Source organism: Hylemonella sp. P2_B10 (assembly GCF_056404875.1).
Genome location: NZ_JBFUDE010000002.1, coordinates 169,780 through 392,560, shown reverse-complemented (window position 1 = coordinate 392,560; position 222,781 = coordinate 169,780). Strand labels below are relative to the sequence as shown.

The 222,781-nt window shown below is 65.7% G+C and carries 209 protein-coding genes, 1 tRNA gene and 1 other RNA gene (2 of these 211 running past the window's edge); 105 read left to right on the top strand and 106 right to left on the bottom strand.

Translation table 11 applies throughout. The features are described from left to right. The 6 genes from AC1DX2_RS09675 to AC1DX2_RS09650 all read right to left on the bottom strand — a co-directional run. On the bottom strand, positions 1 to 185 hold the beginning of the coding sequence (locus AC1DX2_RS09675; RefSeq protein WP_477196126.1) for a phosphotransferase. Its footprint begins 1,387 nt before the window's first position; the window shows 185 of its 1,572 coding nt (coding positions 1–185); its start codon is at positions 183 to 185; its stop codon lies off the left edge, out of view. Further along, positions 182 to 529, bottom strand: coding sequence for a cupin domain-containing protein (locus AC1DX2_RS09670; RefSeq protein ID WP_477196125.1), 348 nt, complete (start codon positions 527 to 529; stop codon positions 182 to 184). Before AC1DX2_RS09670 ends, AC1DX2_RS09675 begins: the two co-directional genes overlap by 4 nt. Before the next feature lie 9 nt (positions 530 to 538). Next, on the bottom strand, positions 539 to 1,363 hold the full coding sequence (locus tag AC1DX2_RS09665; RefSeq protein WP_477196124.1) for a glycosyltransferase family protein: 825 nt from the start codon (positions 1,361 to 1,363) through the stop codon (positions 539 to 541). Then, positions 1,360 to 2,529, bottom strand: a complete 1,170-nt coding sequence (locus AC1DX2_RS09660) for a class II D-tagatose-bisphosphate aldolase non-catalytic subunit (RefSeq protein ID WP_477196123.1) — start codon at positions 2,527 to 2,529, stop codon at positions 1,360 to 1,362. The genes AC1DX2_RS09665 and AC1DX2_RS09660 overlap by 4 nt, the downstream gene beginning before the upstream one ends. Next, positions 2,526 to 3,059 (bottom strand): HAD hydrolase family protein, encoded by a 534-nt coding sequence (locus tag AC1DX2_RS09655; protein ID WP_477196122.1) that lies wholly within the window; start codon positions 3,057 to 3,059, stop codon positions 2,526 to 2,528. The genes AC1DX2_RS09660 and AC1DX2_RS09655 overlap by 4 nt, the downstream gene beginning before the upstream one ends. Positions 3,060 to 3,219: 160 nt before the next feature. Then, positions 3,220 to 5,163: a polysaccharide biosynthesis protein gene (locus AC1DX2_RS09650; protein WP_477196121.1), complete on the bottom strand. Its 1,944-nt coding sequence runs from the start codon at positions 5,161 to 5,163 to the stop codon at positions 3,220 to 3,222. Between the two features lie 109 nt (positions 5,164 to 5,272). Here AC1DX2_RS09650 and AC1DX2_RS09645 point away from each other — a divergent pair, with 109 nt between their 5' ends. Continuing rightward, positions 5,273 to 5,839 (top strand): YggT family protein, encoded by a 567-nt coding sequence (locus AC1DX2_RS09645; RefSeq protein WP_477196120.1) that lies wholly within the window; start codon positions 5,273 to 5,275, stop codon positions 5,837 to 5,839. Between the two features lie 2 nt (positions 5,840 to 5,841). Here the strand turns inward: AC1DX2_RS09645 and accD are convergent, their stop codons facing one another. The 17 genes from accD to AC1DX2_RS09560 form a co-directional block, all read right to left on the bottom strand. Continuing rightward, entirely contained in the window at positions 5,842 to 6,714 is an 873-nt protein-coding gene (gene accD, locus AC1DX2_RS09640) for an acetyl-CoA carboxylase, carboxyltransferase subunit beta (protein WP_477196119.1), read from the bottom strand. Between the two features lie 29 nt (positions 6,715 to 6,743). Then, positions 6,744 to 7,565 carry a tryptophan synthase subunit alpha gene (trpA, locus tag AC1DX2_RS09635; protein WP_477196118.1) on the bottom strand — a complete coding sequence of 274 codons (822 nt, stop codon included), beginning with the start codon at positions 7,563 to 7,565 and terminating at the stop codon, positions 6,744 to 6,746. After that, positions 7,562 to 8,863, bottom strand: coding sequence for a tryptophan synthase subunit beta (gene trpB / locus AC1DX2_RS09630; RefSeq protein WP_477196117.1), 1,302 nt, complete (start codon positions 8,861 to 8,863; stop codon positions 7,562 to 7,564). The genes trpA and trpB overlap by 4 nt, the downstream gene beginning before the upstream one ends. 89 nt (positions 8,864 to 8,952) lie before the next feature. Further along, complete coding sequence (locus tag AC1DX2_RS09625; protein WP_477196116.1) at positions 8,953 to 9,669, bottom strand: phosphoribosylanthranilate isomerase; 717 nt, start codon at positions 9,667 to 9,669, stop codon at positions 8,953 to 8,955. Continuing rightward, positions 9,666 to 10,448: a tRNA pseudouridine(38-40) synthase TruA gene (gene truA, locus AC1DX2_RS09620; RefSeq protein ID WP_477196115.1), complete on the bottom strand. Its 783-nt coding sequence runs from the start codon at positions 10,446 to 10,448 to the stop codon at positions 9,666 to 9,668. The genes AC1DX2_RS09625 and truA overlap by 4 nt, the downstream gene beginning before the upstream one ends. Before the next feature lie 54 nt (positions 10,449 to 10,502). After that, the gene (locus AC1DX2_RS09615) at positions 10,503 to 13,094 is read right to left on the bottom strand and encodes a motility hub landmark protein FimV (RefSeq protein ID WP_477196114.1); all 2,592 of its coding nucleotides are present in this window, start codon (positions 13,092 to 13,094) and stop codon (positions 10,503 to 10,505) included. 373 nt (positions 13,095 to 13,467) lie between these two features. After that, positions 13,468 to 14,637: an aspartate-semialdehyde dehydrogenase gene (gene asd / locus AC1DX2_RS09610; RefSeq protein ID WP_477196662.1), complete on the bottom strand. Its 1,170-nt coding sequence runs from the start codon at positions 14,635 to 14,637 to the stop codon at positions 13,468 to 13,470. Positions 14,638 to 14,745: 108 nt separating this feature from the next. Next, entirely contained in the window at positions 14,746 to 15,834 is a 1,089-nt protein-coding gene (gene leuB / locus AC1DX2_RS09605; protein ID WP_477196113.1) for a 3-isopropylmalate dehydrogenase, read from the bottom strand. Positions 15,835 to 15,866: 32 nt separating this feature from the next. Continuing rightward, entirely contained in the window at positions 15,867 to 16,520 is a 654-nt protein-coding gene (gene leuD, locus AC1DX2_RS09600; RefSeq protein WP_477196112.1) for a 3-isopropylmalate dehydratase small subunit, read from the bottom strand. 13 nt (positions 16,521 to 16,533) lie between these two features. Continuing rightward, the gene (gene leuC / locus AC1DX2_RS09595; protein WP_477196111.1) at positions 16,534 to 17,979 is read right to left on the bottom strand and encodes a 3-isopropylmalate dehydratase large subunit; all 1,446 of its coding nucleotides are present in this window, start codon (positions 17,977 to 17,979) and stop codon (positions 16,534 to 16,536) included. Between the two features lie 87 nt (positions 17,980 to 18,066). Continuing rightward, complete coding sequence (locus AC1DX2_RS09590; protein WP_477196110.1) at positions 18,067 to 19,377, bottom strand: citrate synthase; 1,311 nt, start codon at positions 19,375 to 19,377, stop codon at positions 18,067 to 18,069. After that, positions 19,374 to 19,679 carry an FAD assembly factor SdhE gene (locus tag AC1DX2_RS09585; RefSeq protein ID WP_477196109.1) on the bottom strand — a complete coding sequence of 102 codons (306 nt, stop codon included), beginning with the start codon at positions 19,677 to 19,679 and terminating at the stop codon, positions 19,374 to 19,376. Before AC1DX2_RS09585 ends, AC1DX2_RS09590 begins: the two co-directional genes overlap by 4 nt. A 15-nt stretch (positions 19,680 to 19,694) precedes the next feature. Beyond that, on the bottom strand, positions 19,695 to 20,399 hold the full coding sequence (locus tag AC1DX2_RS09580; RefSeq protein WP_477196108.1) for a succinate dehydrogenase iron-sulfur subunit: 705 nt from the start codon (positions 20,397 to 20,399) through the stop codon (positions 19,695 to 19,697). Positions 20,400 to 20,473: 74 nt separating this feature from the next. After that, a complete protein-coding gene (gene sdhA, locus AC1DX2_RS09575) occupies positions 20,474 to 22,264 on the bottom strand; it encodes a succinate dehydrogenase flavoprotein subunit (protein ID WP_477196107.1) in 1,791 nt (596 codons plus the stop codon). A 20-nt stretch (positions 22,265 to 22,284) separates the two neighbouring features. After that, positions 22,285 to 22,650, bottom strand: coding sequence for a succinate dehydrogenase, hydrophobic membrane anchor protein (gene sdhD / locus AC1DX2_RS09570; protein WP_477196106.1), 366 nt, complete (start codon positions 22,648 to 22,650; stop codon positions 22,285 to 22,287). A gap of 15 nt (positions 22,651 to 22,665) precedes the next feature. Further along, on the bottom strand, positions 22,666 to 23,115 hold the full coding sequence (gene sdhC, locus AC1DX2_RS09565) for a succinate dehydrogenase, cytochrome b556 subunit (protein ID WP_477196105.1): 450 nt from the start codon (positions 23,113 to 23,115) through the stop codon (positions 22,666 to 22,668). Between the two features lie 127 nt (positions 23,116 to 23,242). Next, positions 23,243 to 23,974, bottom strand: coding sequence for a GntR family transcriptional regulator (locus AC1DX2_RS09560; RefSeq protein WP_477196661.1), 732 nt, complete (start codon positions 23,972 to 23,974; stop codon positions 23,243 to 23,245). Between the two features lie 251 nt (positions 23,975 to 24,225). Here AC1DX2_RS09560 and AC1DX2_RS09555 point away from each other — a divergent pair, with 251 nt between their 5' ends. The 8 genes from AC1DX2_RS09555 (at position 24,226) to AC1DX2_RS09520 (ending at position 33,174) form a co-directional block, all read left to right on the top strand. Next, complete coding sequence (locus AC1DX2_RS09555) at positions 24,226 to 25,212, top strand: malate dehydrogenase (RefSeq protein ID WP_477196104.1); 987 nt, start codon at positions 24,226 to 24,228, stop codon at positions 25,210 to 25,212. Positions 25,213 to 25,237: 25 nt separating this feature from the next. Further along, the gene (locus AC1DX2_RS09550) at positions 25,238 to 26,311 is read left to right on the top strand and encodes an HpcH/HpaI aldolase/citrate lyase family protein (RefSeq protein WP_477196103.1); all 1,074 of its coding nucleotides are present in this window, start codon (positions 25,238 to 25,240) and stop codon (positions 26,309 to 26,311) included. A gap of 24 nt (positions 26,312 to 26,335) precedes the next feature. Then, the gene (locus AC1DX2_RS09545) at positions 26,336 to 27,166 is read left to right on the top strand and encodes a hypothetical protein (RefSeq protein WP_477196102.1); all 831 of its coding nucleotides are present in this window, start codon (positions 26,336 to 26,338) and stop codon (positions 27,164 to 27,166) included. Positions 27,167 to 27,214: 48 nt separating this feature from the next. Then, positions 27,215 to 29,818, top strand: a complete 2,604-nt coding sequence (gene acnB / locus AC1DX2_RS09540; RefSeq protein ID WP_477196101.1) for a bifunctional aconitate hydratase 2/2-methylisocitrate dehydratase — start codon at positions 27,215 to 27,217, stop codon at positions 29,816 to 29,818. A 14-nt stretch (positions 29,819 to 29,832) separates the two neighbouring features. Next, the gene (locus AC1DX2_RS09535) at positions 29,833 to 30,969 is read left to right on the top strand and encodes a trans-sulfuration enzyme family protein (protein ID WP_477196660.1); all 1,137 of its coding nucleotides are present in this window, start codon (positions 29,833 to 29,835) and stop codon (positions 30,967 to 30,969) included. 39 nt (positions 30,970 to 31,008) lie between these two features. Next, the gene (locus tag AC1DX2_RS09530; protein ID WP_477196100.1) at positions 31,009 to 31,377 is read left to right on the top strand and encodes a DMT family protein; all 369 of its coding nucleotides are present in this window, start codon (positions 31,009 to 31,011) and stop codon (positions 31,375 to 31,377) included. Between the two features lie 102 nt (positions 31,378 to 31,479). Then, positions 31,480 to 32,127 carry a DUF47 domain-containing protein gene (locus AC1DX2_RS09525; protein ID WP_477196099.1) on the top strand — a complete coding sequence of 216 codons (648 nt, stop codon included), beginning with the start codon at positions 31,480 to 31,482 and terminating at the stop codon, positions 32,125 to 32,127. Positions 32,128 to 32,163: 36 nt separating this feature from the next. After that, positions 32,164 to 33,174 (top strand): inorganic phosphate transporter, encoded by a 1,011-nt coding sequence (locus AC1DX2_RS09520; RefSeq protein ID WP_477196098.1) that lies wholly within the window; start codon positions 32,164 to 32,166, stop codon positions 33,172 to 33,174. Between the two features lie 31 nt (positions 33,175 to 33,205). On the opposite strand, the gene AC1DX2_RS09515 is transcribed toward AC1DX2_RS09520, so the two are convergent. The 3 genes from AC1DX2_RS09515 to AC1DX2_RS09505 all read right to left on the bottom strand — a co-directional run bounded on the left by AC1DX2_RS09515 (position 33,206) and on the right by AC1DX2_RS09505 (position 38,007). Continuing rightward, on the bottom strand, positions 33,206 to 36,892 hold the full coding sequence (locus AC1DX2_RS09515; protein ID WP_477196097.1) for a DUF2339 domain-containing protein: 3,687 nt from the start codon (positions 36,890 to 36,892) through the stop codon (positions 33,206 to 33,208). A gap of 134 nt (positions 36,893 to 37,026) precedes the next feature. Then, on the bottom strand, positions 37,027 to 37,473 hold the full coding sequence (locus AC1DX2_RS09510) for a hypothetical protein (RefSeq protein WP_477196096.1): 447 nt from the start codon (positions 37,471 to 37,473) through the stop codon (positions 37,027 to 37,029). Between the two features lie 12 nt (positions 37,474 to 37,485). Beyond that, positions 37,486 to 38,007 carry an N-acetyltransferase family protein gene (locus tag AC1DX2_RS09505; RefSeq protein WP_477196095.1) on the bottom strand — a complete coding sequence of 174 codons (522 nt, stop codon included), beginning with the start codon at positions 38,005 to 38,007 and terminating at the stop codon, positions 37,486 to 37,488. A gap of 145 nt (positions 38,008 to 38,152) precedes the next feature. Between AC1DX2_RS09505 and rpsP the strand changes: the two genes are divergently transcribed. The 9 genes from rpsP to AC1DX2_RS09460 all read left to right on the top strand — a co-directional run bounded on the left by rpsP (position 38,153) and on the right by AC1DX2_RS09460 (position 43,303). Then, positions 38,153 to 38,404: a 30S ribosomal protein S16 gene (rpsP, locus tag AC1DX2_RS09500; protein ID WP_477196094.1), complete on the top strand. Its 252-nt coding sequence runs from the start codon at positions 38,153 to 38,155 to the stop codon at positions 38,402 to 38,404. A 74-nt stretch (positions 38,405 to 38,478) separates the two neighbouring features. Beyond that, positions 38,479 to 39,042 (top strand): ribosome maturation factor RimM, encoded by a 564-nt coding sequence (gene rimM, locus AC1DX2_RS09495; protein WP_477196093.1) that lies wholly within the window; start codon positions 38,479 to 38,481, stop codon positions 39,040 to 39,042. A gap of 16 nt (positions 39,043 to 39,058) precedes the next feature. Then, the gene (gene trmD, locus AC1DX2_RS09490) at positions 39,059 to 39,829 is read left to right on the top strand and encodes a tRNA (guanosine(37)-N1)-methyltransferase TrmD (RefSeq protein WP_477196092.1); all 771 of its coding nucleotides are present in this window, start codon (positions 39,059 to 39,061) and stop codon (positions 39,827 to 39,829) included. Positions 39,830 to 40,042: 213 nt separating this feature from the next. Next, positions 40,043 to 40,420 (top strand): 50S ribosomal protein L19, encoded by a 378-nt coding sequence (rplS, locus tag AC1DX2_RS09485; RefSeq protein WP_477196091.1) that lies wholly within the window; start codon positions 40,043 to 40,045, stop codon positions 40,418 to 40,420. Positions 40,421 to 40,550: 130 nt separating this feature from the next. Continuing rightward, positions 40,551 to 41,288 carry a CoA pyrophosphatase gene (locus AC1DX2_RS09480; RefSeq protein ID WP_477196090.1) on the top strand — a complete coding sequence of 246 codons (738 nt, stop codon included), beginning with the start codon at positions 40,551 to 40,553 and terminating at the stop codon, positions 41,286 to 41,288. Positions 41,289 to 41,310: 22 nt separating this feature from the next. Further along, positions 41,311 to 42,240, top strand: coding sequence for a CobD/CbiB family protein (locus tag AC1DX2_RS09475; protein WP_477196089.1), 930 nt, complete (start codon positions 41,311 to 41,313; stop codon positions 42,238 to 42,240). 24 nt (positions 42,241 to 42,264) lie between these two features. After that, positions 42,265 to 42,654, top strand: coding sequence for a VOC family protein (locus AC1DX2_RS09470; RefSeq protein ID WP_477196088.1), 390 nt, complete (start codon positions 42,265 to 42,267; stop codon positions 42,652 to 42,654). A 32-nt stretch (positions 42,655 to 42,686) separates the two neighbouring features. Further along, complete coding sequence (locus AC1DX2_RS09465) at positions 42,687 to 42,875, top strand: hypothetical protein (protein WP_477196087.1); 189 nt, start codon at positions 42,687 to 42,689, stop codon at positions 42,873 to 42,875. Positions 42,876 to 42,949: 74 nt separating this feature from the next. Next, entirely contained in the window at positions 42,950 to 43,303 is a 354-nt protein-coding gene (locus tag AC1DX2_RS09460) for a DUF1801 domain-containing protein (RefSeq protein WP_477196086.1), read from the top strand. 9 nt (positions 43,304 to 43,312) lie between these two features. Here AC1DX2_RS09460 and rsgA read toward each other — a convergent pair whose 3' ends face one another. From rsgA to AC1DX2_RS09445, 3 genes are read right to left on the bottom strand one after another with little or no spacing between them, the layout of a single operon-like run. Further along, a complete protein-coding gene (gene rsgA, locus AC1DX2_RS09455; RefSeq protein WP_477196085.1) occupies positions 43,313 to 44,257 on the bottom strand; it encodes a ribosome small subunit-dependent GTPase A in 945 nt (314 codons plus the stop codon). Positions 44,258 to 44,297: 40 nt separating this feature from the next. Continuing rightward, positions 44,298 to 44,642 carry a 4a-hydroxytetrahydrobiopterin dehydratase gene (locus AC1DX2_RS09450; protein ID WP_477196659.1) on the bottom strand — a complete coding sequence of 115 codons (345 nt, stop codon included), beginning with the start codon at positions 44,640 to 44,642 and terminating at the stop codon, positions 44,298 to 44,300. Between the two features lie 14 nt (positions 44,643 to 44,656). Further along, positions 44,657 to 45,952: a M48 family metallopeptidase gene (locus AC1DX2_RS09445; protein WP_477196084.1), complete on the bottom strand. Its 1,296-nt coding sequence runs from the start codon at positions 45,950 to 45,952 to the stop codon at positions 44,657 to 44,659. 35 nt (positions 45,953 to 45,987) lie between these two features. On the opposite strand from AC1DX2_RS09445, the gene orn reads away from it, so the two are divergent. After that, a complete protein-coding gene (orn, locus tag AC1DX2_RS09440; RefSeq protein ID WP_477196083.1) occupies positions 45,988 to 46,557 on the top strand; it encodes an oligoribonuclease in 570 nt (189 codons plus the stop codon). A gap of 233 nt (positions 46,558 to 46,790) precedes the next feature. After that, on the top strand, positions 46,791 to 48,641 hold the full coding sequence (locus tag AC1DX2_RS09435; protein WP_477196082.1) for a DEAD/DEAH box helicase: 1,851 nt from the start codon (positions 46,791 to 46,793) through the stop codon (positions 48,639 to 48,641). A gap of 77 nt (positions 48,642 to 48,718) precedes the next feature. Here AC1DX2_RS09435 and AC1DX2_RS09430 read toward each other — a convergent pair whose 3' ends face one another. Then, a complete protein-coding gene (locus AC1DX2_RS09430) occupies positions 48,719 to 48,979 on the bottom strand; it encodes a hypothetical protein (RefSeq protein ID WP_477196081.1) in 261 nt (86 codons plus the stop codon). Between the two features lie 145 nt (positions 48,980 to 49,124). On the opposite strand from AC1DX2_RS09430, the gene AC1DX2_RS09425 reads away from it, so the two are divergent. The 5 genes from AC1DX2_RS09425 (at position 49,125) to AC1DX2_RS09405 (ending at position 53,597) form a co-directional block, all read left to right on the top strand. Further along, positions 49,125 to 49,697 carry a hypothetical protein gene (locus AC1DX2_RS09425; protein ID WP_477196080.1) on the top strand — a complete coding sequence of 191 codons (573 nt, stop codon included), beginning with the start codon at positions 49,125 to 49,127 and terminating at the stop codon, positions 49,695 to 49,697. A gap of 13 nt (positions 49,698 to 49,710) precedes the next feature. Next, a complete protein-coding gene (locus tag AC1DX2_RS09420; protein ID WP_477196079.1) occupies positions 49,711 to 50,463 on the top strand; it encodes a c-type cytochrome in 753 nt (250 codons plus the stop codon). Continuing rightward, positions 50,460 to 51,761, top strand: coding sequence for a c-type cytochrome (locus AC1DX2_RS09415; protein WP_477196078.1), 1,302 nt, complete (start codon positions 50,460 to 50,462; stop codon positions 51,759 to 51,761). The genes AC1DX2_RS09420 and AC1DX2_RS09415 overlap by 4 nt, the downstream gene beginning before the upstream one ends. A 97-nt stretch (positions 51,762 to 51,858) precedes the next feature. After that, positions 51,859 to 52,668 (top strand): substrate-binding periplasmic protein, encoded by an 810-nt coding sequence (locus AC1DX2_RS09410; RefSeq protein WP_477196077.1) that lies wholly within the window; start codon positions 51,859 to 51,861, stop codon positions 52,666 to 52,668. Between the two features lie 128 nt (positions 52,669 to 52,796). After that, complete coding sequence (locus AC1DX2_RS09405; RefSeq protein WP_477196076.1) at positions 52,797 to 53,597, top strand: gluzincin family metallopeptidase; 801 nt, start codon at positions 52,797 to 52,799, stop codon at positions 53,595 to 53,597. Here AC1DX2_RS09405 and AC1DX2_RS09400 read toward each other — a convergent pair. Next, a complete protein-coding gene (locus AC1DX2_RS09400) occupies positions 53,587 to 54,378 on the bottom strand; it encodes a ProQ/FINO family protein (protein ID WP_477196075.1) in 792 nt (263 codons plus the stop codon). The genes AC1DX2_RS09405 and AC1DX2_RS09400 overlap by 11 nt on opposite strands. A 157-nt stretch (positions 54,379 to 54,535) precedes the next feature. Between AC1DX2_RS09400 and AC1DX2_RS09395 the strand changes: the two genes are divergently transcribed. The 3 genes from AC1DX2_RS09395 (at position 54,536) to AC1DX2_RS09385 (ending at position 56,275) form a co-directional block, all read left to right on the top strand. Beyond that, a complete protein-coding gene (locus tag AC1DX2_RS09395; RefSeq protein ID WP_477196074.1) occupies positions 54,536 to 54,664 on the top strand; it encodes a hypothetical protein in 129 nt (42 codons plus the stop codon). 95 nt (positions 54,665 to 54,759) lie between these two features. After that, positions 54,760 to 55,293 carry a GNAT family N-acetyltransferase gene (locus tag AC1DX2_RS09390; RefSeq protein ID WP_477196073.1) on the top strand — a complete coding sequence of 178 codons (534 nt, stop codon included), beginning with the start codon at positions 54,760 to 54,762 and terminating at the stop codon, positions 55,291 to 55,293. A 16-nt stretch (positions 55,294 to 55,309) separates the two neighbouring features. Further along, entirely contained in the window at positions 55,310 to 56,275 is a 966-nt protein-coding gene (locus tag AC1DX2_RS09385) for an FkbM family methyltransferase (RefSeq protein ID WP_477196072.1), read from the top strand. Between the two features lie 67 nt (positions 56,276 to 56,342). Here AC1DX2_RS09385 and AC1DX2_RS09380 read toward each other — a convergent pair. The 4 genes from AC1DX2_RS09380 to AC1DX2_RS09365 form a co-directional block, all read right to left on the bottom strand. Continuing rightward, a tRNA-Lys gene (locus AC1DX2_RS09380) sits at positions 56,343 to 56,418 on the bottom strand. Between the two features lie 184 nt (positions 56,419 to 56,602). Then, positions 56,603 to 57,487, bottom strand: coding sequence for an NAD(P)-dependent oxidoreductase (locus tag AC1DX2_RS09375; RefSeq protein ID WP_477196071.1), 885 nt, complete (start codon positions 57,485 to 57,487; stop codon positions 56,603 to 56,605). Between the two features lie 85 nt (positions 57,488 to 57,572). Then, on the bottom strand, positions 57,573 to 58,550 hold the full coding sequence (locus AC1DX2_RS09370; RefSeq protein WP_477196070.1) for a GMP reductase: 978 nt from the start codon (positions 58,548 to 58,550) through the stop codon (positions 57,573 to 57,575). Between the two features lie 245 nt (positions 58,551 to 58,795). Beyond that, on the bottom strand, positions 58,796 to 59,545 hold the full coding sequence (locus AC1DX2_RS09365; protein ID WP_477196069.1) for a hypothetical protein: 750 nt from the start codon (positions 59,543 to 59,545) through the stop codon (positions 58,796 to 58,798). A gap of 28 nt (positions 59,546 to 59,573) precedes the next feature. On the opposite strand from AC1DX2_RS09365, the gene AC1DX2_RS09360 reads away from it, so the two are divergent. The 5 genes from AC1DX2_RS09360 to AC1DX2_RS09340 all read left to right on the top strand — a co-directional run bounded on the left by AC1DX2_RS09360 (position 59,574) and on the right by AC1DX2_RS09340 (position 66,447). Next, a complete protein-coding gene (locus tag AC1DX2_RS09360) occupies positions 59,574 to 62,000 on the top strand; it encodes a UvrD-helicase domain-containing protein (protein ID WP_477196068.1) in 2,427 nt (808 codons plus the stop codon). A gap of 423 nt (positions 62,001 to 62,423) precedes the next feature. Further along, positions 62,424 to 63,965: an alpha/beta fold hydrolase gene (locus AC1DX2_RS09355; protein WP_477196067.1), complete on the top strand. Its 1,542-nt coding sequence runs from the start codon at positions 62,424 to 62,426 to the stop codon at positions 63,963 to 63,965. Beyond that, a complete protein-coding gene (locus AC1DX2_RS09350; RefSeq protein ID WP_477196066.1) occupies positions 63,962 to 64,768 on the top strand; it encodes an ABC transporter ATP-binding protein in 807 nt (268 codons plus the stop codon). Before AC1DX2_RS09355 ends, AC1DX2_RS09350 begins: the two co-directional genes overlap by 4 nt. Beyond that, positions 64,765 to 65,937 (top strand): ABC transporter permease, encoded by a 1,173-nt coding sequence (locus AC1DX2_RS09345; RefSeq protein WP_477196065.1) that lies wholly within the window; start codon positions 64,765 to 64,767, stop codon positions 65,935 to 65,937. The genes AC1DX2_RS09350 and AC1DX2_RS09345 overlap by 4 nt, the downstream gene beginning before the upstream one ends. A 45-nt stretch (positions 65,938 to 65,982) precedes the next feature. Beyond that, positions 65,983 to 66,447 (top strand): tetratricopeptide repeat protein, encoded by a 465-nt coding sequence (locus tag AC1DX2_RS09340; protein WP_477196064.1) that lies wholly within the window; start codon positions 65,983 to 65,985, stop codon positions 66,445 to 66,447. Positions 66,448 to 66,487: 40 nt separating this feature from the next. On the opposite strand, the gene AC1DX2_RS09335 is transcribed toward AC1DX2_RS09340, so the two are convergent. Genes AC1DX2_RS09335 through AC1DX2_RS09320 form a run of 4 tightly spaced genes read right to left on the bottom strand, consistent with a single transcriptional unit; the run spans position 66,488 to position 69,405 of the window. After that, complete coding sequence (locus tag AC1DX2_RS09335) at positions 66,488 to 67,237, bottom strand: twin-arginine translocation signal domain-containing protein (RefSeq protein ID WP_477196063.1); 750 nt, start codon at positions 67,235 to 67,237, stop codon at positions 66,488 to 66,490. Further along, on the bottom strand, positions 67,234 to 68,034 hold the full coding sequence (locus AC1DX2_RS09330) for a BPSS1780 family membrane protein (RefSeq protein ID WP_477196062.1): 801 nt from the start codon (positions 68,032 to 68,034) through the stop codon (positions 67,234 to 67,236). Before AC1DX2_RS09330 ends, AC1DX2_RS09335 begins: the two co-directional genes overlap by 4 nt. Beyond that, positions 68,031 to 69,035: a homoserine kinase gene (locus AC1DX2_RS09325; RefSeq protein ID WP_477196061.1), complete on the bottom strand. Its 1,005-nt coding sequence runs from the start codon at positions 69,033 to 69,035 to the stop codon at positions 68,031 to 68,033. Before AC1DX2_RS09325 ends, AC1DX2_RS09330 begins: the two co-directional genes overlap by 4 nt. A 1-nt stretch (position 69,036) precedes the next feature. Beyond that, positions 69,037 to 69,405, bottom strand: coding sequence for a hypothetical protein (locus tag AC1DX2_RS09320; protein ID WP_477196060.1), 369 nt, complete (start codon positions 69,403 to 69,405; stop codon positions 69,037 to 69,039). Positions 69,406 to 69,471: 66 nt separating this feature from the next. Here AC1DX2_RS09320 and polA point away from each other — a divergent pair, with 66 nt between their 5' ends. Together polA and AC1DX2_RS09310 are read left to right on the top strand one after the other, a co-directional pair. Then, positions 69,472 to 72,273, top strand: a complete 2,802-nt coding sequence (gene polA, locus AC1DX2_RS09315; RefSeq protein ID WP_477196059.1) for a DNA polymerase I — start codon at positions 69,472 to 69,474, stop codon at positions 72,271 to 72,273. Positions 72,274 to 72,275: 2 nt separating this feature from the next. Continuing rightward, entirely contained in the window at positions 72,276 to 73,871 is a 1,596-nt protein-coding gene (locus AC1DX2_RS09310; protein WP_477196058.1) for a sensor domain-containing diguanylate cyclase, read from the top strand. A 48-nt stretch (positions 73,872 to 73,919) separates the two neighbouring features. On the opposite strand, the gene AC1DX2_RS09305 is transcribed toward AC1DX2_RS09310, so the two are convergent. Further along, positions 73,920 to 75,482 (bottom strand): GGDEF domain-containing protein, encoded by a 1,563-nt coding sequence (locus AC1DX2_RS09305; RefSeq protein WP_477196057.1) that lies wholly within the window; start codon positions 75,480 to 75,482, stop codon positions 73,920 to 73,922. A gap of 220 nt (positions 75,483 to 75,702) precedes the next feature. On the opposite strand from AC1DX2_RS09305, the gene AC1DX2_RS09300 reads away from it, so the two are divergent. The 4 genes from AC1DX2_RS09300 to AC1DX2_RS09285 all read left to right on the top strand — a co-directional run bounded on the left by AC1DX2_RS09300 (position 75,703) and on the right by AC1DX2_RS09285 (position 78,260). Beyond that, positions 75,703 to 76,557: a ZIP family metal transporter gene (locus AC1DX2_RS09300; RefSeq protein ID WP_477196056.1), complete on the top strand. Its 855-nt coding sequence runs from the start codon at positions 75,703 to 75,705 to the stop codon at positions 76,555 to 76,557. Positions 76,558 to 76,729: 172 nt separating this feature from the next. After that, a complete protein-coding gene (locus AC1DX2_RS09295) occupies positions 76,730 to 76,939 on the top strand; it encodes a hypothetical protein (RefSeq protein WP_477196055.1) in 210 nt (69 codons plus the stop codon). Positions 76,940 to 76,959: 20 nt separating this feature from the next. Then, positions 76,960 to 77,727, top strand: coding sequence for a head GIN domain-containing protein (locus tag AC1DX2_RS09290; protein WP_477196054.1), 768 nt, complete (start codon positions 76,960 to 76,962; stop codon positions 77,725 to 77,727). Between the two features lie 131 nt (positions 77,728 to 77,858). Continuing rightward, a complete protein-coding gene (locus tag AC1DX2_RS09285; protein ID WP_477196053.1) occupies positions 77,859 to 78,260 on the top strand; it encodes a VOC family protein in 402 nt (133 codons plus the stop codon). A 47-nt stretch (positions 78,261 to 78,307) separates the two neighbouring features. Here the strand turns inward: AC1DX2_RS09285 and AC1DX2_RS09280 are convergent, their stop codons facing one another. From AC1DX2_RS09280 to AC1DX2_RS09270, 3 genes are all read right to left on the bottom strand, one after another. After that, positions 78,308 to 79,165, bottom strand: coding sequence for a sulfurtransferase (locus AC1DX2_RS09280; RefSeq protein WP_477196052.1), 858 nt, complete (start codon positions 79,163 to 79,165; stop codon positions 78,308 to 78,310). 64 nt (positions 79,166 to 79,229) lie between these two features. Further along, entirely contained in the window at positions 79,230 to 80,117 is an 888-nt protein-coding gene (locus AC1DX2_RS09275; protein ID WP_477196051.1) for a DMT family transporter, read from the bottom strand. A gap of 29 nt (positions 80,118 to 80,146) precedes the next feature. Next, positions 80,147 to 81,277 carry an aromatic ring-hydroxylating oxygenase subunit alpha gene (locus tag AC1DX2_RS09270; RefSeq protein WP_477196050.1) on the bottom strand — a complete coding sequence of 377 codons (1,131 nt, stop codon included), beginning with the start codon at positions 81,275 to 81,277 and terminating at the stop codon, positions 80,147 to 80,149. A 261-nt stretch (positions 81,278 to 81,538) separates the two neighbouring features. On the opposite strand from AC1DX2_RS09270, the gene xseB reads away from it, so the two are divergent. The 4 genes from xseB to AC1DX2_RS09250 all read left to right on the top strand — a co-directional run bounded on the left by xseB (position 81,539) and on the right by AC1DX2_RS09250 (position 85,908). Then, positions 81,539 to 81,787, top strand: coding sequence for an exodeoxyribonuclease VII small subunit (gene xseB / locus AC1DX2_RS09265; RefSeq protein ID WP_477196049.1), 249 nt, complete (start codon positions 81,539 to 81,541; stop codon positions 81,785 to 81,787). Further along, a complete protein-coding gene (locus tag AC1DX2_RS09260; RefSeq protein ID WP_477196048.1) occupies positions 81,772 to 82,704 on the top strand; it encodes a polyprenyl synthetase family protein in 933 nt (310 codons plus the stop codon). Before xseB ends, AC1DX2_RS09260 begins: the two co-directional genes overlap by 16 nt. A gap of 4 nt (positions 82,705 to 82,708) precedes the next feature. After that, positions 82,709 to 84,634, top strand: a complete 1,926-nt coding sequence (dxs, locus tag AC1DX2_RS09255; RefSeq protein ID WP_477196047.1) for a 1-deoxy-D-xylulose-5-phosphate synthase — start codon at positions 82,709 to 82,711, stop codon at positions 84,632 to 84,634. A gap of 194 nt (positions 84,635 to 84,828) precedes the next feature. Beyond that, the gene (locus AC1DX2_RS09250; protein ID WP_477196046.1) at positions 84,829 to 85,908 is read left to right on the top strand and encodes a TRAP transporter substrate-binding protein; all 1,080 of its coding nucleotides are present in this window, start codon (positions 84,829 to 84,831) and stop codon (positions 85,906 to 85,908) included. 58 nt (positions 85,909 to 85,966) lie between these two features. Here AC1DX2_RS09250 and AC1DX2_RS09245 read toward each other — a convergent pair whose 3' ends face one another. From AC1DX2_RS09245 to AC1DX2_RS09235, 3 genes are read right to left on the bottom strand one after another with little or no spacing between them, the layout of a single operon-like run. Further along, positions 85,967 to 86,431, bottom strand: a complete 465-nt coding sequence (locus tag AC1DX2_RS09245; RefSeq protein WP_477196045.1) for a hypothetical protein — start codon at positions 86,429 to 86,431, stop codon at positions 85,967 to 85,969. Further along, complete coding sequence (locus AC1DX2_RS09240; RefSeq protein WP_477196044.1) at positions 86,428 to 87,954, bottom strand: TRAP transporter large permease; 1,527 nt, start codon at positions 87,952 to 87,954, stop codon at positions 86,428 to 86,430. The genes AC1DX2_RS09245 and AC1DX2_RS09240 overlap by 4 nt, the downstream gene beginning before the upstream one ends. Beyond that, the gene (locus AC1DX2_RS09235; RefSeq protein ID WP_477196043.1) at positions 87,951 to 88,490 is read right to left on the bottom strand and encodes a TRAP transporter small permease subunit; all 540 of its coding nucleotides are present in this window, start codon (positions 88,488 to 88,490) and stop codon (positions 87,951 to 87,953) included. Before AC1DX2_RS09235 ends, AC1DX2_RS09240 begins: the two co-directional genes overlap by 4 nt. 140 nt (positions 88,491 to 88,630) lie before the next feature. On the opposite strand from AC1DX2_RS09235, the gene senA reads away from it, so the two are divergent. From senA to AC1DX2_RS09205, 6 genes are all read left to right on the top strand, one after another. Continuing rightward, the gene (gene senA / locus AC1DX2_RS09230; RefSeq protein ID WP_477196042.1) at positions 88,631 to 89,890 is read left to right on the top strand and encodes a selenoneine synthase SenA; all 1,260 of its coding nucleotides are present in this window, start codon (positions 88,631 to 88,633) and stop codon (positions 89,888 to 89,890) included. 34 nt (positions 89,891 to 89,924) lie between these two features. Further along, on the top strand, positions 89,925 to 90,668 hold the full coding sequence (locus AC1DX2_RS09225; protein ID WP_477196041.1) for an ABC transporter permease: 744 nt from the start codon (positions 89,925 to 89,927) through the stop codon (positions 90,666 to 90,668). Further along, on the top strand, positions 90,665 to 91,399 hold the full coding sequence (locus tag AC1DX2_RS09220; protein WP_477196040.1) for an ATP-binding cassette domain-containing protein: 735 nt from the start codon (positions 90,665 to 90,667) through the stop codon (positions 91,397 to 91,399). The genes AC1DX2_RS09225 and AC1DX2_RS09220 overlap by 4 nt, the downstream gene beginning before the upstream one ends. Before the next feature lie 124 nt (positions 91,400 to 91,523). After that, positions 91,524 to 93,296: a diguanylate cyclase gene (locus AC1DX2_RS09215; RefSeq protein WP_477196039.1), complete on the top strand. Its 1,773-nt coding sequence runs from the start codon at positions 91,524 to 91,526 to the stop codon at positions 93,294 to 93,296. Positions 93,297 to 93,345: 49 nt separating this feature from the next. Further along, complete coding sequence (locus tag AC1DX2_RS09210; protein ID WP_477196038.1) at positions 93,346 to 94,890, top strand: sensor domain-containing diguanylate cyclase; 1,545 nt, start codon at positions 93,346 to 93,348, stop codon at positions 94,888 to 94,890. Positions 94,891 to 94,981: 91 nt separating this feature from the next. Next, on the top strand, positions 94,982 to 96,223 hold the full coding sequence (locus AC1DX2_RS09205; protein ID WP_477196037.1) for a serine hydrolase domain-containing protein: 1,242 nt from the start codon (positions 94,982 to 94,984) through the stop codon (positions 96,221 to 96,223). A 3-nt stretch (positions 96,224 to 96,226) separates the two neighbouring features. Here AC1DX2_RS09205 and AC1DX2_RS09200 read toward each other — a convergent pair whose 3' ends face one another. Next, positions 96,227 to 97,255, bottom strand: coding sequence for a GlxA family transcriptional regulator (locus tag AC1DX2_RS09200; protein ID WP_477196036.1), 1,029 nt, complete (start codon positions 97,253 to 97,255; stop codon positions 96,227 to 96,229). An 87-nt stretch (positions 97,256 to 97,342) separates the two neighbouring features. Here AC1DX2_RS09200 and AC1DX2_RS09195 point away from each other — a divergent pair, with 87 nt between their 5' ends. From AC1DX2_RS09195 to AC1DX2_RS09185, 3 genes are read left to right on the top strand one after another with little or no spacing between them, the layout of a single operon-like run. Further along, on the top strand, positions 97,343 to 98,272 hold the full coding sequence (locus tag AC1DX2_RS09195; protein WP_477196035.1) for a fatty acid desaturase family protein: 930 nt from the start codon (positions 97,343 to 97,345) through the stop codon (positions 98,270 to 98,272). 23 nt (positions 98,273 to 98,295) lie between these two features. Then, positions 98,296 to 99,987 (top strand): acyl-CoA dehydrogenase family protein, encoded by a 1,692-nt coding sequence (locus AC1DX2_RS09190; protein ID WP_477196034.1) that lies wholly within the window; start codon positions 98,296 to 98,298, stop codon positions 99,985 to 99,987. An 11-nt stretch (positions 99,988 to 99,998) separates the two neighbouring features. Further along, a complete protein-coding gene (locus AC1DX2_RS09185; RefSeq protein ID WP_477196033.1) occupies positions 99,999 to 100,589 on the top strand; it encodes a uracil-DNA glycosylase family protein in 591 nt (196 codons plus the stop codon). A gap of 9 nt (positions 100,590 to 100,598) precedes the next feature. Here AC1DX2_RS09185 and AC1DX2_RS09180 read toward each other — a convergent pair whose 3' ends face one another. The 3 genes from AC1DX2_RS09180 to AC1DX2_RS09170 all read right to left on the bottom strand — a co-directional run bounded on the left by AC1DX2_RS09180 (position 100,599) and on the right by AC1DX2_RS09170 (position 105,434). Further along, entirely contained in the window at positions 100,599 to 102,587 is a 1,989-nt protein-coding gene (locus AC1DX2_RS09180) for an alkyl/aryl-sulfatase (RefSeq protein ID WP_477196032.1), read from the bottom strand. A 28-nt stretch (positions 102,588 to 102,615) separates the two neighbouring features. Further along, positions 102,616 to 104,250 carry a GMC family oxidoreductase gene (locus AC1DX2_RS09175; RefSeq protein WP_477196031.1) on the bottom strand — a complete coding sequence of 545 codons (1,635 nt, stop codon included), beginning with the start codon at positions 104,248 to 104,250 and terminating at the stop codon, positions 102,616 to 102,618. Between the two features lie 434 nt (positions 104,251 to 104,684). Continuing rightward, positions 104,685 to 105,434, bottom strand: coding sequence for an SDR family oxidoreductase (locus tag AC1DX2_RS09170; RefSeq protein ID WP_477196030.1), 750 nt, complete (start codon positions 105,432 to 105,434; stop codon positions 104,685 to 104,687). Positions 105,435 to 105,564: 130 nt separating this feature from the next. On the opposite strand from AC1DX2_RS09170, the gene AC1DX2_RS09165 reads away from it, so the two are divergent. Then, complete coding sequence (locus tag AC1DX2_RS09165; RefSeq protein WP_477196029.1) at positions 105,565 to 106,470, top strand: LysR family transcriptional regulator; 906 nt, start codon at positions 105,565 to 105,567, stop codon at positions 106,468 to 106,470. A gap of 307 nt (positions 106,471 to 106,777) precedes the next feature. After that, positions 106,778 to 108,781, top strand: coding sequence for a putative bifunctional diguanylate cyclase/phosphodiesterase (locus AC1DX2_RS09160; RefSeq protein ID WP_477196028.1), 2,004 nt, complete (start codon positions 106,778 to 106,780; stop codon positions 108,779 to 108,781). Here AC1DX2_RS09160 and AC1DX2_RS09155 read toward each other — a convergent pair. From AC1DX2_RS09155 to AC1DX2_RS09130, 6 genes are all read right to left on the bottom strand, one after another. Beyond that, on the bottom strand, positions 108,714 to 109,682 hold the full coding sequence (locus AC1DX2_RS09155) for a LysR family transcriptional regulator (RefSeq protein WP_477196027.1): 969 nt from the start codon (positions 109,680 to 109,682) through the stop codon (positions 108,714 to 108,716). The genes AC1DX2_RS09160 and AC1DX2_RS09155 overlap by 68 nt on opposite strands. A gap of 131 nt (positions 109,683 to 109,813) precedes the next feature. After that, a complete protein-coding gene (locus AC1DX2_RS09150) occupies positions 109,814 to 110,803 on the bottom strand; it encodes a glycerophosphodiester phosphodiesterase (RefSeq protein WP_477196026.1) in 990 nt (329 codons plus the stop codon). 10 nt (positions 110,804 to 110,813) lie between these two features. After that, positions 110,814 to 111,197 carry a fluoride efflux transporter CrcB gene (gene crcB / locus AC1DX2_RS09145; RefSeq protein ID WP_477196025.1) on the bottom strand — a complete coding sequence of 128 codons (384 nt, stop codon included), beginning with the start codon at positions 111,195 to 111,197 and terminating at the stop codon, positions 110,814 to 110,816. A 29-nt stretch (positions 111,198 to 111,226) separates the two neighbouring features. Next, positions 111,227 to 112,522: a TRAP transporter large permease gene (locus AC1DX2_RS09140; RefSeq protein ID WP_477196024.1), complete on the bottom strand. Its 1,296-nt coding sequence runs from the start codon at positions 112,520 to 112,522 to the stop codon at positions 111,227 to 111,229. Beyond that, a complete protein-coding gene (locus tag AC1DX2_RS09135) occupies positions 112,515 to 113,024 on the bottom strand; it encodes a TRAP transporter small permease (protein ID WP_477196658.1) in 510 nt (169 codons plus the stop codon). The genes AC1DX2_RS09140 and AC1DX2_RS09135 overlap by 8 nt, the downstream gene beginning before the upstream one ends. Before the next feature lie 39 nt (positions 113,025 to 113,063). Further along, positions 113,064 to 114,032 (bottom strand): TRAP transporter substrate-binding protein, encoded by a 969-nt coding sequence (locus AC1DX2_RS09130; protein ID WP_477196023.1) that lies wholly within the window; start codon positions 114,030 to 114,032, stop codon positions 113,064 to 113,066. Positions 114,033 to 114,146: 114 nt separating this feature from the next. Here AC1DX2_RS09130 and AC1DX2_RS09125 point away from each other — a divergent pair, with 114 nt between their 5' ends. From AC1DX2_RS09125 to AC1DX2_RS09075, 11 genes are all read left to right on the top strand, one after another. Next, positions 114,147 to 115,079: a LysR family transcriptional regulator gene (locus AC1DX2_RS09125; protein ID WP_477196022.1), complete on the top strand. Its 933-nt coding sequence runs from the start codon at positions 114,147 to 114,149 to the stop codon at positions 115,077 to 115,079. Between the two features lie 125 nt (positions 115,080 to 115,204). Further along, positions 115,205 to 116,476: an ABC transporter substrate-binding protein gene (locus tag AC1DX2_RS09120; protein ID WP_477196021.1), complete on the top strand. Its 1,272-nt coding sequence runs from the start codon at positions 115,205 to 115,207 to the stop codon at positions 116,474 to 116,476. Between the two features lie 113 nt (positions 116,477 to 116,589). Further along, entirely contained in the window at positions 116,590 to 117,456 is an 867-nt protein-coding gene (locus AC1DX2_RS09115) for a branched-chain amino acid ABC transporter permease (RefSeq protein WP_477196020.1), read from the top strand. Next, on the top strand, positions 117,453 to 118,472 hold the full coding sequence (locus AC1DX2_RS09110; protein ID WP_477196019.1) for a branched-chain amino acid ABC transporter permease: 1,020 nt from the start codon (positions 117,453 to 117,455) through the stop codon (positions 118,470 to 118,472). The genes AC1DX2_RS09115 and AC1DX2_RS09110 overlap by 4 nt, the downstream gene beginning before the upstream one ends. Further along, a complete protein-coding gene (locus AC1DX2_RS09105) occupies positions 118,469 to 119,182 on the top strand; it encodes an ABC transporter ATP-binding protein (RefSeq protein ID WP_477196018.1) in 714 nt (237 codons plus the stop codon). The genes AC1DX2_RS09110 and AC1DX2_RS09105 overlap by 4 nt, the downstream gene beginning before the upstream one ends. 4 nt (positions 119,183 to 119,186) lie before the next feature. Then, positions 119,187 to 119,891: an ABC transporter ATP-binding protein gene (locus tag AC1DX2_RS09100; protein WP_477196017.1), complete on the top strand. Its 705-nt coding sequence runs from the start codon at positions 119,187 to 119,189 to the stop codon at positions 119,889 to 119,891. Positions 119,892 to 119,920: 29 nt separating this feature from the next. Next, entirely contained in the window at positions 119,921 to 120,685 is a 765-nt protein-coding gene (locus AC1DX2_RS09095; RefSeq protein WP_477196016.1) for a putative hydro-lyase, read from the top strand. Between the two features lie 9 nt (positions 120,686 to 120,694). Beyond that, complete coding sequence (locus tag AC1DX2_RS09090; protein ID WP_477196015.1) at positions 120,695 to 124,375, top strand: hydantoinase B/oxoprolinase family protein; 3,681 nt, start codon at positions 120,695 to 120,697, stop codon at positions 124,373 to 124,375. A 34-nt stretch (positions 124,376 to 124,409) separates the two neighbouring features. After that, on the top strand, positions 124,410 to 124,769 hold the full coding sequence (locus tag AC1DX2_RS09085) for a response regulator transcription factor (RefSeq protein ID WP_477196014.1): 360 nt from the start codon (positions 124,410 to 124,412) through the stop codon (positions 124,767 to 124,769). A gap of 201 nt (positions 124,770 to 124,970) precedes the next feature. Continuing rightward, the gene (locus tag AC1DX2_RS09080; protein ID WP_477196013.1) at positions 124,971 to 125,111 is read left to right on the top strand and encodes a hypothetical protein; all 141 of its coding nucleotides are present in this window, start codon (positions 124,971 to 124,973) and stop codon (positions 125,109 to 125,111) included. A gap of 66 nt (positions 125,112 to 125,177) precedes the next feature. Then, positions 125,178 to 125,585, top strand: coding sequence for a globin family protein (locus AC1DX2_RS09075; protein ID WP_477196012.1), 408 nt, complete (start codon positions 125,178 to 125,180; stop codon positions 125,583 to 125,585). A 430-nt stretch (positions 125,586 to 126,015) separates the two neighbouring features. Here the strand turns inward: AC1DX2_RS09075 and AC1DX2_RS09070 are convergent, their stop codons facing one another. Continuing rightward, positions 126,016 to 126,744, bottom strand: a complete 729-nt coding sequence (locus tag AC1DX2_RS09070; protein ID WP_477196011.1) for a response regulator — start codon at positions 126,742 to 126,744, stop codon at positions 126,016 to 126,018. 213 nt (positions 126,745 to 126,957) lie between these two features. On the opposite strand from AC1DX2_RS09070, the gene AC1DX2_RS09065 reads away from it, so the two are divergent. Beyond that, a complete protein-coding gene (locus tag AC1DX2_RS09065) occupies positions 126,958 to 127,275 on the top strand; it encodes a hypothetical protein (protein ID WP_477196010.1) in 318 nt (105 codons plus the stop codon). A 30-nt stretch (positions 127,276 to 127,305) separates the two neighbouring features. Next, positions 127,306 to 127,731 (top strand): Hpt domain-containing protein, encoded by a 426-nt coding sequence (locus AC1DX2_RS09060; RefSeq protein WP_477196009.1) that lies wholly within the window; start codon positions 127,306 to 127,308, stop codon positions 127,729 to 127,731. Between the two features lie 55 nt (positions 127,732 to 127,786). On the opposite strand, the gene AC1DX2_RS09055 is transcribed toward AC1DX2_RS09060, so the two are convergent. The 13 genes from AC1DX2_RS09055 to gyrA all read right to left on the bottom strand — a co-directional run bounded on the left by AC1DX2_RS09055 (position 127,787) and on the right by gyrA (position 142,970). Further along, positions 127,787 to 128,353 carry a ComEA family DNA-binding protein gene (locus AC1DX2_RS09055; protein WP_477196008.1) on the bottom strand — a complete coding sequence of 189 codons (567 nt, stop codon included), beginning with the start codon at positions 128,351 to 128,353 and terminating at the stop codon, positions 127,787 to 127,789. Between the two features lie 145 nt (positions 128,354 to 128,498). After that, the gene (rfaD, locus tag AC1DX2_RS09050; RefSeq protein ID WP_477196007.1) at positions 128,499 to 129,518 is read right to left on the bottom strand and encodes an ADP-glyceromanno-heptose 6-epimerase; all 1,020 of its coding nucleotides are present in this window, start codon (positions 129,516 to 129,518) and stop codon (positions 128,499 to 128,501) included. 14 nt (positions 129,519 to 129,532) lie between these two features. Next, complete coding sequence (gene rfaE1 / locus AC1DX2_RS09045) at positions 129,533 to 130,477, bottom strand: D-glycero-beta-D-manno-heptose-7-phosphate kinase (protein ID WP_477196006.1); 945 nt, start codon at positions 130,475 to 130,477, stop codon at positions 129,533 to 129,535. Positions 130,478 to 130,540: 63 nt separating this feature from the next. Then, positions 130,541 to 131,698 (bottom strand): lipopolysaccharide assembly protein LapB, encoded by a 1,158-nt coding sequence (gene lapB / locus AC1DX2_RS09040; RefSeq protein ID WP_477196005.1) that lies wholly within the window; start codon positions 131,696 to 131,698, stop codon positions 130,541 to 130,543. After that, positions 131,688 to 131,981, bottom strand: coding sequence for a LapA family protein (locus AC1DX2_RS09035; RefSeq protein WP_477196004.1), 294 nt, complete (start codon positions 131,979 to 131,981; stop codon positions 131,688 to 131,690). Before AC1DX2_RS09035 ends, lapB begins: the two co-directional genes overlap by 11 nt. 275 nt (positions 131,982 to 132,256) lie before the next feature. Next, positions 132,257 to 132,577: an integration host factor subunit beta gene (locus tag AC1DX2_RS09030; RefSeq protein WP_477196003.1), complete on the bottom strand. Its 321-nt coding sequence runs from the start codon at positions 132,575 to 132,577 to the stop codon at positions 132,257 to 132,259. 104 nt (positions 132,578 to 132,681) lie between these two features. Continuing rightward, positions 132,682 to 134,364, bottom strand: coding sequence for a 30S ribosomal protein S1 (rpsA, locus tag AC1DX2_RS09025; RefSeq protein WP_477196002.1), 1,683 nt, complete (start codon positions 134,362 to 134,364; stop codon positions 132,682 to 132,684). Between the two features lie 205 nt (positions 134,365 to 134,569). Further along, positions 134,570 to 136,576 (bottom strand): bifunctional 3-phosphoshikimate 1-carboxyvinyltransferase/cytidylate kinase, encoded by a 2,007-nt coding sequence (locus tag AC1DX2_RS09020; RefSeq protein ID WP_477196001.1) that lies wholly within the window; start codon positions 136,574 to 136,576, stop codon positions 134,570 to 134,572. Positions 136,577 to 136,598: 22 nt separating this feature from the next. Beyond that, entirely contained in the window at positions 136,599 to 137,471 is an 873-nt protein-coding gene (locus AC1DX2_RS09015) for a prephenate dehydrogenase (protein ID WP_477196000.1), read from the bottom strand. Between the two features lie 27 nt (positions 137,472 to 137,498). Then, entirely contained in the window at positions 137,499 to 138,581 is a 1,083-nt protein-coding gene (pheA, locus tag AC1DX2_RS09010) for a prephenate dehydratase (protein ID WP_477195999.1), read from the bottom strand. Positions 138,582 to 138,614: 33 nt separating this feature from the next. Further along, positions 138,615 to 139,718 (bottom strand): 3-phosphoserine/phosphohydroxythreonine transaminase, encoded by a 1,104-nt coding sequence (gene serC / locus AC1DX2_RS09005; RefSeq protein WP_477195998.1) that lies wholly within the window; start codon positions 139,716 to 139,718, stop codon positions 138,615 to 138,617. Between the two features lie 13 nt (positions 139,719 to 139,731). Next, positions 139,732 to 140,334 (bottom strand): DUF2059 domain-containing protein, encoded by a 603-nt coding sequence (locus AC1DX2_RS09000; protein WP_477195997.1) that lies wholly within the window; start codon positions 140,332 to 140,334, stop codon positions 139,732 to 139,734. Further along, entirely contained in the window at positions 140,331 to 142,970 is a 2,640-nt protein-coding gene (gene gyrA, locus AC1DX2_RS08995; protein ID WP_477195996.1) for a DNA gyrase subunit A, read from the bottom strand. The genes AC1DX2_RS09000 and gyrA overlap by 4 nt, the downstream gene beginning before the upstream one ends. Before the next feature lie 239 nt (positions 142,971 to 143,209). Here gyrA and ompA point away from each other — a divergent pair, with 239 nt between their 5' ends. The 4 genes from ompA (at position 143,210) to ssrA (ending at position 145,742) form a co-directional block, all read left to right on the top strand. Beyond that, on the top strand, positions 143,210 to 143,884 hold the full coding sequence (gene ompA / locus AC1DX2_RS08990; RefSeq protein WP_477195995.1) for an outer membrane protein OmpA: 675 nt from the start codon (positions 143,210 to 143,212) through the stop codon (positions 143,882 to 143,884). Positions 143,885 to 143,956: 72 nt separating this feature from the next. Continuing rightward, on the top strand, positions 143,957 to 144,670 hold the full coding sequence (ubiG, locus tag AC1DX2_RS08985; protein ID WP_477195994.1) for a bifunctional 2-polyprenyl-6-hydroxyphenol methylase/3-demethylubiquinol 3-O-methyltransferase UbiG: 714 nt from the start codon (positions 143,957 to 143,959) through the stop codon (positions 144,668 to 144,670). Then, on the top strand, positions 144,670 to 145,341 hold the full coding sequence (locus AC1DX2_RS08980; protein ID WP_477195993.1) for an HAD-IA family hydrolase: 672 nt from the start codon (positions 144,670 to 144,672) through the stop codon (positions 145,339 to 145,341). The genes ubiG and AC1DX2_RS08980 overlap by 1 nt, the downstream gene beginning before the upstream one ends. A 12-nt stretch (positions 145,342 to 145,353) precedes the next feature. After that, positions 145,354 to 145,742, top strand: a transfer-messenger RNA (tmRNA) gene (ssrA, locus tag AC1DX2_RS08975). Positions 145,743 to 145,906: 164 nt separating this feature from the next. Here ssrA and AC1DX2_RS08970 read toward each other — a convergent pair. The 6 genes from AC1DX2_RS08970 to AC1DX2_RS08945 form a co-directional block, all read right to left on the bottom strand. Further along, the gene (locus tag AC1DX2_RS08970; RefSeq protein ID WP_477195992.1) at positions 145,907 to 146,311 is read right to left on the bottom strand and encodes a hypothetical protein; all 405 of its coding nucleotides are present in this window, start codon (positions 146,309 to 146,311) and stop codon (positions 145,907 to 145,909) included. A gap of 68 nt (positions 146,312 to 146,379) precedes the next feature. Then, complete coding sequence (locus AC1DX2_RS08965) at positions 146,380 to 147,405, bottom strand: potassium channel family protein (protein WP_477195991.1); 1,026 nt, start codon at positions 147,403 to 147,405, stop codon at positions 146,380 to 146,382. Positions 147,406 to 147,502: 97 nt separating this feature from the next. Beyond that, complete coding sequence (locus AC1DX2_RS08960; RefSeq protein ID WP_477195990.1) at positions 147,503 to 149,917, bottom strand: xanthine dehydrogenase family protein molybdopterin-binding subunit; 2,415 nt, start codon at positions 149,915 to 149,917, stop codon at positions 147,503 to 147,505. Next, the gene (locus AC1DX2_RS08955) at positions 149,914 to 150,441 is read right to left on the bottom strand and encodes a (2Fe-2S)-binding protein (protein WP_477195989.1); all 528 of its coding nucleotides are present in this window, start codon (positions 150,439 to 150,441) and stop codon (positions 149,914 to 149,916) included. Before AC1DX2_RS08955 ends, AC1DX2_RS08960 begins: the two co-directional genes overlap by 4 nt. A gap of 27 nt (positions 150,442 to 150,468) precedes the next feature. Further along, positions 150,469 to 151,323 carry an FAD binding domain-containing protein gene (locus AC1DX2_RS08950; protein WP_477195988.1) on the bottom strand — a complete coding sequence of 285 codons (855 nt, stop codon included), beginning with the start codon at positions 151,321 to 151,323 and terminating at the stop codon, positions 150,469 to 150,471. An 18-nt stretch (positions 151,324 to 151,341) separates the two neighbouring features. Continuing rightward, positions 151,342 to 151,980, bottom strand: a complete 639-nt coding sequence (locus AC1DX2_RS08945; protein ID WP_477195987.1) for an SRPBCC family protein — start codon at positions 151,978 to 151,980, stop codon at positions 151,342 to 151,344. A gap of 169 nt (positions 151,981 to 152,149) precedes the next feature. Between AC1DX2_RS08945 and AC1DX2_RS08940 the strand changes: the two genes are divergently transcribed. Continuing rightward, entirely contained in the window at positions 152,150 to 152,830 is a 681-nt protein-coding gene (locus tag AC1DX2_RS08940) for a TetR/AcrR family transcriptional regulator (RefSeq protein WP_477195986.1), read from the top strand. Positions 152,831 to 152,846: 16 nt separating this feature from the next. Here AC1DX2_RS08940 and AC1DX2_RS08935 read toward each other — a convergent pair whose 3' ends face one another. The 6 genes from AC1DX2_RS08935 to AC1DX2_RS08910 are packed head-to-tail and all read right to left on the bottom strand — an operon-like array spanning position 152,847 to position 157,969. Further along, positions 152,847 to 153,323, bottom strand: coding sequence for a VOC family protein (locus AC1DX2_RS08935; RefSeq protein ID WP_477195985.1), 477 nt, complete (start codon positions 153,321 to 153,323; stop codon positions 152,847 to 152,849). A gap of 14 nt (positions 153,324 to 153,337) precedes the next feature. Further along, on the bottom strand, positions 153,338 to 154,057 hold the full coding sequence (locus AC1DX2_RS08930; RefSeq protein ID WP_477195984.1) for an ABC transporter ATP-binding protein: 720 nt from the start codon (positions 154,055 to 154,057) through the stop codon (positions 153,338 to 153,340). Next, the gene (locus AC1DX2_RS08925) at positions 154,057 to 154,818 is read right to left on the bottom strand and encodes an ABC transporter ATP-binding protein (protein ID WP_477195983.1); all 762 of its coding nucleotides are present in this window, start codon (positions 154,816 to 154,818) and stop codon (positions 154,057 to 154,059) included. Before AC1DX2_RS08925 ends, AC1DX2_RS08930 begins: the two co-directional genes overlap by 1 nt. Then, on the bottom strand, positions 154,815 to 155,786 hold the full coding sequence (locus AC1DX2_RS08920) for a branched-chain amino acid ABC transporter permease (protein ID WP_477195982.1): 972 nt from the start codon (positions 155,784 to 155,786) through the stop codon (positions 154,815 to 154,817). The genes AC1DX2_RS08925 and AC1DX2_RS08920 overlap by 4 nt, the downstream gene beginning before the upstream one ends. 21 nt (positions 155,787 to 155,807) lie before the next feature. Next, complete coding sequence (locus AC1DX2_RS08915; RefSeq protein ID WP_477195981.1) at positions 155,808 to 156,689, bottom strand: branched-chain amino acid ABC transporter permease; 882 nt, start codon at positions 156,687 to 156,689, stop codon at positions 155,808 to 155,810. A 32-nt stretch (positions 156,690 to 156,721) separates the two neighbouring features. After that, positions 156,722 to 157,969 (bottom strand): ABC transporter substrate-binding protein, encoded by a 1,248-nt coding sequence (locus tag AC1DX2_RS08910; RefSeq protein WP_477195980.1) that lies wholly within the window; start codon positions 157,967 to 157,969, stop codon positions 156,722 to 156,724. Positions 157,970 to 158,124: 155 nt separating this feature from the next. Here AC1DX2_RS08910 and AC1DX2_RS08905 point away from each other — a divergent pair, with 155 nt between their 5' ends. The 8 genes from AC1DX2_RS08905 to AC1DX2_RS08870 all read left to right on the top strand — a co-directional run bounded on the left by AC1DX2_RS08905 (position 158,125) and on the right by AC1DX2_RS08870 (position 166,551). Further along, positions 158,125 to 158,649 (top strand): nuclear transport factor 2 family protein, encoded by a 525-nt coding sequence (locus AC1DX2_RS08905; protein WP_477195979.1) that lies wholly within the window; start codon positions 158,125 to 158,127, stop codon positions 158,647 to 158,649. 112 nt (positions 158,650 to 158,761) lie between these two features. Next, positions 158,762 to 159,907, top strand: a complete 1,146-nt coding sequence (locus tag AC1DX2_RS08900; RefSeq protein ID WP_477195978.1) for a beta/gamma crystallin-related protein — start codon at positions 158,762 to 158,764, stop codon at positions 159,905 to 159,907. Between the two features lie 197 nt (positions 159,908 to 160,104). Further along, positions 160,105 to 160,824, top strand: a complete 720-nt coding sequence (locus AC1DX2_RS08895) for a FadR/GntR family transcriptional regulator (RefSeq protein WP_477195977.1) — start codon at positions 160,105 to 160,107, stop codon at positions 160,822 to 160,824. Between the two features lie 38 nt (positions 160,825 to 160,862). Beyond that, a complete protein-coding gene (locus AC1DX2_RS08890; RefSeq protein ID WP_477195976.1) occupies positions 160,863 to 161,849 on the top strand; it encodes a sialic acid TRAP transporter substrate-binding protein SiaP in 987 nt (328 codons plus the stop codon). A gap of 88 nt (positions 161,850 to 161,937) precedes the next feature. Continuing rightward, on the top strand, positions 161,938 to 162,507 hold the full coding sequence (locus AC1DX2_RS08885; RefSeq protein ID WP_477195975.1) for a TRAP transporter small permease: 570 nt from the start codon (positions 161,938 to 161,940) through the stop codon (positions 162,505 to 162,507). A gap of 28 nt (positions 162,508 to 162,535) precedes the next feature. Continuing rightward, complete coding sequence (locus AC1DX2_RS08880) at positions 162,536 to 163,930, top strand: TRAP transporter large permease (protein ID WP_477195974.1); 1,395 nt, start codon at positions 162,536 to 162,538, stop codon at positions 163,928 to 163,930. 23 nt (positions 163,931 to 163,953) lie between these two features. Next, positions 163,954 to 165,480 carry a UxaA family hydrolase gene (locus AC1DX2_RS08875; RefSeq protein WP_477195973.1) on the top strand — a complete coding sequence of 509 codons (1,527 nt, stop codon included), beginning with the start codon at positions 163,954 to 163,956 and terminating at the stop codon, positions 165,478 to 165,480. Between the two features lie 9 nt (positions 165,481 to 165,489). Beyond that, positions 165,490 to 166,551, top strand: coding sequence for a malate/lactate/ureidoglycolate dehydrogenase (locus tag AC1DX2_RS08870; protein WP_477195972.1), 1,062 nt, complete (start codon positions 165,490 to 165,492; stop codon positions 166,549 to 166,551). Between the two features lie 18 nt (positions 166,552 to 166,569). Here AC1DX2_RS08870 and AC1DX2_RS08865 read toward each other — a convergent pair whose 3' ends face one another. After that, positions 166,570 to 168,201 carry an alkaline phosphatase D family protein gene (locus tag AC1DX2_RS08865; RefSeq protein WP_477195971.1) on the bottom strand — a complete coding sequence of 544 codons (1,632 nt, stop codon included), beginning with the start codon at positions 168,199 to 168,201 and terminating at the stop codon, positions 166,570 to 166,572. Between the two features lie 172 nt (positions 168,202 to 168,373). On the opposite strand from AC1DX2_RS08865, the gene AC1DX2_RS08860 reads away from it, so the two are divergent. Together AC1DX2_RS08860 and AC1DX2_RS08855 are read left to right on the top strand one after the other, a co-directional pair. Next, positions 168,374 to 168,811 carry a universal stress protein gene (locus AC1DX2_RS08860; RefSeq protein ID WP_477195970.1) on the top strand — a complete coding sequence of 146 codons (438 nt, stop codon included), beginning with the start codon at positions 168,374 to 168,376 and terminating at the stop codon, positions 168,809 to 168,811. Positions 168,812 to 168,871: 60 nt separating this feature from the next. Next, on the top strand, positions 168,872 to 169,594 hold the full coding sequence (locus AC1DX2_RS08855; protein WP_477195969.1) for a sulfite exporter TauE/SafE family protein: 723 nt from the start codon (positions 168,872 to 168,874) through the stop codon (positions 169,592 to 169,594). Positions 169,595 to 169,799: 205 nt separating this feature from the next. On the opposite strand, the gene AC1DX2_RS08850 is transcribed toward AC1DX2_RS08855, so the two are convergent. Continuing rightward, complete coding sequence (locus tag AC1DX2_RS08850; RefSeq protein ID WP_477195968.1) at positions 169,800 to 171,326, bottom strand: DUF3369 domain-containing protein; 1,527 nt, start codon at positions 171,324 to 171,326, stop codon at positions 169,800 to 169,802. A 121-nt stretch (positions 171,327 to 171,447) separates the two neighbouring features. Here AC1DX2_RS08850 and AC1DX2_RS08845 point away from each other — a divergent pair, with 121 nt between their 5' ends. The 7 genes from AC1DX2_RS08845 (at position 171,448) to ntrC (ending at position 179,167) form a co-directional block, all read left to right on the top strand. Continuing rightward, on the top strand, positions 171,448 to 172,191 hold the full coding sequence (locus AC1DX2_RS08845) for a 16S rRNA pseudouridine(516) synthase (protein ID WP_477195967.1): 744 nt from the start codon (positions 171,448 to 171,450) through the stop codon (positions 172,189 to 172,191). Positions 172,192 to 172,517: 326 nt separating this feature from the next. Further along, entirely contained in the window at positions 172,518 to 173,414 is an 897-nt protein-coding gene (locus AC1DX2_RS08840; RefSeq protein ID WP_477195966.1) for an EI24 domain-containing protein, read from the top strand. Further along, a complete protein-coding gene (locus AC1DX2_RS08835) occupies positions 173,398 to 174,225 on the top strand; it encodes a competence/damage-inducible protein A (RefSeq protein WP_477195965.1) in 828 nt (275 codons plus the stop codon). Before AC1DX2_RS08840 ends, AC1DX2_RS08835 begins: the two co-directional genes overlap by 17 nt. 199 nt (positions 174,226 to 174,424) lie before the next feature. After that, positions 174,425 to 175,840 carry a type I glutamate--ammonia ligase gene (gene glnA, locus AC1DX2_RS08830; protein WP_477195964.1) on the top strand — a complete coding sequence of 472 codons (1,416 nt, stop codon included), beginning with the start codon at positions 174,425 to 174,427 and terminating at the stop codon, positions 175,838 to 175,840. Between the two features lie 131 nt (positions 175,841 to 175,971). Beyond that, the gene (locus tag AC1DX2_RS08825; protein ID WP_477195963.1) at positions 175,972 to 176,463 is read left to right on the top strand and encodes a hypothetical protein; all 492 of its coding nucleotides are present in this window, start codon (positions 175,972 to 175,974) and stop codon (positions 176,461 to 176,463) included. 5 nt (positions 176,464 to 176,468) lie between these two features. Next, a complete protein-coding gene (gene glnL, locus AC1DX2_RS08820) occupies positions 176,469 to 177,563 on the top strand; it encodes a nitrogen regulation protein NR(II) (protein ID WP_477195962.1) in 1,095 nt (364 codons plus the stop codon). A gap of 56 nt (positions 177,564 to 177,619) precedes the next feature. After that, positions 177,620 to 179,167, top strand: a complete 1,548-nt coding sequence (ntrC, locus tag AC1DX2_RS08815) for a nitrogen regulation protein NR(I) (protein WP_477195961.1) — start codon at positions 177,620 to 177,622, stop codon at positions 179,165 to 179,167. 26 nt (positions 179,168 to 179,193) lie between these two features. Here ntrC and AC1DX2_RS08810 read toward each other — a convergent pair whose 3' ends face one another. After that, complete coding sequence (locus AC1DX2_RS08810; RefSeq protein ID WP_477195960.1) at positions 179,194 to 180,114, bottom strand: DUF3667 domain-containing protein; 921 nt, start codon at positions 180,112 to 180,114, stop codon at positions 179,194 to 179,196. Further along, a complete protein-coding gene (xth, locus tag AC1DX2_RS08805; RefSeq protein ID WP_477195959.1) occupies positions 180,111 to 180,908 on the bottom strand; it encodes an exodeoxyribonuclease III in 798 nt (265 codons plus the stop codon). The genes AC1DX2_RS08810 and xth overlap by 4 nt, the downstream gene beginning before the upstream one ends. Positions 180,909 to 181,444: 536 nt before the next feature. Between xth and AC1DX2_RS08800 the strand changes: the two genes are divergently transcribed. Next, complete coding sequence (locus tag AC1DX2_RS08800) at positions 181,445 to 184,159, top strand: InlB B-repeat-containing protein (protein ID WP_477195958.1); 2,715 nt, start codon at positions 181,445 to 181,447, stop codon at positions 184,157 to 184,159. Positions 184,160 to 184,236: 77 nt separating this feature from the next. Here AC1DX2_RS08800 and AC1DX2_RS08795 read toward each other — a convergent pair whose 3' ends face one another. The 8 genes from AC1DX2_RS08795 to AC1DX2_RS08760 all read right to left on the bottom strand — a co-directional run bounded on the left by AC1DX2_RS08795 (position 184,237) and on the right by AC1DX2_RS08760 (position 193,684). Next, on the bottom strand, positions 184,237 to 184,842 hold the full coding sequence (locus tag AC1DX2_RS08795) for a hypothetical protein (RefSeq protein ID WP_477195957.1): 606 nt from the start codon (positions 184,840 to 184,842) through the stop codon (positions 184,237 to 184,239). Between the two features lie 22 nt (positions 184,843 to 184,864). Further along, positions 184,865 to 186,640 carry a putative bifunctional diguanylate cyclase/phosphodiesterase gene (locus AC1DX2_RS08790; RefSeq protein WP_477195956.1) on the bottom strand — a complete coding sequence of 592 codons (1,776 nt, stop codon included), beginning with the start codon at positions 186,638 to 186,640 and terminating at the stop codon, positions 184,865 to 184,867. Then, complete coding sequence (locus tag AC1DX2_RS08785; protein ID WP_477195955.1) at positions 186,637 to 187,026, bottom strand: response regulator; 390 nt, start codon at positions 187,024 to 187,026, stop codon at positions 186,637 to 186,639. Before AC1DX2_RS08785 ends, AC1DX2_RS08790 begins: the two co-directional genes overlap by 4 nt. A 404-nt stretch (positions 187,027 to 187,430) precedes the next feature. After that, complete coding sequence (locus tag AC1DX2_RS08780; protein ID WP_477195954.1) at positions 187,431 to 190,859, bottom strand: PAS domain S-box protein; 3,429 nt, start codon at positions 190,857 to 190,859, stop codon at positions 187,431 to 187,433. Between the two features lie 16 nt (positions 190,860 to 190,875). Further along, complete coding sequence (locus AC1DX2_RS08775) at positions 190,876 to 191,469, bottom strand: DUF4337 domain-containing protein (protein WP_477195953.1); 594 nt, start codon at positions 191,467 to 191,469, stop codon at positions 190,876 to 190,878. A gap of 1 nt (position 191,470) precedes the next feature. Next, positions 191,471 to 191,965, bottom strand: a complete 495-nt coding sequence (locus tag AC1DX2_RS08770; protein ID WP_477195952.1) for a dihydrofolate reductase — start codon at positions 191,963 to 191,965, stop codon at positions 191,471 to 191,473. Between the two features lie 7 nt (positions 191,966 to 191,972). Next, positions 191,973 to 192,857 carry a DMT family transporter gene (locus AC1DX2_RS08765; RefSeq protein WP_477195951.1) on the bottom strand — a complete coding sequence of 295 codons (885 nt, stop codon included), beginning with the start codon at positions 192,855 to 192,857 and terminating at the stop codon, positions 191,973 to 191,975. Continuing rightward, positions 192,854 to 193,684 carry a thymidylate synthase gene (locus AC1DX2_RS08760; RefSeq protein ID WP_477195950.1) on the bottom strand — a complete coding sequence of 277 codons (831 nt, stop codon included), beginning with the start codon at positions 193,682 to 193,684 and terminating at the stop codon, positions 192,854 to 192,856. Before AC1DX2_RS08760 ends, AC1DX2_RS08765 begins: the two co-directional genes overlap by 4 nt. 185 nt (positions 193,685 to 193,869) lie before the next feature. Here AC1DX2_RS08760 and AC1DX2_RS08755 point away from each other — a divergent pair, with 185 nt between their 5' ends. Continuing rightward, on the top strand, positions 193,870 to 194,625 hold the full coding sequence (locus tag AC1DX2_RS08755; RefSeq protein ID WP_477195949.1) for a substrate-binding periplasmic protein: 756 nt from the start codon (positions 193,870 to 193,872) through the stop codon (positions 194,623 to 194,625). Between the two features lie 24 nt (positions 194,626 to 194,649). Here the strand turns inward: AC1DX2_RS08755 and AC1DX2_RS08750 are convergent, their stop codons facing one another. Together AC1DX2_RS08750 and AC1DX2_RS08745 are read right to left on the bottom strand one after the other, a co-directional pair. Continuing rightward, positions 194,650 to 196,092: an FAD-binding oxidoreductase gene (locus AC1DX2_RS08750; protein ID WP_477195948.1), complete on the bottom strand. Its 1,443-nt coding sequence runs from the start codon at positions 196,090 to 196,092 to the stop codon at positions 194,650 to 194,652. Then, positions 196,089 to 196,478: a DUF2069 domain-containing protein gene (locus tag AC1DX2_RS08745; RefSeq protein ID WP_477195947.1), complete on the bottom strand. Its 390-nt coding sequence runs from the start codon at positions 196,476 to 196,478 to the stop codon at positions 196,089 to 196,091. Before AC1DX2_RS08745 ends, AC1DX2_RS08750 begins: the two co-directional genes overlap by 4 nt. Positions 196,479 to 196,499: 21 nt before the next feature. Here AC1DX2_RS08745 and AC1DX2_RS08740 point away from each other — a divergent pair, with 21 nt between their 5' ends. From AC1DX2_RS08740 to AC1DX2_RS08730, 3 genes are read left to right on the top strand one after another with little or no spacing between them, the layout of a single operon-like run. Next, positions 196,500 to 197,714, top strand: a complete 1,215-nt coding sequence (locus tag AC1DX2_RS08740; protein ID WP_477195946.1) for a YihY family inner membrane protein — start codon at positions 196,500 to 196,502, stop codon at positions 197,712 to 197,714. After that, on the top strand, positions 197,711 to 198,130 hold the full coding sequence (locus AC1DX2_RS08735) for a response regulator (protein ID WP_477195945.1): 420 nt from the start codon (positions 197,711 to 197,713) through the stop codon (positions 198,128 to 198,130). The genes AC1DX2_RS08740 and AC1DX2_RS08735 overlap by 4 nt, the downstream gene beginning before the upstream one ends. 38 nt (positions 198,131 to 198,168) lie before the next feature. Beyond that, entirely contained in the window at positions 198,169 to 198,570 is a 402-nt protein-coding gene (locus AC1DX2_RS08730; RefSeq protein WP_477195944.1) for a hypothetical protein, read from the top strand. Positions 198,571 to 198,600: 30 nt separating this feature from the next. Here AC1DX2_RS08730 and AC1DX2_RS08725 read toward each other — a convergent pair whose 3' ends face one another. The 5 genes from AC1DX2_RS08725 to AC1DX2_RS08705 form a co-directional block, all read right to left on the bottom strand. Next, the gene (locus AC1DX2_RS08725) at positions 198,601 to 198,951 is read right to left on the bottom strand and encodes an Mpo1-like protein (protein WP_477195943.1); all 351 of its coding nucleotides are present in this window, start codon (positions 198,949 to 198,951) and stop codon (positions 198,601 to 198,603) included. A gap of 40 nt (positions 198,952 to 198,991) precedes the next feature. Further along, the gene (locus AC1DX2_RS08720; protein WP_477195942.1) at positions 198,992 to 199,801 is read right to left on the bottom strand and encodes an alpha/beta fold hydrolase; all 810 of its coding nucleotides are present in this window, start codon (positions 199,799 to 199,801) and stop codon (positions 198,992 to 198,994) included. Positions 199,802 to 199,804: 3 nt separating this feature from the next. After that, positions 199,805 to 201,115 carry an O-acetylhomoserine aminocarboxypropyltransferase gene (locus AC1DX2_RS08715; RefSeq protein ID WP_477195941.1) on the bottom strand — a complete coding sequence of 437 codons (1,311 nt, stop codon included), beginning with the start codon at positions 201,113 to 201,115 and terminating at the stop codon, positions 199,805 to 199,807. A 436-nt stretch (positions 201,116 to 201,551) separates the two neighbouring features. After that, positions 201,552 to 202,565 (bottom strand): tripartite tricarboxylate transporter substrate binding protein, encoded by a 1,014-nt coding sequence (locus AC1DX2_RS08710; RefSeq protein ID WP_477195940.1) that lies wholly within the window; start codon positions 202,563 to 202,565, stop codon positions 201,552 to 201,554. A gap of 17 nt (positions 202,566 to 202,582) precedes the next feature. Then, positions 202,583 to 205,021 (bottom strand): DUF6351 family protein, encoded by a 2,439-nt coding sequence (locus AC1DX2_RS08705; protein ID WP_477195939.1) that lies wholly within the window; start codon positions 205,019 to 205,021, stop codon positions 202,583 to 202,585. 206 nt (positions 205,022 to 205,227) lie between these two features. Here AC1DX2_RS08705 and AC1DX2_RS08700 point away from each other — a divergent pair, with 206 nt between their 5' ends. The 5 genes from AC1DX2_RS08700 (at position 205,228) to AC1DX2_RS08680 (ending at position 210,626) form a co-directional block, all read left to right on the top strand. Continuing rightward, positions 205,228 to 206,055, top strand: a complete 828-nt coding sequence (locus AC1DX2_RS08700; protein WP_477195938.1) for an IclR family transcriptional regulator — start codon at positions 205,228 to 205,230, stop codon at positions 206,053 to 206,055. Between the two features lie 118 nt (positions 206,056 to 206,173). Further along, the gene (locus tag AC1DX2_RS08695) at positions 206,174 to 206,629 is read left to right on the top strand and encodes a CBS domain-containing protein (RefSeq protein ID WP_477195937.1); all 456 of its coding nucleotides are present in this window, start codon (positions 206,174 to 206,176) and stop codon (positions 206,627 to 206,629) included. A gap of 29 nt (positions 206,630 to 206,658) precedes the next feature. After that, the gene (locus AC1DX2_RS08690; protein ID WP_477195936.1) at positions 206,659 to 208,767 is read left to right on the top strand and encodes a PAS-domain containing protein; all 2,109 of its coding nucleotides are present in this window, start codon (positions 206,659 to 206,661) and stop codon (positions 208,765 to 208,767) included. Positions 208,768 to 208,797: 30 nt separating this feature from the next. After that, on the top strand, positions 208,798 to 209,892 hold the full coding sequence (gene aroC / locus AC1DX2_RS08685) for a chorismate synthase (RefSeq protein ID WP_477195935.1): 1,095 nt from the start codon (positions 208,798 to 208,800) through the stop codon (positions 209,890 to 209,892). A gap of 269 nt (positions 209,893 to 210,161) precedes the next feature. Further along, on the top strand, positions 210,162 to 210,626 hold the full coding sequence (locus tag AC1DX2_RS08680; protein WP_477195934.1) for a DUF1203 domain-containing protein: 465 nt from the start codon (positions 210,162 to 210,164) through the stop codon (positions 210,624 to 210,626). A 15-nt stretch (positions 210,627 to 210,641) separates the two neighbouring features. Here AC1DX2_RS08680 and AC1DX2_RS08675 read toward each other — a convergent pair whose 3' ends face one another. Next, positions 210,642 to 211,226, bottom strand: coding sequence for an adenylate/guanylate cyclase domain-containing protein (locus AC1DX2_RS08675; RefSeq protein WP_477195933.1), 585 nt, complete (start codon positions 211,224 to 211,226; stop codon positions 210,642 to 210,644). Positions 211,227 to 211,322: 96 nt separating this feature from the next. Here AC1DX2_RS08675 and AC1DX2_RS08670 point away from each other — a divergent pair, with 96 nt between their 5' ends. Both AC1DX2_RS08670 and AC1DX2_RS08665 read left to right on the top strand, forming a co-directional pair. Next, positions 211,323 to 212,411, top strand: a complete 1,089-nt coding sequence (locus AC1DX2_RS08670) for an aldo/keto reductase (RefSeq protein WP_477195932.1) — start codon at positions 211,323 to 211,325, stop codon at positions 212,409 to 212,411. Continuing rightward, positions 212,404 to 214,890, top strand: coding sequence for a penicillin-binding protein 1A (locus AC1DX2_RS08665; protein ID WP_477195931.1), 2,487 nt, complete (start codon positions 212,404 to 212,406; stop codon positions 214,888 to 214,890). Before AC1DX2_RS08670 ends, AC1DX2_RS08665 begins: the two co-directional genes overlap by 8 nt. Before the next feature lie 5 nt (positions 214,891 to 214,895). On the opposite strand, the gene AC1DX2_RS08660 is transcribed toward AC1DX2_RS08665, so the two are convergent. The 3 genes from AC1DX2_RS08660 to AC1DX2_RS08650 are packed head-to-tail and all read right to left on the bottom strand — an operon-like array spanning position 214,896 to position 217,856. Continuing rightward, the gene (locus AC1DX2_RS08660) at positions 214,896 to 215,936 is read right to left on the bottom strand and encodes a cytochrome d ubiquinol oxidase subunit II (RefSeq protein ID WP_477195930.1); all 1,041 of its coding nucleotides are present in this window, start codon (positions 215,934 to 215,936) and stop codon (positions 214,896 to 214,898) included. Continuing rightward, complete coding sequence (locus tag AC1DX2_RS08655) at positions 215,929 to 217,284, bottom strand: cytochrome ubiquinol oxidase subunit I (protein WP_477195929.1); 1,356 nt, start codon at positions 217,282 to 217,284, stop codon at positions 215,929 to 215,931. Before AC1DX2_RS08655 ends, AC1DX2_RS08660 begins: the two co-directional genes overlap by 8 nt. A gap of 14 nt (positions 217,285 to 217,298) precedes the next feature. After that, positions 217,299 to 217,856: a GbsR/MarR family transcriptional regulator gene (locus AC1DX2_RS08650; RefSeq protein WP_477195928.1), complete on the bottom strand. Its 558-nt coding sequence runs from the start codon at positions 217,854 to 217,856 to the stop codon at positions 217,299 to 217,301. Positions 217,857 to 217,977: 121 nt separating this feature from the next. Here AC1DX2_RS08650 and aroQ point away from each other — a divergent pair, with 121 nt between their 5' ends. Beyond that, complete coding sequence (gene aroQ, locus AC1DX2_RS08645; RefSeq protein WP_477195927.1) at positions 217,978 to 218,433, top strand: type II 3-dehydroquinate dehydratase; 456 nt, start codon at positions 217,978 to 217,980, stop codon at positions 218,431 to 218,433. Positions 218,434 to 218,448: 15 nt separating this feature from the next. Then, a complete protein-coding gene (gene arfB, locus AC1DX2_RS08640; protein WP_477195926.1) occupies positions 218,449 to 218,847 on the top strand; it encodes an alternative ribosome rescue aminoacyl-tRNA hydrolase ArfB in 399 nt (132 codons plus the stop codon). Between the two features lie 10 nt (positions 218,848 to 218,857). Here arfB and AC1DX2_RS08635 read toward each other — a convergent pair whose 3' ends face one another. Continuing rightward, a complete protein-coding gene (locus AC1DX2_RS08635) occupies positions 218,858 to 220,888 on the bottom strand; it encodes a M13 family metallopeptidase (protein ID WP_477195925.1) in 2,031 nt (676 codons plus the stop codon). A 174-nt stretch (positions 220,889 to 221,062) separates the two neighbouring features. Here AC1DX2_RS08635 and AC1DX2_RS08630 point away from each other — a divergent pair, with 174 nt between their 5' ends. Continuing rightward, complete coding sequence (locus tag AC1DX2_RS08630) at positions 221,063 to 222,277, top strand: sensor histidine kinase (protein ID WP_477195924.1); 1,215 nt, start codon at positions 221,063 to 221,065, stop codon at positions 222,275 to 222,277. Between the two features lie 5 nt (positions 222,278 to 222,282). Next, a protein-coding gene (locus AC1DX2_RS08625) for a response regulator (RefSeq protein WP_477195923.1) crosses the window boundary here: on the top strand, positions 222,283 to 222,781 show its 5' portion. The gene runs 140 nt beyond the window's last position; 499 of the gene's 639 nt are visible here — the first part of the coding sequence; its start codon is at positions 222,283 to 222,285; the stop codon falls past the right edge of the window.

The window sequence follows — 222,781 nt, the reverse complement described above, 5'->3', positions numbered from 1 at the left end:
TCGCGCACCAGATGGCCTTGGTGGCCCAGCGCGATGACGAACTCCGTGTCATCCGCAAACTGCTCTATCAGGTGTGACAGTGTCGGCCTGTTGGCGATGGCCACCAGCGACTTGTTGACGAAGCGCGTGAGCCCGCCCAGTCGGGAGCCGGTTCCAGCAGTGGGAATACAGACCCGCAAACTCATTGCGGCGCGCGCTGGTAGTCGTCCACCAGGCGCACCACGTCCTCCATCTCCGGCGTGCTGGCCTCCAGGTAGACGCTGTCGGTGACCGCCTCCATGCGGTGCACCACGCCGGGTGTCAGCGTGATGGTTTCGTGCGGCAGGTAGACCCTGGACGCCAGCTGATCCTGCGTGGCGCCACTGTAGATGCGGAGTTCGCCGCTGAGCACATAGATGGTTTCACACTTGACGTTGTGGTACTGCAGGCTGCAGCGGTGCCCGGCCCACATGGTCAACTTCTTCATCATGTAGCGGTCGTTGATCTCGATGACCTCTTCCTTGCCCCAGGGCTTTTCAATCACTTGCATGGCGGATCCTCAAATTTGGTAGGACGCGAATTCCGGATGAAATTCGAAGAACTTGTCGTAAAAGCATTTGACGTATTGCTGCATGGACCATCGGCTGTTGAAACCGTACTTCCTGCGCATCCAGTCGCGGCCTTCTGCCACATAGAGCGTCAGGTTCTCCTTGTAGCCCTCGGTCTTGATCAGGTCGGCGTGGGTCAGTAAATGCGACTCGTTTTCCATCGCCCAGACTTCCGAGGTGATGGCGGCGGCCCAGTCGTTGGCGTAGGCCTTGGCGATCAGCTCGCTTTCCGAGCCGTAGCCGCGGAAATTGCTGCCGTCAAACAGGAAGCCCATGTGGTGGGGCTGCTCGGGGTTGCAGATCGCCTCCACGAACTCGCGCCGCAGCAGGTAGGCATTGTTGTGGATGAACCAGAAGTACTTTGTGGCCTGCTCCTTCAGCAACAGGCGCTCGCCCCAGCGTGCCGAGCAGGGTGACAGGATGCCCACTCGCGCGTGCTGACGCAGCACCTCCATCAGCGGAGCCACCGTGGGGCGCTGCTGCAGTTCGGTGTCGTTGGTCAACAGAAAGAAGGCGTCGTAGTCGGTGAAGCGGCCGTCCTTCCAAAGCTGGCTCAACCCGTGGTTCATGCCACGCGAGTAGCGCAGGCCTTGGGCAAGCGCCTCCGGCCAGTCCGCGTGCCAGGTAGTGTGTTGGCTGAGCCTGTCGGCGTCGGAGCCGGCTTCCACCACGAACACGTCGGTGGCCGCGCCGTCATGCCGGGTCAGGTGCTCGCACAGGCGGTCCGTGACCTCGGGCAGGTTGCGGTTGAGGATGAGGGTGGCGACGCGGTTCATGCGGTTTTGACCAGTCTGAAATTGCGCAGGTAGCGTGCGATGCTGTGTTTGACCTGCTGGCGCAGGTGCGCTTCCAGCGCGATGCCCTTGGTGGCCAGCGCGGCTGCGGCTTCCTTTTTCAGCGCCACGCAGGCTTCGGAGGCAAACACGTAGTGGCCGGCGATAAAGGCTCGGTCTCGGTCGGTGGCCTGGGTGTCGGGCAGCATCCACTTGCCCCACTTGCCTGAGTCGAAGGCCAATTGCAGGAAGCGCTCGGCGTGTTGCTGCTGTCCGTTGGCCTCCAGCACGTCCACCAGTGCGCGGCTTTCCGCCACCCCGAATTCTGGCGCCACGTTGGCTGCGTGGATGCCCAGCCGGGGGTGCCATTGCAGCGCCTCGTCCGACAGGTAGTCGGTGTTGTGCTCCTTCATCAGGATGCCGTAGCGGTTGCAGATCTCGATCATCTTGGGCAACTGGATTTCCGCCGGTAGTTCTTCCGCCACCCGCACGGGGCTATCAAACGAGCCGACGTTGCGGGTCTCCATCACCCGGGTGCCGCATTGCACCACCACGAAGCTGGGCTGCGGCAATTGGTACTTCTTGCAGAATTTCTGCACTGCATTGAGTGTGTAGTCCAGTTCCTCCTGGCTGTTGGTGCTGCCGCTTTGCTCTTCGGTCCCGATCTCGAAGATGACGTCGCGCCCCAATTGCTGTGCCTGACTCCAGCAGTATTCGTACAGCTCAAACATGCGGTCCAGCACCTCGTCCACGTCCGGCTGGCCGTGGATGTCCACGCTGGGGTCGATGTGCAGGATCTGGAAGCCCGCCTGCAGGTCCGCACGGTACGAGGCCTTGGCCGATTCCATGGCCCGGCGCAGGCTGAGCCCGGCGTCGCTCTCCTTGGTGCTCTGCCAGGGGCCGCCATGGTCGCGTGCCAGCAGAACCTTGCCCTTGCGGTCGTGGTCGATGACGTAGCGGGCGAATTCCTCTGTCGTCCAGTTGTTGACGTAGCCGCCGCCGAACTCAGACGAGTCGATCTGGCGACGGCTCGCGATCAGCAGCAGCGGCACCTCGTGTTCGTTGGCCAGCTCAATGGCCGCGTCCACGCAGTTAACGCTCATGGGGCCGACGCCCAGCAGCGTGCACCTGCGCTTGTGAAGGAAGGATTCGAGTCGCTGGTGGATCATATGGCCCACTCTCCTGACAGTTTGCCTTGCACGCCAGGCAGTTTGCCGGGGTCATAGGGGGTGAAGAATTTTTCCAACAGGTGCAGGCAGGCCTCTGCCACCGCGCGGTCGCCCCCTTTGCGCTGGGTCACATAGTGCGCGTGCTGTTTGGCCAGCGGGTCGGCGTTGGCCGGCGCGATGGCATAGCCCACTTCGCGCATCACATAGTGGTCGAAGATGCCGTCGCCCATGTACACCACCTGGTCCAGCGCATAGCGCTCGCGGATCCAGTCCACGCGGCGCACGGTGCTGACCACGTCCAGCGGGTAGTCCATGTCGTCCACGATGCGTTTCTTGGAGATCGGGAAACCCTTCTTGTCGCCGGTGATGAAGCGGATTTCCATGCAGGGCTTCAACAGCGACAGGCCGTCGTTGTCGTCGGGGCCGAAAATCTTCATGGCCTTGCCCTCGGCCGTGTAGAGGAAATGACCGGTGGTCATCACGCCATCCACGTCCAGGATAAAGCAGGCGGGAGCTGTCTTTGGATGCATAAATCAAGGTTCTTGCGGTCGCGGCTTGCGCGCGCGGGGCTGGTCGTGCCGTGCAACGGGCGCGCCGCGCGCCGCAAACTCGGGAACAGTTGCTATTTTGCCGCGTTTTTGGGCTTTTCCTGGCCAATTGGCCAATGCGCGCTTGCAGTGCCCGGGCGGCTCACGCTTGCGGTATCTCGTATTCGCGCACCAGGTGCTTCAGCGCCGCCTGCATGGCCGCGACATCGACGCCCTGGGTGGCCGACTTCAGCAGCCGCAATTGCTCCACCAATTCCGGCCAGGCGTTGAAGTGTTCGTTGGCCTTCATGATGCGGGGGTGCTGGGTGGCCACGGGGTTGTCGCCGATCAGCAACTCCTCATACAGCTTTTCGCCTGGCCGCAAGCCGACGATGGCGATGTCGATGTCCCCCTGGGGGCTGTCGGCGCCGCGCACCTTCAGGCCGGATAGCGCCACCATCTGGCGCGCCAATTCAAAGATGTTGACAGGCTCGCCCATGTCCAGCACGAACACCTCGCCGCCCTTGGCCATGGCGCCGGCCTGCAGCACCAGCTCGGCGGCCTCTGGGATGGTCATGAAGTAGCGCGTGACGTCCGGATGGGTCACGGTGATGGGGCCGCCTTGCGCAATCTGCTTGCGAAACAGCGGCACCACACTGCCGCTGGAACCCAGCACGTTGCCAAAGCGCACCATGGAAAAACAGATGCCTTGCGCTGCCAGGGTCGACTGCGCTTCGTCAAACCAGGGAGCGGGCGTGGCCGCCAGCGCCTGCAGCACCATTTCCGCCGCCCGCTTGGTGGCGCCCATGATATTGGTCGGCCGCACGGCCTTGTCGGTGGAGATCAGCACGAAGTTGGCGACGCCGCATTCGATCGCCACGCGCGCCACGTTCAGCGTGCCGAAGACGTTATTGACGATGCCTTCGCTGGCGTTTTGCTCCACCAGGGGTACGTGCTTGTAGGCCGCCGCGTGGTAGATGGTGGCCGGCCGGTGGCTGGCGCAGATGTCGAGCACGCGGGCATGGTGGGTGACGCTGCCCAGAAAGGGCGTCAGCTTGACGTCCAGCCCGCCGTCGGCGCAGATGGCCTGCAACTCCTGGTGGATCGAATACAGGCCGAACTCGTTATGGTCCAGCAGCAGCAGTTGGCGCGGCTGCATGCGCACGATTTGGCGGCACAGTTCGCTGCCTATGCTGCCGCCGGCCCCGGTCACCAGCACGGTCTTGTGCAGCAGATGGGTGCGGACTAGCGCGGTGTCCGGCTTCACCGGTTCACGCCCCAGCAGATCCTCGATGTCCAATTCGCGCAGGTCTTGCACGGTGACGCGCCCACTGGCCAGGTCGGCCATGCCGGGCAGCGTGCGTATGTGCACCGGCAACGCCTGCAGGCTCTTGATGATCTGGTTGCGCCGCTCGCGCGACGCGCTGGGGATGGCCAGCAGGATGTCGGTGACGCCGTGGCTTTCCACCAGGCCCGGCACATCTGCAGGCTTGAACACCGGCAGGTCGTTGATGCTGCGGCCGGCTTTTTCCGTGTCGTCGTCGACGAAGCCCGCCACGCTGCTTTGCCCTGCTGCGGCAAGGGCGGCCACCGTCTGCACGCCTGCATGCCCGGCACCATAGACCAGGAAGCGGCTCCGCGCGGCGCTGCCTGCCTGTCCCAGGCTGGCCAGCCAGAAGCGTGCCATGGCGCGGCTGCCACCCACCAGCAGCAGGAAGATCAGCGGCTGCAGTATGCCTACGCTGCGCGGCACCAGGCCCACGCCTTGCGCCACGCCGCTCCATTGCAGCAGCAGCAGTGCCGTCAGGAACACCGCGCCGTACAGTGCCGTGGCCTGGGCGGTGGCCATCAGCGCGGCCAGGCCGGTGTAGCGGAAGATGGCGCGGTACAGCCCGAAGCGGATGAAAATCGGCACCGCCAGCATGGGGCCCATGGCGTAGATCAGCCATTCCACGCCCAACGGCCAGTGCGGCGTGTCTAGCCGCAGCGTGAAGGCCAGCCACATGGCCAGCAGCGACATGGCGACATCCAGCGCCACCACCACCAGCCGCTTGATGGAGCGGGGCCAGTTGAGGATGGCGGTGTGGATCAGAAAATCGCTTGGCATAGGCTCAGGTAGGCATGCACCGGGTCAGCATGGGGCAGGCCCGGTGGCGGATGCGATGACGGCGGCGTTTGAGCCGGCTATCATCCCACGTTCACGGTCATCCATTGTCATGCTTTATCAAATCGTATCCCTGCTGCTGGAGGTGGTCGTCGGCCTGCTGGGCGGCGCCTGCCTGTTGCGTCTTTACATGCAGTACCAGCGCATCCCCATGTCGGCGCGTTCGGGCAACCCGCTGGGCCGCTTCGTCTTTGCCCTGACCGACTGGCTGGTGCTGCCGCTGCGCCGGGTGGTGCCGGCATTTGGGCGCTGGGACACCGCCAGCGTGCTGGGCGCCTACCTGCTGGAGCTGGCCCGCTTCCTGGCCATGTGGCTGCTGATGGGCGGCGGCACCGCCGGACTGGGCTCGGTACCGATCGCCGCCGTGTTCGGCCTGGTGCGCGTGGGCATTTCGGGCATGACCGGCCTGATCATCGTCTACGCCGTGCTGTCCTGGGTGCGCAGCGACAACCCGCTGGCCGACGTGGTGGAGCGCCTGTGCGCGCCGCCGCTGGCACCGATACGCCGGCTGCTGCCGCTGGTGGGCGGCATAGACCTGTCGCCGTTGGTGCTGCTGGTGCTGCTGCAGATCGCGCTGATCGTGCTCAACGCGCTGGAGCCGGCCATCCTGCTGCTGTAGCGTCAAATCACCGCGTCGGCCGGCTGGCGCAACAGCATGGACAGCGTATTGGCCACCGTCTTGCGCAGTTCGCGGCGGTCGCAGATCAGGTCGATGGCGCCCTTTTGCAGCAAAAACTCCGAGCGCTGGAAGCCCTCGGGCAACGTCACCCGCACGGTGGACTCGATCACGCGCGGGCCGGCAAAGCCGATCAACGCCTTGGGCTCGGCCATCACCACGTCGCCGATGAAGGCGAAGCCGGCACTGACACCGCCCATGGTGGGGTCGGTCAGCACGCTGATGTAGGGCAGGCCCTTCTTGGCCAGCTGCGTCAGCGCGGCATTGGTCTTGGCCATCTGCATCAGGCTCAGCAGGCCTTCCTGCATGCGCGCGCCGCCGGTGGCGGTGAAGCAGATGAAGGGCACTTTTTGTTCGATGGCGGTTTCCACGCCACGCACGAAGCGCTCACCCACCACCGAGCCCATGGAGCCGCCCATGAAGTCGAACTCGAAGCAGGCCACCACCACGCTGACGCTGTGCACAGCCCCGCCCATCACCACCAGCGCGTCGGTCTCGCCGGTGTTGTCCATGGCTTCCTTCAACCGCTCGGGGTACTTGCGGCTGTCCTTGAACTTCAACGCGTCCACCGGCACCACTTCCTGGCCGATCTCGAAGCGTCCCTCGTTGTCCAGGAAGGCGTCCAGCCGGGCGCGTGCGCCTATGCGGTGGTGGTGGCTACAGGTGGGGCAGACGTTCTGGTTTTGCTCCAGGTCGGTCTTGTACAGCACGGTTTCGCAGCTTGGGCACTTGATCCACAACCCCTCGGGGATGCTGCGGCGGTCCGCCGGATCGGTGTGCTGAATCTTGGGCGGAAGCAGTTTCTCCAACCAGCTCATGTCGGCTTTCTCCATGTTCAGAGGGTCTATTATCCGTCCAAAGCGGCCCGGATTTCGCGCAGGAAGCCGGCCGCCGCCGGTGCCACCTGCTCACGTGGCAAATCAACGATCACCTGGATGATTTTGCTGCCAATCACCACCGCGTCGGCCGCCTCACCGATGGCGCGGGCCGTGGTGGCGTCGCGTATGCCAAAACCCACGCCCACCGGCACGCTGACATGCTGGCGTATGCGCGGCAACATGGCTTTCACCTGCTCGGTGTCCAGCGTGCCGGCGCCGGTCACGCCTTTCAACGCCACATAGTACACATAACCGCTGGCCACCTGGGCCACCTGGGCCATGCGTTCGTCCGTGCTGGTGGGGGCCAGCAGGAAGATCAGGTCCAGCCCCGTCGCCTTCAATTCGGCGGCAAAGGCTTCGCACTCCTCAGGCGGGTAGTCCACAATCAGCACGCCGTCCACGCCGGCAGCGGCGGCATCGCGCACGAAGGCACTGGCAGCATCGTTGCCGGCATGCTTCTGGTTGTAGCGCTCCACCGGGTTGGCGTAACCCATCAGCACCACCGGTGTCTTGTCGTCGGCCTGGCGAAACTGGCGCACCATGGCCAGCACCTGGGCCAGGCCTATGCCATGGGCCAATGCCTTGTCGCCGGCTTTCTGAATCACCGGGCCGTCAGCGCTGGGGTCGGAAAACGGTACCCCCAGTTCGATGATGTCGGCACCGGCCGCGGCCATGGCGTGCATCAGCTCGGGCGTGATGTCGGGGTAGGGGAAGCCCGCCGTCACGTAGGGGATCAGCGCCTTGCGCCCCTGGGCCTTCAATGCGGCCAGCGTGGGGGTGATGCGGCTCATGCGCGGCTCCCCGTGTGCAGCGTCACGGCCTGCTCTGCCGAGCCGCCTTTGACGGACTGGCCCTGGCAACTCGGACGACAGAAGAATTCGCCGCCTGACAAGTCCGCCACCGTGCCAATGTCCTTGTCACCCCGGCCCGACAGGTTGACCAGGATGGACTGGTCCGCGCGCATGGTCTTGGCCAGCGTCATCGCGTAGGCCACCGCATGGCTGGATTCCAGCGCCGGGATGATGCCTTCGGTGCGGCACAGGTAGTGGAAGGCTTCCAGCGCCTGCTTGTCCGTCACGCCCACATACTCGGCGCGGCCAATGTCCTTCAGGTGGGCATGCTCCGGCCCCACGCCGGGGTAGTCCAGCCCGGCGCTGATGCTGTGCGTCTCGGTCACCTGGCCGTTGTCGTCCTGCAGCACATAGGTGCGGTTGCCGTGCAGCACGCCGGGGCTGCCGCGTTGCAGCGAGGCCGCGTGCTTGCCGCTGTCCAGCCCCTCGCCAGCGGCTTCCACGCCGATCAAGCGGGTGTTTGGGTGGCCGATGTACGGGTAGAAAATGCCCATGGCGTTGCTGCCGCCGCCCACGCAGGCCAATACGGCGTCTGGTTGGGTTGCGGCAATGCCCTGTTCCTTCAGCATGCCGGGCATCTGCGTCAGGCATTCTTCGCCGATCACGCTCTGGAAGTCGCGCACCATCATGGGGTAGGGGTGCGGGCCAGCCACGGTGCCGATGATGTAGAAGGTGTCGTCCACATGGGCCACCCAGTCGCGCATGGCCTCGTTCAGCGCGTCCTTCAGGGTCTTGCTGCCGCTCTCCACCGGCACCACGGTGGCGCCCAGCAGTTTCATGCGGTAGACGTTGGGGCTCTGGCGCTTGACGTCCTCGCTGCCCATGTAGACCACGCACTGCAGGCCGTAGCGCGCGCAAATGGTGGCGGTGGCCACGCCGTGCTGGCCGGCGCCGGTCTCGGCGATGATGCGCGGCTTGCCCATGCGCTTGGCCAGCATGGCCTGGCCGATGACGTTGTTGATCTTGTGCGCGCCGGTATGGTTCAGGTCCTCGCGTTTCAGGTAGATCTGCGCGCCGCCCATCTCGCGGCTCATGCGCGCGGCGTGGTAGACGGGCGACGGACGGCCGACGAAATGGGCCAGCTCGTACTTGAATTCGGCCAGGAAGGCCGGGTCGTGCTGGTACTGGGCGTAGGCCGCTTTCAGCTGGTTGATGGCGTGCGTCAGCGTCTCGCTGACAAAGCTGCCGCCGTAGATGCCGAAATGGCCGCTGGGATCCGGTTGCTGGTAGGTGTTCATGTTGGCTTCAATGGGTTTCAAGGCCACCCAGGCCGGCCGCGGAAAACCGCGGGAAACCGCGGTGAATCCTGGTCAAGGGCCCGCAGGCTTCAAGCCCGGGTGGCGAATTGCTGGTCGGCCGCCCGCACGGCGGCCACGAACTGCTGGATTTTTTCGGGACTCTTGACGCCCCGGCTGGCTTCCACGCCTGAACTCACGTCGACCGCGAGCGATTTACAGCGTGTGCGCAGCGCCGAGATGCCATCGGTCACGTTTGCAGGCGTGAGCCCACCACTTAAGACGAGCTGACAGTTGACGCTTGGAGGAAGCAGTGACCAATTGAATGCCTTGCCGCCGCCGCCGAACCCCTCGACATGGGCGTCGAGCAGGATGGCCTGGGCTTGAGAATACTCTTGCGCGTATTTTACAAGGTCGAAGCCCGCCGCGCCATCGCCCAACGGAATGCGCGCCGCGCGCATGTAAGGATGGCCGGCGGCGGCCTGGTGGCATTGCTCGGGCGTTTCGTCGCCATGGAATTGCAACAGCACTTGGGGTATGGCTTTGCATGCCGCCTGCACGGCATCGGGCGTTTCATTGACGAACAGCAGCACCGGTGTCACAAACGGCGGCAGCCGGCGCGCCAGTTCGGCTGCGCGCGCCACCGTGACGAAACGCGGGCTGGGCGGGTACATGACGAACCCCACCGCGTCAGCGCCGGCGGCCACCGCCGCGTCCACGTCGGCTTCACGGCTCAGGCCGCAGATCTTCACGCGGGTGCGCTGGGCCGGGGGCAGGGCGCTGTCAGGCTGGGGCATGGCCGGGTTCATGGCAGGCCATCATACGCGGGGGTGCGTTCCGGCAGGCCCCAGTGGGCATCGTAGCGCGGGCCCAGGAAGTACAGGCCATCGGGCGAAAACGTGGGTGCGGCGGCGTCGCGGCTGCGCGCCTCCAGCACCTGCTGCATCCACCCGGGCGGCTGGCGGCCCTGGCCGATGTACACCAGGCAGCCCATGATGTTGCGGATCATGTGGTGCAGGAAGGCATTGGCCTCGAAGTCGAAGCGCCAGTAGGCGCCCTTGCGGGTGATGGCAATGCTGCTCAGGTGCTTCACCGGCGACAGCGCCTGGCAGGCCGAGGCGCGGAACGATGAAAAATCATGCTCGCCCAGCAGCTGCTGCGCCGCCGCCTGCATGGCGGCCATGTCCAGCGGCTTGTAGGCCCAGCCGACGCGGCCGGCATCCACGCTGGGGCGCACCGGTGAGTCCAGCAGCACGTAGGCGTAACGGCGCGACAAGGCGCTGGCGCGGCAGTGGAATTCCTTTGGCACCTCGTGGGCCCACTGCACGGCAATGTCAGCCGGCAGGTTGGCGTTGGTGCCGCGCACCCAGGAGTTCATCTCGCGCTGCGCATCGGTGTCGAAATGCACCACCTGCATCAATGCATGCACGCCGGCATCGGTGCGGCCGGCGCACAGCGTGGAGATGCGCTGTGCGGCCAATTGCCCCAGCGCCTTTTCCAGTTGGTCTTGAACGGTCTGGCCCGAGAGCTGGCTCTGCCACCCCTGGTAGGGCTGACCGTTGTAGCTGACGCCTAGCGCCACCCGCATGGCACAGCCATCCGGTGGAGCTTGGCAGGGGCAGACACGGGGTGCGGCAGCGGCTTACAGCGCAGCCAGAGCGCGCTGGGCCTTGGCCTTCATGTCGCCGCTGGCCTCGGCCACCACTTCCTCGATCAGCGCGCGGGCGCCGTCGGCGTCGCCAATGGCGTTGAACTCCTCGGCCAACGCCAGCTTGGTGGCCAGCGGGTCTTCCGGCGCTGCCGGCGTGGCCAGCGAGGTGCCTTCGGTGGAGTCGCCCAGGTCCAGCGACAGCGAACCGAGGTCGAACTCCAGCATGCCGGTGTCGGGCTCCTTGGGGGCTGCCTTGGCGCTGTCGTCGGCCAGCGGGGCTGGCGCGGTGGAGCCAAAGCTGACGGCAGCTTGCTGCTCGAAATCTTCAATGCCCAGGCCACTGTCGGCAGCCGGCGCGTGGGCTTGCGGCAGCTCGGGCAACTCAAACTCCAGCGCGTTGCCGGCGGCCGCAGCCGGGGCGGGTGCCGGAGCTGGCGGGATGGCGGCCGGCATGCTGTCGCCGAACTCCAGGTCCAGCGTAGGCATGGGGGGCATCTCAGGCTCGGCGGCGTGCATGCGCACGGTCTGCTCGTCGACGGCCTGCATGCGAACGGTTTGCTCGGTGACGGGCGTGGCGCTCAGCGGCGTGGCGGTGGCGGCCCTGGGGGCCGGCTCGTCGTCGAGCGAGAAATCCAGGTCCAGATCGAGGTCCACCGGCGAAGCAGCCTCGCTGGCGCTGGGCGGGGGCGGCTGGTCCAGCACGGCGGACACATCCAGCGCGGCCAGCTTGGACTCGCTGCCGCCAAATGGCGCACCGCCAGGCTGGTACAACGGGTTGGTGGGGTCGAACGTCAGGCCCAGCTCGCAGATGCGCTGCCAGTCGGCGCCTTCACCGTCGGTCAGCTTGTAGGCTTGGTTGGCAATGTTCTCGAACGACTTGCCGTCGCGCCGCTTGGCGTAGATTTCCAGCAGCTTCTGGTGGATGGCCAGGCGCTGCGAGTTGGTGCGCAGCGCTTCCTTCAGGATTTCCTCGGCCTGCATGTCGCGGCCATAGGCCAGGTACACATCGGCCTCGGCCACCGGGTCCACGTCGTCGGCGGCGTCCAGCTGGCTGGGCGAGTAGACCATGGACGAGCCGGTGGCGGCGCCATCGTTAGTGTCGATCTGCTGGCCGCCACTGGCGCCGAAGAAGGAATCCGGCTGCAGCCGGCTTTCCAGGTACGCGCTGTCCACCGGCGCGGCTTTTTTGTTCTTGCGCGCGCGGTAGAAGGCAAAGCCACCCAGCAGCGCGACCAGTGCGCCACCGCCTATGGGCAGCAGCGGATTTTCCAGCAGCTCATCCAGCATGCCGGGCTCGGGCGGCGGCGGGGCGGCCACCACGGGTTTTTTCACCGGCGGTTTGGAGGCGGCGGCCACCGGCGCGGCGGCCGAAGCAGCCGCTGCGGCAGAGGCGGGTGGCGCGGCGGGCGCGGCTGCCACCGGGGGCGGCGCGGCCGGCACGGCGATGGCCGGCACCGTCGGCTTGTCCGCGCTGGCTTTGCCTGCGGGCGCAACGCCAGCGGCCGAAGCCACCTTGTTCAGGTCCGCCAGGTTCTTGGACAACTCGGCGCTGCGCGCGGCGGCATCTTTGGCGGCGCGCTCCTTGGCCAGGTTGTCCTCAGCCGCCTTGGCCTGCACGGCGCCCTTGGACAGCGTCAACTTGTCCGGCGCGCCGGCGGAGGGCTTCTTCTCTTCGACCTTGGCCTGCACGCTGCCTGAGGCTTTGCGGTCGGCCGGTGCCACCTGGGCCACCGGCGCGGTGCCGGCCAGCTTGCGGCGGAAGTCGTTGAAGTCCTTGCTTTGCGCGACGATGGTCTGCGACGCCTCGGTCGCCGAGCTGGCCTGGGCCTGCTGCTCGGTGGGCACATTGAGCACCGCACCGGCCTTGATGCGGTTGATGTTGCCACCCAGGAAAGCGTCCGGGTTGCCACGCAGCATGGCCACCAGCATCTGGTCCAGCGACACACTGGCTGGCTTGATGCTCGCGGCGATCTTGCTGGCGGTGTCGCCGGCCTTCACGGTGATCTGTTGCTGGTTACCGTCGGCGGGCTTCTTGGCGGCGGCTGTGGCCACCGGCGCCGGGCCAGCGGGTTTGGCCGCCACGGCCACAGGGGGGCGGGCCGGCACGCTCTTGCCGCCGGCAGTGCCGGGCGCGGTGCTGTTGATCTGCGGGGCCGTGATCTGCGCCGGTGCGGCGCCGGCCACAGCGGTGGACGGACGCAGGTTGGGCGGGTCAAACAGCATCGTGTAATCGCGCACGATGCGCCCTGAGCCCCAGCTGGCCTCCAGGATCATGTCCACAAACGGGTCGTTGATGGGCCGGTCGCTGCTCATGCGCACGTAGGCCTGCCCATTGGCGCGCCGCTCCAGCGTCAGCTTGATGGCCGACAAGGCCGGGTGGTAGTCCAGACCTGCGGCGCGAAAGGCGTCGGGGCCGGCGATGGTGGTTTTCAGGCTGGCTGCCTCTTCGGCATTGATGTCCAGGATTTCGATTTCGGCGCGCAAAGGCTCGCCCAAAGACGATTGGACCAGGATGCGGCCCAACGACAAGGCCATGGCGTTTGAACTCAACAGGCCAGTCAGCGCGGCCGTGGCGGCGGCCAAGGCCGTTCTTCGCCACCGGTGTGACTTATCGATCAATTTGTGGCCTCCGTTGTCCGGCTGAACTGCGATTATTTGTCATTCCTCGAACAAGGTACGAAACTGGAAAAGTACCTTAACATCAATATCTTAGCCTGACAAGCTTAAGAAAGCTTTTAAGTTCGTGGCACGTGTATTCGTGCCAATTTGGAAGTGCTGCGACGTTGCCAAACGACAACGGCTGACCGGGACTTCCCGGTCAGCCGTAGGCTGTATATGTAAATGGCGCTGACGCGCCAGTCCTCACCTCGTGGCCGGTCGCTGGCATTTGAAGTGTTGAGGACAGAGCTTGCCTGCTGCGCAGGCGGCGGTCTGTCCCGCAAAGCATCAGGACTGCTTACGCGTCCAACAGGATGCGCAACATGCGGCGCAGCGGCTCCGCCGCGCCCCACAGCAACTGGTCGCCGATGGTGAACGCACCCACATATTCCGGCCCCATGGCCAGCTTGCGCACCCGGCCTACCGGGATGCCCAGGGTGCCGGTCACCGCCACCGGCGTCAGGTCGCGCAGCGTGCTGTCCTTGTCGTTGGGCACCAGCTTGACCCAGGCGTTGTCCTGGGCGATCAGGCCTTCGATGTCCGACAAAGGCACGTTTTGCTTCAGCTTGAAGGTCAGCGCCTGGCTGTGGCAGCGCATGGCGCCCACGCGCACGCAAAAGCCGTCCACCGGTGTGGCGGCGGTGCCGAAGCCCGGGCCCTGGCCCAGGATCTTGTTGGTCTCTGCGCCGGCTTTCCACTCTTCGCGGCTGGTGCCCCAGCCGTCCTCGCCCTTGGCCTTGCCCACTCCCAGGTCCTTGTCAATCCAGGGGATCAGGCTGCCGCCCAGCGGCACGCCGAAGTTCGCGATGGCGTCGCCTGACAGCGCCTGTTGCTTGGCCAATACCTTGCGGTCGATCTCCAGGATGGCCGATTTCGGGTCGTCCAGCAGGCTCTTGACCTCGGCGTTCAGCGTGCCGAACTGCGTCAGCAGTTCGCGCATGTGCTGGGCGCCACCGCCGGAGGCGGCCTGGTAGGTCATGCTGGTCATCCATTCCACCAGCCCGGCCTTGTACAGCGCACCCACGCCCATCAGCATGCAGCTGACCGTGCAGTTGCCGCCAATCCAGTTGTTGCCGCCGTTGGACAGAGCGTTCTTGATAACGGGCAGGTTGACCGGGTCGAGGATGATGATGGCATCGTCCTTCATGCGCAGCGTGGAGGCGGCATCGATCCAATGGCCGTCCCAGCCGGCGGCGCGCAGCTTGGGGAACACCTCGGTGGTGTAGTCGCCACCCTGGCAGGTGATGATGACGTCGCATTTTTTGAGCGCGTCAATGTCGAAGGCGTCTTTCAGCTTGGTTTCGGCCTTGGCCTGCGCCGGGGCTTTGCCGCCGGCGTTGGAAGTGGAGAAGAACACCGGCTCGATCAGGCCGAAGTCGCCCTCGGCCTGCATGCGGTCTATCAGCACCGAGCCCACCATGCCACGCCAGCCGACCAGGCCGACCAGGTTGCCCTTGAGTTTCTTCATCATCGCGTTGCCCTTTCAGTTTCAAACAATGTTGCAGGCCTTGGAAGGCCATATTCCTGTTTGCCCGGCTCGTCGTGGCCGGGTGGGCGCGTGACGAACCGGGCTAGCCTAGCCTTTGGTGGTCGTCTTGGTAATCGCAGCCACGACAGCGTCACCCATGTCGCGGGTGCTGACCTTCGTGGTGCCTTCGGCGTAGATGTCTGCCGTGCGCAAACCGGACGCGAGCACGTCTTTCACGGCAGACTCGATGCGGTCGGCAGTGGCGGCTTGGTTGAGCGAGAAACGTAACATCATGGCGGCAGACAGTATTGTAGCCAAAGGATTGGCAATGCCCTTGCCGGCGATGTCCGGCGCGCTGCCGTGGCTGGGTTCATACAGGCCCTGGCCCTTGGCGTTCAGGCTGGCCGAGGGCAGCATGCCGATGGAGCCGGTCAGCATGGCGGCCTCGTCGCTGAGGATGTCGCCAAACATGTTGCCGGTCACCACCACATCGAATTTCTTCGGTGCCTTGACCAGCTGCATGGCGGCGTTGTCCACATACATGTGGTCCAGCGCGACGTCGGGGTATTGCTGGCTGACCTCGGTGACCACGTCTTTCCAGAACTGGAAGGTCTCCAACACATTGGCCTTGTCCACGCTGGTCACGCGCTTGCTGCGCTTTTGCGCCGCCTGGAAAGCCACGTGGGCGATGCGCTCGATCTCCGGGCGCGAGTAGCGCATGGTGTCGAAGGCCTCTTCGGCACCGGGGAACAGGCCGTCGGTGGCGGTGCGGCGGCCGCGCGGCTGGCCGAAGTAGATGTCGCCCGTCAGCTCGCGGATGATCAGGATGTCCAGCCCGGCGATCAGCTCCGGCTTCAGGCTGGAGGCGCCCACCAGTTGCTCGTAGCAGATGGCGGGGCGGAAGTTGGCGAACAGGCCCATGTGCTTGCGTAGGCCCAGGATGGCCTGCTCGGGGCGCAGCGCGCGCTCCAGCTTGTCGTACTTCCAGTCGCCCACGGCGCCGAACAGCACGGCGTCTGCTTCCTTGGCCAGCTTCAGCGTGCTGTCTGGCAGCGGGTGGCCGTGCGCCTCGTAGGCGGCGCCACCCACCAGCGCGGTCTCCATGTCCAGCGGCAGTTCCACGGCCTGGAGCACCTTGACGGCCTCGGCGACGATTTCGGTGCCAATGCCGTCACCCGGCAACACTGCGATCTTCATGCGGTCTTTCTGTTTCAAACTGATGGGAGTGCTCACGACACCATGGTGTGCGCCAGCCACGGCTTTTGCGCCAGCCGCTGGGCCTCGAAGGCCTTGATCTTGTCGGCATGGCGCAAGGTGAGGCCAATGTCGTCAAAACCGTTCAGCAGGCAGTACTTGCGGAAGGCCTGCACCTCAAACGGCAACTCGCCCTGGCCGCCGGGCTTGACCACCACCTGGCGTTCCAGGTCAATCGTCAGTGTGTAGCCGGGGAAGGCCAGCGCTTCGTCAAACAGCTGGCTGATTTGGGCCTCGGGCAAGACAATGGGCAGCAGGCCGTTCTTGAAGCAGTTGTTGAAGAAGATGTCGGCGTAGCTGGGCGCGATGATGGCGCGAAAGCCGAACTGGTCCAGCGCCCAGGGCGCGTGCTCGCGCGACGAACCGCAGCCGAAGTTCTTGCGCGCCAGCAGGATGGAGGCGCCTGCATAGCGCGGCTGGTTCAGCACGAAGTCGGGGTTGGGCCGGCGGCTGGCCGGGTCTTGGCCCGGAAAGCCCGGATCCAGGTAGCGCCACTCGTCAAACAGGTTCTGGCCGAAGCCTGTCTTGCGGATGGACTTCAGGAACTGCTTGGGGATGATGGCGTCGGTGTCCACGTTCTCGCGGTCCATTGGGGCCACCAGGCCCTGGTGCACGGTGAATTGCTGCATGGTGTGGTTCCTTTCAGGCGAATTTGCGCACGTCGACAAAATGGCCGTGCACGGCGGCAGCGGCGGCCATGGCGGGGCTGACCAGGTGGGTGCGCCCACCGGCGCCCTGGCGGCCTTCGAAATTGCGATTGCTGGTGCTGGCGCAGCGTTCGCCCGGCTCCAGCCGGTCCGCGTTCATCGCCAGGCACATGGAGCAGCCCGGCTCGCGCCACTCGAAGCCGGCGGCCTTGAAGATCTCGTGCAGGCCTTCGGCTTCGGCCTGGGCTTTCACCAGGCCCGAGCCCGGCACCACCATGGCCAGCTTGATGTTCTTGGCCACCTTCAGGCCCAGCTTCTTCACGACCGCGGCGGCTTCGCGCATGTCCTCGATGCGGCTGTTGGTGCACGAGCCGATGAATACCTTGTCGACGAACAGGTCGTCCATCGGCTTGCCCGGCTCCAGACCCATGTAGGTCAGCGCGCGCTCAATGGCGTTGCGCTTGTTGGAGTCCTTCTCCTTGTCGGGATCGGGCACGCGGCCGTCAATGCCCAGCACCATCTCGGGCGAGGTTCCCCAGGTCACCTGCGGGATGATCTGCGACGCGTCCAGTTCCACCACGCTGTCAAACTTGGCATCAGCATCCGAATGCAGCGTCTGCCAGTGGGCCACTGCCATGTCCCATTCCAGCTTCGCGGCATCGCCGCTGCTGGCGTGTCCTGGCGCCAGCGGCTTGCCTTTGACGTACTGGATGGTCTTGTCGTCCACCGCCACCAGGCCGGCGCGGGCGCCCGCTTCGATGGCCATGTTGCACACCGTCATGCGGCCTTCCATGCTCAAAGCGCGTATGGCCGAGCCGCCGAATTCGATGGTGTAGCCGGTGCCGCCGGCCGTGCCAATCTTGCCGATGATGGCCAGCACGATGTCCTTGGCGCCGCAGCCCCGGGGCAGGGTGCCTTCCACCTTGACCAGCAGGTTCTTGGCCTTCTTGGCCAGCAGCGTCTGCGTGGCCATCACGTGCTCCACCTCGCTGGTGCCTATGCCGTGCGCCAGCGCGCCGAAGGCACCGTGGGTGGAGGTGTGCGAATCGCCGCACACAACAGTCATGCCCGGCAGCGTGGCGCCGTTCTCGGGGCCGATCACGTGCACGATGCCCTGGCGCTTGGACAGGAAGGGGAAGTAGGCTGCCGCGCCGAACTCCGCCATGTTGCTGTCCAGCGTCAGGACTTGTTCTTTGCTGGTGGGGTCGGCAATGCCGTCGTAGCCGCGTTCCCAGCCGGTGGTGGGCGTGTTGTGGTCGGCGGTGGCGACGATGGAGCTGACGCGCCACACCTTGCGGCCGGCCTGGCGCAGGCCTTCATAGGCTTGCGGGCTGGTGACTTCGTGCACCAGATGGCGGTCGATGTACAGGATGGCGGTGCCGTCGTCCTCGGTGTGGATGACGTGGTCGTCCCAGAGCTTGTCGTAGAGGGTGCGTCCCATGATGTTTCCTTGGTGGTCTTCAATTTTATGCGGGCCAAAGCAAAACGCCCGCCGGGGAGTTCCGGCGGGCGTCTTGGATTGGGCTAATTAGCGTTGCGCAATCGGCTTGACTTGCCGGGTGGGTGACCCGGTAAATAGCTGACGCGGGCGGCCGATCTTGTACTCGGGGTCGCCAATCATCTCGTTCAGTTGCGCGATCCAGCCCACGGTGCGGGCCAGCGCGAAGATGGCGGTGAACAGCGACACCGGGATGCCGATGGCGCGCTGCACGATGCCGGAATAGAAGTCCACATTGGGGTAGAGCTTGCGCTGCACGAAGTAATCGTCTTCCAGCGCGATCTTTTCAAGCGCCATGGCCAGCTTGAACAGCGGGTCGTTGCCCAGGCCCAGTTCGGCCAGCACTTCCTTGCAGGTTTCCTGCATCAGCTTGGCGCGCGGGTCGTAGTTCTTGTACACGCGGTGGCCGAAGCCCATCAGGCGCACGCCGGAGTTCTTGTCCTTGACCTGCTCCATGAACTGGCCCACCTTGGCCACGCCGCCCATCTTCTGGATGTCTTCCAGCATGTTCAGGCAGGCCTCGTTGGCGCCGCCGTGGGCGGGGCCCCACAGGCAGGCCACGCCGGCGGCGATGGCCGCGAACGGGTTGGTGCCCGAGGATCCGCACAGGCGCACGGTGGAGGTGGAAGCGTTTTGCTCGTGGTCGGCGTGCAGGATGAAGATGCGGTCCAGCGCGCGTTCGATCACCGGGTTCACCACATACGGCTCGCACGGCGTGGCAAACATCATGTGCAGGAAGTTGCCAGCGTAGCTGAGCTCGTTCTTCGGGTACATGTAGGGCTGGCCGGCGTTGTACTTGTAGGCCATGGCCACCAACGTGGGCATCTTGGCGATCAGGCGTATGGCCGAGATGTCGCGGTGCTCCGGGTTGTTGATGTCGGTGCTGTCGTGGTAGAAGGCCGACAGCGCGCCCACCAGGCCGGTCATGATGGCCATCGGATGCGCATCACGGCGGAAACCGCGCAGGAAGAACTGCATCTGCTCGTTCACCATCGTGTGGTGCATCACGTTGTGCGTGAACTTGCCCTTTTGCTCGGCATTGGGCAGCTCACCGTACAGCAGCAGGTGGCAGGTCTCCATGAAGTCGCACTGCGTGGCCAATTGCTCGATGGGGTAGCCGCGGTACAGCAGCTCGCCCTTGTCGCCGTCAATGTAGGTGATGGACGACTGGCACGACGCCGTGGACAGGAAGCCCGGGTCGTAGGTGAACATGCCGGTCTGGGCATACAGCTTGCGGATGTCCACCACATCCGGGCCGACGCTGCCCGAGTAGACCGGCAGCTCTACGCTGGGGCTGCCGTTGCTGAACGACAGCGTGGCCTTGTTGTCGGCGAGTTTCATGGGGATGCCCTTTCTACGGTTTTCTTCAACATATTCAAAACTTCCTGCACATCGTCGCGCACCAGGCTTTCATCCACCTGCGACAGGGTCTTTCGACCCAGGTTCAGGTCCAGCAGGTCGTTGTCGCTCAGGTCCATTAGAGCGCCCAATCCTTGTGCCTGCCTGACGGTCAGGCTGGGCTCGAAGCGCTGGAAGAAGCGCTCGATGAAGAGGTCGTTCTCCAGCAGGCCGCGGCGGCAACGCCACTTCAGCTTGCTCAGAGCCCGCTCATCGAGCAGCGTATCAACGTCCAGCGTGTCCACGTGTGCTGTTCTGGTTCAGACGGCGCGCAGCACCATCATTTCCTTGATCTTGCCGATCGCCCTGGTCGGGTTCAGCCCCTTGGGGCACACGTCCACACAGTTCATGATGGTGTGGCAGCGGAACAGGCGGTAGGGGTCTTCCAGGTTGTCCAGGCGCTCAGCCGTCGCCTCGTCGCGGCTGTCGGCGATGAAGCGGTAGGCCTGCAGCAGGCCAGCCGGACCGACGAACTTGTCCGGGTTCCACCAGAAGCTGGGGCAGCTGGTGGAGCAGCTGGCGCACAGGATGCACTCGTACAGGCCGTTCAACTCGTCGCGCTCCTGCGGGCTCTGCAGGCGCTCCTTCTCCGGTGGCACGTTGTCGTTGACCAGGTAGGGCTTGATGGAGTTGTACTGCTTGAAGAACTGCGTCATGTCCACGATCAGGTCGCGGATCACCGGCAGGCCGGGCAGGGGCTTCAAGGTGATGACGCCGGGCAGCGTGCGCATGTTGGTCAGGCAGGCCAGGCCGTTCTTGCCGTTGATGTTCATCGCGTCCGAGCCGCACACGCCTTCGCGGCAGGAGCGGCGGAACGACAGCGTCGGGTCCTGGGCTTTGAGCTTCATCAGCGCGTCCAGCAGCATGCGCTCATGGCCGTCGAGTTCGATCTCGATGGTCTGCATGTAGGGCTTGGCGTCCTTGTCCGGGTCGTAGCGGTAGATCTTGAAGGTGCGTTTTTCCATATTTACTACCCAGTCAGTTGAGGACAGAGCTTGCCGCTGCGCGGCTGCGGTCTGTCCCGCAAGTTATCAGAATTTCAGAATGTACGGACTTTGAGCGGCACCGATTCCACCGTCAGCGGCTTCATCTGCACCGGCTTGTAGCTCAGGCGGTTGCCTTCGCTGTACCACAGTGTGTGCTTGTGCCATTCGGTGTCGTTGCGGCCGTTCGGGTGTTCCGGTGAGTCGGCATAGTCGTCCACGGTGTGGGCGCCGCGGCTCTCGTGGCGGGCGGCGGCGGAGACGATGGTGGCCTGCGCGGCCTCGATCAGGTTGTCCACCTCCAGCGCCTCGATGCGCGCGGTGTTGAACACCTTGGACTTGTCCTTCAGGTTGATGGCGTTGACGCGCTCGCGCAAAGCGGCGATCTTGGTCACGCCCTCGTCCATGCTGGCCTGGGTGCGGAACACGCCGGCGTGTTGCTGCATGGCGGCGCGCAGGTCATTGGCCACGTCCTGCGCGTATTCGCCCGTGTTGGCGTTGTCCAGGCGGGCCAGGCGCGCCAGCGTCTTGTCGGCGGCGTCGGCCGGCAGCGGCTTGTGCGCCTTTTGCTTGTTGTTGAATTCCACAATGTGGTTGCCGGCGGCGCGGCCGAACACCAGCAGGTCCAGCAGCGAGTTGGTGCCCAGGCGGTTGGCGCCGTGCACGCTGACGCAGGAGCATTCGCCCACCGCGTACAGGCCGTTGACCACCGCGTTGTGCACATCGCCCGACTGCACCACCACCTGGCCATGGATGTTGGTGGGGATGCCGCCCATCTGGTAGTGGATGGTGGGCACCACCGGAATCGGCTCCTTGGTGATGTCCACGTTGGCGAAGTTGTGGCCAATCTCGTACACCGAGGGCAGGCGCTTCATGATGGTCTCGGCGCCCAGGTGGTCGAGCTTGAGCAGCACGTAGTCCTTGTTGGGGCCGCAGCCACGGCCTTCCTTGATTTCCTGATCCATGGAGCGCGACACGAAATCGCGCGGTGCCAGGTCTTTCAAGGTGGGCGCGTAGCGCTCCATGAAGCGCTCGCCATTGCTGTTCAGCAAAATGGCGCCTTCGCCACGGCAGCCTTCGGTCAGCAGCACGCCGGCACCGGCCACGCCGGTGGGGTGGAACTGCCAGAACTCCATGTCTTCCAGCGGGATGCCCGAGCGCGCCGCCATGCCCAGGCCGTCGCCGGTGTTGATGAAGGCGTTGGTGGAGGCGGCGAAGATGCGGCCGGCGCCGCCGGTGGCCAGCAGCGTGGTCTTGGCTTCCAGGATGTGCAGGTCGCCGGTTTCCATCTCGATGGCGGTCACACCCAGCACGTCGCCATCGGCGTCGCGTATCAGGTCCAGCGCCATCCATTCGACGAAGAAGCTGGTCTTGGCCTTGACGTTTTGCTGGTACAGCGTGTGCAGCATCGCGTGGCCGGTGCGGTCGGCCGCCGCGCAGGCGCGTTGCACGGGCTTTTCGCCGTAGTTGGCGGTGTGGCCGCCAAAGGGGCGCTGGTAAATGGTGCCGTCCGGGTTGCGGTCAAACGGCATGCCCATGTGCTCCAGGTCGTACACCACCTTGGGCGCCTCACGGCACATGTACTCGATGGCGTCCTGGTCGCCCAGCCAGTCCGAACCCTTGACGGTGTCGTAGAAATGGTAGTGCCAGTTGTCCTCGGACATGTTGCCCAGCGAGGCGCCGATGCCGCCCTGCGCGGCCACCGTGTGCGAGCGGGTGGGGAACACCTTGGACAGCACCGCCACGTTCAGCCCGGCGCGGGCCAGTTGCAGCGAGGCGCGCATGCCGGAGCCGCCGGCGCCGACGATGACGACGTCGAATTTTCTTTTGGTTATGGAGTTGCTCATGGAATTCGTTCTGTAGGGGTTCAGAGGCGCCACAGCACCTGGATGGCCCAGCCGGCGCAGCCCACCAGCCAGACGATGGAGAAGATCTGCAGCACCAGCCGCACGGCGGCCGCCTTGATGTAGTCCATCCAGATGTCGCGCATGCCCACCCAAGCGTGGTACAGCAGGGCGATGATGACGGTGAAGGTCAGCACCTTCATCCACTGGGCTGCAAAGATGCCGGCCCAACGGTCGTAGCCTATCGGGCCCTTGGTGAGCAGCACTTGGGCCAGCACCACCAGGGTGAACAAGGCCATCAGCGCGGCGGTGACGCGCTGGGCCAGCCAGTCGCGCAAGCCGTAGTGTGCACCGACGACGATGCGCTTGGAGCCGTAATTGACAGACATGTGTGGGCTCCTCTATCAATACAGGCCGAACAGCTTGGCACCCAGCGCCAGCGTCAGCAGGACGCTTAAGCCCAGCGTGACCATGGCCGAGGTGTTGCCGAATTCCTTGCTCACCGCCTCATGGCTGATGTCCATCCACAGGTGGCGCAGGCCGGCGATGAAGTGGTGCAGGTAAGCCCAGATCAGCGCCAGTGCCACCAGCTTCCAGAACACGCCGGGCAGGCCCCACAGGCCCTTGGCCTTGAAGTTGCCGACGAAGCGGGCGAACGAATATTCGGAGGACACCGAGGTGTCGAACATCCAGATGATGAAAGGCATCAGCACAAACATCAGCGCGCCGCTGACGCGGTGCAGGATGGACACCCAGCCGGCAGGGGGCAGGCGGTAGCCGGGCAGGTCCGTCAGCGCGTTGATGTTGCGGAATTCGGGACGCGGCGGCCGCGCGGGGGAGGCAAGCTCAGACATGGATGGGCCTTCTTGTATTGGTAACTGCTTTGTAATCGGGAACCGGGCAAAACAAAATTCTATTGCAAGCGGCGCACCAATTTAGGGTTTTCACTATCCCAGCGAACTATAACCATCCTCAAAGACCTCAGTTCAGCTCATTGCGATAGTGGTGCGTATCGGTCAGGTAAAGACCGCGGCGCAGCTCCATCGGGGTGTCGTTGTAGGTGTAGGCGATGCGCTCCACGCTGAGCAGCGGGGTGTGGGCGTCCACCTGCAGCAGCTCGCGTTGCGCAGCATCGGGCAGCACGGCGCGTATCTTTTCCTCGGCGCGCACCATGCGCACGCCGAACTCGGTCTCGAACATCGCGTACATCGGGCTGGTGTTGCCGGCCAGGCGCTCGGCCGTCAGCCCCTTGAACGGGCCGCCAGGCAGCCACAGGTCTTCCAGGATGGTGGGCCGGCCGGCGAAGGCCAGCACGCGGCGCACCTGCAGCACCGCGTCGCCGGTGCGCAGCGCCAGCGGGCGCGCCACGTCGGCGCTGGCACGCAGGCGGCGGCAATCGATGATGTGGCGCTGCGCCGGGCCTTCGCTCCTGGCGTCGCCACTGTCGGGCACCAGCTTCAGAAAGCGGTATTGCACCTGCCGTTCGGCGTGGGTGGCCACGAAGGTGCCCTTGCCCTGGCGCCGTTGCACCAGGTTTTCCGCCGCCAACTCGTCAATGGCCTTGCGCACCGTGCCCTGGCTGACGCGGTAGCGCGCCGCCAGGTCCATTTCGCTGGGAATGGCCTCACCGGGCTTCCACTCACCCTGCTGCAGGCTTTGCAGGATCAGCCCCTTGATCTGCAGGTACAGCGGACTGAAAGCAGGCGTCTGCATCGGCGCGCTGGCGTCGGTGCTGAGGGCGGCGTTGTCAACCGGATAGGCAGAGGAATGGGCCATGAACGGGCAGGTTGGCGTGTCAAAAAATGGCTCGCCCGAAAAGGCGCAACCAGCCACAATCATATCTTATATAAGACATAAGACAAATTGACGCGGTGCGCCATTCGGCGGTACACTCACGGCCGCACTCTGCGGGCTTGGCACAAGCCCCGACACACACTTTTACCCCTCATCCTGGAGTCCTCACCATGAGCAAAAAGCCCGTTCGCGTCGCCGTCACTGGCGCCGCAGGCCAAATCGGTTACGCCCTGTTGTTCCGCATCGCCTCCGGCGAAATGCTGGGCAAGGACCAGCCGGTGATCCTGCAACTGCTGGAAATCCCCGATGAGAAGGCCCAGAAGGCCCTCAAGGGCGTGATGATGGAGTTGCAAGACTGCGCTTTTCCGCTGCTGGCCGGCATGGAAGCCCATGGCGACGCCATGACCGCCTTCAAGGACACCGACTACGCGCTGCTGGTGGGTGCCCGTCCGCGCGGCCCTGGCATGGAGCGCGCCGACCTGCTGGCCGCCAACGCCCAGATTTTCACCGCCCAGGGCAAGGCGCTCAATGCCGTGGCCAGCCGCAACGTCAAGGTGCTGGTGGTGGGCAACCCGGCCAACACCAACGCCTACATCGCCATGAAGAGCGCGCCCGACCTGCCGCGCAAGAACTTCACCGCCATGCTGCGCCTGGACCACAACCGCGCCCTGAGCCAGATCGCCGCCAAGACCGGCACCGCCGTGGCCGACATCGAAAAGCTGACCGTGTGGGGCAACCACTCGCCCACCATGTACGCGGACTACCGCTTTGCCACCGTCAACGGCAAGAGCGTGAAAGACATGATCAACGACCAGGACTGGAATGCCAACGTGTTCCTGCCCACCGTGGGCAAGCGCGGCGCCGCCATCATCGAGGCGCGTGGCCTGTCGTCCGCCGCTTCTGCTGCCAACGCCGCCATCGACCACATGCGCGACTGGGCGCTGGGCACCAACGGCAAGTGGGTCACCATGGGCATTGCGTCGGACGGCCAATACGGCATTCCCAAGGACGTGATGTTCGGCTTTGCCGTCACCTGCGAAGGCGGTGAGTACAAGCTGGTGGAAGGCCTGACCATCGACGAGTTCAGCCAGACCTGCATCAACAAGACGCTGAAGGAACTGCAGGACGAACAGGCCGGCGTGGCCCACCTGCTGTAAGCCTGCGCCGCCAAGCCGCATCGACGTGACCGTCCCGCAGCAGGCCCAGGGCCTGTCAGCCAGCCGCAACGCCAGTCCGCGCGACGTCCTGTTGGGCGCGCAGGCGGCATCCAGCCTGCTGCCGGTGTGCGATCACTACTGCGGGGTGGAAGCGCGCATGCGCAAGAGCCTGCAACTGCAGCGCGAGCTGATGCAGGAGTTCGGCGCTTGCGTGTTCGACGTCACGCTGGACTGCGAGGACGGCGCCCCGGTGGGCGGCGAGTTGGCCCACGCTCAATTGGTGGTGGCCATCGCACGCGAGGCACACGCGGCTGCCGCGCGCGAGGTGCCGGGCATCACCCCGCGGGTGGCCGTGCGCGTGCATCCGGTGGACCACCCAGCCTTTGAGCAGGATGTGGCCACGTTGCTGGGCCAGGCGGGGCCGCTGCTCTGCCATGTGATGTTGCCCAAGGTGGAGTCGGTGGCAGATATTGAGCGGGCTGTGGCCGCCGTGGATGCCGCCTGCGTCGTCGGCGGCCGCACCAGCCCCATGCCCCTGCACGCGCTGATCGAGTCGCCTGCCGCCGTGCAGCAGGTCTTTGCCATTGCCGCGCACCCGCGCGTGCAATCGTTGAGTTTTGGGCTGATGGACTTTGTCTCGGCCCATGGCGGCGCCATTCCGGACCAGGCCATGGGTGTGCAAGGGCAGTTCAGCCACCCGCTGGTGCTGCGTGCCAAGCTGGAAATCGCCAGCGCCTGCCACGCCCATGGCAAGGTGCCCTCGCACAGCGTGGTCACCGAGTTCAGCGACGCCCAGGCCATGCAGACGGCGGCCGGCCGTGCTGCCAGCGAACTGGGCTACACCCGCATGTGGAGCATCCACCCATCACAAATCCGGCCCATACTGGCCGCCATGGCGCCGTCGCAAGAAGCGGTAGAGCGCGCCGCCGACTTGTTGTTGGCGGCGCAACAGGCCGACTGGGCGCCGATCAGCTTCGAGGGCCGGCTGCACGACCGCGCCAGCTACCGTTATTTCTGGCAGTTGCTGGAGCGCGCCCACCAGACCGGGCGCAAACTACCGGCCGCGGTGCAGGGCTATTTTGCAGCCCCGGTTCATTGACATAAAAACGAGAGAGACATGCGCATGAAGAATTTCACCACGGTCTTGTTGGCGATCAGCCTGCTGGGCGGCGGCGCCTGGGCGCAGACCGCCAGCAGCACCAAGGCCAAGGCCGACACCAAGAAGAGTGCCAAGGCCGAACCCAAGAGCAAGGTGGATGCCCGCAGCAAGGCCGAGCAGACGGCCGCCGGCATCGAGGCCGCCGAGGCCGCGCTGACGCCCGATGAGCTGGCCATTGCCGAGCGCATTTTTGTCGGCAAGGTGCCCTGCGAGCTGGGCAACTTCGTCACGCTGAGCGCCGACCCCAAGATGCCCGGTTACTTCGACGTCACCGTCAATTCCGTCAAGAACCAGGTGTTCCACATGTTCCCGGTGATCACGGCCACCGGTGCCACGCGGCTGGAAGACCGCCGCAACGGCGCCGTCTGGCTGCAGCTGGGCAACAAGTCCATGCTGATGAGCCAGAAGCTTGGCATACGCCTGGCCGACGCCTGCGTGACGCCGCAGCAGGCCATCGTGCAGGCCGCCATGGACAAGGCGCCGCCGGTCAACCTGCTGGAACCTCGGCCGCGTGCGCTGCCGGCCAGCGCCGCGACGGTGGTGACGACGACCACCACCACAACCACCACCTTTGTGGCCACGCCAGCTGCGGCCACTGCCACGGCGGCGGCTTCCGCGCCGCTGATGCCGGTCTCTGCCACGGTGGCGACCACCACCACCACCACCACGGTGGCCCCGATCACCCCTGCGGCCGTGCGGCCCGTCAGCTCACCAGCTGCGCCCGCATCCGCGCCTGCGCCGGCGCCCGCCCCCATGCCCGCTGCGCCGGCCTCGGCGGCGCCCGGCGGCCATTGACGAATTCAAACTGATTCAGATTTACCCAGCTACAGAAGGAGTTGAACCATGTTGCAAGCCTACCGTGACCACGTTGCCGAGCGCGCCGCCTTAGGGATTCCGCCGCTGCCCTTGTCGGCCAAACAGACCGGCGAATTGATCGAACTGCTGAAAAACCCGACCAAGGGCGAGGAGGTTACGTTGGTGGACCTGATCACCTACCGTGTGCCGGCCGGCGTGGATGATGCCGCCAAGGTCAAGGCCAGCTACCTGGCTGCCGTGGCGCACGGCAGCGAGAAGTGCGCGCTGCTGACGCGCGAGAAGGCCACCGAATTGCTGGGCACCATGCTGGGTGGCTACAACATCAGCCCGCTGATCGACCTGCTGGACGACAAGAGCGCCTCGGTGGCCGAAGCCGCCGCCGCCGCGCTGAAGAAGACGCTGCTGATGTTCGACCAGTTCCACGACGTCAAGGACAAGGCCGACAAGGGCAATGCCTACGCCAAGGCCGTGCTGCAGAGCTGGGCCGATGGCGAGTGGTTCACGTCGCGTCCGGAAGTGCCGAAGTCCATCACCATCTCCATCCTGAAGGTGACCGGCGAGACCAACACCGACGACCTGTCGCCCGCGCCTGACGCCTGGAGCCGTCCCGACATGCCGCTGCACGCGCTGGCCATGCTGAAGAATGCCCGCCCCGGCATCACGCCCGAGGAAGACGGCAAGCGCGGCCCCATCAAGTTCATTGAAGACTTGCGCGCCAAGGGCAACCTGGTGGCTTATGTGGGCGACGTGGTGGGCACTGGTTCCAGCCGCAAGTCGGCCACCAACTCGGTGCTGTGGTGGACCGGCGAGGACATCCCCTTCGTGCCTAACAAGCGCTTCGGTGGTGTCTGCCTGGGTGCCAAGATCGCCCCCATCTTCTACAACACCATGGAAGACTCCGGCGCGCTGCCCATCGAGTTGGACGTCAGCCAGATGAACATGGGCGACGTGGTGGAGCTGCGCCCCTACGATGGCAAGGCGTTGAAGGATGGCAAGGTGATTGCCGAATTCAAGGTCAAGAGCGACGTGCTGTTTGACGAAGTGCGCGCCGGTGGTCGCATTCCGCTGATCATCGGCCGTGGCCTGACCGCCAAGGCGCGCGCCGCGTTGGGCTTGCCGCCCAGCACGCTGTTCCGCCTGCCGCACGACCCGGCCGACACCGGCCGTGGCTACACGCTGGCGCAGAAGATGGTGGGCCATGCCTGCGGCCTGCCCGAGGGCAAGGGCGTGCGCCCGGGCACCTACTGCGAACCCAAGATGACCTCGGTGGGCTCGCAAGACACCACCGGCCCCATGACCCGCGACGAGCTGAAAGACCTGGCCTGCCTGGGCTTCAGCGCCGACCTGGTGATGCAGTCGTTCTGCCACACCGCCGCCTACCCGAAGCCGGTGGACGTGAAGATGCACCACGAGCTGCCTGATTTCATCAGCACCCGTGGCGGCGTGCCGCTGCGCCCCGGCGACGGCATCATCCACAGCTGGCTGAACCGCATGCTGCTGCCCGACACCGTGGGCACCGGCGGCGACAGCCATACCCGTTTCCCCATCGGCATCAGCTTCCCCGCGGGTTCCGGCCTGGTGGCCTTTGGCGCCGCCACCGGCGTGATGCCATTGGACATGCCCGAGAGCGTGCTGGTGCGCTTCAAGGGCCAGATGCAGTCTGGCGTGACCTTGCGCGACCTGGTCAACGCGATTCCGCTGTACGCGATCAAGGCCGGTTTGCTGACCGTGGCCAAGCAGGGCAAGAAGAACATTTTCTCCGGCCGCATCCTGGAAATCGAAGGTCTGCCAGACCTGAAGGTGGAGCAGGCATTTGAGCTCAGCGACGCCTCGGCCGAACGCAGCGCTGGTGGCTGCACGGTGCACCTGAACAAGGAGCCGATCATCGAGTACATCAACAGCAACATCACCATGCTGAAGTGGATGATTGCCAGCGGTTACTCCGACGTGCGCACCATCAACCGCCGCATCAAGGCCATGGAAGCCTGGCTGGCCGACCCCAAGCTGATGAAGGCCGACCCGGATGCCGAGTACGCCGCCGTCATCGAGATTGACCTGGCCGATATCCATGAGCCCATCGTGGCTTGCCCGAACGACCCGGACGATGTGAAGACGCTGTCCGACGTCGCTGGTGCCAAGATCGACGAGGTGTTCATCGGCAGCTGCATGACCAACATTGGCCACTTCCGTGCCGCCTCCAAGCTGTTGGAAAACAAGCGCGACATCCCGGTGAAGCTGTGGATGGCGCCGCCCACCAAGATGGACGCCAAGCAGTTGACCGAAGAGGGCCACTACGGCGTGCTGGGCACGGCAGGTGCGCGCATGGAAATGCCGGGCTGCAGCCTGTGCATGGGCAACCAGGCGCAGGTGAAGGAGGGCGCCACGGTGTTCTCCACCTCCACCCGCAACTTCCCCAACCGCCTGGGCAAAAACTCCAATGTGTACCTGGGCTCGGCCGAGCTGGCCGCCATCTGCTCCAAGCTGGGCCGCATCCCGACCAAGGAAGAGTACATGGCCGACATGGGTGTGCTGACCGCCTCCAGCGGCAAGATCTACCAGTACCTGAACTTCGACAAGGTGAAGGACTACACCGACATGGCCGACACCGTGAAGGATGGCGTCGTCGCCTGAAGGAACCCGTGAGCATGAAACCCGGCAAGCACTACCGATTGGAAACCCTGGCGGTGCATGCCGGGCATGGCGTGGACCCGGCCACCGGCGCGGTGACCGAGCCTATCCACCTGTCCACCACGTTCGAGCGCGATGCCGACGGTGGCTACCCGCGCGGCTACCTGTATTCGCGCAACCACAACCCCAACCGCAATGGCCTGGAAGCCGCTTTGGCGGCGCTGGAAGGTGGCGCCGGGGCGGCGGCCTTTGCGTCGGGCCTGGCGGCGGTGACAGCCATCTTTCAGGGCCTGTCGCCGGGTGACCATGTGGTGGCCCCGGCCGACATCTACCATGGCACCGCCAACGTGCTGAAGCACCTGTTTGCCAAGTGGGGTGTCACGGTGTCGTTCGTGGACATGACCCGGCTGGACGTGGTGCGCGATGCACTGACGCCGCAGACCAAGATCGTCTGGATAGAGACCCCCTCCAACCCGCTGCTGCAGTGTGTGGACATTGCCGCGCTGGTGGCCATGGCCCATCAAGCCGGCGCCCGCGCCATTGTCGACAACACCTTCGCCAGCCCCGTGCTGCAGCAGCCGCTGGCGCTGGGCTGCGACATGGTGATGCACGCCACCACCAAGTACCTGGGTGGGCGCAGTGATGTGCTGGGCGGCGTGGTGATTGCCAAGGCCAATGACGAGCACTTCGCCAATGTGCGCACCGCGCAACTGTTTGGCGGCGGCGTGGCGGCACCGTTTGACAGCTGGCTGGTGATGCGCAGCCTGCCCACGCTGCCGATACGCATGAAGACGCACTGTGCCAATGCTCAGCAGGTGGCCGAGTTTCTGCACGCCCACCCCAAGGTCAGCGCGGTGCACTACCCTGGCCTGGAGGGCAACGCCTTCCACGCGGTGGCGAAGAAGCAGATGTCGGGCTTCGGCGGCATGCTGTCCTTCGAGGTGCAGGGCGGCAAGGACGCCGCCATGGCGGTGGCCGCCAAGGTGGAGATCTTCACCCGCGCCACCAGCCTGGGCGGCGTGGAAAGCCTGATCGAGCACCGGGCCTCAATCGAAGGCCCGGCGAGCAAGACCCCCCAAGGCCTGTTGCGCGTGTCGGTGGGGCTGGAGCACCCGGACGACCTGGTGGACGACCTGAAACAGGCGCTGGCCTGAGTTTCAGGCTGCAGGCGCGGGTAGGAAATAATCCTGCCCATGAACTTCCTGTCCTCCATTCCGTTTTCGGTGCAGGCCGTGATCCTGCTGGCCCTGTCCAACGTGTTCATGACCTTTGCCTGGTATGGCCACCTGAAGAACCTGGCCACCGCGCCCTGGTACGTGGCGGCGCTGGTCAGCTGGGGCATTGCACTGTTTGAATACCTGCTGCAGGTGCCGGCCAACCGCATCGGCTTCCAGCAGGCTGGTTTTTCAGTCGGGCAGTTGAAGATCATCCAGGAGGTGGTCACCCTGGGCGTGTTTGTGCCATTTGCAGTGTTCTTCATGCACGAGCCGCTGAAACTCGACTATTTGTGGGCTGGTCTGTGTCTAGTGGGGGCTGTCTACTTCATCTTTCGCAGCGCCTGACCCCGCGTTAACCCGGGCCAGCAGGCTGGGCCAGCGGGTACACTCTCGCCTGTCACAAATCCGTCATTTTTGGCGGATTTCCTATTTTTTCTGGAGCGTTTCATGCTGTTTGGCAAATTGATGCCGCGTGAAGGCAATTTCTTCGAGATGTTCAACCAGCATGCCGACCGCATCGTGGAGGCCGCGCGCGCCTTCTCGCAACTGGTGGCCAACTACAACGACCCGCACCTGCGCGAGCAGTACAACCGCGACGTCGACAACGCTGAGCGTGCCGCCGACCGCGTGACGCACGACGTCAACAAGCTGCTGCACAAGACCTTCATCACGCCCATTGACCGTGAACAGATCCATTCGCTGATCAACACCATGGACGACGTGGCCGACCTGATACAGGACTCGGCCGAGACCATGGCGCTGTACGACGTGCGCGTGATGACGGAAGAGATCACCCGCCTGACCAGCCTCAGCGTCAAATGCTGCGAGCGCCTGAAGGAAGCGGTCTACATGCTGGAGAAGATCAACGACCCCAAGACCGCCGAAGCGGCGCTGAAAACCTGCGAAGAAATCGACAAGCTCGAATCCGACGCCGACCGCGTGATGCGCTCGGCCATGAGCAAGCTGTTCCGCGAGGAGCCGGACGTGCGCGAGGTGATCAAGCTCAAGGCCATCTATGAGCTGCTGGAAACCATCACCGACAAGTGCGAGGACGTGGCCAACCTGATCGAGGGCGTGGTCCTCGAGAACTCCTGATCACGCTCTCCTTAGTTTACGCAGGTTAAGCAGGTTATGCAGACTGTACAAGTTGCCCTGTGGGTGGTGCTGCTGCTGGTGGCGCTGGCGTTGGCGTTCGACTTCATGAACGGCTTCCATGATGCCGCCAACTCGATCGCCACGGTGGTGTCCACCGGTGTGCTCAAGCCGGGGCAGGCGGTGTTGTTTGCCGCCTTCTTCAACGTGGTTGCCATCCTGATCTTCCACCTGAGCGTGGCCGCCACGGTGGGCAAGGGCATTGTCCAGCCCGGCGTGGTGGACGTGCATGTGGTGTTCGGCGCGCTGGTGGGCGCCATCACCTGGAACTTCATCACCTGGTACTACGGCATTCCCAGCAGTTCCTCGCACGCGCTGATCGGCGGCATCGTCGGCGCCGTGATTGCCAAGGCCGGCGCCGGCTCCCTGATTGCCGGCGGCATTGGCAAGACTGTGGCCTTCATCTTCATTTCACCGCTGCTGGGCTTTCTGCTGGGCTCGTTGATGATGCTGTTGGTGGCCTGGGTGTTTCGTCGCACCACGCCGTTGAAGGTGGACCGCTGGTTTCGCCGCCTGCAACTGGTCTCGGCCGGCGCCTACAGCCTGGGCCATGGTGGCAACGACGCGCAAAAGACCATAGGCATCATCTGGATGATGCTGATCGCCACCGGCCATGTGGCCGCTACAGAGTCGTCGCCGCCGAGCTGGGTCATCGTCAGCTGCTACCTGGCCATCGGCGCGGGCACCATGTTCGGTGGCTGGCGCATCGTCAAGACCATGGGACAGAAAATCACCAAGCTCAAGCCCGTAGGCGGTTTCTGTGCCGAAACCGGCGGCGCGATGACGCTGTTCCTGGCCACCGCGCTGGGCATCCCGGTGTCCACCACCCACACCATCACCGGCGCCATTGTCGGCGTTGGCGCCGCCAAGCGTGCCAGCGCCGTGCGCTGGGGTGTGGCCGGCAACATCGTCTGGGCCTGGATCTTCACCATCCCCGCCAGCGCCTTTGTGGCGGCGGTGGCTTATTGGGCCAGCTTGCAGATTTTTTGACGCCGAGCCTGCGCCGGGCTGGCAGCAGGCCTCAGCGTCCCCCTGCGCACCCCGGCCCCTGGCAACTCAGGGTGTTGTAGTCCAGCACCATCGAATGCCCCGGGTTGCCGCTGGGGCGGGGCACTCCCCGGGGGATGATGAAGGTTGCCAGGTTGCCTCCCCACAGGCCGGCCGGGTAGGTGTAGGCCTGCTGCACCACGTAGGCCCGGATCAGCATCAAGGAAGACACACTGCGTTCGGCGCGCACCTGGCCGGCCACAGGGGGCAGGTTGTTGCGCGCGTTGGCTTGCGCTTGAGCGGCACTGGCCCAGGCATCCAGGTCCGCTTGGGTGGCGTTGCGCAGCAGGCCTTTGCGCACGCCATCGTCCAGCCCAGCCATGCCCGCCAGCGGCGCATTGCGGTCCCGGAAGGACTCGGGGGTGACGGCATTGGAGCGCACCAGGTTGACAGGGGTGAAGCCGGCGTCGCTGACGGTCACGCTGCCGTTCTGCGCCGGGTAGACCATGTCGACGTTGCGCTGGAACAGGCGCTGCGACAGGGGGTTGATCGACCTCAGGTTGTCGGTGTTGACATAGAAATAGCCACAGGCGCTCTTGTTGTCGTAGGTGGCCTCCAGCACCGGTACGCTGGGCTCCAGGCCGGCGACTGCCTGGCGGTGGTAGCCGCTGGCCAGCACACCGGCAATCCGCGTGTTGGGTGTGCGGGCGATGTTCCAGATGGTGGGCTCATAGGCACCCAGCATCAGCACCACCGGCTTGTCGGTGCGGTGCACGATGACGTCGATCTGCGTCGCGGCATGGCCGCTTTGGTCGATCTGCATGTCGGTGCGCCGGCCGCTGTAAGCGCCGGCCGCCAGTACGGCGAAATCGCCCGACAGGTTCACACCGGGGAAAGCGCACGCGGGTGCCACCGGTGGCAGTGGTGGTGCGGCCAGCTGCGCCGCGGCTGTGGCCGCTTGCGACAGCGTGGCGGTGCTTTCGGTCAAGCGGGGGCGTACGTGTGTGATGGCCGGGTGCAGTGGTTCGGCCGCCACTTGGGGTGCGGCCTGCGGCGCGGGAGCCACCACCACCGATGGCGCCGCCGGTTTGCGATGGCGCAGCGCGTGGTTGGCATAGATGGCGAACAGAAGCAGGCCCAGCAGCAGCCACATCCAGCGGTTGCCGCCGGAGGCCGCTGCCGTTTCACGCTGCCGTTGCAACCTGGCGCGTACGCGCTCCAGGGATTCCGTGCTGGCTGCCGTGCCTTGGGCAGGCGTGACGCCTGCGACGGCGGGGGCTGAGGCGTGGGCGGCCATGGCAGCTGCCGGCATCGGCTCGAGCACGGAGGGCTGCGTGTCCTGGAAGTCCGCCTGCAAGTCGGCCGCCGCCTGCGGCTCATGTGGTCCCGATGCGGTGCCAGCAGCCTCTTCGGCCGGCGTTTCGGCCGCCCTGGGCGGTATAGGCACCAGCCAGGCCACCAGCAGGAAGATGGCACCGGCGCCCATCATGGCCAGGATGTTGCCCAATTGGCCCAGTGAGCCAAAGTCCAGCAGCACCAGCTTGAGCGCAGCGCAGGCCAGCACCGCTGTGCCGATGGCCCACATGCGGCGCGATTGGTAGCCCGCCGACAGCCAGGCGAGCAGGGCGCCGGCGCCGGCCAGCAGCAGGGAGACGACGGCCGGCAGCAGCAGCCGGTTGAAGTCCAGGATGTTCAGTACCCCGGCGGGACCGAAGCCGCGCAGGATGTTCGCCAGCACCACGCTGAGTGCGGCGAACAGACCCACGGCTTTGAACACCTGGATGTCGCGGCCGCTGAGCCCCTGCACGGCGCGCAGCGACTGCCACAGGTACAACAAGGCCAGCAGTTCGTAAGCCACAGCCCAGGGGCTGCGCTCAATGTGGATCAAGGTCTGGAACAGCAGGTAGGCGGTCGCCAGCACCAAGCCCAGCGGCGACAGCGGATTGGGCCACGCCGGGGCGTGCCGGCCGGACAACTGCCCTTGCAGTGATGCCGACAGCGCGCTGCAGACCAGCAACACCATCATCGCCGCGAACTGCCCTTGGCCCTGGTTTTGGCTGTAGGCGATGGCCCAGGGCAGCAGCAGCAACGGCAAGGCGCTGCGCGCCTCGCCGGCAACCGCAGCGCCGCCTTCGGCATGCCGTTCGGCCAGCCAGGCCGTCAGGGAGAAAACAGCATGGCCAGCCAGCATCAGCGGCAGCAGTGCCCAGGCCGGGAAGCCATTGACGCTGAGGAAGCCGCCAAAGAAATGGGCCGCCACCAGCAGGCGCAAAGCCGTTGCACCAGGCTGGCGCCAGACCAGCGATACCGCATAGGCCAATGTGGCGGCCAGCAGCGCCAGGTAGGCGATCTGTGGAAAGTGCTGCAGATTCAGCCGCGCCACCTCGCGCGCGGTGCAGACGAAGAACCAAGTGGACGCGATGGTGATGAACACCACCGCCAGCCGCGAGCCTTGCTGCCGCAACCGTATGCCGGCCAAAGTCAGCGCCGCCGCCAGCACAATGTTGCGCAGCCAGCCCGGGTTGAGCAGCGGCTGGCCCGCCACCGGCTGGCTCAGCGCATCCAGCAGGTAGCCAGCCGCGCAAGCCAGCCCGGCGGCAGACAGCACGCCTTCCAGCTCTTCGGGCACACCGCCACGGGGCCCCGCGGCCAGCAACGCACAAGCCACCACCGCGCCGATCAGGAAATAGGGCAGGTTGTCCAGCCACAGCAAGGCCGCCAGGCACAGGAACAGCGAGGCCACCGCCAGGAAACGCTTCGTGCCGGCGCGAAAGCGCCATTGCTGCACGCCTGCGGCCACCAGCCACATCAGCCCCAGCTCGGCCAAGCCAATGGCGCTTTGCGGGCGCACCTGCGCCGCACCCGCCAGTGTCAGCGCCAGCGCGGCCAGCGGCAGCAGCAGGAAGTAGCCCATGTCGAAACGATGCAGCCAGCGGTTGTGCAAGGGCTGCCGCGCCGTGTCCGCCGGCTCGGCGAATGGCATCGCGAGGTGCAGCGCGATGCTCAGCAGCAGCAGCGGGTGCGCCTGGTCATACGATATTTGTACGTACAGTCCTTGCATCCAGCCGAAGAAAGCGCCGCCAGCCAGCGTGAACAGAAAGCTCAGGTGAATCAATGGACGCCAGCCGCGCCGCCAGACCATGAACAGCACCAGGCAGCTGGCCAGCAGGTAGTACTGCAGCAGTGCCGCCGGTTCGGGCTGGGTCAGCGCAAACGCCGGGGCGATGAAGGCCCCGACCATGGCGAGGGCGGCGATGGAGACGGCGCGGCTGGCCACCGCGAACAGCGTGCCCGCGCTGGCCACGATGAACAGGCCGCCCAGTGCCTCGGCCTCGCCCACTAGGCGGAATACGCCATAGGCGCTGTAGGCCGTCAGGTAGGCCACACCCAGGCTGGCCCCGGCCAGTGCCAGGTGAACGGCCCGCAGGCGCGGAGAGGCGCGCAAGGCGCCGCTGCCCAAGCCGAGTGCCGCCGACATGGCCACGCCCGACAGCAGTTTCACGCTGGGAGGCCACTCGATGTTGATCATCAGGTAGCGCAACAGCGCGCCGGTGCTGATGATCAGCAGACCCGCACCGACCTTGGCGGGCCAGTTGCCGCTGACCAACCAGGTCAGCAGCCCTGCCGGCCGCAAGGCGAGCGGCTGGCCCTGCGCCTGGTTTTCAAACGCCAACAGTGCGCCGAACAGCAGCACAATGCCCGAGACGAAAGCCAATCCCATGGTGGTACCTCCCTGACCGGCCTTTGTGAAGAGGGCCGGCTAGATCTCTGCTTGCTTTTTTCTACGCAGATTTATACCTAGTATCCGCTATTTTTTGCCCGTCTCTTCGTGCACAGGGGCAGGACCCGAGGCGCTCACTGGCTGATCTTGCGCGCCTCTTCCACCTGGTACTCAAAGTAGCGCTGAAAGCTGAAGGCGATGCTGGACATCAGCACCGTGGCGCCCAGCAGCAGCGACAGCACCACCGCACCTATGGTCAGCCAGTTGGTGGTGCCAGCCGGGGCATCCTGAGGGATGGTCGGGTTGTGGCGCGCGTTCCACTTCTCTGGTGTCATCAGGCCATAGATGATGGCCATCAGCATGCAGCCGGCAATGGTGAAGCCGAGCAGCGGGATTAGCAGCCAGCTCCAGGTGTCGTCAACGCCGAATTGCTTGACCCGGTTGATGCCGTACAGGCCCAACGCGGTGGGGATGGGCAGCAGCCAACCCACCATGTCGCCCAGGCCGTGCAGGTAGAAGCGGTGCAGGCCCAGCGGGCCGCCCAGGAAGGCCAGCCAGGCGGCCAGGGTTTTGTTTTTCATTGTTGTCGCGGTTCAATCAGGTGCCGTAGTGTCGCCCAAGCCCAGCGGCTTCTCCATCATCACCACGTCCAGCCAGCGATCGAATTTTCGCCCAACCGATTTCAGCACGCCCACGGTGGTGAAGCCCACCGCCCGGTGCACGCCTATGGAGCCGACATTGGCCGAGTCGCCTATCACCGCCACCAGCTTGCGGATGCCGGCTTGCTGGGCGCGCGCCGCCAGTTCGGCCAGCAAGGCCTTGCCCAGGCCACGGCCGGCCGCCTCGGGGGCCAGATAAATCGAGTCTTCGGCCGCGAAACGGTAGGCAGGGCGCGGCCGGAACGGACCGCAGTAGGCATAGCCCAGCACCTGCCCATCTTGCTCGGCCACCAGGTAGGGCAGGCCCTTGGCCAGCACGTCGGCACGGCGCTGCAGCATGTCGGCCACGCTGGGCGGTGTCAACTCAAACGAGGCGGTGCCGGTCAGCACGTGGTGGGCATAAATGGCGGCGATCGCAGGCACGTCGGCGTCCGTGCTGGGGCGTAGGGTAGGCATGTGGCGGGAAAAAGACTATAATAGCGGGCTATCCAGTGTGTCGCTGGCCGGGTGGCCATGTCGCGTGTCTCAAACACCGGATCAGAGCTGCTTCTTTAAAAGCTTTTTGGCGGAAATCAAATGTCCGCCACCCAAAGGATAAATCATGGTCGTCATTCGACTCGCCCGTGGCGGTGCCAAGGCTCGCCCGTTCTTCAACATTGTCGTCGCCGACAAGCGCAACCGTCGTGACGGCCGCTTCATCGAGCGCATCGGCTTTTACAACCCCATCGCTACCGCCAGCGAGGAAAGCATCCGCATCGCGCAGGATCGCCTGACCTACTGGAAGGGCGTTGGCGCCCAGGCTTCCCCCACGGTGGAACGCCTGATCGACCAGCACGCCAAGAAGGCTGCTTAATTCCCGTTCGCCCTGAGCTTGTCGAAGGGCCTGAACCAGGCTATTTGCAAGCTCAGCCCGAACGGTCTCCACGCATGATGCCGCCGCTTGAAACCGCCGAACTGCCGGCGGACGCCATCGAGGTCGGCCGCATCCTGGATGCCTGGGGTATCAAAGGCTGGTTCAAGATACAGCCCTACAGCGCCGATCCCGAGGCGCTTTTTTCTTCCAAGCGCTGGTATTTGCAGCCTGCCACGCAGGGCACCAAGACCTTCACCGGCACGCTCAAGCTCGCCATCAAGGAAGCCAAGGAGCATTCCGACATGGTGGTGGCCACCGCGCATGACGTGGACGACCGCACCGGCGCCGAGGCACTGCGCGGCGCCCGCATCTTTGTCGGCCGCTCCAGCTTCCCCACCGCCGGCAAGGACGAGTACTACTGGGTCGACCTGATGGGCCTGGCCGTGGTCAACCGCGAAGGCGTGGCCCTGGGCGAGGTCAAGGAACTGCTGTCCACCGGCCCGCAGACCGTGCTGGTGCTGCATTTTGAGCAGGACGGCAAGGCGCAGGAGCGCATGATCCCCTTCGTCAGCGCCTTTGTGGATGACGTGGACCTGGCCGCCAAGCAGATCCGTGTCGACTGGCAGCCCGACTATTGAACGACGCGTTGCTGCCATGCGCTTCGACGTCGTTACCCTGTTCCCCGAGTTGTTTGCACCGCTGCTGACCAGCGGCATCACCCGCCGTGCCTTCGAGTCCGGCCAGGTGGAGGTGCGCCTGAACAACCCGCGGGACCATGCCGACGGCAATTACCGCCGCGTGGACGACCGGCCTTTTGGCGGTGGCCCCGGCATGGTGATGATGGCCGAGCCGCTGGCGCGCTGCCTGGCGCAGGTGCGCGGCCAGCGCGCTGACAAGCCACCGGTGGTGCTGTTCTCACCCATTGGCAAACCGCTGGACCATGCCGCCGTGCAGCGCTGGGCCAGCAGCGAGGGTGCCATTCTGCTGTGCGGGCGCTACGAGGGCATGGATCAGCGTTTCATCGATGCCGAGGTGGACGAACAAGTCAGCCTGGGCGATTTCGTGCTGTCCGGGGGTGAAATCGCCGCCATGGCCTTGCTGGACGCAGTGGCGCGGCTGCAGCCCGGGGTGTTGAATGACGCCGGCAGCCACCAGCAGGACAGCTTCAACCCCGAACTGGACGGCCTGCTGGACTGCCCGCACTACACCCGGCCCGAGGTCTGGCAAGGGCAGGGGGTGCCTGAGGTGCTGCTGTCCGGCCACCACCACAAGATTGACCGCTGGCGGCGCGAGCAGCGCCTGGCCGTCACCGCCCGCCACCGGCCGGACCTGATAGAGCAGGCGCGGCAAGCCGGCGCCTTGAGCCCCGAGGATGAGCGCTTCCTGGCCACTTTGAATTCGCCCCCACGGTCACTCACTTCGTGAAGCTCCCTGCCCCCTAGGGGGCCGCAGTCCCCTTGGGGCGGCCCAGTGGGGACTGGCGCTGCCCGGGCTTGGCCAATGGCAAAAAACTGGTTATAATCAAAGGCTTTTCGATCCTCTGCGCGGCCGCCGGGCCTGTTTTTAGGCTTCCGGCACCCAAGCACCCATTTCGGGTGCACAACCAATTCAGGTGCGTGCAAGATCAATGAGGAAACCATGAACCTGATCCAGACCCTTGAGCAAGAAGAAATTGCTCGCCTCGGCAAGAAGATTCCCGCGTTCGCCCCTGGCGACACCGTCATTGTCAACGTCAATGTGGTTGAAGGCAGCCGCAAGCGCGTGCAGGCCTACGAAGGCGTGGTCATCGCCAAGCGCAACCGCGGCCTGAACAGCGGCTTCATCGTGCGCAAGATCTCCAGCGGCGAAGGCGTGGAGCGTACGTTCCAGCTGTACAGCCCGCTGATCGCCAGCATCGAAGTCAAGCGCCGTGGTGACGTGCGCCGCGCCAAGCTGTACTACCTGCGTGACCGCAGCGGCAAGTCGGCCCGCATCAAGGAAAAGCTGCCGGCCAAGGCCACCGCTACCGCCGCTTAAAGCAGCGATAGGCAGCAGCCTGCCAAAAGCCGCCCCAGGCAACTGCTTGTGGCGGCTTTGTCGTTTCTGGCTTTGCCATGCTTGCTGATTGTCACGTAAACGCCCGCCGCACATTCACCGTTACACCGTCATGAGCCAGCCGCCCCCTGTGCCGCCCTTGGTGCCGCCCGCCGCCAGCACCACACCGCTGTCCAAGCTGCCGTTTTTTGACGCGCGCCGGGTGCCGGTGCTGGGGGTGGATGCGCATCTGCCGGCCGTGCCGCCTGACAACCTGACGCCGCAGGCCCTGCGCCAGCGCTTTGCCGCGCCGCCGCCCGGGTGGCAGCCCGAGGTGTCGGCCGAGCGGCGTTTTGCCGAGCGTCAGCCGGCACGCGCCGCCGTGCTGCTGGGCATCGTCACGCGGGAAGAGGGCGCCACCTTGCTGTTGACCCAGCGCACCGAGCACCTGTCCACCCATTCGGGCCAGATCGCCTTTCCTGGCGGCAAGACCGACGACACCGACCCCACCCCCGCCGCCACCGCCTTGCGCGAAGCGCAGGAAGAGGTGGGGTTGGAGCCCGCCTATGCCGAAGTGCTGGGCAGCCTGCCGGTGTACGTCACTGGCACCAATTTCATCATCACGCCGGTGGTGGCGTTGGTGCGCCCCGGCTTCACGCTGACGCTGAGCGCCGACGAAGTGGCCGCCGCATTTGAGGTGCCGCTGGCTTTCCTGATGGACCCGGCCAACCACCAGCGCCATGCCTTCGATTGGGAAGGCGTGCGCCGCGAGTGGTTCTCCATGCCCTACCAGGATGGCGATGACGAGCGCTTCATCTGGGGTGCCACCGCCGGCATGCTGCGCAACTTCTACAGATTTTTAGTGGCCTAGCTCAGCCGGCTATGATTGCCGCATGAGCTTCATTGCTATTCTTTTTGCACTGTTGATCGAGCAGGCCAAGCCCCTGGCGCGCGGCAACTTTGTGCATGGGATGATGCGGCGCTGGGTGCGGTGGTCGTCGCGCAACTTCGACGCCGGCCAGTCCCACCACGCCAGCCTGGCCTGGTGCTGCGCGGTGGCCTTTCCCTCGCTGGTGGTGCTGGCGGTGCATTGGGCGCTGCTGCTGGCCATCGGCTGGCCCGCCGCCGTGGTGTGGAGCATGCTGGTGCTGTATGCCTCGCTGGGGTTTCGTCAGTTCAGCCACCATTTCACCGACATACGCGACGCGCTGGAAGCCGGCGACGAGGACCAGGCCCGCGAGCTGCTGGCGCAATGGCAGCAGCTGGAGGCCAAAGACCTGCCGCGCAGCGAGATCGTGCGCCATGTGATCGAGTACTCGGTGCTGGCCGCGCACCGCCATGTGTTCGGCGTCTTCACCTGGTTTTCGGTGCTGGCCGCGCTGGGCCTGGGGCCGGCCGGTGCGGTGCTGTACCGCATGAGCGAGTTCGTGGCCCGCTACTGGCGCCATAACGGGCGGCGTGGCAACCAGCCGGTCAGCGATGCACTGCAGACCACCGCGGAAAAAACCTGGCAGCTGATCGACTGGCTGCCCGCGCGCGTCACTGCACTGGGTTTTGCCGTCGTCGGCAGCTTCGAGGAGGCCATAGACAGCTGGCGCAACCACGCGCAGCGCTTTGGCAACGACAACGACGGCATCATCCTGGCCGCCACCGCCGGCGCGCTGAACGTGGCGCTGGGCACCGACACCGTGGACGAAGATGTGTCCACCCGCCCCGCGCCGGAGCAGGCGCACCTGCGCTCGGTGGTCGGCCTGGTGTGGCGCTCGGTGGTGCTGTGGATGGTGCTGTTGGCGCTGTTGACGCTGGCACGCTTGCTGGGTTAGCCTCCCGCGCGTAAAGTACCGGTCATGGCGATACAGCTGGACCACACCATCGTTCCTTCGCACAGCCGGGATGCATCCGCCAAACGCCTGGCCGAGTTGCTGGGCGTGCCTTGCGGTCCGGCGCCGCTGGGGCCGTTCTATGCGGTGTACGTCAATGACGGACTGACGCTGGACTTCATCCAAACCGATGAGCCGTTTCCGATCTACCACTTCGCTTTTCGCGTTAGCGAGGCCGAGTTCGACGCCATCCTTGCCCGCATCCAGGCCGCCGGCATCCCTTACCGCGCCGATGTGCGCGGCCCCATGGACAAGCAGGTCAACACCACCTATGGCGGGCGCATGGTGTACTGGAATGAGCCTGACGGGCACCAGTGGGAAATGCTGACCGTCAGCTATGCGCGCCAGCCAGCGTGACATCTGGAGCCTCCGGTAAGCATATGAAACCCATGCAGATCATTTTGCCGGCCCTGGTGCTTGGCGGCGCTTGCGGCGCCGGCGTGGGCATGGGCCTGTACCCGTCGTGGGTGGGCGTGCTGGGCGCGGTCATCGTGGCCGTGGGCATGGGTGTGTTGGTCCGACGGGCGAAGCAGGACAAAGGCCGGGCCGAAGGTCAGCAGCACCGGGATTCGGGGTGACCCTGCCCGCTGCCAAACGTCAGGCTGCTGTGCACAGTTCGCGCGCCGACACCCGTCAAGCCGTGGACGATTTCATGGCCACACTCGAACATCCCTTCAAGCCCCAGATCCAGGCCTTGAGGCTGTTGATGACCCAGGCGCACCCAGGCATTGCCGAGGGCATCAAGTGGAATGCCCCCAGCTTTCGCATGGCCGAGTATTTCGCCACCACCCACTTGCGCGCCAAGCCGGGCCTGGGCCTGGTGTTGCACCTGGGGGCGAAGGTGCGGGAGTTGCCAGCGGGCGGCGTGGTGATGGACGATCCGGACAAGCTGCTGAAATGGTTGGCCAGGGACCGCGCCATGGTGGAATTCAGCAGTGCGCATGATTTTGAGAAAAAGCGCGATGCATTGCTGGACCTGGTGCGCCAGTGGGTGCGCCATGTCTGAGCTGGCGGCTCAGTACCTTGGCCCCTGCGACAGTTCCTCAAACAGGTCTTGGTAAATCTTGTAGCGTTCCGGCGTGATGGGGTGCTCGGTGGCCGTGGCGTTCAGCGCCGCAATCACGCCGCAGCCCGGTTCATGCAGATGCGTGCAGTTGTAGAACTTGCAGTCCTGCCCATGGCGTTTCAGGTCGGGCATGTAGCTGGCCAGGCGCATGGGGTCGATGTGGTTCAACCCGAACTGCTGGAAGCCGGGTGAGTCGATCAGCGCGGTGCGCTGGCGCGCGTCGGGGGCGGGGTCCGGCGTGTCCACCCAGTACCAGGTGGTGCTGGTGGTGGTGTGCTTGCCGGAGTTCAGCGCCTGCGAGATCTCATTGGTCAGCGCCAACGCGCCAGGCACCAGCAGGTTGATCATCGTGCTCTTGCCCGAGCCTGAAGGGCCCAGCACCAGCGTGGTGTGGCCTGCCAGCTGCGCCATCAGCTCGGCCTTGTCCTGCGCGTTGCCGGTTTTCAGCGACAGGCGCAGCACCTGGTAGCCCATGTCGCGGTAGTTGGTCAACCGCGCCCAGGCGCGCTCGAAGGGTTCGCCCAGGTCGCTCTTGTTCAGCGCGATGATGGGCGCGATGCCTTCGGCCTCAGCGGCAATCAGCGCGCGCGACAGCTGGCTTTCGGAAAACTCCGGCTCGGCGGCAATCAGCATCAGCACCTGGTCCAGGTTGGCCGCAAACGACTTGGTGCGGATTTCGTCCTGGCGGTAGAACAGGTTGCGCCGGGGTTCGATCTTTTCGATCGTGCCCTCGTCCTGGCTGGCCTGCCACAGCACCTGGTCGCCCACCACGGCCTGGCTTTTCTTGCCGCGCGGGTGGCAGATCAGCCGCCGGCCCTCCGGCGTTTCCACCAGGAAATGGCGGCCGAAGCCGCCCACCACCAGGCCTTGTTCCAGCTCGATGCGTGCGCTCAAGACGACAGCGCCAGCGGGCTGCGGGGCAGGGCGGCGGCCATCATTCCGCCACCAGTGCGTCGATGCGGGCCGCGCAGTCGAAGTCGGTCGCGCTCAGGCCGCCCACATCGTGCGTGTTGTAACGCACCACGCAGCGGTTGTAATGCACCGACAGGTCGGGGTGGTGGTCCTGTGCGTTGGCGATGAAGGCCACCGCGTTGACGAAGGAGATGGTCTCGTAGTAGTTGGCGAACCGGAAGGTCTTGGTGATGGCCACGTCGGGGCCATCGCCGTCCAGCGTCCAGCCGCTCAGCCGGGCCAACTGGGTCACCACCTCGGCAGGGGTGAGCGCGCGGCGCGTCAGCGCCGACCAGTCCTTTTTCTTCAGCATCGAGTCCATGGCAATGATCTCCGTGGGGGTCAGCTGGCCATGCGGGCCAGGCGCTCGGAAGCCGGCGGGTGGGAGTAGTAAAACTTGACGAAAACCGGGTCGGGCGTCAGCGTGGAGGCGTTGTCCTCGTACAGCTTCAGCAGCGCCGTGGCCAGGTCCTGCCCGCTGGTCTGGCGCACCGCGTAGGCGTCGGCCTCGAACTCGTGCTTGCGCGACAGCTGGGCGAACAATGGCGAGATGAAGAAGCCAAAGGGCGGCACGGCCAGCATGAACAGCAGCAGCGCTAGCGCGTCGTTGGGCGCGGTGATGGCGGCGCCGGTCAAGCCGGCGGCGATGTTGGGCTGCACGCCCAAGCCGGTGTAGAACCAGATCTGCTGCGCCAGCCAGCCCAGCAGGGCGAAGCCCGCCAAGCTCATCGCAAACAGGCTGACGATGCGCTTGATGATGTGCTTGTGCTTGAAATGCCCCAGCTCGTGGGCCAGCACCGCATCCACCTCGCCGGGGGTCAGCTTGGCCAGCAGCGTGTCGTAGAACACCACGCGCTTGGCGGCGCCAAAGCCGGTGAAATAGGCATTGGCATGCGCGCTGCGCTTGCTGCCATCCATCACGAACAAGCCCTTGGCGGCAAAGCCGCAGCGCTGCATCAGCGCCGTCACCCGGGCCTTCAGCGACTCGTCGGTCAGCGGCACGAACTTGTTGAACAGCGGCGCGATGAAGGTCGGGTAGACCACCAGCAGCAGCAGGTTGAAGCCCATCCACGCGCACCAGGCATACAACCACCACCAGCGCCCGGTGGCGCCCATGAACCACAAAATCAGCGCCGCGATGGGCAGGCCGATGGCCGCGCCCAGCAGCGACGACTTCAGCAGGTCCACCAGCCACAGTTTGAAGGGGGTCTTGTTGAAGCCGAAGCGTTCTTCGATGACGAAGGTCTGGTACAGCGTGAACGGCAGGTCGATGGCACCGCCTATTAGGCTGAAGGCAGCCAGCAGCGCCAGTTGCTGCCACATGCCGCCTCCCATCCCGTGCAGCAGCCATTGGTTCAACGCGTCCAGCCCGCCCAGCAGCGTCCAACCCAGCAGCAGGGCGGCGCCGAAGGCCAGCTCCAGCAGGCCGAAGCGCGCCTTGGCGATGGTGTAGTCGGCGGCCTTTTGGTGCGCCGCCAGCGACACCTGGCTGGCAAAGGCCGGCGGCACGGCGTCGCGGTGGGTGGCCACGTGACGTATCTGGCGCGACGCCAGCCAGAATTTCAGCAGCAGGCCAGCCACCAGGGCGGCGCAAAATGCCAGCGTCAGCGCGGTGGACGGGGAAATGGGTTCACTCATTGCATCAAGTTTAGGGCATAGGCGACAATCTCAACATGGCAGAACAGAACCCCCTACTCCCAAAATCCAACAAAAACCTGGTCTGGCTGGACTGTGAAATGACCGGCCTGGAGCCCGACGTGGACCGCATCATCGAGATCGCCGTCATCGTCACCAACTCTGACCTGAGCATTCGGGTCGAAGGGCCGGTGTACGTCGTCCACCAGAGCGACGCCCAGCTGGACGCCATGGACGCCTGGAACAAGGGCACCCACGGCAAGAGCGGGCTGATTGACAAGGTCAAGGCCTCCACCATGACCGAAGCCGAGGCCGAGGCGCAATTGATCGCTTTTCTCAGCCAGTACGTGGGCAAGAATGAATCGCCGCTGTGTGGCAACACCATCAGCCAGGACCGGCGTTTTCTGGTCAAGTACATGCCCCAGCTGGACGCCTTCTTCCACTACCGCTGCCTGGACGTCACCACGCTGAAAGAGCTGGCCAAGCGCTGGCGGCCTGGCCTGCACGCGGCCTTCAAGAAGCAGCAGAGCCACACCGCGTTGGCCGATGTGCACGAGTCCATCGACGAATTGGTCTACTACCGGGACAATTTCCTGAAGCTTTCGTGAACAAATGCACGTGGGCCATGCCCAATCCTAGGTAAAAACCCGAATTCGTGTCATAATCCAAGGCTGCGCTGCAAACAGCAACGCATTTTGTGCATCTCCTTCATTCACGGGCCCGAATAAATGGGCCCCAAGCGCTGAAGTCAACTTCGCCGCCGGTTCCGTTTGATGGTTGATGTTGATTAACCATGAACGGAGCAGCCGCCCACTCGGTGGCGCTCGCGTGTGAGTACCTCATGACTGACGCTTTTGACGTGTCGGGCGAATTTTTGCCCGCTGATTCCTCTCTCAACGACAACACCCCCGCGCTGCAGGCCGAACAGGCCGTGGATGCTGTGGAACTGGCTCCCAACGCCTTCATCAAGCTGGGCCTGGCGCCCGAGCTGCTGCAAGCCGTGCAAGACATGGGCTTCACCCAGCCCACCGCGGTGCAAGACACCGTCATTCCGCTGGCCCTGCAAGGCCAGGACGATGCCGATGGCAGCGGCAAGGGCGTGATCGACCTGATGGTTTCCAGCCAGACCGGCAGCGGCAAGACCGCAGCCTTCTTGCTGCCGGTGCTGCACACGCTGATGGCCCAACAGGCCAAGGCCGCCGCCCAGGAGCGTGCCGAGTATGAGCGCGCCGCCGCTGAAGCCGCCGCCAAGGGCGAAGCTGCACCGAAGCGCCCCAAGCGCAAAGACCCCACCAGCCCGCGCAACTTCAAGGCCGCCACCCCCGGTGCGCTGATCCTGTGTCCCACGCGCGAACTGGCCCAGCAGGTGGCGCATGACGCCATCGACCTGGTGCGCCATTGCCGTGGCCTGCGCATCGCCAACGTGGTGGGCGGCATGCCTTACCAGATGCAGATCGCCAAGCTGCAAAACGCCGACCTGGTGGTGGCCACCCCCGGCCGCCTGCTGGACCTGCAACGCTCCATGCAGATCAAGCTGGACAAGGTGCAGTTTCTGGTGGTGGACGAAGCCGACCGCATGCTGGACCTGGGCTTCTCCGATGACCTGGCCGAAGTCAACCAGCTGACGATTGAGCGCAAGCAGACCATGATGTTCAGCGCCACCTTCGCGCCGCGCATCCAGCAACTGGCCATGCGCGTGATGCGCTCGCCGCAGAAGGTGCAGATCGACAACCCGCAGGAAAAACACGTCAACATCAAGCAGGTGCTGTTCTGGGCCGACAACGCCCAGCACAAGCGCAAGCTGCTGGACCACTGGCTGCGTGATGCGTCCATCAACCAGGCCATCGTGTTCGCCAGCACGCAGGTGGAGTGCGACGGCCTGGCCAACGACCTGCAGCAAGACGGCTTCTCTGCCGTGGCCCTGCACGGTGCCCTGAGCCAGGGCCTGCGCAACCGCCGCCTGATGGCCTTGCGCCAGGGCCAGGTGCAGATCCTGGTGGCCACCGACGTGGCCGCGCGCGGCATTGATGTGCCCACCATCAGCCACGTGTTCAACTTCGGCCTGCCCATGAAGGCTGAGGACTACACCCACCGCATCGGCCGTACTGGCCGTGCCGGCCGCGACGGCCTGGCCATCACGTTTGCCGAAATGCGCGACCGCCGCAAGATTTTCGACATCGAGGCCTACAGCCGCCAGCCCATCAAGGCGGAAGTGATTCCGGGCCTGGAGCCGCAACAGCGCATGCCCGACGCCCGCGCCGGTAGTTCCAATTTTGGCGGCCGCAACACCCGCGGCGGCAACGACGGCTTCTCGCGTGACCGCAAGTTCGGCGGCGCACCTGCCCGTGGCGGCTTTGCTGACCGCGCGGCCCCGCGCGGCCCGCGCGTGGGTGGCTTTGCTGGCGGCAATGGTGGTGGCAACGACGGTGGTTTCGGTGGCGGCTATGCCCCCCGCGACGACCGTGGCGGCCGCGGCAACGACGGCGGTTTCAGCTACGAGCGCAAGGGTGGTTTCAACGACCGCTTTGCCGGCTCTGGCCGCAGTGCTGACGCTGGTGCCCCGCGTGGTGGCGATTTCGCCGCACGCCGCCCGGCCACGGGCAAGCCCACGGGCTTTGCCAAGCCTGGCAATGGCGGCAAGGTGTTTGTGCCGCGCGACGCCAAGAAGCGCAACGTCCGCAGCGCGGACTAAGCTGCCGTAGTTGGAGAGGGCGGCCGCAAGGCCAGGGCGCCGGGCGCCGGGCGCCCACGCCCTCGCTCGCGATCTGCTCAGCCCTCCGGCTTTCTCTTGGTGTAGCTGTCCAGCATGGCCAGAGGCAGGGGCTGGGTGGTGTCGAAGTTGTCAGTTCCGGGCGGTGGCTTTTTGCTGCCTTCGGAAGCCAGTGTCTTTTGCCACAGGTCCCAGTTCGACTCCGGGTCACCGTCTATCACCTCGGGCAACGGAATCGGGTCGCTCTTCTCGTACAAGCCAGGCGCGGCCGTATTGGCCTCCTTGGGCGGTGCGGGCTCCTCAGGCGGTTTCTTGCTCATGGGTGCAGCCTCCTTGGCTTCAGCGGCCCATTTTGCCTGCGGCTGGCCGCTGTATCAAGTTTATTGACCAGGCCTGCCGCTGTAGGGCAAGGCCACGGGGTTAACATTGGGTTGCGGTTGCCGCGATGTGCCACCGCACAAACCCATGCGCAAGCTGTTCTCGATGCCTTCGGTGCAAATCGCCCTGTGTGTGGCGGGCATGGTGCTGTGTACCTACAAGTTCGGTGCGGTGGGCCTGCTGTGGGGCGCATTGATCGGCTTTGCGTTGCCCATTCCCATCATGAACCTGGTGGCCAACATCCGGCACAAGGCGCGTGAAAAGATGTGGCTGCCAGTGCACGGCAACTACTATGCTTACAAGGACATACGCGTCTATGTGGCGGAGGACGACGACCACTGCCGCTGGGTGCGCATGGCCGATGTGCGGCGCGTGGTCGGCGCCAGCGCCAAGGACAGCGCGATGGCGCAGGTCTACCCCAACGGCTGGCGCCTGACCGGCTCGCCGCCCGAACCCTACATCCGCGATGACGCACTGCACGCCTACCTGAGCAAGGAAAACCGGCCCGTCACCCTGCGCATGGCGGTCTGGGTGCAACGCAACCTGATGGTGCCCGGCGACAAGGTGCGCGCCAAATACGGCATACGGATGGAAAGCTATGCCGCCGAGCCCACGCCAGCGTTTGCACCCACGCAACCCAAGGCACTGAGCAGCAACTGAAGGACAGATGAGCATGTGGAGATGGACTGGTCGCGCGCTGTGGGGCGCGGCACTGGGTTTGTGGGGTTTGTGTGCGGGTGGCATGGCCCAGGCTGCGGGTGTGAAGTTCGAGGACAGCATGGCCCAGCGCACACTGGCCTGCGCCGCCTGCCACGGGCCCGAGGGGCGCGCCGGCACCGATGCCTATTACCCGCGCATCGCCGGCAAGCCAGCCGGCTACCTGTACAACCAGTTGCTCAATTTTCGGGATGGCCGGCGCCACTATGCGCTGATGGCCGGCATGGTGGACCCGCTGAGCGAGGCCTACCTGCTGGAGATCGCCCGCTATTTCTCTGCGCTGGAGCTGCCCTATGCGCCACCGCCGGCCACGCTGAAACCCCCGGCCGAGCAACTGCGCCGCGGCGAGGCGCTGGCACAGCAGGGGGACGCCGCGCGCAAGCTGCCCGCCTGCGTGCAATGCCACGGCCAGACGCTGACCGGCGTGGCGCCCAACATCCCCGGCCTGGTGGGCCTGCCGGTGGATTACCTGAATGCACAGCTGGGCGCCTGGCGCACCGGCCAGCGCCGCGCCCATGCACCCGACTGCATGGCGCAGATCGCCAAACTGTTGACGGCCGACGAGGTGGTGGCCGTCACCGCCTGGCTGGCCACGCGGCCCGTGCCGGCCGACACCCACCCCGCAACTGCCTTGCCGCCTGTCACACCCGCCACCATCGCCCTGACCTGCGGCAGCGCGCCGCAGCCGGCCGCCGGAGGTGCGCGATGAAGCGGCTGATACAAGTGTTGGCAGGTCTGGTGCTGCTGTTGGCCGTTGGCGCCGTCTGGGTGTGGTGGCATGGTGTGCGTGATGCGGCGGATGGCGCCACTGCAGTGACTGCCCCCGCATTGACGTCAACCGACACGGGCACCGCCGGCATGGACGCGGTGGCGCGCGGTGCCTACCTGGCGCGTGCGGGCAACTGCATGCTGTGCCACACCGTGCGCGGCGGCGCGCCGTACGCAGGCGGGCGTGGCATAGAAACCCCGTTTGGCACCGTCTATGCCAGCAACCTGACGCCCGACGCCACCACCGGCCTGGGCCAGTGGACGGCCGACGACTTCTGGCGCGCCTTGCACCATGGCCGTTCGCGCGACGGCCACTTGCTGTACCCGGCGTTCCCCTACACCAGCTACACCCAGGTCACCCGCGCCGACGCCGATGCGTTGTTCGCCTTCCTTCGCAGCCAGGTGCCGGTAGCCCAACCTAATGCCGCACACCGGTTGCGCTGGCCTTACAACAGCCAGGCGGCGCTGGCGGTGTGGCGCGCGCTGTACTTTCGTGCCGAGGGCTTTCAGGCTGAGACTGCCCGCGGTGCCGAATGGAACCGCGGCGCCTACCTGGTGCGCGGCCTGGGCCATTGCAACGCCTGCCATACCGCGCGCAATGTGCTGGGTGGTTTTGATGCCAAGGCCGACCTGGGCGGCGGCGCCATACCCATGCAGAACTGGTACGCGCCCTCATTGGCGTCGCCGTTGGAAGCCGGCGTGGCCGACTGGCAGCCGGCTGAGGTGGTGGGCCTGCTGAAGACTGGCATGTCGCGCCACGGTGCCGTTACCGGCCCCATGGCCGAGGTGGTGCAGCACAGCACCCAGTACCTGAGCGACGCGGACCTGGGCGGCATCGCCCGTTTCCTGAAGGAATTGCCGCAATCGCCCGTCGCCCCGGCGCCGGCCATGGCCGCAGCGCGCAATGCCGTGCTGGGTGCCAAGCTCTACGACAAGCACTGCGCCGCCTGCCATGGCGACCAGGGCGAGGGCGTGTCCGGCGCTTATCCGCGCCTGGCCGGCAACCGTGCGGTGACCATGGCCAACCCCACCAACCTGGTGCAGATCGTGCTGCGTGGCGGGTTCCCGCCGGCCACGCAGGGTAACCCGCGCCCTTACGGCATGCCACCTTTTGTGATGACGCTGAGCGAGGCCGATCTGGCCGCCGTGCTGACGCATGTGCGCGCCTCCTGGGGCAACCGCGCGCCCGAGGTGACGGAGCTGGACATCAGCCGCTACCGGGAAGAGATGGCGCGCTGAACCCGCGCCCGCCGGTTCAGCCAAGCCCGGTATATGATGGTTATACGATGGCGTGGCCGTCACGCTCCGGGGGAGACCACCCGCACCATGGGGAAGCATGGCTGACAGCAGAATCTGGGTGCCCGCCCTGGCCTTGGCGCTCGCCCTGACGCAGCCTGCCCATGCGGCGTCCGTTTGCCGCAAAGTGGTGATTTCCGGGCACCCCGACTACCCACCCACCACCTGGTATGACGGCACGCGCATGCGCGGCGGCTGGCACCTCATTGCCGCCCGGGTGTTCACCGATCTGGGGGTGCCCCACGAGATCAGTTACCAGGGGCCCTGGGCCCGGGTGTTGTCGGCCGCCAAAGGCGGCCAGATCGACATGGTGGCGACACTGAAAAGCAATGCCGAGCGGCAGCTCTACCTGTCGTTTTCCGCCGTGGCGGGCACCCCGGCGCCCATCACCGTGTTCGTGCGTCGCGACGCCGCCTGGGCCACGGCCTATGCCGGCAAGGAAGACCTGGTGGGCAAACTGGGTGGCCGCACGCGCGGCGAAGGCTATGGCGAGGAGGCGGACAACTTTGTCGCCCGCCAGTTGACCACCGAAGAGGTCAGCGGCTTCGACATCAACCTGAAGAAGCTGGAACTGGGGCGGCTGGCCTATGTGATCTCGGGCTACTACCCGGGCACCTCCAAGCTGGCGTTGTGGGGGGTGGAAGACAAGTTCATGCCGCTCAAGCCCAATCTGTCCGAGGACCTGAACCATTTCGCCTTTGTCACCCAGAGTCCCTGTCTGCGGTACCTGGGTGCGTTTGACAAGCGCCTGGCCGAGCTGTTGAGGGACGGCACCGTGGCGCGTTTGCTGAACCAGGGGGTGGAGGACTGGCGCGCTCACGCCGTCAAGGGCGGGCTTCGTCGCCCCTAGCCGGGAGCCGTCGCCCAGGCCTGGCTTCGCAGTGGCCTTGTCCCTACGCTTCGTCATGTGGTGCCGGCCCGGCAGGGCCAGGTGCCGCACAAGGCGAAAGTGGCATTGGAAACAAGGAGCATGCTGTGTTGAAACCATCACGAGGGCGCGCCGGCCGCGCCATGTGGACGCTGGCCGTACTGGTGGCCATGACCCGGCCGGCCTGGGCACTGGAATGGGAGGACCGTGCCCGGGACGGCGTGGCGTTGCGCTTTACCGCTGCTGACCGCGCTCTGGCCGACGCAATCAGTGAGCATGCGGCGCAGGGGCGCAAGGCGGTGGCGCAGTTCTTTGGTGCCGGCTTTCCCGCTGCCTACGACGTCAAGCTGTTCCCCGACCGCGCCCCGCTGACCGATTACTGGCGCCAGCAGGCCAAGGAGCCCGACATGAAGCCCGAATGCTGGATGGTGGCCAACGGCACCGCCCAGGGGCTGACGCTGTTGTCACCGCGCGTCTGGCCCACCCAGGCTTGCGACCACAAGGCCGGCGACAGCGCCGCACTGCAGAAACTGATTACGCATGAGCTGGTGCATGTGTTCCACGGCCAGGCCAATCCCAGCCCGAATTTCGACGGCCTGGACGACATAGACTGGTTCGTCGAAGGCTTGGCCAATTACGCTTCTGGTCAACTGGATGAGCCGCGCCTGCAAAGGGTGCGCACGGCGCTGGCGGCACTGGCTGGCAACCCGCTGCAGCTCAAACAGGTGTGGACCGGGCGCGACCGCTATGGCCAGGCCGGCTCACTGGTGGCCTACATAGACCAGCGCTTCGGCCGGCCCATGCTGCTGCGCATGTTGCGCGGCACATCGCAGCAGCAGTTGCTGGACATGCTGGGCTTGAGCGAGGCGCAACTGGTGGCCGACTGGCGCGCTTCGGTGCTCAACGGCTGAGCTTGGCGCGTGCTATGGCCTGGGCCGTGGCGCCCGGTTCCATGCCGTACATGTCGGCAAACGCGGCCATCGGCTGGCCGCTGGCCTCGAAGGCGCGCAGCAGGGCTTCATCTTTGGCGGAGCGCTCGGCCACCTGGGCCAGCGCGGCGTCCAGTGCCGCGTTGGCGCGCTCGTCCTTGCCACGCACCAGCTCGGCATAGGCTTCGCGCGACAGGCCCGAGGCGTCCAGGGCCTGCACGATGCGCCGCACAAGCTTCGTCCCCAGGTCTTCCTGCGGCGCGCGGCCCTGGCGGCGCTTGAACACCTCTTGCAGTGCGTGGTACACATGCTCGGGGGCCATGTCTTCCACCGGCTGGCCTTGCAGGTCGTGGCGCTTCAGGCCCTCGGCCACCGCGCTCAGGTAGCGGGTGGAGCGGGTGTGCAGCGCCAGCGCAGTTTTCAGCGCCTCGGTGGTGAAGGTGTCGGGGTGCGCCGCCATCAGCTCATGGAAGATGCCGCGTTTGAGCGGCAGGAAGCGGGCACCGAACAGCTGCGGGTACAGGCTGGCGAGTTGCTCCAGCGTGGGGTGCGGCGCGCGTGGCGGCTGCGCAGCGTCACGCGGCCTGTGGGCCGCGTCGGGCGATGGGCGGGTTGGCTGGCGCCGGGGGCCTTGGCGCTTGCGGCCCGGTGCCGGGTGGGCTTGTGTCGGCGGGTTGTCCGCTGGCGTGTTGCCGGGCAGGGCAATTTCGGCCGTGACAGCGGTAGCGTCAGTAGCTTGGGTAACGGGCAAATCTTGGTCCATGGATGCTGCCCCAAGCCTTGGCTGGAGCGATGACGAGGCAAAGGGGCCAATCGTACTGCATGCGCGGTGGTATCTTGCGGCCGGCGACATGGCCCGGGCGTTGCGATTTTCGCCACACCGGCTTGACGCCTGACACGGCCGTCCGCATACTGAAACCATGCAACGTATCCACGCCACTGCAAAAGCCCAGGACCGGTCCGCCATGATGACCCGTTTCATGGCCTTTCTGTTCACCATGCAGGTGGCAGTAGCCATTGCCATTCTGCAGTCAGGAGCGCGGGTCTAGGCGCAGCAACACACACTCAACCCCAAAGGCCCGCTGACTTCAGCGGGCCTTTTGTTTTTACCCGTCGGTTTTTGTTCGAACTTCAGGAGCCCAGCATGAATTTCAGCCTGCGACGATGCCATCTCGGCGACGCCCCCGAAATGACCCGCCTGATGGGCGAATCCGGGGTGTATGCCAACCTGCTGCAAACACCGCACCCCAGCGAGGAGGTCTGGCGCAAGCGGCTGGAGGCGATGGCGACGCCCGGCAACCCCGACCTGATGCTGGTGGCCGTGGCACAGGACGAACAGGTGCTGGCACAGGCTGGGCTGCACAGCGTCAGCCAGAGTGTGCGGCGGCGCCATGCTGCCATGCTGGGCATCGCAGTGTCGTCCGAGGCGCAGGGCAAGGGCGTGGGCAGCGCGCTGATGCAGGCGCTGCTGGACTATGCCGACAACTGGGCCCATCTGCTGCGCATCGAGCTGTCGGTGTTCACCGACAACGCCAAGGCGATACGCCTTTATCGGCGCTTCGGCTTTGAGGAGGAGGGGGTGATGCGCGCCTATGCGCTGCGTGACGGTGTCTATGCGGACGTGCTGGCGATGGCGCGGCTGCATCCCAGGCCGCCGCAACTCCCGCCACGCGGGTAACTGGCATGAGGAGGGCTTGTTCACAGAAATTTCACAATCTTTGTCGGCACCGGGCTATGCTGCGGGTCAATTTCACCATGCGGTATCGCTAGGCAGGCGTGCTTTGAAACTGGCGCAATATGGTCCATGGACCCCAATTCAAACAAGACAGACGGGACGTATGCTGGTTTCTTTTGCGCTCATCTACCTTCGCTATTTCCCCATCCAGGCGGGGAAATGGAGGTTGCACCGTTTTCTACATCTCCATATTGGAAAGCGCAAGGCGGTTGTAAAGGCGAATGACGGCTTTTGCATGCACTGTGACACCACCGATTTCATCCAACGCACGATCTACATGACCGGCACCTGGGACGAGCAGGTGGCCAGGGTTGTGCGAACCTTGCGGCCGGGTGACCTGTTTGTGGATTGCGGGGCGAACGTGGGCTTCTTTTCGTTGCTGGCCGCGTCACGCGGGGCGAGGGTGATCGCGTTCGAACCCAACCCCGCTTGCCATGCAGCACTGCTGGCCAACGCCAAACTCAATGGTTTTCAAATTGACGTGCGCAAGCTGGCGCTTTCCAGCGAGACTGGTAAAGCCGTGCTGCATGTTGAATCTGCCGGCAATGTAGGGGCAGCGACCTTGCGTCACACAGCGGGCGACGCCATGGAAGTGGATATGGATACCTTGGACAACCAGCTTGTCGGTCAGGCCGGCCCTCCGGCCCTGATGAAAATCGATGTGGAAGGGGCTGAAATACGTTTACTGGAAGGGGCACAGCGAACGCTTGCCGAAGTGCCGCGGATCGTGATGGAGGTTTCCGAGTTCAGTCTGACGCAGTTTGGCGGGTCAAAGGATCGGCTGTATGACATCATGAACAAGCAAGGTTACTGCGCCCATACCATTTCAGAGATCAGGCGTTCCAACTCGACCACCACAGCCGTGTATTTCCAGTACGACGTGCTTTTCGCAAGAGAGCAGCCGGTCAGCGCCAGCGCGGCGTGAACGAGCCAATGTAAAAAAGCCTGCTACATATTCTGTAGCAGGCTTTCACAGCCCGAAGGCTTGAGGGTGGTGGGTTCTGACAGGCTCGAACTGTCGACCTACGGATTAAGAGTCCGCTGCTCTACCAACTGAGCTAAGAACCCACGCGAAAACTGTTTGGTGGAAAAGGCCCGGTTGAACACCCGACCTTTCCTGCTTAACGCGGCACCTGTTTTCAAGGCACTGCAATTTTGCAAGTCTTCTATTCTAACAGTATTTTTTCGACGTTCACAGATTGGGTTGTGAAAAATCGGCGCACGCAAGTGCAACGGATTTTTGATCCGCTGCTCAGTGGGATGCCCCGTTCACCCCACGCTGTCGCGCCGCCAGTTCCAGGTACAGCGCGGCATGGTCCAGATCGGCCAGCCCGTGCTGTGCCGCGTCCGCGTATAGCATTTCCAGCAGTTGGGTGATGGGGGTGTCCAGGCCCGCCTCCTGGGCCGTGGCCAGTGCATGGCGCAGGTCTTTAAGTTGCACCGAGATGCGACCGCCTGGCTCGAAGTCCCGGGCCACCATGCGCTGGCCGTGCACCTGCAGCACCCGGCTGTCGGCAAAGCCGCCGCTGACCGCCTCGCGGAATTTGGCCATGGTCACGCCGTGCTTTTCCACCAGCAGCATGGCCTCGGCCACTGCGCCTATGGTGGTGCCAACGATCATCTGGTTGGCCATTTTGCACAGCTGGCCGCTGCCGCTGGGGCCCACCAGCGTAGGCCGGCCCAGCACCTCCAGCACTTTGCGCGCACGCTCGAAGCTGGTGGCCTTGCCGCCCACCATGATGGCCAGCGCCCCCTGTTCGGCACCCAGGGTGCCGCCGGACACAGGCGCATCCAGGTAGGAGATGGCCATGTCGTTGAGCCGGGCCCCTTGCTGGCGGGCTTGTGCGGGTGCAATGGAGGACATGTCGATCAGCACCGTGCCGGGCCGCACCGCGCGTGCCACGCCCATGGCAAACAGCAGCTCTTGCACCACCTCGCCATTGGCCAGCATCAGGATGACGAAATCAGCCTCGCGCACCGCTTGCAGCGGGCTGTCGTGCACGGTGGCGCCGTGCGGCTGCAGGCGCTCGGCCTTGGCACGGGTGCGGTTCCAGGCCTGCACGCGGTGCCCGGCCTCGCACAAACGGCGGGCGATGGGGAAACCCATGAAACCCGTGCCCAGCACCGCAATGTTCATTGGCGCTCCAATGCCGGTCGGCGGCGACAGGGTGCCTTCCGCCTTGACCTGCTAGCGAGGTTATAGCACTTGGCGCGCGGCCTGGCTACATCAGCAGGTGTTCGCCGGCGTTGTCACCGCCCAGCGTCACGTAGTTGACCTTGCGGATGTCCATCAGCTTGAGCCCACCGGCGTAGCTGATCGAGCTCTGGATGTCCTGCTCCATCTCCACCATGGTCTCAAGCAGCTTGCCCTTGATGGGTTCCAGGATGCGCTTGCCTTCCACGTGCTTGTACTCGCCCTTGTTGAAGTCGCTGGCCGAGCCGTAGTATTCCTTGTACAGCTTGCCGTCCACCTCCACCGTCTGGCCGGGGCTTTCCTCGTGGCCGGCCAGCATGGAACCGATCATCACCATGGTGGCGCCAAAGCGCACCGACTTGGCGATGTCGCCATGCTCGCGGATGCCGCCGTCGGCGATGATGGGCTTGGTGGCCACGCGGGCACACCATTTCAGCGCCGACAGCTGCCAGCCGCCGGTGCCAAAACCGGTCTTCAGCTTGGTGATGCAGACCTTGCCCGGGCCAATGCCCACCTTGGTGGCGTCGGCGCCCCAGTTTTCCAGGTCAATCACTGCCTCGGGCGTGCCGACATTGCCGGCGATGACGAAGGTGGCGGGCAGCTTGTCCTTCAGGTAGGTGATCATCTCTTTCACCGTGTCGGCATGGCCGTGCGCGATGTCGATGGTCACGTAGTCAGGCGCCAGCCCTGCAGCCACCAGCTTGTCCACCGTTTCGTAATCAGCCCGCTTCACGCCCAGCGAGATCGATGCGTACAGGCCCTTGGCTTTCATGTCGCGCACGAAGGCCACGTTGTCCAGGTCAAAGCGGTGCATCACATAGAAGTAACCGTTGGCGGCCAGCCATTGGCAGATCTCGGCGTTGACCACGGTTTTCATGTTGGCCGGCACCACCGGGATGCGAAAACGCCGGCCGCCCAGCTCGGTGCTGGCGTCGCATTCAGAGCGGCTCTGGACGCGGCATTTGCGCGGCAGCAGCAGGATGTTGTCGTAGTCGAAGATTTCCATGAGGGTTCACTCCAGTCCCAAGTCTTGTCGGGACGGCGCAGGATGGGCCATGGAAAGATGAAGCCGCCAGCGCCGTCTCAACCGTTACAGAAAAAACGTTGGGGCGCTTGGGGTGTGAGCCGGTTGGGTGGCCGGCAAGCGGCCACAAAAAACCGGACCACAATTGCTTGGGCCCGGTGATTGATTCTACTACTTTGGCGCTTGCGCGTGTTTGCCGGTGCCGCCACCAGGGGTTTTGCGGGGCTTCAGTCGGTTTGTAGGCAGCGCGATTGCGCTGCCGCCAGCACCCGCCCCTGGCCGTCCTGCACCCAACCCACCACGCCCAGGCGCTCGGCCCGGGTGCCGCCGGGCAGGCTCATGATTCGCGAATCGCTGAAGGACAGGCTGGCGCCGCCACCCTGGGCGGTTTCGGCCCAGTTCCAGCGCGGCTGGTGCGTGTTGCGCACCAGGCGGCGCGCCAGCTGCGTGCCGTCGGTGCCGGCGGCGATGTTCTCCACCACCGCCAGCCACACGTTCCAGCCGTGCTGCTCGGCAGCCTTGACCAAATCCGGCGGCAATGCCAGTGCGATGGATGCGCCCACGTAGCCGTTCAGCACGCCGCCGTGCGCCACGCGCAGCTGCAGGCCACGCAGGGCGTATTTCGGCTGCGTCCACTGCACCGTCTTGGCCGGTAGCGCTTGGCCCAGCGCCTGCAGGCGCCACAGGCTGTCGCGCAGGGCGGCGGCGGACAGCGGCGCGTCCTCGCCCTGGCTGCCGGGGGCGATCCAGTCCAGCGCCAGCGTGCCCGCCGGCGGCTCGCCACCAGCCTTGTCGGCCCAGCAGGCCTCGCAATCGGCGTTCAAAAAGCGTTCCAGCAGCACGATGGGTGCCGTCTGGCCGTCGCTGGAGCAGGAAGACTGGGCTTGCGCGGCCGTGGCCAGCAGCAGGCTGCCCGCCAGCAGCGCGGCAAAGACCCTGGTCGGGGCGGGTGGGGTGCAAGGGGCACGAAGGAGCAAGGGGCGCGTCTTTCTACAATGGATGCATATGTTCCCCGAGATTACACAACAACAGCAGGCTGAGTGGCTGGATTCACCCCTGCTGCTCAACCTGAACCCTGAGCAGCGCGCCGCCGTCGCCCTGCCGGCCGAGCATGCGCTGATTCTGGCCGGCGCCGGCTCCGGCAAGACCCGGGTGCTGACCACCCGCATCGCCTGGTTGTTGCAGACCGGCCAGGTGTCGCCCGGCGGCATCCTGGCGGTGACTTTCACCAACAAGGCGGCCAAGGAGATGATGACGCGGCTCACCGCCATGCTGCCGGTCAACGTGCGCGGCATGTGGATAGGCACCTTCCACGGGCTGTGCAACCGCTTCCTGCGCGCGCACTACAAGTTGGCCAACCTGCCGCAGGCGTTCCAGATTCTGGACACGCAGGACCAGCTCAGCGCCATCAAGCGGTTGTACAAGCAGTTCAACGTCGATGACGAGCGCTTTCCGGCCAAGCAGACGCAGTGGTTCATCGCCGCCTGCAAGGAAGATGGTCAACGCCCCGCCGCCGTGGAGGCACGCGACGACGACACGCGCAAGAAGGTGGAGATTTACCAGCTGTACGAAGACCAGTGCCAGCGCGAGGGCGTGGTGGATTTTGGCGAGCTGATGCTGCGCAGCTACGAGCTGCTGCGTGACAACGACCCCATACGTGAGCATTACCACCGGCGCTTTCGCCACATCCTGATCGACGAGTTCCAGGACACCAACAAGCTGCAGTACGCGTGGATCAAGATGCTGGCCATGGCGCCCCAGAGCGCCGCCGGCACGCCTTACGCCAGCCCGCCCAGTGCCGTGCTGGCGGTGGGCGATGACGACCAGAGCATCTACGCCTTTCGCGGTGCGCGGGTGGGCAACATGGCGGACTTTGTCAGCGAATTCCGCGTGCAGCACCAGATCAAGCTGGAGCAAAACTACCGCAGCTACAGCAACATCCTGGACTCGGCCAACGAGCTGATCAGCCACAACAAGAAGCGCCTGGGCAAGAACCTGCGCACCGACCAGGGCCCCGGCGAGCCGGTGCGCGTGTTTGAAGCCACCAGCGACTTTGCCGAGGCGCAGTGGATGGTGGACGAGATGCGCCAACTGGCGCGCGACCAGGGCGCCGTGCCCGGCATTTCGCGCAACGAGATGGCGGTGCTGTACCGCAGCAATGCGCAAAGCCGGGTGATCGAGACCGCGCTGTTCAACGCCGGCCTGCCCTACCGCGTGTACGGTGGCCTGCGCTTCTTCGAGCGCGCCGAGATCAAGCACGCGCTGGCCTACCTGCGCTTGCTGGAAAACGCCAACGACGACACCAGCTTTTTGCGCGTGGTCAACTTCCCGCCGCGCGGCATCGGTGCGCGCACGCTGGAGCAACTGCAGGACACGGCCAAGGCGGCAGGCTGCGCCTTGCACGACGCCGTCACCGCCCTGACCGGCAAGGCCGGCGCCAATTTGCGCGCCTTTGTGGCCAAGATCGATGTGCTGCGTGAGCAGACCCAGGGGCTTAGCCTGCGCGAGATCATCGAGCTGGTGCTGGACCACAGCGGGTTGATCGAGCACTACAAGGCCGACCGTGAAGGCGCCGACCGCATCGAAAACCTGGAGGAACTGGTCAACGCCGCCGAGAGCTTCGTCACTCAGGAGGGTTTTGGCCGTGACGCCGTGGCGCTGCCGGTGGACGAACTGGCTGCCGTGGCCCCGGACGCCGAGACCGGCGAAACGCTGTCGCCGTTGGCGGCCTTCCTGACGCACGCCGCGCTGGAGTCTGGCGACAACCAGGCCAATGCCGGGCAGGAGGCGGTGCAACTGATGACGGTGCATTCGGCCAAGGGCCTGGAGTTCGATTGCGTGTTCGTCACTGGGCTGGAAGAGGGCTTGTTCCCGAACGAAAAATCCATGAACGACTACGACGGCCTGGAGGAAGAGCGCCGGCTGATGTACGTGGCCATCACCCGCGCGCGCAAGCGCCTGTACCTGAGCCATTCGCAAACCCGCATGCTGCACGGCCAGACGCGCTACGCCATCAAGAGCCGCTTCTATGACGAGCTGCCCGAAGCCGCGCTGAAGTGGATCACGCCGAAGAACCAGGCTTTTTCGTCTGGCATGGGCATTGGCGGCAGCGGGTACAGCGGCGGTTATGGCAGCGGCTACGGTGGACAGGACAAGTTTGGTGGCGGTGGTGGCTCGGCCAGCTACGGCGGCAAGAGCTACGGTGGCTACAACCGCGACAGCGGCGTGTTCGCCAGTCCGCCGGTACCACCCCAGAAGGCCGAGCCGGCGCATGGCCTGAAGGCCAACATGCGGGTGTTCCACAACAAGTTCGGCGAAGGCACGGTGGTGTCGCTGGAAGGCGCCGGCGACGACGCCCGGGCGCAGATCAACTTCCCGCGCCATGGCGTCAAGTGGTTGGCGCTGAGTGTGGCGAAGTTGACGCCGGTCTGAACCAGCGCAACCCACCCAAATCCGTTCGGGCTGAGCCTGTCGAAGCCTGGGTTTGAGGGCGAGGCTTCGGAATTCAGGCCACGCTGGTTGGCAAGGATCATGCCGACGCGGCACTCGGCTCCGCGGCTGTCCCCCGGCCTGCGGCCTCCTCCTTGATGCCGCTGCGCCGAATGCCGCATCGACCTGATCCCGCGAACATGGTTGGCGTGCCCGCGTTCCAGCGTGGCGCGTGCCAATTGACCCGATGTCGCTGGGGCGTTTGGCGGAGCGGAATCAAGGGGGAGGGCCGCAGGCCCGGAGGACATCCGCGTAGCCACGCGCACCAGTGACGTCGGCAGCCACCAATGACCGGTCAACCGGAAGTTCGACCATTCGTCCAAAACCGGCAGATACCAGAGCGCGGCCAAGGCATACTCCGGCCTCATGAAACCTTGTTCACGTTTTTCCACAGGCCGCTGGCTGGTCATCGCCGTGGCCATTGCGGCCGCTGTGGCATCCGGCAAGCACGCGCAGGCCGCTGATACGCCAGCGGCGGCGCCAGCCAAGCCTTGCCGCGTCGCCGGCATCAAGACCGAGGTGCTGTGCGGCGAAGTGCTGCGCCCGCTGGACCCGGCCCGGCCCCATGGCGTCAAGATCAGCGTGCACTACCTGGTGGTGCCGGCGCTGGCGCGGCGCAAGCTGGCGGATCCGGTGTTTTTTCTGGCCGGCGGACCGGGGCAAAGCGCCATCAAGGTGGCACCGCTGGTGCTGGGCAACCTGGGGCGCTTGAACAACCGGCGTGACCTGGTGTTTGTGGACCAGCGTGGTACCGGGCGCTCGGCGCCGCTGGAGTGCCCGTCCGAGCGGCAGCAGCCGCTGGCGCGGCAGGTGGACGCCAAGGCGCGTGACGCCATGCTGGCGCAGTGCTTGGCCCAGTTGCAAAAGCTGCCCTATGGCGACCTGCGATTTTTCACCACCGTGCTGGCCAGCCAGGACCTGGACGCCGTGCGGCAGGCGTTGGGGGCCGAGAAGATCAACCTGATCGGCGGCTCCTACGGCACCCGCGCCGCGCTGGACTACATGCGCCAGTTTCCCCAGGCCGTGCGGCGCAGCGTGATCGATGGCGTGGCACCGCCCGACATGGTGCTGCCCGCCAGCTTTTCCACCGACGGCCAGGCGGCGCTGGAGTCGCTGCTGCGGGCTTGTGAGGCCGAGGCCGCCTGCGCCAAGGCGCATCCGCAGTTGCGCGCCAACTGGGCCACGCTGCTGGGCAGCCTGCCCAAGTCGGTGGTGCTGACCCACCCGATGACGGGGGAGGGTGAGCAGGTGACATTGACCAAGGAAACCGTGCTCAGCCTGGTGCGCATGCCGCTGTATGCGCCGTCGCTGGCCTCGGCGCTGCCGCAGGCCATTGATGACGCCGCCTTGCGCGCCCGCTATGAAGGGCTGCTGGGCCTGGGTGGCGGGCTGGGTGGGCGGCGCGCGCTGGAATTGGCCATGGGCATGCATTTCTCCGTGGTCTGCGCAGAAGACTATCCGCGCCTGAAGCAGGCCACCGATGTGCCGGGCAAGGATTTCGGCGCCGACATGGCCCAGGTGTATCAGAGCGCCTGTGCCATCTGGCCGCGTGGTGAGGTGCCGGCCGCCTTTTACAGCGTGGCGCCTGCCGGCGCGCCCACGCTGCTGCTCAGCGGCGGGCTGGACCCGGCCACACCGCCGCGCCATGGCGAGCGGGTGGCGCGCGCACTGGGCTCCCAAGCCCAGCATGTGGTGGTGGCCAACGCCGGCCATGGCGTGATGAGCCTGGGCTGCATGCCCGATGTGCTGACCCGCTTCATCGACGTGGCAGCTGAGGGCACAGCCCGCGTGGATGCCAGCTGCGCCACCCGCATACCGCGTCCGCTGGCCTTTGTGCCGGTGGCGGCGGTCGCCGACGCGCTGCCTGCGCCGGGCGCTCCGGCCGGTGCGACAGGAGGCCGGCCATGATCCACATCGAACACCTGGCGCGCAGTTTCGTGGCGCCGCCCGACCCCAAGCACAAGAAGATGTTCTCGCTCAAGCGCGCCAAACCCACGGTGGTGCATGCGGTGCGCGACGTCAATTTCACCGCACCCAATGGCCAGATCACCGGCCTGCTGGGCCCCAACGGTGCCGGCAAGACCACCACCCTGCGCATGCTGGCCGGGTTGATCCCGCCCGAGGCCGGCCGCATGGAGGTGGACGGCGTGGATGTCGCCAGCCAGCCGTTGCAGGCGTTGGCGCGGCTGGGCGTGCTCAGCGACTCGCGTGGCCTGTACCCCCGCCTGACGGCGCGCGAGAACATTGTTTACTTCGGCAGCCTGCAAGGCATGGCGCGTGACCAGGCGCAGGCGCGCGCCGAAGAATTGGCGCGCATGTTCGACATGTTGCCGCTGCTGGACCGCCGCACCGACGGCTTCAGCCAGGGCGAGCGCATGAAGACCGCGCTGGCCCGTGCGCTGGTGCACAACCCGGCCAACATCGTGCTGGACGAGCCGACCAACGGCCTGGACGTGCTGGCGACGCGGGCACTGCGCGAGTCGCTGCGCTTCCTGCGCTCACCTGAAGGTGGCGGCAAATGCATCGTGTTTTCCACCCACATCATGCAGGAGGTGGAACGCCTGTGCGACAGCGTGGTGCTGGTGTCGCACGGCCGCAGCGTGGCCAGCGGCACGGTGGACGAGTTACTGGCGCACACCGGCGAGCGGGATTTCGAGGAAGCCTTCGTCAAGCTGGCGTTTGGCGAAGATTCACAGGGGGAGGCTGCATGAAGTTTTCAAGCACGGCGTTGGCCGTATTCAGAAAAGAGATGCTGGACGCGCTGCGCGACCGGCGCACGCTGTTGGTGGTGCTGGTGACCGGTGTGCTGATGGGGCCGCTGATACTGATTGCGCTGTCCAGCTTCATCGCCGGCCTGGAGGCGCGTGCCGAGAAGCGCGAGGTCTATGTGCTCGGCCTGGCCCAGGCGCCCAGCCTGAAGAATTACCTGGAGCGCCAGACCTGGACGGTGAAGGAGCCGCCGGCCGATTTCGAGGCATTGTTGCGCACCTCCAAGTTCGGCGACCCGGTGGTGGTGGTGCCCAAGGATTTCGAGCAGGGCTTGCGCCAGGGCGAGACACCGGTGCTGGAGGTGGTCAGCGACAGCGCCAACAAGCCCGCCAGCGCCGGCACCCGCCAGGTGTTGCAACTGCTGCAGGGTTACAGCCGCGAGCGCGCGGGCCTGAGCCTGGCGCTGCGGGGCGTGTCCGGCGCCTTGCTGGCGCCCCTGGAGGTGCAGGAGCGTGACCTGGCCAGCACGCAGACGCGGGCGATACAGATCACCGGCATGCTGCCTTTCTTTGTTGTCATGGCGGTGCTGTATGGCGCGCTGAATGCCGCGCTGGACACGACAGCCGGTGAGCGTGAGCGCGGTTCGCTGGAGCCGCTGGCCATGAACCCGGCCTCCAGCCTGGCGCTGGTGCTGGGCAAGTGGGGCGCGGTGGCCACCGTGGGCATGCTGATCGCGCTGCTGAACTGCCTGAGCTTCATCCCCGCGCAGTGGCTGTTGCGCAGTGACACGCTGCAGGCCATGTTCCAGTACGGCGCGCGCGAGGCGGCGCTGTTCCTGGTGCTGCTGCTGCCGCTGGCCGCCGCCTTGTCGGCGGTGCTGATGGCGGTGGCGATACGCTGCAAAAGCTTCAAGGAAGCCCAGGCCAACACCACGGTGGTGGTGCTGGGCGTGTCGCTGATGCCCATGGTGACGCTGTTCAACCAGGAGGGCGAGGCCGGCTGGCACCTGTGGGTGCCGGCGATGGCGCAAAACCTGCTGATGACGCGGGTGCTCAAGGGCGAGGGCTTCAGCGCGCCGCAACTGGCCATTCCGCTGGCGGTGTGCGTGGTGCTGACGCTGGTCGGCCTGTGGTTCGTGGCGCGCCATTTGCGCCGGGCTGCGGTAAAGTAGCCAGCGGTGGCCACCCCATCACATTCGGCCACAAGGAGATCTGCGATGAAGAAGAGCCTGATTGCCGCGCTGGCACTCACCTCCGTGGTGGTGTGCGGCACTGCGTTTGCCGCCGACACCTTCAGCGGCCCCAGCACCTCGGAGCGGCTCACCGCTGCACGCAAGGCCATCGAGGCCAAGGACTGGGCGCGCGCCAAGACCGAACTGGACGCCGCCTGGCGCGAAGACCCGCGCAATGCCGACGTGCACAACCTGCTGGGTTACAGCTACCGCAAGCGCGCCAACCCCGACCTGCCCAAGGCCTTCGAGCACTACAACACGGCGCTGAAGTTGAATCCCAACCACAAGGGTGCGCACGAGTACATCGGCGAGGCTTACCTGATGGACAAGAAGCCAGCAGAGGCTGAAAAGCACCTGGCCGCGCTGGAGAAGATTTGCGGCAACAAGACCTGCGAAGAGTACGAGGACTTGGCCAAATCGATCGCGGCGTACAAAGCTGCGAATAAATAAGCGCCAGCCCTTGGGGTGACTGCTCGGCGGCCAGCTTCGCCTAGTTGAACCCTGAGTACCCTGGCTTGGGCTCGTCCATGTACCCGCGGCCGTCCTTGATGCCTTTGCGGCCCATCACCTGCCAGCCGGTGCGGTCGCCAATCAGCGCCGCCAGGTATTCCAGCTCTTCGTCGCTGTGGTTGATGGCCTTGGCCGGCGTCAGCGTGCGGCCATTCTTGGGCTCCACCTCGCTCCAGAATGACTGGTGGTACATGGTCTGGCTGGTGGCCTTGTCGCCGCCGCTGGCGGCCAGGTCCACCGTGCCGTAGCAGTTGCAGAAATAGCTGCGCCCGCCCTGGTTGGCAGGCACCTCGGTGTAGACCCCGGTGCCGCGTATGCCGGCCGTCATGGTGGGGGTGACGATCTGGCGGTTGCTGCCGCGCCCGAAGGTGCTGACCACCGCGCCGGTCAACAGCCGCAGCAGGCTCACCGCGAACAGCGAGCTGCCACCCTCCACCGCCAGATCGCTGTTTTGGCGCAGCTGGAAGGCCGAATTGCCGACCACGAACACCACATTGGCGCCGGGGCCGGTGACCACGCGGTCGCCGGTCTGGATGCTTTGCTGCGCGTCCAGCCGTTTGCCGTTGACGGTGGCGTCACCGGTCAACTGCACGATGTTGGAGCGCTGTTGGGCCTGCGCGGCGCCATAGCCGCCCATGGCTGTCCAGGCGGCGGCGGCCTTCAGGAAGTCGCGGCGCTGGTACCACAGCAATTCCGCCTCGGTGCGGCCTTGCAAGGTGTGCTGTGTCATGGCGTCTCCTCAGGAATCAGAGCTTGTTCGGCCTCCGTCAACTCGAACGTATCACGGAACGTGAAGAAAATCGAGGTGAAGGTCATGGCCGTCATCAGCATGATCAGTGGCCCCATGCCATTGAGCACCCAGGCCTGGCCGCCGATTGCCATCAGCACGGCAACCGCCACCAGGACCATCGCGAACAGCACGGCCGACCATAGCAAGCTGTACACCAGATACGCCAAAAAATTCCGTTTGGATGCCACCATGCTGAAAAACAGGCTTTTCAGCGGCGGCAGGCCGGCAAAGAAGGTCAGCGCCGGTGAGTGCCAGAAGAAAATGGTCAGCAGCAGGTTCAGCACCATGCTGAGCATCAGCGCCCAGACGAAGCGCGGGTTTTCCAGCGCGGTGGCGGTGACGCTCTCGCCGCTCAGATACTGGCGGGCCAGTTCACCACCATCCACCAGCGTGCAGATGCCCAACACCAGGGCGATGCCCACCGCCCACCACACGCCCAGCATCAGCATGGCGCGGGCGCGCTCGCGTCCGTGGCGAAAGGCCCCCAGCATCAGCCCCGGCATGGGAAAGCGCCCACGGTCAGCCTCCCGCGTGGCCAATATCATGCCCAGCGTTCCCGCAGGCACCAGCATGATCTTCAGCAGCGCGCCCACCCAGGGCACCAGCCCCACCAGCCATACCGCCGCCATGAACATGAAAAACTGGCCAGACAAGGCCAGCGGCTGGCGGAAAAAGGTGCGCAGCCCCAGCTTGACCCATCGGGTGCCGACACTGGCGGGCAGGACGTTGAGCTTCATGCCGGCTCTTCCACCGGTTGGGTCGGCACCATAGCAAAGGTTTGCCCCAGCTGGGCCAGTCGACCGCGCAGCACGCGCTCGAAATGCGTGGGGTCATGTGCCTTCAGCATGGAGGCCTCGCGCGGCAGGTGGTAGTCCCACAGGCGCGAAATCCAGAAGCGCAGGGCGGCGGCGCGCAGCATGGCCGGCAGCAGCGCGCGCTCAGGCCCGGTCAAGCGGCGTTCGGCATCGTAGGCGGCGACGAAGGCTTGCGCGCGAGCGTCGTCGGGCCGGCCGGTGGGCAGGTCTACGCACCAGTCGTTCAGACACACCGCCAGGTCAAACAGCCAGCTGTCGGTGCCGGCGAAATAGAAGTCGAAAAAGCCGCTCAGGCGCGGGGTGTCGCTGTCGGCGTCCTCAAACATCACGTTGTCGCGGAACAGGTCGGCATGGATGGCGCCACGCGGCAGGGCCAGGTAGGCCGAGGACTGGGCTACATGGTTCTGGTAGGCCAGTTCGGCGCTGAGCAAGGCCTTTTGGGCCTCGTCAACGTGCGGCAGCACCACGGGCACCGTCTCGTTCCACCAGGCCAGGCCGCGCAGGTTGGCCTGCTGCATGTCAAAGCTGCGCCCGGCCAGGTGCATCCTGGCCAGCATGGCACCCACCACGGCGCAATGCCGTGCGCTGGGCGCCAACTGGCTCTTGCCGCTGAGGCGGTTCACCACCGCGGCCGGCTTGCCGTTCACCGTGTGCAGGATGTCACCGTCTCGGTTGGCCGCCGGGTCGGGTACCGGGATGCCATGGCCGGCCAGGTGCTTCATCAGCCGCAGGTAATAGGGCAATTGCTCGAACGTCAGCCGCTCGAACAGCGTCAGCACGTAGCGGCCTTGGGCCGTGTCGGCGAAATAATTGGTGTTTTCTATGCCGCCTGGGCAGCCGTCCAGGCTTTGCAGCTCGCCCAGGCCCAGTTGCTCCAGCAGTTGGCTTGCTTGCGCGAACGTGACTTCGGTGTAGACCGCCATCCTAGAAACTCAGCACTTTCCACACCCGTTCGCCGTTACCGCGCGCCCCGCCTTCGCGTGTCAGCGCCGGCGGGCTGTTCTTGCCGTCGGTGGGCAGGATTTCATAGGCCGGCAGGCCGGATTTGGGCTGCACCGTGATGCGTTGTGTCTCGCCGCCCACGCGCAACTCGTCGATTTTGGCGTTGTCGTCTTCCACATGGATGCGCTCTATGCGCTGGTCGGGCCGGCCGGCGGGCGGCTCGGCCCGGGTGACCGGCGCCACGGTTTTGGGGGCTGTGGCCGTGCCGCTTTGTGCCCAGCCGGCGACCGGCAAGGCGATCAGCAGGGCCAGGGCCAACGCGGGATGGGTCTGAGAGGGAAAACGGCGCATGATGAGGGGATTGTAGACAGGTGCGGTGGGCCTTGGCTGGCGCCGGTGGGCAGGCACAATGGAGGGATGAGCGATATTCAGCCTTCTGAACAAAAGACCCTGTTGCTGGTCGATGGTTCCAGCTATCTCTACCGGGCCTTCCACGCCATGCCTGACCTGCGCGCGGTACCGGGCGACCCGAGCAGCCCGGCCACTGGCGCCATACGCGGCATGATCAACATGCTGCAAAAGCTGCGCAAGGACGTGCACGCCGACTACGCCGCTTGCGTGTTCGATGCCAAGGGGCCGACTTTTCGCGACGCCATCTACCCCGCTTACAAGGCGCAGCGCTCGCCCATGCCGGACGATTTGCGCGCGCAGATCGAGCCCATCCACGAGATGGTGCGCCTGCTGGGGTGGACCGTGCTGGACGTGCCCGGCGTGGAGGCTGATGACGTGATCGGCACGCTGGCGGTGACCGCCGCGAACCAGGGCATCAACGTGTATGTCAGCAGCGGCGACAAGGATCTGGCGCAGCTGGTGAATGAGCACATCGTCATCGTCGACTCGATGAACGACCGGCGGCGCGACCTGGCGGGTGTGGAGGCCGAATTCGGCGTGCCGGCGCGGCTGATGATCGACTACCAGATTCTGGTCGGCGACAGCGTGGACAACGTGCCGGGTGTGGAGAAGGTCGGACCCAAGACGGCCGCCAAATGGTTGCAGGAGCATGGTTCGCTGGAAGCGTTGATCGCCAATGCCCACACCATCAAGGGCGTGGCCGGCGAAAACCTGCGCAAGGCCCTGGACTGGCTGCCCACCGGCCGCCAGCTGCTGACCATCAAGACCGATTGCGACCTGTCGCAATGGCTGAAGGACCTGCCGGCGCTGGACCAGCTGGCTTACGCCGAACCAGACACCGCCCGCCTGAAGACGTTTTACGAACAATTCGGCTTCAAGGGGCTGGCCAAGTCACTGGGTGACGGCTCAGCCGCCTTTGCGGCAGGCGGCGGCACCAAGGCGAGCAGCGCCGAGCCTGGCCTGTTTGACGAGCCGGACGCGCCGCCGCCCGCAAGCAAGGTGTCCACGCTGGCCTACGACACGGTGATGGACTGGGCGCTGTTTGACACCTGGCTGGCCCGCCTGCAAGCCGCTGAGTTGGCGGCGATAGACACCGAAACCACGTCGCTGGACGAAATGCGCGCCGAGATTGTGGGCATCAGCTTCAGCGTCAAGCCCGGCGAGGCAGCCTACATCCCGTTGACGCACGACTACCCCGGTGCGCCCGAGCAGCTGTCGCGGGACGAGGTGCTGGCCAGGCTGAAACCCTGGTTGGAGGATGCGAGCAAGCTGAAGCTGGGCCAGCACATCAAGTACGACCGCCATGTGTTTGCCAACCACGGCATCGAGGTGCAGGGCTATGCGCACGACACCATGCTGCAAAGCTATGTGCTGGAAGTGCATAAGCCGCATGGCCTGGCCAGCCTGGCCGAACGCCACCTGGGGCGCAGCGGCATCAGCTTTGAAGACCTGTGTGGCAAGGGCGCGCACCAGATTTCGTTCAACCAGGTGGACATCGCCAAGGCGGCCGAGTACTCGTGCGAAGACTCGGACCAGACGCTGGACGTGCACCTGGCGCTGTGGCCCAGGCTGCAGGCCGAGCCGGGCCTGCTGTTCATTTATGAGCTGGAGATGGCCTCCAGCGAGACGCTGTACCGCATCGAGCGCAACGGCGTGTTAATCGACGCGCCGCTGCTGGCAGCGCAAAGCCAGGAGCTGGGCCAGCGCATCGTGCAGCTGGAGGCGCAGGCGCATGAGCTGGCCGGCCAGCCGTTCAACCTGGGCAGCCCGAAGCAGATTGGCGAGATCTTCTTCACCAAGCTGGGCCTGCCCGTGGTCAAGAAGACCGCCACCGGTGCCCCCAGCACCGATGAAGAGGTGCTGGAAAAACTGGCGGAGGACTTCCCGCTGCCGGCCAAGATCCTGGAGCACCGCAGTCTGTCCAAGCTCAAGGGCACCTACACCGACAAGCTGGCGCTGTTGGCGCTGCCGCGCACCGGGCGCGTGCACACGCACTACGCGCAGGCGGTGGCCATCACCGGCCGCTTGGCCAGCAACGACCCCAACCTGCAGAACATCCCGATACGCACCACCGAGGGCCGGCGCGTGCGTGAGGCCTTCGTGGCGGCATCAGGCAACCTGATCGCCAGTGCCGACTACAGCCAGATCGAGTTGCGCATCATGGCCCACATCAGCGGTGACGAGTCGCTGCTGCATGCCTTCCACGCCGGCATCGACGTACACCGCGCCACCGCTGCCGAGGTGTTCGGCGTGGCGGTGGAGCAGGTCAGCAGCGAGCAGCGCCGCTACGCCAAGGTGATCAACTTCGGGCTGATCTACGGCATGAGTGCTTTTGGCTTGGCGCGCAACCTGGGCATCGACAACACCGCCGCCAAGAACTACATCGAGCGCTATTTCCAGCGCTACCCCGGCGTCAAGCGCTACATGGACGAGACCAAGCTGGAGGCCAAGGCCAAAGGCTATGTGCAAACGGTGTTCGGGCGGCGGTTGTACATGCCCGAGATCAACTCGCCGAACGGCCCACGCCGTGCCGGTGCCGAGCGTGCTGCCATCAACGCGCCCATGCAAGGCACGGCGGCGGACCTGATCAAGCTCAGCATGGTCAAGGTGCAGCAGGTGCTGGACCAGGAGCAGCGCGGCACCCGCATGATCATGCAGGTGCACGATGAACTGGTGTTCGAGGTGCCCGAGGCCGAGGTGGACTGGCTGAAGCTGGAAATCCCGCGCCTGATGGCTGGCGTGGCCGACCTGAAGGTGCCGTTGCTGGCCGAGGTAGGGGTGGGGCCGAACTGGGACAAGGCGCATTGACCATGCAGGGATTGGGCGCACGCTTTCAGCACTGGATTGAGGAGTCTCCCTACCTGTTGACGCTGGGGATCATGCTGCTGTGTGCGCCGTTTTTAGTGGTGCTGTGTTGGCTGGCAACGGCTCGCTGGGCCGACGACGAGTACGGCCAGTTGATGGCCAGGGCCAACCAGGCGCTGGACCAGCGGCAGCAGCAGTTGGCGCAGGATTTCGACGTCGCGCTGAACCAGCTGATTGGCCTGCCCGAGTACCTGAGCGGCGAGCCGCGCCTGCAAAACGCGCTGGCGCGGCCCAATGACCCCATGGCGGCCACCACCGCCAGCCGGCTGCTGAGCAACAGCGCACGCTTCTGGATGGTGGAGCTGGTGTACCTGATGGACGCCAAAGGCCAGGTGCTGGCTGCCAACAATTTCGAGACCCCGCAGACCGTGGTGGGCAAGAGCTTTGCCGACCGCGACTATTTCAAACTGGCACTCGCCGGCCAGCCCAGCCACCAGTTTGCCGTCGGGCGGGTCACCGGGGTGCCGGGCCTGTATTTCTCATTCCCGGTGCGCGCCAGCGGCAAGGTCATTGGTGTCGTCACCGTCAAGGCCGACATGGCGCAGATTGGCCTGCGCATGCGCCTGGCCGGTTGTCTGGTGGCGGATGACCTGGGCGTGGTGGTGCTGGCTGACCAGCGCGACTACCTGTTCCATGCCCTGCCCGGCGCGCCAATACTGAAGGCCGACACTGCCAGTCGCCTGCAGGTGTATGGGCGTGCCGAGTTCCCGCAGCTGCACCTGGAGCCAGCCCGGCGCGCCCGGCAGCCCTTGGTGGAGGTGCTGGGGCCGCGCGACAACCTGGTGCTGCGGCGTCAGTTGCCGATCGCCGAGGAAGGTCTGACCGTGCATGTGATGGAAGACCTGGACGGCCTGGTCGTCATCGACAGCCAGCGCCAGTGGCTGTTCATCGTGGCGTCCGCTGGATCGGTGCTGGCGGTCTGGGCGCTGGTGATGACGACGCTGTTCGTGCTGCGCGCTCAGGCGTATCGCCGCCATGTGCTGCGTGCCAACCAGGACTTGCGCAGCCTCAACACCCAGCTCAAGCAGCAGGCCGAGTCTGACTTTCTCACCGGCAGCATGAACCGGCGGCGCTTTTCCGAAGCGCTGGGCCAGGAGGTCGCACGCAGCCACCGGCAGAAGTACCCGCTGGCCATTGCCATGTTCGACCTCGACCACTTCAAGCGCGTCAACGACACCCACGGCCACGCCGTCGGCGATAGGGTGCTGCAACGCTTTGCCGAGGTGGTGCGCCAGCACATACGCGTCAGTGACAGCTTTGCCCGTTTGGGTGGCGAGGAATTCGCCGTGCTGATGCCCGATGCCGACCAGCCCTTTGCCACCTTGGCGCTGGAGCGCATGCGCAAGCTGGTGGCCGATGCCGCAGTGGCGCTGCCGGCCGGCGGGGCGCCGCTGCACGTGACGGTCAGCATAGGCGCCACCGCACTGGGCCCTGGCGACGATGCCGACAGCTTCATGCGCCGGGCGGATGCCGCCTTGTATGCGGCCAAGAGCCAGGGCCGCGACCAGGTGGTGTTTGTGGCGGCGCCGCCTGCCGCGTAAGTCCGTACCGGCGGTCAAGTCGCGGACCCGTACCGGCGGTCAAGCTGCCTAGGCCAGCATTGGCGGCGCCGCCACGCAGCGGTTGCGCCCAGCGTGCTTGGCGCGGTACAGCGCGTTGTCGGCGGCCGTGATCAGCAGCTCGGGCTTTTGCGAGGGCAGCGGGCTGATGGTGGCCGCGCCAATGCTCAGCGTCAGGTGCGCAGCGGTGTTGGAGTTGCTGTGGTCTATGGCGGCCTCGCGTAGCCGCTCGCAGCAGCGTTGCGCCAACGCCTGGGCCTCTTCCAGCTCGGCGCCGGGCAGCAGCAGCGCGAATTCCTCACCACCATAGCGCGCCACCAGTTCACCCGCGCGGCGCAGGCAGTCCGAAAGGATTTGCGCCACGCAGCGCAGGCATTCGTCGCCAGCCAGGTGGCCGTAGTGGTCGTTGTAGGCCTTGAAATGGTCGATGTCGATCAGCAGCAGGCTCAATGGCGTGCCGGCGCGGGTGGCGCGCAGCCATTCCTGCGCCAGTGCCTCGTCGAAGCGGCGACGGTTGGCGATGCCGGTCAACCCATCGGTGGCCGACAGCTCGGCCAGCAACTCGTTGGCTGCGGCCAGCTCCTGCTCCTTGCGTATCAGGTCCGACACATCGGCGCGGGCGCTGACGACGTAGCCGGCCGGCGTGATGGTCTCGTAGGTGTTGATCCAGCTGTCCTCACTGGTGCGTTGCAGCAGCGGGCCGTTCAACCGGCCGCGCTGGGCCAGGCGCTCGCGCAGCCACGCCTCCTCGCGCCCGACGGCGTCGGGGATGCGCCCGGCAGCCAGGTTGCGCCGCAGGATGGCCTCGAAGGTCTGGCCGATCTCCGAGCCGTCGCCTGGTAGCGGCACCAGCGTGGCAAGCACCTGGTTGTGCAGCACCATGCGGTCCTGCTCGTCGAAGATTTCTATGCCTATGGGCATGGCCTCCAGCGCAGCCTCCAGCAGCTGGCGGCTGCGCAGCGCATCCTGGCGGGCGGCTTCCAGCGCCTCTTGCTGGTGGATCAGGTCGGTGACTTCCATCCGCGTGGTCACCACGATGCCTTCGGGCGTGCGGGTCTCGTGGATGCGCATGTGGCGTGGGCCTGACAGCAGTGGCTGGATGACCTCGCCCCGGCGCCCGTGCTCGGCCAGCCGCTGCTGCACCCAGGCCTCTTCGCGGCCAATGGCGGCCGGCACGATCCCGCGCGCCACGGCCTCGCGCAACAGGGTCTCGAACGGCGTGCCGATGTTCCCCGCATAGTCCATCTTGGGGTAAAACTCGGCCAGCTTCTGGTTGAAGATCACCAGGCGTTGCGCTTCGTCGTAGATTTCTATGCCCACCGGCAGGGCCTCGATCACCCGTTCCAGCAGGGTGTTGGCCCGCAGGGCTTCCTGCTGTGCCTGCAACAGCACCCGTTGGGCTTGCTCGGCGCGCTCGGCGGCCTGGGCGGCCTCGGCCAGCCTGGCGCGGGCCCGGCGGAGGTGCTGGCCTTGCCAGACCAGCGCAGCCAGCGGCACAGCGATAGCCGCAGCGGCCAGCACCACCCAGCCCAGCCACCAGGCGGCGCCCGCACAGGCCGTGGACACCAGCACCGCAGGCGCTGTCCAGTTCACCGGCAAGGCAGCGGTGTTCCGTGGGGCAGGTAGGCTTGGCCGGGCCATGGGGTTGCGTGGATGAACCGGCCAGTCTACCAGTGCAGCGGTCATTTGAGGAGCCTGCGAAAGGCATGCAAGCCAAGGGGCCGGCCGTTTTCGCGCACAATGTCGCCTCCTGCCGCGTGCAGCGGCCCCGTTTGCGGCCGACAGCGGCTTTTCGACCGAACAACAGCATTCCATGACCCTGATGGCAATCCTGGCCGGCACGCTGTTGGCTGGCATAGGCAGTGTATGGCTGGCCGCCGCGCTCAGTGTGGGCGTGTTGGCCCGCAGCACCCAAAAAATGCTCAGCCTGGCCGCCGGTGCCTTGCTGGCCACCGCCTTCATGCACCTGTTGCCCGAGGCCTTCGAGGCCCGCAGCCTGCCTGCCGACCGCTTGTTCATGGTGCTGCTGGCGGGGTTGGTGTTCTTTTTCCTGCTGGACAAGGCTGAGCTGTGGCACCACGGCCACGAGCACCACCATGGCGCGGCGCATGACGAACCCCAAGGCGGCGCCGACGCTCACACCCACCACGACCACCCCCATGGCGAGCCTGGGCACGCGCATGGCCATGGCGCTGGCGGCGCCAACCCCAGCGGCCGCAGCGGCGGCTGGGCGGTGCTGACGGGCGACGGCGTGCATGCCTTTGGCGATGGCGTGCTGATCGCTTCGGCCTTCATGGCCGATCTGCGCCTGGGGCTGGTGGCGGCGCTGTCGGTGCTGGCGCACGAGGTGCCGCACCACATGGGCGACCTGGTGGTGTTGCGCCAGACCTCCAGCAACCGCCGGGTGGCCCTGCTGAAGGTCTCTCTGGCCGGCGCGGTGACGGCGCTGGGCGGCCTGCTGGGCTACTGGCTGCTGGACCTCCTGCAGGGCTGGCTGCCGTATTTCCTCGTGGTGGCGGCCAGCAGCTTCATCTACGTGGCGCTGGCCGACCTGATTCCCCAGTTGCAAAAGCGCCTGGGCGCGCGCCAGACGCTGGCGCAGATTGCCTGGCTGCTGACGGGTATTGCGCTGGTCAGCGGGGTCAGCCGCCTGGTGCACCACGCCTGAACCCGCCTGCAGGCTTGTTGTCACCCTGGGCGGCGCCGTTTCGTCAGGCAAATGGCCCCATTCTTCCCCGCGACCTGCATTTCGTCGCATGCCGCGTGACCGCCAGGGGTGCCGTGCGTACAGTTCAACCATCGGCCCCAGGGTCTGAAAACGCAACGGATGGAGAATGAAGATGAACTACACGAACAACACGAAACTGGCGAGCAAGCTCGGTGGCTTTGTCGCCGCGGTTCTGGTGACGGCAGCGGTCAATGGTTCGCTGCTGTGGGGCGCCAACGACATGTCGCAGCGCGGCGTGCAGGCACCCGCCCTGATGGCCAAGGCGGATACCGCCAGCCGCGTGGTGCTGCCCACGGTGACGATTCGCGCACACAAGGCTTGATGGGCCGCCAGGAGACCACCATGATGAACCGCCTGCAATTCCTCAAGACATTCGCCGCCGTCACGCTGCTGGGCAGCGCGGCCCTGTTGGCCAGCCCGGCCCAGGCCTGGGACTGGGGGCCGTCTATCCAGGGCTCGGGCAAGCTGGCCACCGAGAAGCGCGCGGTCAGCGGCTTCAACGAGGTGGCGCTGGACATCTCCGGCAAGTTGGAGGTGATCCAGGGCAACACCGAGGGCGTGACCATCGAGGCCGACGACAACCTGCTGCCCCACATCGAAACCGTGGTCGAAAACGGTCGGCTGAAGATCCGCCTGGCCAAGAAGGGCAGCTACAGCAGCCGCAACACCATCAAGGTGACGGTGAACGCGCGCTCAATCGAGGGCTTGTCTGTGTCGGGCTCGGGCGACATCTACGCCAACGGGCTGAAGACGCTGAAGCTGCGCACCCGCGTGGCCGGTTCGGGCAACATCAGCATCAAGGCGCTGCAGGTGGATGACCTCAGCGTGGCCATCTCCGGCAGCGGCAATTTCGTCGCCGACGGTGCCGCCAACTCCATGGAAGGCACGATTGCTGGCTCCGGCGACCTGAAGGCCTCCGGTTTGTCGGCCAAAAAGGTCAAGATCAGCATCGCCGGCTCTGGTGACGCCGCCCTGTGGGTGCGCGAAACGCTGCAGGTCAGCGTGGCCGGCTCGGGTGATGTCAAGTTCTACGGCGAGGGCAACCTGACCAAGTCCTCCATCGCCGGCTCCGGCAGCGTGCGCCACATGGGCGTCAACCCGCCGGCCTGAAACAGTTTTATTTTTCGTTTGGGTTTCCTTCCTCTTGGCCACGCGGATTCGTTCGCGTGGCAATTTTTTTTGCCCCGGCGTGCTTCGCAAGGGGATACTGGCGGCCCCGCCCCGCTATAAGGAAATCCGCCATGATCACGGCTTCCATCAGCATCGATGTCCCAGACCTGGAGGCGGGCCTGCGCTTCTACACCCAGGCGCTGGGGTTTGCCAAGGTGTCCGAGCCTTACCCGGGCGTGGCGGTCATGCGCGCGGATGCGGTGGAAATTTGCCTGCTGCACAAGGCCCCCGGCACGAAACCTTCCCCCCAGACGTCAGACACACGGCGCTACGAGCGGCATTGGACGCCCGTCCATCTGGACTTCCATGTGGATGACCTGAAGGCCACCCTGGCCCAGGCCGTGGCAGCGGGCGCAGTGGCGGAACAGGTGTTTGACAACCCGGGCCATGGGTCGGCCGCCTTTTGCTGCGACCCCTTTGGGCATGGTTTCTGCCTGATCCAACGCAGGCAGCGCGACAAGCCCGCGGCCTGAACCAGCCTTTGGTTGGATGACGATCTAGCCTTTGGCTAAATGACGACTTAGCCTTTGGCTACGGGCCGCGCCGGATCGCTGCACCATTCGCTCCAGCTGCCCGCATACAGCGCCGGCCGGCCCAGGCCGGCGATTTCCATCGCCAGGATGTTAGGCGTGGCGGTGACGCCGGAGCCGCAGTGGTGCACCACGCTGTCCGGGGTGCGGCCGGCCAGCAGCGCGTCGAATTCGGCGCGCAGTTGCGCTGCCGGCTTGAAACGGCCGTCAGGCAGGAAATTGCCGGTGAATGGGCGGTTCAGCGCACCGGGAATGTGGCCGGCCACCGGGTCCAGCGGTTCCACCTCGCCCTTGAAACGCGGCGTGGCGCGGGCGTCCACAATGGTCTGGGCGTCCGCACCCAGCTGCCGTTGCACCTGGTCCGTGGTGGCCAGGCGTGCGCCTTCGGGCCCGGGCGTGAAGGTGCTGGTTGGGCGTGACGGCTCGTTGCCGCGCGCCACGGCGCCACCGGCGGCCGTCCAGGCCGGCCAGCCGCCATCCAGCACCGCCACCGCCTCGTGGCCCAGCCATTTCAGCATCCACCACATGCGGCCGCAGTAATGGGCACCCTGGCGGTCATACACCACCGCCTGCATGCCGTTGCCAAAGCCTTGCGCACCCAGCCAGGCGGCGAACTTCTCGCGTGAGGGCAGCGGGTGGCGCCCGCCGGAGCGGGCGTCGGGCTGCCCCTTGGCGCTGAGCGCCGTGTCCAGGTGGGCGTAGACGGCGCCGGGGATGTGCCCCTCTTGGTACTGTTGCTGCCCCAGCGCGGTGTTGGCGAGGTCGAAGCTGCAGTCAAACACCATCAGCGGTTGGCCGCTGGTTTGCAAGGCTTGCAGTTGCTCGGGCGTGATCAGGGTGGTGTACATGGGGTCTCCATTGGGGCCAGACGCCTATCGTAGCGGCCTGGGCATGGCCAGGCAGGGGCAGGGGTCAGTGTTCTTCGGCAGGGGTATTGGGCAGCGCGCGGGCGCGCAGCACCGTGGCGGCCACGCCGCTGGCCACAATGACGGCCATACCCAGCCAGCCCAGCAGCGGGATGGCGTCACCAAACAGCAGCAGGCTGTACAGCGCCGCGAACACGATGCCGAAGTACTGCAGGCTGGCCACCACCAGCGTGGTGCCGTGGCTGTAGGCGCGTGTCATGCACCACTGGCCCAGGGAGGCCAGCACGCCTATGGGCACCAGCCAGGCGGCCGACTGCCAGCGTATCTGCTCCAGCGGCGTCAGCCCGGTGAACAGCATGGCCACACCGCCAACCAGTGCCGAGCCGGCTGAGAAGTAGAACACCGTGCGTTCCTCCGGCTCACCCAGTCGCCCCAGCGCCGCCACTTGCAGGTAGGCCAGCGCCGCCGTCATGCCCGAGAACAGGCCCACCAGGCCGCCCAGCAGCTGGTCCTGGTCCAGCGTGGGGCGCAGCGTCAGCACCACGCCGGCAAAGCCGGCCAGCACGGTCAGCAGCAGCGGCCCCTGGCGCTGCGCCTGGCCGTACAGGATGGCGCCACCGATGATGAAGGTGGCCACCCAGATGCCACTCATGTAGTTCAGCGTCATCGCGGTGGCCAGCGGCAGGTGGGCGATGGCGTAAAACCAGGCTGCCAGTGACACCACGCCGACGGTGCTGCGCCAGGCGTGCATGCGCCACAGCGTGGTGCGCGGCGACACGCCGCGCGCGTGCAGCACCAGGCCCATGAACACCATGCTGACAATGCCGCGGGCAAACACCAGCTCGGCGGTGTTGAAGCTGACGGACGCCAGCTTCACACCCACGCCCATGGTGGCGAAGAACAACGTGGCCAGCACCATCCACAAGGCCTGCATGCGTCAGGCTCCAGCGCGCGGCAACAGGGTCATGCGATGGCGCGGCGGTACCACTCGTGGAAGTGCTGCATGCCGTCTTCCATGGGGCTCTGGTACGGCCCCACCTCGTTGTCGCCGCGACGCAGCAACGCCAGGCGGCCGGCATCCATGCGCTCGGCGATCTCGTCGTCCTCCAGGCAGGTTTCCATGTAGGCGGCCTGCTGGGATTCGACGAATTCGCGCTCGAAGGCGACGATTTCTTCCGGGTAGTAGAACTCCACCATGTTCAGCGTCTTCTGCGGCCCCATGGGGTGCAGCGTGGACACGGTGAGCACGTGCGGGTACCACTCCACCATCACGTGCGGGTAGTAGGTCAGCCAGATGGCGCCGTATTTGGGCGGTTCGCCGTTGCGGTAGCCCAGCAGCGCCTTTTGCCAGCGCTCGTAGACCGGGCTGCCGGCCTTGCCCAACCGGCTGGCCACGCCCACGGTCTGGACGGAATAGCGCTGCTTGAACTCCCAGCGCAGGTCTTCACAGGTGACGAACTGGCCCAGCCCGGGGTGGAACGGACCCACGTGGTAGTCCTCCAGGTAGACCTCGATGAAGGTCTTCCAGTTGTAATTGCACTCGTGCAGTTCCACCCGGTCCAGCACCATGCCGGTGAAGTCGAGGTCGGCACGCGGGCCCATGCCGGCCAGATCCTGGGCGACATCGCAGCCCTTACCGTCCGATGGTGCTTCGAACAGCAGGCCGTTCCATTGCTGCAACGGGTAGTTGTTCAGGTTCAGGCAGGGGTCCTGGGCGAAATGCGGGGCGCCCAGCAGCTGGCCGCTGGGGCTGTAGGTCCAGCGGTGCAGCGGGCACACGATGTTGCCGCCGGCGCTGCCCTTTTGCGCCTGGTTCAGCGAGCCGCGGCCCTGCAAAATGATGGCCTGGCGGTGCCGGCAGACGTTGGAGATCAGCTCCACGCCGCGCGGGCCGTGTACCAACGCGCGGCCATTTTGCTCTTGCGGCAGCGTGAAGTAGTCGCCCGGGTGGGGCACGCTCAGTTGGTGGCCCACATAGCGCGGGCCATTCTTGAACAGTGCGGCAATTTCGCGGTGGTACAGCGCCTCGTCGAAATAGCTGGAAACCGGTAGTTGGCTGTTGGCCTGTTGCAGTTGAAGACTTAAATCAGACATGGGTGACCTGACCTAAAGACTCCCCCGATGGTCGGTGACAGGGAGAATCGCGCCCTCATGGGGAAGGGGGCGCTGATTGACGGACCGGCCTCATGGTTGCGCCGGACAAAAGAGGGGGGATTGTACCCTCGCCTGTGCAGTTTGGGTGCGGATTCGCCGGTGTTTGGAGCAGGGTGCCCATAAGTTTTACCGGGGGGTGGGTACGCGACCTGTCCGTGCCGCCTAAAATTGGTGGTTTAGAAGATTGAGAGCACCGCCCCCATGCCCAAGGCCACCCCGCCGACCGCCAACGCTGAATTCGCTGCCCCCGCCAGCTACGAGACGGGGCTGGAGGAGCTTGAAAGGCTGGTGGCCCGGTTGGAGAGCGGCGACATGCCGCTGGACCAGTTGCTGTCCGGTTACCAGCGTGGCGCCGGCTTGCTCAAATACTGCCGCGACCAGCTGCAGGCGGTGGAAGACCAGATCAAGGTGCTGGATGAAGGCGTGCTGAAGACATGGACACCCGAGTGAAGGCCCCCGTATTTGATCTGGCGACCTGGAGCGCGCTGCGGCTGCAACAGGTGGAACAGGCCTTGATGGCCTGGGTGGCCACCGAGGAGCCCGCTGGCCTGAGCCACGGCGCCCCGGCCGAACTGGTGGAGGCGATGCGCTACGCCGTACTGGACGGCGGCAAGCGGCTGCGCCCGTTGCTGGTGCTGGCCACCTGCGACGCCGTGGACGGCAACCCGCAGGCGGCCTTGCGGGCGGCTTGCGCCACCGAGTTGATACACGCCTATTCGCTGGTGCATGACGACATGCCCTGCATGGACAACGACGTGCTGCGCCGGGGCAAGCCCACGGTGCATGTGAAGTTCGGCGAAGCCGGGGCCTTGCTGGCGGGCGACGCGCTGCAGGCGCTGGCCTTCGAGATATTGACACCTGAGGGCGATGAGGTGCCGCAGGCCATGCAGGCAGGGCTGTGCCGCCTGCTGGCGCGCGCGGCCGGCAGCGCGGGCATGGCCGGCGGCCAGGCCATCGACCTGGCCAGCGTGGGCATGCCGTTGACGGAAGACCAGCTGCGCGAGATGCACCGGCTCAAGACGGGTGCCCTGTTGCAGGCCAGCGTGGCCATGGGCGCCGCCTGCGGCCGACCGGCTGCGCACAGCGTCGAGGCCCTGCTGCGCTACGGCGCGGCAGTGGGGCTGGCCTTCCAGGTGGTGGATGACATCCTGGACGTGACGGCCGACTCCGCCACCCTGGGCAAGACCGCCGGCAAGGACGCCAGCCAGGACAAACCCACCTACGTGTCGGTGCTGGGGCTGGACGCCTCGCGCCGCTACGCCCAGGAACTGCTGGGCCAGGCGCTGGGCGCGCTGGAAGACAGCAAACTGCCGGACATCCAGCCCCTGAGGGCGCTGGCCGAAATGGTGGTCAACCGGGACAAATGACAGCATGACGACTTCACTGCTACACACCATCAACGATCCCGTAGACCTGCGCAAGCTGTCACGCCAGCAACTGCCCGAGTTGGCCGATGAGCTGCGCAGCTACATGCTGGACAGCGTGTCGCGCACCACCGGGCATCTGAGCTCCAACCTGGGCACGGTGGAATTGACGGTGGCGCTGCACTACGTGTTCAACACGCCGCACGACCGCCTGGTGTGGGACGTGGGCCACCAGACCTACCCGCACAAGATCTTGACCGGCCGGCGCGAGCGCATGGGCACGTTGCGCCAGATGGGCGGCCTGAGTGGGTTCCCGCAGCGCTCCGAGAGCGAGTACGACACCTTTGGCACCGCCCACTCCAGCACCTCCATTTCGGCCGCTCTGGGCATGGCCATGGCCGCCAAGCACAAGGGCGAGGGCCGGCGGGTGGTGGCCATCATCGGCGACGGCGCCATGACCGCCGGCATGGCCTTCGAGGCTCTCAACAACGCCGGCGTGGCCAACTGCAACCTGCTGGTGATTCTGAACGACAACGACATGAGCATCAGCCCGCCCGTGGGCGCGCTGAACCGCTACCTGGCGCAGTTGATGAGCGGGCAGTTCTACTCGGCCGCCAAGAACGTCGGCAAGCAGGTGCTCAAGGGCGCGCCGCCGCTGTTCGAGCTGGCCAAGCGCCTGGAAGAGCATGCCAAGGGCATGGTGGTGCCGGCCACGCTGTTCGAGAAATTTGGCTTCAATTACATCGGCCCGATCGATGGCCATGACCTCAATTCCCTGGTGCCCACGCTTGAAAACATCCGCCACCTGGAGGGGCCGCAGTTCCTGCACGTGGTGACCAAGAAAGGCAAGGGCTACCACCTGGCCGAGGCCGACCCAGTGGCCTACCATTTCCCCGGCAAGATGGACCCGGCGGTGGGCATGCAGAAACCCGCCGTGCCGCCCAAGCCCACGTTCAGCCAGGTGTTTGGCCAATGGCTGTGCGACATGGCCGAGAAGGACCAGCGTCTGGTGGGCATCACCCCGGCCATGCGTGAGGGTTCGGGCATGGTGGAGTTCGACAAGCGTTTCCCCGACCGCTATTTCGATGTCGGCATCGCCGAGCAGCATGCGGTCACGTTTGCCGCCGGCCTGGCCTGCGAAGGGCTGAAACCGGTGGTGGCGATCTATTCCACCTTCCTGCAGCGCGCCTACGACCAGCTGATCCACGACGTGGCGATCCAAAACCTGCCGGTGGTGTTCGCATTGGACCGCTCCGGCCTGGTGGGGGCCGACGGTGCCACGCACGCCGGTGCCTACGACATCGCCTACTTGCGTTGCATTCCCAACATGGGCATCGCTTGCCCGGCTGACGAGAACGAATGCCGCCAGCTGCTGACCAGCGCCTTCGAGCAGAACCACCCCGTCGCGGTGCGCTACCCGCGCGGTGCTGGGGTGGGGGCGGCCATGCAGCCGGGTCTGCAGGCGCTGCCCTATGGCAAAGGCGAGATTCGGCGCAAGGCCACTGGGGCCCATGCCAGCGCCGCCGCAGTCGCACCCAAGGGCATCGCCATCCTGGCCTTCGGCACGTTGCTGTACCCGGCGCTGGAGGTGGGTGAGCAGATCAACGCCACGGTGGTCAACATGCGCTGGGCCAAACCGCTGGACACCGAGCTGCTGTTGCAAGTGGCCGCCGAGCATGAGGCGTTGGTGACGGTGGAAGAGGGCGCCGTGATGGGTGGCGCCGGCAGCGCCGTGGCCGAGGCGCTGCAGGCCGCCGGCGTGCTCAAGCCGCTGCTGCACCTGGGCCTGCGCGACGAGTTCATCGAGCACGGCGACCCGGCCAAGCTGCTCAGCCTGCAGGGGCTGGACGCCAACGGCATCCGCGCTTCCATTGCGCAACGCTTCCCCGCGCTGGTGGAGCAGATGCGGCCCGCTCTCAAAATCGTAGCGTAACGCCGCTTTTCGTTCGATCTCGAAAGCAGGGTTCGGAACCGCTTGGCGGTCAACCCCTGTTCGGCCCGTCGGGGTCGAACAGGGAAAACCCCCACGCCTTCGCTGTGCACCGCTTCCTACAATGGCTCGGCTGCCCCGGGACGCGTGTTTGCCTTCCCGGCACGACCCTTTCAAACCTAGACAGGAGCACTTTCATGGATCGTCGTTCAATCCTCAAGCATGGCGGCATTGCCGGTGTGCTGGCCGCTGGCGTCGCGCCCTCGGCGCATGCCCAGGCCACGGTGCGCTGGCGCATGACGTCCAGTTTCCCCAAGAGCCTGGACACCATTTTTGGTGCTGCCGAAGTGTTTGCCAAAAAGGTCAGCGACATGACCGGCGGCAAGTTCGTCATTTCCGTGCATGCCGCGGGTGAAATCGTGCCGGCGCCGCAACTGCTGGACGCGGTGCAGAACGGCACCGTGGAAGCCGGCCATACAGCGCCGTACTACTTCTTTGGCAAGGACCCGACCTTTGCGCTGGGCTGCGCCGTGCCCTTCGGCTTGAATTCGCGCCAGATGACGGCCTGGATGTACGAAGGCAATGGCCTGAAGCTGATGCGTGAGTTCTATGCCGGCTACAACATCATGAACTTCCCCGGCGGCAACACCGGCGCCCAGATGGGCGGCTGGTTCCGCAAGGAAATCAACACCGTGGCCGACCTGAAAGGCCTGAAGTTCCGCATCGGCGGCTTCGCCGGCAAGGTGATCGAGCGCCTGGGCGTGATCCCGCAGAACATCCCCGGCGGCGATATCTACCCCGCGCTGGAAAAAGGCACCATTGATGCCGCCGAATGGGTGGGTCCGTACGATGATGAGAAGCTGGGCTTCAACAAGATTGCCCCGCACTACTACTACCCCGGCTGGTGGGAGGGCGGTCCGCAGCTGGACTTCTTCATCAACCAAAAGGCTTTTGACGCGTTGTCAGCCGAGTACAAGGCCGTCGTGGAATCGGCCGCCGCCTATGCCCACGTGGACATGCAGGCCAAGTATGACGCGCGCAACCCCGCGGCGCTGAAGCGCCTGGTCGGCGGCGGCACCAAGCTGCATCCGTTTTCCAAGCCCATCATGGAAGCGTCCTTCAAGGCCGCCAACGAGGTGTATGCCGAAATGTCCGCCACCAACCCGCGCTGGAAGAAGGTGTTCGACGACTTCATCAAGTTCCGCAACGACCAGGTGTTGTGGTTCCGCTTCGCCGAGGCCAGCTTCGACGATTTCATGCAGGCGCAAAAGCTGTAATCAGGCGGCCAGGGCTGCCTGGCCCGGCGTCCGCACAACCCCGCCGTCGCGGGGTTTTTCAATTCCCGGCCAGGGTGGCCGGCATGTTGCCCAGGCTGAAGTGGGCAAACGCGCGCAGCACAGCAGGGCTGGCGGCATGGAAAACGAACATGCCGCGCCCCTGCACCCGCACCACCAGGCGCGGTGCGACCAGCCAGCTCAGGTAGGGCACATAGATGAACTTGGCCTGCGTGACCTCATTCAGCGCCACCACCTTGGGCCACATCCAGGTCTGGCGGATGTGGGTGGCATCCATGGCCGTGCGGCTCACCAGGATCCAGTAGTAGCCCAGCACAATGACGGCAAGCACAAGGGCCATGAAGGCCAGTGTGCCCATGGACCAGTTGGTATTGCGCAGCGCCGGCGCTGCGCGCAGGCCCCAGACCGCCAGCGCTGCCACCAGCGAGGTGGCCAGCGCCTTGACGAAAGGCGAGAACGCCGGCCCCTCCACACGCCAGGGCGCCGAGGCGCCAGCGTCGCTCACTTCTTGCCGCCCGCGGGCGCTGAGGCCGGTGCGGCAGGCTCGTCCTTGGAGGCGTTCTTGAACAGCTCTTCAATGCTGCGCTGCGAGTCTTCGCCGCTGCGGTCGCGCTGCTCGGGGCCTTCAATCTTCACCTTGTCGATGTCGATCTTCTGCTCCTTGTCCAGGAACACGGTCACGGTGTAGGGGAAGAAAATGACAATGCCCACCAGCAGCACCTGTTGCAGCACCCAGGGGATGGCGCCGAGGTAGATGTCCTTGGATTTGATGCGTTCGGGCAGGGAGCCTTGCTTGAACATGGTGTCGGCCACGCCGCTGAGGTAGAACAGCGCGAAGCCGAACGGCGGGTGCATGAAGCTGGTCTGCATGTTCACGCACAGCAGCACGCCGAACCAGATCATGTCTATGCCCATCTTGGCCGCCACCGGGCCGAGCATGGGCAGGATGATGAAGGCGATCTCGAAGAAGTCGAGGAAGAAGGCCAGGAAGAAGATGAACAGGTTGACGACGATCAGGAAACCGATCACACCGCCCGGCAGGTTGCTCAGCATGTGCTCGATCCAGATGGCGCCGTCCACGCCCTGGAACACCAGTGAGAACAGGCGCGAACCGATCAGGATGAACACCACCATCGCCGTCACGCGCATGGTGCCGGTCATGGCCTGCTTGACCAGGTCCCAGGTCAGCCGCTTGTGCATGGCCGCCAGGATGAAGGCGCCCACCGCGCCCATGGCGCCGGCCTCCGTGGGCGTGGCGATGGCCGTTTTCATGCCCGGCAGGCCCCCCATGCTGCCCAGCACGGCGAAGATCAGGATGGCCGAGGGAATGATGCCGCGCAGGCATTTCTTCCACAGCGCCCAGCCATCCAGCGTGCGCGCCGACTTCGGCACGCCGGGCACGTCCTGCGGGCGAATGCGGCTGAGCATGAAGGTGTACAGCGCGAAGATCAGCACCTGCAGGATGGACGGGCCCCAGGCGCCCTTGTACATGTCGCCGACCGACTTGCCCAGCTGGTCGGCCAGCACCACCAGCACCAGTGACGGTGGCACCAGCTGCGTGATGGTGCCCGAGGCGGCCAGCACGCCGGTGGCGTAGCGGATGTTGTAGCCGTAGCGCACCATCACCGGCAGCGAGATCATGGCCATGGCGATCACCTGGCCGGCCACGGTGCCGGTGATGGCACCCAGGATGAAGCCGACGATGATCACCGAGTAGCCCAGGCCGCCGCGTATTGGCCCGAACAGCTGGCCCATCGAGTCCAGCATGTCCTCGGCCAGGCCGCATTTCTCCAGCATGGAGCCCATCAAGGTGAAGAAGGGGATGGCCAGCAGCAGTTCGTTGGACAGGATGCCGAAAACGTTCAGCGGCACATTGGCCATGAACTCCGCCGGGAACCAGCCCATGCTGATGGCGATGAACCCGCACAGGGCGCCCAGCGCCGACAACGAGAACGCCACCGGGAAACCGATCAGCATGATCAGTATCAGCCCCGCGAACATCCACGGGGCGAAGTCTTGCATGCTCATTGCACCGGCCTCTCGTAATGCAGATCCATCTCGTATTCGTGCCGGAGCCAACCCACGCGCTTGATGATCTCGGCCAGGCCCTGCAGCAGCATCAAGGTGAAGCCCAGCGGCAGCATCAGCATGGCCGGCCAGCGTATCAGGCCGCCGGCGTTGCTGGACATCTCACCGGAGCCGTACATGCGCACGAACAGGGGCGTGGCGTAATACAGCATCAGCGCCATCACCGGCAGCAGGAAGAAGATCAGGCCGAACAGGTCGATGTAGACGCGCCCGCGGGCGGAAGCCAGGCTGTACAGCACATCCACCCGCACATGCTCGTTGACGCGCAGCACCTGCGCCGCGCCCAGCATCACGCAGGCGGCAAACATATACCATTGGATTTCCAGCCAGCCGTTGGAGCTGTAGTCAAACGTATACCGTACAACGGCATTCAGGCAGCTGATGAAGCATGACAGGATGACCGCCCACTTGGCCAGGCCGGCGAAGCGGTCGGTGATCCAGTCTATGCCATGTGCCAATTGAAGTAACGGCTTCATGGTGGCGTGGGACCCCTCTTGTTGTGTTGCGCAACTATAGACGATGGCCGTGCCCCTATCATCCGGTGTTATCCCGGAGGTTCCGTGGTCATGGCGGGGCTGTCGACAGGGTGCGCCAGGCGCGTCAATAATGGCCCACCATGTCCCAGGCTTTGCCCACCGCGCACTTGCGCGCCATCGACTCCCCCGGCATGCGCGGCGCCGGTCGCGAGTTGCTGTCGTTGGCGCTGATGGACGCGCGCAACCACAGCCTGCACCTGATGGCGCAGTTCGAGACCGCGCTGGCCAGCGTCAACTTCCTGCTGCCGCCCTGGCCGGGCCTGACGCCACCGCTGTGGCTGCTGGGCCATGTGGGCTGGTTTTCCGAGTGGTGGATCGCGCGCAACCTGCAGCGCCAGCTGGGCCCACAGGGCGACGGCGGCGGTGCACGCCTGGCCTCCATAGAGCCGCAGGCCGACAACTGGTGGGATCCCGGGCGTGTCGGCCCTGCGGAGCGCTGGGGCGTGGCCCTGCCGGAGCTGGCGGTGATCAAGTCGTACCTGCTGGACACCTTGGAGACCACGCTGGAACTGCTGGAAAAGACGCCGGAAACCGATGACGGGCTGTACTTCTTTCGCCTGGCCTTGTTCCATGAGGACATGCAGTCCGAGCACCTGGTCACCATGGCGCAGATCCTGGGCCTGCCGCTGGATCTGCCGCAGGCTGGCCCCATGTTGGTGCGCGCGCCGTTGCTGGTGCCGGCCACCCGTTGGCAGCAGGGCGGCACGCCGCGCGAGGGCTTTGCCTTTGACAACGAACAACCGGGGCAGATGGTGGCCGTGCCCGAGTTCGAGATCGATACCCAGCCAGTCAGCTGGGCGCAGTTCGTCGAGTTTGTGGACGATGGCGGCTATGACGACGCCGGCCTGTGGCATCCGCAGGGTTGGCAATGGCTGCAGGACAAGGCCACGCTGGAGGGCCGGCGCGGCCCGCGCTACGTCGATCAGATTGGCGTGGCCAGCGGCGCGGTGATGCAGACGCGCTTTGGCAAGGCCATGCGCATGCAGGGCAGCCAGCCGGCCATGCACATGACCTGGTGGGAAGCCGATGCCTGGTGCCGCTGGGCTGGCCGGCGCCTGCCCAGCGAGGTGGAGTGGGAACTGGCGGCCAGCACGCTGCTGGGGCGTGGCTTTCGCAGCGGTGATGTGTGGGAGTGGACGGGCAGCAGTTTTCGTCCTTATCCGGGCTTTCGGCCCGGACCCTGGCAAGCCTATTCGGAACCGTATTTCGGCGCTGGCCACAAGGTGCTGCGTGGCGGCTCGTTCGCCACCCGCGCGCGCTTGAAGCATGTCAAGTTCCGACATTTCCTGACGCCCGAGCGCGACGACGCCTTCACCGGCTTCCGTTCCTGCGCGGTGTAATAGCTCAGCCTCCGGCGCTGCGATACTCCGGTCCATGGAATCCTTTGGCGCCAGCGCCGCCACCGCGCTGCATCTGATACTGGCTGCCGACCCGCTGCTGTGGCGCATTGTGGCGCGCTCGCTGTCGGTCAGCCTGCTGGCCTGCGCGCTGGCGGCCGGCCTGGGGCTGCTGCTGGGCGCCTGGCTGGGGGTGGCGCGGTTTCGCGGCCAGGCACTGCTGCTGGCACTGCTGAACACCGCCTTGGCGCTGCCTTCGGTGGTGGTGGGCCTGTTGGTGTACCTGCTGCTGTCGCGCACCGGGCCGCTGGGGTACCTGGGCTGGCTGTTCAGCTTCCAGGCCATGGTGCTGGCTCAAGGTCTGCTGGTGTTGCCGGTGGTGGTGGCGTTGACACGCCAGGCGGTGCATGCGGCCGAATCCAGCCACGGCGAGCAGCTCGCCTCGCTCGGGGCCGGGCGCGCGCTGCGAGCGCTGTTGCTGGCCTGGGATGAGCGCTACGCGCTGCTGACGGTGCTGCTGGTGGCTTTTGGCCGCGCCATTTCCGAGGTGGGTGCGGTGATGATCGTTGGCGGCAACATCGACGGCTTTACCCGTGTGATGACCACCGCCATAGCGCTGGAGACCAGCAAGGGCGACCTGCCGCTGGCATTGGGCCTGGGCCTGGTGCTGCTGTCGGTGGTGCTGGCCTTGCACCTGCTGGTGGGCCTGTTGCGCCGCTGGCGCATGCGCCAGGAGGGTGACACGGCTTGGCTTTCGGCCCAGCCCGGAGTCCTGTCATGAGCCCCCTGTTTGAATTGCGTGATGTGGACCTGCGGCTGGGCCGCGTGCAGGCCCTGCAGGGCCTGAGCCTGCGCCTGCACCATGGCGAAGCGGTGGCGTTGGTGGGGGCCAATGGCAGCGGCAAGAGCAGCCTGCTGCGCCTGCTGCACGGTTTGGCGACACCCAGCGCGGGCGAATTGGTGAGCGATGAGCGCGCCCGCCAGGCCATGGTGTTTCAGCGGCCACACATGTTCCGCGCCCGGGTGTTGCACAGCGTGGCTTTGGGGCTGTGGCTGGCGGGGTGTGGTTGGCGCCAGGCCAAGGTGCAGGCCCAGCAGGCCTTGGCCAGTGTGGGCCTGGCCGAGCTGGCCCAACGCCCCGCGCCCACGCTGTCGGGCGGGCAGCAGCAGCGGCTGGCCCTGGCCCGCGCCTGGGCGGTGCTGCCCGACGTGCTGTTGCTGGACGAGCCCACCGCCAGCCTGGACCCGCACGCCAAGCGCGAGGTGGAGCGGCTGATTGCTGAATTTGCCGCTGCCGGGCGCCAGCCGGCGCCGGGCCGGCCGCCGCTGACGCTGGTGTTTGCCAGCCACAACCTGGGCCAGGTCAAGCGCCTGGCCACCCGCGTGCTGTACCTGGAGCGCGGGCGGCTGCTGGCTGACCTGCCCGTGGCGGAGTTTTTCGACGGTGCGCGCTTGCGCCAGGTGTCGCCAGACGCTGACTTGTTCCTCAAGGGCGAGCTCGGCAAGCCTTGACAGGCGGGCGGCCTGGCCCACTTCGGGGGCTTACACGCTGGCGCCGCGTTGGCCGTTGCGCTAGAGTTTTCGCATGATGTGCGCTGCCCCATTTTTCCGTCAGGGCCCTGGGGTCGGACCACGTGTGACGGCGCACGGCTTGCAGGTGTTGTTGCTCTTCCTGCTGGCGCTGTGGTGCAGCCAGGCAGCAGCGCAAAGCGCCCCCCGTGCGACCGATGCCCGCATTGTCCCGGTCCAGGCCAGGGTGTCGGAGCCGCCGGCCCGGCGGCGCATCCTGGTCATTTACTCCCGGCACGACCAGGTGCCCTGGCAGGCCGGTGTGCTGGCCGGTTTGCGCCAGCACCTGGCCCGGTTGCCGTTGGAAGCCCAGCCCGCGTTGTTCGAGGAGCGGCTGGACGCGCTGCGCTTTGCCGCTCCGCAGGCGCAGGCGGCCTTCCTGGAGCTGCTGGTCCAGCGATACAGCGGCATGCCGCTGGACCTGGTGGTGGCCGAAGGGCAAAACGCGTTCGACTTTCTCAATGCCAACCCGGACCTGTTCCCCGGCATCCCCCGCTATTTGCTCGGCAATGTGGGGCACTCGGGCTTACTGGTGAAGGGCACGACCGTCAGCGTGGAGGAGGACATTCCCGGCGCCACCGAGGCGGTGCTGAAGCTGCTGCCGCAAACCCGCAAGGTGGTGGTGGTGACCGACCACACGCCTTATGGCGAGGCCATCACCGCCAAGCTGCGGCGCACCGGCTCAGTGTTGTCCCTGCAGACTGCCTTGGAGGTCTGGAACGATTTCAGCTATGAGGAGCTGTACCGCCGTGCCAGCCAGTTGCCGCAGGGCAGCGTGCTGCTCTGGTTTCCGGTATTTCAGGACAACACCGGCGCACGGCAGTTGCCGTTGGAAACCTTGCGCCAACTGCTGCTGCGCGCCAGTGTGCCGGTGTTCAGCCACCACGACATCTACCTGGGGCTGGGTGTGGTGGGCGGCTATGTGATCAGCGCCCAGGCAGTGGGCGACTTGATCGCCCGCCTGGCTCTCGGCCTGCCGCTGGCGCCAGACCCCGCCTCGCTGAACGCCGGCCTAAAGACCTACATGTTCGACGATCAGGTTTTGCAGCGTTGGGGCATAGACCCGGCCCTGCTGCCCGCTGGCAGTGTGGTGATCAACCCGCGTGACGCCCGGCCCTGGCTGGCCCAGGGCTGGCACGCCCTGGCGGTGGTGGTTGCCGTGGCAGTGCAGGCGCTGCTGATCGTGGCCCTGGTGGTGAGCCGGCGCCGGCGCATCGCCGCCCAGAACGCGCTGGCTGTGGAGCACGCGTTGCTGGCGCAGCATGTGGCCGAGCGCACCCTGGCGCTGAAGCAGGCCAACGACCAACTGGCCGCGCTCAGCGCCACCGATGGCCTGACGGGCTTGGCCAACCGCCGCCGGTTCGATCAGGTGCTGGCCAGCGAATGGGCCCGCGCCCAACGTTCTGGCCAGCCGCTGGCCTTGGCCATGCTGGACCTGGACTGGTTCAAGAAATACAACGACCGCTACGGCCACCCCGCCGGCGACGAATGCCTGCGCCGCGTGGCCCAGGTGCTGAGCGGCGCCGCTCGGCGCGAGGGCGACCTGGTGGCACGCTACGGTGGCGAGGAATTCGCCTTCATCTGCGTTGGCACCAGCGCCAGCGCGGCGGTGATACGCGCGCAGGCGGTGTGCGAGGCGCTGGAACACCTGGCCATGCCACACGAGCTGTCGCGTTTCGGCGTCGTCACCGCCAGCGCAGGCGTGGCCTCCCTGTTGCCGGGCGAGGGCAGCAGCGCCGAGTTGCTGGTGAAGCTGGCCGACGAGGCCTTGTACAAGGCGAAAGCCCTGGGGCGCAACCGGGTGGAGCTGGCATTGGCGCCGGCATTGGCGCCGGCGTAAGAGCGCGCACACCGCGCGGGACCACCCTGCGCATTCATTTGCTGGCATTGTGGCGCAAAGTGACTACACTTCAGGGCATAACAGGGTCGTTTTGAGCAGCCGTGCAAGCGCAACGGGCTTCCGTAAGCAGAGGCTGACGGGCCGGCGCGCTGAGAAAGCGGGGCGAGTCGTGGGAAATCAAGCCGCGTTTTTATCGACGTTGCCTGCGCAGCCGCGTGAGCGACGATTTGCTCTGGCCGTGGTGCTGGTGTCCTGCCTCGCCTTTGCAGCGACCGCGCCTTTTGCGCGCGCCGCGTTGCCGCAGGCGCCGATCTTCATTGCGGTCTACCAGTCCACACTGGCGGTGTGTGATTTCATCACCGCCGTGCTGTTGTTCGGGCAATTCAGCATGCTGCGTTCGCGGGCACTGCTGGTGCTGGCCGGTGGTTATCTGTTCACCGCGCTGATCGCGGTTGTTCATGCCTTGAGCTTTCCGGGTTTGTTCGCACCCACCGGTTTGTTGCCGGGCACGGCCCAGAGCACCGCGTGGTTGTACATGTTCTGGCACGCCGGCTTTCCATTGGCCGTGCTGTATTACGCATCCAGCAAAAACACCAGCCCCCCGGTGGCGAAGCGACCCATGGTGGTCATTGTGTGGGCCGTGGGTGCCGTGTTGCTGGCGGTGCTCCTGCTGGTCGCGCTGGCCACAACCGGCGTGGCGTTGCTGCCGGAGGTCATGGCCGGCAACCACTACACACCCGCCATGGCAGGGGTTGTCACCACGGTCTGGGTGTTCAGCCTGATGGCATTGGCGACGCTGTGGCGGCGGCGCCGCCACGCGGTGCTGGACACCTGGCTGATGGTGACCATGTGCGCATGGTTGTTTGACATTGCGTTGAGCGCGGTGCTCAATGCCGGGCGTTATGACCTGGGCTTTTATGCCGGCCGCATCTATGGCCTGGCGGCGGCCAGTTTCGTGCTGGTGGTGCTGCTGCTGGAAACCTTTTCGCTCTATGCGCAATTGGCCGCCGCCAACGGCCGCCTGATGGACCTGGCTAACCGCGACGGTTTGACCGGGATTTTCAACCGGCGGCACCTGGACGATTGCATGAGCGTCGAATTGCAGCGCTGCAAGCGTGAGAGGCGTTGTATCTCGCTCCTGATGATTGACGTTGACCACTTCAAGGTCTTCAACGACAGCTATGGCCACCTCCGTGGTGACGCCTGCCTGCGCCGCATTGCCAGCGTGATTGCGGGCGCCGCCAAGCGGCCGGGAGATCTGGCGGCGCGTTACGGCGGTGAAGAGTTCGCCGTGGTCTTGCCCGGCACCGATGCGCAGGGCGCCAATGAGGTTGCGCAGCAGATACGCACCCACATCACCCGTGCGGCCATTCCCCATGATGGCAATGCCGCAGGCAGGGTGACGATCAGCATTGGCATCGCCACCTGCGGTGCGGACGCACCGGTCAGCATGGAGGAACTCTTCGGGTCGGCGGATCGCGCGCTGTACCAGGCGAAAGCCGCTGGGCGCGACAGCGTGTTCGCCTGCGCAGCGGTGGAAACCACCTTCGACGCGCTGGCGCCGGGTGTCGCCCCTGCCATGGGCGTGGCCTGAAGGCGATCCCACACCGCCCCGCTTGCTAAACTGCCGCCGTCGCAGCCAGCAAATGCTGGCCGGACGTGGCGCTGTTTCGGGGAGAATTCCAATGCGCATTGCTTTTTTGTTGGCCGGTCTGCTCTCGCTGTGCGCGCCGGTCTGGGCGGGCCAGATGGCCTGGGCGGAGCCCGAGGCGTCGACCTTCGTGTGGCAGGTGCCAGGTGGCGCCTCGCTGCCAGCCCGGCAGATTGACAGTCGCGTCACCGGGCTGATGCGCCAGGCCCAGGTGCCGGGCCTGGTGCTGGTGCTGATCCGTGACGGCCAACCGGTCTACCACCGCGCTTATGGCTATGCGGATCTGGCCACCGGCAAGCCGCTGGCCACCGGCAGCGTGATGTACGCCGCCTCGCTGACCAAGGCCGCCTTCGCCCACCTGGTGCTGCAACTGGCGGATGACAAACTGATTGATCTGGACGCGCCACTGCCGCAGCAGTTGAAAAAGCCGCTACCGCAGTACCCCGAGTTCGCCGATCTGGCTGCCGACCCGCGTTGGCAGCAATTCACGCCGCGCATGCTGCTGTCGCACGCGTCCGGCCTGCTGAACTGGCGCTGGATCAACGACAACGGCAAGCTGGACATCAAGTACCCGCCGGGCAGCCGCTATGTGTATTCCGGCGAGGGCTCGCAGATCCTGCAGCTGGTGGTGGAAGAGCGCACCGGCCAGCCGCTGGGCCGGTTGATGCAACAGCGCGTGTTCGACCGCTTTGCCATGCGCAGCACCAGCATGGACTGGCGTGCCGACTTCGAAGGCCGTGAGGCCCCCGGCTATGACGAGCAGGGCAAGCAGGTACCGCACAGCCGGCGTTCGCGCGCGCGGGCCGCCGGCTCCATGGACACCACGGCGGACGATTACGCGCAGTTCCTGGCTGGCGTGCTGCGCGGTGAGGGCCTGTCCCAGGCTTCTCAGCAGGCCATGCTGAGCCGGCAGATTGCCATCGTCTCGCCGCAGCAGTTTCCCTCGCATTTCCCTGGCGAGACCCATGTGAACGACAACATTGGCCTGGCCTACGGCCTGGGCTGGGCCACCTACCAGTCGCCGCTGGGGCCAGCCTTCTTCAAGGAGGGCAACGACACCGGCACCAACAACTTCGCGCTGGGCTTTGCGGCCAGCCGCGATGGGCTGGTGGTGCTGAGCAACAGCGCGCGCGGCGACCGCATGTTCTTCCCGCTGGTGGAAAGTCTGTTCGGCCGCACCTGTCTGCCGTGGTTCTGGATGGGCTACATCCCATTTGACAAGGAAAGCTTGCGCAAGCCCGAGGCGCGGGAACAGCCGGTTGCGGCCTGCCGTTAGCCGTCAGTCTGTGCCGGTGGCCGCTTCGTGCAGCGCCTGCATGCGGTAGTGCCGTGGGCTCACGCCATGCCTGGCGGTGAACGCATGCACCAGCGCGCTGGTGCCGGCGTAGCCGCACTGGTCGGCAACCTGCGTCAGCGGCTCGCGCGTGCCGCGCAGCAGCGCCTGCGCCAGCTCCAACCTGCAGTTGGCGGCGTACTGGCGCAGCGTGACGCCCACTGCGGCGGCAAAGCGGCGCGACAGCGCGCGTTCGCTCAAGGCCACGCGTGCTGCCAATTGGGCCAGGCGGGGTGGGTGGGCGATGTCGCGCTCCAGCAGTTCCTGCACGGCCAGCACCTGCTTGTCCTGGTGTTGGCGAAATTGCGCGCTCCACACCGCCAGGTGCTCGGGTGAGGGCAGCGGTCCGGTGGTGGTGTAGCGCAGGAATTTCTGCGCCGCGCTTCGGCCGAAGAAGCGCTGCACCACATGCGCCAACACATCGGCCGTGGGGGCTATGCCGCCGGCGCAGATGACCTGGTCGTTGACCACGATCTGGCGCGACGGCGTGTAGCGCACGCCGGGGAAGTATTTGGCAAACACGGGGGCCTCGCTGCGTACGCCCGTGGCCTGCTTGCCCTCCAGCAGCCCGCTCTTGGCCAGCAGCACCGCGCCACCCAGGCTGACCACCAGCGCGCCGGCCGCATGCTGGGCGGCGATCCACGGCGCCAGCTTGCGGTCGCTGGTGCTGAATTCGCCCTCGGGCGCGAACTGCGTGGGCAGGATCAACACCTGAAACTGTTGCTGGTCCGCGCTGCTGCCGGCCACCAGGTCCGGCTTCAGCCAGGCGCCGCCGAAGCTGGCCACAGCGGTGCGGCTGGCGCCCACCTGGACGACCTCGAACAGCGCGCTGGCTGCCACGTCCTTGTTGTGGGCCAGCAGCGTGCCGGCCACCTGCAGCAGCTCGCGCGCCAGGAACGCCGAGCCGGCCCACACCTGATCCGGCAGCAGCAGCGCCACCCGCACAGTTGGCTTGGTGATGGCGGTATTTTTCAAGTCAGTGAATTGGCGTTTCAAAGCAACTTTCAGTATGCCGCAAATGCTGTAATCACGCCACAGCCCGAGCGCCACCGAGAAAACACCATGAGAGACAAGCTGCTGACGAGCGAGGAGTTGCGTCCCTTTCTGCAAAAGTCCAACGCCAAAGGCTGGCGCATGCTGGCCCTGAACTGGGCGCTGGCCGCCGCCTGCTTCGCCCTGGTGCTGTGGCAAGCCACCTGGTACACCGTGCTGCCCGCCATGCTGCTGCTGGGCGGGCGCCAGCTGGGCCTGGCCATCCTGATGCATGAGTGTGCGCACCGCTCCTTCATGGCGTCGCCCCGGCTGAACGACTGGGTGGGCACCTGGCTGTGCGGTGCGCCGGTGGGGGCGGACATGGCTGGCTACCGCGCCTACCACATGGTGCACCATGTGAAGACCGGCACCGACGCCGATCCGGACATCGCCAACTACGCCAACTACCCGGTCAGCGGCGCCTCACTGGCGCGCAAGGTTTTGCGTGACGTGCTGGGCCTGTCGGGTCTGAAAAGCCTGCTGGGGCTGGCGCGGCTGTATGCCGGTGCGGGCAGTCACTGGCAGCGCGCCAAGACGCTGGCCTGGACCACCCGGCGCATGCTGCTGGCCCAGCTGGTGCTGCTGGCGCTGTGCGCCGCGCTGGGGCATCCGCTGCTGTACCTGCTGTGGCCCGCCAGCTGGCTGACCAGCTACCAGCTGTACAGCCGCATACGCAATGCCGCCGAACATGGTGGGCTGAGCGGCACACGCAGCGACGATTTCTGGGCCAATACCCGCACCACGCACGCGGCCTGGTGGGCACGCTTGACGGTGGCGCCCAACCATGTCAATTTCCACTTTGAGCACCACCTGGCGCCCGCCGTGCCTTGCTACAACCTGCCCACGCTGCACCACTGGCTGCGCCAGCAGGGGGTGTTCGAGCGTGCGCCTTACGAGCCCGGCTACGGCCAGGTGCTGCTGCGGCTGCTGGGCCGGGCGCGCACCCCGGCCGCAGCCTGAAGCCTTGATGTCGGAGAACCTTGATGAACAAACCCGAACCCGCCGTCCATCTGCAAGGCAACATCGTGGGTGGTGCAGACACCCACAGCGTGTTCAACCAGGCGCCGCCGCTGGCCAACTACAACGCCTTTGACGCCGATACCGCGCTGAAGGAGGCCGTGCAGCGCGAAGGCGCCGCCTGGGCGCTGCCGCAACTGGCCGCTTACGGCGCGCGCACCGGCAGTGCCGAGGTCATCCAATGGGGGTTTGACGCCAACGAGTACAAGCCGCAGTTCTTCAGCCACGACCGCCAGGGTTTCCGCGTCGACCTGGTCAAGTACCACGACAGCTACCACCACCTGATGACCATGGCGCTGGAGAGCGGCATCCATGCCGGCCCCTGGACCACCCCACGCGCCGGCGCTCATGTAGCGCGTGCCGCACAGTCGTATTTGCAGTCGCAGGTGGATGCAGGCCATGGCTGCCCGCTGACCATGACGTTCGCTGCCGTGCCGGCGCTGCAGACCACGCCTTCCGTCGCCAAGGAATGGCTGCCCAAAATCCTGGCCAGCGGCTACGACCCGCGCAACGTGCCGCACACGCAGAAACAGGCGCTGACCATAGGCATGGGCATGACCGAGAAGCAGGGCGGCTCCGATGTGCGCGCCAACACCACGCAGGCCTACCCGCTGGGTGCGCAAAGCCCTGGTGAGGCGTATGAGCTGGTGGGCCACAAGTGGTTCACCTCGGCGCCGATGTGCGACGCCTTCCTGATGCTGGCGCAAACGGGTTGCGGCCTGTCGTGCTTCCTGGTGCCGCGCTGGCGGCCCGACGGCAGCAAGAACCCGGTGCACGTGCAGCGGCTGAAGAACAAGATGGGCAATGTGTCCAACGCCTCGTCCGAGATCGAACTGCGCGGCGCCCTGGGCTGGATGGTGGGGCAGGAAGGTCGCGGTGTGCCCGCCATCATCGAGATGGTGGCCATGACGCGCTTTGACTGCATGGTGGGCTCGGCCGCCGGCCAGCGCCAGGCCGTGGCCCAGGCCATGCACCACTGCGCGCACCGCAGCGCCTTCGGCAAACGGCTGGTGGACCAGCCGGCCATGCGCAATGTGCTGGCTGACCTGCAACTGGAGGTGGAGGGCTCGCTGGCCATCACCATGCGCATGGCACGCGCCCTGGATACGCCCAAGGAAGAGTCCGAACAACTGCTGCTGCGCCTGGGCTTGCCGGTGGGCAAGTACTGGATTTGCAAGCGCACCCCCAACCACGCCTACGAAGCCATGGAGTGCCTGGGCGGCAACGGTGTGATGGAAGACTTCATCCTCGCCCGCCTGTACCGCGACGCCCCCATCAACGCCATCTGGGAAGGCTCGGGCAATGTGCAGGCGCTGGACGTGCTGCGTGCCTTGGGAAAATCCCCCGCCGTGTTTGACGTGTGGTTTCAGGAACTGGCCGGCAGCCGGGGCGCCAGCGCCGTGCTGGACCAGGCGGTGCAGCGCCTGCAGGCGCAGTTCAAGAGCCTGGACGATGCCGAATACCGCGCCCGCGACATCGTGGAGCAACTGGGCTTGACCATGCAGGCTCACCTGCTGGTGCAGTCCGGCAACGCCGCTGTGGCCGACGCCTTCATCGCCTCGCGGCTGGGCAGCCAGGGCGCGCGCAACTACGGCACGCTGCCTGCGGGCTTGGACGTACAGGCGTTGATTGAACGGGGCATGCCCACGGTGGGCTGAGGCGGCCTCCGGTGGCCAAAACCCTGCCGCTGCTGCTCAAGGAGGTGCGCGCCTGCACGCTGTGTGCGCCGCATTTGCCCCATGGCGTACGTCCCGTCGTGCAGGCCGGCAGAAAGGCCCGCATCCTGGTGGTTGGCCAGGCACCGGGGCGCAAGGTGCATGCCAGCGGCACGCCGTTCGACGACGCCAGCGGCGAGCGCTTGCGCCAGTGGATGGGCCTGGGCCGGGAGCAGTTTTACGATCCCAACCTGGTGGCCCTGGTGCCCATGGGCTTTTGCTATCCCGGCACCGGTGCGTCAGGCGATTTGCCGCCGCGGCCGGAATGTGCCGCCCGGTGGCGCGCGCCCTTGCTGTCGGCGCTGCCCCACATCGAGCTGACACTGGTGCTGGGTCAGTACGCCTTGGCGTGGCATTTGCCAGCCTTGGCCCGCCGACCACTGACCGAAGCGGTGGCCGCGTGGCGCGACCACTGGCCGGCACTGCTGCCCTTGCCACATCCGAGCCCGCGCAACAACATCTGGCTCAAGCGCAACCCTTGGTTTGACCTTCAGGTGGTGCCGGCTTTGCAGGCGAGGGTGCGGGAGGTGCTGGCCACACCCTAGCTGGCTTGCTTACTTCGTCACGATGGCAAACGTTCCTGGCGCCTTGTCGATCAGTGTGAAGAAGCGCACCAGGTCAATCTTGCTGCCGTCGGTCTTCAGGTCGTCGCTGAGCAGCGTGTCCTTCACCCCGGCGGTGCCGGCCATCATCTTGATGAAGATGGTCTTGGTCAGCGTCAGCGTGGCGTTGGCGTCGGCGGCAGGTGGGGCCTTCTTGAAGTGCAGCACCGCGTTTTCTATCCACAGCACGTAGGACTCCTTGATGTCCGTCAGCACCAGGTTCACCTTCAGGTTCTTGCCCTCGGCGGCCGGACCGTCCAGGCCGGCGGCCATGGCTTCCAGGAAGCGTTCCACCGGCGTCTGGTTCAGCATCTCGATCAGGCTGGCCCGGCTGACCGATTTCTTCGGTGGGCCATTGCGCAGCTCCAGCGCGGCGGTCAGGTAGCTGTTGCGCCAGGTCGAGGCTTCCGACTGGTAACCCAATTGGTCGTAGGTGCGCGCCAGCAGTTCCTTGGCACCCTTGTGGTCTGGCGCGCCGAACACGGCGTGGTTCAGCAGCTCGGCGGCCCAGCGGTAGTCACCCTTGTCGAACGCGGCCTGCGCTGCGGCTACGGCCTTGTCCGGTCCGCCCAGCAGTTCCAGGTAGCGCTTGGCCGATTCCTGCGGCGGCAGTGGGTTCAGGTTGGCCGGATTGCCGTCGTAGTTGCCCAGGTAAAACTGGTAGATGGCCTTGACGTTGTGGCGCAGGTCGCCGTAATAGCCGCGCGAGCCAAAGTGCTCGGCCAGGGATTTGGGCAGTTTGATGGTGTCGGCGATCTCGCGCGGCGTGTAGCCTGCATTGATCAGCCGCACCGTCTGGTCGTGCATGTACTTGTAGGTGTCGCGGTGCATGGTGATGAAGCGGGCAATGCGCTCATGCCCCCACACCGGCCAGTTGTGCTGGCCGAAGTACACCTCGGCATCCGCCGTTTGCTCCAGCGCCTGATCCATGTACTGCGACCAGCGCAGCGCATCGCGCACCTTGGCGCCGCGCACCGGCAGCAGGTTGTGCATGGTCTGGGCCAGGTTCTCGGCGCCGCCGTAGGCCTTGCGTTCAGGGATGGAAAAGGTCAGCTCGGCCGGTGCCTCGGCGCCCGGCACGTTGTGGAAGATGAAGCGCACGCCATCCAGCATCAGTTCCTCGGTCGGCTTGGTGATCAGCTGGGTGGGCGGCAACACGCCGATGTTGCCGTAGACCACGTTCTTGCCCAGGCCGGTGTCCACATTGCCCTTGGGTGAGCGCTCCAGGTCGCGGCCGAACTGGTACAGCGAACGCCGGCCCATGGCCGTGCCCACCAGCACGTTCTCGCTGGTGGCTTCTTCCATGAAGCCCTCGGAGGCAATCACCGGCACCTTGCGTTTGGCGGCGTCCTCGGGCGTCAAGATGCCCAGCACGCCGCCAAAGTGGTCGGCGTGGCTGTGGGTGAACACCACCGCCGTCACCGGCTTGTCGCCCAGTTGCTGGCGCGCGAAGGCCAGCGCGGCGGCGGCGCTTTCGCGCGCCGTCATGGTGTCCACCACGATCCAGCCGGTCTTGCCTTCGACCAGCGTCATGTTGGAGATGTCAAAGCCGCGCAACTGGTAGATGCCGTCGGTGACCTTGAACAGGCCGATCTGCGCGTTCTGCTGCGCATGGCGCCACAGGCTGGGGTTGACCGTGTCGGGCGCCTTGCCTTCAATGAACTTGTAGGCATCAAAGTCGTGCAGCACGCTGCCATCAGCGGCCAGGATCTTGCCGCTGGGGCGGGCGATGAAGCCGCGCTTGGCATCCTCGAAATCCTGCGGGTCGTCCAGCTTCAGGCCTTCGGCCATCTTGGCGTTTGCCGCCAGCGTGGTGGGTGTGGCGTCGCCAGCGGCGCCGCCCACGCCCGTGTTCTTGTTGCCGCAGCCGGCCAGCAGTGCGGCGGCCAGCACGGTCGACAGCGCAGCCAATGCAATGGGGGTCTTGGTAATGGTGGTCATGGGGTCTCTTCGTTGTCGGGTATGTTGTTCAGGCCTGGGCGCGGATCATGTCGGCAGCCTTCTCGCCGATCATGATGGTGGGGGCGTTGGTGTTGCCGCCGGTCACCGTGGGCATGATGGAGGCGTCGGCCACGCGCAGGCCGTTGACGCCATGCACGCGCAATTGGGCGTCTACCACCGCCAACGGGTCGCTGCCCGGCCCCATCTTGCAGGTGCCCACCGGGTGGTATTGGGTGTCGGCGCGGTTGCGGATGTCTGCCTTGATGGCGGCCAGGTTGTTGCGGTCCACGTCGTAGAGCATCTTGCCGCGGTAGGGGTCAAAGGCGCGCGAGGCGACGATGTCCATCTGCATCTGCACGCCACGCGCCAGCAGGTCCAGGTCGCGCTCGTCGGCCAGGAAGTTGGGGTCAATCAGCGGTGCGGCGTGTGGGTCCGGGCTGGCCAGCGCCACCGTGCCCCGGCTGTGCGGGCGCAGCAGGTCCACGTGGCAGGAAAAGCCGTGGCCCAGGTGCAGCTTGCGCGCATGGTCGTCCACGATGGCCACCACGAACACCAGTTGCAGGTCAGGCACCGCCACGTCCGGAGCCGAGCGCATGAAGGCACCGGACTCGGCATAGGTGCTGGTCAGCATGCCGCGCCGGTGGCGCCGCCAGTCCAGCACGGCGCCGGGCAGCTTGCCGGTGCCGGCCAGCGACACGCCAAAGCTTTGGGTACCGCTGCCGGTACGCCAGGTCTGCACATGGTCGATGTGGTCCTGCAGGTTCTGCCCCACGCCGCCCAGGTGTTGCACCACCGGGATGCCCAGGTGTTGCAGGTGCTGGGCCGGCCCCAGGCCAGACAGCATCAGCAGTTGGGGCGAGCCGAAAGCCCCGGCGCAGACGACCACCTCGCGCCGCGCCAGCGCCTCCTTGGCTTGCCCGCCCTGGGTGTAGGCCACGCCTGTGGCCCGGCGCTCCTGCATCAGGATGCGGGTGGTATGGGTCTGCGTCTTCACCGACAGGTTGGCGCGGCCCAGGTTGGGCGTGATGTAGCCCTTGGCGGCGCTGCAGCGTTCGCCGTCCTTGTGCGTCACCTGGTACATGAAGGCGCCGAACTGCTCGGCACCGTTGTAGTCGGTGTTCAGCGGCAGGCCGTTCAGCTGCGCCGCAGCCAGGAAGGCCTGGTTCAGCTCGCTGGGGGCATAGTGGCCCTGCGCGTCGCGCCAGGGTGCCAGGTCCTTCACGTTCAACGGGCCGCCGCTGCCGTGGAAGGCGTCGGCGCCGAAGCGCTCGTTGTGTTCCGCGCGCTTGAAGTAGGGCAGCACCTCGTCATACGACCAACCGGGATTGCCCAGGGCGGCCCAGTGGTCGTAGTCCCAACGGTGGCCGCGCACATACAGCATGGCGTTGATGGAGCTGGAGCCGCCCAGCACCTTGCCGCGCGGTTGGTAGCCCTGGCGGCCGTTCAGACCCTTTTGCGGCACGGTCTTGAAGGCCCAGTTCTTGAACGGGATGGGCAGCATGCCCACCACGGCGGCTGGCGCCTGCACGAACACACTGTTGTCGCTGCCACCGGCCTCCAATAGGCAAACCGTCACGCCAGGGTCTTCGCTGAGCCGGCTTGCAATCGCGCAGCCGGCCGAACCACCGCCGACCACCACGTAGTCAAAAGTTTCGCTGTGCATGGCTTCCTTGCTTATGGCCGGACGGGCGCAGCAGCGAGAAGCGCCCACGCCGGCTTGTCTCGTTGGAATGGAAGCCGGATTGTGGGCTGGCGGGGTTATGCCGTCCAATGCATTTCAATAGTTATATCGATGCAATGATTGCATTCAGTGTCGTTGGCAAACTGCCGACGCCGCTGGGGCGCGTGGCTACGCGAATGTCCCCCGGGCCTGCGGCCCTCCTCCTTGATTCCGCTACGTCACGCGCCCCAGCGACGCCGGCCGCGAATACGGTTGGCGTGCCAGAAGTCGCATGCCAGCCAAGTTCGCAGGATCAGGTCGATTCGGCATTCGGCGCAGCGGCATCAAGGAGGAGGGCCGTAGGCCCGGGGGACAGCCGCGGAGCCGAGTGCCGCGTCGGCATGATCCCGTCAAACGCTGCGGCCCTCAAATGCAGACTACAGCGTCCCCATGCCGCCATCGATCAGCAGTTCGCTGCCCACCGTGAACGAGGCCTCATCGGAAGCCAGGAACACCACTGCCTTGGCGATCTCGCTGGCGGTGCCAAAGCGGCCAGCGGGCACCAGCGCCTGGATACTGGCGGCGGTCTTTTGCAGGTCGTCGGCCGACATGCCCAGCTTGCCGTACAGCGGGGTGGTGATCGGGCCGGGGCTGACGGCGTTGATGCGGATGCCACGGCCAATCAGTTCGCCAGACAGTGTGCGTGCCAGCGACAGCAGGCCGGCCTTGGTGGCCGCATAGGCGCTGGAAGTCGGCATGCCGATGTGCGCATTGACCGACGTGTTCAGCACGATGGAAGCCGGGTTGGCCAGCACCGGCAGCAGCGCTTGCAGCAGGAAGAATGGGCCCTTCAGGTTGATGGCCATCTGGCGGTCGAAATTGGCCTCGGTCCATTGCGCCAGCGGCGCCAGTTGTGCGATGCCAGCGTTGATGAACACCGCGTCCAGTTGACCGAAGTGTTCGGCCACCGCCTTGGCGATGATCTGCTGGTCGGCCACCGTGCCGGCGTCGGCACGGATGACCAGCACGTCCTGGCCCAGTTCCTGGTGGGCGCGTTCTATCGATTCGGCGCTGCTGCCGGTGATGGCCACACGGGCGCCCTCGGCCAGGAATTGGCGCGCGGTCTCCAGGCCAATGCCGCTGGTGCCGCCGGTGATCAGGGTACGTTTGCCTTGCAAGCGATTCATGGTGTTGCTCCTTCAGTTGCGGGTTGTCTGGCGTGATTGCCATGGAACGAACTGTATGATTTATCTTTGATGACTAAAATGGTGTAAAAATGCTTTGTACGTTCAGTTTTAATGAATATTGGAGCAACGCATGGACAAGCTGCGCGCCTTTGAAGTCTTCACCACCGTGGTCGCCAAGCAAGGCTTTGCCCGCGCTGCCGACGCGCTGGACACCTCGCCGGCCAACGTCACCCGCTATGTGGCCGAGCTGGAGGCCCAGCTGGGCACGCGGCTGCTGAACCGCGATTCGCGCAAGCTGTCGTTGACCGAGAGCGGGCAGGCGCTGTATGAGCGTGCCCGCACCATCCTGGACGAGGTGGCCGAGGCCGAGGCGCTGGCCTCGTCCAACGCGCTGCAGCCACGCGGGCGCTTGCGCATCAACGCACCGTTGAGCTTCGGTGTGCTGCACCTGGCGCCGCTGTGGCCGCTGTTCCTGAAGAAGCACCCCGAGGTGGAACTGGAGGTGGCGCTGATCGACCGGGTGGTAGACATCGTGGAGGAGGGCTATGACCTGGCGGTGCGCATCTCGCGCGGCGGCAGCAGCGCGCATGCGGCGCGCAAGCTGGCCAGCTCGCGCAATGTGGTGTGCGCGTCGCCCGCCTACCTGCGCAAGCACGGCACGCCGCGCACACCGCAAGACCTGGCCGGCCACGCCTGCGTCGGTTACACCTACTGGTCCACCGGTGACGACTGGCATTTCACCGATGCGCAAGGCAAGCCGCACATGGTCCGCATACGCTGTGTGATGCACACCAACAATGGCGACACCGCGCGCGCCGCCGCGCTGGCTGGTACCGGCATCATCCAGCAACCCAGCTTCCTGGTCGGCCCGGAGCTGCGTGCCGGCAAGCTGGTGGCGCTGCTGCCGCTCTACCACGTCCCCGACATCGACGTGCTGGCGCTGTACCCCAGCCGGCGCCATCTCAGCGCCAAGGTGCGGGTGATGGTGGACTTCCTGGCCGAGGCCTTCAAGGGCACGCCGCCATGGGAGCGCTAGCAAGGTCGAGTGCCATCCGAACCGCATGCATGCGCGGTTAAGCCTTCATAAGCGCTGGCCATGGATGGGCCGCAAACCCGCATGGCATAAGCCTTTGGCGGTCAGGGTTATCGACGCCGCTAATGCGGCCGGGCCGCATTTTCGATTTGTACAAAGGGGTCTTGCACCCAGATACTGCATGCCGTCTCCACCTCAGAGAGGCGGTCCATGCGGGCAGGCGGCCCGTTCTTCGGGAAGCTCCAAACATGAATCTGAACAAGCTGCGCGCAGCACCGTGTGTGGGTCCGTGTGACCGTTTGAGCCTGGCATGAAGAACGCGCGCCTGCTGGAGTTGATACGCCGGGCGCTGGCCCGGTTGCCCGAGACGCCGGATAACCCCGCCCAGCAGCGCAAGCTGCAGGACACCGAGGCCCGGCTGGCCCGCAAACTGGAAACCATGATGCTTACCTCCAACCAGGCTGCGGCACGGCCGCAACGCCGCACGCCCACCGGTGCCGGCGAGAGTTTTCGCCGTGCTGAGCGCAAGCGCATTGACCGTGAACTGCGCATTGCGGCCACCGCCTTCGACGCGCATGAGAGCATGCTGATCACCGACCGCAACCAGGTCATCCTGCGCGTCAACCAGACCTTCGTCGAGGTCAGCGGCTACAGCGCGGAAGAAGTCATCGGCAAGAAGCCGCAGATGTTCCGCTCCCCTTGTCATGAGCCAGCCTTCTACGAGCAGATCTGGCGCCAGGCGGCCGAGAAAGGCTATTGGCGCGGCGAGATGACGGCTCGGCGCAAGAATGGCGAGCTGTACCCGATTCTGTTCACCGTGTCGGCGGTGCGGGACAGCAGTGGCAACATCACCAACTATGTCAGGACCGAGACCGACATCAGCAAGCAGAAGGCGGCCCAAAAGGAAATTCACGAGCTGGCCTTCTATGATGCGCTGACCAAGCTGGGCAACCGGCGCCTGCTGCTGGACCGGCTGCAGTTGGCGCTGTCCAGCAGCCAGCGCAGCGGCAGCTTTGGCGCGCTGCTGTTCATCGACCTGGACCACTTCAAGACGCTGAACGACACCGCCGGCCACGAAGTGGGCGACCTGCTGCTGCAGCAGGTGGCGCAGCGCCTGGGCACCTGCATACGCGATGGCGACACCGTGGCACGGCTGGGTGGCGACGAGTTCGTGGTGCTGCTGACCGACCTGGGCTTGCAGGACGAGGCCGCCGCGCGCTTGACTGAGCAGGTGGGCGAACGCGTGCTGGCGGCGTTGAACGCGCCTTATGACCTGGCCGGTCAGGCCCATTTCAGCAGCCCCAGCATCGGCGTGGCGTTGTTCGGCGCTGAAAGGCAGAGCTTGGCAGAGCTGCTGCGCCGTGCCGACATGGCCATGTACCAGGCCAAGGCCGGCGGGCGCAACGGCCTGCGCTTTTTTGACCCCGCGATGCAGGCCGCCGTCACGGCCCGGGTGGAGCTGGAGGGTGCGCTGCGCCTGGGGCTGCAGCGGCGCGAGTTCCTGCTGCTGTACCAGCCGCAGGTGTGCACCAATGGCAAGCTGGTGGGCGCCGAGGCACTGGTGCGCTGGCAGCATCCGCTGCGCGGTCTGCTGGCGCCTGGCGAGTTCATCACCGTGGCCGAGGACAGCGGCCTGGTCATTCCACTGGGCCTGCAGGTGCTGGAGATGGCCTGCGAGCAGATCGTGCGCTGGAGTGCAGACGGCAGCCTGGGGGAACTGGGCGAGTTCGCGGTGTCGGTCAACGTCAGTGCGCGCCAGCTGCGCCAGCCCGATTTTGTCGACCAGGTGCTGGCAACGCTCATACGCACCGGCGCTGACCCGCACCGGCTGAAGCTGGAGCTGACCGAGAGCCAGCTGCTGGACAACGTGGAGGAGACCATCGCCAAGATGACAGCGCTGCGCGCCCATGGCGTGAGCTTCTCGCTGGACGACTTCGGCACCGGCTACTCGTCGCTGACCTACCTGAAGCGGCTGCCGCTGGACCAGCTGAAGGTGGACCAGTCGTTCGTGCAGTCCATCCTGGTGGATGCCAACGACGCCGCCATAGCCCAGATGGTGGTGGCGCTGGGTCACACCATGGGTCTGAAGGTGGTGGCAGAAGGGGTGGAGACCGAGGAGCAGCGTGCCTTCCTGGCCGGCTGCGGCTGCAACGCCTACCAGGGGTACCTGTTTGGCCGCCCGGTGCCGGCCGACAGCCTGACGGCCTGCCTGCGCACGGGTGTGTGTGCCACGGCGCTGCAGCGGCTCAGGCCGGCGGGCACGGCCGTAGGCCATCCCTCGGGCGGGCGGCTTCTTTTGCAAGCAGCGCCCTGACCAGCTGGCGCACATGGGCCTGCGCCGGGTCCTGGTCGTTGCGGCGGTGCCAGATCAGCCGCACGTCCAGCTTCAGGTCTTCGGCCGCCACCATGCGCACGGCGATGCCTGGCACACCCTCGTAGATGGAGGTGACCATGCAGGACTGCAGCGACACCAACGGAAACTGCCGCAGCACCTGCATCACCGCCAGTTGGCTGACGGCCGACACGGCGATGTTGCGCGTGAGCCCGCGCGTCTCAAAAAAACGGTCCACCTCCGAGCCGGTTTCGCCGCGCCAGCTCAGGGCCACATGCTCATACTGCGACAGCACCTGCGGCGTCACCACCTCGGGCAGCGTGATCTGCTCGGGTGAATAGACGCACTCGAAGCGCGACATCACCACACTCTCGCTGCAATGCCATTCCTTGAACGGCATCAGGCCTATGCCCAGTGCCATGTCCACCTCTTCGGCGTCCAGCGCCGGCAGCACCTCGTTGCGCTGCAATTGCTTGATCCACAGGCGTATGCCCGGTGCGCTGTCGCGCAAGGCGGCCATCAGTTGCGGCAGCAGCACCGATTCCACACCGTCGATGGCCGAGATGCGCAGCGTGGCCTGCACCCTTGAGAGGTCAAACGCCTGGCGCGCGAACAGGAAGTGGTTGGCATTGGCCAGCCAGGCCCGCACCTGCGGCGCCAGCTGCATGGCCAGCGCGGTGGGCTCCATGCGGTTGCCCGAGCGCACGAACAGCTCGTCGCCCAAGGTCTCGCGCAGCCGCGCCAGCACGTGGCTCATGGCCGGTTGGCCTATGAACACCTTGGCGGCGGCCTTGCCCACATGGCGTTCCTGCATCAGCGCGTCAAAGCCCACCAACAGGTTCAGGTCGATGCGACGGAAATCGGCATGGCGCAACTCTGGCATGGCGCAGCGGCCCTTTCTGGTGGTTCTGGCGTGGCAGCGAGAGGGGAAGGGCCCCCATGGCGGCGCGCCCCTGTCGTCATGCTAGGCAGTCCAGGCCGCTTTGTAAACCAACCGGCTGCTTTTGCACCGCCTCAAGGCTTCAGTCCCTTGGGCAAGGGCAGCCCGCGCCTGGCCGCCGCTTCGCGCAAGCGGTCAGGGTAGTCGCTGATCAGGCCGTCCACGCGCCAGCCCAACAGGCGGTCCATGTCGGCCGGTTCGTTCACCGTCCAGGGGATGACCTGCAGGCCCAGGATGTGGGCCGTGGCCACCAGTTCGGCGCTCACATCCGGGTGGTAAGGCGACCAGACTGCGCCGCCGGCGGCCTTCACCAGGTGCGGCAGGCTGGCGTGGTCGGCCAAGCGCAGGCCGGCTGTCCACGCCGGGTCGGCGGCGTTGTTGTTGGTGGGGCGCTGTATCGTCAGGTAGACGGTGGGGATGGCCGGCTCCAGCTGCTGCATCAGCCGCAGCGTGCGCCAGTCAAAGCTTTGCAGCGTGACCCGCTGCACCATGCCAGCCTGACGGATCACCGCCAGCAGCCTGTCCACGAACACCTGGGGCGACACCGTGTCGTCCGGTTTGTTCGGGAACAGCTTGGTCTCTATGTTGAAGCGCACCTGGTTGGCGCCCAGGTCCCGGGTCAGCTGGAACAGCGCGGCCAGCGTGGGGATGCGCTCGCCGTCCTCCGCCACCTGTTGGGCAAACGGCTTGCCGTAGGGATGGTTGGGGTTCAGCCGGCCGACGTCGTAGGTCTGCACCTGGGCCAGCGTCAGCGTCTTGATCAGCGGGCCGCGCGCGCTCAGCCACTGGCCGCTGGCATCCCGGGTGGTGCCCTCGAACAGCGCCGGCTCGTGCGTGATCACCGGCACGCCGTCTGCGGTGATGGCGATGTCCAGCTCCAGCGTGGTCACGCCCAGTTCCAGGGCTTTTTTGAAAGCGGCGAGTGTGTTTTCGGGCGCCAGGCCGCGCGCGCCGCGGTGGCCTTGCAGGTCAGCCGCCGCCGTGGCGGGTCGGGGCTGAGAAAAAGCACTGGGTGCCGGCAGCAGTGCGCCGCACAGCACGGCAGGGAAGTGGCGCCGCCGCATGCGTACGGCCTCAGCCCAGCACCAGCTTCACGCAGGCCATGCCCACGGCGGTCAGCGCCAGCGAGCCCAGCAGGTGCAGGCTGGCCGTGCCCAGCGCCCACAGGTATTCCTCCTTGGCCATCATGCCCACCACCTCGGCTGAGAAACTGGAAAACGTCGTCAGCCCACCCATGAAACCCACCACAATGAACTGGCGGTATTCCGGCGGCAGGCCAGGATAGCGGTTGAAAAAGGCCACCGCAACGCCGACGAAAAAACCACCAATCATGTTGGCCGCCAGCGTGCCCAGCGGCATCACCTCCCAACGCGCGTTCAGCCGCAGTCCCAAGAACCAGCGCAGCCAGCAGCCCAAGGCACCGCCCACACCCACTGCGACAAAGCCCGATGCACCCATGCCGTCTCCTGTTGGATCTTTGCAGAAACCTACATTTTGCCCGGCAGCCAGGTGGCGATGCCGGGCAGGTACCACAGGATCAGCACCATGCCACACATCAAAAAGAAGAAGGGCAGGGTGACGCGGGCGATGTAGGTGATCTCCTTCTTGGTCATGCCCTGCAGCACGAACAGGTTGAAGCCCACCGGCGGGGTGATCTGCGCCATCTCCACCACGATGACGATGAAGATGCCGAACCACACCATGTCGATGCCGGCCGCCTGCACCGTGGGCAGCAGCACGCCCATGGTCAGCACCACCATGGAGATGCCGTCCAGGAAGCAGCCCAGGATGATGTAGAACACCGCCAGCGCCAGGATCAGCAGGAAGGGGCTCAGCCCCAGGCTGGACACAAACTCCGCCAGGTGGCGCGGCAGGCCGATGTAGCCCATGGCCAGCGTCAGGAAGGCGGCGCCGGCCAGGATCAGCGCGATCATGCAGTACAGACGGGTGGCGCCCATCAGCGCCTCCTTGAAGTTGCTCCAGGACAGCGAGCCCTGCGCTGCTGACAGCACGAAGGAACCGACCACACCGACGGCCGCCGCCTCGGTGGCGGTGGCAATGCCGACGTAGATGCTGCCCAGCACGGCCGAGATCAGCAGCACCACGGGGATCAGGTGGCGCGACTCGTACAACCGTTGCCCCATTGTGAAATGCTCATTGCTGGCCGGTATCTTGCCCGGGTTCATCAGCGCCCACACCACGATGTAGCCGCTGAACAGCGAGGCCAGCAGCAGCCCTGGCAGCACGCCGGCCACGAACAGCCGGGCGATGGACACCTCGGCCATCACGCCGTAGACGATCATGATGATGCTTGGGGGGATCAGCAGCCCCAGCGTGCCGGCACCGGCCAGCGAGCCGATGATCTGGTCTTGCGGGTAGCCGCGGCGCGTCAGTTCAGGCAGCGTCATCTTGCCGATGGTGGCGCAGGTGGCGGCACTCGATCCCGAGACGGCGGCAAAGATGGTGCAGCCGATCACATTGGTGTGCAGCAGTCGCCCTGGCAGCCAGTTGACCCAGGGCGCCAGGCCCTTGAACATGCTTTCGCTCAGGCGGGTTCGGAACAGGATTTCGCCCATCCAGATGAACAGCGGCAGCGCGGTCAGTGTCCAGCTTGACGCACTGCCCCAGATGGTGACGGCCATGGCGTCGCCCGCCGGCCGGGAGGAGAAGAGTTCCATGCCTATCCAGGCCACGCCGGTCAGGGTCAGGCCAATCCAGACGCCGCTGCCCAGGATCATGAACAGCGACAGAATCAGCAGCGCGGTGATGCCCAGGTCACTCATTGTGCAGTGCCTCTTCGCTTTCCATCACGGCGCGGCGACCCTTCAGCTCCAGCACCAGTTCGTCCACAAAGGCGATGCACAGCACCAGCGTGCCCAGCGCCATGCCGATCTGCGGGATCCACAGCGGCGTGGCATCGTTGCCGGTGGAGATGTCATGGAAATCCCACGACTGGTAGGACAGCTTGATGCTGTAGATGCAAAACAGTGCCGACAGGAAGATGGCGGCGCACAGGCTCCACACCTCCAGGGCTTTCTTGCCGACGGGCGCCACGGCGTTGAGCAGCAGCGTGACGCGGATGTGCTCGTTGCGCTTCAGCGTGTGCGCCAGCGCCAGGAAGCCGCTGGCCGCCATGCAGTAGCCGGCATACATGTCTGTGCCGCGAAAGTGGATGGACACGTAGCGGTCCAGCATGCCCAGCAGCACCATCGCCAGCGTGCCCACCATCATCAGGGCAGCGGCCCAGGCTGCAGCGTCGTACAGGCCGTCCAGCAGTCTGCGCACAGGGTGCACGGGCGTGTCAACAGTCATCAGGGGCGCTGCTCACTTCTTGCGGTAGGCTTCCAGCACGGCGGCGCCGTCCGGCCCGGCCTTTTTCTCCCAGTCAGCCAGCATGATGGAACCCACCTGGCGCATGTCGGTCATCAGCTTGGCAGGGGGCGCCATGATCTTCATGCCCTTGGCGGCCAGCTCCTTCTTGTACCAGTCGTTCTTCTCGGCGCTGAGCTTCCAGCCGCGCGTCTCGGCATCGGCGGCGGCCTTCAGCACCACGGCCTGGGTGGCGGCGTCCAGCGCCTGGAAGGCCTTCAGGTTGACGATGACGGCATTCTTGGGCATCCAGGCCTGGGTGTCATACCAGTACTTGACGCTCTCGTAGATCTTGGTGTCGTAGCCGGTGGCGCCCGAGCTCATCATGCTCTCCACCACGCCGGTGGCGAAGGCCTGGCTCACTTCAGCCGCCTGCACGGTGACCGGCTGCGCGCCGATCAACTCGGCAATCTTCGCGGTGGCCGGGCTGTAGGCGCGCCATTTGACACCGCGCATGTCGGCCACCGACGAAATCTCCTTCTTCACATAGATGCCCTGTGGCGGCCAGGCCACGGCATACAGCAGCTTCATGCCCTGGGCATTCAGCAGCTTCTCCAGCACCGGCTTTTGCGCCTTGTACAGCTTCTCGGCCTCGGCATAGCTGGTGGCCAGGAAGGGCACGCCATCGGCGCCGTAAATGGGGTTTTCGTTTTCAAAATTGACCAGCAGCACTTCGCCGATCTGGGCCTGGCCGCCTTGCACGGCGCGCTTGATCTCGTTGGCCTTGAACAGCGAGGCGTTGGCGTGGATGGTGATCTTCAGCTTGCCACCGGAGGCCTTGTCAATGTCCTGGGCGAACTGCGTCAGGGTTTCGGTGTGGAAGTTGCTGGCCGGGTAGGCGGCGGGCAAGTCCCACTTGGTCTGGGCGAAGCTGGTGGCGCAGGCCAGCAAGGCTGCGGCAACGAGGGCCTTCTTCAAATTCATGGCAACTCCTGGACGGTGAATGCAAAGGTGACGTTAGGATACGAGCAATTCTCGCGCCAGCGGCTACGGGCATACCCCAGCGCCTGACCCCGCGCCCAGCACCATGAACCTGCCATGAATTTGCGCTTTGTCGAAGCCTTCTACTGGGTGGCCGCCTTGAAGAGCATCTCGCGCGCCGCCGACAAGCTGTACCTGACGCAGTCGGCCATGTCTAGCCGCATCGCAGCGCTGGAGGACGAGCTGGGCGTGCTGCTGCTGGACCGGCGCGACAAGCAGTTCAAGTTGACGGTGGCCGGCACGCGCTTCCTGGTCTATGCCAACAAGCTGCTGGAATTGCAGCGCGAGGTCAAGGCCGAGATGGGGGCGGGGGCGCCATTGGCGGTGTCCATGCGCATTGGCGCCATCGAATCGGTGCTGCATTCCTGGCTGATCCCCTGGCTGGAAAAGCTAAGGCTGGAGCAGCCTGGGTTGGAGCTGGAGTTGGCGGTCGAAACCACCCCCATCCTGATGGACCAGATGCAGCGCGGCACGCTGGATTTGATCTTCGCCGCCTTTCCCGTGTCGGCTGACGGCGTGCGCAACCACGCCTTCACGCCTATGGACATGGCCTTCGTGGGGCATCCGGTGTTGCATAAAAAAGCCAGATACCGGCTGGACGAACTGTCGGAAATGGAATTGCTGACCTTCCAAAAGGGCTCGCAGCCCCATGTGATGCTGCAGGATCTGCTGCGCCAGCACCGGCTGGAGCCCAAAAAGGTGCACGCCATCTCGTCCATCTCGGCCATGATGCAGTTGGTGCAGGGCGGCTTTGGCGTGGCACTGCTGCCACGCGTGGCGGTGCAGCGGTTGACGGGCTTTGCCAGCCTGAAAGTGCTGAATTGCGACGTGCAACCCAAGGCCTTGCCCATCCACGCCAGTTACCGCAGCGACCCGACCTCCAACCTGGTGGACACCGTGCTGAAATCTGCGCTGGCCTTTGCCGGCGAGGCGGCAGGCACCAAAGCGGGTCGCCGTCGCGGTGCAAAAACCTCCCCAAAAGGTGCATAGGGTATTTACCAATCATCGAAAAAATCGATGACGAAACAAGAAAACTTTCTGTTTGATTTGGCGCCGGTGGGCCAGCACACTTCGCTGCATCCCATCCCACTGTCCCGTTTCAACAGGAGTTTCAAATGCCCAACAACAAGTCCCTGTGGTCCCGCATGGCGCTGGCCCTGGCCGCCGCCGGCCTGATGATGAGTGCCCAGGCGCAGCAGGAAATCAAGATCGGCGTGATCTACCCGTTGACCGGTTCCGGCGCGGCGGTGGGTGGCGAGTTGCGCAATGCGCTGGAGCTGGCCGCCGACATCATCAACAACGGCGCGCCCGGTATTCCCGAGCTGCCGTTTTCCAGCGGCAAAGGCTTGCCTGGGCTGAAAGGCGCCAAGATCAAGCTGGTGTTTGCCGACCACCAGGCCAACCCGCAGACCGGCGCCACCGAGGCCGAGCGGCTGATCACGCAGGAGAAGGTGGTGGCCATCGTCGGCGCCTACAACAGCGCAGTGACCGCCACCGCCAGCCAGGTGGCCGAGCGCGCCGGCGTGCCGTTCCTGAACCCGGAGTCGTCGTCGGCCTCGCTGACGGCGCGCGGCTTCAAGTGGTTCTTCCGCACCACGCCGCATGACGACCTGTTCGTGCACAACGCCTTCGAGTTCCTGAAGGAGCTCGAAGCCAAGAAAGGCATCAAGCCCGGCAACATCGCCTCGCTGAACGAAAACGGCCTGTGGGGCACCGAGACCACCAAGCTGCAGGCCAAGCTGGCGCCCGAGTTCAAGTACAACCTGGTCAAGCAGGTCAGCTACGCCGCCAAGACCACGCAGCTGACGTCCGAGGTGCAGGCGCTGAAGGCGGCCTCGCCCAACCTGGTGCTGCAGTCGTCGTACACGGCCGATGCCATCCTGTCCATGAAGACGTACAAGGAACTGGGCTTCTCGCCCGACATGATCCTGGCCAACAACGCCGGCTTCACCGACACCGATTTCATCAAGACGCTGGGCAAGGACGCCGAATACGTCATCACCCGCGAGGTGTGGGCACTGGACCTGGCCTCGCGCAACCCGCTGATCAAGCAGGTCAATGACCTGCTGAATGCCCGCTACAAGCACAACTTCACCGGCAACTCGTCGCGCAGCTTCACCGGGCTGATGGTGATGGCCGACGCCATCAACCGCGCCGGCTCCACCGACCCCGAGGCGATCCGCAAGGCGCTGGCCGCCACCGACATCCCGGGCAACAAGCTGATCATGCCGTGGAAGGGTGTGAAGTTTGATGCCTCGGGCCAGAACACGCTGGGCCAGGGCATCCTGGTGCAGATCATCGACGGCAAGTACAACACCGTGTGGCCGTTTGCCATGGCTTCGCGTGACGTGGTCTGGCCCATGCCGAAGTGGGAACAGCGCAAGTAAACGAAAGCCGCTGACGGCGGCCTGCTGCCGCCGTACCATTCCCTGTCGTACCTTGTTCATGGCAGCCCGCAAAGCGCTGCCCTCCCGGAGGCTGCCCGTGCGGAACCACCACCATGACCTTTGACATCCTTTTACAGACCCTGGCCTCGGGCGTGCTGATAGGCCTGATCTACGCCCTGGTGGCCATTGGCCTGACCATGATCTTCGGCGTCATGGACATCGTCAACTTCGCGCATGGCGAGTTCCTGATGCTGGGCATGTACTCCAGCTTCTGGCTGTTTGCGCTCTATGCGCTGGACCCGCTGCTGACGCTGCCGCTCACCGTGCTGATGCTGTTCGTCTTCGGCGTGCTGCTGTACAAGCTGGTGATTGTGCGCATCACCAATGCGCCCATGCTGTCGCAGATCTTCACCACCTTTGGCATCATGATCCTGCTGCGCGGCGTGGCCCAGTTCCTGTGGAAGCCGGATTTCCGCTCCATCGAGAACTCGGCGGTGGCCGGCTCGGTGAAGCTGCTGGGCGTGCAGTTGGGCAAGCCGCAACTGGTGGCGGGCCTGGGCGCCATCGTGGTCACCGGGCTGATCTATTTCTTCCTGACGCGCACCCGGCTGGGCGCCGCGCTGGAGGCCACCGCCTCGGACAAGGAGGCGGCACGGCTGATGGGCATTGACTCGCACCGCATGTTCGCGCTGGCCTGGGGCATAGGCGCGGCCTGCGCCGGCGCGGCGGGCGTGCTGCTGTCCACCTTTTTCCCCATCTTCCCGGACGTGGGGGCGAACTTCATCCTGCTGGCCTTCGTGGTGGTCAACCTGGGGGGCTTTGGCAGCGTCACCGGCGCCTTCTGGGCCGGCATCCTGGTGGGGGTGATCGAGGTGATGGGCGGGCTGCTGCTGGGGCCGCAATACAAGACGGCCATTGTGTTGGTGCTGTTCCTGGCGGTGTTGATGTGGCGGCCGCAGGGCCTGATGGGGAAAGCATGAGCACGCGCAACTTAGTCATCTGCTGCGCCGCGCTGGCGTTGCTGGCCGTGGGCTTGCCCCTGGTGCTGGACAGCTCGCGGCTGAACCTGGTCATCCTGATGCTGATGGCCGCGCAGCTGGGCGTGGCCTGGAACATGCTGGGCGGCTATGCCGGCCAGGTGTCACTGGGGCATGCTGCGTTTTACGGCCTGGGCGCCTATATGTCCACGCTGCTGCTGCTGAAGTTCGGCATCAGCCCTTGGCTGGGCATCCCGCTGGGTGGGCTGGCGGCCGCCGTGTTCAGCCTGGGCTTCGGCTGGTCGTGCTTCCGGCTCAAGGGCCACTACTTCGCCATGGCCACCATCGCCGCGGCCGAGCTGGTGCAGATCTTCTTCACCGAGTGGGAATACGGCGGTGCGGCGGTGGGGCTGAACCTGCCCATGGACCGCAGCGGCTGGCTGTGGCTGAACTTCGCCTCCAAGCTGCCTTACTACTGGCTGGCGCTGGGCCTGCTGCTGCTGACGCTCCTCGCCAACTGGTGGGTGGAGCGCAGCTACCTGGGTTACTACTTCCGTGCCATCAAGGATGAGCCGGACGCGGCCCGCAGCGTGGGCATCAACATCGCGCGCTACAAGCAGGTGGCGCTGTGCATCAGCGCCTTCTTCACCGCCGTGGGCGGCAGCCTGTATGCGCAGAAGGAGCTCTACATCGACCCCACCTCGGTGCTGTCCACCGCGCTGTCCATCAAGATGGCGCTGGTGGCCATCCTGGGCGGCGTGGGCACGCTGCTGGGCCCGGTGGTGGGCGCGGTGGTGTTGACCGGCATCGAGGAGGGCACGCGCACACTGTTCGGCGGCAGCGGCCGCGGCACCGACGTCATCATCTATGCCAGCCTGATCATCGGCGTGGCGGTGTTCTACCCCACCGGCCTGCTCGGCTGGCTGAAGGGATGGCGCCAGCGGCGCGCGGCCAAGCAGATTGCACCCCAGCCGCCGGAAGCGGCCACGCCGGTCGCCAACGCCAAGGAGGCGGCATGAACAGCCTGTTGCAAGTGCAAAACGTCAGCAAACGCTTTGGCGGCCTGGTGGCCAATGAGGACGTGTCCTTTGACGTCGCCGCCGGCCAGGTGGTGGGGCTGATCGGCCCCAACGGCGCCGGCAAGACCACGCTGTTCAACTGTGTGGCCGGTTACTTCGCGCCCAGCGCCGGCAGCATCCAGTTCGAGGGCAAGCCCATCGCCGGGCTGCCGCCGGAGGCCTGTGCTCGTGCCGGTGTGGCGCGCACCTTCCAGATTGCGCGCACCTTCACCAGCATGACGGCCTGCGAAAACGTGATGACGGCCGCGCTGGCCTCGCAGCGCAACCCGGCCAAGGCGCGCGAGGCCGCCATGCGCTGGCTGGCCTTCACGAACCTGCAGCACTTTGCCGACAAGCCCGCTGCCAGCATGACCATCAGCGAGCAGCGCCGCCTGGCGGTGGCGCGCGCACTGGCCCTGCAGCCGCGCATCGTGCTGATGGACGAGGTGATGGCCGGGCTGAACCCGTCCGAGGTGCGCGAAGCGGTGGACGTGGTGCTGAAGATACGCGACCAGGGCATCGCCTGCCTGATTGTGGAGCACGTGCTGGAGGGCATCATGCCGATCGCCGACAAGATCGTGGTGCTGGACCGTGGCCGCAAGATCGCCGAGGGCACGCCACAGCAGGTGTCCAGCGACCCGGCGGTGATCACCGCCTACCTGGGGGACTGACGCCATGCTGGAACTGAAAAACCTCAAGGTCTGCTACGGCAGCGTGCTGGCCGTCTCCGACGTCAGCCTGACGGTGGCGCCGGGTCAGATCGTGGCGCTGGTGGGCGGCAATGGCAACGGCAAGTCCACCACGCTGCGCGCGGTGGCGGGGCTGAACCCGTTGGCCGCCGGCAGCATCCTGTTCAATGGCCAGCCGGTGCATGGCATGCAGGCGCACCACCGCGTGCCGCTGGGGCTGTCCCTTGTGCCCGAGGGCCGGCGGCTGTTTCCGCGCCTGACCGTCAAGCGCAACCTGGAGTTGGGCGCCTACACCCGGCAGGACCAGCACGAGGTGGCGCAGACGCTGGACGAGATGCTGAACCTGTTTCCCATCCTGAAGGAACGCGCCGGCCAGTTGGCCGGCACCATGAGCGGCGGCGAGCAGCAGATGCTGGCTATCGCTCGTGGCCTGATGGCCCGCCCGAAGCTGCTGATGCTGGACGAGCCGTCCTGGGGCATCGCGCCCAAGTTTGTCACCAAGGTGTTGGAGGTGATCCAGCAGGTGAACGCGCTGGGCGTGTCCATCCTGCTGGTGGAGCAGAACCTGAAAAAGGCGTTGCACATCGCCCACCAGGGTTACGTGATACAGACCGGCCGCATCGTCATGCAGGGCAGCGGCCAGGACTTGCTGAACAACGACCAGGTGAAAAAGGCCTACCTGGGGCTGTGACCTGCATTCTTCATATTGAGACTTTTTCCATGACCACCTTTAACGTTCCCGCCGAGCTGCGCCAGGCAGCCCGCAGCGGCCAGTTCACCCAGCCCACCTCGGGCCACGCGCCCGGTTTCATCCAGGCCAACCTGATGATCGTGCCGCAGGCGCACGCCTTCGACTTCCTGCTGTTTTGCCAGCGCAACCCCAAACCCTGTCCGCTGGTGGAGGTGCTGGACGTCGGCGCGCTGGAGCCGAAGTGCGCGCCAGGCGCCAACATTGCCACCGACATTCCCGGCTACCGCGTCTACCGCGACGGCGAATTCACCGAAGAGCGCGCCGAGATCAGTGCGCTGTGGCAGGACGACTTCGTCGCCTTCCTGATCGGTTGCAGCTTTTCCTTCGAGGCGGCGGTGATGGCCGAGGGCGTGCCGCTGCGCCATGTGCTGCAGAATCGCAACGTGGCCATGTACCGCACCAACGTGGCCTGCGCGCCGGCGGGCCGTTTTCACGGCAACATGGTGGTCAGCATGCGGCCGGTGCACAGCCGCGATGTCGCCAAGGCGGTGCAGGTGTCAGGCCGCTTCCCGCTGGCCCATGGCACGCCGGTGCATGTGGGCAACCCGGCGGCGCTGGGCATTGCGGACCTGGCGCGGCCGGAGTATGGCGACGCCGTGGACGTGCTGTCCGATGAGGTGCCGGTGTTCTGGGCTTGTGGCGTGACACCGCAGGCGGTGGCACAGGCCAGCAAACTGCCACTGTGCATCACCCACGCCCCGGGCAAGATGTTCGTGACCGATATCAAAGGCTGAGAGGCCACCATGCAAAGCAACACCCCTTCTGACGCGGCGCGCTGGCAGTTCTGGATCGACCGGGGCGGCACCTTCACCGACGTGGTGGGCAAGCGGCCGGACGGCACGCTGGTCACCCACAAGCTGTTGTCGGAGAACCCCGAGCAGTATCGCGACGCTGCCGTGGCCGGCATACGCCACCTGTTGGGCCTGAAAGCCGGCCAACCGGTCACGCCTGAACTGGTGGAGTGCGTGAAGATGGGCACCACCGTGGCCACCAACGCACTGCTGGAGCGCAAGGGCGAGCCCACGCTGCTGGTCACCACGCGGGGTTTTCGCGATGCGCTGCGCATTGCCTACCAGAACCGGCCGCGCCTGTTCGACCGCCACATCCAGCTGCCCGAGCTGCTGTACAGCGCCGTGGTGGAGGCCGACGAGCGTGTGGGCGCGCGCGGCGAGCTGGTGCAGCCCCTGGACGAGGCGGCGTTGCGGCGCCAGTTGCAGGCGCAGTTTGACGCCGGCCTGCGCAGCCTGGCCATCGTCTTCATGCACGGCTACCGCTACACCGCGCACGAGCAGGCGGCGGCGCGCATCGCGGTGGAGGTCGGCTTCACCCAGGTCAGCACTTCGCACCAGACCAGCCCGCTGATGAAGTTCGTCAGCCGGGGCGACACCACGGTGGTGGACGCCTACCTGTCGCCCATCCTGCGCCGCTATGTGGACCAGGTGGCGGCCGAGATGCCGGGCGTGGCGTTGTTCTTCATGCAGTCCTCCGGCGGCTTGACCGATGCGCGCACCTTCCAGGGCAAGGACGCCATCCTCAGCGGCCCGGCCGGTGGCATCGTCGGCATGGCGCGCACGGCAGCGTTGGCCGGCCAGGCCAAGGTGATCGGCTTCGACATGGGCGGCACCTCCACCGACGTGTCGCACTATGCCGGCGAGTTCGAGCGCGAGTTCGAGACCCAGGTGGCCGGCGTGCGCATGCGCGCGCCCATGATGAGCATCCACACCGTGGCGGCCGGCGGTGGCTCCATCCTGGCGTTTGACGGCGCGCGCTTTCGCGTCGGGCCGGCCAGTGCCGGCGCCAACCCCGGGCCGGCCAGCTACCGGCGCGGCGGCCCGCTGGCTGTGACGGACGCCAATGTGATGCTGGGCAAGATACAGCCACGCTACTTCCCCCCGGTTTTCGGCCCCGCCGGCAACGAACCGCTGGACGGTGACGTGGTGCGGCAGAAATTCGCCACGCTGGCGGCGCAGACTGGCCGCGCGCCCGAGCAGGTGGCCGAGGGGTTCATCAGCATCGCGGTGCAGCAGATGGCCAACGCCATCAAGAAGATTTCGGTGGCGCGCGGGTACGACGTCACGCGCTATACCTTGCAATGCTTCGGCGGCGCTGGCGGGCAGCATGCCTGCCTGGTGGCGGACGCTTTGGGCATGACGCGCGTCTTCGTGCACCCATTGGCGGGTGTGCTCAGCGCCTACGGCATGGGCCTGGCCGACCAGGCGGTGATGCGCGAGCAGGCGGTGGAGTTGCGCCTGGGCGAGCAAGCGCTGCCCGAGGTGCTTGCCCGCCTGGATGCGCTGGCCGCCCAGGCCAGCGCCGAGCTGCGGGGCCAGCAGGCCAGCCGCGGCGCGCTGGTGGTGCACCGGCGCGTGCATGTGCGCTACGAGGGCAGCGACAGCGCACTGGTGGTGGCCTTCACGCCGGGCGGCGACAGCGCGCAACAGCAGATCGCACAGATCGAGGCCGGTTTCGAGGCCGCCTACCGCCAGCGCTTTGCCTTCCTGATGCACGGCAAGGGCTTGATCGTGGAGGCGGTGTCGGTGGAGGCGGTGATTGCCGGTGACGCCCCGGCCGAGCCGCGCCACCCGGTGCACGCGCCACGCGACCTGCACGCCAGCGGCGCGGTGCGCGAGACCGTGCCCATGTACAGCGGCGGCGAGTGGGTGGATGCCGCGCTGGTGGTGCGCGAAGACCTGCAGCCGGGCGACCTGGTCAGCGGCCCGGCCATCATCGCCGAGAAGAACGCCACCACCGTGGTGGAGCCGGGTTGGGAAGCCGAGCTGACCGGCCTGGACCACCTGTTGCTGACGCGGCGCACGCCGCGCGCCACCCGCTTTGCCGCCGGCACCACCGCCGACCCGGTGCTGCTGGAGGTGTTCAACAACCTGTTCATGAACATCGCCGAGCAGATGGGGTTGCAACTGCAGAACACCGCCCATTCGGTCAACATCAAGGAGCGGCTGGACTTCAGCTGCGCGCTGTTTGACGCCGCGGGCAACCTGATCGCCAACGCGCCGCACATGCCGGTGCACCTGGGCTCCATGGGCGAGAGCATCAAGACGGTGATACGCGAGAACGCCGGGCAGATGAAACCCGGCGACGTCTACGTGCTGAACGATCCGTACCACGGGGGCACGCACTTGCCCGACATCACGGTGATCACGCCGGTGTACCTGAATGAGGTGGTGGGTGACAAACCCCTGTTCTACGTGGGCTCCAGGGGGCACCATGCGGACATCGGCGGCACCACGCCCGGCTCCATGCCGCCGTTTTCCACCCGCGTGGAGGAGGAGGGCGTGCAGATCAACAACGTCAAGCTGGTGGCCCAGGGGGTGCTGCAGGAAGCCGCCATGCTGGCGCTGCTGCGAAGCGGCGAGTACCCCAGCCGCAACCCGCAGCAGAACCTGGCCGACCTGAAGGCGCAGATTGCCGCCAACGAAAAGGGCCAGCAGGAGCTGCGCAAGATGGTGGCTGAGTTCGGCCTGGACGTGGTGCAGGCCTACATGCGCCATGTGCAGGACAACGCCGAGGAATCGGTGCGCCGCGTCATCACCCGGCTGAAGGACGGCGGTTTCACGCTGAAGCTGGACAACGGCGCGCAGATCCAGGTGGCGATACGGGTGGACGCTGCCGCGCGCAGCGCCGAGATCGATTTCACCGGCACTTCGCCCCAGCTGACCAACAACTTCAACGCACCCACGGCGGTCTGCATGGCCGCGGTGCTGTATGTGTTTCGCACACTGGTGGCCGACGACATCCCGCTGAACGCCGGCTGCCTGAAGCCCTTGAAAGTGATCATCCCGGCCGGCTCCATGCTGAACCCGAATCCACCGGCCTCGGTGGTGGCGGGCAATGTGGAGACGTCGAGCTGCATCACCAATGCGTTGTACGGCGCCCTGGGCGTGATGGCGGCCAGCCAGTGCACCATGAACAACTTCACCTTCGGCAACCAGCGTTACCAGTACTACGAGACCATCTCCGGCGGCGCCGGTGCCGGTGGCGTGTACGACGAGCAGGGCCGGCTGGCCGGCGGCTTCCCTGGCGCCAGCGTGGTGCAGACGCACATGACCAACTCGCGCCTGACCGACCCCGAGGTGCTGGAGTTCCGCTTCCCGGTGCGGCTGGACAGCTACGAGATACGCCCCGGCTCAGGCGGGCAAGGGCGCTGGCGCGGTGGCAATGGCGGCACCCGGCGCGTGCGCTTCCTGGAGCCGATGACGGCCAGCATCCTGTCCAACGGCCGCGTGCACGCCGCCTTCGGCGCTGCGGGTGGCGGGCCCGGCGAAGTGGGGCGCAACCGCGTGTTGCGCGCCAACGGCGTCGTGGAAGACCTGGCGCACATTGCCCAGGTGGACATGCAGGCCGGTGACGTGTTCGAGATCCAGACGCCGGGCGGCGGCGGCTTCGGCACGATGACTGGCGGCTGATGCGCACGGGCATGGCCGGCCTACAATGCCGCCCATGTCCAACGTGCTGGTCGTCGACGACGACCCCTCCATACGCACCACGGTCTCCATGTTGCTGCGCATGGAGGGCCATGCGGTGCGGGTGGCGGGCGACGGCCGCGCTGGCCTGGAAGCGGCGTTGGCGTCGCCACCGGACGTGGTCATTTCCGACCTGCACATGCCCGGCATGAATGGGCTGGAGTTGATGCTGGCGCTGCGCGCCGAGCCCAGTCTGGCCGCCACCCGCTTGCTGCTGCTGACCGGTGTCACCGGGGAGGCCATCGCCGCGCCAGATGGCAGCGTGCCCGATGCGGTGCTGACCAAGCCCTTCGCGCGCGAGCAACTGCTGTCCGCCCTGGCTGCGCTGACATCCTGAAGAGCCATTGCCGGTCTGTGCGACGGGCTCGCATGGCTGGGCCATGCCATCGCCTCATGGTCCGAAAACTTGACGCTATTGCTACTGATTCAATAGCGCTTGCGGCGATACAAACGATACAAAGTCCGCAGGCCATGACATGGCGCTGATACCCGTGCTGCACACAATTGATCCCAATCGCTGTCACACGGAGTCACCACCATGCCAAACGCCTTCTATGTCTTTCCCCGCCGCGGCGGCTTTTGTCTGTTTGCATCCGACTTGCTGTCGGACTGCCTGGACTTCGCCTCCCAATACACCCATGTCGAGGTGGTGGACATGTTCGGCCAGGTCTGGGGCTGAGCCCGCCATCGCCACCACAACAACACATCACGGCAACTGCTTTCTGTCACACACCAAGGATAAAAAATGAACGAAGAAACCATCAAGCTCGTGCAGGCCAGCTGGGTCAAGGTCATGCCCATTGCCCCGCAAGCCGCCGAGCTGTTCTACAACAACCTGTTCAAGCTGGACCCCAGCCTGCGCGCGATGTTTCGCGGCGACATGCAGGCCCAGGGCAAGAAGCTGATGCAGATGATCAGCGCCGCCGTCGGCAAGCTCAGCGACCTGGAAACGCTGATCCCCATCCTGCAAGGCCTGGGGCAGCGCCATGAGACCTATGGCGTCAAGCCGGCCCACTACGCCACCGTCGGCTCAGCCCTGCTGGCCACGCTGTCGCAAGGCCTGGGCGACGACTTCACCCCCGAGGTGCGCCAGGCCTGGAACCAGGTCTACGGCACCATGACCAACGTGATGTTAGACGCCTGCACGGTCTGAGTTTTCCCCCACTCACTCCCCCCGCCCTCTCCCGCCCCGCCGGGCGGAAGAGGGAGCCTTTATTTGGGCATTGCACTTCGGCTACTCCCTTACTGGGAACTGTGAGATTGCCAGTCCCGCACCGCACGCCCAGCGCTTCAAGTTATTGAAGTAGCTTCACGCCTTAAACACCCCGTTAACCAAAAAGCAGCGCGGTAGCCTGTGCTTGGCGGAAGGGACCCCTGTGTGAAGCCGAGGAGCGCAGCCCCAGACGGATCGGAAAGCGTGCTGTTTGAGCGACCGAAGGGAGCGAGTTTGCACGCTTTCCCGGCTGGGGCGAGCACCGGAGGGCAGTCCGCGCAGCGGACCTTTACACCGGGGAGGGAGCCAAACACAGGCTACCGCGCTGCGGAGCCCCGCCAACGAAGCAGCAAAGCTCCAGAAGGCGGACTCAGGACTCCAAAGCCAGCATGTACCCCACGCCCCGCACCGTGCGCAGCGCCTGCGGCTTGTCCGGATCGACCTCGATCTTGCGGCGCAGGCGGGTGATGCGCAGGTCTATGCTGCGGTCGCTGCCGTCGTAGTCGCGCCGGCTGGTGGTCTCCAGCAGCCATTCGCGGGTCAGCGGGCGGTTGGGGTGCTGGCAGAACAGGTCCAGCAGGTCGAATTCGGTGGCGGTCAGCGGCTGCTCGCTGCCGTCGTCGGCCACCAGCGTGCGTTTTTGCCGGTCGAACAGGCAGCGGCCTATGCGCAGCGGCGTCTGGGCCTGGCTGCCGGCGGCGGCAGGGGCCGCTGGCCGCTGGGTCTGGGTGCGGCGCAGCAGGCTCTTGATGCGGGCCAGCAGTTCGCGCGGGTCATAGGGCTTGGTGACGTAGTCGTCGGCGCCGGTTTCCAGGCCCACGATGCGGTCCACCGAGTCGGTGGCGCCGGTCACCATGATCACGCCCAGCAGAGGGTGGCGCTCGCGCAGCCAGCGCGCCAACGCAAAGCCGTCTTCCCCAGGCAGACCTATGTCCAAAAGCACAGCGTTCGGCATCTCGGCGACCAGGGCCTCGCGCATCAGCGCGCCATTGGCCACGGCGGCCACCCGGAAACCGTTGGCCGACAGGTACTGGGTCAGGACCTGGCGTTGGGTGGCCTCGTCCTCCACCAGCAGCAGATAAGGTTTGTCGGTACTCATGAGCAAGCGCAATTATGGCGTCAACGGCGCTGATACAAACGATACAAACCCGACCAGCCGCGACACGGAGCTGAAATCCCCCCCTTCGACAATCCTTTTTGACAGTTCGGCAGCCGGTGTTCAGGCTGCGAACCCCTGACTTTCAAGCGCCCCATCCTGGGGCGTGTGGCCAAAAAACTGCTGGCGCTCCCCAGCGCTGGTGTGGAGAATGACATGCTGATACTGACCAACTTCCTGGTGATTGCCTTGGCCCTTTTCCTCGCGCTGGTGGTGGCGGCTTCGGCCGCCAACCTGCATGGCCTGGCCCGTGGCGATAGCCTGCCCCTGGGTGAATTCGGCAACTCGAAGGCCGGGCCGCAGGAGGTGCCGGACGAGGGCCTGGCCTCCACCCAGCCCCCGTCAGGGGTCGATGTCGATATCCTGGTGACCCAACCCATGGGCGAGCGCAGGCCGCGCGTGCGGGTGCTGGGCCAGCCGCTGAAGCTGGCGCAGGAGCCCCGGCTGGTCAGCGACTCGCGCAAGCGTGCTTGAGGCATGCAGCCTCATTTTTCAAGCAACCGCATGACTTCCGCCAGCTCCCCCGGTCTCACCGGTTTGCCGCCCACCGAGGTGCTGCCGGTGTTTGACGAACGGGTGCTGGGCGACATGTTTCGCGACGATACCCGGATGATGGGCTCGGTGCTGCAGACGTTTTTCACCAGCATGCTCACCAGCGTGGAAGCACTGGAGCAGGCGCTGGCGAGCGAAGACATGACGGCGGTGGTGTCGATGGCGCACCGCATCAAGGGCGCGGCCCGCATCAGCGGTGCCCTGGCCATGGCCGAGCAGGCCATGCTGCTGGAGGGCAAGGCTCGCCAGGGCAACTGGGCACTGTCGCGCGCGTTGGGTGCGGGCGTGGTGGAGCAGTGGCACGGCTTCCAGCTGAATGCCCGCGTGGGCCAGTTGCTGGCGCAGGCGCCGGCTGCGCCGCCAGACACGGTCAGTTAAGCCCCCTGGAAAAGCAAAAGCCCGCCTGAGCGGGCTTTTTCACTGTGGCGCCAGTTTATTTCTTGGCAGCGCTGGCCGCAGGCTTGGCGGCGCTGGCGGCAGGCTTGGCAGCGTCAGCCTTGGCGGCCTTGGCTGCTTCCTTCTTGGCCTTGGCGTCGTCAGCCTTCTTTTGCTTTTCTTCGGCCTTGGCTTTCTTGGCGGCTTCCTTGTCAGCCTTGGCGTCAGCGGCCTTGTCTTTCTTTTCCGCGGCGGGGGCGGGCGCCGGGGCCGGTGCCGCCGGCGCGGGCGCTGGAGCCGCCTTGGCGGCAGCAGCCGGCTTGTCTTCCTTCTTCGCGGCCGGCGCGGCAGCGGGTGCACCGGCGTAAGAGGCGCCGGCGACGGTCAGGCCCGCAGTGGACAGCTTGGCGGCGCTGGCCTCGCCAATGCCCTTGACGCGCGTGATCAGGTCATTCCAGTCCTTGAAGTTGCCCTTCTTGCGCTCTTCAATGATTTTGCTGGAAATGGCCGGGCCAATGCCCTTGACGCCATCCAGGTCGGCGGCGCTGGCGGTGTTGGCGTCCACGGCCGCAAAGGCGGCAAAGGCATACAGCATGGCCAGGATGGCCAGAATTTTCTTCAACATGCGAGAAGCTCCTGTGGGTGGATGAATGTGGCGTTCCGGTTGCCCGACCGGGCCGCGTGCGCCCAGCCAGTCCACAACGCTACACCATCCCTGGCCGTTGACGGCTAGGGCTTGCCCTTGCTGTTGCCGTCGTCCCCGGAGCCGCTCAAGCCTGCTGCGCCAGCCAGGCCATGTACTGCGTCACGCCGGTCTGCACATCGGCAAAGCTGTGGTTGCAGCCGGCCTTGCGCAACGCCGACAGGTCGGCCTGGGTGTAGCACTGGTACTTGCCACGCAGCGCGTCCGGAAACGGGACGTACTGCACCAGGCCAGCTGTGGCCATGTCGGCCAGCGCCAGCGGCGTTTCGTTCTGGCGCGCGCGCAAGGCGTTGACCACCGCGTGCGCGACGTCGTTGAACGGCTGCGCCCGGCCGCTGCCCAGGTTGAAGATGCCGGACTGGTCCGGGTGGTCGAAGAACCACAGGTTGACCGCCACCACATCGTCGACGTACACGAAGTCGCGCATCTGCGCGCCGGCGGCATAGCCGCCGTAGTCGCCAAACAGCTTGACCTTGCCCTCCGCCTTGAACTGGTTGAATTGGTGGAAGGCCACGCTGGCCATGCGCCCCTTGTGCTGCTCACGCGGGCCATAGACGTTGAAATAGCGGAAACCCGCCACCTGGGTCAGCCGGCCCGTGCGGCAGCGCTCGAAGTCAACACCGCATTCGCGCCGCATGCGCTGGTCGAACAGCAGCTTGGAGTAGCCATAGACGTTGAGCGGGTGCTCGTAGGCCGGCTCTTCCTTGAAGTTGTCCGAGCCCCCATAGGTGGCGGCAGACGACGCGTACAGCAGCCGCGAGCCCCTTTTCTGGCAGGCGTGGAACAGATCGCAGGACACGCCGTAGTTGTTGCGCATCATGTACTTGCCGTCCTGCTCCATGGTGTCGCTACAGGCGCCCTCATGGAACACCGCCTCGACCTGGCCGTAGGCGCCGTGGGCGAAGGGTTCATAGAAATCGTCCGCATCCACATAGTCGGCGATCTTCAAGTCGGCCAGGTTGCGGAACTTGTCGCCCTGCGTCATGTCGTCGACGGCGATGATGTCGTCCATCCCGCGTGCGTTCAAGCCTTTGATGATGTTGCTGCCTATGAAACCGGCGGCGCCGGTGACAACGATCTTGGCCATGGCTGGGTCCTGTGTCAGTGGTGTGCGCGGGAGGGGAACAACTCGTCAAAACTGACGGTGGCGGTGCCAAACTTGCCCACCACGATGCCGCCGGCCCGGTTGGCGTGCGGCATGGCATCGCGCAGGCTCAGGCCCGCGGCCACCAGCGCGGCCATGGCGGCGATCACGGTGTCGCCGGCACCGGTGACGTCGAACACCTCGCGCGCCGCAGCCTTCACACTGATCTGGCCTTCGGAGTCGAACAGCGTCATGCCTTCCTCGCTGCGCGTCAGCAGAATTGCTTCCAGCCCCAGTTCCTGGCGCAGGTTGTGCACCTTGGTCTGCAAGTCTTCTTCATTGCGCCAGCTGCCTATCACCTGCTGCAACTCGGCGCGGTTGGGCGTGATGACGCTGGCGTGGCGGTAGCGCGAGTAGTCCGAGCCCTTGGGGTCGATCAGCACGCTCTTGCCCGCCGCGCGGGCGCCGTCAATCATGTCCACCACGTGGGCCAGGCCGCCCTTGCCATAGTCGGAGAACAGCACCGCGTCGTGCTGCGGCAACTGGGCCTTGAAGGCGGCCGACTGCGAGGCCAGCACCTCGTTCTTGGGCGTGTTCTCAAAATCCAGCCGTATCAGCTGCTGCTGGCGGCCGATGATGCGCAGCTTCACCGTGGTCTGCAGCTCGGGGTCGCGCCCGAAGTGCGGGGTGATGCCGGTCTTGGCCACCAGCGCTTCCAGCTTGTGGCTGTTGTCGTCATCGCCCACCACGGTCAACAGCGAGGCCTTGGCACCCAGGCTGACCACGTTGCTGGCCACGTTGGCGGCGCCGCCTATGCGCTCTTCCTCGCGCGTCACACGCACCACGGGTACCGGCGCCTCGGGCGAAATGCGGTCCACGGGGCCGTACCAGTAGCGGTCCAGCATGGCGTCGCCCACCACCAGCACGCGGGCTTTGGACAGGGTTTTCTTGGTTACAGGCATGAAGGCAATCTTCGCAGCAATTTGTTCTTCGGGAATTCTTCAGGGGTATGTGTGTGCGCTGGCTCAGAGCTCTTCCACACGCCGCGCCGGGTAGCTGTCCCAGGCCTGGCAGCCCGGGCATTGCCAGAAATGCTGCTTGGCCTCGAAACCGCAGGCGGCGCAGCGGTAGCGCGTCAAAGGTTTCACCGCGTGGTCCAGCGCGCGCTGCACCTGCGGGTGGAATTGCTCGTGCTCCAGCTTTTCGCCGGCGATCCATTTGGCCGCCGCCACCAGCGAAGGCTCGTGCTGCAGGTGCTGCACATACCAGTCGCGCGCCGGTTGGCTGGGGCCTTCCACCGTGGCCTCCAGCGCCACGATGGCTTCCAGCACATCCAGCGACGGCGATTGGGCATAGGCCGTTTTCATCAGCTCCAGCGCATTCAGTGTCTCACCACTGGCGATGGCAAACTGCGCCAGCAGCGGCGCCATCAGCGGCAGCGCCGCAGGCGCGGCCGGCAAGGCCTTTTCCATCTCCTGGTAGGCCGCCAGCGGGTCGCCCAGGCGCTCATGCAGTTGGGCCAGTTCCATGCGCGCACGCGGCGCGTCGGGTGCGGTGGCGATGGCCTGCTCGTAGACGGCGCGCGCCTTGTCCGGCGCATTGGCCGCCACCAGTGTGCCGGCCTGCTCGCACAGGTAGTGTGCCAGCCGGTTGCTGAAACTGCCCTGGCCGGCAGTCTGCAGTTTTTGCGCCACTTGGGCCGCCTGCGCCCAGTCGCGCGAGCGCTCGTAGTTGGCCAGCAGCGCCAGGCGGGCCTCGGCCTCGAAGGGCGTGCCTTCCAGCTTCAGCAAGGCTTCCTCAGCGCGGTCCAGCAGGCCGGCCTTCAGGTAGTCCAGCGCCAGCGCATGCTGGGCGCGGTGCCGGTCGACAGCGCTCAGGTCGCCGCGCGACAGCAGGTGCTCATGCACCCGCACCGCGCGCTCGTACTCGCCGCGGCGGCGAAACAGGTTGCCCAGGGCGAAATGCAGCTCCGAGGTGTCGGGGTCGTTTTGCACCGCTTCGATGAAGGCGTCAATGGCCTGGTCCTGCTGTTCGTTGAGCAGGAAGTTCAGGCCCCTGAAGTAGGCCTTGGGTGCCTGGCGGTTTTCGATGCGCAGCTGGCGCAGGTCCAGCCGCGAGGCCAGCCAGCCCAGCATGAAGGTCACCGGCAGGCCCAGCAGCAGCCAGCTGAGGTCAAAGTCCATGGGGTGGAGGGGAGACCGTGGTCACGCGCTCGGTGGTCAGCGCCTGGCGCGCCTGCGAGGCCTTGCTGCGCTGCAGCCACCAGCGCGGCACCATGCCCAGCACGCCAATCACCACGCCCGCCGTGAAGGCGGCCAGCACCACCAGCACCAGCGGCGCGCGCCAGTGGGTGCCGAAGAAGAACTGCACGGTGGCGTCCTGCTGGTTGTTCAGCGCAAAGGCGAACAGCGTGAAGAAAATGGCTGCCTTAAGCATCCACTTAAGCAGCCACAGCAGATGTTTCATCGATCTCCTCTGTGACCGGTTGATTCTAGCTGCGGTGCCTGGCTTTCCCCCACTCACTCCCCCCGCCCTCTCCCGCACCGCCGGGCGGATGAGGGAGCCTTCATTTGGGCATTGCGCTTCGGCTACTCCCTTGCTGAAGAAAGGTGAGATTGCCAGTTCCGCATCGTGGCCCGACGCTTCAGGCCACCGCGCTGTGGAGCCACGTCAACGCAAAAGGCACAGCTGAAAAGAAAACGGCCGCAAGAGCGGCCGTCGTCACGTGAAGGCGAGGACGGTCAACCCGTCGTCGCCTTGTCCTGTCCCATCAGCACTGCCGTGCGCTCATCCACCGCTTCACGCAGGGCCTTGCCCGGCTTGAAGTGGGGGACGCGTTTCTCGGGAATGGCCACGCTTTCGCCACTGCGCGGGTTGCGACCCATGCGGGGCGGCCTGCGGTTGATGGAGAAGCTGCCAAAGCCACGGATTTCGATGCGGTGCCCGCGCACCAGCGCGTCGTTCATGGCGTCAAGGATGGCCTTGACGGCGAATTCGGCATCGCGGTGTGTCAGCTGGCCGAAGCGGGCAGCCAGCTCTTCAACGAGGTCGGAACGCGTCATGAATTTAGGGAAGGAGAGATTTTGGGCAACCGGACGGACATTGCAGCACAAACCTCGCGGTCTGTGCTGCCGTGTCGCGCCCGGTGCGGCGCCAATACAACGATTTAGTTGTTGTTGTCCAGCTTGGCGCGCAGCAGGGCGCCCAGGCTGGTGGTGCCGGCGTTTTCACGCGCCGAGTTCTGGCTCAGCGTGGCCATGGCGTCAGCCTGGTCAGCCGCATCCTTGGCCTTGATGGACAGCTGGATGTTGCGGGTCTTGCGATCCACGTTGACCACAACGGCCGTCACTTCGTCGCCTTCCTTCAGCACGTTGCGCGCGTCTTCCACGCGGTCGCGGCTGATCTCGGAGGCACGGAGGTAGCCGATGACGTCTTCACCCAGGTCGATCTCAGCGCCCTTGGCATCCACGGTCTTGACCTTGCCGGTCACGATCTGGCCCTTGTCGTTGATCGACACGAAGGTGGTGAACGGGTCGGAGTCCAGCTGCTTGATGCCCAGGCTGATGCGTTCGCGGTCCACGTCCACGGCCAGCACCAGGGCTTCCACTTCCTGGCCCTTCTTGTAGTTGCGCACGGCGGCTTCGCCCGGCTCGTTCCAGCTCAGGTCGCTCAGGTGCACCAGGCCGTCGATGCCGGCAGCCAGGCCGACGAACACGCCGAAGTCGGTGATGGACTTGATCGGGCCCTTGACGCGGTCGCCGCGCTTGGTGTTCTGCGCGAACTCTTGCCACGGGTTGGCCTTGCACTGCTTCATGCCCAGGCTGATGCGGCGCTTGTCTTCGTCGATCTCCAGCACCATGACTTCGACTTCGTCGCCCAGGGACACGATCTTGGAGGGGGCCACGTTCTTGTTGGTCCAGTCCATTTCAGACACGTGCACCAGGCCTTCGATGCCGGGTTCCAGTTCCACGAACGCGCCGTAGTCGGCGATGTTGGTGATCTTGCCGAACATGCGCGTGCCTTGCGGGTAGCGGCGGTTCACGCCCATCCACGGGTCATCGCCCATCTGCTTCAGACCCAGCGAGACACGGTTCTTTTCGGTGTCGAACTTCAGGATCTTGGCGGTGATTTCCTGGCCAGCCTGCACCACCTCAGACGGGTGGCGCACGCGGCGCCATGCCATGTCGGTGATGTGCAGCAGGCCGTCGATGCCGCCCAGGTCCACGAAGGCGCCGTATTCGGTGATGTTCTTCACCACGCCTTGCACCACGGAGCCTTCCTTCAGCGTCTGCATCAGCTTGGCGCGCTCTTCGCCCATGCTGGCTTCCACCACGGCACGGCGCGACAGCACCACGTTGTTGCGCTTGCGGTCCAGCTTGATGACCTTGAATTCCAGGGTCTTGTTCTCGTACGGAGACAGGTCCTTGGTCGGGCGGGTGTCCACCAGCGAGCCGGGCAGGAAGGCGCGGATGCCATTGACCAGCACGGTCAGGCCGCCCTTGACCTTGCCGCTGGTCGTGCCGGTGACGAATTCGCCGGATTCCAGGGCCTTTTCCAGGCTCATCCACGACGCCAGGCGCTTGGCCTTGTCGCGCGACAGGATGGTGTCGCCATAGCCGTTTTCGATGGCGTCGATGGCCACCGAGACAAAGTCGCCCACTTGGACTTCGACTTCGCCCTTGTCGTTCTTGAACTCGTCGATCGGCACATACGCTTCGGACTTCAGACCGGCGTTGACGACGACAAAGTTGTGTTCGATGCGCACGACTTCAGCGGTGATGACTTCACCGGTGCGCATTTCGGAGCGCTGCAGCGATTCTTCAAAGAGGGCGGCAAAAGATTCAGACATGTAGTTTCCTTGTACCTTCGGCAGCGTCCACGGCGTTGTATCGGGCGTGGCGTTTCAGCAGCACCATTGCTGCTGGGGGATAGCTGTCGACGGCAGTTTTTTGCGGATGGTCCGCGGGTTACGTTGCACTATCCAACCGGCCAGTGCGCCTGCGGCGCGAGGGGAGCCAGTTGGGCCTTGTATGGCCGCCGTGCAAACCGCTTTTTCAAACGAGCTTGAATGGCTGCCGGCCTTGCCACCAAGTCAGCACGGTCTCCAACGATTGCTCAACCGTCAGGTCCGAGTTGTCCATCAGCAAGGCGTCTTCAGCAGGCCTCAAGGGCGCCACTGCACGGGACGAGTCCCGCAAGTCGCGCGCCTCCAAGTCATTGCGAAGGTCTTCCAGTATAGCAGGAATTCCCTTTGAAATCAACTGCTTATGCCGTCTTTGGGCCCTGCGTTCGGCGCTGGCGGTCAAAAACACCTTCAGCGGCGCCTGCGGAAAGATCACCGTGCCCATGTCGCGCCCGTCGGCCACCAGGCCAGGCAGGCGGCGAAAACCGTGTTGCAGGTCCACCAGGGCCAGGCGCACCTGGGGCAGGGCGGACACCTTGGAGGCGTTCATGCCGGCTTCCTCGGTGCGGATTACCTCGCTGACGTCGTGGCCATTGAGCAGCACCCGGCCGCCGGTGAATTCAATCTTCAACTGGCCCACCAGCACGGCGATGGCCGGCTCGCCAGCGGCGTCCAGCGTCAGCCCGGCCTGGCGTGCGGCCAGCGCGGTGATGCGGTACAGCGAGCCCGAATCCAGGAAGTGGTAGCCCAGCTGCCGGGCCAGCACGGCCGCCAGCGTGCCCTTGCCGGAGGCGGTGGGGCCGTCCATGCACAGCACCGGGATCAAACCCGTCGGCGTCTGCGTCACCGAAAACAGCGCCTCAAAGTAGTCGGGGAAGGTCTTGGCCACGCATTTCGGGTCCAGGATGCGCACCGGCAGCCGCGCCGGGTTGAAGGTGGCCAGCGAGAAACACATGGCCACCCGGTGGTCGTCGTAGGTATGGATGCTGGCGGCGCGCCAATCCTTGGCACTGGCCGGGGGCGCGACCGCGATGTAGTCCGCGCCTTCTTCCACCATGGCGCCCAGCTTGCGCAGCTCGGCGGCCATGGCGGCGATGCGGTCGGTCTCTTTCACGCGCCAACTGGCGATGTTGCGCAGCCGGGTGGTGCCGTCGGCATACAAGGCCATCACCGCCAGCGTCATCGCGGCGTCGGGGATGTGGTTGCAGTCCAGGTCGATCGCCTTCAACGGCCAGGCGCCGCGCGACACCTTCAACCAGTTCGGACCGCTCTCGACCACGGCACCCATGGCCTGGGCGGCCTCGATGAAGCGGATGTCACCCTGGATGGCGTCCGCGCCCACGCCGTTGATGCGCACGCCGTCCGTTTTGGGCGTGGGGGGCGCAATGGCGCCCAGCGCGATGAAGTAGCTGGCCGACGAGGCATCGGCCTCGACATGCAGGCTGCCGGGCGATTGCAGCCGGCAGCCGGCGGGAATGGTGAACCCGGCCCAGCCATCGCGTTGCACGGCCACGCCGAACTGCGCCAGCAGCTTCAGCGTGATCTCGATGTAGGGCTTGGAGATCAGCTCGCCGACGACCTCGATGCGTATGTCTTGCTGGGCCACCAAAGGCAGCGCCATCAACAGCGCGGTGAGGAACTGGCTGGAGACGTCGCCGCGCACGCGTATCGGCGCGTCCAGCCGCAGCTGGGCGGTGCCGATGCGCAGCGGCGGAAAGCCGCTGTTGCCAAGGTAGTCCACCGTGCAGCCCAATTGGCGCAACGCGTCCACCAGGTCGCCAATGGGGCGCTCATGCATGCGCGGCACGCCACTCAACTCAAAGTCGCCACCCAGCACGGCCAGCGCGGCCGTCAGCGGACGCATGGCCGTGCCCGCGTTGCCCAGGAACAGTTTGGCGGCGGTGTTCTTCAACTGACCGCCCAGGCCGTCAATCCGCACCGTGCTGCCGTTGACGGCAACACCGCAGCCCAGGGCGCGCAGCGCGTCCAGCATCACGCGGGTGTCGTCGGAGTCCAGCACATCGTGCAGCGTGGTCTGGCCCTGGCTCATGGCGGCCAGCAGCAGCACGCGGTTGGAAATGCTTTTGGAGCCGGGCAGGGTGACGGTGCCGCCCGCCGTCGTCAAAGGGGGAAGGTCAAGAAATTCGGTAGCGAACATTGAGCGTCACGAAGCGCAGCTGTTATTTGTTGTTCTTGTTCATCGACCAGTTGGCGCGCGCCAGGCTGGCTTGCTCGATCAGGCCTTCCAGGGCCTCGCCGTTGCCGGTGGTCAGCATCAATTCAATGGCTTGCAGGTTACGCAGGAAGATCTTGCTCTGCCCCAGCAGTTCTTCGCGGTTGGACACCATGATGTCGCGCCACACCTTGGCGTCGCTGGCGGCGATGCGGGTGAAGTCGCGAAAGCCGGGACCGGCCAGCGACAGGAAATCAGCGCCGGCAGGCTGGCCCGAGATGGCATTCATCAGCGCAAAGGCAATCAGGTGTGGCAGGTGGCTGACGGCGGCAAAGGCCGCATCGTGCCCCTCGGGTGACATCTTCAGCACCTTGCAGCCCAAGGCGGACCACACGTCCACCGCCTTTTGCAGCTGGGTGGTCAGCGTGCGCTCTATGGGTGTCAGGATGACCTGGCGGCCGTGGAACAGGTCGGCATCGGCGTGCTCCACGCCCGACACTTCCTTGCCGGTGATCGGGTGTGCCGGCACGAAGGAGCCCACCTGCTCGCGCAGCGCGCGGCGGCCGGCGTCGATGACGTCGCGCTTGGTGGAGCCGACGTCCATCACCAGCATTTGCGGGGTTACCAGGTGCTTGATGGCCTTGAAGGTGGCCTCGGTGGCCGACACCGGCACCGCCACCAGCACGATGTCGGCACCCGACACGGCCAGCAACGCCGAGGGGGCCTCGACGTCAATCACGCCCATCTGGCGGGCGCGCTCGGTGGTGGAGGGCGACTTGCTGTAGCCCACCACGCGCTTGACCAGGCCGGCGCGTTTCATGGCCAGCGCGAACGAGCCGCCCATCAAACCGCAACCGATGACCCCCAGTTGTTCAAACATCCCGTGCCTTTGTTGTCTTCGGCCTCATTATTCACTGACTGGGTACGAGCCCAGCACCTTGTAGAACGCGCACAGCCCTTGCAAGTCCTTCAGTGCTGCCGCCACATGCGGTTGCGAGGTGTGGCCCTGCACGTCGATGTAAAAATAATACTCCCACTGGCCCGAGCGGGCCGGACGCGATTCAAAGCGCGTCATGGACACGCCATGCGCCTTCAGTGGCATCAGCAGGTCGTGCACCGCGCCGGGACGGTTGGGCACCGAGACGATCAGGCTGGTGCAGTCGTTGGATGAGGGCGGTGGCGTGCCCAGCGTCTGGGGCAGGCAGATCACCGCAAAGCGGGTGCGGTTGTAGGCTTCGTCCTGGATCGCGTGGGCGACGATGTGCAGGCCAAACTGTGCCGCGGCCCGCTCACTGGCCAGCGCGGCCCAGGCCGGGTTGGTGGCGGCCAAGCGGGCGCCCTCGGCATTGCTGGAGACGGCGCGGCGCTCTGCATGCGGCAGGTGGGCCGACAGCCAGCCCTGGCACTGTGCCAGCGCCTGCGGGTGGGCCATCACGACCTCGATGCCTTCGCGCGAATTCTCCTGGCGCAGCAGGTTGTGGCGCACCAGCAGGCTGACCTCGCCCACCACGTGCACTGGCGAGTGCAAAAACAGGTCCAGCGAACGCGCCACCACCCCTTCGGTGGAGTTTTCCATGCCGACGACGCCGAACTGGGTGGTGCCGGCCGCGGTGGCGTGGAATACCTCGTCAAAATTGGCGCAATAGATCAGGTTGGCCGCGCTGCCAAAAAACTCGATGGCGGCCTGCTCGCAGAATGTGCCGGCCGGCCCCAGCACCGCCACCCGTTGCGGCGCCTCCAGCGCCAGGCAGGCCGACATGATCTCGCGCCACACCGAGGCCACATGGTTGTCCAGCAGCGGCCCGGGGTTGCTGTGCTGCAGGCGGTCTATCACCTGGGCCACGCGGTCCGGGCGGAAGAAGGGGGTGCCTTCGCGGCGCTTGATCTCGCCCACCTGTTCGGCCACGCGGGCGCGCTGGTTCAGCAGCGCCAGCAATTGCTCGTCCAGGGCGTCGATTTCCACACGCAGCTCGGGCAGGGTCTTGGACATGGGGTTAACGGTCTTTCGCGGCAGGTCGCGTGATCAGGCGGCGTTGCGCTCAAAGTCTTTCAGGTAGTCCACCAGCGCCTGCACGCCATCCAGCGGCATGGCGTTGTACAGGCTGGCGCGCATGCCGCCCACGGACTTGTGGCCCTTGAGCTGCAACAGGCCGCGCGCCTTGGCGCCGGCCAGGAAGGCGTCGTTGCGCGATTCGTCGCGCAGGAAGAAAGGCACGTTCATGCGCGAGCGGCAATCCGGCGCGACCTTGTTCACGTAGAACTGGGATTGGTCTATGGCGCCATACAGCAGTTGCGACTTGGCGATGGCAAGCGCTTCCATGGCGGCGACGCCACCCTGGCGCTTCAGCCACTGGAACACCAGCCCGGCCATGTAGATGGCATAGGTGGGCGGGGTGTTGTACATGGAGTGGTTGTCGGCCACCGTCTTGTAGTCAAACGCGCTGGGGCAGATGGGCAGGGCCTGGCCCAGCAGGTCTTCGCGCACCACCACCAGCGTCAGGCCGGCGGGCCCGAGGTTCTTCTGTGCACCGCCGAAGGCCAGGCTCACGCGTGACCAGTCCACCGCGCGCGACGCCACGTGCGAGGAGAAATCCACCACCAGCGGGGCGTCACAGCCCAGCGCCTTCAGGTCGGGCAGTTCGGCGAATTCCACGCCGTGTATGGTTTCGTTGCCGCAGATGTGCACGTAGCTGGTGCGCGCGCGCAACTGCCAGCTGGTGGGCGCAGGCATGCGGGTGTGGTGGTCATCGGCGTTGCTGGCCGCCACCTGGGCCGAGCCGTAGCGCTGGGCCTCCTTGGCGGACTTCTGGCTCCAGCTGCCGGTGACGATGAAATCAGCCTGCGGCGTGCCCGAGCGCGCCATCAGGTTCAGCGGCACGATGGCGTTTTCAGCCAGACCGCCCCCCTGCATGAACAGGATCTTGAAGTGCGCCGGCACCCCCAGCAAGTCGCGCAAGTCGTCATGGGCCTGCTGGTAGATGGCGGTGAACTCCTTGCCCCGGTGGCTCATCTCCATCACGCCCATGCCGCTGCCCTGCCAGTCCCACATCTCCGCCGCCGCCTGCTGCAGCACTTCCAGCGGCATGGCCGCCGGGCCGGCGGAGAAGTTGTAGGGGCGTTGCTGCATTGGCGGGGTGGTCTTACTTGCCTTCGCTCTTGGCCTTGGCCTTGGGCTTGGCGGCCGAAGCGGCTGCGGCCGGCTTGGCGGCTGCACCCAGGTAGGGATCCGCAGCGGCGTGCACGGCCTTGTTCAGGTCGTTGAGCTTGGGGTCCACCGCCGGGGCGGATTGGGCCACCAGCTTTTCCACATAGCTCTTCTGGATGTCCGGCAGCACCTGCTGGAATTTCTTGTTCACCGGCGACTCCAGCCAGGCGATCAGGACTTTCAGTTCCTCTTCGTTGAACTTCTCCTCGAAGGCGGCGGCATTGGTCGGCGCCAGCTTCAGCGCCTCGGCGCGTACCAGTGGCACGGTTTCGTCTTCGTACTTCTTGACGGCGGCGTCAATCTGCTTGCTCAGCGCTTCCCGCTTGTCGGCGGGCACCTGGGCGGAGAGCACGGGCATCATCGGTCCGATGATGCGTTGCACCGGCTGCGCCACCAGGTTGCGGATCAGCGCGTCAACGCCGGGCTGCTGCAGCGTCATCAACTTTTGCACCAGCTCCTTCTTCGTCTGCGCCTGGGCCGGAATGGTTGCTGCTGCAGCGCCAATCACCAGCGCTGCCAGCAATGCCTTTTTCATCATGGGTTTTCCTCTGTGGTTGAATCGTCGTCCGGCGTGCCGGACAGGGTGTCATTGGCATCGTTTTCGACGATGCGTTGCAATCCGCTGAGTTTGGACCCCTCATCCAGGCCTATCAGCGTGACGCCTTGTGTTGCTCTTCCGAGCTCGCGAATCTCACTCACCCGGGTGCGCACCAGCACGCCCTTGTCGGTGATCAGCATGATCTCGTCGTCGGTGTGCACCAGCGTTGCGGCCACCACCTTGCCGTTGCGCTCGCTCTGGGTGATGGCGATCATGCCCTTGGTGCCGCGGCCATGGCGCGTGTACTCGCCGATCGGCGTGCGCTTGCCAAAGCCGTTTTCGGTGGCGGTCAGCACGCTTTGCTGTTCGTCTTCCGCCACCAGCATGGCGATCACGCTCTGGCTGTCGTCCAGCGTCATGCCGCGCACGCCGCGCGCATTGCGGCCCATCGGGCGCACGTCGTTTTCGTCGAAGCGCACCGCCTTGCCGCCGTCGCTGAACAGCATCACGTCGTGCGCGCCATCGGTCAGCGCCGCGCCGATCAGGAAGTCACCCGGGTCCAGGTCCACGGCAATGATGCCGGCCTTGCGCGGGTTGGAAAACTCGTCCAGCGAGGTCTTCTTCACCGTGCCCATGCTGGTGCCCATGAACACATAGGCGCTGGCCGGGAAGCTGCGCTTCTCGCCGGTCAGCGGCAGCACCACGGTGATCTTCTCGCCCTCTTGCAGCGGGAACATGTTGACGATCGGGCGCCCGCGCGAGCCGCGCGAGCCCTGCGGCACTTCCCACACCTTGAGCCAGTACAGGCGGCCGCGGTTGCTGAAGCACAGGATGTAGTCGTGCGTGTTGGCGATGAAGAGCTGGTCAACCCAGTCGTCTTCCTTGGTCTGCGTGGCCTGCTTGCCGCGCCCGCCGCGCTTTTGAGCCCGGTACTCGCCCAGAGGCTGGCTCTTGATGTAGCCGCTGTGGCTGAGCGTGACCACCATGTCGGTGGGGGTGATCAGGTCTTCGGTGCTGAGGTCGTAGGCGCTGTGCTCAATCTGGCTGCGCCGCGCGCCCAGCTTGGTCTGGCCGAACTCCTGCTTGATGTGGGCCAGCTCCTCGCTGATGATGGTGGACACGCGCTCGGGCTTGGCCAGGATGTCCAGCAGGTCTTCGATCTCGGCCATCACCTCTTTGTATTCGGCCACGATCTTGTCCTGCTCCAGCCCGGTCAGGCGCTGCAGGCGCATTTGCAGGATTTCCTGCGCCTGGGTGTCGCTCAGGCGGTACAGGCCGTCCTTGCCCATGCCGTAGGTCTTGTCCAGGCCTTCGGGGCGGTAGTCGTCGGCGTTGATCACGCCACCGTCGGTGCGCGTGCGCGTCAGCATCTCGCGCACCAGTTTGCTGTCCCACGGGCGGCTCATCAGCTCCACCTTCGCCACCGGCGGGGTGGGGGCGTTGCGGATGATGGCAATGAAGTCGTCAATATTGGCCAGCGCCACCGCCAGGCCTTCCAGCACGTGGCCGCGCTCGCGCGCCTTGCGCAGGTTGAACACGGTGCGCCGCGTCACCACCTCGCGGCGGTGGTCCAGGAAGACCTCCACCAGGTCCTTCAGGTTGCACAGCTTGGGCTGGCCGTTGACCAGCGCCACCATGTTGATGCCGAAGGTGTCCTGCAGCTGCGTCTGCTTGTACAGGTTGTTCAGCACCACCTCGGGCACTTCGCCGCGCTTGAGCTCGATCACCAGGCGCATGCCGGACTTGTCGCTCTCGTCCTGGATGTGGCTGATGCCCTCGATCTTCTTCTCGTGCACCAGTTCGGCCATGCGCTCCTGCAGCGTCTTCTTGTTGACCTGGTAGGGCAGCTCGTCAACGATGATGGACTGGCGTTGGCCTTTGTCGATGTCTTCGAAGTGGCACTTGGCGCGCATCACCACGCGGCCGCGGCCGGTGCGATAACCTTCCTTGACGCCATTGATGCCGTAGATGATGCCGGCGGTGGGGAAGTCCGGCGCCGGAATGATCTCCATCAGCTCGTCAATCGTCGCCTGCGGGTTACGCAGCAGGTGCAGGCAGCCGTCGACGATCTCGTTCAGGTTGTGCGGCGGGATGTTGGTGGCCATGCCCACGGCGATGCCGCCCGAGCCGTTGAGCAGCAGGTTGGGCAGCTTGCTGGGCAGCACCAGCGGCTCGCGTTCCGAGCCGTCGTAGTTGGGCCCGAAGTCGACGGTTTCCTTGTCGATGTCGGCCAGCATCTCGTGCGCGATCTTGGCCAGGCGGATTTCGGTGTAACGCATGGCGGCGGCGTTGTCGCCGTCCACCGAGCCGAAATTGCCCTGGCCATCGACCAGCATGTGGCGCATTGAAAAATCCTGCGCCAGGCGCACAATGGCGTCATACACCGACTGGTCACCGTGGGGGTGGTACTTGCCGATGACGTCGCCAACGATACGCGCGGACTTCTTGTAGGCCCGGTTCCAGTCGTTGTTCAGCTCGTGCATCGCGAACAACACGCGCCGGTGCACCGGCTTCAAGCCGTCACGCGCATCGGGCAGGGCGCGGCCCACGATCACGCTCATCGCGTAATCCAGGTAACTGCGCCGCATCTCCTCTTCAAGGCTGATGGGCAGTGTTTCTTTGGCGAACTGGGTCATCTGGAAAAAATAAGCGTGAGTGCGATAGCAGAGGCAACCTTACATTCTACGGTCCCGGGTCTGTCGCATTGCTGCAACAGGCAGTTTCCTCAGTGTTGCTTGGCCTGCCAAAGTGTTGTTTTTAGGTTGTTCGCATGTAACCCTGTGGCACAATGTTTGAAGCGTTTTAGGTGATGGTCATTTAGAGCGTCAATTTCCCTCGCAGCCCTGCTGCGGCTTTTTCCCCAAGAGGAGAACCGATGAGAAAACTAAACAAAGTGGCAATTTTGTTTGCTGCCGCTGCGTTGACCACGGTCGCAGGCGCTCAAACGCGTGTCGTGGCAGCCGACGGTGGCAACAAGATTGACAACTGGCAGAACGGCACTGGAGAACTCGTCTGGAAGAACGGGACCAATGAATACTGCTGGCGCGACGCGTTCTGGACGCCCGCCACGGCCGCCAAGGGTTGCGATGGTGCATGGGTGCCCCCGCCCCCGCCGCCCCCCCCGCCGCCGCCGCCCGCCCCGGCTCCTGCGGTCAAGCCGCCGGCACCGCCTGCTCCCCCGGCACCCCCGGTGGCCAGCAAGGTGACGTTTGCCGCTGACGCCTTCTTCGACTTCGACAAGGCTGTGCTGAAGCCCGAAGGCAAGGCCAAGCTGGATGACCTGTCCGACAAGGTCAAGGGCATCAACCTGGAAGTGATCATCGCCGTGGGCCACACCGACTCGGTGGGCACCGATGAATACAACCAGAAGCTGTCCGTGCGCCGCGCCGAAGCCGTCAAGGCCTACCTGGTGACCAAGGGTATCGAAAAGAACCGTGTGTACACCGAAGGCAAGGGCGAGAAGCAGCCTGTGGCCGACAACAAGACCGCCGAAGGCCGCGCGAAGAACCGTCGCGTGGAAATCGAAGTGGTTGGCACGCGCAACAACTAAGCAGCCTGCTGCTTAGCTCACAAAACCCGCTTCGGCGGGTTTTGTGCTTTTGGGGTCGCCGATAATCACTGCATGACAGGAACCGTAAACGCCGACCCCGCCGAGCTGGCCAAATTCTCGGAACTGGCCCACCGCTGGTGGGACCCGAACAGCGAATTTCGCCCGCTGCACCAGATCAACCCGCTGCGGCTGGACTGGATCAGCAGCCTGGCCCCACTGGCTGGCAAGCAAGTGCTGGATGTGGGCTGCGGCGGCGGCATTTTGGCCGACAGCATGGCGCGCCGGGGCGCCAACGTGCTGGGCATCGACCTGGCCACCAAGGCGTTGAGGGTGGCCGAACTGCACACGCTGGAGGCCCAGACGCCCAATATCCGCTACCAGGAAATTGCCGTGGAGCAGCTGGCAGCCGAAGCCCCAGCCAGCTTTGAAGTGGTGACCTGCATGGAAATGCTGGAGCACGTGCCCGATCCGGCCAGCGTGGTGCGCGCCTGCGCCGAACTGGTCAAGCCGGGTGGCTGGGTGTTTTTTTCCACCATCAGCCGCAACCCCAAGTCTTTTTTGTTTGCCATCGTTGGCGCCGAGTACGTGCTGAACCTGCTGCCGCGCGGCACGCACGAATACGCCAAGATGATCCGCCCCAGCGAGCTGGCCGGCCACTGCCGTGCCGCCGGGCTGGAACTGCACCGCACTCGTGGCATGGAATACAACCCGCTGACCAAGCGCTACTGGCTCAGTGACGATACCAGCGTCAACTACCTGTTTGCCACGCAGAAACCCGCCGCCTGATGTTTGCTGACATCCAAGCCGTGCTGTTCGACCTGGACGGCACCTTGCTGGACAGCGCGCCCGACCTGGCTGCCGCCGCCAACCAGATGCGCCTCGCGCGCAGCCTGGCGCCGCTGCCGCTGCACCTCTACCGCCCCTGGGTGGGCATGGGCGCGCGTGGCATGCTGAAAATCGCCTTTGAACTGACCCCCGAGCACGGCGACGAATTCCAACGCCACAAGGCTGAGTTTTTCACCCACTACGCCGCCGGCCTGCTCAACACCACGCAGGCGTTTGACGGCGTGCCGCAGCTCATCGGCACCCTGCAGGCCCGCCGCGTGCCCTGGGGCGTGGTGACCAACAAGGCCACCCTGTACACGCAGCCCATCGTGCAGGGCATGGCCGACCTCTTTGGCGGCGCCGGGGCGATTGTGTGTGGTGACACCACCCCGCACGCCAAGCCACACCCCGCGCCGCTGCTGGAGGCCGCGCGCCAGCTGGGCCTGCCGCCGCAGGCCTGCGTGTACGTGGGGGATGATGAGCGCGACATCATCGCCGGCCACGCCGCCGGCATGCGCACCGTGGCGGCCGCCTATGGCTACCTGAGCAGCCAGCCCGACGTGGCGCAGTGGAAAGCCCATGCCAGCATAGATAAACCCTTGCAGCTCTTGAAATTGCTGCAACTGGACTAAAATACAGCGTGAGGGGCTGCACTGGTTTCGACGTGGGTTCGGACGCGCAGCAGGGCATGTCGAGGTTCTGTCACCTCGTAAAACAGCAGAAAAAACCTAACTGCAAACGACGAACGTTTCGCACTCGCTGCTTAATTGCACGTGAGCCTCGCAACAGCAAGCCAATAGGCTGGGCAAGGGTTGAGGCGCCTCAAGGTGCTTCAGTCCAGGCTGCGGGGTAACTTCATTTGGCTGGGTGAGCGTTGGGTAACTTAGCGCACACCGAGAAAATAGGTTGCTGGCGTTTTGCATAGCGTGCCACTGCGCGATGCAAAAGGCGAGACTCAAATCAGACGGCTACACATGTAGAACTGTTCGAAGAAGGCTTGCGGACGGGGGTTCAAATCCCCCCAGCTCCACCAACTCACAAGGCGGCCGCTAACGACCATCGTTGGCGGCCGTTTTTCATGTGTGCAGCATGGGGCGCCGCAACGCCCAGCCGCCGTGAACGTCGGCAGCGTTCGCACATGGCGAACAACACCCCGCATCAACGCCGGGCCGGGCGCATGAGTGACTCAGCGCTCTGTCAGCGCACAGCCACCAGCATCCTGTCGATTTCGTTGATGACGACGGTATTGCCGTCGTTCATGAACTGCAGCTTGGCGCCATTGAGGGTGACGAAGCGCGCCGGCGATGTGGCCGACATTTCCTGCATGGGCAGTTTGCCCAGTTGGTAGTAGTAGCGCGTTCCCTGCTGCCATACCTTCAGCACTTCGCCGGTGTCAAGCCGGAAGGTGCCCACATAGGTGTTGAATTCATTCGGCGCCAGCTTGTAAATCCTGTCACCGCGTATCTCAATGGAATCAATGGACTGGATGCTGGCTTGGTCTGCGCTTGGCGTGGCGTCTTGCGTCTGTGCGTTGGCGGTGCCCAGCAGTGCCAGCCCGAGCAGGGGGGCCAGAGCCAGGATGGTGAGTGGTTGTTGGCGCATGGTGTGTCCTCTCTTCATCAGGGTTGTTGATCCCTGAATCGTAGGCAGCGCCACCAGCGCGTGGGGTGTCAAAGTGTTACCTGAAGTAAACCTTCCACCAACACACGGCCCTGCGGACTGGTCATCAGCACCAGCACGGTGCCGGGAGTGATTTCCTGCTCGTCTGCCGGGTTGAAGTGCCACTGCCCGTCGTGGCGCAGCGCCATCAGCAGGTAGTGCGGTGAACGCTTCACGCACCGGGCCAGCGGTTGCGGTGCAAAGCCGACAGGGACGGTCACTTCTTCCACGCGCAGGTTGTCGTCGGTGCGCAGCATCTGGTCCATGAAGCTGACCACGTGGGGGCGCACCATGGCCGAGGCGATGCGCATGCCGCCGGTGAAGTCGGGCGAGACGATTTCGTCGGCACCGGCCTTCTTGGCCTTGGGCGCGTTGCGGATGTCGTGCAGCCGGGCCACCACGCGGCACTTGGGGTTCAGCAGCTTGACGGACAGCGAAATCATCAGGTTGTGACTGTCGTCGCCGGTCACCGCAAACACGCCAGCGGCCGCCAGAACACCGGCGCGGGTCAGCGCGTCGTCGCTGGCGGCGTCGTCGTGCAGGTGCAGGACGCCAGGGTGGTGCTCCAGCCAGGTGTCCAGCGCGGCGCGGTTGGCTTCGATGACGACCAGGCGGCGCTCGGTCTTGGCCAGTTCGCGCGCCACGTTGCCGCCCACCCGGCCCACGCCGCAGACGATGTAGTGGCCGCTGAGTTGGGCGATGTCTTTTTCCATGCGTCGTTTCCTCCGGGCCGCGTTCAAATCGCTGTCCACCAGCAAGGCCACTGTGGCGGAAAACAGGTAGCTCAGGGTGCCTATGCCCACCACGGCAATGCCCACGGTGAAGAGGCGCCCCATGGGGTGGTGTGTCAGGTCCACCGTCTCGCCGTAGCCAATGGTGGCCACGGTGATGAAGGTCATGTAGAAACTGTCAATCCAGGTGGCGGTGGGCCGGCCCAGGTGGTGGTAGCCCAGCGTGCCCACCACGTGGATGATCAGCAGCAGCGCGGAGCCGACCATCAGGCCGCGGAAATGCCGGTTTTTCAGGAGTTTTATCACGCGGGTGGCGCTTGGGGGTGTTTGGCCCAGGTGGGTGTCCGCATTGTAGGAGGGGCTGCGCCAGCCAGCCGGCTGCGGCCCGCGCCGGCCCGGCGCGCTACACCTTGCCCAGCGCCCGCAACACCTTCTCGGGGGTGATGGGCTGCGACACCACGCGCGCCTTCAACGGCAGCAGCGCGTCATTGATGGCATTCATCACCGCCGCCGGCGCCCCGGCGGTACCGGCTTCGCCAGCGCCCTTGGCGCCGAGTTGGGATGTCTTGGTGGGCGTCTGCACGTGCGCCATCACGATGTCGGGCATTTCGCCCGCCATGGGCACCAGGTAGTCGGCCATGCTGCCGTTGCGCAGCAGCGCGCGCTGGTCATACAGGCATTCCTCATACAGCGCGCCGCCAATGCCCTGCACGATGGCGCCGCGCATCTGCTCGTCCACCAGCAGCGGGTTCAGCACGCGGCCACAGTCTTCCACCGCCCAGTGCTTCAGCAGCTTCACAAAGCCGGTGTTTACGTCCACCTCCACATACGAGGCCTGCACGCCGTTGGTGAAGGCAAACGGGTAGTCGCGTTGCGCGTAGGTGCGCGTCACCACCAGCTCGGGCAGGTCGCCGGCCGGCAGCGTGTCGGGGCGGAAGTAGGCCACGCGGCCCAGCTCGGACAGGGCCATGCTGTGCTGCGGGTCGTCGCGGTCCACCACGTAACCGTTTTGCACGTCCAGCCGCCCGGCGTCGCGCTTCATCACGATGGCGGCAAATTGGCGCAGGTTCTCGCGCAGCGCCAGCCCGGCCTGCAGCACCGCCTCGCCGCCCACGCCGGCCCCGCGGCTGGCCCAGGTGCCGCCACCGTAGGGCGTGACCTCGGTGTCGCCGGTGATGACCTTCACGTTGTCCATCGGCAGACCCACCGCATCGGCCACGATCTGCGCGAAGATGGTCTCGGTCCCCTGGCCTTGCTCGCCCACGCCCACCAGGCAGGTCACCATGCCGCTGGCGTCAAGCCGGATGGTGGCGCCGTCTTGCGCCGAGATGCGGGCACCACCTACGCCGTAAAAGGCGGCGCCGGGGTTGGTCAGCTCCACCAGCACGGCCAGGCCTATGCCGCGGTAGATGCCTTGCTTGCGCAGCCCGGCCTGTTCGGCGCGCAGCGCGGGGTAGTCCATCAACTTTTCCAGCTTGTCCAGGCAGGCCTGGTGCGACAAGGCTTCGAGCTTGATGCCGGAGGCGCCGGTGCACGGGTAGCCGTCGTCGGGCATCACGTTCTTGCGCCGCATGGCAAGTGCGTCCACGCCCAGGTGCTGCGCGGCCAGCTCCACCAGGCCCTCGGTCACCGCGCAGGCAATCGGGTGGCCCACGCCACGGTACTGGCTGGTGGGCACCTTGTTCTGGAACACCACCTTCAGCTCGGCCCGGTAGTGCTTGTGCTTGTAGGGGCCGCCGGTGATGTTCAGCACCTGGTTGCCCTCAATGGCGCTGGTGCGGGGGTAGACGGAGTAGGGGCCGATGCCCGTCAGGTCGTCGATATCGATGCCGACAATCTCGCCATCACGCATGGCGGCAATGCGCGCCTTCACCACGTGTTCGCGCGCATGGATGTCGGTGGTGAAGGACTCCAGCCGGTCAGCCACGAACTTGACCGGGCGCTTCAGCAGAATGGACAGCGCCACGGTGGCGAAGTCGTCCGGGTACGAATGCACCTTGATGCCGAAGGACCCGCCGACGTCCTTGCAGATCACCCGCACCTGGGTTTCGGGCAGGTCGAAGTGGCGGGCATACAGGTCTTGCATCATGTGCGGCGCCTGGTGCGATTGCCACACGGTGAGTTTGTGGTCCGCCGGCTGGTAGTCGGCCAGCACCGAGCGGGTTTCCATCGTCACGCCGGTGTGGCGGCCAAAGCGGAAGGTTTCCTCCAGCACCACGTCGGCGGCGGCAAAGGCGGCGTCCACGGCGCCGGTGTCCAGCTTTTTGTGGAAGCACAGGTTGTCGCCCAGCTCGGGGTGGATCACCGGCGTCTCGGCGTTCAGGGCGGTCTCCATGTCGGCCACCACCGGCAGCTCTTGCCAGTCCACGGTGATGGTCTGCAGCGCGTCCTCGGCCTGGTGGCGCGTCTCGGCCACCACGGCCAGCACCGGTTCGCCCTGCCAGCACACGCGTTCCATGGCCAGCGGGTACTGCGGGGCGGACTTCATGCCCTGCAAATGCGCCAGCGTGGCCACCCAGGGGGTGCAGATGGCGGCAATCTCCTGGCCGCCCACCACGGCAATCACGCCAGGCATGGTGCGGGCCTGGTCGGCGTTGATCTGCCCAATGCAGGCATGCGCCACCGGGCTGCGCAGGTAGACCACATGGGCCAGGCGCGGCGGGTTCAGGTCGTCCACATAGGCCCCGCGGCCTTCCAGGTGGCGCTTGGCGTTGGGGCGGGCCACGCCGGCGCCGATGTAGGTTTTGCCGGCCTGGGTGCCGCGCAGGTCAGCAATGGGGCTGTCCAGCGGTATGTCGTGCTCGGTGTGGGTGCTCATGGGGCCTCAATCAGCGTGGCGTTGGCCGTGCGCATGGCCTGGCGGCGCTGCGCCAGCACGTCGCAGATGGCGTCCACAATGGCCTGGTAGCCGGTGCAGCGGCAGTAGTTGCCCGAGATGTAGTCGCGCACCTGCTCGCGCGTGGCGTCGGGCTTTTCTTCCAGCAGCGCGGCGGCTGTCAGCAGCATGCCGGAGGTGCAAAAGCCGCACTGCAGCGCGTTGCGGGCGTGAAAGGCCTGCTGCAGTTCGGTCAGGTCGCGGCGGTCACTGGCGCCGTCAATCGTTTCCACGTCGTGGCCGTCGGCCTGCACCGCCAGCACGAGGCAGCCGCGCACGATGTCGCCGTCCAGCCGCACGGTGCAGGCGCCGCACACGCCATGCTCGCAACCGGCACGGGCGCCTTTGATACCCAGATCCTCGCGCAGGAAGTCGATCAGATGGGTGCGCGGCTCCACCTCGCGGGTTTGCTGCACGTTGTTGACCCAAATGGTCACGGGTACCTTCATGCTCAGGGGGTCAGCCATGCATTGCTCCATGTTCTTGGGCTTGGCTCATGCGGTGAGTTGCTGCACTGCGCGGCGCAGCAGCACGCCTGCCAGGTGCTGCTTGGTGGTGGCGCTGCTGTACAGGTCAGCGCTGGGGTGCAGCTCTTGGGCCAACGCGGCCACGGCGGCGTCCACCTGGGCTGCCTCGGCGCGGGTGCCCTCCAATGCGTGCGCGGCCTGTCGAGCCAGCATGGGGATGTTGCCGGTGCCCAGGAACACCAGACGCAGCTGGCCCAGCACGCCGTTGCTCAGCTGTGCGCAGGCGGCCAGGCCGACGATGGCGTAGTCGCCGTGGCGGCGCGCCAGCTCGTCGAAATGGTGGCGTGCGTTGGCGCTTGGCAGGGGGAATTCGCAGGCCACCAGCACCTCGTCCGGCGCCATGGCGGTCTTGTAGAGCTCCAGGAAGAATTCTTCCGCGCGCACGCGGCGCTGGCCTGCGGGGCCTTGCATGACCAGTGTGGCATCCAGCGCCACCGCGCAGGCCGGCCATTCGGCGGCCGGGTCGGCAAAGGCCAGCGAGCCACCCAGCGTGCCGCGGTTGCGTATGGCGCGGTGCGCCACGTGCGGCGCGGCGGCCGTCAGCAGCGGCAGGTGTTTGGCCAGCAGGGGGGAATCCTCGATGTCCGCATGGGTGGTCATGGCCCCTATGCGCACATGGCCCTGCTGCAGCGAGATGCCGCGCAGGCCAGGCACCTGGGCCAGGTCCACCAGCACGCCGGGCTCAGACAGGCGCATGTTCAGCGTGGCCAGCAGCGTCTGTCCGCCGGCGATCAATCGCGCGGCGTCGCCGTGCTGTTGCAACAGCACGAACACCTCGGCCAGCGAGGTGGGGCGTTGGTAATCGAACGGCGGGGCTTTCATGGCAGGATCAAAGGGGCATCAGGCCAGCCAGCGGGTCAGCAGCAGCGTGAAGCCCACGCCCAGGCAGAACCAGAAGGCGCGGTACAGCTCGGGTGCGAAGCCGGCATTGCCGGTTGCGGAGGAGGGGGCTTGCGCACCCGCCATGGGGCGCCCTGCGGCCAGCGGCATCGCAGCACCCGTTGGCGCAGCACCTGCGGCGCCTGCCCCACGGGCCTGCGGGTTGCTCAGCGCCGCATTGAAGGCGGTAAAGAACTCGTCGGCCATCTTCTTGGCCGAGGCGTCTATCAGCCGCCCGCCGATCTGGCCCAGCTTGCCGCCCACGGCGGCTTCCACCGTGTAGCTCAGCCGGGTGCCGCCTTCTTCGTCCGCCAGCGTCACCTGCGAGCGGCCCTTGGCCGAGCCGGCAGCGCCACCGCTGCCCTCGAAACTCAGCGTGCAGCTGGTGGGCGCCACCACGTCGGACATGAAGATCTTGCCGGCAAAGCGCGCCCGCACCGGGCCGATCTTGAGCAGCAGCTTGGCGTGCTTTTCGGTGTCGGAGACCTGCACGATCTCTTCACAGCCCGGCACACAGCGTGCCAGCACCGCCGGGTCGTTCAAGGCCTGCCACACGGCCGCACGCGCCGCGCCTATGTATTGCTGCCCGTTCAATTCCATGGTCTGTCTCGCTGTTGTGCTGTGGTTTTGTGCGCCGGCCAGTCAAGTGGCAGATCATTATTTACCAATTGGTAAATAGAGTCAATAGGGTGTTCCTCGGGGCGCGCGGCAGGATGCGGCGCACAGCCGCGCGGGTAAGATCAAAGCCACACATGGTTCACCGTCACGCATGACCGCTCGCCCTTCCAAACCCACTGCCGCGCCCGCCAAACAGCGCCAGCGGATGAGCGTGGAGGCGCGCGAAGAGCAGATCGTCCAGGGCGCCATCAAGTTCTTTTCCGAGCGCGGGCTGGACGGCCAGACGCGCGACCTGGCGAAAGAAATCGGCATCACCCACCCGCTGCTGTACCACTACTTTCCCGACAAGCAGTCGCTGATTCAGCGCGTGTACCAAGAGGTCTACCTGGGCCGCTGGAAGCATGAGTGGGAGGAATGGCTGGACGACGTGGACACGCCGTTTGACGTCAAGCTGAACCGCTTCTACCAGGACTACGCCAAGACCGTGCTGACGCCGGAGTGGGTGCGCATCCTGATCTTCTCGGGCCTGAGTGACCGCTACATCTCCACCCAGTACATGGCGCTGCTGCGCGACAAGCTGTTGCCGCGCATCCTGCGCGAGACGCGCCGCCACCTGGGTGTGCCGTTGCGCAAGAAGCCCAGCGAGCGCGAGACCGAGCTGATCTGGGGCCTGCACGGCGGTATCTTCTACCTGGGCATACGCCAGTACATCTACGGCCAGGCGCCGCAGGACGACCCGCAGCAGGTGGTGCAGGACCGCGTGGCCGCCTACCTGGTGGGTGCGCGGGCATTGTTTGCGGGCGTTGCCCCGGGCGCCACCCCGGGCGCATGAAGCCTGGCACCGCGGTTCAGACCGCGCCTGCATGGGCATCGGCCGTGGCCAGGTCTGCCGGCGCGGCGTAGTTCAGTTCCAGCGTGACGCCGCAGGGGTCTTGCACGAACACCTGGTGCAGCGCCAGGCCCGGCACGCGCCGTTCGCGAAACGGCAGACCGTGCGTTTGTAGCCTGCTGTACATGGCCGCCAGGCCCACCGCCTGGAAGGCGATGTGGTCCAGCGCGCCGGTGTCGGCCGCTGTTGACGTGGCGGCCTTGTCGCCCAGGTAGGCGGTCAGCCCGCCGCCATCCTTCGTGTCCACACCGATCAGGTGCACCAGCGCGTCGCCGCTGGGCGCGCCCTGGGCGTCGGCCACGTACAGCCAGGCGCCGGGGAAGGGGAAGTCGGGCCGTGGCCCGCTCACCAGGCCCAGCGCCTGGGCGTAAAAGCTGACGCAGGCCGGCACGTCGGTGGTGCGGGTGGAATAGTGGTCAAGACGGGTGATGGGCATGGCAGCGCTCCTCCTTACACGGAACAGTATTTCTCTTGCATCGCCTCGTCGGCCAGCAGCGCCTGCGCGCTGGATTCGAAGACGATCTCGCCCTGGTCCATGATGTAGGCGCGGTCGGCAATCTGCAGCGCATGCTCCACGCTTTGCTCCACCAGCAGCAGCGTCACACCCTTGGCCTTCAGTGCGGCGAAGTACTCGAACATCTCGTCCACCAGCTTGGGCATGATGCCCTCGCTGGGCTCGTCCAGCATGACCATCTTCGGCCGCGCCGCCATCGCGCGGGCAATGGCCAGCATTTGCTGCTCGCCACCGGACAGGGTGACCGCCTCCTGCGTCAAGCGCTCTTTCAGGCGCGGGAAAGTCTCGGCAATCTCGTCCACCACCTCGCGCTGGCGCTTGCGCCCCTCGGGTGAGGCCATCACGCCCAGCGCGATGTTTTCCATCACCGTCAGGCCCGGCACGATGCGGCGTTCTTCAAACACATAGGCCAGGCCCAGGCCAAAGCGCTTGTGCGCCGGCAACGGCAGCAACTCGGTGTCGCTGAACTGCACGCGCCCCTGCGTCTTGTCCAGCAGGCCCATGATGCCTTTCATCGTGGTGGTCTTGCCGGCGCCGTTGCGGCCTATCAGCGCCACCACCTCGCCCGGCATGACGTGGAAGTCCACCCCCTGCAGGATGTGGCTGCGCCCATACCAGGCGTTGAGTTTTTCCACTTGCAGCAGCGGCGCAGTCATCAGTGCTTCCCCTTGCCGAGGTAGACGCGTTTGACCTCGTCGTTGTGGCGTATCTCATCCGGCGTGCCCTGCACCAGCAACCGGCCCTGGTGCAGCACAATGATGCTGTCGCTGATGCCCATCACCAGCTTCATCTTGTGTTCCACCAGGCCGATGGTGCGGTGCTCCAGCAGCTTCAGGATCAGGTCCATGATGGAGCGGGTTTCTTCCGGGCTCATGCCGGCGGTGGGCTCGTCCAGCAGCAGCAGTTGCGGGTCACAGGCCAGGGCGACTGCGATCTCCAGGCTGCGCTGTTCGCCGTGCGCCAGGTTGTCGGCGCGCTGCTGGCGTTTGTCCTGCAGGCCCACCAGCCCCAGCAACTCCTCGGCGCGCGTCACCCATTCGGCGCGGGCGCTGCGGGGGCGCCACAGGTCATAGGTGCTGTGCATCACCTGCAGCGCCAGGCGCACGTTTTCCAGCACGCTCAGCGCCGGAAACAGGTTGGTGATCTGGAACGACTTGGAAATGCCCAAACGGGCGAACTCATGCTGCTTGCGGCCGGCCAGGTTCTGGCCGTTGAACAGGATCTCGCCGGAGGTCGGCGCAATGGCGCCGGTCACCATGTTGAAGAAGGTGGATTTGCCAGCCCCGTTGGGTCCGATGATGGCGGTCAACCTGCCTTTGGGAAAGCTGACGTGGATGTCCTCGTTGGCGGTGAAGCCGCCAAACTTCTTGGTCACGCCTTTGGTGTGCAGCAGCACGTCGTTCGTTGCGGCGCTCATTTGCGGTACCAGGCCAGAAAGGTGCCCCAGATGCCTTTGGGGAAGAACAGCACCAGCACGATGAAGATCACGCCCACGATCAGTTGCCAGCGCTGGGTGTAGCCAGTCACCAGGTGCTCTATGCCCAGGAAGGTGCCGGCACCCACGAAGGGGCCGAAGAAGGTGCCCATGCCGCCCAGGAGTGTCAGCATCATCACCTGGCCGGAGGCGTGGTAGGACATGCTGTCGATCGATACGGTGGACAGGTTGATGGCGTTCAGCGCTCCCGCCAGCCCGCACACCATGCCGGAGACCACCAGCGACAGCAGCCGCGCGCGCTCCACGTTGATGCCGCAGGCGCGCGCGCGGTGTTCGTTCTCGCGCAGGGCTTCCAGCACGGCACCAAAGGGTGAGCGCAGGATGCGGGCGATCAGCCACACCGCCGGCGCCACGAAGGCCAGCATGAAGTAGTACTTGACCAGCGGGTTCAGCAGGTTCAGCGTCAGCCCGGGCAGGGCCACCTGGTTGACATTGACGCCGCGCAGGCCATTGTCCCCGCCGGTGATGCCGGTGGCGTGGAAGAAGACGAAATACACGCACTGGGCGAGGGCCAGCGTCACCATGGCGAAATAGATGCCGCGGGTGCGCATGGCCAACAGGCCCATGGCGAGCGCGATCAGCCCAGCCAGCAGCACGCCAAAGCCCAGCGCCAGCGGCCAGGCCATGCCATACGCCGAGATCAGCACGCCGCAGCCGTAGGCGCCGCCGCCAAAGAAGGCGGCATGGCCAAACGACAGCTTGCCGGTGTAGCCGAAGGTGAGGTTGTAACCGGCGGCGAACAGGCCGAACAACAAGATGTTGATGGCCAGCGAGTACAAAGGAAACACCAGCGGAAAGAGGGCCAGCACCACGATGGCGGCGGCGGCCGGGTAGCGCGCCGGCCAGGCGCCCAGCGCACGCAGGCGGGAGGGGAGAGAGGTTGCGGTCATGGGTGGGTCAGCGGTGCAGGTTCAGCCCATCAGGCCCTTGCGCCCGAACAAGCCGTTGGGCTTGACGATCAGCATCACCGCCATCAGCGCGAACATCGAAAAATCGGCGTACTCGGGTTTGAACAGCGTGGTGAAGCTGACCACCACGCCCACCAGCAGCCCGGCGGCCACGGCGCCCACCAGCGAGCCCATGCCGCCCACCACGGTGATGACGAAGGCCTCCACCAGCACCGGCACCCCCATCTCGGGCGACACGCCGCGCAGCGGTGCGGCCAGCAGACCGGCCAGGCCGGCAATGGCGGTGCCGACGGCAAAGATGGCCAGCCACACGTTGGCGATGTTGATGCCCAGCACGCGCAGCACCAGCGGGTCGCGCGCGCCGGCCCGCACGATCAGGCCGTAGCGCGTGCGCTCCAGGAACAGCCACAGCGCCAGCACCACGGCGGTGGTGACGCCGATCAGGAACAGCCGGTACAGCGGGAACATGCCGACGCCAATGTCCACCGCGCCCTGCAGCAGCTCGGGCGTGTCGAACTGCTCGCCCTGCACGCCGAACAGCATGCGCGCCATGTCCATCATCACGTAGGCCAGGCCGAAGGTCAGCAGCAGCGGGTAGTCAATGCCGCGCCCATACAGTGGGCGCACCAGAAAGCGCTCCACCAGCAGGCCCAGAGCAGCGCAGGCCAGCGGCACCGCCACCATGCAGACCCAGAAATTGCCGCCGCGGGCCAGCACGAACACCCCCACATAGGCGCCCATCATGAAGAAGGCGCCATGGGCGAAGTTGACGATGGTCAGCAGGCCAAAGACCAGCGACAGGCCAACGCCGATCAGCACATAGATGGCGCCCAGCGCCAGGCCAGTCACCAGCTGCTGCACGACCAGGTTGAGGGTGATGTCCATGGCGCCGCCCGTTTTTCCTTGTTCCTATGCCGTCAGGCCTTGTGGCCCAGCTCGGCGCAGCTGCGCAGCATCTTCTCGTCGAAGGTCTCGGTGGCCAGCACCTTGAAGATGTCCTGCTCGTTGGCCGCTTCCGCCTTGTCGCGCGACTCCACGATCAGCACCGACTGCACGGCCTGGTGGTCGCAGGCGCGGAAGTACACCGGTCCCTTGTACAGGTCGCCCTTGATGGCGGCCAGCGCGTCCACCACCTTCTCGGTGTCGGTGGTGCCGGCGGCCTTGGCGGCTGCCAGCACATTGCGCACGCCGGCGTAGCCCAGGCCGGCGTAGTCGGTCGGGTACAGGCCCTTGTGCAGCGCCTTGAAGGCGTCGTTGAAGCGCTTGGCCGAGGCCAGCTTGGCCTCCAGCCCCCAGTAGAAACCGGTGCCGCCGATGACGCCGGCATAAGCTGCATGACCGTCCACAGCGCGGCCGTTGTGCATCAGCAGCGGGGCGATGATCTTCAGCTGTTTTTTCAGGCCGAAGTCATTGGCCTGCTTGAAGGCGATTTGCTGGTCGCGGCCGAAGTTGCAGGCGATCAGCACGTCGGGTTTCAGCGCCAGGATGCGCGGGAAGTAGCTGGAAAAGTCGGTCTGCCCCAGCGGATGGCGGATGTCCGCCAGCTCCTCCATGCCCAGCGGCTTGCCGGCGGTCTGGAAGCCGCGCACCATCTCGTGGCCGTAGGCGTAGTCGGCGGTCAGGAACACCACCTTCTTGCCCATCTTGGGGATGGCGTAGCGCGCCACGGCACCGGCCGTCATGTGCGGGTTCAGGCACTCGTGGAAGGTGTAGCGGCTGAAGTCCTTGGCCTCGTTGATGGTGTCGGACTGGCTGATGGAGTTGTAGATCACCTGGCGCTGCTTGGTCACATTGTTGACCGACAGCTGCACGGCGGCCGACACCGAGCCGACGATGAAGTGGGCCTTGTCCTTGTCGATCAGCTCGATGGTGCGGGTGGCGGCTTCGCCGGGGTTGAGCTTGTCGTCGCGCACCAGCAGCTCGGCCTTGCGGCCGTTCAGGCCACCGGCGTCGTTGAATTCCTTGATCGCCAACTCGGCGCCGCGCACCACCGCCTGGGCCTCGGCGGCGAAGGCGCCGGTCAGCGGCACCGGGAAGCCGACGCGGATGGTGTCGCCCTGCGCCAGCGCGGCGCGCATGAAGGGCAGGCCGGCCACCGCGACGGAGCCAGCGGCCAGCGATTGGAGCACCCGGCGGCGCGACGGGGCTTGATTGGTGGGTTCCATGGTTGTCTCCTCGTGTGTTTGTGTTTGACGCAGATCAATCTTAGCGCGATGTTTACCAATTGGTAAATAAAAATAATCGCGATTTCATCAGGGTTCTCCCTAGTGTTTGTGGTGGGAGCACAATGCCGGCAGTTTGTATTGGAGGGACCGATCGCATGCGCCTTTTCACCCCGACAGCCCGCCCCCTGGCCTGGTTGGCGGCTGTGCTCGCCGCCTGCTGCAGCACCACCGTGATGGCCCAGCAGCCTGGCGGCGGCGTGGCCGAGGCCGAGCGCGCCGCCGTCATGGCGCCGGTGAGGGCGCTGTTCGAGTTCATCACCAACAAGGACCTGGCCACCGGCCAGGCCGCGCTGCTGGCGGACGCGCGCATTGTGGTGGTGCGCAGCCAGGGCGGCAAACAGGTGTTGCGCAGCACGCCCACGGCCGACTTCCTGAAGGCCATCACCGAGGCCAAAGGCAACCTGGTGGAACGCTACTGGGCGCCCGAGGTGCGGGTGCACGGCAGCGTGGCGGCGGTCACCACTGCTTACGACTTCTGGCGTGACGGCCAGTTCAGCCACTGCGGCACCAACCTGCTGGAGTTGGTGCGCACCGATGAGGGCTGGCGCATCAGCGCCATCACCTACAGCGCGGCCACCCAGCAGTGCGAGCCCAGTCCGCTGGGGCCGCTGAAGCCCTGAGCGGTCGAGCGCGGGGCCGACACCGTAGCGTTTGGTTACGGGTTGGCGGCAGCGGGCGTCATCGGCCTGGCGTCGCTTGGCGTTATGCTGAGCACAAGGAGTACAAACCACCATGCGCATCGCATCCATCAAAACCCTGCTGGCGCTCGCTACGCTGGCTGCTGCCGGCACCGCCAGCGCCCAGATCACCTTTTTCGAGCACGAAAACTTCCAGGGCCGCTCGTTCACCACGCAAAGCCGGGTGGAAGATTTTCGCCGCTTCGGCTTCAACGACCGCGCCTCGTCGGCCATCGTGCAGGGCGACCGCTGGGAAGCCTGCGACGACGCCTTCTTCGGCGGCCGCTGCGTCATCCTGCGCCCGGGCCGTTACGCCGCCCTGGGCGGCATGGGGTTGAACGACCGCCTGTCTTCGGTGCGCGAGGTGCACCGCGAAGCCCGCTTTGACGACCGCCGCTACGCCCCACTGCCACCTGTTGCGCCGGTGGTGGTGCAGCCCGGGCCGGTGGCGCCACCGCCCGGTGTGCCGCAGATCGTGCTGTACGAGCATGAAAACTTCCAGGGCCGTTCCCTGGTGGTGGACCACCGCATGGGCGACCTCAGCCGGGTGGGCTTCAACGACATGGCCTCCAGCGCCGTGGTGGTGGGTGGCCCGTGGGAGGTGTGCACCGATGGCCAGTTCCAGGGCCGCTGCAACCTGCTGCGCCCGGGCCGTTATCCGGCGCTGGACAACATGGGGCTGAATGACGCCATCTCTTCGGTGCGCGAGGTGGAGGGCGGCCGGGCTGAGCAGGGCCCGGTCGGTCCGGCGCCACGCTGGCCGGTGTATGACAGCCGCCGTCGCGACGGTGAGCAAGTGTTCGAGGCCCGCGTGGTGGCCGTGCGCGCCGTGGTGGGCACGCCGCAGCAGCGCTGCTGGGTGGAGCAGCAGCAGGTCACGCAGAACCAGCCCAATGCCGGCGGCGCGCTGGCCGGCGCGGTCATAGGCGGCATCCTGGGCCACCAGGTGGGTGATGGCAGCGGGCGCGACTTCGCCACCGTGGCCGGTGCCGTGGCAGGCGCTGCCGTGGGCGCCAATGCAGGTGCCCAGCAGCAGGTGGTGACGCAAAACGTGCAGCGCTGCGCGGCGGTGCCGCGCTCGGCCCGGCCCGAATACTGGGACGTGACCTACGAGTTCCGTGGCCAGTTGCACCGCATGCAGGTCGACTACCCGATAGGCAACGTGGTGCTGGTCAACCGCAACGGCGAGCCCCGCTCTTGAGCGCGCCGGTGACACAGTAGATCAATTGCTGCACAGCAACAAAGGGCATCCTCGGGTGCCCTTTGTTTTTGCGCCTACGGGTTTTGCCGGATGCTGCATGGCGCGCCCCATGCCACCATGGATTGGTCTGACCACTTGACCAGTCAAGCCGGTCGGTGCCAGCCACCGAACCCTCCCGTTCTGGAAGCCCGCCACGCATGCCCTTGCAGACCGTTGAACCGCAGCGCCTGTACCGCCAGATCGCCGAGCAATTGCGCGAGGCCATGGAGGCGGGCGAGTTCGCCGTCGGCGCACGCCTGCCGGCCGAGCGCGACCTGGCCAAGCAGCTGGGGGTGAGCCGCCCTTCGGTGCGTGAGGCGCTGATCGCATTGGAGGTGGAAGGCTGGGTGGAGGTGCGCACCGGCTCCGGCATCTATGTGCTGGCTCGGCCGGCCAAGGGCAGCTCGGCCGCCGCCAAGGTGCCGCTGACCGAGTGGGGGCCGCTGGAGCTGATACGCGCGCGCCGCGTCATCGAGGGCGAAATCGCCGCGTTGGCGGCGCAACTGGCCAAGCGCAAGCACATCACCGCGATTACTGCCGCCGTGCAGGCCATGAAGGACGATGCTGACCGGGGCGTACAGCCGCTGGAGGGCGACCGCGCCTTCCATACCGCCATCGCCGAGGCCGCTGACAACGTGGTGCTGCTGGAGACCGTGCAGACTTTTTGGGACGCCCGGCGCGGCCCGTTATTCGAGCGGCTGGGCAACTATTTCGAGACCGTGCCCTCCTGGCGCATGGCGATTGCCGAACACGAAGCCATCCTGGCCGCGATACGCGCCAAGGACGGCGCGGCCGCCCGCACCGCCATGCAGCAGCACCTGGACAAATCCCATGCCCGATTCAGCGCGAGCTGGCGCCGCGCGAACGCCTCATCTTGACCTCGCCAGCACTTCCAAAAACCCAAAGGAGACACAGCATGAACAAGCGTTTCGCTCTCAAATTAATAGCAGGTTGCGCCATGGTGGCTAGCTGCCTGGCGCCGCTGGCCAGCGCCCAGGCGCAGACCAAGCTGAAGTGGGCCCACGTGTACGAAACCTCCGAGCCCTTCCACAAGTACGCGCTGTGGGCCGGCGACGAAATCAAGAAGCGCACCAATGGGCGCTACGAGGTGCAGGTGTTCCCCGCCTCCACGCTGGGCAAGGAGAGCGACATCAACCAGGGCCTGACATTGGGCACGGTGGACATCATCCTCACCGGCGCCAGCTTTGCCGGCAACAGCTACAAGCCGCTGGCCATCACCTATTTCCCGTTCATCTTTCGGGACGCCGAGCACCAGCTGAAGTACGCCAAGAGCGACCTGTTCAAGGAATTGTCCAAGGGTTATGACGACAAGACCGGCAACCACATCACCGCGCTGACGTATTACGGGGCGCGTCACGTCACATCCAACCGGCCGATCGCCAAGCCCGAGGACATGAAGGGCCTGAAGATACGCGTGCCCGATGCTGCCGCCTACCTGGCCTTCCCGCGGTCGCTGGGCGCCAACCCCACGCCCATCGCCTTCGCCGAGGTTTACCTGGCGCTGCAAAACGGCACCGTGGACGCACAGGAAAACCCGCTGCCCACCATTGAAGCGAAGAAGTTCTACGAGGTGCAGAAGAACATCTCGCTGACCGGCCACATTGTGGATTCGCTGCTCACCGTGGTGTCTGGTTCCACCTGGGCCAAGCTGAGCGACGCCGACAAGAAGATCTTCAGCGACGTGCTGCACGAGGCGGCAGAGAAGACCGGGCGCGAAATCATCGCCTCTGAAATCCGCCTGGCTGACGAGTTCAAAAAGAAGGGCATCAACGTCATCACGGTGGACAAGAACGCCTTCCGCGAAGCGGTGTTGAAGGCCACCAAGCCCACCGACCAGGGCTACCGCCAGGAAGACTACGACCGGCTGATCGCCATCAAGTAAGCAACAAGGGGGACAGACCGCCGCCCCCACGGGGGACAGACCGTCGCGAAGCGGAGCTCTGTCCCCCCAAGCAAACCAAGGAGGAACCATGGAAAGTCTTGACGACATGCCCAGAGTGATGGGCGACGACGGCGAGTTCCACGCCCAGGACGAAGAGGTGGACTTGTCAGGTACGCCGCTGGAGGGCTGGGTCGCACTGGGTTTCTTCTGGGTGCTGGGGGTGACGGTGTTCTACCAGTTCTTCACCCGCTATGTGCTGAACGACTCGGCCGCGTGGACGGAAGAGATCGCCCGCTACCTGTTGATTGCCACCGTGTTCATCGGCGCGGTCATTGGTGTGGTGAAGAACAACCACATCCAGGTGGACTTCTTCTACAAATTCATGCCCAAGCCCATGGCACGCGTGATGTCCAGCACGGTGGACTGGGTGCGCGCGGCCTTTTTCGCCTGTGCCGTGGTGCTGACCGCCATGATGATGTTCAAACTGGGAGCCACCTCGCGCATGACCATGGTGGACCTGCCGATGAATTGGGTCTACGGCGCATGCCTGGTGGGCTTTGCCGCTATGACGGTGCGCGCAGTGCAGGTGGCGCTGGTGCATCGCCGGCGCGGGTTTTCCGTGCTCGAGCGACCCGGCACCGAGATGAGCGATCGCTGAAGACAAAGCACAAAAAGAGAAAGCGCACATGCTGAAGATCATCTTCCTGTTCCTGATGGCCGGTGGCATCCCGGTGGCCGTTGCCATGGCGGGTTCCTCGCTGTTGTACATCTGGTGGAGCGGCAACCTGCCCAGTTTCGTGGTCATCCACCGCATGATCAGCGGCATAGACAGCTTTCCGCTGCTGGCCGTGCCTTTCTTCATATTGGCCGGCAACCTGATGAACAACGCCGGCATCACCAACCGCATCTACAACTTCGCGCTGGCGCTGGTGGGCTGGCTCAAGGGTGGGCTGGGCCACGTGAACGTGCTGGGCTCGGTGATCTTTGCCGGCATGAGTGGCACCGCCATTGCCGACGCCGCCGGCCTGGGCACGATCGAGATCAAGGCCATGAAGGACCATGGCTACGAGACCGAGTTTGCCGTCGGCGTGACGGCGGCCTCGGCCACGCTGGGCCCCATCATTCCGCCCAGCCTGCCGTTCGTCATCTACGGCATGATGGCCAACGTCAGCGTGGGCGCGCTGTTCCTGGCCGGCATCCTGCCCGGTGTGCTGATGGCCATTCTGATGATGCTGACGGTGGCTTACTACGCACACAAGAACGGCTGGGGCGCGGACGTCAAGTTCCAATGGGGCCGCTTGATGAAGGCGCTGATGGAACTGGCCGTGGTGATAGGTTGGCCGCTGGCACTGTATGGGCTGATCACGGGCATGGGCTTTCCGGCCCAGATCACCGTGGCGGTCGGATTGGTGGTGCTGTTCGCGGCCGACAAGATCTTCAGCTTTCAGGCCGTGCTGCCCATCATGACGCCGGTGCTGCTGATCGGCGGCATGACCACGGGCATCTTCACGCCCACCGAGGGGGCGATTGCCGCCTGCATCTGGGCCATGGTGCTGGGCCTGGCCTGGTACCGCACGCTGACGTGGAAGATGTTCGTCAAGGTCTGCCTGGACACGGTGGAGACCACCAGCACGGTGTTGTTCATCGTCGCCGCGGCCAGCATCTTTGGCTGGATGCTGACGGCCACTGGCGTCACCGCGGCCATTGGCGAGTGGGTGCTGGGCTTCACCAAGGAGCCGTGGATGTTCCTGCTGCTGGCCAACCTGCTGATGTTGTTTGTCGGCTGCTTCCTGGAGCCCACCGCGGCCATCACCATCCTGGTGCCCATTCTGGCGCCGATCTGCCAGAAACTGGGCATTGACCTGGTGCACTTCGGCCTGGTGATGGTGCTGAACCTGATGATCGGCCTGCTGCACCCGCCCATGGGCATGGTGCTGTTCGTGCTGGCGCGGGTGGCCAAGCTGTCGGTGGAGCGCACCACCATGGCCATCCTGCCGTGGCTGGTGCCGCTGCTGGTCAGCCTGGCCATCCTCACCTACGTGCCGGCCATCTCGCTGTGGCTGCCCAAGCATTTCTATTGACCCCCGAACATTGAGCCTGTGCCATGACACCCTTCATACGCCTGCACCCGAATGACGATGTGCTGATTGCCCGCGCCCAGCTGGTGGGTGGCACGGTGGCGGAGGGCGTCTCTGTGCGCGGGCTGATCCCGCCTGGCCACAAGCTGGCGGTGCGCGACATCGCGCCAGGCAGCCCGGTGCGGCGCTACAACCAGATCATCGGCTTTGCCAGCAAGCCCATCGCCGCTGGCGAGCACGTGCATACGCACAATCTGGATATGGGGCCGGACAAGGGTGGCTTCGCCCGCGACTACGCCTTTGGCGCCGACCTGAAGCCCGAGCCAGCATTGCGTGAGGCGACGTTCCAGGGCATCGTGCGAGCCGACGGCCGCGTGGCCACGCGCAACTACATCGGCATCCTGTCCAGCGTCAACTGCTCGGCCACCGCCGCGCGCGCCATTGCGGACCACTTCTCGCGCCACACCAACCCCGGCGCGCTGGCCGTCTTCCCGAATGTGGATGGCGTGGTGGCGCTGACGCACGGCACCGGCTGCGGCATGGACACCGATGGCACCGGCATGCAGATCCTGCAGCGCACACTGGCCGGCTACGCCACGCACCCCAACTTTGCCGCCGTGCTGGTGGTGGGCCTGGGTTGCGAGAGCAACCAGATCAACGCCTGGCTGGCCAACAGCAGCCTGCGCGAAGGCGAAGACCTGCAGGTGTTCAGCATCCAGGACACCGGCGGCACGCGCAAGACGGTGGAAAAGGGCATCGCGTTGGTCAAGGAGATGCTGCCGCGCGCCAACCAGGCCACCCGCACGCCCTGCAGCGTGGCGCACATCACCATCGGCCTGCAATGCGGCGGCTCGGACGGTTACTCCGGCATCAGCGCCAACCCGGCGCTGGGCGCGGCGGTGGACCTGCTGGTGGCGCATGGCGGTACCGCCATCCTGTCTGAAACGCCGGAGATCTATGGCGCCGAGCACCTGCTGACGCGCCGGGCCGTGCGTCCCGAGGTGGGCGAGAAGCTGATACGCCGCATCAAATGGTGGGAGAACTACACCAACATCAACGAAGGCGAGATGAACAACAACCCCTCGCCCGGCAACAAGGCAGGGGGCTTGACCACCATCCTGGAAAAATCACTGGGCGCGGTGGCCAAGGGCGGCACCAGCAACCTGCAGGCGGTGTACGAATATGCGCAGACGGTGGACAAGCATGGCTTTGTCTACATGGACACGCCGGGCTACGACCCGGTCAGCGCCACCGGCCAGGTGGCCGGCGGCGCCAACATCATCTGCTTCACCACCGGGCGCGGCTCGGCCTATGGCTGCGCGCCATCCCCCTCGCTGAAGCTGGCCACCAACACCGCGTTGTGGGTCAAGCAGGAGGAGGACATGGACATCAACTGCGGCGAGATCATCGACGGCACCAGCAGCGTGGCCGAGATGGGGCAACGCATCTTCGAGCAGGTGCTGGCCACCGCCTCGGGCGCGCGCAGCAAGAGCGAGCAGCACGGCTATGGGCAAAACGAGTTCGTGCCCTGGCAAGTGGGCGCGGTGATGTAAGGCACCGCCATGGCGCACACCATTTCCGCCGAAGCGCTGACCGCCTGGGCCGAGGCCATTGTGGCCGGCACCGGCAGCACGCCTGAGGAAGCCCGCTGCGTGGCCGCGAACCTGGTGATGGCCAACCTCAGTGGCCACGATTCGCACGGCGTGGGCATGCTGCCGCGTTATGTAGACGCCTACCTGGAAGGCGGCCTGAAGCCCAACACCGGCGCGCGCGTGGTGCTGGACACCGGCACGCTGCTGACACTGGATGGCCAGCGCGGCTACGGCCAGGTGGTGGGCGAGCAGGCCATGCGCCTCGCTGTGGCGCGCGCCAAGGAGCATGGCAGTTGCATCATGACGCTGGCCAATGCGCACCACCTGGGCCGCATCGGCCATTTCGGCGAGATGGCGGCGGCGCAAGGCCTGGTGACGCTGATGTTTGTCAACGTGCTGTCGCGCCCGGTGGTGGCACCGTTTGGCGGTGCCGATGGGCGCTTTGGCACCAACCCGTGCTGCATTTCCATTCCATTGAAGGACAGGGCACCCTTCATCCTGGACTTTGCCACCAGCCGCGTGGCCCAGGGCAAGATGCGGGTGGCCTACAACGAAGGGCACGACGTACCGCCGGGTCTGCTGATTTGCGAGCGCGGCCAACCGACCACCAACCCCGGCGTGGTGGTGGTGCCGCAAAGCAATGGCCTGTTCGGCGCGCTGCTGGCCTTTGGCGAGCACAAGGGCTACGGCCTGGCCGTGGCCTGCGAGCTGCTGGGTGGCGCGCTGACCGGCAGCGGCACCTGGCACAGGCCCACCGATGCCAAGCGCACAGTGGTCAACGGCATGCTGGCGGTGCTGATCAACCCGGCTTTGCTGGGCACGCAGGCGGTGTTTGAGGCCGAGGCCCTGGCCTTTGTGGACTGGCTGCGCCAGGGGCCGGTGGCAGCCGGCCATGAGGCGGTGCTGCTGGCCGGCGAACCGGAGCGGGTGCAGCGCGAGTTGCGCGGCCGGGACGGCATCGTCATTGACGACGGCACCTGGGCCGAGCTGCAGCAGGCTGCCGCCAAAGTGGGTGCGCAGGCGGCGGTGTAGTGGGCAGTGGCGTAGCCGTCAGGCCGCCTGCGCCCCCGGCTTGCCGGCCTGCACCACGAAGCTGGCCAGCGTGGACACCTTGCTGTCGCGCAGCTTTTCGCTGTCGATCAGGCGCAGCGTGCTGGTGGCCTTGTCGCGGCCCAGCTCCATCGTGATGTAGCCCCGCTTGCGGCCGTCGGCCAGCAGCATGTGCGGATTGCTGGGGCGACGGGCGTCCAGCTCCGGCTGGTTGTCTGACTCGGACGTGATGAATGTGCCGCAGAATTCGGTGGCCACAATGCGCGACTTCGGGTTGTCGAAATCGGTGTGCAGGTTGGCCACGTGGTGGGTGTGCACGTCGCCGCCTATCACCAGCGTGTTGTCCCGGGCCTTGGCGGCCAGCATGTCCAGCAGGCGCTTGCGGGCGGCGGGGTAGCCGTCCCAGCCGTCAGTCCAGAAGGTGGTGCCGGCCGGCCCGGGCTTGCCCCAGGGTGCCATCAGCGTCTGCTGCGCCAGCACGTTCCAGGTCGCGGTGGACTTGGCAATGCCGTCTGCCAGCCATTGCTCCTGTGCTGTGCCCAACAAGGAGAGTTTCGGGTCCAGCCGGTCGTTGCAACCGGGCACGAAGGCGCTGCCGCCCATGCCGGGGCGCGGGCAGACCTGGTGGTGGCGGTACTGGCGGTCGTCCAGGATGTGGAAGTCGGCCAGGCCGCCGAAGCTGTAGCGGTCGTAGATGCGCATGTCGGTACCGCGCGGCAGGGCGCTGCGGGGCAGCGGCATGTGCTCGTAATAGGCCTGGTAGGCGGCGGCGCGGCGCAGCAGGAAGCGCGGGTCCAGGTGCTCGGACTGGTCGTCGGCGTAGTCGTTGTCCACCTCGTGGTCGTCCCAGGTCAGCAGCCAGGGTACGGCCTGGTGCATGGCCTTCAGGTCCGGGTCGGTCTTGTACTGGCCGTGGCGCACGCGGTAGTGCGCCAGCGTCTCGGGCTCGGGGCCGGCAAAGCGGCGCACCAGCTGGCTGCCCCACGGGGCTTCGTAGATGTAGTCCCCCAGGAAGACCACCATGTCCAGGTTGTCGGCCAGCATGTGCCGGTAGGCGCTGAAGTAGCCTTGCTCCCACTGCTGGCAGGAGGCGAAGGCGAAGCGCAGCTTGTCGGCCTTGACGTCCGCCGTGCGGGTGCGGCCGGTGGGGCTGACCTCGCCACCCGCCATGAAGCGGTAGAAGTACCAGCGGCCTGGCTCCAGCCCGCTCACCTCGGGGTGCACGCTGTGGCCCAGTTCGGGCACGGCGCGAATGCTGCCCTTCTTGACGATTTTCTTGAACTGATCGTCGTCGGCCAGTTCCCACTGCAGCGTCACGCGCTCGGGCGGCATGCCGCCGTCGCCGGCTTGCGCCAGCGGTTCGGGCGCCAGCTTGGTCCACAGCACCACGCTGTCGGGCCGGGGTGCACCCGAGGCCACGCCCAGTGCGAACGGGTAGGCCGAGAAGCGCGTGGCGGGGGTGGTTTGTGCCTGTGCCTGGCGCAAGGGGGCCGCTGCCAGGATGTTCCCGGCCGCCAGTGCGGCCGCGCCCTTGAGGAAGTGGCGGCGCGCCAGGGGCTGCGGCCAGCCGCGGGTGTGCTGCTCAAGGGCTTGCACGTAGTGAAACAGGGATGCAGGCGTGGTGTGCGTCATGGTGGATGCATGCTGGCAGACGTCGGTGACCGCAGTATGGCACTGGCATGGCCTGCGGCGGGCCGGCCAGACGTAAAGAGCAAAGGCCGTTGGCGTGCTGACGAAACCCCTGTTGCCAGCCGCCACCGTGATGGCTATGCTGAAGTGTATCGATCACCACGTTGGGGGCACCATGTACAAGCGCATCGTGTTGGCCTATGACGGCTCGGAAGCCGGTCAGAAGGCCCTGCTGGATTGCCGCGAAATCGCCCAATGGAGCGAGGCCGTGGTGTCCCTGATCGCGGTGATGCCACCGGCCACCGGCCTGGTGGGGGCCGAGGGCGCGGTCTATGTGACGCCGCTGGTGGAGCTGGACAAATCCGAATACCAGGCGATCCTGGCCGACGGCCTGCAACGGCTGGCGCAGCAGGGTTTCCAGGCCAGCGGCGAGGTGCTGGTGGGCGAGGCTGTGGAAGAGATCACCCAGTACGCGCGCAAGGTGCAGGCCAACCTGATTGTGGTGGGCCACAAACATTTCGACAGCTGGGCGCAGCGCTGGTGGCGCGGCTCCATCTCGGGCAGCCTGATCGCGCACGCGCCGTGCAGCGTGCTGGTGGCCATCGTCTGCTGAGGCCGCATTTTTGCCACTTCGCCGGCGGCGCGCGCGGTCGGTGCCGGTAGCATTGCGCGCATGACTTACCTGCTGGTGCTCGCCGTCGGCCTGCTGGCCGGCACCATCTCTGGCATCGTGGGCTTCGGCTCGTCCATCATGTTGATGCCTGTGCTGGTGCTGGCCTTTGGCCCGCGCGAGGCGGTGCCCATCATGGCGGTGGCCGCCATCATGGCCAATGCGTCGCGCGTGCTGGTGTGGTGGCGCCAGGTGCAGTGGCCGGCAGTGGGTGTCTATGCGTTGACGGCCGTGCCCGCCGCCGCGCTGGGCGCGCGCACGCTGCTGGTGCTGCCCGCGCGCTGGGTGGAAGGGACGCTTGCGGTCTTCTTCCTGGCCATGATCCCGCTGCGCCGCTGGCTGGCGGCGCGCCACTTCCGCTTGGCGTTGTGGCAGTTTGCGCCGGTGGGCGTGGTCATCGGCTTCCTGACCGGCATCGTCGTCTCCACCGGCCCCATCAACACACCGTTCTTCCTGGCCCATGGGTTGGTGAAGGGGGCTTTCCTGGGCACCGAGGCCATGGCTTCCCTGACCATGTACCTGAGCAAGAGCCTGGTGTTTCGCAGCTATGGCGCGCTGCCGTGGTCGGCCATCGCGCAGGGGCTGATCGTGGGCCTGTCGCTGATGGCCGGCTCCTTCATCGCCAAGCGCTTCGTGCAAAGCCTGGACGCCGAGCGCTTTCGCCTGCTGATGGATGGGATGTTGGGCGTGGCCGCACTGACCATGGCCTGGGCTGCGTTCAGTTAGCCCCCACGCTCGTCAAAAAGAAACCCCAGCACGAGGCTGGGGTAAATCACATTCATCAAGCAAGAAAACACTGCTGACAGGTCACCCAACAGTGGGGGTCTGAACCCGAGGCCAGTATAGGACTGGGTATGTTGCGTGTGCAGCAACTTTACCCCTTGTTTACCAGTTGTTACGACTATGACCTGGGAGCCAAACTTCGTTTGTTTTAATTTGCATACAAGGCCTTGATGGCCTCCAGCTCGGTGAACAGGATGTCCACCAGTTGCGGGTCGAACTGCCGACCAGCGGCGCTGCGCAGATGCGCCAGCGCATCGTCCAGCGCCCAGGGCATCTTGTAGCTGCTTTGCCGCAACAGCGAATCCAGCACGTCGGCCACCGCCACGATGCGCCCGGCGACGTGGATCTGCCCTTCGGCCAAACCCAGCGGGTAGCCACTGCCGTCCCAGCGTTCATGGTGCTGCTGGGCGATCAGCGCGGCCAGCTGATGCATAGGCAACTCGGACTTGGCCAGGCGGTCATGCCCCAACTGGGCGTGCGCCTTCATCTGGTCCCACTCGGCCTCGTTGAGTGCGCCGGCCTTTTGCAGGATGTGGTCTGGCACGCCGGCCTTGCCGATATCGTGCAATGCCGCCGCCTGCTGCACGATGCTGACATCGCGCTCGGACATGCCCAGCTTGCCCGCCAGCAGCGCCACCAGCGCGCTGACCCGTGCGACGTGGGCGCCTCCCTGGGGTATGCGCTTTTCCACCGCCTCGCCCAGCACGTTGACGCTGGCCTGCTGGGATTGCGCCATCTCCTCGTGCATCAGCAGGTTGTCATAGGTCATGGCCACGTTGCTGCAGAACATTTCCAGCAGCGCCCGCGCAGCCTCGCTGATGGGCTCGGGAAAGGTCATGTAGATCATGCTCTCGCTACCGGCCTGCGTCAGGTAGTAGCCCGCGTAGTAGCTTTCGCCGTAGTGGCTGGCCTTTTCGCGCATGGTGCGCTCCAGCACGGCGCGCACGTCCTCAGGCAGCGCCTGCACGCCACCTTCCAGCAGCCTGGCAAAGGCCGGTGTGGCGGCCAGCACGCGCACCTTGCGGTCCAGTGTCGAAGCGGGGTGGGACGCCAGGTAGCTGGTGCACAGGCCTTCACCATTGACGTTGAGCAGGTAGTTCAACTGGTCCAGCACCGCCGAAGCGAAGGCGGCCAGGCTGCGCGACTCGTACACCTTGGATACCGCCTCCAGCGAGCGCTCCAGGCCCTTGCGCGCGTTCTCGATGCGCATCAGGTCGCGGTAGGCACGCAAGCCGGCGTAAAACACCGTGATCATCTTGCGCCGGGTGAGGTCGGTCTTTTCCTTGTAGTCGTTGATGTCGTAATCGCGAATCACCTGCTCCTCGGGCGCCTGGCCCGGCTGGCCGGTGCGCAGCACGATGCGCACATTGGTGTTCTTCAGGTCTTCGCGGATGTGGCGCGCCAGGTCCAGGCCTGCGTGCTCGGTCTCCATCACCACGTCCAGCAGGATCAGCGCGATGTCGTCGCGCGTGGCCAGCACATCGCGCGCCTCGCGGCCGCTGTAGCAGTGCAGGAATTCCAGCGGCCGGCCGTCCATCTCGAAACCGGTCATCACCAGCTTGGTGACTTCGTGCACCGCCGGCTCGTCGTCCACGATCAGCACATGCCAAGGCGGCTGGCGCACGCGCGCCGGCGCGGTGGGGACCTCGTCTTCAAATACCAGTTCGTCGGACATGGTTCGGGCAGCGAGCCGTTTCGGGGGGAGAGCGCAGTCTAAGCGAATACGCGGCAGGCAGCAAACGTGAAAAAGACCGGGAGCAGGCCGCTTTGCCCCGCTGCTTTGCGATACTTGCGCCATGCAGTTGCAAGACATCCTTTTTTCGCAGGGCTTTGGCACACGGCGCGTGTGCGCGGGCCTGGTGCAGCAGGGGCTGGTGCAGGTCCATGACGCCGGCCCGGGTTCGCCTGCGCAGCCGTGCACGGAGTCAGCGCGCGAGTTCGAGCCCGAGGGCTTGTGGTTCCAGGTGCAGGGGCAGGACTGGCCCTACCAGGCCAAGGCCTACCTGATGCTGCACAAGCCGGCGGGCACCGAGTGCTCGCAAAAGCCGTCCACCTATCCCAGCATCTACACCTTGCTGCCGGCGCCGCTGCGCCAGCGCCCGCAAAAGGGCCCGGTGCAGGGCGTGCAGGCGGTGGGTCGGCTGGACCAGGACACCACCGGCCTGTTGTTGCTGACCGATGACGGCCAGTTCATCCACCGCATGAGCTCGCCGCGCCACCATGTGCCCAAGGTCTACGAGGTGACGGTGAAGCACGCGCTGGACGACAGCCAGGTGCAGCGCCTGCTGGCCGGCGTGGTGCTGGACGACGACCCCAAGCCGGTGCGCGCCGCCGCCTGCGAAGCCGTCAACCCGCTGCATCTGCGGTTGACGCTGACAGAAGGCAAGTACCACCAGGTCAAACGCATGGTCGCGGCCGTGGGCAACCGCGTCGAGGGCTTGCACCGTTCGCAGATCGGGGGCTTGTGGCTGCCGGATGATCTGGCGCCAGGGCAGTGGCGGTGGCTGGATGATGCCGCGTTGGAAAGCATTCGCTCGTAGCTTGGTTGGGTGATCAGGCCGACGCGGCACTCGGCTCCGCGGCTGTCCCCCGGCCCTACGGGCTTCCTCCTTGATGCCACTCCGCCGAATGCCGCATCGACTTGATCCTGCGAACGTGGTTTGAGTGCGATTTTCCCGCATTTAAGCACTGCGCATGCCAATTGACCCGATGTCGCTGGGGCGCGTGGCGGAGGGAAATCAAGGAGGAGGGCCGTAGGCCCGGGGGACATTCCCGTAGCCACGCGCCCCAGCGGCGTCGGCAGCCAGCAAGGGGCTTGGCTGTATCCGGATGCGGCATGTACACACGCCGAGGTTATGCTTGGGCCATGAGCCTGTTCCTGGATTCGTTCTGGCGTGCGGTGATGTATTGCCTGCATCCGCGGGTCATCCTGTTGTCGCTGGTGCCGCTGGCGCTGATGGTTGTGCTGGCGCTGGGCTTGGGCTATTTCTTCTGGGTGCCGGCCGTGGACACCGTGCGCACGGCGCTGGAGTCGTCCAGCATCATCAGCAGTGCCGAAGGCTGGCTGCAAGGCATGGGCGTGGGCGGGTTTCGCACCGTGCTGGCGCCGCTGCTGGTTGTCTTTGCCGTCACGCCGCTGATCGTGGTGGTCTCCATGCTGCTGGTGGCGCTGTTGATGACGCCGGCGCTGGTGGCACTGGTGGCGCGGCGGCGCTTCAATGCGCTGGAGCGCAAGCAGGGCGGTTCGCTGCTGATGAGCGTGCTGTGGTCGCTGGGCTCCACCGTGCTGGCGTTGATCGCGCTGCTGGTCTCCACGCCGCTGTGGCTGTTGCCGCCGCTGATCCTGGTGCTGCCGCCGCTGATCTGGGGGTGGCTGACCTACCGCGTGATGACCTTTGACGCGCTGGCCGCGCATGCCAGCGGCGACGAGCGGCGCGAGTTGTTTCGCCAGCACCGTGGTTGGTTGTTGGGCATAGGCGTGCTCAGCGGTTACCTGGGTGCCATGCCCAGCTTGGCCTGGGTGTCGGGCACCATGGTGGTGGCCGCCTTCGTCTACTTCGTGCCGCTGGTGATCTGGATCTACATGCTGGTGTTTGCCTTTTCGTCGCTGTGGTTCACCCACTACTGCCTGGCCGCGCTGCAGGCGCTGCGCCAAGCCAAGGCTGCGGCCATGGTGCAGCCAGCCCCGCCCAGCCCGTCCAATCCGCCGGCGCTGCCGCTGGCGACCGACCTTCCCGCCGTGCCACATGAGCCAACCCACTGAATTCGGCATCGTCATCATTGGCGACGAGATCCTGTCCGGCAAACGCGCCGACAAACACCTGCCCAAGGCCATCGAACTGCTTGCCGCGCGTGGCCTGCAGCTGGCCTACGCCGATTACGTGGGCGATTCGCCCGCGCGCATCACCGCAGCGCTGAAAAGGGCCTTTGACGACCCGGCACAGGTGGTGTTCTCCTGCGGTGGCATAGGGGCCACGCCAGACGACCACACCCGCCAATGCGCCGCCGCCGCGCTGAACCTGCCGCTGGCGTTGCACCCCGATGCCGCCGCGCTGATCTACGAGCGCATGCAAGATGTCGCGCGCGAACAGGGCCTGGCCTACGAGCCGGACCGGGCGGACAACCAGCACCGTTTGAACATGGGTGTGTTCCCTCAAGGTGCCAGCATCATCCCCAACCCATTCAACAAGATCGCCGGCTTCACTTGCACCGCAGTGGGCGGTGGCACGGTGCATTTCGTGCCCGGTTTCCCGGTCATGGCCTGGCCGATGATGGAATGGGTGCTGGACAGCCATTACGCAGCGCTGTTCCGCCAGGGCGCCTGGGTGGAGAAGTCCGTCATCGTGTTTGGTGCCATGGAGGCAACGCTGACGCCGCTGATGGAGCAACTGGAGGCCCGCTTTGCCGGCGTCAAGGTGTTCAGCCTGCCCAGTGTGGACCACCCGCAATATGGGCGCCACATTGAACTGGGCGTCAAAGGCGCGCCTGCCGATACCGAGGCTGCCTACCAGGCTTTGTTGGCTGGCCTGGCTCAGCACGGGGTCAAACTCGGCCCCGAATTGGTGCGCCCGTGATTTATCCCCGCCATGGTGCGCCCCTTAGTTTTGCACCATAATGGTGCATTTGAATCTGATGCCACCCTCCAAAACCCTGCCAACTCAAGGCAGAATGCGGGGTTGCCGTGGGGGTGCTCCGTATCCTGAACACTGGCACAGAAACTGCAATCCCTAGCTCGAAACGCTTATTTAACAACCATCCCAACAGGAGTATTTGATGGCCAAGACCGTCGCAGACGTGATGAAACTGGTGAAGGAAAACGAAGTCAAGTTTGTTGACTTTCGCTTCAGCGACACGCGTGGCAAGGAACAGCACGTCACCGTGCCGGTGTCCCATTTTGACGAAGACAAGTTCACGTCGGGCCACGCGTTTGACGGTTCCTCCATCGCCGGCTGGAAGGGCATCGAAGCCTCTGACATGCTGTTGATGCCCGATTCCAACACCGCCAACATCGACCCATTCTTTGAAGAAACCACGCTGATCCTGACCTGCGACGTGCTGGAACCCGGCGACGGCAAGGCCTACGACCGTGACCCGCGTTCCATCGCCAAGCGCGCCGAAGCCTACCTGAAGGCCTCGGGCATGGGCGACACCGCCTACTTCGGCCCGGAACCCGAATTCTTCATCTTTGACGACATCCGCTGGGGCGCCGATATGTCGGGCTCTTTCGTCAAGATCGACGAGTACGAAGCACCGTGGAACACCGGCAAGAAAATTGAAGGCGGCAACCGCGGCCACCGTCCCACCGTCAAGGGCGGCTACTTCCCCGTGCCCCCGGTCGACAGCATGCAGGACATGCGCGCCGAAATGTCGCTGATCCTGGAATCGCTGGGCATCCCGGTGGAAGTGTTCCACCACGAAGTGGGCGGCGCCGGCCAAAACGAGATTGGCACCAAGTTCAGCACGCTGGTGGAGCGCGCCGACTGGACGCAAACCCTGAAGTACGTGGTCTGGAATGTGGCCAACGCCTATGGCAAGACCGCCACCTTCATGCCCAAGCCGCTGGTCGGCGACAACGGCTCCGGCATGCACGTGCACCAGTCGATCTGGAAAGACGGCAAGAACCTGTTTGCCGGCGACGGCTATGCGGGTTTGAGCGACTTCGCGCTGTTCTACATCGGCGGCATCATCAAGCATGCGCGCGCGCTGAACGCCATCACCAACCCCGGAACCAACAGCTACAAGCGCCTGGTGCCCGGCTTTGAAGCCCCGGTGAAGCTGGCCTACTCGGCTCGCAACCGCTCGGCTTCCATCCGCATCCCCTATGTGGCCAACCCCAAGGGCCGTCGCATTGAGGCGCGCTTCCCCGATCCGCTGGCCAACCCCTACCTGGCCTTCTCGGCCCTGATGATGGCCGGCCTGGACGGTGTGGAAAACAAGATCCACCCGGGCGAAGCCGCCTCCAAGGACCTGTACCACCTGCCGCCGGAAGAAGACGCCAAGGTGCCGACCGTGTGCCACAGCCTGGACCAGGCGCTGGATTATCTGGACAAGGGTCGCGGTTTCCTGACCAAGGGTGGCGTGTTCACCGACACCATGATCGATGCCTACATCGAGCTGAAGATGGGCGAAGTCACGCGCATGCGCATGGCCACCCACCCGATCGAGTTCGACATGTACTACTCGCTCTGATCACACGTCATTGCGTGTGTCAATGAAAAGGGACGGCCATGCCGTCCCTTTTTCCTTGCTGATTTGACATTGGCCTGAATTCACGCATACTTGAAGGTCAACTTCCGCGCCTGAATCTGCGTTTGATGTGTATGAACAGAGCCTTGTTTGCCGTGCTCGCCACCGCGGGGGCGGTCGTGTATGGAACGGGACCGGCCCAGGCGGCCGGTGACCGCATCTACCGCTGCGGCAATGAATACACCAACACCATTGCCGAAGGCAACCCCAAAGGGTGCAAGTTGGTGGAGGGAGGCAACGTCACCGTGGTGCAGGCGGTGCGCCCGACGCCGGTGAAGCTGGCCTCCAACAACAACGGCGCGCGGGTGGACTCGTCCGACCAGCGTGCGCGCGATGCCGATGCCCGCGCCATCCTGGAAGCCGAGCTGAGGAAAGCGCAAGCCCGTCAGCAGGAGTTGGCGGTCGAGTACAACAACGGCGACCCCGAAAAGCGTGGCGACGAGCATCGCAACCACCAGAAATACCTGGACCGAGTGGCCGAGCTGAAGGCGGCCATCGCCCGCAACGACAGTGACATGGCCGGCATACAGCGCGAACTGGGGCGCACCGGCTCAGCAGCGAAATAGCCGGCTTGGACTCTCTTTCCTCTTCTTCCGCTTCTTCCGCTTCTTCTCCGGCCGCGCGCTTTCAGTCGTTTGACCTGCTGGCCACGCTGGTGGCCGTGGTCAACGGCCAGGGCATCGCGCTGTTCGCCAATTCCGCGCTGGAAGATGCCTTGGGCGAGTCGCGCCGCAGCATCGAAGGCTCGGACTTCACGCTGGCCTTTTCCGATCCGCAGGCCTTTCAGAACGCCCTGGCGGGCGCCGGTGACAACCAGTTCGCCGCCATGCGCTACGACGCCTGGCTCAGGCGCCTGGCGCATGACCCCATGCTGGTGCATGTGATCGTCACGCAGACCGAGACACCGGACGAGATTGTCGTCGAGCTGCTGCCGCTGGAACAGCAGGCACGCCAGGACCGCGAGGAACGCCTGGCCGACCAGGCGCAGGCCAACAAGGAGCTGATACGCAACCTGGCGCACGAGATCAAGAACCCGCTGGGTGGCATACGCGGTGCCGCCCAATTGCTGGAGATGGAGATCGAGTCGCGCGAGCTGATCGAGTACACCCAGGTCATCATCCATGAGGCCGACCGCTTGCAGACGCTGGTGGACCGGCTGCTGGCGCCACACCGGCGCCCGCATGTGGTGGGCGATGTCAACATCCACGAGGTCTGCGAGCGCGTGCGCGCGCTGATCTCGGCCGAGTTTCCCAAGGGGCTGACGGTGGTGCGCGATTACGACACCTCCATCCCCGAGTTTCGCGGCGACCGCGAGCAGTTGATACAGACCGTGCTCAACGTCGCGCACAACGCCTGCCAGGCGCTGACCGACAAGATGGCCAGCGGCGACGCCGAGCTGACATTCCGCACCCGGGTGGCGCGCCAGACCACGTTTGGCAAGCAGCGCTACCGCTTGGCACTGGAATTGCATGTGATCGACAACGGGCCTGGTGTGCCGGACGCCATCAAGGACCGCATTTTCTATCCGCTGGTGTCGGGCAGGGAGGGCGGTTCGGGGTTGGGGCTGACACTTGCGCAAACCTTCGTGCAACAGCACCATGGTTTGATCGAGTGTGACAGCGTGCCAGGCCATACGGATTTCACCATATTGATACCGCTGCCTTGAACAGCCGCCATAAGCGGCGAAGGGCAGCATGAACAGAAGCGAAGCGGCAAGAACACATGAAGCCCATCTGGATAGTGGACGACGATCAATCCATACGCTTTGTGCTGGAAAAAGCCCTGTTGCGCGAGAACCTGCCCACGCGCAGCTTCACCAACCCGCGCGATGTGCTGGCCGCGATGGAGAGCGCCACCGACGAGGACGGCCCGCAAATCCTGGTCAGCGACATCCGCATGCCTGGCGGCTCCGGCCTGGAACTGCTGGACAAGGTGAAGGCGCTGCACCCGGGTCTGCCGGTCATCATCATGACGGCGTTTTCCGATCTGGACAGCGCCGTGTCGGCCTTCCAGGGCGGTGCCTTCGAATACCTGCCCAAGCCGTTTGACCTGCCCAAGGCGGTGGAGCTGATACGCCGTGCGGTGGAGGAAAGCCAGCGCGAGGCGGTGGCCGAGGAACGTATGGTGCAGGCGCCCGAGATGCTGGGCCAGGCCTCGGCCATGCAGGATGTGTTCCGCGCCATCGGGCGCTTGAGCCAGAGCAATGTGACGGTGATGATCACCGGCGAATCCGGCACCGGCAAGGAGCTGGTGGCGCGCGCGCTGCACAAGCACTCACCACGCGCTAACGGGCCCTTCGTGGCGATCAATACCGCGGCCATTCCGAAGGACCTGCTGGAGTCCGAGCTGTTCGGCCACGAGCGCGGTGCCTTCACCGGCGCGCAGACCATGCGCCGCGGCCGTTTCGAGCAGGCTGACGGCGGCACCTTGTTCCTGGACGAGATCGGCGACATGCCGTTCGATCTGCAGACGCGCCTGCTGCGCGTGCTCAGCGACGGTCACTTCTACCGCGTTGGCGGTCACAGTGCCGTCAAGGCGCAGGTGCGCGTGATCGCCGCCACCCACCAGGACCTGGAGCAGCGCGTGAAAGAGGGCGTGTTCCGCGAGGACTTGTTCCACCGCCTGAACGTGATACGCCTGCGTCTGCCGGCACTGCGCGAGCGCAAGGAAGACGTGGGCATGCTGACGCGCCATTTTCTGCAGCAAAGCGCCATGCAGTTGGGTGTGGAGCCCAAGCGCATTTCAGACGCGGCGCTGGCCTGGCTGGGCAATTTTGCCTTCCCGGGCAATGTGCGCCAGCTGGAAAACATCTGCCACTGGCTGACGGTGATGGCACCGGCCCAAACCATAGAGCCCAAGGATCTGCCGCCAGAAATCATGGTCAATGTGCAGGCTCTCGGACTGGCGGGTAGCGATGCCGCCGTGGTGGCAGGCGCCCCAAGTTGGGCCGGTGGCAGTGCCGCGCCTGTGGGCTTGGCCGCCACACCGGTGCGCGCTGACAGCGGGATGGGCGCTGAGGCGACGCCCAGTCACAGCCAGCTTGCCGCGCGCGTCGAGGCCGGTTGGGAGGGCTCGCTCGAGGCCGAGGCCCTGGCCTTGCTGGCAACGGGTCGGCACGATGTGTGGGATGCGCTGACGCGCCGTTTCGAGTCCAAACTGATCCTGACTGCGTTGGCCACCACCAAGGGCCGGCGCATCGAGGCGGCGCAGAAGCTGGGCATTGGCCGCAACACCATCACGCGCAAGATCCAGGAACTGGGGTTGGAGTAAGGGCCCGCCTGCAGCCTGCTACTTGGCTAGATCGACAAGAACGACAGCAGCAGGACCACGATCATCACGCCACCCAGCACCAGGCTGTGCATGACCAGCAGCAGCATGGCGCGCAGCAGCTGCGGCCATAGCCGTCCGCCGAACATGGTGTGCAACGCCAGCACCAGGTAGGCCATCCAACCCAGGGTGACCAGTGGCGGGGTCGACTCTGCGGGCATCCAGTAGACGGCCAGGAGGGTCAGGAAGACGAAGCTGTGCAGGTGCAGCGCAAACAGGAAGTGTTCCGCATAGCCGCGCCGGCGGCGCCAGTACACCAGACGTGTGCTGACAGCGAACGCGGGCACCAGCGCGAACAGCGCGTAAGGCAGTTTGGGCAGAAAGGATGCGCTGAGCCGCTTGCTGCCGTAATCGGGGTCTTTTTGCATGCGCTCAGCCGACGCGTTCGCCCTGGTGACCAGGGGCCGTAACCATGCAGGCCATTCGTCGGCATTGAACTGGTTGGCGCCGGCGCTGGCGCTGGCGCCCTTGCTTGGGCCGGTGGTGACCCTGACTGGTGCACCTCTGGGTGTGTCGGCACTGCGCACACCTTTCGCCGGTGCTTCGCTTTCATCGAAGATCACCAGGTTCGTTGGAAAGATCGCCATGACCAGAAACAACAGAAAACTGATGCTGAAGTACAGCGGCAGCGGACGCACGTAACGGCGCCTGCGGCCCTGCAGAAATTCCACCGTCAGCTTGCCGGGCCGGCAGATCAGCAGCCACAGCGTGCGCCACAGCCGCCCCTCCAGCGTGACGAAGTTCTGGATGTACTCGTGGCCGAATTCGCGCAGCGTCAGCTTGCTGATCACGGTCTCCTGCCCGCATTGCGCGCAGTAGGGCCCGAACACGGGCGCAGCGCAGTTGGGGCAGGCCTCGGGCAGGGTGGGAGTGGGGTCTGGCGTGTTCACACCGCCTGCAACTCCACCACCACCGGCGCGTGATCGCTGGGCCGCTCGTTCTTGCGCGGCACTTTGTCGATCACGCAGCCCTTGACCAGGGCTTTGAGCGGGGTGCTGACCAGGATGTGGTCGATGCGCAGTCCGCGGTTGCGGCGAAAACCCATTTCACGGTAGTCCCACCACGAGTAGCTCTTGGGCGGCTGCTCGAACAGGCGAAAGCTGTCGTGCATGCCCAGCGCCACCAGCGCATTCAATTCGTAGCGCTCTTCGTCGGTGCAATGGATGGTGTCTTTCAGCCCCACCGGGTCCCAGACATCCAGGTCGTCGAAGGTGATGTTGTAGTCGCCCATCAGCACCAGGTTGGGGAACACCTTCAGCTCCTCGCGCACCCAGTCGCGCAGGCCCTTGAGCCAGGCCATCTTGTACTCGAACTTGTCGGTGCCGGGTGCCTGGCCGTTGGGAAAGTAGGCGCCGATCACGCGGATGTTGCCCAGGCCGGCCAACTCGGGCGTGGGCGTGAAGCTGGCGCTGATCACGCGCGACATGTCGTCGGTGAAGACGGGGATGTTCTTCACCACATGGGTGGACTGGTTGCGCGACAGCAGCGCCACGCCGTTGTAGGTCTTCTGGCCGAACCACTCGGCGTGGTAACCGGCGGCGGTGAACTCCTGCACCGGGAACTTGTCGTCCGTCAGCTTCAGTTCCTGCAGCGCCAGCACGTCCACCGGGTTGTCTTGCAGCCATTGCAGCACCTGCGGCAGGCGCACGGCCAGGGAGTTGATGTTCCAGGTGGCGAGTTTCATGGCAAGTAGTTTGTGCGGGGTGGGGGTATCTTAGCGCCCGGCAGAGTGTTCGCACGCGCTGCGCTGGACCCGTCGTGCTGTTGCACCTGGCCATTGCGGGTCCGCAAGGGCATGGCGGGGACAGGCCGGCCGAACCCGAAAATTGGTCGGTCCAATTGTAAAGTAGGCCTGACCACAATACTTTACACACTTATGTGGCTAGTCCACATTGAAAAACTGGCCGGACCACTTTAAAGTCGGGCCTGACCAAAAACAGGTTGCCACTTCACGCGGGTGAAGAGGGCAGCGGCCAGCCACGAAACCCCCCGGAATCCCGTCCGTACCGCGTGGTGGTCGACTGCATCGGGCAACTGAAACAGGAGAAGGCATTGGCGACCGCGAGCGCCGAATCGTGCAGGCCGGGAAGCACAGCATCGTCGATGCCATCAAGACTGGGGCATCTTCAGATTTTTCCGGCACCGAACCCGCGCCCGCGTGCTCGGCGTCATCGTTAAGTCCTGCAGGCTGCTCGCGCGGTCTCAAGAATGGAAAGAGAAATGAACACCGTCAAGAATTGGGCGAGGGGGAACCCTCGCGTCGCACTGCTCATGGCCTGCGTGCTTTTCGTCCTCACGGCTTGCGGCGGAGGCAGTGGGGCCACTGAACCCGCTCCGCCCGCCACTCACTCGGTTTCCTACGAGGTGGAGGGTGTGGTCACACCCAAAGTCCAGGTCAACGATGGCGCGCAACTGACGGCCCCCGCACGGCCGACCCGGGGCAACGCCTATTTCGTGGGCTGGTTCATCGCCGACAAGGGGGATGGCCACATGTGGGATTTCGCGCACGAAACGGTCAAAACCGACCTCGCGCTCAAGGCCAAGTTCGTCGATCTGTCCGCCGCCAATGTGATCCTGGACGCGTACCTCGACGAAGCGAGGCGAACCGCCTTCACCTTCAAGACGTTGCAGGAACTCAAGGCAGCCAACATCGCCGACGGCACCACCGTCAACTTCGCGCCGGGCGTCTACTGGACCGATGACTACAAGGACCCCGCCATCGCCAATACACCGGCGCACCCCGGGCTGGTCGGCATTTCCTTCGCCCAGGCTGGCTTGACCTTCAGGGGGCTGACCTCCAACGCGGATGACGTGCGCATCGCCGGCAACCGGGGCCAGACCATCGGGGCCGACGGCAACTGGAACGTGATCGGTATCGGCACGAACTTCTCCGCCTACAACCTGACCGTTGCCAACTACACCACGGTGGACCTGGTCTTCCCGCGCGATCCGTCGCAGAACCTGGCGAGAAGAACCGATGCGCGGGTGCAGGCGCAGACGATCACCACCGCCACGGGTGTGTCGTCCCTGGACAAGATGTACTTCGAGAACGTCCGCATCATCAGCTTCCTGAACCTGATCGCCATCGGCCCGGTTCGGGCCTATTACAAGAACTCCTATTTCCAGCTGACGGATGACTCGATCGCCGGCGGCGGCACCAACGTCTTCGACAACTGCACGTTCGACTTCTACGGCAGCCACCCGTCGGGCGGCGGTTCGTCGACGATCGCCGCATTCCTGCATTCCACCTTCAACTTCCTCAACGACAGCCCCACCTTCTGGATGTCGAAGAACGGCGGCGGCGGCTGGGTCTTGATCGACAACACGTTCAAGGGACCCAAGGAAGAAATTCGCTGGGAAAACATCCAACGTCCCGACGTCAAGCAGTACATCTTCAACAACCTCTATGCCGATGGAACGCCGGTTGTCTTTGACCCCGCTTACCCGGCGGTGGCCCAGACGCTGACAAGCGAGTCGCTGAAGATCTTCAAGATCGGCGACGAGTACAACGTCTACAACCTGCTCAAGGGCACGGACGGCTGGAACCCGTCGAAACAGGTGTCGAGGAATGACACGGCGTTCAAGTTCACGATGGCGGCCAACTCGACCACCGTGCAGTCGGACGATCCGAGGAATGAGGTTGTCATCACGCCGACCTTTGTGCCCGCCGCCGCCTTCACCTACGCATCGCTGAGCTTCCAGTACGACACGTCGTTGTTCAGTCTGGTCCCCTCGACCGACGGCAAGCTTCACCTGAATGCCCGGCTGAATTCGTCCGGCAAGATCGTCGACTCGGTGGTCAAGGCCACCGCGCCAAACGGCCTCGTGGCGCAGGTCACGCTGCACATGAATCCGCAGACGGTCGCCTCACCCGTCGTCGTGGGCACGCCCTCGATCACCCTGGCCCAGAACACGGCTGCCCTGCAGATCACCTACGACCATCCGGAGTTCACGGACGGCTCGACCATCACCTGGTTCCGGGGCAGCGCCCCGGGGGACAAGGCGGTTCAAGTGGCGGTGACGACGCTTGGCAAGCCCTACAAGAACTACCAGCTCTCCGCCGGCGATATCGGCCAATACCTCACCGCCCTGGTGACACCGAAGTACGAGTTCAGCGCGGCGGCGGCCAGTTCGGTCCAGGTGACGACCGCGAGGGCCATCGCGGCGGGGGATGTCACCAAACCATCCGTGATCTCCACCAACTTCGCCAGTGTCACCTGGACGGGCCATGCGATCAATCAGCCCAACGTCTGGTACGCCGATGCGATCAAGCCGTCCGATGTCAACCAGATCTGGGTGCCGTCAACGGCGACGCCGTGGGCCTATGTGGTGGGTGACAGGGATGGTGCCTTGGGTGTTGTCGGCCTGCAAACCGCCACGCAGGGCGCACGCCTGCTCTACCAACCCCAGGGTTCCTTCTCCGACATGTCCGTCGCGGTGAACCTCACACCTGAGAAGAGCGCGGGGCAGGGCTTTGGCAGCGCGACAGACCAGTACCTCGAGATCTATATCAAGTGGGATCCGGTGACGCAGACCGGCTATGCGCTGCGTTTCCAGCGGCTGGCGACCGACCCGTTGAACGCCAACAAGCCCATCCTGTCTTCGGGGAACTCTGTGCGGGTGTCGATGATCGAGTACGTCAGCGGCGCGCGGACGATCCTGCCGGATTGCTATGTCGAAAGCTCGGTCTACATGCCGGGGGCCCAGGTCGTGTTCAAGCTGACGGGCAATGTGTTGTCCGCGGATGTCGTGACGACATCCCCTCAGACTAACACGCAGGCCGGGTACTCGTTGCCCAACGAGATCCACTTCAAGGCAACTGTGGGCAGCGCCGCCAGCACCCTGGGTGGGTTCGGCTTCCAGTTCACCGGAACCTCGTCCGCGGGCAACAGGACTGAACTGGAGAGCCTCGAGGTGAACCTCAAGTCCCGGTAAGCAGCTCGCCTGCAGCATCCAAGAGTGCCCTCTGTCGAGGGCACTTTTTTTGGCCATGGACATGGCGCGCACGGGCGCTAGAAGGCCTTGAGGTTGAAGAAAGAGCCGTCGGCGGGGAACAACAGGTCGGTGTGCTTGCCGGTGCCAGTCTGTATGCCGTAAATCTTCAGCGTGAATTGCCAGTCGCCTTGGCCAAAGCGCTGCTTGCTGAGTTGCGCCTCACGGGCCCTGGCGTTCTTGAACCGCAGCCGGGCCTGGGGGCCGCTGGTGTCCAGTCCGTTGACGCCAATGGTGTTGGCGGTCCAACCCGAGGTGTTCCACCACAAGCTGCTTTCGGCGTTGGGCGGCACCAGGTCCGGGCGGTTCAGCGGCCATTCGCCCAACTGCACCGAGGCGTGCAGCACCAGCGGTGCGGCCAGGCGCGGCGCCTTCAGCGTCATGTCCAGCATGCCCATGCTGCCCGCAGGATAGGTGTAGCACAGCCACACGTAATGCGCGTCCTGGTGGATGAACAACGTGACGCCATCGGCGACGGTGACCTGCTGCGCCTGCAGTGCCGGGTATTCGGCGCAGTCGCCGTCCACCATCGGCGTGGGGGTCGGGGTTGCCGCTGCGGGCGCCAGTGAGCAGATCAACAACAGGGCGCTGGCGGCGAGCCAGGATGTGCGTGCGAGGCGTTGCATGTGCGCAGGCCCAAGCGGGGGGTTATTGCAGGTTTTTGGGCGCCGGGTGCTGGTCCAGCCAGATCGATACATCGCCGGCCGGCATGGGCTTGCCATGCAGGTAACCCTGAATCTCTTCGCAGCCCATGGCCAGCAGCATGTCGTGCTGTTCCTGGGTTTCCACGCCTTCGGCGATCACGCTCAGGCCCAGGCTGTGCGCCAGCGTGATGACGGCGTTGGCAATCGCCTGGTCGTCCTTGTCGGTGCACAACTGGCGCACGAAGGATTGGTCTATCTTCAGCACGTCCAGCGGAAAGCGCTTCAGGTAGGCCAGGCTGGAGTAACCGGTGCCGAAATCGTCAATCGCCAGCTTCAGGCCCATGCCCTTGAAGCGGCGCAGCAGCTCCAGCGTGTGCTGCAGGTCCAGCATGGCTGTGCCCTCGGTGATCTCCAGCTCCAGCTGCTGCGGCGGCAGGCCAGAGGCCTCCAGCGCCGCCTGCACATGCTGGGCCAGCCGTGGGTCGCCAAATTGGCGCAGCGACAGGTTCACCGCCACCCGCAGCGGCGCCGTGCCGGCAGGCTGCGTAGCCTGCCATGCCACGGCCTGGTTGCAGGCCTCGCGCAGTATCCAGGCGCCCATGTGCACGATCTGGCCGTTGTCCTCGGCCAGCGGGATGAATTTGGCCGGCGACACCAGACCCAGGTCGGCATGGCGCCAACGCATCAGCGCTTCGAAGCCCTTGACCGAGCCGTCCTGTGCCAGCACCTGCGGCTGGAAAAAAGCCACCAGCTCCTGCCGGTCCAACGCGCGGTGCAGGTCGTTGTGCAGGCGAAACGCCACCGACAGTTCCGGCGTCGCCGAGGCGTCGTCGATGGCGATGTGCTGGCCCGATCGGGCACGCGCGGCAGCCAGCGCGCCATCCAGCCGTGCCAGCACCAGGTCGGCCCGGTCGCCGGCTTGTACCTGGGTGCACACGCCCACGGAGATGGAGGGGAAGTGCTCGTGCCCGTCCAGCGGCACCACCTGCTCCATGTGCTGCAGCAGCTCGGCGGCCACCGCATGCGCCTGCAAGCCTTCGGGCCAGGGGGTGGCCAGCACCGCCAGCCGGTCGTCGCCCAGCCGCGCCAGCGTGCAATGGCCGATGGCGGCCAGCGCGCCGCCCGCCTGGCACTGCGCCACCAGGCGGGTTGCCAGCGCGGCCACGTAGGCGTCCATGGGGCCGGCGCCCAGCACCTGGGCCATCTGCGGCAGGTTGTCCAGGCCCAGGGCCAGCAGCACCAGGTTGTGCGCCGCTCCGGTGCCCGTTTGCGGACCGTTGGCCTTGCCCAGCGCGTCGTTCAGCAGCAGCGAGAAGTGGGCGCGGTTGGGCAGGTCGGTGATCTTGTCATAGTGCGTCAGGTGGTGCGCCTGCGCCATCATGCGCCGGGCCGCCGTCTGCTGGGCAGCCGCCTTGTCCAACTGGGCGCGGACGCAGGCCAGCAACTCGTCGCGCTGGAAGGGCTTGGTCAGGTAGTCGTCGGCACCCAGGTTCATGCCTTCGCGCACGTCGCTGCGGTCGGCCTTGGCGGTCAGCAGCACCACCGGGGTGTGGGCGATGGCGGCGTCGGCGCGCACCGCCTTCACCAGCTCGTGGCCGGTCATCTCGGGCATCATCACGTCGCTCAGCACCAGGTCGGGCTGGTGCTGGCGCACCAGCGCCAGCGCAGCGCTGCCATTGGGCGCTGCATGCACCGTGAAGCCCTCCATGCCCAGCAGGCGTATCAGATTGGCGCGGATGTCGGTTTCGTCTTCGGCGATGACGATGGTGCCGCCACTCATTCCCGGCCCTCCTGCGTAGGGGCTGCTGGCAGGTGTTGTTGCAGCACCGCGCGCAACTGCGCGAAGTTGAAAGGCTTGGTCACGTAGCCGCTGGCACCCAGGCGCAGCGCCTCTTCAAGCCGTTCGGGCTCGGCGCTGGCCGACAGGAAGATGAAGGGAATGCGTTGAAGCTGGGGCGTGAGTTGCAGCGCAGCCAGCACCTCCAGGCCATTCATCTGCGGCATCATCACGTCGCAGAAGATCAGGTCAGGGCACTGTGCCCGTGCGGTGTCCAGGCCGGCGCGGCCATCGGCCGCCTCCAGCGCGTCGTGACCTTCCAGCTTGACGAAGCGCACCAGGTTGCCGCGTATCGGGGCCTCGTCCTCAATCACCAAAATCCGCGCCATTGCTTTTTTCTGCTTCCAGCCTCACAGAGTTCGCAGCATTCTATCGCGGCAAGTCATTTCTCTGACGCTGCGGGAGTGCCTTCCGGTCCAGAGCACGATGTTTGGTTTGTGGGGATCAGGCCGACACGGCACTCGGCTCCGCGGCTGTCCCCCGGCCCTTCGGGCCTCCTCCTTGATGCCGCTGCGCCGAATGCCGCACCGACCTGATCCTGCCAACGTGGTAGGCGTGCGGCGCTTCCTCATTTAAGCATTGCGCTTGCCAATTGACCCGATGTCGCTGGGGCGTGTGGCGGAGCGGAATCAAGGAGGAGGGCCGCAGGCCCGGGGGACATCCGCGTAGCCACGCGCGCCAGCGGCGTCGGCAGCCTGAGACCTGTCATCCCAGCGGTATCAGCTGCCAGCCACTAAATGCGTACGGTGAAGCAAGTCCCCTGGCCCGCAGTGCTGGTCACGGAGATGCTGCCGCCATGCAGATCGACAGAGTTCTTGACGATGGCCAGCCCCAGCCCGGTGCCCTGGATGTCGCCCACATTGCTGGCGCGGTGGAAGGACTCGAACAGGTGCGGTATCTCGTCGGCCGGGATGCCTATGCCCTGGTCGGCCACCTCAAACACCCATTGCCCGTCCTGCGGGTAGATGGCAAAACGCACCTGACCGCCCTGCGGCGAGTACTTGATGGCGTTGGACAGCAGGTTGCTGAAGATGTGGCGCAGCAGCTTTTCGTCGAACGGCGCGCTCTCGGGCACGCCGTTGAACTCGGTCAGCACCTCGCAGCGGCTGTCGGGTTGCTGGGTGCGGGCGTCGTCCACCAGGCTGCGGCACAGCGCCGCCAGGTTGACCGGCGCGGGGCGGAACTCCAGCATCTGCGCCTCGGCCTTGCCCAGCAGCAGCACGCGGTCCAGCATGCGCGTCATGCGGTGCACGCCGTTTTCAATGGTGTTGATGACGTCGGCCTTCTCGGCCTCCGGCAGGCGGTCGCCGTAGTACTTCAGCAGCTCGGCCGACGACAGGATGGTGGCCAGCGGCGTGCGGAACTCGTGGCTGGTCATGGCGACGAAACGGGTGCGCAGCTCGTTCAGTTCCTTTTGCTGCTCCAGCGCGGCGCGCGTGTCCTGCTCGGCCTTGCGCCGCTGGGTGATGTCCAGGAAAGTCCAGATCACGCCCGAGCTGGGGTCGTTGCCGCGCACGCAGCGTCCGGCCATCTGCACCCAGAACAGCTCGCCGTTGCGGCGCTTCAGCTGCCGCTCGGTGGAGTAGGTGCCGGTGCTCAGCAGCGCCTGGCGCGTCACCGCGCCCAAGGCCTCCCATTGGGTGTCGTCCACATGGATCATGCGTGAGGATTGGCCGATCAGCTCCTCGCGCTGGTAGCCCACCATCTCGGCGAACTTCTCGTTGACCCAGTCGTGGCGGCGGTTCACCGACAGCACAATGCCCACCAGCGCGCTGTTCAGAATGGCCTCGCGCTCGGAGGAGGTGCGCTGCAGCGTCTCCTCCAGCGCGCGCCGCTGGGTGATGTCGGTCAGCACGCACAAAGCGCCCTGGGTGACGTCGCGCAGGCTCACCGCCTTGACGGACAGCGCCACCCAGATCATCTCGCCGTCGAGGCGGCGCATCTGCAGCTCGGTCTGGTAGGTCCGGCCGCGTGCCAGCGCCTGGCCCACTTCGGCACCCACCTGCAGGTATTGCTCGCGCGACAGGTACACCGGCTCAATGGACTGCAGCCGTTGGTCGCCGGGGTTGGCGCCGAACATGTCGAAGATGGCGCGGTTGCCCCAGCGCAGCCGCCCATCGGCATTCAGGAAGGCGATGCCCACCAGGGTGTTTTCCAGGATGGTCTCGCGCTCTTCCAGCGTCTCCTTCAGTTTCTCTTCAAGCTGCTTGCGTTCGGTAACGTCGGAGAAGAAGGTCAGCGTGGCGGGCGCGCCGTCCCACGGCACCACGGTCACGCCGATGTCTATCCAGCGCACGTCTCCGCTGGGCAGCAGCAGGCGCACCTCGTAGCGGTTGGGCACGTCCTCGCCGGCCAGGCGCCGGCGGCGGCGCTCGTCCACCATGGCGTGGTCGTCCGGGTGCACGCGGTGCAGGTAGCCGTGGCGCATCAGCTCTTCGCGCGAGACCTGCGCCAGTTCGCCCGCGCGGTCGTTGACGAACACGAACTGGCCGTCCTGCACCACCATCATGCCTTCGCCGGAGTGCTCGATGACGGCGCGGTAACGCTCTTCCGAGCGGTGCAGCGCCAGCGTCATCTGCTTGCGTTCGGTGATGTCGCTGAAGAAGGTGATGATGGCCGGCTCGCCGTTCCACGGCACCACGGACACGCCCAGTTCAATCCAGGTGACGCTGCCGTCCTCGAACAGCAGGCGGATCTCGTACTGGGAGGGCACCGCTTCGCCGGCCAGGCGGCGGCGGCCGCGCTCCTGAACCAGGGCATGGTCGTCCGGATGGATGCGGTGGCGGTAACCGACCTTGAGGATCTCCTCTGCGTCCATGCGGGTGATCTCGGCGGCACGCCGGTTGGCATACACCAGCCGCTCGCCCTGCAGCACCACCATGCCCGAGTCCACATGCTCGATGACGGCGCGGTAGCGCTCTTCAGAGCGCTGCAGCGCCTCCACCATGGCCTTGCGCTCGGTGATTTCCGACAGGAAGGTCAGCGTGGCCATGCTGCCTTCCCAGGCCACCGGCGTGGGCCGTATGCTGAGCCAGCGCACCACGCCGTCGTGGCCCACATGGCGGGTCTCGTAGCGCTCCTGGATCTGCTGCTGGGTGCGCAGCTTGGTGCGCAGCTCCAGCACGGCGGCGCGGTCTTCCGGGTGTATCCATTGCACCGGGTCGGCGCCCAGCAGGTCGTCGGGCGGCACGCGCATGATCTCGCTGGCCTGCCGGTTGGCGAACACGATGCGGTTGTTGTGCGCCACGAACATGCCTTCGCCCAGGTGCTCCACCACCGAGCGGTAACGCTCCTCGGAGCGGCGCATGGCTTCCATCATGGCGCGGCGCTCGTCGATGTCGGCAAAGAAGGAGATGGTGGCGGGCTTGCCTTCCCAGGTGGCACGGGTGGCATGGGTCTCCAGCCAGCGCATGCTGCCGTCCTCGTTCAGCCAGCGCAGTTCGTAGCGCTCCACCACCTGCTCGCCGTCCTGGCGGCGGCGCTGGCGGTCGCGCGTGATCTCGCGGTCCTCCGGGTGCAGCCATTGCAGGTAGTCGGCGCCGATCAGGCGCTCGTTGGGCACACGCAGCACTTCGCTGGCCTTGACGTTGGCGAACATCACGGTGCCGTCCTGCACCACCAGCATGCCTTCGCCCAGGTTTTCCACCACCGAGCGGTAGCGCTCCTCGGAATTACGCAGCGACTCCTGCGCGCTGTGGCGCTCGGACACGTCGCGGACGAAGGCGCCAAAGCCCTTGCCGCGGTCGTCGGCGATCTGCCAGATCGACAGCTCCACCGGGAACACGTGGCCGTCCTTGTGCAGCGCCTGGATCTCGATGATGCGGTTCAGCACCCGGGCCACGCCGGTCTGCAGGTAGCGGCGCATGCCCTGTTCATGGGCGTCGCGGTACTCCATGGGGATGATGAGCTCGGACATGCGCCGGCCCAGGGCCTCCTCACGCGTCCAGCCCAGGATGCGCTCGGCACCCGGGTTCCAGTCGGTGACCAGGCCTTCGGTGTTCATGCCCAGCACCGAGTCCGGCGCCGATCCCAACAGGCCCAGCAGGTGGCTTTCGCGCGCCTGCAGCTGGCGCACCGTCTCCACCAGCGCCGCGGTGTCGGCAGAGGTGGCCGGCAACTCGGGGGCCGGCCCCAGCATGGCGAGCTTGTCCGCGCCGGGCATAGCGAGTGCGCCGCCGTTACAGGTGCAGAGCGGCCACTGCGCCCACCGCGATGCCGGCCACGCCGACTGCAAACATGGCGTACTCCAGCCACTTCTTCTTCGTCAGCAATGCAATGGCCGCCAGCGCGATGGCCACCTGCAGCACCGTGGTGGCCTGGGCCCAGCGGTGGTGTTGGTGCATCTGCGCATCGCTTTGCTTGTCCCACTGGGTGGCGTCGGCTTCCAGCTTGTCGGCGGCCACCTTGATGTCGTTCTTTTCCTTCTCATAGCGGTCCACCTTGCCCTGGTAGGCGGCCTTCTTGTCCTCCGGCGCCAGGTCGCGCGCCAGTTCAGCCAGCGACTGCTTGGTGCTCTTGGCCTGGAAGTAATTCCACTGGTTGGAGGCCTCGGTCTTCTTGATGGCCGCGTTGTTCTTGTACAGCCCGGCATTGGCCTGCGTGGCGCCGCCCATGTAGGAGAAGATCGCACCCACGGTGGCGATGACGGCGGTGAACAGGGCGATCTGGTTGATCATGGCGCCGGCAACACCATGGTCGCCATGGCCGCCTTGCGTGGCATGCTCCATTTCGTGGTCATGCGGCCCATGCACATGAAAACCGTGTCCTGACATATCAAACTCTCCAGTGGCGTGTGTAGGTGACGAAGCTGAACTTTAAACCGTTGGCGGCCGTGTGCGGCTCGCGCGCGGTTTCAGTCCACTGTGGACCGAATTGTGGGGCATGCGCGTCACCCTCGAATTCGGCGTCGATTTCGGTCACCACAGCGCCATGTGCCAGGGGCTCGGCCAGCGCGTAGATTTGCGCCCCGCCCAATACCCAGGCGGTGGCATCTGGCGGGCACAGCGCCAGGGCTTCTGTCAGCGTGCCGGCGCGCAACGCGCCCGGTGCCACCCAATCGGCCTGGCGGGTGATGACGATGTTCTGCCGGCCCTGCAACGGCCGGAACTTGGGCGGAATGGAATCCCAGGTCTTGCGCCCCATGATGACCGGGTGGCCCATGGTGGTGCGCTTCAAATGCGCCATGTCCTCCGGCAAATGCCAGGGCATGGCGTTGTCGCGGCCAATGACGCCGTTGCGGTCGCGGGCGAAGATCAGGTTCAGTTTCATGGAAGTGTCACGGTTTTGCGGGTTGACGGGATGGCACCAGCACGGCCGCAATCGCCGCCATGACGAAGGCGATGGCCACAAAGTCCTCCCAGTGCGGCCATTCGCCGACGATCAGCGTGGCGCTCAGCGTACCCACCAGCGGCACCGCCATCACGCTGATGCCGCTGGTGGCAGCCGGCAGGTTGCGTGCCAGGCCGAACCAGATGATCTGCGCAAAGCCGTAGTTGACCACCACCGCATACACCAGGCTGAGCCACATGGGGCTTGAAAACTGCCACCGCGGCCAGGCCTCGAAGCTGAATGCCAGCAGCCACAGGCAGGCGCTGGTGAAGATCATCATCCACACGGTCAGGGCCTCCATGGACAATGTCAACCGGGCACGGCGCATCATCAGCGTGCCGATGGCCCAGCTCAGCGCGGCGAACTGCATCCACAGGATGCCCACCGGCCGACCCGACAGGGCAGTGATCTCGTGCGAGATCAGCAGGCCCACGCTGATGGCCACGGCCGTGACGGCAAATGCGACCCGCCGCGTCAGACGTTCGCCCAGGAACAGGATGCTGATCAGCACCGCCCAGATCGGCATGGTGAAGCCCAGGATGGCGGCCCGGCCGGAGGCGAGCTGTTGCACCCCCATGACCGCCGCCGCATGCCAGGCCAGCATGTTGGGCAGGCCCAGCGAGCCTATGGCCAGCCATTCCTTGCCGACCGGTGCCAGGCGCACACCGCGCGCGCGGTAAAACAGGTACAGCCACAGCGCACCACCGGTCATGGTCAGCGCGCGGAAATACAGCGGCGACAGTTCGCGCAGCGACAGCTTCATCATCGGCCAATTGACGCCCCACATCAGCGTGAGCGCGACCAGGCCCCAAAGCTGGCGGCGTGAGATCACACGGCAACCGGTGCTTTGATGGCGGCATGGCTTTGGTAGTCCAGCACCTCGAAATCCTCAAACGCGTAATCGAGTATCGAAGGCGGGCGGCGCTTGATGTGCAGTGTGGGGTAGGGCAGCGGTGCGCGGCTGAGCTGCAGGTCCACCTGTTCCTGGTGGTTGCTGTAGATGTGGCAGTCGCCGCCGGTCCAGATGAAGTCGCCGACGTCCAGATCGCACTGCTGGGCGACCATGTGCGTCAGCAACGCGTAGCTGGCGATGTTGAACGGCACGCCCAGGAAGATATCGGCGCTGCGCTGGTACAGCTGGCAAGACAACTTGCCGCGGCCGCCCGCCGCCTGCGCCGGTGCGACGTAGAACTGGAAGAAGGCGTGACAAGGCATCAGCGCCATCTTGTCCAACTCAGCCACGTTCCAGGCGCTGACGATGATGCGGCGCGAGTCCGGGTTGCTCTTCAGGGTTTGTATGACCTGGGCGATCTGGTCGATGTGGCCGCCATCGGGTGTGGGCCAGCTGCGCCATTGCACGCCATAGACCGGGCCCAGGTCGCCATCGGGGCGGGCCCATTCGTCCCAGATGCTGACGCCGCGCTCTTTCAGCCAGTTGTTGTTGCTTGATCCGGTCAGGAACCACAGCAGTTCCTGGATGATGGAGCGCAGGTGCACCTTCTTGGTGGTGACCAGCGGAAACCCCTCGTTCAGGTCAAACCGCATCTGGTGGCCAAACACGCTCTTGGTGCCGGTGCCGGTGCGGTCGCTCTTGGCCACGCCATGCTCATTGACATGGCGCATGAAATCTTCGTATTGGGAGCGCGTGGGGCGGGTCATGGGCGGGTAGCGATGGTCAAAAGAGGGGGCTTGCGCGCATTTTCGCCGCATTTTGCCTGGGCTGGCCGGCACGTTTGTCGCCCATATAAACCGGAAACCACTCACGCAGCCAAATCATTGGCAAAATCGCCCTATCGTTGGTGAGGTGGTGCGTCAGAGCACCGCCCAAGAGAACAGAGTATTTCATGACTTGTTGGACAGCGCGCCCTATGGCGCGCGCCATTGCGCTGCTGCTGTTGGCGCTGCCCGTCTGCGCCGTGGCGGCCAAGGACCAGGCTGCTGCCTATGTGGTGGGGGTGCAGGATCTGGACTACTACCCGATCTATGCCACCGACCCCGCGGGGCGATACAGCGGCTATGCCCGCGAGCTGCTGGATTTGTTTGCCAGGCGCAGTGGCATTCGCTTGGTGTACCAGGTGCGCCCCGTCAAGCGGTTGGTAGGCGAATTCGTGGCCGGCCAGGTGGACTTCATGTTCCCGGACAATCCACGCTGGGATGCCGTGGCCAAGCAGGGCAAGGCGGTGGTGTACTCGCAGCCGGCGGTCACGTTCCAGGACGCGGTGATGGTGTTGCCCGACCATGCGGGCCGCAAGTTGCGGTCGCTGGGCATCGTGCATGGCTTCACGGCCTGGAAATTTCTGCCAGACATTTCGGCGGGCAGGTTGAGCCTGCAAGAGGCGCCTGGCCCGAAGAATCTGGTGGACATGGCCCTGCTGGGCCGCGTGGACGGTGTGAACCTGGCCCAGCAGGTGGCGCAGTACCACTTGAAGGGCATGAGCAAACCCGGAGCATTGGTGCCCGACTTGAGCTTGATGCCCCAGGTGAACAGCCAGTACCACTTGTCCAGCATACGCCACCCGGACATCATCCAGCGGTTTGATCAGTTCCTGCAGACCGAGCGCGCCGAGGTGGTGGCCCTGAAATTCAAGTATGGCTTGTAACGGGCCAACCGGCGGACGTTTTGCTCACAGCGCCACCACCCGACCCGGGTTCAGCAGGCCTTGCGGGTCCAGCGCACGCTTGACGGCGCGCATCATGTCCAGCGCCACCGCCGGCTTGTAGTCGGGCAGGTAGTCGCGCTTGAAGGCGCCTATGCCGTGCTCGGCCGAGATCGAGCCGCTGTGGCGGGTGACGGCGTCATACACCAGGCGGTTCACCGACGCCTCGTGCTGCGCCATGAAGTCTGCGGCTGGCATGTCCACCGGCGCCTGCACGTTGTAGTGCAGGTTGCCGTCACCCAGGTGGCCGAAATTGACCATGCGCACGCCCGGCACCAGCGCCTGCAGGGCGGCATCGGTTTCTTGCACGAAGGCCACCACGCGTGAGATCGGCACCGAGATGTCGTGCTTGATGTTGGGGCCTTCCTTCACCTGCGCCAGCGGGATGCTCTCGCGCACATGCCACAGCTGGCGTGCCTGCGTCAGGCTTTCGGCCACCACGGCGTCCACCACGCAGCCGGCCTCCAGGGCCAGCTCCATCAGGTGCTCGAAGCGCGTGCGTGCATGCGCTTCCGACTCATGGTCGGAATTCTCCAGCAGCACATGCCAGGGCGCGTCCATCTGGGCTGTGAAGGGCTGGCGCATGGCCGGGAAGTGCCTGGCCACCAGGCTCAGGGCAAACTGCTCCATCACCTCAAAGCCGGTCAGCCCCGGGCCCAGGTGCTGGTGCGCCAGTGCCAGCAGCTGCACCGCCGCTTCCAGCGACGGCACCACGGCCCAGGCGGTGAGTTGCGCGGCCGGCAGCGGGTACAGCTTCAGGGTGGCGGCGGTGATGATGCCCAGCGTGCCTTCGCTGCCCACCAGCAGGTCGCGCAGGTCATAGCCGGTGTTGTCCTTGCGCAGGCCGGTCAGGCCGTGCCAGACCTCGCCCTGTGGTGTCACCACCTCTAGCCCCAGGCACAGGTCGCGCGCGTTGCCATACCGCACCACCTGGGTGCCGCCGGCATTGGTGCCCAGGTTGCCGCCCAGCGTGCACGAGCCCTCGGCGGCCAGGCTCAAGGGGAACAGCAGGTCGGCATTGGCGGCGGTTTCCTGCAGGTTTTGCAGGATGCAGCCGGCCTCGGCCGTCATCGTCAGGTTGGCGACGTCGAGCTCGCGCACGGCGTTCATGCGCTTGAGGCTGAGCACGATCTGGCGCCCGCTGGTGTCAGGCACCGAGCCGCCGTTCAGGCTGGTGTTGCCGCCCTGCGGCACCAGGGCCAGTTGCGAATCGGGATGCGCCGCGCGGTAGGCGGCGCACAGCGTCACCACCTGGGCCACCTCGTCGGTGCTGGCCGGTTGCACCACGGCCAGGGCCTTGCCCTGGGCGCGCTGGCGCCAGTCCTGCTCCCAGGCGCTGAGATCGCCCTCGGTGAACACGTGGGCGGCGCCGACCACGTGGCGCAACGAATCCAGCAGGTGGTGCATCATGGTGTGCTTGGCTCCGGCGGGGTGGCACGCGGCGCGGCCAGGCGCAGCCGCACATGCAGTGCGCAGGCAATGAACAGCAGCAGGCACAGCAGCACTTCCACCAGGCCCAGGTAGTTGCCGGGCGGCTTGTCGCTGTAGCCACGCACCACGCCTTCGGTGAAGTACAGCCACACCATCAGGCTGACCCAGCGGTAGGTGTACATGCGGTGCTTCAGCAGTCCGGCCAGCGGAATGCACAGCGGCAGGGCTTTCAGCGCCAGCCAGGAGCCGCCCGGGCGCAGCGGTGCCCAGAACAGCTCCCAGCCCAGGCTGAGGGCGATCAGGCCCAGCAGGCTGCTGACGGCCAGGGTGCGGGTGAGGTCAACGGTATTCAGAGGGGGCTTCATCTCGATGGCATCATAGCGGCCATGCCATCCATGCAGCGTTTCCATCTCTGGCTCAGGGATTTGTCGCGTTTTCCCTGGCGCAGCACCATTGAGGTGCTGCGCGAGCGCTTTCGCGAAGACCGCCTGGGCCTGACGGCCAGCAGCCTGACCTTCACCACCACCATCGCGCTGGTGCCGGTGCTGACGGTGGCGCTGGCCGTGTTCACCGCCTTTCCGGTGTTTTCCACCTTTCAGGCGGTGCTGCAGAAGTGGCTGGTAGACAGCCTGATCCCGGCCGACATCTCGCGCCAGGTGCTGGGCTACCTGACGCAGTTTTCCAGCAAGGCCAGCAAGCTGGGCCTCTTTGGTGGGGTGTTCCTGCTGGCCACCGCCACGGCGCTGATCTTCACCATAGACCGCACGCTGAACAACATCTGGCGCGTGCGCCGGCTGCGCTCCTTCGGCCAGCGGGTCATCATCTACTGGGCCGCCATCACGCTGGGGCCGCTGCTGCTGGCCGCCAGCCTGACCATGACCACCTACCTGGTCAGCGCCTCGCGCGGCCTGGTGGGCGCCATGCCGGGCTCGCTGCGCGTGTTCTGGGACCTGCTGGAATTCCTGCTGCTGGCCGGCGGCATGTCGGCGCTGTACCACTACGTGCCCAACACCGTGGTCAAGTGGGGCCACGCCTGGACCGGTGGCCTGTTCGTCGCCGCCGGCATCGAGGTGGCCAAGCGGCTGCTGACCTTGTACCTGGGCGCAATGCCCACCTATTCCATGGTGTATGGCGCCTTTGCCATCGTGCCCATCCTGCTGGTGTGGATCTATGTGGCCTGGGTCATCGTGCTGCTGGGCGCGGTGGTGGCGGCCTACCTGCCCAGCCTGCTGGCCGGCGTGGCGCGCCGGGCCAGCGCCTACGGCTGGCAGTTTCAGCTGGCGCTGGAATTGCTGCGCGAGCTGGACCGGGCCAGCACCACAGACACCAAGGGCTTGGGCATGATGGCCTTGGTGGAGCGCCTGCAGGTGGAGGCGCCACAGCTGGAGCCCGTGCTCGAAGCCCTGGCCCAGCTGGACTGGGTGGCGCAGGTGGCTGAGACAGAGCCCGGGCGCGAAGCCCGTTATATTCTGCTGGTCGACCCCGACAACTGCCGCCTGGCGCCGCTGATGGCCCAGTTGCTTCTGCCGCAGGAGGAAACCACGCGCGCGTTGTGGGGCGGTGAAAAATGGCAGGCCATCACATTGAGGGAGGTATTGTGAGTCAGAGTGCCAACGCCGTCCGGCTGCTGGTGGTGGAGGACATGGAGGAGATGCGCAACATCGTGCGCCGGTTGCTGACCGCCATGGGCTACACCGAAGTCGAGTTGGCCCGCAACGGCGAGGAAGCCTGGGCCATGCTGCACGCGCGCTCGTTTGACGTCGTGCTGTGCGACTGGAACATGCCCAAGATGTCGGGCCGCGAGTTGCTGGAGAAGGTGCGCGCCCACCCCAAGCTGATGGGCTTGCCCTTCATCATGATCACCGGCGAAAACACCTCCGGCCAGGTGAAGGACGCCATTGCCGGTGGCGTGACGGACTTCATCGTCAAGCCGTTCACGCTGGCGCTGCTGGAGCAACGCCTGCTGAAGGCGTTGAGCTTGCAGTTGCCGCCATTGAGCGATGGTACGGGTCTGTGAAAACCGGATTGAGAGCCTTTCAGCCATGGGTTAGTTGTTTGCTGATCTTGACCGCCGTCTCGGCACTGACGGCTTGCTCCACCGGCTTTGGGATCACGGCTTCCGGTCAGCTTGGCGAGTCGATTCACTTCCGGTTTCATGCGCTTACCGACCCGGCAAAGCCTATTCAGGTTAAGGTCGAGGAAGTCGTCGTCCAAGAGAATGCAAGTGGCAATGACTGGGTCATTGTTTGGAGGCTTCGACGCAGCAGCGTGCGTGTTGAAATGCTGACCTATGGCGAGCCCGTGGAAGGTGCATCAGTCGTGACGGCCCCGAGTCCGCTGCGCGTCAACACCCGGTACCGGATGTTGGTTTCTGGCGAGCCCGGCTTGACGCAGTACGGCAACTCAGTGGTCTATTTTTCTATCGACGCGTCTGGCAAGGCTCTGGAAGGGCGATGACGGCGGTCCATGGGCTACCTGACTCAGATGTCAGATCTTGACCTTGCCGCTCCAGATGTCCTTGTACATCACCCAGTCACCCATGAAGCTGTACAGCGGCCGCTTGAACGAGGCCGGCTTGTTCTTCTCGAAACCGAAGTGCCCCACCCAGGCAAAGCCGTAACCGCACATCAGCGCGACCGGTAACCACAGCAGGTTACCTGTGACAAAGATCATCGCGACGCAGGCCAGCGACAGCGTGGAGCCGGCGAAGTGCAGGCGCCGACAGGTCAGGTTGCTGTGTTCGGTCAGGTAAAACGGGTAGAACTCGGCAAAGCTCTTCATCGCCTTGGGGTTGGGCGCGGCGATGACGGTGGCTTCGCTGCTGGTGGCGGTGTTCATGAGGCGGTCTCCTGCTGTGCTTTGGGGCCATTTTGCCTGTTCAGCCGGGCTTCAGGAAGTCCTTCAGCGCCTGCAGCATCTGCTCGGGCGCCTCGTTCATCTGGTGGTGGCCACTGGGCAGCATGACCACTTTGGCGTTGGCTGCCTTGGCCACCAGGCTTTGCGCGGCTTTCGGCGTGGTCATCTGGTCGGCGCCACCCAGCGCAAAGAGGGTAGGGCACTGCACCTTGGCCATCGCCGCCTCGCCGTTGGCATAGCTGTCGCAGGCCTTGAAGCCGGTATGAAACAGATTGACCTTGGTGTTGCTGGCCAGCACGCGCCGGCCCAGCGCCAGCGACGCGCCATAAACCCAGGTGCCCGGGCCCAGTGACGAAGGCGGCGGTGCCAGCGTGGCGCGTGAAAACACGTTGACCATGTGCAGCGCCTTTTCCGGCTGGTTCAGCGATGCGTCCAGCAGCGCGGGCGACACCTTCATCGGGAAGGCCGTGCCCACCAACACCAGCTGGCTGACCAGCTCGGGCGCGCGGGCAGCAGCCTCCAACGCGACCAGCGAGCCGAAGCTGTGGCCCACCAGTGCCGCGCGTTTCAGCCCTTGCGCGCGCAGCAGCGCGATGACAAAGTCTGCCGCCGCCTCCACCGTGGCGGGCGGCTCGCCGGCGCTCTTGCAGTGGCCCGGCAGGTCCAGCGCCAGCACGTTCCAGCCGTGGTTGGCCAGGTAGCGGCTTTGCAGACCCCACACGCTGTGGTCGTGCAGCACGCCGTGGATGAAGACCACGGTGGGCTTGGCAGCATCGAAAAGCTTGCCGCCGGTGTAGCAATAGGTGTCTTGGCCGTTGACGGTGATGTACATGGCTCAGGCTCCCTTTTCCGCGGCCTTCAGCGCGCGCTTCAGGTCGTCGATCAGATCATCGGCGTCTTCCAGGCCGATGGACAGCCGTATCGTGCCCTGGGTGATGCCGCCGGCCGCCAGCGCCTCGTCGCTCATGCGGAAGTGCGTGGTGCTGGCCGGGTGGATCACCAGGCTGCGGCAGTCGCCCACATTGGCCAGGTGGCTGAACACCTTCAGCGCTTCGATGAACTTCTTGCCCTGCTCGCGTTGGCCCTTGATGTCGAAGCTGAACACCGACCCGGCACCGCGCGGCAGCAGCTTTTGTGCCAGCTTGTGGCTGGGGTGGCTCTCCAGCAGCGGGTGGCCGACGCGGCTGACGAACTCATGCCCGGCCAGGAACTGCACCACCTTTTCGGTGTTGCGCATGTGCCTTTCCATCCGCAGCGACAGCGTCTCCACGCCCTGCAAGATCAACCAGGCCGAGTGCGGGCTCATGCAGGCGCCAAAATCGCGCAGGCCTTCACGCCGTGCACGCAGCAGGAAGGCGCCTACTGTGGACTCTTCGGTGAACACCATGTTGTGGAATCCGTCGTAGGCCTGCGCCAGTTCGCCGAACTTGCCGCTCTGGGCACAGGCGCGCTCCCAGTCGAAGCTGCCGCCATCCACCACGATGCCGCCAATCACCGTGCCATGGCCGCTCAAGAACTTGGTGGCCGAGTGGTAGACCAGGTCGGCGCCCAGCTCCAGCGGTTTCATCAGCCAGGGCGTGGTGAGCGTGGAATCCACCAGCAGCGGCACACCGGCTTCGTGGGCGATTTGCGCCACCGCTGGCACGTCCAGCACGTCCAGGCCGGGGTTGCCCACGCTCTCGCCAAACAGCAGCCGGGTGTTGGGGCGAATGGCGGCGCGCCAGCCGTCCATGTCGCCCGGCTTGACGAAGGTGGTCTCGATGCCGAAGCGGCGCATCGTGTAGTGCAGCAGGTTCTGCGAGCCGCCATACAGCGCCGTGCTGGCCACGATGTGGCCACCGGCGCCCATCAGCGTGGCCACGCTCAGGTGCAGCGCCGCCTGGCCGCTGGCGGTGGTGATGGCGCCAATGCCGCCCTCCAGCGCGGACACGCGCTGTTCCAGCACGGCGTTGGTGGGGTTGCTGATGCGCGAGTACACATGGCCGGCGCGCTCCAGGTTGAACAGCGCTGCAGCGTGGTCGCTGGACTCGAACACGAACGACGTGCTCAGGTGAATGGGCACGGCGCGCGCGCCGGTGGCCGGATCGGGCGCGGCGCCGGCGTGCAGCGCCAGTGTGTCGAAGCCGGGGTCGGAATAGCCGGGCATGGGGTGTGTCCTCTTTCTTCGGTCGAACCGCTATTGTCAGCTACCTGTGAGGCAGACGTTGATCATGGTGCGGACGCGTGGTTTGCGGGATCAGGCTGCTGCGGCGCTCAGCTCCGCGGCTGTCCCCCAGCCCTGCGGGCATCCTCCTTGATGCCGCTGCGCTGAACGCCACCACGCCCCGATCTTGCCAGCGTGGATGGCGTTCGGCGTTTCAGTGTTGCGAATGTCAATTGACCCGATGTCGCTGGGGCGTGTGGCGTAGCGGAATCAAGGAGGAGGGCCGCAGGGCCGGGGGACATCCGCGTAGCCACGCGCACCAGCGGCGTCGGTAGCCGACAAACCAAGTCACTGGCACCGCAACAGAGCGGCAGGCACTTTGGCGGGCTAAAGAAAAGGGCGCAACGAGCGCCCCAAGGATTAGCCGGCAGCGAAGCGCTCAGCCTTTGGCCGCCAACCCCAACCGCTCGATCAGCAGCTTGTCGCGCGCAAAGGTCTCGGCGGCCCACTTGGCGTAGTCCGGGCCGCTGCGGTACCACATGTCCTGGTTCAGTTGGTCCAGCAGCTCCAGATGCTTGGGGTCGTCCATGGCCTTCTTGAAGGCGTCGTGCAGCGTCTTCACCACGGCCGGGTCCATGCCCTTGGGGCCGACCAGCCCATAGGGCGAGGTGGACACCACGCCGTAGCCCAGCTCCTGCACCGTCGGCACCTGCGGCCAGCGCCGCGTGCGCTTGTCGCCGAAGGTGGCCAGCAGGCGCATCTGGCCGGTGTCGACGAACTTGTCCCAACCGGTGGCGTCGCTCTGTGCCATCACGTGGCCACCCAGCAGCGCCTGCTGCAGGTCGGCATTGCCCTTGAAGGGGATGTGGTTCAGCGTCACCTTGGCGTTGCCGGCCACTTCCTCCATCAGCAGGTGCGGCGAGGTGCCGATGCCGGTGGAGCCGTAGTCGATCTTGCCAGGCTGCTTGCGCGCCGCCTCGATGTAGTCGTTGAAGGTCTTGTAAGGCGAATCGGCCTTCACCGTGAAGCCGAAGGTGTAGCCAGAGATGCCCAAAATGAAGCTGAAATCCTTCAACGGGTCCCAGGCCACCTTTTGCATGTGCGGCAGACGCAGCATGCCCATGGGGTACTGGGCGATGGTGTAGCCGTCGGGCTTGGCGGTCTGTGCCATGGTGCCCGGCCCCAGCGTGCCGCCGCCGCCGGGCTTGTTCTCGACCACGATGGTCTGGCCCAGCTGGCGCCCGGCGATCTCGGCCAGCGTGCGCAAATGCCGGTCGGTGGAGCCACCGGCCGGCCAGGGCACGATCAGCGTGATCGCCTTGCTGGGGAAGGCGGTGGTCTGCGCGCGCGCTGGCACTGCCGCCAGCAGCGCTGAGCCGGCCGCGGCGCCCAGCAGCTCGCGCCGCGACAGCCCGCCGCTGGCCGGGTTGGATGTGGACTCTTGCTCTTTCATGCGTTGATCTCCTCGTTTCATTTGGCCACCGACACCGGCTCGGGCGGCAGGGGCTGGCCACCGGGGCCGGCAGCAAACGTCAGCGGGCTGACGGAATCCTGCTGGCCCACGCCGGGCTTGCTCCAGTCGCACACGCCGCCCGGGAACACCGCCTGCAGCCGCGTGACCTGCGCGGGCGACAGGCGTCCACTGTACTCGCTCGTGTCCAGGGGTTTCAACTGGCATTTCAGTGCGTCCTCGGTGCGTGCGCCGCCGGCCACCTGGCGCGGCGACTGGTGCACGGCCAGGTACTTGTCGGCATTGCACTGGGCCTGGTCGGTCACCTTGACGGACTGGGTGGCGTCGCTGCTCAGCAGGCAGTAGTCAGAGGTGCCGGCGGGCCGGGCGTTGATGACCTTTTGCGCCAGCGCGGTGCTGGAGGTGTCGGCCTTCAGCTTGGTGAGCCAGCTGTCCATCTGCAGGAAGGCATCATTGGCCAGCGCGGCAGGGGCCGAGAAGCCGCTGCGCCCGAAGCGCCACATCACCTGGTTGCCGTGCCCGCCGGCGTCGCGGTCCATGCGGTCGCGGATCGAGAAGCTGCGCCACTGGTGATGGATGCCGAACAGTGCCACGCCTTGCAGCGAGGCGGCTGGCGTGCTGCCAAAGCCCGGCGGCACGTCGATCACCGAATCGTCATAACCCCGCATGTCGATGATGGCGGTCTTGGCCAGCTGCTTGGTGCTCAGCACGATGCCGGCACGGTAGGCGATGGCCAGCGCATCGGCATTGGCCACGCTGCGCGTGGTCGTGGGGTTGGTGTCGGCATCGGTGCCGCCGGCAATTTCGTTCAGCGTCACGAACTCCTCGCCGGTGATGATGCCGGCCTGCAAGGCTTTCAGCCCGTACTGCACGCCGGTGTTGTCACGCGTGTCCTTGGCAGCGGCCTGGCCGGCCACCTTGCCCCAGATGGATTCAGCCCAGGACCAGGCATTGCAGCGCGCGCCGCCGGGGTTGCTCACCGGGTCGTACACCATGGAGGCAGGCAGTTCGCAGTTGTTGACCGAGGTGGTGGACTGCACGATGACGCCGGTGTCGTTGTTGGCCGGCGGCACGGTGCGCTGGAAGTAGTTGCCGGCCTTGCCGTTGGAGCCAAAGCTGTTGTACCAGCCATGGCAGGCCGATTGGTCCATGTGGCCGTTGATGGCGGCCTTCTTGGCGTTGATCTGGGCTTGCGACACACCGGCCTGCAGGGCCAGCCAGGCGGGCTTCTGGTAGGCCTCGACCAGGGTCACGCAGTCGGACACTTCCATGGTCACGGTTTCGGAGTCGGGGTAGGTGCAGGACACCGTGATGCCGTCCAGCAGCCCCGGGGCGATGGAGGCCGTCATGTTGGAGGCGATGGAGCCGCCTGAACAGCCGCTGCCCATGGTGAACTTGATCGGACCGTAGCTGTCGAAGATGTGCTCCTTCATCATCATCAGCGTTTCGGTCATCAGCACGCGGTTGGAGTTCTTCAGCGAGTCGGTCATGCTGTTGACGGCCACCATGTAGCCGCGCGACAGTGAGCGGTCGTCGGTCCAGGCGGTGGCCGGGCGCACCTGGCGGCGCGGCTGGCCGGTGCTGGCGCCGAAGGTGTACAGCAGCTTGCCGTTCCACTGCGCCTGCGGGGCCACGGGGGTCCAGGGCTTGGTCGGGTCAAACAGCACCGCGATGTCGTAGATGCCGCGGTTGATGGTGCCGCGCTCCACGCGGACGATGTAGGGCACCGTTGCCCCGCTGTCCGTGGTGGTGCTGGCCAGGTCGGTTGGCGTCACGCCCACGGTATAGGGCTTGAAGCAGGGGTTGGCCGGCGGCGTGGCGGTGGTGGCCGGTGCGGTGGCGGTGTAGCTGGCGTTCAGCACCGGATCGGGCAGCGCAAACGAACATCCCGCCGCCGTGGTCTTGTAGTACAGCTTGTACTCGGTGGCGATGTTGCACCTGGCGTCGGTGGCAGTGGTGCTCAGACCGCTGCCGTTGGTGGCTGGTGAAGTGGCGGTGGCGCCCTGCGGCACCGGTGTGGCGCAGAAGTAGGGCACGATCTGCGCGCCCGAATAGACCGACCCGCCGCGGTTGGCGTTGGTGATGGTCAGCTTGGCGGCCGACGTGAAGCCCGTCACTGCGGACAGCACATTGGCACCCACCTTCAGCCCGGTCACCAGACCGGTGATGCGCCCATCGGACCGCTGGGCGAAAGCGGACGTGACATCCACGCCGTCCACGTCCACCCGCAGGCCGGTGGCGCTGGCCCCGGTGGGCAGCACGATTTCGACCATCGCGTCACCGTCGCTGACCAGGTCGGCCCGGTTGGACAAGGTTTTGATGCTCAGCAGTGGCAGCGGCGGGCTGCTGTTGCTGTCGCCGCAGGCGGACAGACCGACCGCGACCAGCAAGGCGAACGCCGCACCGGCGGCGCGGCCAACTCTCTGTGAAAGGCGCATAGTGTCTCCTCGGGATGTTGTTATTCCGTTAAACGGAATATATTTTTGAGATGCCAGGCCAGTGTAGGTAGGCTGCCGCGCTGCGTAAACCGCGACTAGGGTAAGTCACTAGGTTTTGACGCGAAGGGGGCTTGAAAAGCAGCCTGCTTGGCGTGCGGTTGCCACATAATATTCCGCACATCAGAATATTTCCAAAGGTCCATGCCATGGGACGCAAGCGAAGCAGTGAGTTGCCGGCGGGCAACGACAGCGGCAGCGACAAGGATCCGCGCTTTGTCGAGGCGTTGGCCCGGGGGCTGGCCATGCTGCGGGTGTTCCGTCCGGACGACCGCTGGCTGTCGCACCGCGAGATCGTGAAACGCACCGGGCTGCCGGCGGCCACGGTGTCGCGGCTGGCCTTCACGCTGGTCAGCCTGGGGTACCTGCGGCACCGCAGCGAGGCCGGCGAATATGCCCTCAGCCTGGCGGTGCTGGGGCTGGGTTTCTCGGTGCTGAGCAACTTCGAGGTCGGTCGGGTGGCCCGTCCCTACATGCAGGTGCTGGCCGACCAGTGCCAGGCGGCGGTGTCGCTGGGGGTGCGCCATGAGCTCAACATGGTCTACGTGGCGCACTGCCGCAGCCGTGCACGCTTGACCTTGGGGCTGGACGTGGGCGCGCGCATGCCGGCGGTGCGCACCGCCATGGGCCGCGCGGTGTTGGCGGTGATGGCGCTGCCTGAGCGCGAAGCGTTGCTGCGCCGCGCCGAAGCGGAAAGCCCCACAGCTTGGCCGGCCATGCGCGAGCGGCTGGCGCAGGTGCAGGCTCAGTACGACGCGGTGGGTTTCGTCACCTCCGAGTGCGAGTGGGAGTCCGACATCTCGGCCGCCGGCGCGCCGGTGGACGTGGGCGACGGCCGCCTGCTGTTCGGGCTGACGGTGGGCGGTCCCTCGGCCCATTTGCAAGGGTCCTTCCTGCATCAGGAAGTGGGGCCGCTGCTGGTGAGCACCGCGCGCACCATCGTGGACGCGCTGCGCGCGGCCGACTGGCAAGAATAGGGCAGGCACGGCCCAAGGTGCGGTGGCGCTGGCCGCACACAGTGTCACAAGGTGTTTTCCGCCATACCGCGCGAGCGGTTTCAGGCTATAGTTGGCCTCAGCAGTTGAGGAGACCGCCATGAAAGTCAGCGACATATTGCGCGTCAAGGGCAATACCTTGTACACCGCCTCGCCGGACCAGCCGTTGGCGCATGCGGTAGCCATCATGGCCGAAAAGGACATGGGTTCGCTAGTCATCATGGAGCACGGCGACCTGGTGGGCATGCTGACCTTCCGCGAGGTGATACAGACCGTGGTGAAGAACGGCGGCCAGATCGGCACCACGTTGGTCCGCAGCGCCATGGACGACGCTCCGCTGACCTGCACCGCCGAAACCGAACTGGACGAGGTGCGCCGCATGATGCTGGACCGCCATGCCCGCTACATGCCGGTGATGGACAAGCGCATGCTGATGGGTGTGATCAGCTTCTACGACGTCGCCAAGGCCGTGGTGGACAGCCAGAACTTCGAGAACAAGATGCTGAAAGCCTACATCCGCGACTGGCCTGAAGAGGACGGCGTCAACCAGGGGTGAGCTTGCCGCCCCAGCCTTCCGCAAGCCCGGTGTCGTCGGGCCAAGATTCGGGTGCCGGCCTGGTGTTGCTGCTGGAGGGCTTGAGCCAGTTGGAGGTGGGTCTGACGGTTTTTGACCGTGACCTGGTGCTGGTGGCCGCCAACCAGCGCTTTCAGCAGATGCTGAACTTCCCCGATGCCCTGTGCCAGCCTGGCGCCACCATGGAGCAGGCGCTGCGGCACAACGCGCACAGTGGCGAATACGGTCCCGGCGACCCCGAGCAGCAGGTGCGCGAGCGCTTGGCCCTGTCGCGCCAGTTTTTACCCCACCAATTCGAGCGCGTGCGGCCCGATGGCCGCGTCATCGAAGTGCGCGGCACGCCGCTGGCTGGCGGCGGCATGGTCACCACCTACACCGACGTCACGCTGGCGCGCCAGCGCGAAGCGGCGCTGCGCGAACTGAAGTCCGGACTGGAGCAGCGGGTGGCGCAGCGCACACAGGAGTTGCGCCACAAGGCCGACCTGCTGCAGGTGGTGGTGGACCACATGGACCAGGGCATCAGCTACTTCAATGCCAGCTTGCAGTTGGAGCTGTGCAACCAGCGCTACCTGGACTTGTTGGGCTTTCCGCAGTCGTTGGGCGTGCCCGGCACGCCGTTCGAAGCCTTCATACGCTACAACGCCGAGCGCGGCGAATACGGGCCTGGCGATGTGGAACACCAGGTGCGCGTGCGGCTGGAGGCTGCGCAGCGCCAGGAAACGCATCGCTTCGAGCGCGTGCGTCCGGACACCGGCACCACACTGGAACTGGCCGGCGTGCCGACGCCGGACGGCGGCTTTGTCACCACCTACCTGGACGTCAGCGAGCGCAAGCGCGCCGGCGAGGCTTTGCAGCGTGAGCGCCAGCACCTGCTCAACGTGCTGCAAGGCACCAACGCCGGCACCTGGGAATGGAATGTGCAGACCGACGAGCGCCTGTACAACGAGCGCTGGGCCGAGATCACCGGCCACAGCCTGGCTGAGTTGCAGCCTGTGGGCGAGCACACCTGGACGGCGTTGTGCCACCCGGACGACATCGAGCGCGTGATGGCGCAGATGCGGCAGCATTTCGCCGGCGAAACCGCCTATTACGCCAGCGAATTCCGCATGCGCCACAAGGGCGGCGGCTGGGTCTGGGTGGCCGCGCATGGCCAACTGCTGTCGCGCACGCCGGACGGCCGTCCCGAATGGGTGGCGGGCACCCACCTCGACATCACCGAACGCAAGGAGGCTGAGGCGCGCATACGCGAACTCAACGAGACGCTGGAGCAGCGGGTGGACGAGCGCTCGGCCCAACTCGCCGCCGCCCGCCAGACGCTGCACCGCTCGCAGGAGGAGCTGGCCCGCAGCGAGGCCAAGGCCAGGATGGGCACGCTGGTGGCCAGCGTGTCGCACGAGCTGGCCACACCGCTGGGCAACAGCCTGATGACGGCCACCACACTGACCGACCATGTGCGGCGCTTCCAGGACCTGCTGCAGACCAGCCAGATCAAGCGCAGCGACCTGGTCACGCTGCTGGCGATGTTCGGTGAGGGCAGCGAGCTGATGCAGCGCAACCTGCACCGCGCGGTGGTGCTGATGCGCAACTTTAAGCAGGTGGCGGTCGACCAGGCCAGCGAGCAACGCCGCCAGTTCGACCTCGCCGCAGTGGTGGGCGAGGTGCTGGACACGTTGGCGCCCAGCCTGCGGCGCCAGCCGCACCAGGTGGTGCTGAATGTGCCACCGGGCATCACGCTGGACAGCTATCCGGGTCCGCTGGGGCAGGTGGTCATCAACCTGGTCAACAACGCCTACCTGCATGCCTTCGAAGGCCGGCAGGACGGCGTGCTGACGCTCGGCGCCCACGCTGACGATACGCATGTCATGCTGGCCGTGGCCGACAACGGCGTCGGCATGGCGCCGGAGTTGCTGGCCCAGATGTTCCAACCCTTCTTCAGCACCAAGATAGGCCGCGGCGGCACCGGGCTGGGCATGACCATTGTCGACAACCTGGTGTGCAAGGTGCTGGGCGGCACGCTGGAGGTGACCTCCACCGTGGGGCAGGGCAGCCGCTTCACCTTGCGGTTGCCGTTGGTGGCGCCCAGCGTTTCACTGGCGGACGAAGAACCCACCGAGGATTGAGGCCAAGCCGGCTCTGGGATAATCCCGGGTATGAGCGGCAACACTTTCGGACAACTCTTCGCGGTCACCAATTTCGGCGAATCCCACGGGCCGGCGATCGGCTGCGTGATCGACGGTTGCCCGCCCGGCATGGACCTGAGCGAGGCCGACATCCAGGGCGACCTGGACCGTCGCCGTCCTGGCACCAGCCGCCATGTGACGCAGCGCAACGAGCCCGACGCGGTGGAAATCCTCTCCGGCGTCTACCAGGGCAAGACCACCGGCACGCCGATCTGCCTGCTGATACGCAACACCGACCAGCGCAGCAAGGATTACGGTGACATCGCCCAGAGCTTCCGGCCCGGCCACGCCGACTACACCTACCTGCACAAATACGGCCTGCGCGACCCGCGTGGCGGGGGCCGCTCGTCCGCCCGCCTGACCGCGCCTATGGTGGCCGCCGGCGCAGTGGCCAAGAAATGGCTGAAAGCCAAATACGGCACCGAGTTTCGCGGCTGCATGACCCAGATCGGTGACCAGGTGGTGCCCTTCGAGTCCTGGGAGCATGTGCCGAACAACCCGTTCTTTGCCCCGATTGCCGATGTGTCGGCACTGGAGGCCTACATGGACGCGTTGCGCAAGGCGGGCGACTCCTGCGGCGCGCGCCTGCGCGTGGTGGCCAGCAAGGTGCCGGTGGGCCTGGGCGAACCGCTGTTTGACCGCATGGACGCTGACATCGCCTACGCGATGATGGGTATCAACGCCGTCAAGGGTGTGGAGATCGGCGCCGGTTTCGCCAGTGTGGCGCAGCGCGGCAGCATGCATGGCGATTCGCTGTCGCCCGAAGGCTTCAAGTCCAACAACGCTGGCGGCGTGCTGGGCGGCATCACCACCGGGCAGGACCTGGAGGTGAGCATCGCCATCAAGCCCACCAGCTCCATCATCACGCCGCGCGAGACCATCAACCTGCAGGGCGAAGCCACCGAGGTCATCACCAAGGGCCGGCATGACCCCTGCGTGGGGATTCGCGCCACGCCGATTGCCGAGGCGTTTTTGGCGCTGGTGGTGATGGAACACGTGTTGCGGCACCGGGCGCAGTGTGGGGATGTCGTTCCTCCGGCAACGCCGATTCCTGGGCACGTCTGACATTTTTGCGCTTGCGGCGTGTGCTGCTTGGTTGGCAGGCTGCCGACGCCGCTGGTGCGCGTGGCTACGCGGATGTCCCCCGGGCCTGCGGCCCTCCTGCTTGATTCCGCTGCGCCACGCGCCCCAGCGACATCGGGTCAATTGGCGAGCGTTGCGCTGGTCTAAGTCCCGTTGGTAGGAATGGGAGTGAATGCTGTGTCCGGAAACGGCCGGCGGTCGGTCCCCGTTGCCGGCACCATGGCGGTCATGTTCAACAGGAGATCACCGCCATGTCTTTCCGTGTCCTGGGCCTCGCGCCCGAATCCTTCCAGCCCTTGTTCAACCTCAGTGACGACGAGTTGCGCCTACGCGGCATCGTCCGCGTGACGGCTGACAACGACAAGATGCCCTGCCGCGTCAGCATGGCGCACGCCGATGTCGGTGAAGAACTTCTGCTGCTGAACTATGAACACCAGCCGGCCAACACGCCCTACCGGGCCACGCATGCCATCTATGTGCGCAAAGCCGCGCAGCAGGCATTTGACGCCGTGGACCAAGTGCCGGAAGTGCTGGCTTCGCGGTTGCTGGCGGTGCGGGCGTTTGATGCGCAGCACATGATGATTGACGCTGAGGTGTTTGACGGCAGCGAGGCCGCCGCGCGCTTTGAGCAGTTTCTGGCCAACCCTGAGGCGGCCTATTTGCAGGTGCACAACGCGCGGCGTGGGTGCTACGCAGCCCGGGTGGAGCGGGCCTGACGGGGCAGGGCGGGTTCAGTCCGTCAATTTGTAATAGGTGCGGTTGCCGAACAGCGTGCCTTCCCGGTCGAAGGGCTCATTGGGCAATTCGTCACGGAAGGTGTCGGTGGCCAGGATCTCACCGCCGCGCGCGGTCTCTTCCCCCAGCTTGGACGAGGCATTGACTTCGGCGCCCCAGACGTCGTCGTTGTCTATGCGCAGCACGGTGCCGTAGCCCAGGCCAATGCAGACCTCGATGCGCTCTTCGGGGGAGCGTCCGGGGTTGGCGGCCTTGGTGGCGGCCACCATGGCGCGGGCGGTGGCCAGTGCCGGGGCTGCTGCGTCGAACACCACCAGCAGTGAATCGCCCTCGTGCTTCAGGCACACGCCGCCGTGCGCGGTGATCAGCGGCAGGAACAATTGCTCGGATTCCTGTATCAATTGCAGGAAATGCACGATGCCAAAGGCCTCGACCACGCGCGAAAAGCCCACCAGGTCGGTGAACATCACCGCCTGGGTGCGGCCAAAGCGCTGGTAAATCGCCTGGTCGATGGCAGCGCGGTCGGCACCGGGCTGGCGGCGCTGCGTCAGCAGATCAGCAAGTTCGTCGGATTGGGCCATGATCTGCACTATTTTTGCACAGAGAACGGCCTGTGTATCAAGTAAAGTGGGTCTGAACCACAGCCACGCACAACGGCGGGCACTGAAAGGGAAACCATGGAGTATGTGAGTCTGGGTCGCACGGGTCTGAAGGTGTCGCGAATTTGTCTGGGCATGATGACCTACGGCACGCCCAAGTGGCGGCCCTGGGTGCTGGACGAGACCGCCTCGCGCCCGCTGGTCAAGCACGCCATCGACCTGGGGCTGAATTTCTTCGACACCGCCGACATGTATTCGGCCGGCGAATCCGAGGTGCTGACCGGCAAGTTCCTGAAAGCCTATTGCAAGCGTGAGGAAGTGGTGGTGGCCACCAAGGTGTATTACCCGGTGGACCTGGATTTCAAGGGCGGCATGGCCACCGACGCCAAGCCGCCGCGCAAGCCCAATCAGGACGGCCTGAGCAGGAAGCGCATCTTCCACGCCGTGGATGCCAGCCTCAAGCGCCTGGGCACCGACTACATTGACCTGTACCAGATCCACCGGCTGGACATGGAGACGCCGCTGGAAGAGACCATGGAGGCGCTGCACGACGTGGTCAAGGCCGGCAAGGTGCGCTACCTGGGCGCCAGCAGCATGTGGGCCTGGCAGTTTGCCAAGGCGCAGCAGATTGCCCGCGAGCACGGTTGGACGCGCTTTGCCAGCATGCAGAACCACTACAACCTGGCCTACCGCGAGGAAGAGCGCGAAATGATCCCGCTGTGCCGCGACCAGGGGGTGGCGCTGATCCCTTGGAGCCCGTTGGCGCGCGGCTTCCTGGCGGGTAACCGGGCCTTGACAGACAAGTCCGCCGCCAAGGCCGCCGAAGCCGCGCCGGCCAAGGGCAAGAAGGCCGATGCCGCCACTGCGGCCAGCGCCGCCACCGAGCGCGCCAAGACCGACAACATCGCCCAGACCTACTACTACCGCGCCAGCGATTTCAAGGTGGTGGAAGAGTTGGGCAAGCTGGCGCTTGAGAAAGGCGTCAGCAACGCCACGCTGGCCTATGCCTGGCTGCTGCACAAGGGTGTGACGGCGCCCATCGTCGGCGCCAGCAAGCTGCCGCAGCTGGACCAGGCGGTGGCGGCGCTGGAGCTGAAGCTGACCGCGCCGGAGCTGGCGCGCCTGGAAGCGCCTTACGAGCCGCATCCGGTGCTGGGGCATGCGTGAACGCGCGGCCGCCCTGTCGAAGGCGGCCCAGCAAAAGTTGAGGGCTGGCTGGCAGCGGTTGAAATCGGTGAGCTGGCGTTGGTGGCTGACGCGCGTGGCCGCGCCGCTGGCGGCTCTGTTGCTGCTGGTCACCGGGGTGGTGTACTGGCAGCTGCCCGACATCGCCGAACTCAGCGACTACCACCCCAAGCAGGCGCTGCGGGTGTTCACCAGCGATGGCGTGGAAATCGGCAAGTACGGCGTGGAGCGGCGCTATTTCCTGCCCATCGCGCAAACGCCCAAGCTGATGCAGGACGCCCTGCTGGCCATCGAGGACACCGGCTTTCGCAGCCACTACGGCTTTTCGCTCAGCGGGCTGGCGCGCGCCTTCATCGCCAACACCACGCATCTGCTGCGCTCGCAGGGCGGCTCCACCATCACCCAGCAGGTGGCGCGCACCTTCTACCTGTCGTCGCGCAAGACGCTGGACCGCAAGTTCCGCGAGTTGCTGCTGGCGGTGAAGATTGAAAGCCAGCTCGACAAGGACCAGATCCTCGAGCTGTACATGAACCAGATCTACCTGGGCCAGCGCGCCTATGGCTTCGAGACCGCCGCGCACGTGTACTTCGGCAAACCCTTGTCGGCGCTGTCGGCGGCCGAATGCGCCATGCTGGCCGGCCTGCCGCAAAACCCCAACTTCGCCAACCCGGTGGCCAACCCGGAGCGCGCCCGCAAGCGCCAGCTGCAGGTGTTGGAGCGCATGCGCGTGACCGGCGTGCTGACCGACGTGCAGCACGCCGCCGCCAGGGCCGAGCCGCTGCACGTGCGCCGCAACGGCCAGACCGACGTGCACGCCGAATACGTGGCCGAGATGGTGCGCCAGGGCGTGTTCGGCCAGTTTGGCGAGCAGGCCTACACCGCCGGCTACAAGGTCTACACCACGCTGCTGGCCAAAGACCAGCAGGTAGCCTTTCAGGCGCTGCGCCGCGAGCTGCTGGAGCACGACCGCCGCCAACCCTACCGCGGCCCGGAAGATGAAGAACCGCTGGCCGATGACGCCCGCGCCGGTGACGCCACTGTCACCAAGGCGCTGGCCGATTATGCGGACGACGAAGACTTGCGCGTGGCCCTGGTCACACTGGCCGATGCCCGCAAGCTGGAGGTCACGTTGGCCGATGGCCAGGTGTTGACGCTGGCAGGCGAGGGCCTGCGCTGGGTGCAGCCGGCGCTGTCGGCCCGCGCCTCCAATGAGCTGCGCATCCGACGGGGCTCGGTGGTGCGCGTGGCCCAGCGCAACGGCCAATGGGTGGTCAGCCAGTGGCCGCAGGCCCAGGGCGCCTTTGTGGCGATGGAGCCCCACTCGGGCCAGGTGCGCGCGCTGGTGGGCGGCTTTGACTTCAACCGCGCCCAATTCAACCACGTCACCCAGGCCTGGCGCCAGCCGGGCTCCAGCTTCAAGCCCATCCTGTATTCGGCCGCGCTGGAACACAAGGTGATGCCGGCCACGCTGGTGAACGACGCGCCGCTGGCCATCGACGTCGATGGCACGGGCAACAACGTCTGGCAGCCGCGCAATTCGGATGGTCAGTTCGACGGCCCGTTGACGCTGCGCCAGGCGCTGGCCAAGTCCAAGAACCTGGTGTCGGTGCGGCTGGCCCAATTGCTGGGGCCGCAGGTGGTGCGCGAGTGGGCCGGCAACTTTGGCCTGGACCCGTCGCGCCAGCCCGACAACCTGACGCTGGCGCTGGGCTCGGGGGCGGCCACCCCCATGCAGATGGCTGGCGCCTACGCGGTGTTGGCCAATGGCGGCTATGGCGTCAAGCCGGTGCTGGTGCTGCGGGTGACGGATTCGCAAGACCGCGTGGTGTTCGCCGCGCCGCCCGCCAATACGCCGCACACCGAGGACCAGCGGGTGATACCCGCGCGCAATGCGTTCATCGTGAACAGCCTGCTGCAAGAGGTCACCCGCAGCGGCACGGCCGCTGCCGCCCAGCAGCAACTGAAGCGCCCTGACCTCTATGGCAAGACCGGCACCACCACAGACGCGGTGGACGCCTGGTTCGCCGGCTTCCAACCCAGGCTGGTGGCGGTGGCCTGGATAGGCTATGACGACCCGCGCAGCCTGGGCGACCGCGAGTTTGGCGGCGGCCTGGCGCTGCCGGTGTGGATCACCTACATGCGCCATGCGCTGAAGGATGTGCCGGTGAGTGAGTTGACGCCACCGCCCGACGTGATCAAGTACGGGGGCGACTGGATCTACAGCGAGCTGGCGCTGGACGGCTTTGTGCAGCGCATAGGCTTGGACGACGGCGCCCCTGCGGGCAGCACAAGCACCGCGCCGGCCACTGCGACGCCTGCAGCGGCCGGCGTGCCGTTGCCGAACAACCCGGCTGGCCAGACCAACGCCGCCATTCCCGAGCGGCCCGGGCAGCCGCAGCAGCAGGCCAGACCCGCCCCGGCGCAGGACCTGACGCCCCGGCCGCCGATCCTGAACCCCTAGCCTGGCTAGTACTTCAGTGCCGTCGACTTGCCCCGGAACACCCGGTACGCAAACACCGTGTAGCCGATGATGGCCGGCAGCACCACCACCACGCCGTAGAAGATCACGCGCAGTGCGTCGGGCGAACTGGCGGCCTGCCAGATGTTCAGCCGGCCTTCCACCAGCCAGGGGAACAGGCTGTAGCCCAGGCCGTAGAAGGCCAGCAGGAACACGCCCACCGTGCAGGCAAACGGCACGCCGACGCCGTATTCATTGGCCTGGCCCAGGCGCAGGGGCAAGCGGGTGAGGCTCCTGAAGATGACGAAGAACAGCACCCCTGTGGCCAGCGGGATGGGCGCCAGCAGCGCGATGTTGGGAAAGCTGAACCACTTGTCGAAAATGCGTGTGCTGACCAGTGGCGTGACGACGGAGATCAGCCCCACACCGGCCACCGTCAGCCACAGGCTGCGCAGCGCCCAGCCCACCGCCTTCAGTTGCAACGGCCCTTCAGTCTTCAGGATCAGCCAGCCGGCGCCCAGCAGGCAGTAGGACGCCAGCAGGCACAGGCCGATCAGCGCGCTGAACAGCAGGCTCCACACATCACCGCGAAAACCGGTGATCAGCCCGCCCAGCATGAAGCCCTGGGCCCAGCCGGCCAGCAGCGAGCCGAGGCAGAAGGCGTTGTCCCACAGCGGCTTGAAACGCGCGGCCGCCTTGACACGAAAGTCAAACGCCACGCCGCGCAGCGTCAGCCCCAGCAGCATCAGCGCCACCGGCAGGTACAAGGCCTGCAGGATGATGCCGTGCGCCAGCGGAAAGGCCACCAGCAGCACGCCCACGCCCAGCACCAGCCAGGTCTCGTTGGCGTCCCAGAACGGGCCGATGCTGGCGATCATGGCGTCGCGCTGCTCGTCGCCCACGCCACGGCGCAGCAGCACGCCCACGCCGAGGTCGTAGCCGTCCAGCACCACATATGCCAACATGGCCAGCGCCATCACGGCGGCAAACACCAGGGGCAGCCAGCCGGCGGGCTGGCTCAGGTCGGGGTAGGTGGTGGCATCAAACATGGGGCACCCCTGCGCCTTGGGCTTCGTCCACGCCGGTGCGTGCTTTTTTGGCGGCGCTGCCGGCAAGATAAAACAGCACCGACACATAGGCCACCAGCAGCACTGCGTACAGCGTCACGTACATGCCCAGCGTCAGCGCGATGTGCGCGGCAGGCTGGGTGGAGGCGGCGTCCTTCGCCAACAGCACGCCCTGCACCAGCCAGGGTTGGCGGCCGATCTCGGTCACGTACCAGCCGGCCACCAGCGCCACCCAGCCGGCAAAGGTCATGCCCACCAGCACGCGGGTGAACCAACCTGGTGGCGCGCGGTCGCCACGCGTGCGCCAGGCGCCGAACCAGCTGACAGCCAGCATCAGCATGCCCACGCCCACCATGATGCGAAAGGCCCAGAACACCGGCGCCACCGGCGGGTGCTTGTCACCAAAGGCCTTGATGCCCTGGATTTCACCGTCCCAGCTGTGCGTCAGGTACAGCGAGGCCAGCTTGGGGATGCCGATCTCGAAGTGGTTCTTCTGCCCCTTGGCGTCTGGCCAGGCCAGCAGCACGGCGGGCACGCCTTTTTGCGTCTCCCAGATGCCTTCCATCGCGGCGATCTTGGCCGGCTGGTGGTGCAGCGTGTTCAGGCCATGCTGGTCGCCGACGAAGATCTGGATCGGGATCAGCAGCGCCGCCAGCACCAGCCCCGTGCGCAGGCTGGCCCGCGCCTCGGCGCCCTGGTCACCCTTGCGCCAGCGCCAGGCGCTCAGGCCCGCCAGCAGGAAGGAAACGGTCAGCCCTGAGGCCAGCAGCATGTGCGTCAGCCGGTAGGGGAAGGAGGGGTTGAAGATGACTTCAAACCAACTGGTCACCACCGCCTTGCCATCCACCATCTGGAAGCCGTCCGGGGTCTGCATCCACGAGTTCAGCGCCAGTATCCAGAAGGCCGACAGCGTGGTGCCGGCCGCCACCAGGAACGTGGCCACCGTGTGCACGCGGTCACCGACGCGGGCACGGCCGAACAACATGATGCCCAGCATGGTGGCTTCCAGGAAGAAGGCGGTCAGCACCTCATAGGCCAACAGCGGGCCGGCCACATTGCCCACGGTGTTCATGTAACCGGGCCAGTTGGTGCCGAACTGGAAGCTCATGGTGATGCCGCTGACCACACCCAGGGCAAACGTCAGCGCGAAGATCTTGACCCAGAACTGGTAGGCGTCCATCCAGAAGGCTTGCTTTGACGCATTGAAGCGCAGCTTGAAGTACAGCAGCACCCAGCCCATGGAGATGCTGATGGTGGGAAACAGGATGTGGAAGGTGATGTTGGCCGCAAACTGCATGCGGGCCAGGACGAAGGGGTCGAGCGAATCCATGGTGTGGCGTCCGTTCAGAGGTCGGTGGTGAAGACCTGCTTCACCTTGTCCTTCATTTCCAGCAGCTTTTGCACCTTGGAGCCCATCTTCATCAGGCTGGCCAATGTGGCCGAGTCCATTTTCTGCACATCGTCCAGCCAGTCGGTCATCAGCTCGATGAACTCATGCATCTGCTTCATGCGCGCCTGCGCGTGGATGTCCTCGGCCACGCTGGGCTGCTCCATCAGCGCGTCGCGCAGCATGGACAGCGTGGGGTCCACCTCGCGCTTGCGCCGCTCGTTGGCCAGCGTGCGGAAGATCGCCCACACGTCCTCGGGGGCCTGGAAGTAGTCGCGCCGGTCATTGGGCAGGTGGGTGTAGCGCACCAGGTTCCACGACTGCAACTCCTTCAGCCCCATGCTGACGTTGGAGCGCGAGAAGTTCAGCGCCTCGGCGATCTCATCCGCATTCAACGGCTTGGCCGACACGTACAGCAGCGCATACATCTGCCCCACGGTGCGGTTGATGCCCCAGCGGCTGCCCATCTCGCCAAAATGCAGCACGAAGCGCTGGGTCAGGGGTGGCAGGTTCATGTGCTGTTCTTTCTTGAATTTTCAGTATTTTCTGAAATTACAAGAGTTTGAGTTGTTTGATGCACATCAAACCCGACTTGCCCATCGGGTTATTAGCGCTTGCCCGGTTGATAATCGCCGCATGAAGACCGTCCTTGTACTCAATGGCCCCAACTTGAACCTGCTGGGCACGCGCGAGCCGCAGGTGTATGGCGCGCAGACGCTGGGTGACGTGCGCGACCTGTGCGAGCGCACCTGCGCAGCCAATGGGCTGGTGCTGGATTTCCGCCAAAGCAACCACGAGGGCGAACTGGTGGATTGGCTGCATGAGGCCGGCAAGGCCCAGGCGGCCGGCACGCTGGCCGGCGTGGTGTTCAATGCCGGCGCCTACACCCACACCAGCGTGGCACTGCATGACGCGATCAAGGGCACCGGCGTGACGCTGATCGAGCTGCACATCAGCAATGTGCATGCGCGCGAGCCGTTCCGCCACCATTCCTACATCTCGCCGGTGGCCAAGGCGGTGATGGCGGGCTTTGGCGTCAACGGCTATGCGCTGGCGATTGCCGGGCTGGCGCAACTGGCGGCGACGGCCTGAGCATCATCAGCCACCATGAGCCTGGAGATTGACGAATCGGAAGTGACGGTCACCGCCGTGCGCGCCCAGGGCGCGGGCGGGCAGAACGTCAACAAGGTCTCCAGCGCCATCCACTTGCGCTTTGACATTCCCGCCTCCAGCCTGCCGCAGGATGTGAAGGCGCGGCTGCTGGCGCTGCGCGACAACCGCATCACCCAAGAGGGGGTGCTGGTGCTCAAGGCCCAGCAGCACCGCACGCAGGACATGAACCGGCTGGACGCCTTCGCCCGCCTGCATGAGCTGGTCAACAGCGTGGCCACACCGCCGCGCGTGCGCCGTGCCACCAAGCCCACCTATGCTTCCAAGCAGCGGCGCCTGGAAGGCAAGAGCCAGCGCTCAGGCATCAAGGCCTTGCGCGGCCGCGTGGTCGACTGAAAAAAAAGGCTCACCAGACCCTGCAGGGCTTGGCCGACACCATGGCCGCGCCGGGCTTGCAGGCAAAGGCCTTGGCAAACTCAGGCATGTTCACCACCAGGCCGTTGACCCTGTATTTGCCGGGTGAGTGTGGGTCGGTCGCGGCCTGCACGCGCAGGTCCTCCGGGCGGTTGTTTTCGCAGGCCCATTGCGCGTAGCCGACGAAGAAGCGCTGCTCGGGCGCCAAGCCGTCGCGGCTCTCTTGCGGCACACCCGCGGTCTGCGCCTTCCACGCCGTCCACGCCAGGATCAGGCCACCCAGGTCGGCCAGATCCTCGCCCAGCGTCAGTTTGCTGTTGAGCTTGATGTCGTCCACCACGGTGTATTTGGCGTACTGGTTGACGATGCACTGCGAGCGCTCCTTGAACTGTTTGGCGTCGGTCGGCGTCCACCAGTCCTTCAGGTTGCCGGCGGCGTCGAACTGCCGGCCCTCGTCGTCAAAGCCATGCGTCAGCTCGTGGCCTATGGTGCCGCCGGTGTTGCCGTAGCCGGGCGCGTCGTCCATCTTGGGATCGAACAGCGGTGGCTGCAACACACCGGCGGGGAAGTTGATGTCGTTCATCTGCGCGCTGTAGTAGGCGTTGACGGTGGGCGGCGTCATGCTCCATTCGCCACGGTCCAGCGGCTTGCCAATCTTGGCCAGCTGGCGCCGGCTTTCGAACTGCGTGGCACGCACCACGTTGCCGTAAAAGTCGTCGCGCTGCACCACAACCTCGCCGTAGTCACGCCACTTGTCGGGGTAGCCAATCTTGTTGACGATGGTCTTGAGTTTTTCCAGCGCCTTGATTTTGGTGGCGGGGCTCATCCAGGTCAGCTGGCGTATGTCGTCTTCCATCGCCTGCTCGATCTGCTGCGTCATCTTCAGCGTCTTGGCCTTCAGCTCGGGGCTGAAGGCGCGCGCCACGAACTCCTGGCCCAGCGCCTCGCCCAGCTGGCTGTCCACCATGGCGACGCAGCGGCGCCAGCGCGGCGGCAGCTGTGGCGTGCCGCGCAGCGTCTTGCTGAAGTAGTCGAAATTCTCATTGACGAAGGCAGCCGACAAGGCAGGTGCCTGCGCATGCACCACATGCCAACGCAGGTACAACTTGATGTCGTCCAGGCTGGCGCCTTGCAGCTGGCGCGCCAGCGCCTTGTAGAAAGCCGGCTCGGTGACGTTGAGCTCGCCGTGCGTGGGCAGGCCCACGCCGGTCAGGTAGGTGGGCCAGTCAAAGCCCGGGGTCAACGCCTGCAGTTCCTGCACGCTCATCTTGTGGAACAGCTTGTAGGGGTCGCGCTTGTCCACCCGGGTCAGCGTGGCGCGGGCCAGCGCGGTTTCCATGGCCATCACGGTGCGCGCTTGCCGCTGCGCTTGCTCGGGCGCCTCACCCATCAGCACCAGCATGCGCGCCACATGGGCCAGGTACTTGGCGCGCAAGTCCCTGGAGCGGGCATCCATCTTGATGTAATAGTCCCGGTCGGGCAGGCTCAAGCCGCCGCCGGTGGCAAAGGCGATGACCTGCGACGAGTTGGACATGTCCTGGTCCGAGCCAAAGCCGAAGAACAGGCCGGCGTCGCTGGTGGCCAGGTGCAGTTGTGCCAGCAGCGTGGGCAATTCGGCCTTGCTGTGCAGTTGGTCGACCTTTGCCAGCCAGGGCTTCAGCGGTGCATGGCCCAGTTTGTCCACCGCCTCCTCGTTCATGCAGGCGGCGAAGTAGTTGCCCATCTGCTGCTGGCTGGCGGTGCCGCCGGTCTTGGCCAGCGCGTCCAGGATGCCCCACAGGTAGCGCTGGTTGTCCTGGAACAGCTTGCCGTACACGCTCCAGCGTGGCTGGTCGGCGGGGATGGGGTTGTTCTTCATCCAGCCGCCGCAGCTGTATTGGTAGAAATCCTGGCAAGGGTCCGCCGAGCGGTCCATGGCCGTAACGTCCAGGCCAGGGGTGTAGGGGAACTCGGTCAGCGGCTTGTCGGTGCCGGTGGCCGGCTGGCTTTGCGCCGGCAAGCTGGTGAGCAGGGTGACAACCATGCCGGCTATAGCGGCTGGCAGGGCAAGCAGGGTACGGCGCATGGTGGGGCTGTTGATGGAGGAGCCTGTGCGAGGCGATCTTGCTGAATCGTAGCAGGCCGCAGGGCGTGCTGCAGGGCCTGCGATGCCCAGCGCGGCGATGCGCCCTGGCACAGGCGTTGCTTTGGCATCCCTATGCCTTCCAACGCCTTGTTTGCCGTAGCTGCGCCACCAGTCGCCGCAGACCCGCTGTGGCAGCACCAGCTGGGGCTGCTGCTGGAGAGCACCGGCGAGGGCATCTTCGGCATCGACCTGGACGGCCACTGCATGTTCATCAACCGGGCAGGTGCGCGCATGCTGGGCTATATGCCGGCCGAGGTGCTGGGGCACAACATGCACTGGCTGACCCACCACTCGCACGCCGACGGCTCGCGTTACCCGGACACCGAATGCCCCATCTTCAACGCCTTTCGCCGTGGCCTGCCATGCCGCATCGACAGCGAGGTGTTCTGGCGGCGCGACCACAGCTCGTTCGCGGTGGAGTATTCCAGCCACCCCATTCTGGATGGCGAGCAGGTGCGCGGCGCCGTCATCACCTTTGTGGACATCACCGAGCGCAAGCAGGCGGCCGGCGCACTGGCCCGGGCCAAGGTGGAGCTGGAACTGCGCGTTGCCGAGCGCACCCGTGAGTTGTCGCAGGCGCTGGCGCAGCTGCGCGAGCTGGGCGCTTACTCGGAGCAGGTGCGTGAGGATGAGCGCACCCGCATTGCCCGCGAGGTGCATGACGAACTGGGCAGCCTGCTGGTGGCGCTGAAGATGGACGTCAACTGGATGGACAAGCGCCTGTCCGAGCAGCAGCAGCGCGATGCCGACGCCGCCCAGGCCATGCGCGAGACGCTGCGCGGCAAGTGCCAGAACATCAGCCGGCTGATAGAGCGGGCAGTGGACAACGTGGGTCGCATCATCACCGACCTGCGCCCCAGCATCCTGGACCACCAGGGCCTGTGGGCGGCGCTGGAATGGCAGGCGCAGGAGTTCGCGCTCGGCGCCGAACTGCAATGCGACTGGCAGATGCACCTGGCCGAGGGCATGGCCGAGCCGCCCGAGGCGATGGCCATCGCGGTGTTCCGGATCTTCCAGGAAATGCTGTCCAATGTGGGCCGGCATGCGCAGGCCAGTGCCATCACCGTGCGCATACAGGTTGACTCCCAGCAGCTGGACATGGTGGTGCACGACAACGGCGTGGGTGCGCAGCCCGCCGCCTTTGAGGCGCGCACCGCCTACGGCGTGATGGGCATGCGTGAGCGGGCACGCCACTTTGGCGGCGACATCCACATCACCAGCCAGCCCGGCCAGGGTTGCACGCTGTCGCTGTCGTTGCCTTTGCAGATTCCGCAGGCGGTGGCATGAGCGGCATGACCGACAGGATAGGTGTGCTGGTCTGCGACGACCACCGCATCGTGCGCGAGGGCATCAAGCAGGTGCTGGCTGAGGCGCCGGACCTGCACCTGGTGGCCGAAGCCGGCGACGGCGCGCAGGTGCTGGCCTTGGTGGACAGCCTGGGCGAGGCGGTGCAGGTGGTGCTGCTGGACATCGCACTGCCTGGCCGCGATGGGCTGGACGTGTTGCGCCAGCTCAAGCTCAGCCGTCCCCAACTGCCGGTGCTGATGCTGTCCACATACCCCGAGCGGCAGTATGCGGTGCGCTGCATCAAGCTCGGTGCCGCCGGCTACCTGAACAAGAGCGCCGACCCCGACGACATGCTGGCGGCGGTGCGCAAGGCGGCTGGGGGTGGCATCTACGTCAGCGGCAGCACGGCCGAAGCGCTGGCCAATGCGGTCAGCGGCAAGGGCGGGGCACAGGCGCTGTCGCACCGCGAGCACCAGGTGTTTCGCCTACTCATTTTGGGGCGCA

Excerpts from the sequence above, each read along its gene's own strand:
- AC1DX2_RS09670 (WP_477196125.1), bottom strand. The coding sequence starts at position 529 with ATGCAAGTGATTGAAAAGCCCTGGGGCAAGGAAGAGGTCATCGAGATC.
- AC1DX2_RS09665 (WP_477196124.1), bottom strand. The coding sequence starts at position 1,363 with ATGAACCGCGTCGCCACCCTCATCCTCAACCGCAACCTGCCCGAGGTC.
- AC1DX2_RS09660 (WP_477196123.1), bottom strand. The coding sequence starts at position 2,529 with ATGATCCACCAGCGACTCGAATCCTTCCTTCACAAGCGCAGGTGCACG.
- AC1DX2_RS09655 (WP_477196122.1), bottom strand. The coding sequence starts at position 3,059 with ATGCATCCAAAGACAGCTCCCGCCTGCTTTATCCTGGACGTGGATGGC.
- AC1DX2_RS09650 (WP_477196121.1), bottom strand. The coding sequence starts at position 5,163 with ATGCCAAGCGATTTTCTGATCCACACCGCCATCCTCAACTGGCCCCGC.
- AC1DX2_RS09645 (WP_477196120.1), top strand. The coding sequence starts at position 5,273 with ATGCTTTATCAAATCGTATCCCTGCTGCTGGAGGTGGTCGTCGGCCTG.
- accD (WP_477196119.1), bottom strand. The coding sequence starts at position 6,714 with ATGAGCTGGTTGGAGAAACTGCTTCCGCCCAAGATTCAGCACACCGAT.
- trpA (WP_477196118.1), bottom strand. The coding sequence starts at position 7,565 with ATGAGCCGCATCACCCCCACGCTGGCCGCATTGAAGGCCCAGGGGCGC.
- trpB (WP_477196117.1), bottom strand. The coding sequence starts at position 8,863 with ATGAACACCTACCAGCAACCGGATCCCAGCGGCCATTTCGGCATCTAC.
- AC1DX2_RS09625 (WP_477196116.1), bottom strand. The coding sequence starts at position 9,669 with ATGAACCCGGCCATGCCCCAGCCTGACAGCGCCCTGCCCCCGGCCCAG.
- truA (WP_477196115.1), bottom strand. The coding sequence starts at position 10,448 with ATGCGGGTGGCGCTAGGCGTCAGCTACAACGGTCAGCCCTACCAGGGG.
- asd (WP_477196662.1), bottom strand. The coding sequence starts at position 14,637 with ATGAAGAAACTCAAGGGCAACCTGGTCGGCCTGGTCGGCTGGCGTGGC.
- leuB (WP_477196113.1), bottom strand. The coding sequence starts at position 15,834 with ATGAAGATCGCAGTGTTGCCGGGTGACGGCATTGGCACCGAAATCGTC.
- leuD (WP_477196112.1), bottom strand. The coding sequence starts at position 16,520 with ATGCAGCAATTCACCGTGCACCAGGGCCTGGTGGCCCCAATGGACCGC.
- leuC (WP_477196111.1), bottom strand. The coding sequence starts at position 17,979 with ATGGGACGCACCCTCTACGACAAGCTCTGGGACGACCACGTCATCCAC.
- AC1DX2_RS09590 (WP_477196110.1), bottom strand. The coding sequence starts at position 19,377 with ATGAAACTCGCCGACAACAAGGCCACGCTGTCGTTCAGCAACGGCAGC.
- AC1DX2_RS09580 (WP_477196108.1), bottom strand. The coding sequence starts at position 20,399 with ATGGAAAAACGCACCTTCAAGATCTACCGCTACGACCCGGACAAGGAC.
- sdhA (WP_477196107.1), bottom strand. The coding sequence starts at position 22,264 with ATGAGCAACTCCATAACCAAAAGAAAATTCGACGTCGTCATCGTCGGC.
- sdhD (WP_477196106.1), bottom strand. The coding sequence starts at position 22,650 with ATGTCTGTCAATTACGGCTCCAAGCGCATCGTCGTCGGTGCACACTAC.
- sdhC (WP_477196105.1), bottom strand. The coding sequence starts at position 23,115 with ATGTCTGAGCTTGCCTCCCCCGCGCGGCCGCCGCGTCCCGAATTCCGC.
- AC1DX2_RS09560 (WP_477196661.1), bottom strand. The coding sequence starts at position 23,974 with ATGCAGACGCCTGCTTTCAGTCCGCTGTACCTGCAGATCAAGGGGCTG.
- AC1DX2_RS09555 (WP_477196104.1), top strand. The coding sequence starts at position 24,226 with ATGAGCAAAAAGCCCGTTCGCGTCGCCGTCACTGGCGCCGCAGGCCAA.
- AC1DX2_RS09545 (WP_477196102.1), top strand. The coding sequence starts at position 26,336 with ATGAAGAATTTCACCACGGTCTTGTTGGCGATCAGCCTGCTGGGCGGC.
- acnB (WP_477196101.1), top strand. The coding sequence starts at position 27,215 with ATGTTGCAAGCCTACCGTGACCACGTTGCCGAGCGCGCCGCCTTAGGG.
- AC1DX2_RS09535 (WP_477196660.1), top strand. The coding sequence starts at position 29,833 with ATGAAACCCGGCAAGCACTACCGATTGGAAACCCTGGCGGTGCATGCC.
- AC1DX2_RS09530 (WP_477196100.1), top strand. The coding sequence starts at position 31,009 with ATGAACTTCCTGTCCTCCATTCCGTTTTCGGTGCAGGCCGTGATCCTG.
- AC1DX2_RS09525 (WP_477196099.1), top strand. The coding sequence starts at position 31,480 with ATGCTGTTTGGCAAATTGATGCCGCGTGAAGGCAATTTCTTCGAGATG.
- AC1DX2_RS09520 (WP_477196098.1), top strand. The coding sequence starts at position 32,164 with ATGCAGACTGTACAAGTTGCCCTGTGGGTGGTGCTGCTGCTGGTGGCG.
- AC1DX2_RS09515 (WP_477196097.1), bottom strand. The coding sequence starts at position 36,892 with ATGGGATTGGCTTTCGTCTCGGGCATTGTGCTGCTGTTCGGCGCACTG.
- AC1DX2_RS09510 (WP_477196096.1), bottom strand. The coding sequence starts at position 37,473 with ATGAAAAACAAAACCCTGGCCGCCTGGCTGGCCTTCCTGGGCGGCCCG.
- AC1DX2_RS09505 (WP_477196095.1), bottom strand. The coding sequence starts at position 38,007 with ATGCCTACCCTACGCCCCAGCACGGACGCCGACGTGCCTGCGATCGCC.
- rpsP (WP_477196094.1), top strand. The coding sequence starts at position 38,153 with ATGGTCGTCATTCGACTCGCCCGTGGCGGTGCCAAGGCTCGCCCGTTC.
- rimM (WP_477196093.1), top strand. The coding sequence starts at position 38,479 with ATGATGCCGCCGCTTGAAACCGCCGAACTGCCGGCGGACGCCATCGAG.
- trmD (WP_477196092.1), top strand. The coding sequence starts at position 39,059 with ATGCGCTTCGACGTCGTTACCCTGTTCCCCGAGTTGTTTGCACCGCTG.
- rplS (WP_477196091.1), top strand. The coding sequence starts at position 40,043 with ATGAACCTGATCCAGACCCTTGAGCAAGAAGAAATTGCTCGCCTCGGC.
- AC1DX2_RS09480 (WP_477196090.1), top strand. The coding sequence starts at position 40,551 with ATGAGCCAGCCGCCCCCTGTGCCGCCCTTGGTGCCGCCCGCCGCCAGC.
- AC1DX2_RS09475 (WP_477196089.1), top strand. The coding sequence starts at position 41,311 with ATGAGCTTCATTGCTATTCTTTTTGCACTGTTGATCGAGCAGGCCAAG.
- AC1DX2_RS09470 (WP_477196088.1), top strand. The coding sequence starts at position 42,265 with ATGGCGATACAGCTGGACCACACCATCGTTCCTTCGCACAGCCGGGAT.
- AC1DX2_RS09465 (WP_477196087.1), top strand. The coding sequence starts at position 42,687 with ATGCAGATCATTTTGCCGGCCCTGGTGCTTGGCGGCGCTTGCGGCGCC.
- AC1DX2_RS09460 (WP_477196086.1), top strand. The coding sequence starts at position 42,950 with ATGGCCACACTCGAACATCCCTTCAAGCCCCAGATCCAGGCCTTGAGG.
- AC1DX2_RS09445 (WP_477196084.1), bottom strand. The coding sequence starts at position 45,952 with ATGAGTGAACCCATTTCCCCGTCCACCGCGCTGACGCTGGCATTTTGC.
- orn (WP_477196083.1), top strand. The coding sequence starts at position 45,988 with ATGGCAGAACAGAACCCCCTACTCCCAAAATCCAACAAAAACCTGGTC.
- AC1DX2_RS09435 (WP_477196082.1), top strand. The coding sequence starts at position 46,791 with ATGACTGACGCTTTTGACGTGTCGGGCGAATTTTTGCCCGCTGATTCC.
- AC1DX2_RS09430 (WP_477196081.1), bottom strand. The coding sequence starts at position 48,979 with ATGAGCAAGAAACCGCCTGAGGAGCCCGCACCGCCCAAGGAGGCCAAT.
- AC1DX2_RS09425 (WP_477196080.1), top strand. The coding sequence starts at position 49,125 with ATGCGCAAGCTGTTCTCGATGCCTTCGGTGCAAATCGCCCTGTGTGTG.
- AC1DX2_RS09420 (WP_477196079.1), top strand. The coding sequence starts at position 49,711 with ATGTGGAGATGGACTGGTCGCGCGCTGTGGGGCGCGGCACTGGGTTTG.
- AC1DX2_RS09415 (WP_477196078.1), top strand. The coding sequence starts at position 50,460 with ATGAAGCGGCTGATACAAGTGTTGGCAGGTCTGGTGCTGCTGTTGGCC.
- AC1DX2_RS09410 (WP_477196077.1), top strand. The coding sequence starts at position 51,859 with ATGGCTGACAGCAGAATCTGGGTGCCCGCCCTGGCCTTGGCGCTCGCC.
- AC1DX2_RS09400 (WP_477196075.1), bottom strand. The coding sequence starts at position 54,378 with ATGGACCAAGATTTGCCCGTTACCCAAGCTACTGACGCTACCGCTGTC.
- AC1DX2_RS09395 (WP_477196074.1), top strand. The coding sequence starts at position 54,536 with ATGCAACGTATCCACGCCACTGCAAAAGCCCAGGACCGGTCCGCCATG.
- AC1DX2_RS09390 (WP_477196073.1), top strand. The coding sequence starts at position 54,760 with ATGAATTTCAGCCTGCGACGATGCCATCTCGGCGACGCCCCCGAAATG.
- AC1DX2_RS09375 (WP_477196071.1), bottom strand. The coding sequence starts at position 57,487 with ATGAACATTGCGGTGCTGGGCACGGGTTTCATGGGTTTCCCCATCGCC.
- AC1DX2_RS09370 (WP_477196070.1), bottom strand. The coding sequence starts at position 58,550 with ATGGAAATCTTCGACTACGACAACATCCTGCTGCTGCCGCGCAAATGC.
- AC1DX2_RS09360 (WP_477196068.1), top strand. The coding sequence starts at position 59,574 with ATGTTCCCCGAGATTACACAACAACAGCAGGCTGAGTGGCTGGATTCA.
- AC1DX2_RS09355 (WP_477196067.1), top strand. The coding sequence starts at position 62,424 with ATGAAACCTTGTTCACGTTTTTCCACAGGCCGCTGGCTGGTCATCGCC.
- AC1DX2_RS09350 (WP_477196066.1), top strand. The coding sequence starts at position 63,962 with ATGATCCACATCGAACACCTGGCGCGCAGTTTCGTGGCGCCGCCCGAC.
- AC1DX2_RS09345 (WP_477196065.1), top strand. The coding sequence starts at position 64,765 with ATGAAGTTTTCAAGCACGGCGTTGGCCGTATTCAGAAAAGAGATGCTG.
- AC1DX2_RS09340 (WP_477196064.1), top strand. The coding sequence starts at position 65,983 with ATGAAGAAGAGCCTGATTGCCGCGCTGGCACTCACCTCCGTGGTGGTG.
- AC1DX2_RS09335 (WP_477196063.1), bottom strand. The coding sequence starts at position 67,237 with ATGACACAGCACACCTTGCAAGGCCGCACCGAGGCGGAATTGCTGTGG.
- AC1DX2_RS09330 (WP_477196062.1), bottom strand. The coding sequence starts at position 68,034 with ATGAAGCTCAACGTCCTGCCCGCCAGTGTCGGCACCCGATGGGTCAAG.
- AC1DX2_RS09325 (WP_477196061.1), bottom strand. The coding sequence starts at position 69,035 with ATGGCGGTCTACACCGAAGTCACGTTCGCGCAAGCAAGCCAACTGCTG.
- AC1DX2_RS09320 (WP_477196060.1), bottom strand. The coding sequence starts at position 69,405 with ATGCGCCGTTTTCCCTCTCAGACCCATCCCGCGTTGGCCCTGGCCCTG.
- polA (WP_477196059.1), top strand. The coding sequence starts at position 69,472 with ATGAGCGATATTCAGCCTTCTGAACAAAAGACCCTGTTGCTGGTCGAT.
- AC1DX2_RS09310 (WP_477196058.1), top strand. The coding sequence starts at position 72,276 with ATGCAGGGATTGGGCGCACGCTTTCAGCACTGGATTGAGGAGTCTCCC.
- AC1DX2_RS09300 (WP_477196056.1), top strand. The coding sequence starts at position 75,703 with ATGACCCTGATGGCAATCCTGGCCGGCACGCTGTTGGCTGGCATAGGC.
- AC1DX2_RS09295 (WP_477196055.1), top strand. The coding sequence starts at position 76,730 with ATGAACTACACGAACAACACGAAACTGGCGAGCAAGCTCGGTGGCTTT.
- AC1DX2_RS09290 (WP_477196054.1), top strand. The coding sequence starts at position 76,960 with ATGATGAACCGCCTGCAATTCCTCAAGACATTCGCCGCCGTCACGCTG.
- AC1DX2_RS09285 (WP_477196053.1), top strand. The coding sequence starts at position 77,859 with ATGATCACGGCTTCCATCAGCATCGATGTCCCAGACCTGGAGGCGGGC.
- AC1DX2_RS09280 (WP_477196052.1), bottom strand. The coding sequence starts at position 79,165 with ATGTACACCACCCTGATCACGCCCGAGCAACTGCAAGCCTTGCAAACC.
- AC1DX2_RS09275 (WP_477196051.1), bottom strand. The coding sequence starts at position 80,117 with ATGCAGGCCTTGTGGATGGTGCTGGCCACGTTGTTCTTCGCCACCATG.
- AC1DX2_RS09270 (WP_477196050.1), bottom strand. The coding sequence starts at position 81,277 with ATGTCTGATTTAAGTCTTCAACTGCAACAGGCCAACAGCCAACTACCG.
- xseB (WP_477196049.1), top strand. The coding sequence starts at position 81,539 with ATGCCCAAGGCCACCCCGCCGACCGCCAACGCTGAATTCGCTGCCCCC.
- AC1DX2_RS09260 (WP_477196048.1), top strand. The coding sequence starts at position 81,772 with ATGGACACCCGAGTGAAGGCCCCCGTATTTGATCTGGCGACCTGGAGC.
- dxs (WP_477196047.1), top strand. The coding sequence starts at position 82,709 with ATGACGACTTCACTGCTACACACCATCAACGATCCCGTAGACCTGCGC.
- AC1DX2_RS09250 (WP_477196046.1), top strand. The coding sequence starts at position 84,829 with ATGGATCGTCGTTCAATCCTCAAGCATGGCGGCATTGCCGGTGTGCTG.
- AC1DX2_RS09240 (WP_477196044.1), bottom strand. The coding sequence starts at position 87,954 with ATGAGCATGCAAGACTTCGCCCCGTGGATGTTCGCGGGGCTGATACTG.
- AC1DX2_RS09235 (WP_477196043.1), bottom strand. The coding sequence starts at position 88,490 with ATGAAGCCGTTACTTCAATTGGCACATGGCATAGACTGGATCACCGAC.
- senA (WP_477196042.1), top strand. The coding sequence starts at position 88,631 with ATGTCCCAGGCTTTGCCCACCGCGCACTTGCGCGCCATCGACTCCCCC.
- AC1DX2_RS09225 (WP_477196041.1), top strand. The coding sequence starts at position 89,925 with ATGGAATCCTTTGGCGCCAGCGCCGCCACCGCGCTGCATCTGATACTG.
- AC1DX2_RS09220 (WP_477196040.1), top strand. The coding sequence starts at position 90,665 with ATGAGCCCCCTGTTTGAATTGCGTGATGTGGACCTGCGGCTGGGCCGC.
- AC1DX2_RS09205 (WP_477196037.1), top strand. The coding sequence starts at position 94,982 with ATGCGCATTGCTTTTTTGTTGGCCGGTCTGCTCTCGCTGTGCGCGCCG.
- AC1DX2_RS09195 (WP_477196035.1), top strand. The coding sequence starts at position 97,343 with ATGAGAGACAAGCTGCTGACGAGCGAGGAGTTGCGTCCCTTTCTGCAA.
- AC1DX2_RS09190 (WP_477196034.1), top strand. The coding sequence starts at position 98,296 with ATGAACAAACCCGAACCCGCCGTCCATCTGCAAGGCAACATCGTGGGT.
- AC1DX2_RS09180 (WP_477196032.1), bottom strand. The coding sequence starts at position 102,587 with ATGACCACCATTACCAAGACCCCCATTGCATTGGCTGCGCTGTCGACC.
- AC1DX2_RS09175 (WP_477196031.1), bottom strand. The coding sequence starts at position 104,250 with ATGCACAGCGAAACTTTTGACTACGTGGTGGTCGGCGGTGGTTCGGCC.
- AC1DX2_RS09170 (WP_477196030.1), bottom strand. The coding sequence starts at position 105,434 with ATGAATCGCTTGCAAGGCAAACGTACCCTGATCACCGGCGGCACCAGC.
- AC1DX2_RS09165 (WP_477196029.1), top strand. The coding sequence starts at position 105,565 with ATGGACAAGCTGCGCGCCTTTGAAGTCTTCACCACCGTGGTCGCCAAG.
- AC1DX2_RS09160 (WP_477196028.1), top strand. The coding sequence starts at position 106,778 with ATGAAGAACGCGCGCCTGCTGGAGTTGATACGCCGGGCGCTGGCCCGG.
- AC1DX2_RS09155 (WP_477196027.1), bottom strand. The coding sequence starts at position 109,682 with ATGCCAGAGTTGCGCCATGCCGATTTCCGTCGCATCGACCTGAACCTG.
- AC1DX2_RS09150 (WP_477196026.1), bottom strand. The coding sequence starts at position 110,803 with ATGCGGCGGCGCCACTTCCCTGCCGTGCTGTGCGGCGCACTGCTGCCG.
- crcB (WP_477196025.1), bottom strand. The coding sequence starts at position 111,197 with ATGGGTGCATCGGGCTTTGTCGCAGTGGGTGTGGGCGGTGCCTTGGGC.
- AC1DX2_RS09140 (WP_477196024.1), bottom strand. The coding sequence starts at position 112,522 with ATGAGTGACCTGGGCATCACCGCGCTGCTGATTCTGTCGCTGTTCATG.
- AC1DX2_RS09130 (WP_477196023.1), bottom strand. The coding sequence starts at position 114,032 with ATGAATTTGAAGAAGGCCCTCGTTGCCGCAGCCTTGCTGGCCTGCGCC.
- AC1DX2_RS09125 (WP_477196022.1), top strand. The coding sequence starts at position 114,147 with ATGAATTTGCGCTTTGTCGAAGCCTTCTACTGGGTGGCCGCCTTGAAG.
- AC1DX2_RS09120 (WP_477196021.1), top strand. The coding sequence starts at position 115,205 with ATGCCCAACAACAAGTCCCTGTGGTCCCGCATGGCGCTGGCCCTGGCC.
- AC1DX2_RS09115 (WP_477196020.1), top strand. The coding sequence starts at position 116,590 with ATGACCTTTGACATCCTTTTACAGACCCTGGCCTCGGGCGTGCTGATA.
- AC1DX2_RS09110 (WP_477196019.1), top strand. The coding sequence starts at position 117,453 with ATGAGCACGCGCAACTTAGTCATCTGCTGCGCCGCGCTGGCGTTGCTG.
- AC1DX2_RS09105 (WP_477196018.1), top strand. The coding sequence starts at position 118,469 with ATGAACAGCCTGTTGCAAGTGCAAAACGTCAGCAAACGCTTTGGCGGC.
- AC1DX2_RS09100 (WP_477196017.1), top strand. The coding sequence starts at position 119,187 with ATGCTGGAACTGAAAAACCTCAAGGTCTGCTACGGCAGCGTGCTGGCC.
- AC1DX2_RS09095 (WP_477196016.1), top strand. The coding sequence starts at position 119,921 with ATGACCACCTTTAACGTTCCCGCCGAGCTGCGCCAGGCAGCCCGCAGC.
- AC1DX2_RS09090 (WP_477196015.1), top strand. The coding sequence starts at position 120,695 with ATGCAAAGCAACACCCCTTCTGACGCGGCGCGCTGGCAGTTCTGGATC.
- AC1DX2_RS09085 (WP_477196014.1), top strand. The coding sequence starts at position 124,410 with ATGTCCAACGTGCTGGTCGTCGACGACGACCCCTCCATACGCACCACG.
- AC1DX2_RS09080 (WP_477196013.1), top strand. The coding sequence starts at position 124,971 with ATGCCAAACGCCTTCTATGTCTTTCCCCGCCGCGGCGGCTTTTGTCTG.
- AC1DX2_RS09075 (WP_477196012.1), top strand. The coding sequence starts at position 125,178 with ATGAACGAAGAAACCATCAAGCTCGTGCAGGCCAGCTGGGTCAAGGTC.
- AC1DX2_RS09070 (WP_477196011.1), bottom strand. The coding sequence starts at position 126,744 with ATGAGTACCGACAAACCTTATCTGCTGCTGGTGGAGGACGAGGCCACC.
- AC1DX2_RS09065 (WP_477196010.1), top strand. The coding sequence starts at position 126,958 with ATGCTGATACTGACCAACTTCCTGGTGATTGCCTTGGCCCTTTTCCTC.
- AC1DX2_RS09060 (WP_477196009.1), top strand. The coding sequence starts at position 127,306 with ATGACTTCCGCCAGCTCCCCCGGTCTCACCGGTTTGCCGCCCACCGAG.
- AC1DX2_RS09055 (WP_477196008.1), bottom strand. The coding sequence starts at position 128,353 with ATGTTGAAGAAAATTCTGGCCATCCTGGCCATGCTGTATGCCTTTGCC.
- rfaD (WP_477196007.1), bottom strand. The coding sequence starts at position 129,518 with ATGGCCAAGATCGTTGTCACCGGCGCCGCCGGTTTCATAGGCAGCAAC.
- rfaE1 (WP_477196006.1), bottom strand. The coding sequence starts at position 130,477 with ATGCCTGTAACCAAGAAAACCCTGTCCAAAGCCCGCGTGCTGGTGGTG.
- lapB (WP_477196005.1), bottom strand. The coding sequence starts at position 131,698 with ATGGACTTTGACCTCAGCTGGCTGCTGCTGGGCCTGCCGGTGACCTTC.
- AC1DX2_RS09035 (WP_477196004.1), bottom strand. The coding sequence starts at position 131,981 with ATGAAACATCTGCTGTGGCTGCTTAAGTGGATGCTTAAGGCAGCCATT.
- AC1DX2_RS09030 (WP_477196003.1), bottom strand. The coding sequence starts at position 132,577 with ATGACGCGTTCCGACCTCGTTGAAGAGCTGGCTGCCCGCTTCGGCCAG.
- rpsA (WP_477196002.1), bottom strand. The coding sequence starts at position 134,364 with ATGTCTGAATCTTTTGCCGCCCTCTTTGAAGAATCGCTGCAGCGCTCC.
- AC1DX2_RS09020 (WP_477196001.1), bottom strand. The coding sequence starts at position 136,576 with ATGTTCGCTACCGAATTTCTTGACCTTCCCCCTTTGACGACGGCGGGC.
- AC1DX2_RS09015 (WP_477196000.1), bottom strand. The coding sequence starts at position 137,471 with ATGTTTGAACAACTGGGGGTCATCGGTTGCGGTTTGATGGGCGGCTCG.
- pheA (WP_477195999.1), bottom strand. The coding sequence starts at position 138,581 with ATGTCCAAGACCCTGCCCGAGCTGCGTGTGGAAATCGACGCCCTGGAC.
- serC (WP_477195998.1), bottom strand. The coding sequence starts at position 139,718 with ATGCAGCAACGCCCCTACAACTTCTCCGCCGGCCCGGCGGCCATGCCG.
- AC1DX2_RS09000 (WP_477195997.1), bottom strand. The coding sequence starts at position 140,334 with ATGATGAAAAAGGCATTGCTGGCAGCGCTGGTGATTGGCGCTGCAGCA.
- gyrA (WP_477195996.1), bottom strand. The coding sequence starts at position 142,970 with ATGACCCAGTTCGCCAAAGAAACACTGCCCATCAGCCTTGAAGAGGAG.
- ompA (WP_477195995.1), top strand. The coding sequence starts at position 143,210 with ATGAGAAAACTAAACAAAGTGGCAATTTTGTTTGCTGCCGCTGCGTTG.
- ubiG (WP_477195994.1), top strand. The coding sequence starts at position 143,957 with ATGACAGGAACCGTAAACGCCGACCCCGCCGAGCTGGCCAAATTCTCG.
- AC1DX2_RS08980 (WP_477195993.1), top strand. The coding sequence starts at position 144,670 with ATGTTTGCTGACATCCAAGCCGTGCTGTTCGACCTGGACGGCACCTTG.
- AC1DX2_RS08970 (WP_477195992.1), bottom strand. The coding sequence starts at position 146,311 with ATGCGCCAACAACCACTCACCATCCTGGCTCTGGCCCCCCTGCTCGGG.
- AC1DX2_RS08960 (WP_477195990.1), bottom strand. The coding sequence starts at position 149,917 with ATGAGCACCCACACCGAGCACGACATACCGCTGGACAGCCCCATTGCT.
- AC1DX2_RS08955 (WP_477195989.1), bottom strand. The coding sequence starts at position 150,441 with ATGGCTGACCCCCTGAGCATGAAGGTACCCGTGACCATTTGGGTCAAC.
- AC1DX2_RS08950 (WP_477195988.1), bottom strand. The coding sequence starts at position 151,323 with ATGAAAGCCCCGCCGTTCGATTACCAACGCCCCACCTCGCTGGCCGAG.
- AC1DX2_RS08945 (WP_477195987.1), bottom strand. The coding sequence starts at position 151,980 with ATGGAATTGAACGGGCAGCAATACATAGGCGCGGCGCGTGCGGCCGTG.
- AC1DX2_RS08940 (WP_477195986.1), top strand. The coding sequence starts at position 152,150 with ATGACCGCTCGCCCTTCCAAACCCACTGCCGCGCCCGCCAAACAGCGC.
- AC1DX2_RS08935 (WP_477195985.1), bottom strand. The coding sequence starts at position 153,323 with ATGCCCATCACCCGTCTTGACCACTATTCCACCCGCACCACCGACGTG.
- AC1DX2_RS08930 (WP_477195984.1), bottom strand. The coding sequence starts at position 154,057 with ATGACTGCGCCGCTGCTGCAAGTGGAAAAACTCAACGCCTGGTATGGG.
- AC1DX2_RS08925 (WP_477195983.1), bottom strand. The coding sequence starts at position 154,818 with ATGAGCGCCGCAACGAACGACGTGCTGCTGCACACCAAAGGCGTGACC.
- AC1DX2_RS08920 (WP_477195982.1), bottom strand. The coding sequence starts at position 155,786 with ATGACCGCAACCTCTCTCCCCTCCCGCCTGCGTGCGCTGGGCGCCTGG.
- AC1DX2_RS08915 (WP_477195981.1), bottom strand. The coding sequence starts at position 156,689 with ATGGACATCACCCTCAACCTGGTCGTGCAGCAGCTGGTGACTGGCCTG.
- AC1DX2_RS08910 (WP_477195980.1), bottom strand. The coding sequence starts at position 157,969 with ATGGAACCCACCAATCAAGCCCCGTCGCGCCGCCGGGTGCTCCAATCG.
- AC1DX2_RS08905 (WP_477195979.1), top strand. The coding sequence starts at position 158,125 with ATGCGCCTTTTCACCCCGACAGCCCGCCCCCTGGCCTGGTTGGCGGCT.
- AC1DX2_RS08900 (WP_477195978.1), top strand. The coding sequence starts at position 158,762 with ATGCGCATCGCATCCATCAAAACCCTGCTGGCGCTCGCTACGCTGGCT.
- AC1DX2_RS08895 (WP_477195977.1), top strand. The coding sequence starts at position 160,105 with ATGCCCTTGCAGACCGTTGAACCGCAGCGCCTGTACCGCCAGATCGCC.
- AC1DX2_RS08890 (WP_477195976.1), top strand. The coding sequence starts at position 160,863 with ATGAACAAGCGTTTCGCTCTCAAATTAATAGCAGGTTGCGCCATGGTG.
- AC1DX2_RS08885 (WP_477195975.1), top strand. The coding sequence starts at position 161,938 with ATGGAAAGTCTTGACGACATGCCCAGAGTGATGGGCGACGACGGCGAG.
- AC1DX2_RS08880 (WP_477195974.1), top strand. The coding sequence starts at position 162,536 with ATGCTGAAGATCATCTTCCTGTTCCTGATGGCCGGTGGCATCCCGGTG.
- AC1DX2_RS08875 (WP_477195973.1), top strand. The coding sequence starts at position 163,954 with ATGACACCCTTCATACGCCTGCACCCGAATGACGATGTGCTGATTGCC.
- AC1DX2_RS08870 (WP_477195972.1), top strand. The coding sequence starts at position 165,490 with ATGGCGCACACCATTTCCGCCGAAGCGCTGACCGCCTGGGCCGAGGCC.
- AC1DX2_RS08865 (WP_477195971.1), bottom strand. The coding sequence starts at position 168,201 with ATGACGCACACCACGCCTGCATCCCTGTTTCACTACGTGCAAGCCCTT.
- AC1DX2_RS08860 (WP_477195970.1), top strand. The coding sequence starts at position 168,374 with ATGTACAAGCGCATCGTGTTGGCCTATGACGGCTCGGAAGCCGGTCAG.
- AC1DX2_RS08855 (WP_477195969.1), top strand. The coding sequence starts at position 168,872 with ATGACTTACCTGCTGGTGCTCGCCGTCGGCCTGCTGGCCGGCACCATC.
- AC1DX2_RS08850 (WP_477195968.1), bottom strand. The coding sequence starts at position 171,326 with ATGTCCGACGAACTGGTATTTGAAGACGAGGTCCCCACCGCGCCGGCG.
- AC1DX2_RS08845 (WP_477195967.1), top strand. The coding sequence starts at position 171,448 with ATGCAGTTGCAAGACATCCTTTTTTCGCAGGGCTTTGGCACACGGCGC.
- AC1DX2_RS08840 (WP_477195966.1), top strand. The coding sequence starts at position 172,518 with ATGAGCCTGTTCCTGGATTCGTTCTGGCGTGCGGTGATGTATTGCCTG.
- AC1DX2_RS08835 (WP_477195965.1), top strand. The coding sequence starts at position 173,398 with ATGAGCCAACCCACTGAATTCGGCATCGTCATCATTGGCGACGAGATC.
- glnA (WP_477195964.1), top strand. The coding sequence starts at position 174,425 with ATGGCCAAGACCGTCGCAGACGTGATGAAACTGGTGAAGGAAAACGAA.
- AC1DX2_RS08825 (WP_477195963.1), top strand. The coding sequence starts at position 175,972 with ATGAACAGAGCCTTGTTTGCCGTGCTCGCCACCGCGGGGGCGGTCGTG.
- ntrC (WP_477195961.1), top strand. The coding sequence starts at position 177,620 with ATGAAGCCCATCTGGATAGTGGACGACGATCAATCCATACGCTTTGTG.
- xth (WP_477195959.1), bottom strand. The coding sequence starts at position 180,908 with ATGAAACTCGCCACCTGGAACATCAACTCCCTGGCCGTGCGCCTGCCG.
- AC1DX2_RS08800 (WP_477195958.1), top strand. The coding sequence starts at position 181,445 with ATGAACACCGTCAAGAATTGGGCGAGGGGGAACCCTCGCGTCGCACTG.
- AC1DX2_RS08795 (WP_477195957.1), bottom strand. The coding sequence starts at position 184,842 with ATGCAACGCCTCGCACGCACATCCTGGCTCGCCGCCAGCGCCCTGTTG.
- AC1DX2_RS08790 (WP_477195956.1), bottom strand. The coding sequence starts at position 186,640 with ATGAGTGGCGGCACCATCGTCATCGCCGAAGACGAAACCGACATCCGC.
- AC1DX2_RS08785 (WP_477195955.1), bottom strand. The coding sequence starts at position 187,026 with ATGGCGCGGATTTTGGTGATTGAGGACGAGGCCCCGATACGCGGCAAC.
- AC1DX2_RS08780 (WP_477195954.1), bottom strand. The coding sequence starts at position 190,859 with ATGCCCGGCGCGGACAAGCTCGCCATGCTGGGGCCGGCCCCCGAGTTG.
- AC1DX2_RS08775 (WP_477195953.1), bottom strand. The coding sequence starts at position 191,469 with ATGTCAGGACACGGTTTTCATGTGCATGGGCCGCATGACCACGAAATG.
- AC1DX2_RS08770 (WP_477195952.1), bottom strand. The coding sequence starts at position 191,965 with ATGAAACTGAACCTGATCTTCGCCCGCGACCGCAACGGCGTCATTGGC.
- AC1DX2_RS08760 (WP_477195950.1), bottom strand. The coding sequence starts at position 193,684 with ATGACCCGCCCCACGCGCTCCCAATACGAAGATTTCATGCGCCATGTC.
- AC1DX2_RS08755 (WP_477195949.1), top strand. The coding sequence starts at position 193,870 with ATGACTTGTTGGACAGCGCGCCCTATGGCGCGCGCCATTGCGCTGCTG.
- AC1DX2_RS08750 (WP_477195948.1), bottom strand. The coding sequence starts at position 196,092 with ATGATGCACCACCTGCTGGATTCGTTGCGCCACGTGGTCGGCGCCGCC.
- AC1DX2_RS08745 (WP_477195947.1), bottom strand. The coding sequence starts at position 196,478 with ATGAAGCCCCCTCTGAATACCGTTGACCTCACCCGCACCCTGGCCGTC.
- AC1DX2_RS08740 (WP_477195946.1), top strand. The coding sequence starts at position 196,500 with ATGCCATCCATGCAGCGTTTCCATCTCTGGCTCAGGGATTTGTCGCGT.
- AC1DX2_RS08725 (WP_477195943.1), bottom strand. The coding sequence starts at position 198,951 with ATGAACACCGCCACCAGCAGCGAAGCCACCGTCATCGCCGCGCCCAAC.
- AC1DX2_RS08720 (WP_477195942.1), bottom strand. The coding sequence starts at position 199,801 with ATGTACATCACCGTCAACGGCCAAGACACCTATTGCTACACCGGCGGC.
- AC1DX2_RS08715 (WP_477195941.1), bottom strand. The coding sequence starts at position 201,115 with ATGCCCGGCTATTCCGACCCCGGCTTCGACACACTGGCGCTGCACGCC.
- AC1DX2_RS08710 (WP_477195940.1), bottom strand. The coding sequence starts at position 202,565 with ATGAAAGAGCAAGAGTCCACATCCAACCCGGCCAGCGGCGGGCTGTCG.
- AC1DX2_RS08705 (WP_477195939.1), bottom strand. The coding sequence starts at position 205,021 with ATGCGCCTTTCACAGAGAGTTGGCCGCGCCGCCGGTGCGGCGTTCGCC.
- AC1DX2_RS08700 (WP_477195938.1), top strand. The coding sequence starts at position 205,228 with ATGGGACGCAAGCGAAGCAGTGAGTTGCCGGCGGGCAACGACAGCGGC.
- AC1DX2_RS08695 (WP_477195937.1), top strand. The coding sequence starts at position 206,174 with ATGAAAGTCAGCGACATATTGCGCGTCAAGGGCAATACCTTGTACACC.
- aroC (WP_477195935.1), top strand. The coding sequence starts at position 208,798 with ATGAGCGGCAACACTTTCGGACAACTCTTCGCGGTCACCAATTTCGGC.
- AC1DX2_RS08680 (WP_477195934.1), top strand. The coding sequence starts at position 210,162 with ATGTCTTTCCGTGTCCTGGGCCTCGCGCCCGAATCCTTCCAGCCCTTG.
- AC1DX2_RS08675 (WP_477195933.1), bottom strand. The coding sequence starts at position 211,226 with ATGGCCCAATCCGACGAACTTGCTGATCTGCTGACGCAGCGCCGCCAG.
- AC1DX2_RS08670 (WP_477195932.1), top strand. The coding sequence starts at position 211,323 with ATGGAGTATGTGAGTCTGGGTCGCACGGGTCTGAAGGTGTCGCGAATT.
- AC1DX2_RS08665 (WP_477195931.1), top strand. The coding sequence starts at position 212,404 with ATGCGTGAACGCGCGGCCGCCCTGTCGAAGGCGGCCCAGCAAAAGTTG.
- AC1DX2_RS08660 (WP_477195930.1), bottom strand. The coding sequence starts at position 215,936 with ATGTTTGATGCCACCACCTACCCCGACCTGAGCCAGCCCGCCGGCTGG.
- AC1DX2_RS08655 (WP_477195929.1), bottom strand. The coding sequence starts at position 217,284 with ATGGATTCGCTCGACCCCTTCGTCCTGGCCCGCATGCAGTTTGCGGCC.
- AC1DX2_RS08650 (WP_477195928.1), bottom strand. The coding sequence starts at position 217,856 with ATGAACCTGCCACCCCTGACCCAGCGCTTCGTGCTGCATTTTGGCGAG.
- aroQ (WP_477195927.1), top strand. The coding sequence starts at position 217,978 with ATGAAGACCGTCCTTGTACTCAATGGCCCCAACTTGAACCTGCTGGGC.
- arfB (WP_477195926.1), top strand. The coding sequence starts at position 218,449 with ATGAGCCTGGAGATTGACGAATCGGAAGTGACGGTCACCGCCGTGCGC.
- AC1DX2_RS08635 (WP_477195925.1), bottom strand. The coding sequence starts at position 220,888 with ATGGTTGTCACCCTGCTCACCAGCTTGCCGGCGCAAAGCCAGCCGGCC.
- AC1DX2_RS08630 (WP_477195924.1), top strand. The coding sequence starts at position 221,063 with ATGCCTTCCAACGCCTTGTTTGCCGTAGCTGCGCCACCAGTCGCCGCA.